Source organism: Methanolobus sp. ZRKC4, from assembly GCF_045291305.1.
Classification (GTDB): domain Archaea; phylum Halobacteriota; class Methanosarcinia; order Methanosarcinales; family Methanosarcinaceae; genus Methanolobus.
In genome coordinates this window covers 804757-1035442 of record NZ_CP146983.1, presented here as the reverse complement: position 1 = coordinate 1035442, position 230686 = coordinate 804757, and the positions used below count along the sequence as shown (strand labels likewise).

Annotated in this window: 238 protein-coding genes, 5 tRNA genes and 1 pseudogene (1 of these 244 cut by a window edge); 133 read left to right on the top strand and 111 right to left on the bottom strand. The window is 39.7% G+C overall.

Annotated features, from left to right (window positions below; translation table 11 throughout):
- On the bottom strand, positions 1-1812 hold the 5' portion of the coding sequence (locus V7O67_RS05425) for an amino acid permease (protein ID WP_342305869.1). It extends 435 nt beyond the left edge of the window; the window shows 1812 of its 2247 coding nt (coding positions 1-1812); the start codon lies at positions 1810-1812; the stop codon falls past the left edge of the window.
- A 282-nt stretch (positions 1813-2094) separates the two neighbouring features.
- Between V7O67_RS05425 and V7O67_RS05420 the strand changes: the two genes are divergently transcribed.
- Positions 2095-3288 carry a C39 family peptidase gene (locus V7O67_RS05420; protein ID WP_342305870.1) on the top strand — a complete coding sequence of 398 codons (1194 nt, stop codon included), beginning with the start codon at positions 2095-2097 and terminating at the stop codon, positions 3286-3288.
- A 49-nt stretch (positions 3289-3337) separates the two neighbouring features.
- Here the strand turns inward: V7O67_RS05420 and V7O67_RS05415 are convergent.
- From V7O67_RS05415 to V7O67_RS05390, 6 genes are all read right to left on the bottom strand, one after another.
- Positions 3338-3425 (bottom strand) — tRNA-Leu (locus V7O67_RS05415).
- Positions 3426-3495: 70 nt separating this feature from the next.
- On the bottom strand, positions 3496-4878 hold the full coding sequence (locus V7O67_RS05410; RefSeq protein ID WP_342305871.1) for a deoxyribodipyrimidine photo-lyase: 1383 nt from the start codon (positions 4876-4878) through the stop codon (positions 3496-3498).
- On the bottom strand, positions 4879-5463 hold the full coding sequence (locus tag V7O67_RS05405) for a heme-binding protein (RefSeq protein WP_342305872.1): 585 nt from the start codon (positions 5461-5463) through the stop codon (positions 4879-4881). It lies immediately after the preceding gene.
- 76 nt (positions 5464-5539) lie between these two features.
- Positions 5540-6682: a glycosyltransferase gene (locus tag V7O67_RS05400; protein WP_342305873.1), complete on the bottom strand. Its 1143-nt coding sequence runs from the start codon at positions 6680-6682 to the stop codon at positions 5540-5542.
- Positions 6683-6788: 106 nt separating this feature from the next.
- Positions 6789-7232 (bottom strand): transposase, encoded by a 444-nt coding sequence (locus V7O67_RS05395; protein ID WP_406671427.1) that lies wholly within the window; start codon positions 7230-7232, stop codon positions 6789-6791.
- 2 nt (positions 7233-7234) lie between these two features.
- Positions 7235-7603: a transposase gene (locus V7O67_RS05390; protein ID WP_342305874.1), complete on the bottom strand. Its 369-nt coding sequence runs from the start codon at positions 7601-7603 to the stop codon at positions 7235-7237.
- Positions 7604-8092: 489 nt separating this feature from the next.
- On the opposite strand from V7O67_RS05390, the gene V7O67_RS05385 reads away from it, so the two are divergent.
- A complete protein-coding gene (locus V7O67_RS05385; protein WP_342305875.1) occupies positions 8093-9226 on the top strand; it encodes a glycosyltransferase family protein in 1134 nt (377 codons plus the stop codon).
- A gap of 517 nt (positions 9227-9743) precedes the next feature.
- On the opposite strand, the gene V7O67_RS05380 is transcribed toward V7O67_RS05385, so the two are convergent.
- Positions 9744-10493, bottom strand: coding sequence for an SIMPL domain-containing protein (locus tag V7O67_RS05380; RefSeq protein ID WP_342305876.1), 750 nt, complete (start codon positions 10491-10493; stop codon positions 9744-9746).
- Positions 10494-10762: 269 nt separating this feature from the next.
- Entirely contained in the window at positions 10763-10978 is a 216-nt protein-coding gene (locus V7O67_RS05375; RefSeq protein WP_406671159.1) for a hypothetical protein, read from the bottom strand.
- A 343-nt stretch (positions 10979-11321) separates the two neighbouring features.
- Between V7O67_RS05375 and V7O67_RS05370 the strand changes: the two genes are divergently transcribed.
- Complete coding sequence (locus V7O67_RS05370; protein ID WP_342305878.1) at positions 11322-14615, top strand: NosD domain-containing protein; 3294 nt, start codon at positions 11322-11324, stop codon at positions 14613-14615.
- 331 nt (positions 14616-14946) lie between these two features.
- Entirely contained in the window at positions 14947-16659 is a 1713-nt protein-coding gene (locus tag V7O67_RS05365; protein WP_342305879.1) for an ATP-binding protein, read from the top strand.
- Positions 16660-16935: 276 nt separating this feature from the next.
- Here V7O67_RS05365 and V7O67_RS05360 read toward each other — a convergent pair whose 3' ends face one another.
- Positions 16936-20697, bottom strand: coding sequence for a lectin like domain-containing protein (locus V7O67_RS05360; protein ID WP_342305880.1), 3762 nt, complete (start codon positions 20695-20697; stop codon positions 16936-16938).
- A gap of 1138 nt (positions 20698-21835) precedes the next feature.
- On the opposite strand from V7O67_RS05360, the gene V7O67_RS05355 reads away from it, so the two are divergent.
- Positions 21836-22090, top strand: a complete 255-nt coding sequence (locus V7O67_RS05355; RefSeq protein ID WP_406671157.1) for a hypothetical protein — start codon at positions 21836-21838, stop codon at positions 22088-22090.
- A gap of 24 nt (positions 22091-22114) precedes the next feature.
- Here V7O67_RS05355 and V7O67_RS05350 read toward each other — a convergent pair.
- A protein-coding gene (locus tag V7O67_RS05350; RefSeq protein ID WP_342303728.1) for an IS1 family transposase occupies positions 22115-22797 on the bottom strand; the annotation gives its coding sequence in 2 pieces (ribosomal slippage) (positions 22115-22468 and positions 22471-22797; 681 coding nt in all).
- Between the two features lie 58 nt (positions 22798-22855).
- Between V7O67_RS05350 and V7O67_RS05345 the strand changes: the two genes are divergently transcribed.
- From V7O67_RS05345 to V7O67_RS05280, 14 genes are all read left to right on the top strand, one after another.
- On the top strand, positions 22856-23125 hold the full coding sequence (locus V7O67_RS05345; protein ID WP_342305882.1) for a hypothetical protein: 270 nt from the start codon (positions 22856-22858) through the stop codon (positions 23123-23125).
- A gap of 1264 nt (positions 23126-24389) precedes the next feature.
- Positions 24390-24767, top strand: coding sequence for a hypothetical protein (locus V7O67_RS05340; RefSeq protein ID WP_406671155.1), 378 nt, complete (start codon positions 24390-24392; stop codon positions 24765-24767).
- Complete coding sequence (locus tag V7O67_RS05335) at positions 24768-25082, top strand: hypothetical protein (protein ID WP_406671153.1); 315 nt, start codon at positions 24768-24770, stop codon at positions 25080-25082.
- Positions 25083-25370 carry a hypothetical protein gene (locus V7O67_RS05330; protein WP_342305910.1) on the top strand — a complete coding sequence of 96 codons (288 nt, stop codon included), beginning with the start codon at positions 25083-25085 and terminating at the stop codon, positions 25368-25370. It abuts the gene before it with no gap.
- Positions 25371-25775, top strand: coding sequence for a hypothetical protein (locus tag V7O67_RS05325; protein WP_406671105.1), 405 nt, complete (start codon positions 25371-25373; stop codon positions 25773-25775).
- Entirely contained in the window at positions 25775-26422 is a 648-nt protein-coding gene (locus V7O67_RS05320; RefSeq protein ID WP_406671151.1) for a hypothetical protein, read from the top strand. Before V7O67_RS05325 ends, V7O67_RS05320 begins: the two co-directional genes overlap by 1 nt.
- A gap of 97 nt (positions 26423-26519) precedes the next feature.
- On the top strand, positions 26520-26747 hold the full coding sequence (locus V7O67_RS05315) for a hypothetical protein (protein WP_342305907.1): 228 nt from the start codon (positions 26520-26522) through the stop codon (positions 26745-26747).
- The gene (locus V7O67_RS05310; protein WP_342305906.1) at positions 26747-26962 is read left to right on the top strand and encodes a hypothetical protein; all 216 of its coding nucleotides are present in this window, start codon (positions 26747-26749) and stop codon (positions 26960-26962) included. Before V7O67_RS05315 ends, V7O67_RS05310 begins: the two co-directional genes overlap by 1 nt.
- A complete protein-coding gene (locus V7O67_RS05305; protein WP_342305905.1) occupies positions 26959-27603 on the top strand; it encodes an ASCH domain-containing protein in 645 nt (214 codons plus the stop codon). The genes V7O67_RS05310 and V7O67_RS05305 overlap by 4 nt, the downstream gene beginning before the upstream one ends.
- Positions 27600-27806 carry a hypothetical protein gene (locus V7O67_RS05300; RefSeq protein ID WP_406671107.1) on the top strand — a complete coding sequence of 69 codons (207 nt, stop codon included), beginning with the start codon at positions 27600-27602 and terminating at the stop codon, positions 27804-27806. Before V7O67_RS05305 ends, V7O67_RS05300 begins: the two co-directional genes overlap by 4 nt.
- A 4-nt stretch (positions 27807-27810) precedes the next feature.
- On the top strand, positions 27811-28092 hold the full coding sequence (locus V7O67_RS05295; RefSeq protein WP_406671109.1) for a hypothetical protein: 282 nt from the start codon (positions 27811-27813) through the stop codon (positions 28090-28092).
- A 70-nt stretch (positions 28093-28162) separates the two neighbouring features.
- Positions 28163-28303, top strand: coding sequence for a hypothetical protein (locus tag V7O67_RS05290; protein ID WP_406671111.1), 141 nt, complete (start codon positions 28163-28165; stop codon positions 28301-28303).
- Between the two features lie 303 nt (positions 28304-28606).
- On the top strand, positions 28607-29065 hold the full coding sequence (locus tag V7O67_RS05285; RefSeq protein WP_406671112.1) for a hypothetical protein: 459 nt from the start codon (positions 28607-28609) through the stop codon (positions 29063-29065).
- Complete coding sequence (locus V7O67_RS05280) at positions 29062-29226, top strand: hypothetical protein (protein WP_406671149.1); 165 nt, start codon at positions 29062-29064, stop codon at positions 29224-29226. The genes V7O67_RS05285 and V7O67_RS05280 overlap by 4 nt, the downstream gene beginning before the upstream one ends.
- Positions 29227-29365: 139 nt before the next feature.
- Here the strand turns inward: V7O67_RS05280 and V7O67_RS05275 are convergent, their stop codons facing one another.
- Complete coding sequence (locus V7O67_RS05275) at positions 29366-29914, bottom strand: immunoglobulin-like domain-containing protein (protein ID WP_406671147.1); 549 nt, start codon at positions 29912-29914, stop codon at positions 29366-29368.
- A 532-nt stretch (positions 29915-30446) separates the two neighbouring features.
- Here V7O67_RS05275 and V7O67_RS05270 point away from each other — a divergent pair.
- The 4 genes from V7O67_RS05270 to V7O67_RS05255 all read left to right on the top strand — a co-directional run bounded on the left by V7O67_RS05270 (position 30447) and on the right by V7O67_RS05255 (position 32881).
- Positions 30447-30572 (top strand): hypothetical protein, encoded by a 126-nt coding sequence (locus V7O67_RS05270; protein WP_406671143.1) that lies wholly within the window; start codon positions 30447-30449, stop codon positions 30570-30572.
- A gap of 728 nt (positions 30573-31300) precedes the next feature.
- Positions 31301-32125 (top strand): archaellin/type IV pilin N-terminal domain-containing protein, encoded by an 825-nt coding sequence (locus V7O67_RS05265; RefSeq protein WP_406671145.1) that lies wholly within the window; start codon positions 31301-31303, stop codon positions 32123-32125.
- 427 nt (positions 32126-32552) lie between these two features.
- Entirely contained in the window at positions 32553-32678 is a 126-nt protein-coding gene (locus tag V7O67_RS05260) for a hypothetical protein (protein ID WP_406671143.1), read from the top strand.
- A gap of 20 nt (positions 32679-32698) precedes the next feature.
- Complete coding sequence (locus V7O67_RS05255; protein WP_406671141.1) at positions 32699-32881, top strand: hypothetical protein; 183 nt, start codon at positions 32699-32701, stop codon at positions 32879-32881.
- A gap of 177 nt (positions 32882-33058) precedes the next feature.
- Here the strand turns inward: V7O67_RS05255 and V7O67_RS05250 are convergent, their stop codons facing one another.
- Positions 33059-34126, bottom strand: coding sequence for a hypothetical protein (locus V7O67_RS05250; protein WP_406671140.1), 1068 nt, complete (start codon positions 34124-34126; stop codon positions 33059-33061).
- 1126 nt (positions 34127-35252) lie between these two features.
- Between V7O67_RS05250 and V7O67_RS05245 the strand changes: the two genes are divergently transcribed.
- The 5 genes from V7O67_RS05245 to V7O67_RS05225 all read left to right on the top strand — a co-directional run bounded on the left by V7O67_RS05245 (position 35253) and on the right by V7O67_RS05225 (position 38182).
- Positions 35253-35438 (top strand): DUF1059 domain-containing protein, encoded by a 186-nt coding sequence (locus V7O67_RS05245; protein WP_406671139.1) that lies wholly within the window; start codon positions 35253-35255, stop codon positions 35436-35438.
- A 583-nt stretch (positions 35439-36021) separates the two neighbouring features.
- The gene (locus V7O67_RS05240) at positions 36022-36321 is read left to right on the top strand and encodes a hypothetical protein (protein ID WP_406671138.1); all 300 of its coding nucleotides are present in this window, start codon (positions 36022-36024) and stop codon (positions 36319-36321) included.
- Positions 36322-36711: 390 nt separating this feature from the next.
- A complete protein-coding gene (locus tag V7O67_RS05235) occupies positions 36712-36930 on the top strand; it encodes a hypothetical protein (protein ID WP_406671136.1) in 219 nt (72 codons plus the stop codon).
- A 251-nt stretch (positions 36931-37181) separates the two neighbouring features.
- Positions 37182-37613, top strand: a complete 432-nt coding sequence (locus tag V7O67_RS05230; RefSeq protein WP_406671134.1) for a hypothetical protein — start codon at positions 37182-37184, stop codon at positions 37611-37613.
- 17 nt (positions 37614-37630) lie between these two features.
- Positions 37631-38182, top strand: coding sequence for a VTT domain-containing protein (locus V7O67_RS05225; protein ID WP_406671133.1), 552 nt, complete (start codon positions 37631-37633; stop codon positions 38180-38182).
- A 378-nt stretch (positions 38183-38560) separates the two neighbouring features.
- Here the strand turns inward: V7O67_RS05225 and V7O67_RS05220 are convergent, their stop codons facing one another.
- The 13 genes from V7O67_RS05220 to V7O67_RS05160 form a co-directional block, all read right to left on the bottom strand.
- Positions 38561-39202, bottom strand: a complete 642-nt coding sequence (locus V7O67_RS05220; protein WP_406671131.1) for a hypothetical protein — start codon at positions 39200-39202, stop codon at positions 38561-38563.
- A 129-nt stretch (positions 39203-39331) separates the two neighbouring features.
- On the bottom strand, positions 39332-40657 hold the full coding sequence (locus V7O67_RS05215; RefSeq protein WP_406671129.1) for a hypothetical protein: 1326 nt from the start codon (positions 40655-40657) through the stop codon (positions 39332-39334).
- A gap of 927 nt (positions 40658-41584) precedes the next feature.
- A complete protein-coding gene (locus V7O67_RS05210; RefSeq protein WP_406671127.1) occupies positions 41585-42151 on the bottom strand; it encodes a site-specific integrase in 567 nt (188 codons plus the stop codon).
- A 335-nt stretch (positions 42152-42486) separates the two neighbouring features.
- Complete coding sequence (locus V7O67_RS05205; protein WP_406671125.1) at positions 42487-44595, bottom strand: ATP-binding protein; 2109 nt, start codon at positions 44593-44595, stop codon at positions 42487-42489.
- A 337-nt stretch (positions 44596-44932) separates the two neighbouring features.
- Complete coding sequence (locus V7O67_RS05200; RefSeq protein WP_406671123.1) at positions 44933-45763, bottom strand: zonular occludens toxin domain-containing protein; 831 nt, start codon at positions 45761-45763, stop codon at positions 44933-44935.
- Complete coding sequence (locus V7O67_RS05195) at positions 45747-46139, bottom strand: hypothetical protein (RefSeq protein ID WP_406671121.1); 393 nt, start codon at positions 46137-46139, stop codon at positions 45747-45749. Before V7O67_RS05195 ends, V7O67_RS05200 begins: the two co-directional genes overlap by 17 nt.
- On the bottom strand, positions 46140-46322 hold the full coding sequence (locus V7O67_RS05190; protein ID WP_342305893.1) for a hypothetical protein: 183 nt from the start codon (positions 46320-46322) through the stop codon (positions 46140-46142).
- Between the two features lie 487 nt (positions 46323-46809).
- Positions 46810-47709 carry a tyrosine-type recombinase/integrase gene (locus V7O67_RS05185; RefSeq protein ID WP_406671425.1) on the bottom strand — a complete coding sequence of 300 codons (900 nt, stop codon included), beginning with the start codon at positions 47707-47709 and terminating at the stop codon, positions 46810-46812.
- 139 nt (positions 47710-47848) lie between these two features.
- A tRNA-Gly gene (locus tag V7O67_RS05180) sits at positions 47849-47920 on the bottom strand.
- 152 nt (positions 47921-48072) lie between these two features.
- Positions 48073-50055: an excinuclease ABC subunit UvrB gene (gene uvrB, locus V7O67_RS05175; RefSeq protein WP_342305883.1), complete on the bottom strand. Its 1983-nt coding sequence runs from the start codon at positions 50053-50055 to the stop codon at positions 48073-48075.
- Positions 50056-50170: 115 nt separating this feature from the next.
- Positions 50171-50491: a TIGR00304 family membrane protein gene (locus tag V7O67_RS05170; protein WP_342305884.1), complete on the bottom strand. Its 321-nt coding sequence runs from the start codon at positions 50489-50491 to the stop codon at positions 50171-50173.
- Positions 50491-50727 carry a TIGR00304 family membrane protein gene (locus V7O67_RS05165; protein ID WP_342305885.1) on the bottom strand — a complete coding sequence of 79 codons (237 nt, stop codon included), beginning with the start codon at positions 50725-50727 and terminating at the stop codon, positions 50491-50493. The genes V7O67_RS05170 and V7O67_RS05165 overlap by 1 nt, the downstream gene beginning before the upstream one ends.
- A gap of 47 nt (positions 50728-50774) precedes the next feature.
- A complete protein-coding gene (locus tag V7O67_RS05160; RefSeq protein ID WP_406671119.1) occupies positions 50775-51779 on the bottom strand; it encodes a hypothetical protein in 1005 nt (334 codons plus the stop codon).
- A 567-nt stretch (positions 51780-52346) separates the two neighbouring features.
- Here V7O67_RS05160 and V7O67_RS05155 point away from each other — a divergent pair.
- From V7O67_RS05155 to V7O67_RS05145, 3 genes are all read left to right on the top strand, one after another.
- Positions 52347-53585 carry a proteasome-activating nucleotidase gene (locus V7O67_RS05155; protein WP_406671118.1) on the top strand — a complete coding sequence of 413 codons (1239 nt, stop codon included), beginning with the start codon at positions 52347-52349 and terminating at the stop codon, positions 53583-53585.
- Between the two features lie 82 nt (positions 53586-53667).
- A tRNA-Glu gene (locus V7O67_RS05150) sits at positions 53668-53742 on the top strand.
- Between the two features lie 120 nt (positions 53743-53862).
- Positions 53863-54864: a tyrosine-type recombinase/integrase gene (locus V7O67_RS05145; RefSeq protein ID WP_342305888.1), complete on the top strand. Its 1002-nt coding sequence runs from the start codon at positions 53863-53865 to the stop codon at positions 54862-54864.
- Positions 54865-55143: 279 nt separating this feature from the next.
- Here the strand turns inward: V7O67_RS05145 and V7O67_RS05140 are convergent, their stop codons facing one another.
- Positions 55144-55371 (bottom strand): hypothetical protein, encoded by a 228-nt coding sequence (locus tag V7O67_RS05140; protein ID WP_342305889.1) that lies wholly within the window; start codon positions 55369-55371, stop codon positions 55144-55146.
- Between the two features lie 211 nt (positions 55372-55582).
- On the opposite strand from V7O67_RS05140, the gene V7O67_RS05135 reads away from it, so the two are divergent.
- Together V7O67_RS05135 and V7O67_RS05130 are read left to right on the top strand one after the other, a co-directional pair.
- On the top strand, positions 55583-56929 hold the full coding sequence (locus V7O67_RS05135; protein ID WP_342305890.1) for an AAA family ATPase: 1347 nt from the start codon (positions 55583-55585) through the stop codon (positions 56927-56929).
- Between the two features lies 1 nt (position 56930).
- Complete coding sequence (locus V7O67_RS05130; protein ID WP_342305891.1) at positions 56931-57428, top strand: hypothetical protein; 498 nt, start codon at positions 56931-56933, stop codon at positions 57426-57428.
- Positions 57429-57520: 92 nt separating this feature from the next.
- Here the strand turns inward: V7O67_RS05130 and V7O67_RS05125 are convergent, their stop codons facing one another.
- Positions 57521-57949 (bottom strand): hypothetical protein, encoded by a 429-nt coding sequence (locus V7O67_RS05125; protein WP_406671116.1) that lies wholly within the window; start codon positions 57947-57949, stop codon positions 57521-57523.
- Between the two features lie 328 nt (positions 57950-58277).
- Here V7O67_RS05125 and V7O67_RS05120 point away from each other — a divergent pair, with 328 nt between their 5' ends.
- The 4 genes from V7O67_RS05120 to V7O67_RS05105 all read left to right on the top strand — a co-directional run bounded on the left by V7O67_RS05120 (position 58278) and on the right by V7O67_RS05105 (position 61352).
- Positions 58278-58460: a hypothetical protein gene (locus tag V7O67_RS05120; protein ID WP_342305893.1), complete on the top strand. Its 183-nt coding sequence runs from the start codon at positions 58278-58280 to the stop codon at positions 58458-58460.
- Positions 58461-58853 carry a hypothetical protein gene (locus V7O67_RS05115; RefSeq protein WP_406671115.1) on the top strand — a complete coding sequence of 131 codons (393 nt, stop codon included), beginning with the start codon at positions 58461-58463 and terminating at the stop codon, positions 58851-58853.
- On the top strand, positions 58837-59667 hold the full coding sequence (locus V7O67_RS05110; protein WP_342305895.1) for a zonular occludens toxin domain-containing protein: 831 nt from the start codon (positions 58837-58839) through the stop codon (positions 59665-59667). Before V7O67_RS05115 ends, V7O67_RS05110 begins: the two co-directional genes overlap by 17 nt.
- 416 nt (positions 59668-60083) lie before the next feature.
- Positions 60084-61352, top strand: coding sequence for a serpin family protein (locus tag V7O67_RS05105; protein WP_342305896.1), 1269 nt, complete (start codon positions 60084-60086; stop codon positions 61350-61352).
- Here V7O67_RS05105 and V7O67_RS05100 read toward each other — a convergent pair.
- On the bottom strand, positions 61259-61708 hold the full coding sequence (locus V7O67_RS05100) for a hypothetical protein (RefSeq protein ID WP_342305897.1): 450 nt from the start codon (positions 61706-61708) through the stop codon (positions 61259-61261). The two genes, V7O67_RS05105 and V7O67_RS05100, sit on opposite strands and share 94 nt — an antisense overlap.
- Positions 61709-61841: 133 nt before the next feature.
- Between V7O67_RS05100 and V7O67_RS05095 the strand changes: the two genes are divergently transcribed.
- Positions 61842-62408 carry a site-specific integrase gene (locus tag V7O67_RS05095; protein WP_342305898.1) on the top strand — a complete coding sequence of 189 codons (567 nt, stop codon included), beginning with the start codon at positions 61842-61844 and terminating at the stop codon, positions 62406-62408.
- Between the two features lie 136 nt (positions 62409-62544).
- Here the strand turns inward: V7O67_RS05095 and V7O67_RS05090 are convergent, their stop codons facing one another.
- The 16 genes from V7O67_RS05090 to V7O67_RS05015 form a co-directional block, all read right to left on the bottom strand.
- The gene (locus tag V7O67_RS05090) at positions 62545-63705 is read right to left on the bottom strand and encodes a GIY-YIG nuclease family protein (RefSeq protein WP_342305899.1); all 1161 of its coding nucleotides are present in this window, start codon (positions 63703-63705) and stop codon (positions 62545-62547) included.
- A 1-nt stretch (position 63706) separates the two neighbouring features.
- A complete protein-coding gene (locus V7O67_RS05085) occupies positions 63707-65632 on the bottom strand; it encodes a DEAD/DEAH box helicase family protein (protein ID WP_342305900.1) in 1926 nt (641 codons plus the stop codon).
- Between the two features lies 1 nt (position 65633).
- A complete protein-coding gene (locus tag V7O67_RS05080) occupies positions 65634-68291 on the bottom strand; it encodes a DNA methyltransferase (RefSeq protein ID WP_342305901.1) in 2658 nt (885 codons plus the stop codon).
- Between the two features lie 514 nt (positions 68292-68805).
- Complete coding sequence (locus V7O67_RS05075; protein WP_406671112.1) at positions 68806-69264, bottom strand: hypothetical protein; 459 nt, start codon at positions 69262-69264, stop codon at positions 68806-68808.
- 303 nt (positions 69265-69567) lie between these two features.
- Positions 69568-69708, bottom strand: coding sequence for a hypothetical protein (locus V7O67_RS05070; protein WP_406671111.1), 141 nt, complete (start codon positions 69706-69708; stop codon positions 69568-69570).
- 70 nt (positions 69709-69778) lie between these two features.
- Positions 69779-70060 carry a hypothetical protein gene (locus tag V7O67_RS05065; protein ID WP_406671109.1) on the bottom strand — a complete coding sequence of 94 codons (282 nt, stop codon included), beginning with the start codon at positions 70058-70060 and terminating at the stop codon, positions 69779-69781.
- Between the two features lie 4 nt (positions 70061-70064).
- On the bottom strand, positions 70065-70271 hold the full coding sequence (locus V7O67_RS05060; protein WP_406671107.1) for a hypothetical protein: 207 nt from the start codon (positions 70269-70271) through the stop codon (positions 70065-70067).
- Positions 70268-70912 (bottom strand): ASCH domain-containing protein, encoded by a 645-nt coding sequence (locus V7O67_RS05055; protein ID WP_342305905.1) that lies wholly within the window; start codon positions 70910-70912, stop codon positions 70268-70270. Before V7O67_RS05055 ends, V7O67_RS05060 begins: the two co-directional genes overlap by 4 nt.
- The gene (locus V7O67_RS05050) at positions 70909-71124 is read right to left on the bottom strand and encodes a hypothetical protein (protein WP_342305906.1); all 216 of its coding nucleotides are present in this window, start codon (positions 71122-71124) and stop codon (positions 70909-70911) included. Before V7O67_RS05050 ends, V7O67_RS05055 begins: the two co-directional genes overlap by 4 nt.
- Positions 71124-71351 carry a hypothetical protein gene (locus tag V7O67_RS05045; protein ID WP_342305907.1) on the bottom strand — a complete coding sequence of 76 codons (228 nt, stop codon included), beginning with the start codon at positions 71349-71351 and terminating at the stop codon, positions 71124-71126. Before V7O67_RS05045 ends, V7O67_RS05050 begins: the two co-directional genes overlap by 1 nt.
- Before the next feature lie 97 nt (positions 71352-71448).
- On the bottom strand, positions 71449-72096 hold the full coding sequence (locus V7O67_RS05040; RefSeq protein ID WP_342305908.1) for a hypothetical protein: 648 nt from the start codon (positions 72094-72096) through the stop codon (positions 71449-71451).
- Positions 72096-72500 (bottom strand): hypothetical protein, encoded by a 405-nt coding sequence (locus V7O67_RS05035; RefSeq protein ID WP_406671105.1) that lies wholly within the window; start codon positions 72498-72500, stop codon positions 72096-72098. Before V7O67_RS05035 ends, V7O67_RS05040 begins: the two co-directional genes overlap by 1 nt.
- Positions 72501-72788, bottom strand: coding sequence for a hypothetical protein (locus V7O67_RS05030; protein ID WP_342305910.1), 288 nt, complete (start codon positions 72786-72788; stop codon positions 72501-72503).
- The gene (locus tag V7O67_RS05025; RefSeq protein WP_342305911.1) at positions 72789-73127 is read right to left on the bottom strand and encodes a hypothetical protein; all 339 of its coding nucleotides are present in this window, start codon (positions 73125-73127) and stop codon (positions 72789-72791) included.
- Between the two features lie 661 nt (positions 73128-73788).
- A complete protein-coding gene (locus tag V7O67_RS05020) occupies positions 73789-75906 on the bottom strand; it encodes an ATP-binding protein (RefSeq protein WP_342305912.1) in 2118 nt (705 codons plus the stop codon).
- 299 nt (positions 75907-76205) lie between these two features.
- Entirely contained in the window at positions 76206-78608 is a 2403-nt protein-coding gene (locus tag V7O67_RS05015) for a methyl-accepting chemotaxis protein (protein ID WP_406671102.1), read from the bottom strand.
- Positions 78609-79236: 628 nt separating this feature from the next.
- Here V7O67_RS05015 and V7O67_RS05010 point away from each other — a divergent pair.
- Positions 79237-79878: an FmdE family protein gene (locus V7O67_RS05010; protein WP_342305914.1), complete on the top strand. Its 642-nt coding sequence runs from the start codon at positions 79237-79239 to the stop codon at positions 79876-79878.
- A gap of 82 nt (positions 79879-79960) precedes the next feature.
- Here the strand turns inward: V7O67_RS05010 and V7O67_RS05005 are convergent, their stop codons facing one another.
- On the bottom strand, positions 79961-81277 hold the full coding sequence (locus V7O67_RS05005; RefSeq protein WP_342305915.1) for an S-layer protein domain-containing protein: 1317 nt from the start codon (positions 81275-81277) through the stop codon (positions 79961-79963).
- A gap of 265 nt (positions 81278-81542) precedes the next feature.
- Between V7O67_RS05005 and V7O67_RS05000 the strand changes: the two genes are divergently transcribed.
- From V7O67_RS05000 to V7O67_RS04985, 4 genes are all read left to right on the top strand, one after another.
- Positions 81543-82715, top strand: coding sequence for an iron ABC transporter substrate-binding protein (locus V7O67_RS05000; RefSeq protein ID WP_342305916.1), 1173 nt, complete (start codon positions 81543-81545; stop codon positions 82713-82715).
- Positions 82716-82749: 34 nt separating this feature from the next.
- Positions 82750-83814 (top strand): iron ABC transporter permease, encoded by a 1065-nt coding sequence (locus tag V7O67_RS04995; RefSeq protein ID WP_342305917.1) that lies wholly within the window; start codon positions 82750-82752, stop codon positions 83812-83814.
- On the top strand, positions 83811-84563 hold the full coding sequence (locus V7O67_RS04990) for an ABC transporter ATP-binding protein (protein WP_342305918.1): 753 nt from the start codon (positions 83811-83813) through the stop codon (positions 84561-84563). Before V7O67_RS04995 ends, V7O67_RS04990 begins: the two co-directional genes overlap by 4 nt.
- Before the next feature lie 240 nt (positions 84564-84803).
- On the top strand, positions 84804-85646 hold the full coding sequence (locus V7O67_RS04985; protein ID WP_342305919.1) for a class I SAM-dependent methyltransferase: 843 nt from the start codon (positions 84804-84806) through the stop codon (positions 85644-85646).
- 14 nt (positions 85647-85660) lie between these two features.
- On the opposite strand, the gene V7O67_RS04980 is transcribed toward V7O67_RS04985, so the two are convergent.
- The 3 genes from V7O67_RS04980 to V7O67_RS04970 are packed head-to-tail and all read right to left on the bottom strand — an operon-like array spanning position 85661 to position 87885.
- The gene (locus tag V7O67_RS04980) at positions 85661-86194 is read right to left on the bottom strand and encodes a shikimate kinase (protein ID WP_342305920.1); all 534 of its coding nucleotides are present in this window, start codon (positions 86192-86194) and stop codon (positions 85661-85663) included.
- A gap of 36 nt (positions 86195-86230) precedes the next feature.
- A complete protein-coding gene (locus V7O67_RS04975) occupies positions 86231-87592 on the bottom strand; it encodes a PFL family protein (protein WP_406671100.1) in 1362 nt (453 codons plus the stop codon).
- A 14-nt stretch (positions 87593-87606) separates the two neighbouring features.
- Positions 87607-87885 carry an ACT domain-containing protein gene (locus V7O67_RS04970; RefSeq protein ID WP_406671098.1) on the bottom strand — a complete coding sequence of 93 codons (279 nt, stop codon included), beginning with the start codon at positions 87883-87885 and terminating at the stop codon, positions 87607-87609.
- A gap of 439 nt (positions 87886-88324) precedes the next feature.
- Here V7O67_RS04970 and V7O67_RS04965 point away from each other — a divergent pair, with 439 nt between their 5' ends.
- The 7 genes from V7O67_RS04965 (at position 88325) to tnpC (V7O67_RS04935) (ending at position 92749) form a co-directional block, all read left to right on the top strand.
- Positions 88325-88531, top strand: a complete 207-nt coding sequence (locus V7O67_RS04965; protein WP_406656604.1) for a DUF5371 family protein — start codon at positions 88325-88327, stop codon at positions 88529-88531.
- Positions 88532-88557: 26 nt separating this feature from the next.
- Positions 88558-89049, top strand: coding sequence for a type IV pilin (locus V7O67_RS04960; protein WP_406671096.1), 492 nt, complete (start codon positions 88558-88560; stop codon positions 89047-89049).
- Between the two features lie 202 nt (positions 89050-89251).
- Entirely contained in the window at positions 89252-89431 is a 180-nt protein-coding gene (locus V7O67_RS04955; protein WP_342305923.1) for a hypothetical protein, read from the top strand.
- 250 nt (positions 89432-89681) lie between these two features.
- Positions 89682-89804 (top strand): hypothetical protein, encoded by a 123-nt coding sequence (locus tag V7O67_RS04950; RefSeq protein WP_406671094.1) that lies wholly within the window; start codon positions 89682-89684, stop codon positions 89802-89804.
- A 132-nt stretch (positions 89805-89936) separates the two neighbouring features.
- Positions 89937-90479 carry a hypothetical protein gene (locus V7O67_RS04945; protein ID WP_342305924.1) on the top strand — a complete coding sequence of 181 codons (543 nt, stop codon included), beginning with the start codon at positions 89937-89939 and terminating at the stop codon, positions 90477-90479.
- 267 nt (positions 90480-90746) lie between these two features.
- Positions 90747-91097: a DUF4870 domain-containing protein gene (locus tag V7O67_RS04940; protein WP_342305925.1), complete on the top strand. Its 351-nt coding sequence runs from the start codon at positions 90747-90749 to the stop codon at positions 91095-91097.
- 203 nt (positions 91098-91300) lie between these two features.
- Positions 91301-92749, top strand: a complete 1449-nt coding sequence (tnpC, locus tag V7O67_RS04935; protein ID WP_406671410.1) for an IS66 family transposase — start codon at positions 91301-91303, stop codon at positions 92747-92749.
- A gap of 261 nt (positions 92750-93010) precedes the next feature.
- Here the strand turns inward: tnpC (V7O67_RS04935) and V7O67_RS04930 are convergent, their stop codons facing one another.
- Positions 93011-95908, bottom strand: coding sequence for a FlaD/FlaE family flagellar protein (locus V7O67_RS04930; RefSeq protein WP_342305926.1), 2898 nt, complete (start codon positions 95906-95908; stop codon positions 93011-93013).
- 425 nt (positions 95909-96333) lie between these two features.
- Here V7O67_RS04930 and tnpC (V7O67_RS04925) point away from each other — a divergent pair, with 425 nt between their 5' ends.
- A complete protein-coding gene (gene tnpC, locus V7O67_RS04925) occupies positions 96334-97782 on the top strand; it encodes an IS66 family transposase (RefSeq protein ID WP_406671409.1) in 1449 nt (482 codons plus the stop codon).
- A 176-nt stretch (positions 97783-97958) separates the two neighbouring features.
- Here the strand turns inward: tnpC (V7O67_RS04925) and thiI are convergent, their stop codons facing one another.
- From thiI to V7O67_RS04890, 7 genes are all read right to left on the bottom strand, one after another.
- Complete coding sequence (gene thiI / locus V7O67_RS04920; RefSeq protein ID WP_406671092.1) at positions 97959-99134, bottom strand: tRNA uracil 4-sulfurtransferase ThiI; 1176 nt, start codon at positions 99132-99134, stop codon at positions 97959-97961.
- Positions 99135-99211: 77 nt separating this feature from the next.
- Positions 99212-99514, bottom strand: a complete 303-nt coding sequence (locus tag V7O67_RS04915) for an acylphosphatase (RefSeq protein WP_342305928.1) — start codon at positions 99512-99514, stop codon at positions 99212-99214.
- Between the two features lie 23 nt (positions 99515-99537).
- A complete protein-coding gene (locus tag V7O67_RS04910; RefSeq protein ID WP_406671090.1) occupies positions 99538-101448 on the bottom strand; it encodes a threonine--tRNA ligase in 1911 nt (636 codons plus the stop codon).
- A 120-nt stretch (positions 101449-101568) separates the two neighbouring features.
- Positions 101569-102654, bottom strand: coding sequence for an AI-2E family transporter (locus tag V7O67_RS04905; RefSeq protein WP_406671088.1), 1086 nt, complete (start codon positions 102652-102654; stop codon positions 101569-101571).
- Between the two features lie 81 nt (positions 102655-102735).
- Complete coding sequence (locus tag V7O67_RS04900) at positions 102736-104763, bottom strand: phosphoadenosine phosphosulfate reductase family protein (protein WP_406671087.1); 2028 nt, start codon at positions 104761-104763, stop codon at positions 102736-102738.
- An 87-nt stretch (positions 104764-104850) separates the two neighbouring features.
- The gene (gltA, locus tag V7O67_RS04895; protein WP_406671085.1) at positions 104851-106221 is read right to left on the bottom strand and encodes an NADPH-dependent glutamate synthase; all 1371 of its coding nucleotides are present in this window, start codon (positions 106219-106221) and stop codon (positions 104851-104853) included.
- Positions 106221-107063, bottom strand: a complete 843-nt coding sequence (locus V7O67_RS04890) for a sulfide/dihydroorotate dehydrogenase-like FAD/NAD-binding protein (RefSeq protein ID WP_406656593.1) — start codon at positions 107061-107063, stop codon at positions 106221-106223. Before V7O67_RS04890 ends, gltA begins: the two co-directional genes overlap by 1 nt.
- 679 nt (positions 107064-107742) lie before the next feature.
- Between V7O67_RS04890 and V7O67_RS04885 the strand changes: the two genes are divergently transcribed.
- From V7O67_RS04885 to V7O67_RS04875, 3 genes are all read left to right on the top strand, one after another.
- Positions 107743-108753 carry a sugar phosphate nucleotidyltransferase gene (locus V7O67_RS04885; protein WP_342305934.1) on the top strand — a complete coding sequence of 337 codons (1011 nt, stop codon included), beginning with the start codon at positions 107743-107745 and terminating at the stop codon, positions 108751-108753.
- A gap of 11 nt (positions 108754-108764) precedes the next feature.
- Entirely contained in the window at positions 108765-109694 is a 930-nt protein-coding gene (locus tag V7O67_RS04880) for a UDP-glucuronic acid decarboxylase family protein (RefSeq protein ID WP_342305935.1), read from the top strand.
- Between the two features lie 109 nt (positions 109695-109803).
- Positions 109804-111255 (top strand): flippase, encoded by a 1452-nt coding sequence (locus tag V7O67_RS04875; RefSeq protein WP_406671082.1) that lies wholly within the window; start codon positions 109804-109806, stop codon positions 111253-111255.
- A 42-nt stretch (positions 111256-111297) separates the two neighbouring features.
- Here the strand turns inward: V7O67_RS04875 and V7O67_RS04870 are convergent, their stop codons facing one another.
- From V7O67_RS04870 to V7O67_RS04860, 3 genes are all read right to left on the bottom strand, one after another.
- On the bottom strand, positions 111298-111969 hold the full coding sequence (locus V7O67_RS04870) for a cyclase family protein (RefSeq protein WP_342305937.1): 672 nt from the start codon (positions 111967-111969) through the stop codon (positions 111298-111300).
- Entirely contained in the window at positions 111963-112622 is a 660-nt protein-coding gene (locus V7O67_RS04865; protein WP_342305938.1) for an HAD-IA family hydrolase, read from the bottom strand. Before V7O67_RS04865 ends, V7O67_RS04870 begins: the two co-directional genes overlap by 7 nt.
- A 112-nt stretch (positions 112623-112734) precedes the next feature.
- Positions 112735-113417, bottom strand: a protein-coding gene (locus V7O67_RS04860; protein WP_342303728.1) for an IS1 family transposase whose coding sequence is annotated in 2 segments (ribosomal slippage) — positions 112735-113088 and positions 113091-113417 — 681 coding nt in all. Because the reading frame shifts where the segments join, the coding sequence is not laid out codon by codon here.
- A 178-nt stretch (positions 113418-113595) separates the two neighbouring features.
- Here V7O67_RS04860 and V7O67_RS04855 point away from each other — a divergent pair.
- The 7 genes from V7O67_RS04855 to V7O67_RS04825 all read left to right on the top strand — a co-directional run bounded on the left by V7O67_RS04855 (position 113596) and on the right by V7O67_RS04825 (position 120639).
- Positions 113596-115017 carry a hypothetical protein gene (locus tag V7O67_RS04855; protein ID WP_342305939.1) on the top strand — a complete coding sequence of 474 codons (1422 nt, stop codon included), beginning with the start codon at positions 113596-113598 and terminating at the stop codon, positions 115015-115017.
- Positions 115018-115092: 75 nt separating this feature from the next.
- Positions 115093-115863, top strand: coding sequence for a glucose-1-phosphate cytidylyltransferase (gene rfbF, locus V7O67_RS04850; RefSeq protein ID WP_342305940.1), 771 nt, complete (start codon positions 115093-115095; stop codon positions 115861-115863).
- Positions 115864-115874: 11 nt separating this feature from the next.
- Complete coding sequence (locus V7O67_RS04845) at positions 115875-116897, top strand: SDR family oxidoreductase (RefSeq protein WP_342305941.1); 1023 nt, start codon at positions 115875-115877, stop codon at positions 116895-116897.
- Between the two features lie 17 nt (positions 116898-116914).
- Positions 116915-117364: a dTDP-4-dehydrorhamnose 3,5-epimerase family protein gene (locus V7O67_RS04840; protein ID WP_342305942.1), complete on the top strand. Its 450-nt coding sequence runs from the start codon at positions 116915-116917 to the stop codon at positions 117362-117364.
- Between the two features lie 43 nt (positions 117365-117407).
- Positions 117408-118316 (top strand): SDR family oxidoreductase, encoded by a 909-nt coding sequence (locus V7O67_RS04835; protein WP_342305943.1) that lies wholly within the window; start codon positions 117408-117410, stop codon positions 118314-118316.
- Positions 118288-119610, top strand: coding sequence for a lipopolysaccharide biosynthesis protein RfbH (rfbH, locus tag V7O67_RS04830; RefSeq protein ID WP_406671080.1), 1323 nt, complete (start codon positions 118288-118290; stop codon positions 119608-119610). The genes V7O67_RS04835 and rfbH overlap by 29 nt, the downstream gene beginning before the upstream one ends.
- A gap of 72 nt (positions 119611-119682) precedes the next feature.
- Positions 119683-120639, top strand: coding sequence for a glycosyltransferase family A protein (locus tag V7O67_RS04825; protein ID WP_342305945.1), 957 nt, complete (start codon positions 119683-119685; stop codon positions 120637-120639).
- 79 nt (positions 120640-120718) lie between these two features.
- Here V7O67_RS04825 and V7O67_RS04820 read toward each other — a convergent pair whose 3' ends face one another.
- Together V7O67_RS04820 and V7O67_RS04815 are read right to left on the bottom strand one after the other, a co-directional pair.
- Entirely contained in the window at positions 120719-121651 is a 933-nt protein-coding gene (locus V7O67_RS04820) for a hypothetical protein (RefSeq protein ID WP_406671078.1), read from the bottom strand.
- 100 nt (positions 121652-121751) lie between these two features.
- Complete coding sequence (locus tag V7O67_RS04815; RefSeq protein WP_342305947.1) at positions 121752-122444, bottom strand: acylneuraminate cytidylyltransferase family protein; 693 nt, start codon at positions 122442-122444, stop codon at positions 121752-121754.
- A 262-nt stretch (positions 122445-122706) separates the two neighbouring features.
- Between V7O67_RS04815 and V7O67_RS04810 the strand changes: the two genes are divergently transcribed.
- Entirely contained in the window at positions 122707-124197 is a 1491-nt protein-coding gene (locus V7O67_RS04810; RefSeq protein ID WP_342305948.1) for a B12-binding domain-containing radical SAM protein, read from the top strand.
- 62 nt (positions 124198-124259) lie between these two features.
- Here V7O67_RS04810 and V7O67_RS04805 read toward each other — a convergent pair whose 3' ends face one another.
- The 3 genes from V7O67_RS04805 to V7O67_RS04795 are packed head-to-tail and all read right to left on the bottom strand — an operon-like array spanning position 124260 to position 126857.
- A complete protein-coding gene (locus V7O67_RS04805; RefSeq protein ID WP_406671423.1) occupies positions 124260-125015 on the bottom strand; it encodes an HpcH/HpaI aldolase family protein in 756 nt (251 codons plus the stop codon).
- A gap of 13 nt (positions 125016-125028) precedes the next feature.
- On the bottom strand, positions 125029-125937 hold the full coding sequence (locus V7O67_RS04800) for an NAD(P)-dependent oxidoreductase (RefSeq protein ID WP_342305950.1): 909 nt from the start codon (positions 125935-125937) through the stop codon (positions 125029-125031).
- Positions 125934-126857, bottom strand: a complete 924-nt coding sequence (locus V7O67_RS04795; protein ID WP_342305951.1) for an NAD(P)-dependent oxidoreductase — start codon at positions 126855-126857, stop codon at positions 125934-125936. The genes V7O67_RS04800 and V7O67_RS04795 overlap by 4 nt, the downstream gene beginning before the upstream one ends.
- A 176-nt stretch (positions 126858-127033) precedes the next feature.
- Between V7O67_RS04795 and pseB the strand changes: the two genes are divergently transcribed.
- From pseB to V7O67_RS04715, 16 genes are all read left to right on the top strand, one after another.
- Positions 127034-128017, top strand: a complete 984-nt coding sequence (gene pseB, locus V7O67_RS04790; RefSeq protein WP_342305952.1) for a UDP-N-acetylglucosamine 4,6-dehydratase (inverting) — start codon at positions 127034-127036, stop codon at positions 128015-128017.
- Between the two features lie 75 nt (positions 128018-128092).
- On the top strand, positions 128093-128425 hold the full coding sequence (locus V7O67_RS04785) for a WxcM-like domain-containing protein (RefSeq protein WP_342305953.1): 333 nt from the start codon (positions 128093-128095) through the stop codon (positions 128423-128425).
- A complete protein-coding gene (pseC, locus tag V7O67_RS04780; RefSeq protein ID WP_342305954.1) occupies positions 128422-129561 on the top strand; it encodes a UDP-4-amino-4,6-dideoxy-N-acetyl-beta-L-altrosamine transaminase in 1140 nt (379 codons plus the stop codon). The genes V7O67_RS04785 and pseC overlap by 4 nt, the downstream gene beginning before the upstream one ends.
- Positions 129562-129571: 10 nt before the next feature.
- Positions 129572-130306: a glycosyltransferase family protein gene (locus V7O67_RS04775; RefSeq protein WP_342305955.1), complete on the top strand. Its 735-nt coding sequence runs from the start codon at positions 129572-129574 to the stop codon at positions 130304-130306.
- Positions 130307-130355: 49 nt separating this feature from the next.
- The gene (locus V7O67_RS04770; protein ID WP_342305956.1) at positions 130356-130892 is read left to right on the top strand and encodes a GNAT family N-acetyltransferase; all 537 of its coding nucleotides are present in this window, start codon (positions 130356-130358) and stop codon (positions 130890-130892) included.
- Between the two features lie 10 nt (positions 130893-130902).
- Positions 130903-131838, top strand: a complete 936-nt coding sequence (locus V7O67_RS04765) for an NAD(P)-dependent oxidoreductase (protein ID WP_342305957.1) — start codon at positions 130903-130905, stop codon at positions 131836-131838.
- A 2-nt stretch (positions 131839-131840) separates the two neighbouring features.
- Positions 131841-132815, top strand: coding sequence for an ATP-grasp domain-containing protein (locus tag V7O67_RS04760; protein ID WP_342305958.1), 975 nt, complete (start codon positions 131841-131843; stop codon positions 132813-132815).
- Complete coding sequence (locus V7O67_RS04755; protein WP_342305959.1) at positions 132793-133425, top strand: HAD family hydrolase; 633 nt, start codon at positions 132793-132795, stop codon at positions 133423-133425. The genes V7O67_RS04760 and V7O67_RS04755 overlap by 23 nt, the downstream gene beginning before the upstream one ends.
- Before the next feature lie 50 nt (positions 133426-133475).
- Entirely contained in the window at positions 133476-134522 is a 1047-nt protein-coding gene (gene pseI, locus V7O67_RS04750; protein ID WP_342305960.1) for a pseudaminic acid synthase, read from the top strand.
- A gap of 125 nt (positions 134523-134647) precedes the next feature.
- Positions 134648-135553 (top strand): class I SAM-dependent methyltransferase, encoded by a 906-nt coding sequence (locus V7O67_RS04745; RefSeq protein ID WP_342305961.1) that lies wholly within the window; start codon positions 134648-134650, stop codon positions 135551-135553.
- Positions 135554-135605: 52 nt separating this feature from the next.
- Complete coding sequence (locus V7O67_RS04740) at positions 135606-137075, top strand: hypothetical protein (protein WP_342305962.1); 1470 nt, start codon at positions 135606-135608, stop codon at positions 137073-137075.
- Between the two features lie 93 nt (positions 137076-137168).
- Positions 137169-138296, top strand: coding sequence for a glycosyltransferase (locus tag V7O67_RS04735; protein ID WP_406671073.1), 1128 nt, complete (start codon positions 137169-137171; stop codon positions 138294-138296).
- Between the two features lie 69 nt (positions 138297-138365).
- A complete protein-coding gene (locus V7O67_RS04730) occupies positions 138366-140825 on the top strand; it encodes an oligosaccharyl transferase, archaeosortase A system-associated (RefSeq protein ID WP_406671071.1) in 2460 nt (819 codons plus the stop codon).
- A gap of 88 nt (positions 140826-140913) precedes the next feature.
- Positions 140914-141405: a 3-isopropylmalate dehydratase small subunit gene (locus V7O67_RS04725; RefSeq protein WP_406671422.1), complete on the top strand. Its 492-nt coding sequence runs from the start codon at positions 140914-140916 to the stop codon at positions 141403-141405.
- 12 nt (positions 141406-141417) lie between these two features.
- Positions 141418-142272, top strand: a complete 855-nt coding sequence (locus V7O67_RS04720) for a hypothetical protein (RefSeq protein ID WP_406671069.1) — start codon at positions 141418-141420, stop codon at positions 142270-142272.
- Positions 142273-142281: 9 nt separating this feature from the next.
- On the top strand, positions 142282-143280 hold the full coding sequence (locus V7O67_RS04715; RefSeq protein WP_406671068.1) for an isocitrate/isopropylmalate family dehydrogenase: 999 nt from the start codon (positions 142282-142284) through the stop codon (positions 143278-143280).
- 47 nt (positions 143281-143327) lie between these two features.
- On the opposite strand, the gene flaJ is transcribed toward V7O67_RS04715, so the two are convergent.
- The 6 genes from flaJ to V7O67_RS04685 all read right to left on the bottom strand — a co-directional run bounded on the left by flaJ (position 143328) and on the right by V7O67_RS04685 (position 149683).
- Positions 143328-144983: an archaellar assembly protein FlaJ gene (flaJ, locus tag V7O67_RS04710; protein WP_406671066.1), complete on the bottom strand. Its 1656-nt coding sequence runs from the start codon at positions 144981-144983 to the stop codon at positions 143328-143330.
- 10 nt (positions 144984-144993) lie between these two features.
- Positions 144994-146652 (bottom strand): type II/IV secretion system ATPase subunit, encoded by a 1659-nt coding sequence (locus V7O67_RS04705; protein ID WP_406671064.1) that lies wholly within the window; start codon positions 146650-146652, stop codon positions 144994-144996.
- 19 nt (positions 146653-146671) lie between these two features.
- Positions 146672-147367: an ATPase domain-containing protein gene (locus tag V7O67_RS04700; protein ID WP_406671062.1), complete on the bottom strand. Its 696-nt coding sequence runs from the start codon at positions 147365-147367 to the stop codon at positions 146672-146674.
- 13 nt (positions 147368-147380) lie between these two features.
- Complete coding sequence (locus tag V7O67_RS04695; protein ID WP_342305970.1) at positions 147381-147887, bottom strand: flagellar protein G; 507 nt, start codon at positions 147885-147887, stop codon at positions 147381-147383.
- Positions 147888-147963: 76 nt separating this feature from the next.
- Positions 147964-148395, bottom strand: coding sequence for a hypothetical protein (locus V7O67_RS04690; RefSeq protein WP_342305971.1), 432 nt, complete (start codon positions 148393-148395; stop codon positions 147964-147966).
- Positions 148385-149683: a FlaD/FlaE family flagellar protein gene (locus V7O67_RS04685; protein ID WP_406671060.1), complete on the bottom strand. Its 1299-nt coding sequence runs from the start codon at positions 149681-149683 to the stop codon at positions 148385-148387. Before V7O67_RS04685 ends, V7O67_RS04690 begins: the two co-directional genes overlap by 11 nt.
- A 163-nt stretch (positions 149684-149846) precedes the next feature.
- On the opposite strand from V7O67_RS04685, the gene V7O67_RS04680 reads away from it, so the two are divergent.
- A complete protein-coding gene (locus V7O67_RS04680) occupies positions 149847-150866 on the top strand; it encodes a methyltransferase domain-containing protein (RefSeq protein ID WP_342305973.1) in 1020 nt (339 codons plus the stop codon).
- On the opposite strand, the gene V7O67_RS04675 is transcribed toward V7O67_RS04680, so the two are convergent.
- From V7O67_RS04675 to alaS, 4 genes are all read right to left on the bottom strand, one after another.
- The gene (locus V7O67_RS04675) at positions 150860-151234 is read right to left on the bottom strand and encodes a response regulator (RefSeq protein ID WP_342305974.1); all 375 of its coding nucleotides are present in this window, start codon (positions 151232-151234) and stop codon (positions 150860-150862) included. The two genes, V7O67_RS04680 and V7O67_RS04675, sit on opposite strands and share 7 nt — an antisense overlap.
- 74 nt (positions 151235-151308) lie before the next feature.
- On the bottom strand, positions 151309-152364 hold the full coding sequence (locus V7O67_RS04670) for a response regulator (protein ID WP_342305975.1): 1056 nt from the start codon (positions 152362-152364) through the stop codon (positions 151309-151311).
- Positions 152365-152458: 94 nt separating this feature from the next.
- Positions 152459-153799 (bottom strand): gas vesicle protein GvpD P-loop domain-containing protein, encoded by a 1341-nt coding sequence (gvpD, locus tag V7O67_RS04665; RefSeq protein WP_406671058.1) that lies wholly within the window; start codon positions 153797-153799, stop codon positions 152459-152461.
- Between the two features lie 26 nt (positions 153800-153825).
- On the bottom strand, positions 153826-156600 hold the full coding sequence (alaS, locus tag V7O67_RS04660) for an alanine--tRNA ligase (protein ID WP_406671056.1): 2775 nt from the start codon (positions 156598-156600) through the stop codon (positions 153826-153828).
- A 330-nt stretch (positions 156601-156930) separates the two neighbouring features.
- On the opposite strand from alaS, the gene V7O67_RS04655 reads away from it, so the two are divergent.
- The 3 genes from V7O67_RS04655 (at position 156931) to surE (ending at position 158581) form a co-directional block, all read left to right on the top strand.
- Entirely contained in the window at positions 156931-157212 is a 282-nt protein-coding gene (locus tag V7O67_RS04655) for a hypothetical protein (protein ID WP_406671054.1), read from the top strand.
- Positions 157213-157309: 97 nt separating this feature from the next.
- The gene (locus V7O67_RS04650; protein WP_342305979.1) at positions 157310-157726 is read left to right on the top strand and encodes a hypothetical protein; all 417 of its coding nucleotides are present in this window, start codon (positions 157310-157312) and stop codon (positions 157724-157726) included.
- 66 nt (positions 157727-157792) lie between these two features.
- The gene (gene surE / locus V7O67_RS04645; protein ID WP_342305980.1) at positions 157793-158581 is read left to right on the top strand and encodes a 5'/3'-nucleotidase SurE; all 789 of its coding nucleotides are present in this window, start codon (positions 157793-157795) and stop codon (positions 158579-158581) included.
- 73 nt (positions 158582-158654) lie between these two features.
- Here surE and tnpC (V7O67_RS04640) read toward each other — a convergent pair whose 3' ends face one another.
- From tnpC (V7O67_RS04640) to moaA, 3 genes are all read right to left on the bottom strand, one after another.
- The gene (gene tnpC / locus V7O67_RS04640; RefSeq protein ID WP_406671421.1) at positions 158655-160103 is read right to left on the bottom strand and encodes an IS66 family transposase; all 1449 of its coding nucleotides are present in this window, start codon (positions 160101-160103) and stop codon (positions 158655-158657) included.
- Positions 160104-160249: 146 nt separating this feature from the next.
- Positions 160250-160399 carry a hypothetical protein gene (locus V7O67_RS04635; protein ID WP_342305981.1) on the bottom strand — a complete coding sequence of 50 codons (150 nt, stop codon included), beginning with the start codon at positions 160397-160399 and terminating at the stop codon, positions 160250-160252.
- Between the two features lie 2 nt (positions 160400-160401).
- On the bottom strand, positions 160402-161328 hold the full coding sequence (moaA, locus tag V7O67_RS04630) for a GTP 3',8-cyclase MoaA (protein ID WP_406671051.1): 927 nt from the start codon (positions 161326-161328) through the stop codon (positions 160402-160404).
- Positions 161329-161417: 89 nt separating this feature from the next.
- Here moaA and V7O67_RS04625 point away from each other — a divergent pair, with 89 nt between their 5' ends.
- From V7O67_RS04625 to V7O67_RS04615, 3 genes are all read left to right on the top strand, one after another.
- Positions 161418-162737, top strand: a complete 1320-nt coding sequence (locus V7O67_RS04625; protein ID WP_406671049.1) for a cobyrinate a,c-diamide synthase — start codon at positions 161418-161420, stop codon at positions 162735-162737.
- Between the two features lie 284 nt (positions 162738-163021).
- Complete coding sequence (locus V7O67_RS04620; RefSeq protein WP_342305984.1) at positions 163022-163342, top strand: DUF167 family protein; 321 nt, start codon at positions 163022-163024, stop codon at positions 163340-163342.
- A gap of 378 nt (positions 163343-163720) precedes the next feature.
- Positions 163721-164188 (top strand): toprim domain-containing protein, encoded by a 468-nt coding sequence (locus tag V7O67_RS04615; protein ID WP_342305985.1) that lies wholly within the window; start codon positions 163721-163723, stop codon positions 164186-164188.
- An 18-nt stretch (positions 164189-164206) separates the two neighbouring features.
- Here the strand turns inward: V7O67_RS04615 and V7O67_RS04610 are convergent.
- The 4 genes from V7O67_RS04610 to V7O67_RS04595 all read right to left on the bottom strand — a co-directional run bounded on the left by V7O67_RS04610 (position 164207) and on the right by V7O67_RS04595 (position 166810).
- A protein-coding gene (locus tag V7O67_RS04610; protein ID WP_342303728.1) for an IS1 family transposase occupies positions 164207-164889 on the bottom strand; the annotation gives its coding sequence in 2 pieces (ribosomal slippage) (positions 164207-164560 and positions 164563-164889; 681 coding nt in all).
- A gap of 63 nt (positions 164890-164952) precedes the next feature.
- Positions 164953-165321 (bottom strand): DUF356 domain-containing protein, encoded by a 369-nt coding sequence (locus V7O67_RS04605; protein ID WP_342305986.1) that lies wholly within the window; start codon positions 165319-165321, stop codon positions 164953-164955.
- A gap of 167 nt (positions 165322-165488) precedes the next feature.
- A complete protein-coding gene (gene proC, locus V7O67_RS04600) occupies positions 165489-166304 on the bottom strand; it encodes a pyrroline-5-carboxylate reductase (RefSeq protein ID WP_406671046.1) in 816 nt (271 codons plus the stop codon).
- Between the two features lie 17 nt (positions 166305-166321).
- Positions 166322-166810: a multiprotein bridging factor aMBF1 gene (locus V7O67_RS04595; protein ID WP_406671044.1), complete on the bottom strand. Its 489-nt coding sequence runs from the start codon at positions 166808-166810 to the stop codon at positions 166322-166324.
- 81 nt (positions 166811-166891) lie between these two features.
- Here V7O67_RS04595 and V7O67_RS04590 point away from each other — a divergent pair, with 81 nt between their 5' ends.
- Both V7O67_RS04590 and V7O67_RS04585 read left to right on the top strand, forming a co-directional pair.
- A complete protein-coding gene (locus tag V7O67_RS04590) occupies positions 166892-168181 on the top strand; it encodes a proteasome-activating nucleotidase (RefSeq protein WP_406671042.1) in 1290 nt (429 codons plus the stop codon).
- Between the two features lie 49 nt (positions 168182-168230).
- Complete coding sequence (locus tag V7O67_RS04585; protein ID WP_342305990.1) at positions 168231-168821, top strand: DUF99 family protein; 591 nt, start codon at positions 168231-168233, stop codon at positions 168819-168821.
- Here the strand turns inward: V7O67_RS04585 and glmM are convergent, their stop codons facing one another.
- Positions 168822-170162, bottom strand: coding sequence for a phosphoglucosamine mutase (glmM, locus tag V7O67_RS04580; RefSeq protein WP_342305991.1), 1341 nt, complete (start codon positions 170160-170162; stop codon positions 168822-168824).
- A gap of 102 nt (positions 170163-170264) precedes the next feature.
- On the opposite strand from glmM, the gene larE reads away from it, so the two are divergent.
- The 4 genes from larE to V7O67_RS04560 all read left to right on the top strand — a co-directional run bounded on the left by larE (position 170265) and on the right by V7O67_RS04560 (position 172815).
- On the top strand, positions 170265-171065 hold the full coding sequence (larE, locus tag V7O67_RS04575) for an ATP-dependent sacrificial sulfur transferase LarE (protein WP_342305992.1): 801 nt from the start codon (positions 170265-170267) through the stop codon (positions 171063-171065).
- A gap of 94 nt (positions 171066-171159) precedes the next feature.
- Positions 171160-171492, top strand: coding sequence for a GNAT family N-acetyltransferase (locus V7O67_RS04570; RefSeq protein WP_342305994.1), 333 nt, complete (start codon positions 171160-171162; stop codon positions 171490-171492).
- Between the two features lie 5 nt (positions 171493-171497).
- A complete protein-coding gene (locus tag V7O67_RS04565; protein ID WP_342305995.1) occupies positions 171498-172034 on the top strand; it encodes a DUF531 domain-containing protein in 537 nt (178 codons plus the stop codon).
- Between the two features lie 40 nt (positions 172035-172074).
- A complete protein-coding gene (locus tag V7O67_RS04560) occupies positions 172075-172815 on the top strand; it encodes a DUF166 family protein (protein WP_342305996.1) in 741 nt (246 codons plus the stop codon).
- Positions 172816-172850: 35 nt separating this feature from the next.
- On the opposite strand, the gene V7O67_RS04555 is transcribed toward V7O67_RS04560, so the two are convergent.
- Positions 172851-173312, bottom strand: coding sequence for a PEF-CTERM sorting domain-containing protein (locus tag V7O67_RS04555; RefSeq protein ID WP_342305997.1), 462 nt, complete (start codon positions 173310-173312; stop codon positions 172851-172853).
- A gap of 213 nt (positions 173313-173525) precedes the next feature.
- On the opposite strand from V7O67_RS04555, the gene V7O67_RS04550 reads away from it, so the two are divergent.
- Positions 173526-174647, top strand: coding sequence for a DUF362 domain-containing protein (locus V7O67_RS04550; protein WP_406671040.1), 1122 nt, complete (start codon positions 173526-173528; stop codon positions 174645-174647).
- A gap of 10 nt (positions 174648-174657) precedes the next feature.
- Here the strand turns inward: V7O67_RS04550 and V7O67_RS04545 are convergent, their stop codons facing one another.
- Positions 174658-176136 carry a phenylalanine--tRNA ligase subunit alpha gene (locus tag V7O67_RS04545; protein WP_406671039.1) on the bottom strand — a complete coding sequence of 493 codons (1479 nt, stop codon included), beginning with the start codon at positions 176134-176136 and terminating at the stop codon, positions 174658-174660.
- 19 nt (positions 176137-176155) lie between these two features.
- Entirely contained in the window at positions 176156-177454 is a 1299-nt protein-coding gene (locus V7O67_RS04540) for a tryptophan--tRNA ligase (protein WP_406656250.1), read from the bottom strand.
- A 384-nt stretch (positions 177455-177838) separates the two neighbouring features.
- On the opposite strand from V7O67_RS04540, the gene V7O67_RS04535 reads away from it, so the two are divergent.
- The 3 genes and pseudogenes from V7O67_RS04535 to V7O67_RS04525 all read left to right on the top strand — a co-directional run bounded on the left by V7O67_RS04535 (position 177839) and on the right by V7O67_RS04525 (position 180705).
- Complete coding sequence (locus tag V7O67_RS04535; protein WP_406671037.1) at positions 177839-179353, top strand: methyl-accepting chemotaxis protein; 1515 nt, start codon at positions 177839-177841, stop codon at positions 179351-179353.
- A 12-nt stretch (positions 179354-179365) separates the two neighbouring features.
- Positions 179366-179893 (top strand): annotated as a pseudogene (locus V7O67_RS04530) (methyl-accepting chemotaxis protein); the annotation flags it as partial.
- A 254-nt stretch (positions 179894-180147) separates the two neighbouring features.
- Positions 180148-180705: a hypothetical protein gene (locus V7O67_RS04525; RefSeq protein WP_406656249.1), complete on the top strand. Its 558-nt coding sequence runs from the start codon at positions 180148-180150 to the stop codon at positions 180703-180705.
- A gap of 6 nt (positions 180706-180711) precedes the next feature.
- Here V7O67_RS04525 and V7O67_RS04520 read toward each other — a convergent pair whose 3' ends face one another.
- The 5 genes from V7O67_RS04520 to V7O67_RS04500 form a co-directional block, all read right to left on the bottom strand.
- Positions 180712-181914 (bottom strand): radical SAM protein, encoded by a 1203-nt coding sequence (locus V7O67_RS04520; RefSeq protein WP_406671035.1) that lies wholly within the window; start codon positions 181912-181914, stop codon positions 180712-180714.
- Between the two features lie 3 nt (positions 181915-181917).
- Positions 181918-182703, bottom strand: a complete 786-nt coding sequence (locus V7O67_RS04515; RefSeq protein WP_406671033.1) for an RAD55 family ATPase — start codon at positions 182701-182703, stop codon at positions 181918-181920.
- A 113-nt stretch (positions 182704-182816) separates the two neighbouring features.
- Positions 182817-183425 carry a translation initiation factor IF-2 subunit beta gene (locus tag V7O67_RS04510; RefSeq protein WP_406671032.1) on the bottom strand — a complete coding sequence of 203 codons (609 nt, stop codon included), beginning with the start codon at positions 183423-183425 and terminating at the stop codon, positions 182817-182819.
- Between the two features lie 30 nt (positions 183426-183455).
- Complete coding sequence (locus V7O67_RS04505; protein WP_406671030.1) at positions 183456-183974, bottom strand: 50S ribosomal protein L16; 519 nt, start codon at positions 183972-183974, stop codon at positions 183456-183458.
- A gap of 193 nt (positions 183975-184167) precedes the next feature.
- On the bottom strand, positions 184168-185223 hold the full coding sequence (locus V7O67_RS04500; RefSeq protein WP_342306007.1) for a DUF1786 family protein: 1056 nt from the start codon (positions 185221-185223) through the stop codon (positions 184168-184170).
- Between the two features lie 45 nt (positions 185224-185268).
- On the opposite strand from V7O67_RS04500, the gene V7O67_RS04495 reads away from it, so the two are divergent.
- From V7O67_RS04495 to V7O67_RS04485, 3 genes are all read left to right on the top strand, one after another.
- On the top strand, positions 185269-185808 hold the full coding sequence (locus V7O67_RS04495) for a molybdenum cofactor biosynthesis protein B (RefSeq protein ID WP_342306008.1): 540 nt from the start codon (positions 185269-185271) through the stop codon (positions 185806-185808).
- A gap of 173 nt (positions 185809-185981) precedes the next feature.
- A complete protein-coding gene (locus V7O67_RS04490) occupies positions 185982-186680 on the top strand; it encodes a recombinase RecA (protein WP_342306009.1) in 699 nt (232 codons plus the stop codon).
- Positions 186681-186814: 134 nt separating this feature from the next.
- Complete coding sequence (locus V7O67_RS04485) at positions 186815-187075, top strand: YhbY family RNA-binding protein (protein ID WP_342306010.1); 261 nt, start codon at positions 186815-186817, stop codon at positions 187073-187075.
- A gap of 9 nt (positions 187076-187084) precedes the next feature.
- On the opposite strand, the gene V7O67_RS04480 is transcribed toward V7O67_RS04485, so the two are convergent.
- Positions 187085-187417 (bottom strand): DUF190 domain-containing protein, encoded by a 333-nt coding sequence (locus V7O67_RS04480; protein WP_342306011.1) that lies wholly within the window; start codon positions 187415-187417, stop codon positions 187085-187087.
- A 149-nt stretch (positions 187418-187566) separates the two neighbouring features.
- Between V7O67_RS04480 and V7O67_RS04475 the strand changes: the two genes are divergently transcribed.
- Complete coding sequence (locus V7O67_RS04475; protein ID WP_342306012.1) at positions 187567-187992, top strand: hypothetical protein; 426 nt, start codon at positions 187567-187569, stop codon at positions 187990-187992.
- 43 nt (positions 187993-188035) lie between these two features.
- Positions 188036-189073: a cytochrome c biogenesis protein CcdA gene (locus tag V7O67_RS04470; RefSeq protein ID WP_406671027.1), complete on the top strand. Its 1038-nt coding sequence runs from the start codon at positions 188036-188038 to the stop codon at positions 189071-189073.
- Positions 189074-189108: 35 nt separating this feature from the next.
- Here V7O67_RS04470 and crcB (V7O67_RS04465) read toward each other — a convergent pair whose 3' ends face one another.
- The 8 genes from crcB (V7O67_RS04465) to V7O67_RS04430 form a co-directional block, all read right to left on the bottom strand.
- Positions 189109-189462, bottom strand: a complete 354-nt coding sequence (gene crcB / locus V7O67_RS04465; protein ID WP_342306014.1) for a fluoride efflux transporter CrcB — start codon at positions 189460-189462, stop codon at positions 189109-189111.
- The gene (crcB, locus tag V7O67_RS04460) at positions 189452-189853 is read right to left on the bottom strand and encodes a fluoride efflux transporter CrcB (RefSeq protein WP_342306015.1); all 402 of its coding nucleotides are present in this window, start codon (positions 189851-189853) and stop codon (positions 189452-189454) included. The genes crcB (V7O67_RS04465) and crcB (V7O67_RS04460) overlap by 11 nt, the downstream gene beginning before the upstream one ends.
- Positions 189846-191030 carry a molybdopterin molybdotransferase MoeA gene (locus V7O67_RS04455; RefSeq protein ID WP_342306016.1) on the bottom strand — a complete coding sequence of 395 codons (1185 nt, stop codon included), beginning with the start codon at positions 191028-191030 and terminating at the stop codon, positions 189846-189848. The genes crcB (V7O67_RS04460) and V7O67_RS04455 overlap by 8 nt, the downstream gene beginning before the upstream one ends.
- Positions 191031-191051: 21 nt before the next feature.
- Positions 191052-191333: a ubiquitin-like small modifier protein 1 gene (locus tag V7O67_RS04450; RefSeq protein ID WP_342306017.1), complete on the bottom strand. Its 282-nt coding sequence runs from the start codon at positions 191331-191333 to the stop codon at positions 191052-191054.
- A 96-nt stretch (positions 191334-191429) separates the two neighbouring features.
- A tRNA-Pro gene (locus tag V7O67_RS04445) sits at positions 191430-191507 on the bottom strand.
- Positions 191508-191706: 199 nt separating this feature from the next.
- Complete coding sequence (locus V7O67_RS04440) at positions 191707-192258, bottom strand: UbiX family flavin prenyltransferase (RefSeq protein ID WP_406671024.1); 552 nt, start codon at positions 192256-192258, stop codon at positions 191707-191709.
- Positions 192258-192617 carry a hypothetical protein gene (locus V7O67_RS04435; protein WP_342306019.1) on the bottom strand — a complete coding sequence of 120 codons (360 nt, stop codon included), beginning with the start codon at positions 192615-192617 and terminating at the stop codon, positions 192258-192260. Before V7O67_RS04435 ends, V7O67_RS04440 begins: the two co-directional genes overlap by 1 nt.
- Before the next feature lies 1 nt (position 192618).
- Positions 192619-193821, bottom strand: a complete 1203-nt coding sequence (locus tag V7O67_RS04430) for an HD domain-containing protein (RefSeq protein WP_342306401.1) — start codon at positions 193819-193821, stop codon at positions 192619-192621.
- Positions 193822-193879: 58 nt separating this feature from the next.
- Here V7O67_RS04430 and cofD point away from each other — a divergent pair, with 58 nt between their 5' ends.
- The 13 genes from cofD to V7O67_RS04365 all read left to right on the top strand — a co-directional run bounded on the left by cofD (position 193880) and on the right by V7O67_RS04365 (position 205518).
- Complete coding sequence (cofD, locus tag V7O67_RS04425) at positions 193880-194800, top strand: 2-phospho-L-lactate transferase (protein ID WP_406671022.1); 921 nt, start codon at positions 193880-193882, stop codon at positions 194798-194800.
- 148 nt (positions 194801-194948) lie between these two features.
- Entirely contained in the window at positions 194949-195356 is a 408-nt protein-coding gene (locus tag V7O67_RS04420) for a hypothetical protein (protein WP_406671021.1), read from the top strand.
- A 60-nt stretch (positions 195357-195416) separates the two neighbouring features.
- Positions 195417-196538: an ATP-binding protein gene (locus V7O67_RS04415; protein WP_406671019.1), complete on the top strand. Its 1122-nt coding sequence runs from the start codon at positions 195417-195419 to the stop codon at positions 196536-196538.
- On the top strand, positions 196531-198132 hold the full coding sequence (locus V7O67_RS04410; RefSeq protein WP_406671017.1) for a VWA domain-containing protein: 1602 nt from the start codon (positions 196531-196533) through the stop codon (positions 198130-198132). Before V7O67_RS04415 ends, V7O67_RS04410 begins: the two co-directional genes overlap by 8 nt.
- 59 nt (positions 198133-198191) lie before the next feature.
- The gene (gene hpt, locus V7O67_RS04405; protein ID WP_406671015.1) at positions 198192-198755 is read left to right on the top strand and encodes a hypoxanthine/guanine phosphoribosyltransferase; all 564 of its coding nucleotides are present in this window, start codon (positions 198192-198194) and stop codon (positions 198753-198755) included.
- Entirely contained in the window at positions 198748-199743 is a 996-nt protein-coding gene (gene dph2, locus V7O67_RS04400; protein ID WP_342306026.1) for a diphthamide biosynthesis enzyme Dph2, read from the top strand. Before hpt ends, dph2 begins: the two co-directional genes overlap by 8 nt.
- 2 nt (positions 199744-199745) lie before the next feature.
- Positions 199746-200333 carry an METTL5 family protein gene (locus V7O67_RS04395; RefSeq protein ID WP_342306027.1) on the top strand — a complete coding sequence of 196 codons (588 nt, stop codon included), beginning with the start codon at positions 199746-199748 and terminating at the stop codon, positions 200331-200333.
- Between the two features lie 221 nt (positions 200334-200554).
- Positions 200555-201229: an exosome complex RNA-binding protein Csl4 gene (locus V7O67_RS04390; RefSeq protein WP_342306028.1), complete on the top strand. Its 675-nt coding sequence runs from the start codon at positions 200555-200557 to the stop codon at positions 201227-201229.
- 36 nt (positions 201230-201265) lie between these two features.
- Positions 201266-201544 (top strand): DNA-directed RNA polymerase subunit L, encoded by a 279-nt coding sequence (locus V7O67_RS04385; RefSeq protein WP_342306029.1) that lies wholly within the window; start codon positions 201266-201268, stop codon positions 201542-201544.
- A 161-nt stretch (positions 201545-201705) separates the two neighbouring features.
- Positions 201706-202869, top strand: a complete 1164-nt coding sequence (gene pscS / locus V7O67_RS04380; RefSeq protein ID WP_406671013.1) for an O-phospho-L-seryl-tRNA:Cys-tRNA synthase — start codon at positions 201706-201708, stop codon at positions 202867-202869.
- Between the two features lie 702 nt (positions 202870-203571).
- The gene (locus tag V7O67_RS04375; protein WP_342306031.1) at positions 203572-204039 is read left to right on the top strand and encodes a hypothetical protein; all 468 of its coding nucleotides are present in this window, start codon (positions 203572-203574) and stop codon (positions 204037-204039) included.
- A gap of 122 nt (positions 204040-204161) precedes the next feature.
- The gene (locus V7O67_RS04370; protein WP_342306032.1) at positions 204162-205028 is read left to right on the top strand and encodes a hypothetical protein; all 867 of its coding nucleotides are present in this window, start codon (positions 204162-204164) and stop codon (positions 205026-205028) included.
- A gap of 298 nt (positions 205029-205326) precedes the next feature.
- Positions 205327-205518, top strand: a complete 192-nt coding sequence (locus V7O67_RS04365; protein WP_406656522.1) for a CxxC-x17-CxxC domain-containing protein — start codon at positions 205327-205329, stop codon at positions 205516-205518.
- Positions 205519-205878: 360 nt separating this feature from the next.
- On the opposite strand, the gene V7O67_RS04360 is transcribed toward V7O67_RS04365, so the two are convergent.
- Positions 205879-206082: a YwbE family protein gene (locus V7O67_RS04360; RefSeq protein ID WP_342306033.1), complete on the bottom strand. Its 204-nt coding sequence runs from the start codon at positions 206080-206082 to the stop codon at positions 205879-205881.
- Positions 206083-206281: 199 nt separating this feature from the next.
- Between V7O67_RS04360 and V7O67_RS04355 the strand changes: the two genes are divergently transcribed.
- Positions 206282-206521 carry a hypothetical protein gene (locus tag V7O67_RS04355; RefSeq protein WP_342306035.1) on the top strand — a complete coding sequence of 80 codons (240 nt, stop codon included), beginning with the start codon at positions 206282-206284 and terminating at the stop codon, positions 206519-206521.
- Positions 206522-206680: 159 nt separating this feature from the next.
- On the opposite strand, the gene V7O67_RS04350 is transcribed toward V7O67_RS04355, so the two are convergent.
- A tRNA-Thr gene (locus tag V7O67_RS04350) sits at positions 206681-206754 on the bottom strand.
- Between the two features lie 99 nt (positions 206755-206853).
- On the opposite strand from V7O67_RS04350, the gene V7O67_RS04345 reads away from it, so the two are divergent.
- The 9 genes from V7O67_RS04345 (at position 206854) to hisC (ending at position 214772) form a co-directional block, all read left to right on the top strand.
- The gene (locus tag V7O67_RS04345) at positions 206854-207408 is read left to right on the top strand and encodes an aldolase (RefSeq protein WP_406671010.1); all 555 of its coding nucleotides are present in this window, start codon (positions 206854-206856) and stop codon (positions 207406-207408) included.
- 58 nt (positions 207409-207466) lie between these two features.
- Positions 207467-208078, top strand: a complete 612-nt coding sequence (locus V7O67_RS04340) for a CDP-alcohol phosphatidyltransferase family protein (RefSeq protein WP_342306037.1) — start codon at positions 207467-207469, stop codon at positions 208076-208078.
- 61 nt (positions 208079-208139) lie between these two features.
- A complete protein-coding gene (locus V7O67_RS04335; RefSeq protein WP_342306038.1) occupies positions 208140-208583 on the top strand; it encodes an archease in 444 nt (147 codons plus the stop codon).
- A 114-nt stretch (positions 208584-208697) separates the two neighbouring features.
- A complete protein-coding gene (locus V7O67_RS04330) occupies positions 208698-210164 on the top strand; it encodes an RtcB family protein (RefSeq protein WP_406671007.1) in 1467 nt (488 codons plus the stop codon).
- 333 nt (positions 210165-210497) lie between these two features.
- On the top strand, positions 210498-210971 hold the full coding sequence (locus V7O67_RS04325; RefSeq protein ID WP_406671006.1) for a PUA domain-containing protein: 474 nt from the start codon (positions 210498-210500) through the stop codon (positions 210969-210971).
- Between the two features lie 143 nt (positions 210972-211114).
- Positions 211115-211948 carry an acyltransferase gene (locus tag V7O67_RS04320; protein ID WP_406671004.1) on the top strand — a complete coding sequence of 278 codons (834 nt, stop codon included), beginning with the start codon at positions 211115-211117 and terminating at the stop codon, positions 211946-211948.
- Positions 211949-212054: 106 nt separating this feature from the next.
- The gene (locus tag V7O67_RS04315; protein WP_406671002.1) at positions 212055-212396 is read left to right on the top strand and encodes a hypothetical protein; all 342 of its coding nucleotides are present in this window, start codon (positions 212055-212057) and stop codon (positions 212394-212396) included.
- A gap of 182 nt (positions 212397-212578) precedes the next feature.
- The gene (locus V7O67_RS04310; RefSeq protein ID WP_342306403.1) at positions 212579-213685 is read left to right on the top strand and encodes an acetylornithine transaminase; all 1107 of its coding nucleotides are present in this window, start codon (positions 212579-212581) and stop codon (positions 213683-213685) included.
- Positions 213672-214772 carry a histidinol-phosphate transaminase gene (hisC, locus tag V7O67_RS04305; RefSeq protein WP_406671000.1) on the top strand — a complete coding sequence of 367 codons (1101 nt, stop codon included), beginning with the start codon at positions 213672-213674 and terminating at the stop codon, positions 214770-214772. The genes V7O67_RS04310 and hisC overlap by 14 nt, the downstream gene beginning before the upstream one ends.
- Here hisC and V7O67_RS04300 read toward each other — a convergent pair.
- The 4 genes from V7O67_RS04300 to artA are packed head-to-tail and all read right to left on the bottom strand — an operon-like array spanning position 214766 to position 217232.
- Positions 214766-215125 carry a dihydroneopterin aldolase family protein gene (locus tag V7O67_RS04300; protein WP_342306043.1) on the bottom strand — a complete coding sequence of 120 codons (360 nt, stop codon included), beginning with the start codon at positions 215123-215125 and terminating at the stop codon, positions 214766-214768. The genes hisC and V7O67_RS04300 overlap by 7 nt on opposite strands.
- An 8-nt stretch (positions 215126-215133) precedes the next feature.
- Positions 215134-215778, bottom strand: a complete 645-nt coding sequence (locus tag V7O67_RS04295; protein WP_342306044.1) for an archaetidylserine synthase — start codon at positions 215776-215778, stop codon at positions 215134-215136.
- Between the two features lie 26 nt (positions 215779-215804).
- Positions 215805-216410, bottom strand: coding sequence for a phosphatidylserine decarboxylase (locus V7O67_RS04290; protein ID WP_342306045.1), 606 nt, complete (start codon positions 216408-216410; stop codon positions 215805-215807).
- Positions 216411-217232 (bottom strand): archaeosortase A, encoded by an 822-nt coding sequence (gene artA, locus V7O67_RS04285; protein ID WP_342306046.1) that lies wholly within the window; start codon positions 217230-217232, stop codon positions 216411-216413.
- A 66-nt stretch (positions 217233-217298) separates the two neighbouring features.
- Here artA and V7O67_RS04280 point away from each other — a divergent pair, with 66 nt between their 5' ends.
- The 4 genes from V7O67_RS04280 (at position 217299) to priL (ending at position 219924) form a co-directional block, all read left to right on the top strand.
- Positions 217299-217715 carry an NUDIX hydrolase gene (locus V7O67_RS04280; RefSeq protein WP_342306047.1) on the top strand — a complete coding sequence of 139 codons (417 nt, stop codon included), beginning with the start codon at positions 217299-217301 and terminating at the stop codon, positions 217713-217715.
- Positions 217693-218007, top strand: a complete 315-nt coding sequence (locus tag V7O67_RS04275) for a transcription factor S (protein ID WP_342306048.1) — start codon at positions 217693-217695, stop codon at positions 218005-218007. Before V7O67_RS04280 ends, V7O67_RS04275 begins: the two co-directional genes overlap by 23 nt.
- Positions 218008-218118: 111 nt before the next feature.
- Positions 218119-218856, top strand: a complete 738-nt coding sequence (locus V7O67_RS04270; RefSeq protein WP_342306049.1) for a DNA polymerase sliding clamp — start codon at positions 218119-218121, stop codon at positions 218854-218856.
- Between the two features lie 3 nt (positions 218857-218859).
- Positions 218860-219924, top strand: a complete 1065-nt coding sequence (gene priL, locus V7O67_RS04265; protein ID WP_342306050.1) for a DNA primase regulatory subunit PriL — start codon at positions 218860-218862, stop codon at positions 219922-219924.
- A 60-nt stretch (positions 219925-219984) separates the two neighbouring features.
- On the opposite strand, the gene V7O67_RS04260 is transcribed toward priL, so the two are convergent.
- The 3 genes from V7O67_RS04260 to V7O67_RS04250 form a co-directional block, all read right to left on the bottom strand.
- Positions 219985-220182 (bottom strand): PEF-CTERM sorting domain-containing protein, encoded by a 198-nt coding sequence (locus tag V7O67_RS04260; protein ID WP_342306051.1) that lies wholly within the window; start codon positions 220180-220182, stop codon positions 219985-219987.
- A gap of 51 nt (positions 220183-220233) precedes the next feature.
- Positions 220234-220500, bottom strand: a complete 267-nt coding sequence (locus tag V7O67_RS04255) for a hypothetical protein (protein ID WP_342306052.1) — start codon at positions 220498-220500, stop codon at positions 220234-220236.
- 664 nt (positions 220501-221164) lie between these two features.
- Positions 221165-221847 (bottom strand): IS1 family transposase gene (locus tag V7O67_RS04250; RefSeq protein WP_342303728.1). Its coding sequence is split into 2 segments (ribosomal slippage): positions 221165-221518 and positions 221521-221847, totalling 681 coding nucleotides; the frame shifts between segments, so codons are not numbered across the junction.
- Positions 221848-222586: 739 nt separating this feature from the next.
- On the opposite strand from V7O67_RS04250, the gene V7O67_RS04245 reads away from it, so the two are divergent.
- Genes V7O67_RS04245 through V7O67_RS04230 form a run of 4 tightly spaced genes read left to right on the top strand, consistent with a single transcriptional unit; the run spans position 222587 to position 226580 of the window.
- On the top strand, positions 222587-223846 hold the full coding sequence (locus V7O67_RS04245; RefSeq protein ID WP_406656516.1) for a UbiD family decarboxylase: 1260 nt from the start codon (positions 222587-222589) through the stop codon (positions 223844-223846).
- Between the two features lie 37 nt (positions 223847-223883).
- Positions 223884-225068, top strand: a complete 1185-nt coding sequence (locus V7O67_RS04240; protein ID WP_406670996.1) for an aconitase X — start codon at positions 223884-223886, stop codon at positions 225066-225068.
- Positions 225058-225462 (top strand): DUF126 domain-containing protein, encoded by a 405-nt coding sequence (locus V7O67_RS04235; RefSeq protein WP_406670995.1) that lies wholly within the window; start codon positions 225058-225060, stop codon positions 225460-225462. Before V7O67_RS04240 ends, V7O67_RS04235 begins: the two co-directional genes overlap by 11 nt.
- An 11-nt stretch (positions 225463-225473) precedes the next feature.
- Positions 225474-226580 (top strand): TIGR04013 family B12-binding domain/radical SAM domain-containing protein, encoded by a 1107-nt coding sequence (locus V7O67_RS04230; protein WP_342306404.1) that lies wholly within the window; start codon positions 225474-225476, stop codon positions 226578-226580.
- Positions 226581-226583: 3 nt separating this feature from the next.
- Here V7O67_RS04230 and V7O67_RS04225 read toward each other — a convergent pair whose 3' ends face one another.
- Together V7O67_RS04225 and V7O67_RS04220 are read right to left on the bottom strand one after the other, a co-directional pair.
- Positions 226584-227741, bottom strand: coding sequence for an MFS transporter (locus V7O67_RS04225; protein ID WP_406670993.1), 1158 nt, complete (start codon positions 227739-227741; stop codon positions 226584-226586).
- A gap of 35 nt (positions 227742-227776) precedes the next feature.
- Positions 227777-228481 (bottom strand): YkgJ family cysteine cluster protein, encoded by a 705-nt coding sequence (locus tag V7O67_RS04220; RefSeq protein WP_342306057.1) that lies wholly within the window; start codon positions 228479-228481, stop codon positions 227777-227779.
- 178 nt (positions 228482-228659) lie between these two features.
- On the opposite strand from V7O67_RS04220, the gene V7O67_RS04215 reads away from it, so the two are divergent.
- Positions 228660-228833 carry a DUF5350 domain-containing protein gene (locus V7O67_RS04215; RefSeq protein WP_406656509.1) on the top strand — a complete coding sequence of 58 codons (174 nt, stop codon included), beginning with the start codon at positions 228660-228662 and terminating at the stop codon, positions 228831-228833.
- Between the two features lie 185 nt (positions 228834-229018).
- Entirely contained in the window at positions 229019-230668 is a 1650-nt protein-coding gene (thsA, locus tag V7O67_RS04210) for a thermosome subunit alpha (protein WP_406656508.1), read from the top strand.
- Positions 230669-230686: the final 18 nt, after the last annotated feature.

Below are 230686 nucleotides of genomic sequence, written 5' to 3'. Positions count from 1 at the left end.
AACAACATCACATGGAGCTTTTAGGAGAATCGGATCCAGCGTGCTTCCAAGCACAAAATCATGACGGAATGTCCTGCCCCTCCAGCCCATAATGATCATATCCGGCTTTTCCTCTTCGATCGTATCAAGAATCGAATCTGAAGCATTCCTCCCTACTTTAATTATACCGCCAGCAGGCACATCCACCGACTCGATAAGACCCCTTATCAAAGATCGTTTATTCTCTACATAAGAATCAGTTGCTGAAAGAGGAGTCTGTTCCGGAAATGTTAGCACTTTAAGGAAAACTACATGACCATTCTTTTCTTTTGCAACCATAGCGGCAAGCTTAGCCAGGTCCCCTGCAGTAGCAATATTTTTCACAGGAACCAGGATCTTATAACCTATTTCAGCAAATGGTTTTTCCTCATAAACCTTTCTTCTGAGGCTTTTTGCACGCTTCTTCATCTCTTTTTCAGAATAAGAGAAATAGAAGAATGAACCAGCAAGTATCCAGAATATAGTTATTCCTACAATAAAAGTCGTATGTTCTATCGCAGTTATAAGATAATAACCAATAACAAGCTGAACAACTATTGCAATTATAGGAAGGTAAGGAGCAAAAGGCATCTTAAAGGCCCTTTTAAGATCAGGTCGTCTAAACCGTAGGATAATGAGTACGGAATTGACCAGAATAAAGAGAATAAGGAACATTACATTTGCCGCAGAAGCAACAGTTTCGATTGGGGCAAGCGTCATAGATACAATAATGAAGTAACTGAAAAGAATAGCATAATGAGGCGTTCTTCTTTTTTCATTTATCCTGGAAAGAGCTTCTGGCAGATACCCCATCCTTCCAAGGGCAAACGCAACTCGGGAAGAAGAATAAACAGTAGCATTCATGGCACTTATCGTAGAAACAAAACCACCTGCAAGAATAAGGACAGAACCGAATGCCATTATCTGATCTGCAACCCGTATCATACTGAATTCACCAAGCTCTCCAAGATATATCCAGCTGGGTCCATCTACCTTAATGGCACCTATCAGAGCAAATGCCACCATTATATAGATAATAACAGCAACCCACAGTGACAACAATATAGCTCTGGGTATGTTCTTTTCAGGATTTTTAACCTCCTCACCGCTCTGAGCAATTATCTCATATCCTTCAAATGCTATGAATGTAAGACCCATTGCAACGAGAAGACCACCAAAGCCATTAGGCAGGAATGAGGGATCTGCAAGAAATGCAGCAGACCAATCAGGTGTGATGAATGTTTTGTAGATACCAAAACAAGCGAACACTATAAGGATAGCAACTTTGAAAAGAGTGACCATCCCACCAATCCGTCCACTTTCTTTTGCACCAAGATAATTAAGGTACGCCATAAGAGTGACAATAACAAATGCGGAGATGCTAATCAAAGTGCTCTGTGATATCCCATCATATCCTAAAAAATGAATTACAAATTCAGAAAAAAATGCACCGAATGTAACTGCATACAGGGAACATGCTATAGTGTGAGCCGCCCAGTCAACCCAACCGGCAAGGAATCCGAAATGATTCCCGATACCTTCTTTAACCCAGAGATAACTGCCCCCAGCTTCAGGAATAGCAGAACCAAGTTCAGCATATGCAAGTCCTGTAAAAGTTGCAACAATACCATTTAGCAGAAACGCAAGAAGGACTGCAGGACCTGCAATCCCGGTGGCAATACCAGTCAGAGCAAAGATACCGGCCCCTATCATCCCGGCAATACCTATCATTGTTATATCAAAGAGGGTTAAGTCTCTGCTCAGACTTACGCGTATTTCATTATCTACTGACACATTAAGTTAGAGAAACACCTTTATACATAATATTTTCTATCCCCTAAAAACATAAACTACCATTTGGTGCGCAACAGTTGCATATTGGCAAATAGTCAATCTCATTATGATAATAGTTAGTATATTTTCACTAGCAGCAAGCTATATATAATAACAAACTCGATTGAAAAAATAAAGACAGGTGTGCAATGTGTATCTGCATTGTAGAATGATGTTTACAGACCATCCTATGATGAACCTTAACATATAACCTGAAAAACGAGACAAGGAGTCAAATGGAGTATGAGCGGGTCGGGGGATCCAGAAATTATTCGGAGAAATAGCTTTGCTTTTACAGCGAAAGTAATAGCCACAATAACCTTTGTTGTGATACTACTCATATGCAATATTGCACCAACCGAAGGAATAACTGAAAACACATCCTCAAGTGCCAATAAAACCCTATGTGAAACTACCATACTGCCAGTACCATACTGCAATCAGGGAGATACAAACTGGTGCCTCTACTACTGTCTTTCGATGATGTTCAACTACAATAACCACCAGATAGAACCATGGAAGATGGCTGAATATTTTGATTCCGGCCATAGTGATACTTTTTCAGGCCAGTACAACCCATATGATAATTCACTGGAAGATTACTCCAAACAATCCGCCTCATTGAGCACTAGAAAAACAGTATGGGGATACAACCTTGGAAATTTCAATGCTGACAACTTCAATGCGCTGATCAAGGACAATATAGATAGAGGGCAGCCAATACTTATGGCTTTTCAATATGAAGTTTCCGATGGCATAAAAAAAGGGCATGCAATTATTGCAGTGGGGTACGATGAAGAATATATCTATCTCACTGATCCAAGTGGTGCGACAACCAGAGACCTTTTTGGAATAAAAGGCAGGTATATTGCAGTGCCTGTCAACTGGTGCGATTTCAATGATAAACTGGTCAGTAAAATAGCGCCAACAAATATGGCATTTACAATTGAGATACTAAATGAAGCACCAGATAACTCCCCCATGGGATCCATCTACATGACAGACCTTACTAACAACGACTATAGCTGTCTGAACTTTGCAAACCGAAATAACCCTGAAGACGTAGGTTTGCTACGTTACGATGGTAGATACGAAGGCGGATACCACATCATCCAGAAAGGAAATTCAAGAATCGAAAGAGAAATATCTTCGCTTGATTCTATATCCATCTATTTTTCAGTGTCCAACCCTACAACGACACAAAAAGATTATGTTGTAAAGAGCAATCTTATAAATAAAAACACTGAGGAAGTGCTGGATAGTTTCTTTTTTAAAATTGATCTAACGGTCAACCCATTTGACAATATATCAAAAGGCATTAACTACTCAAATCAACTTGAATCGGTTCCTTCTGACAAGTATAGTATTATGTTAACACTTTTTGATGAAAATATGAACATCGTGGATTCAATTTGTCTCGATATACATATTACATGAGAAAAGAATGGAAACTAAAGACCTAATTGAACCATCAAAATAAAAAGAATGGTGCGGGAGGTGCGATTCGAACGCACGAACTCCTACGAGACAGGGTCCTAAGCCCTGCGCCTTTGGCCAGGCTGGGCGACCCCCGCATAACAGGACATGTTGTAAAGAGATACTTTACATATTAATATTGCGGAATAAATTGATTTTCGCCATTCATCAACTTACTGACTTGAAAATTGAAAGTGCACGATTACGTTCCTGAGCATGGTTCACAATTGCTTGTGGATAAGCAACTCCGAGAAGCGGTTGTCCTTTATCAAGAGAATTGATGACCTTTGGCTCTACCTCTACTAGTTCAGGAACCCACTGTTTGATGTAAATGCATTTTGCATCAAACCTTTTCTGCTGAGTCCAGGGATTGAAAATACGGAAGTACGGTTGTGAGTCAGCTCCCGTGGATGCAGCCCACTGCCAGTTACCATTATTCACACAAGGATCATAATCTACAAGTTTACTTGCAAAATAGCGTTCACCCCATTTCCAGTCGATATGCAGGTCTTTTACAAGGAAAGAAGCAACTATCATCCTTACACGATTATGCATATATCCGGTTGTGTTCAGTTCCCGCATGCCAGCATCGATAATCGGGAAGCCAGTTTGACCTTTGCACCACGCATCAAAAAGTCCCTTATCGCCAGACCATGAAAGGGCATCGAACTTTTGCTTAAAAGCCTTCTGGAAAACATAAGGAAACTCGATGGCAATATGAATGAAAAAATCACGCCAGTGAAGTTCATTTATGAGGGTGTGCCCTTGACCCAGTTCATCCACTGCATAATGATAGAATTCCCTTATTGAGACCGTGCCAAGTTTATTGTGGGCTGACAATCCAGTTGTTCCATGCATAGATGGGAAATCACGTTCATTATCATAATTTCTGAAATCCCGGAGTTCCTGCAAAACAGATAAAGCATAGCTTCTACCACCTTTGGTAAACAGGAACTCATTTTTGTTCAGGAAAGAGAATTCGGAAAGCTCAATTTCCCCATGATCAATATCTTTAGAATAGAATCTGCCCCCCTCTTGTATAACCGGCAGAGGAACTTCTGTTTTTGAAGCTTTCCTGAAGAACTGGGAGAACACACGATAAGGTTTCCCTTCGTTAGTAAGCACAGTACCCGGCTCATGGAGGAGAACATCATGAAAACTTATTGCATCGATACCTGCATCATTACATACCTGATTAATTAGATCATCCCTCTTCCTACTGAAAGGAGTATAATCCCGGTTGAAAAATACAGCATCAACACCATTGCTTTGTTTAAGGTCTGTAATGACATTTTCAGGAAGCCCGGAAAAGATGAACAGCCTGCCACCCTTTGATTCCAGTTGTGCTTTAAGGTCTTCCAAACTTTCCAGCAGGAACTGGAAAGAATTGTAATTAAAATACTCCCTATTCTCGTCCGCAAGCCTCGGGTCGAATACAAAACAAGGAATTACCTCATCGGAGAATTCCAGTGCCTTGTTCAAAGCAGTGTTATCATCCACGCGAAGATCACGCCTGAAGATGAAAAGCGAACGTTTGTATTTTTCGACCAATCATTCCACCTCAATAGCGACTTCATTTCGCATGAGAAAAGGAGGAATCCATGGAGGATTGTAGCGCATCAGGAAAAAGTCCCCTTTAGTAACCAGACCATGCTCATCGAGTTGTGATCTCAGAAGAGCCCTGTTCTTTTCAACTGCATCATCATTCGCATATCCCGAGAATTTTATTGCTGCCACTTTCCGGGAAGGAATTGTATGGATGGAAATGTCACTTCTTTCTGAATCCGGAACATTGCTCATATTGTAACCAGCCGGTAAGACAAAGGACATGTTGACAGAGGATAGTTCCCTGGTGGATATCACAGGTGCGGTCATCCTTATCTTCAAGTTTTCTTTATTAGTACCCGAAATATAACCCGCAAGCCTGGAAAAAGCCTTTCCAGAATCATCTGCTACTGTTGATATCACAGTTATTTCTCTGTACTGCCTTAATTCCACGCCTTCATCCAGTTCATCAAGCGTTTCATATTCAATTTGTTCCGACACCATAGATTCATACACCCCACCTAGAAACCACATTGTAGTCATGACAGTGACCACCACCATTATAGCAAAAATGGCCGTCATTTTATCCATAATAATAGATTACCCCGAAGTTTAAAAGTCTTTTATGGCCCATAATCATGAGGAATTGTACAGATTACTGGAACTATTAATGAGAATGTGAGCTTTCATACTTTTCCAGCCTTTTTCGTATATAAGCAGGACCATCCATAAGTTGTGCCTGCTTTTTCAATTCAGATGTATTTGATCTGAACTTTTCATCATTTATGAGAGAATGAATTGCGCCCATTAGTTCCTCAGGAGATACAGAATATGAAAAACTCAGCCCATACCCATTCTTTTCTAAAAGACGGGCATTGTTCTCCTGCTCATTATGTGACTGATCCGGGAAGGAAATGACCGGTAATCCAAAGCTAAGAGATTCTGTGAGTGTCCCATGTCCCCCCGTACATATAATTAGATCACTTGATCTGTAGTAAGGAAACGGATCCGCTACAAACCTGCAAATATCTACATTTCCAGGTACGTTGTCAAGCACATCATAATCAAGATCCGGGCCTCCGATCAAAGTGTAATTGATATTCAGATCCATTGCTGCAGCTTTAACTATGGTTTTGAATATCTGGAGCCGATATCCGAATCCCCCGATACTGCAAAGTACATGAGGTCTTTTTACATTGTCCTTTGGAACCACTTCATCGAATCTTTTTCTTAATACAGGTCCGCTGAACTCTACTTTTTTCTCAACCCCCAGAGGAAACGCAAGGTTAGAACCGCATATTGTAAATGGAGGAGAAAAATCAGGAACAAAGATGATGTCTATATGATTATAGATCCATGTGTAGAAAGCCCTTACAGCAGACCCTGCCAATCCTATGACCAGCCCCTTACCCTTGAAAAATTCCTGCATACTGGACTGGTTCACTATCATACACCTGCGTATTCCTTTGAATTTTGCCGCGATGATACCCAGATAGTAGCCATCTGATATCACAAAATCCGGGTTGGTTTTTTTTAGCAGGTTCCGGACCATTCTTATCTTTCCGGGAGAGATGCCTTTTACTGTTGACATTATGGAGTTTTTCAGGTCAAGAGAACCATCCTTTCCTGTAAGCTGGAGTTCCTGCGGAATCTCTGTTGCTCTGTGCCCTGACCTTTCTATCAGTTCTTTGGAATAACCATAGGCACCAATGTGTACACTATGCCCTGCGACCAACAGCTCGTTTGCCAGCGAGATACATCTACCCGTGTGTCCCAGACCTTCTCCACATACGAAAATAAGGAATCTCATACAATCTCCGTGAGTTTACTTCCATACAATCTAACAACATGCAAGAATATAGACATATTGATAACTTTATGCCAGTAATATTAAGGGTTTTGTCATAGAGCCCATTTCAAAACGTCCCTTCTACCTTTTTCCAGCATAACATAAAACATGCAATTTCTATTAGCCCCTTGAAAACCACGTTAAGTCTTTCATATCTACTTGCTATTTTTCTGAAACCCATCTTCAACCATGCAAAGAATCGTTCTATTGTTCCTCTTTTATGGTATGATTCATACTCGAACCTTGTAGGTCTTCCTCTTTTGCTCTTTTTCTTATTCCTGATATTGACAGGAATGTTACTTTTGATTGCTCTTGATCTCAAATATTTTCTGATTACAACAGTATCATAAGCCGAATCTGCAAGCACTTCCGATGGTCTAGTTCTTGGTCTTCCATCAGTTTTGACCCTGACACTTTCCATAACCTCTATGAAATACTGACTATCATGCTCCTTTCCAGAAGCGATCTGTATTGTCAAAGGAAAGCCTTCGCAACTTACACAAACATGGATTATTATGCCGTTCCTTTTTTTGTGACCGTTGTATGCGGAATCTTCTCCCCTTTTTTAGTTTCAATAAAACTGCTATCAACACATACAACATCCATGGTGAACTTACCTTTTTGGTAAGCAGAATCCCGAAGGGATTCCATTATCATAGTCCATATCCCTTCTTCGGACCACCTTTTTAGTCGTCTCCAGGCAGTTGCTTGGGAACCATAACTATCTGGCATATCTCCCCATCTGCAACCGGTTATCAGAACAAAGAGAATACCATTGATGACCTTACGGTCATCAGCTCTCTTTCTTCCGGTTATTGGTTGCGGAGGTAAATGCGGTCTAATAAACTTCCATTGTTCATCAGAGAGTTCTCTGAATTCCATTTATATCCCCATAATAACATTAATAATAATAGTATTTATAGTTTTGATATGGGTTCATATAGAAAATAAAGGCATCTATAGATATCAGTGGTTAAATATTTATTTCAGACTTGAAAAATATACACGGTGACAAGGAAGTGAAATAAATCAACATCATGGATGTGATAAGTTGTTTCGGAAACTGGACAATACGATACAAAAAATAATTTCGTCCGACAAGCAGCAGACTTCGGTGAAATAGTTGGTGTAAAGCGAATCTACACGTGCACAATATTTCTTTAATTCCAGACCTTCGTTCCTGTGATACAGGATATCGAAGCAACCCCAGGCGTCTAGAATTGGGCGCATTATCAACTGTTGAGATTGAATCCAGTGAGAATAATTTATCCACGATGTTGATGGATACAACCTTTATAATAATATTTTTAAAAAATAAGGACCTATGAACACCAGTCAATTTTTATGAGATGGATATTTTTTGGTGCTACGATGAAAGTGATGATATTTGTCTGCGGAGAGGGATTGGGCCATACAAGCAGATGCATTTCAATAGGAAAAGAACTGACATCTGTCGGGCATGAGGTTTATTTTGGTGCTTATGGATATTCCAGAAAGCTTATTGACCGTAACGGGTTCATCACGCATGAAATCCCACCGGAGATCACACTTGTCGGCAAGGCAGGTTCCCTGAATATAAATAAGTCTATTCTTGCAACTTTTAAGAAATGGGAGTACAGCCCTTCAAAGTGGGGTTTGATCGAACTTCGAAGAATTCTCAAAAAGGAAAGACCGGATGTTGTTATATCAGACAGCTATTTCATGGGAATACTGAGCGCAAGATTGCGCAGCATACCCTGTTACATAATAGTAAACCAGTCGAACATGGAAGAGTTCTTTAAGGCGAAAGGAGTGTCAAGCAAGATTCTGGCCGAGATCGTTAAACAATTCTGCACAGGCATTTTCAAACTGGCAGATGGAGTGATCATTCCGGATTATCCGCTCCCACATACAATATGTCGGAAGAACCTGAAATTCAAGGAAAAGATGTGGAAGAAGGTTTTCTTTAGCGGTCCACTCGTCGGCAAGAGCTTTGAAGAAACTACCGCCAAAAAGCTGAACCGGCCTCATGTGCTCTGCACCATCGGAGGTTTTGGTCACAGAGAAGCTATTTTCCGAAAAGTTATAGAAGCCGCCGGTATGGATAACAGTATCAATTACACCCTGCTTTCCGGACCAAGCTTTGATCCTTCAGACGTCGGCACCATCCCTGAGAATGTGCAGGTCCTCAAGTTTATAGATGACCAGTTCCCATACCTGAAGACTTCCGATGTGATTATCGCCCCTGGCGGGCACAGCACCATGATGGAAGCCGTGAGCTTTGCTGTCCCCATGATCACCATTCCTGACCAAAACCACAGCGAACAACGAAACAACACTTTAGTTATCGAGGAAGATAACCTCGGAAGAAAGCTGGACTATTCCACATCTCCTGAAGATATACTTGAGAACATCAGATTGCTTATTGATGATGAAAAGTACAGGAATAAGCTAAATGAGATGCGTGAGATAGCGGTGGAGTTGAATGGGCCGAGGGTTGTTAGGATGATGGTTGAGAGTAAATAATACATACTTTAAGTTAAGAAAAAGCTGATACAAAAACAAATTTCTGTGTTAAATAATGTAACAATTATTTTTGTAATCATTACGTGTATAAGTATTTGTTGAGATGAGCTTGCAGTTTATGGAAACAAGCAAGCATAAAGAAAAAAAGACCACCAGTTTCAACTGGTGGTCAGGGGTTGTGTATGGATAGTGGGTGGTTAGTTAATTGACGCATACACATGAGAAGTTGCAGACAACGTACTCGTCATCATACTGGCCATCTGCAACTTCTGGTCGTTTTTAAACTTTAATTGTAACTATTCAGCCTGATAAAAACGCTATCAATAACAATCTTGACAAAAAGTTGAAACGTAAATTTCATTAGGATCATTTATTTTGATTGTTGCTATTGATTGCTTTTTTGATTGTTAGATTGTTAGTGAGCAGACATCTCTATTTCGATGAAATCAGTACCAATAGGCAAATCGTGCCAGGCTGAATAGTTACCTTTAATTTTCAATTGTTTTGTCCGATGAGTTTATCCAATGTAGTATGTGACCTGTACTGACATTGAAACTGTGGACTCTCCTGGCTCGATTGGAGTAGCAGGTGCTTCTTCATCCATTTCCATTGCTGTATCAGCCATTGCATAATAAACCCTGGAGTTGCCGCCTTCGTTTATGGATGAGGTCTTCACGCCGGTAATCTTAACTCCCAGACTGCTGGCAAGAGTGTTGGCCTTTGAGGATGCATCAGTTACGGCTTCGTCCATGAGGTCTTCACGAAGTTCTTTTTGCTGGTCGTCAGATACTGAGAAGGAGATACTTCCTATCTGATTAGCTCCGGCAGCTGCTGACCTGTCAATGACATCACCCAGGATATCAAGGTTTGTGGTTGTGACCTCTACACTGTTGGAGGCTGAGTAGCCTGTGATAGTTCGCTCTTTATCGTAGTTGTAGATCGGATACACGGAAACATAAGAGGTCTGTATCTCGCTGTCCTCAAGACCGAGGGCTTTGAGTTCTTCTATGACAGTGCTCATGATGGCTGCATTCTCACTGGTCGCTGCCTTTGAGGTTTCTGACTGGACCACGGCACCTATGCTTAAACTTGCGGTATCAGGCACGACCTTCTGTTCAGAGTAGCCGCTCATGGAAATTATGTTCATTGTGTCTGTTTCAGACCCATCCTGTGATATGGCGTATATCGTTAACGACATAACCACCAGTACTACTGATAATGCAATGATAGCAAAATATGATCTATCGTTTTTATTTTCAAGTGACATTGTTACGTTCTCCTTGTTAGATGTTTTCTTAACCGGCAATTCTGACCGGTTATCGCATAATGTACAATATTACCCACACATATTAAAGAATTGTCTAAACTTCGAATGGATTTGTAGTTATGGATGTCACAGGACCCTGAAATCAAGTAATACACAAATTAATGGAAACAGAAAGTCATTGAACGCTAAAAAGAGTCACTATCAATAAAGATGAAAGCTATGATAATTTTGAAAAATGGATTACAGGAAGAGGATACTACTTTATTGTTTCATTCGCCCATACTACGAACCTGTTTGTTTTTATTTATCAATACCAATCCCTCGATAATTATGAATGTGCACATGAGTAGTACAAGTAAATAAACATCAAAATCAAACAAAAAAGCTGCAACAAAGTCCACAGTTAACCCAAGTGTCCCAAGAAAAAGTAATGTCAATCCACTGAAATGTATATAATCGGATTCTTTTTCGTTGCTATATGTCATATCCATTTGATGTCCAATCAACTATAAATATATTATTCTAATACATAATATACTGCCTGATTTCAGAGTATGAAGACATATGACTTTTTTTGCTGCAAACAGCCACCTGAGCAGTGATATTTTCCTCATTGCACACAATCATGTAATTCCTATCAGTTGATGGGCATTGATGTGGGAAATGAAGGAACGACCTCACAAATCACAAGACAAAATTAGCAATTCTTGAAAATTGCACCCATAATAAAAGAAAAAATCAACATAACAGGATAATCCATATATAATATTCACACCGATATGCATTTCAGTCAAAATATATTAGTGCTTACTGTTTGTGGTGTTCATTATGAAAAAGTTCAAGTTACCCATTTTAAAGTATCAGATCATAGCAATGATCTTGCTATTATCATTTTCATGCATAACAACAGTTTCAGCAGCAGAGATTACGGTAGGGTCTGCTGGTGAAGACTATTTGAATATAAGTGCTGCACTTGCAAATGCAACTGATGGTGATATCATTACTGTAAGCGACGGTACTTACAATGAGAACATAGTTGTCGACCATGAAGTGACTATACGTTCTCAGAGCGGTGCAGCAAACACGATCGTAAATTCATCATCAGATAGCGATGCAGTCAACATTACAGCTAGTAATGTGACCATCAATGGATTTACTGTAACAGGTGCATCTGTCTCTTCTCTGGTTGGCATTTATTTGGACTCAAATTCTAACTGTACTATTTCAAATAATATAGTGACTGGAAATTATTATGGTATTGTTCTTGATTCGTCAAACAACAACAATTTGACAGGCAACAATGCAATCGACAACCATAATTATGGCATTTCTGTTTCACACTCAAGTGGCAACAAACTAACAGGCAATAATGCCAGTGGCGATTATTATGGTATCCAATTTTATTACGCAGATAGCAATGAACTGATAGGTAATAATGCCAGTTGTAATGATATTCACGGTATTGCTCTTTCTAGTTCAAACAACAATGAACTGACAGGCAATACTGCAGTGGATAACCCTTCTTATGGAATTTACCTTACTTCTTCAAGCAGCAATAACCTGACAAGCAATTATGCAAGTGACAATGATTGCGGTATTCGCTTTTCTTCATCAAACAACAACAATCTAACAAACAATAATGCCAGTAACAATGATTTCGGTATTCGTTTTTTTTCCTCAAGTAGCAACAATATGACAGGGAATGTAATGTCAGCAAATACCTATAATTTTAATGTTAATGTATTTAATTCAGATCTAAATGATCTACTTAATGATATTGATGATAGCAATACGGTTGATGATAAGCCTATTTACTACTGGACAAACCGTGCAGATGAAGAAGTGCCTTCTGATGCAGGGCTTGTGTATGTGGTCAACTCTACCAATATTACTGTAAAAAATACTGAAGTGGCAAATCAATACACTGGAATTGCATTTGCATACACCATTAATTCAACAATAGAAAATACCACAACATCAGAATGTGATGACGGAATTTATCTTTATCACTCTAATGTCAATGAGTTGAGAAACAATAATGCCATTGACAATGATTACGGAATTTATCTTGATAACTCAGGCAACAACAATCTAACAAGCAACAATGCCAGTGACAATAAACGTGGTATTTACCTTTATTACTCAGACAACAACAATCTGACAAACAATAATGGCAGTAACAATGAACATGGCATTTACCTTTATCACTCAGACAACAACGAACTGGCAAGCAATAATATTAGCAGCGACAATGATTACGGTATTTACCTTGCTTCGGCAAGCAGCAATGATCTAGTAAGCAATAATGCCAGTAATAACAATGACAACGGAATTTCTCTTTCTTCGTCGAGTAATAACAATCTAATAAACAATAATGCCAATGACAATGATCAAGGCATTAACATTAGATATTCAGACAACAACAATCTGACAGGCAATAATGCCAGTGAAAATAACTACGGTTTATGGCTTTATTCTTCAAACAACAATAATCTTACAAGTAATACAATGTCATCAAATATCTATAATCTCTATGTATCAAGTTCAAATCTGGATGATTACATTCATGATATTGATGATAGCAATACGGTTGATAGTAAACCTGTTTACTACTGGACAAACCGTGCAGATGAAGAAGTACCTTCCTCAGCAGGAATTGTTTATGTGGTCAATTCTGTCAATATTACCGTAAAAGATATTGAAGTGACAAATGAATTCAATGGAATTACGTTTGCATACACCACTGATTCAACAATAGAAAATGTTACAACATCGGAATGTAATTACGGTATTTACCTTTATCGATCAGGCAGAAATAGTCTGACAACTAATAATGTCAGTGACAATAATAGAGGTATTGATCTTTATCGATCAGACTATAATAATCTGACAAGCAATGATGCCAATAATAACAATGATTATGGTATTTACTTTTATTACTCAGACAACAACAATCTAACAAGCAACCATGCCAGTGACAATAATAAAGGTATTTATCTTCGGTTATCAACCAGCAATAATCTGACAAGTAATAATGCAAACGACAACAATGAACAAGATATTTATATGTCTTCTTCTGCTAGTTGCCCAGTAGACAGACTTGCATTAACCTATAGTTCGACACAACTCTCTTTCATCACAGATTCATCATCAACCAGTATAACTGGATCAGAAACAAATGCTAATGCCCTTTCTGGAAAAACAAATATAAATGGTTATGCAAGTATTGACCGATCTGGTAATCTGAATGTTACTTTCTTCTACGATGATTCCGGAATGAGCAGTTCAGGTGAATCTTCTGTAGCTCTGTACAGGTTGGACGGTCCTACATGGGCAGAAGTTCCAAATGCTTCACTCAACACAAGTGGAAATTATTTGTCTGCAACCCTTTCTGAATTTGGTACTTTTGGACTTTTCAAGGACTCTGGCTCGTCTTCAAGTTCCAGCCCAAGTTCAGGTAGATCAGGAACCCGTGCATCAGTCAGCCAGGGTCAGGATCCTGCTATAGTTAAGACAACCGCAGCATCTACCTTGCGTGTCATTAAAGGAACAGAAATAAACTATGACTTCTCTGATAGCGATACTCCTGTTCTTGGTGTAAGTTTTGATGCGAAGAATGATGAAGGTCTTGTTGTTGCCAAAGTTCAGGTACTATCAGATTCACCTGAAGATATACCATCTCCCCCAGGAACTTCCTATCAGTTAATGAGCATTGATATCGGAACTGAAGGCACTATCTCAACAAACAATGCCGACAATGTTCTTATCCATTTCAAAGTAAGCAGGGAATGGATAGAAGAGAATGACATTGATGCATCCACCATACGCATGACAAGATATCATGATCAGCAGTGGCAGAACCTCCCGACCACCCAGGCAAAAGAAGACGATGAATTCATCTACCTCACAGCTGAAACACCCGGATTTTCATTTTTCAACGTCGTGGGCTATAAGGCAGACGAAGTAGTCGCAGAGAAAGAAACAGGATATTTCGTACCTGTAGATGAAGATACTGAGCCAGAAAGCGCAGAAACAAAGGATACTCCCGGATTTACCGGTCTTGCAGGAATTGCAATTGCATCTATTGCTTTCCTTGTTATCAGAAAACTGAGATCAGATTAAGGACAGTTATCTGTCCTTTTATTACTTTTTTGGTTCTGCAGCAAAACCCTGCCATTATAGATTATAATGATGGTATTTTTCAATGATTTGTTTTTTCGAACATTTGTATAAAATTCATACAATATTTATATATACAGCCATACTTCTATAGCCACGCATCTCAAAAAATAAGGAACTACACGAAATATCAAGTTGAATTTGATTTGATTACTCTTATTTCAAGTATTCAGAAAAAACACAGAATTTCACAAGGCCATGTTAAGTATTGATTGATTCAAAAAGAGAGAAATGTTCAGTTATTGACCTAATTTATCTGATAGAAAGGTGTTGTATGAATATTGAAATGCTAATTGCTCTCATAAATAATGCAGCCTTGCTACTTTCCCTAGGTGTCATGTATGATGTTCTTTTTTTCGATATGCACATGAACACGCGCTTAAGAAGTACGGTTGCAGGGATTATCATTGGCCTTATAGGCATTGCTTTGATGCTAAATCCATGGGAACTTTCTCCTGGAATAATCTTCGATACACGTTCTATTCTGCTAAGTATAGTCGGCCTTTTCTTTGGATTTACTCCGGCTGTCATTGGAGCAATAATTGTTGGTTCCTACCGCCTCTATGAAGGCGGTGCTGGCGCAGTGGCTGGCATTGCAGTAACAATGAGTTCTGTGATATTAGGACTACTATGGAGACAGTTTCATGAAAGCTTCAAAAAACTCTTCAGTATGTTTGAGTTGTACATTTTTGGTATTGTGATCCACATTGTCATGCTTATGTACATGTTGCTGCTTCCCTGGCAAGTTGGCATGGAAGTTCTAAATCACATCAGTTTTCCTGTAATGTTGATATATCCCATAGGAACTGTGTTGCTGGGAACTCTTCTTAATAATCAATTATTCCGTAAAAGGACTCAGGATGCTCTGAAAGAAAATGAGGCAAAGCTTCAAAACTTTATAGATAATGTTCCTGTTGGAATGTTCCGTACCAGTTCTGAAGGAAAAAATATTCAGATAAATCCGGAAATGTCCAGAATTGTAGGCCTGAGCAAAACTGAGCAAATCGCCAGGCACTTCCAGGATATAGGAGAACAACTGTACATTGAACCTGCTTGTAGCAAAGAAGTAGTAAATATCCTTAAAGAACAGGGGTATGTTGAGAATTTTGAATGTGAAGCTTTACGTCCAGATGGCAAGGAACTGTGCCTGTTAATTAACGCAATAGCGAGCGGTGAACTGGAAGAGGGAGCTTTCATGATAGATGGTTTTGCCCTTGATATCACAGAGCGCAAAAAAGCAGAAGAACATATGTTGCTTGCAAAGATTACCGCTGAGGATGCAAATCGCTTTAAGAGCGAGCTTTTGTCTAATATGAACCATGAACTGAGGACACCCCTGAATTCCATAATGGGCTTTTCAGCCATTATGTTAGATGGCACTTCTGGTGAAATTACCGGGGAACAAAAAAAATATCTTCAAATCATAAATAAGAACGGTCATTCGCTCCTAAGTCTTGTTGACAATGTATTGGATCTGTCTAAAATCGAGTCCGGGTCGCTGGAGTTCAAGCCTGAAATACTTGATATCATGGAAACCATTGAACAAATCAAGAGAAAGGTATATTTCTTGTCTTCAAGGAAAAACATATCCATTAATATCAGTGGGGACTCCCATATTCCACAAATCTGTGCTGATGCCAATAAATTCAAAGAAATCATTTACAAATTGGTGGAGAATTCCCTTAAATTCACACAAGAAGGCGGCATGGTGACAATCAAGGTCACACAGAAAAACGGTAACATTGAAGTTTCCGTCATTGATAACGGAATTGGTATTGCAGACTATGACATAGAAAAGATATTCGAACCCTTTGTACAGGTTGACGGGTCAAGTACACGCAGGTATGGCGGTGCAGGACTTGGACTTACTCTTGTTAAAGAATATGTCCAAATGCATAATGGGACTATCAGGATCGAGAGCGAACCTGGAAAAGGCAGCAACTTCAGAGTTATGCTTCCAATAAATCGTGACGTTTGTGATGATTGATGCCACTTGTTTTTATATTGCTATGAAATTGACTCTATAGAAAGCCTATTTTCTATGTTATTCTAACATAATAATTTAAAAAGGACAAATCCTCGATCTTTTGACGAAAATCTAGCATACAATCATTCCAAATATATTACCTGATATTAGAAGAAATGTGCCAATTGTATTCAGAATATGCCGATTTTCAGAGGTTTTCTACGAGCCAACTCACAGACCTTCAAATGATAGCTGTAGAAACCCTCTAAAAAAAGGAAATCAAAGTTTTCCTTTTGATCACTTCTTCCAGTAAATCAAACCTAAGACTGTGACAAGACCAAAGAAAGGTAAAATCAACGCTTTTTCCCCTTGCCCATTCTTATCAGTATCCTGAACATTTTCGTCTGTTACTGAGAATACATCATAATCATCTCTCGAAGGGATTTCTGTACCTGGGCTTCCAACATTTATATTTGTACCAATTATATCTGCACATATAACAAAAGGTGAGAAGCTGGTTGTTATAGATTCAAAATAGATATTCTCGTCGTCCTCACCAATTACCGTAGTGGGTAATTTGTCCCAGACACTGCCAGAATAGTGCTCCATACGAATACTTGTCTTGTCTATATTATTAGATAAGACCCATTCTTTTGAGACAGTAAATCCTATTACTGCGCCTTCCATGCAGTCTGAAGATGATAATCTCTCATCCCCCAGAACTATGTCCATACTTTGGTAGCGTTTTACAGTAGGAGATGCAGGCATTTCCTCTGAAGGCTCATCCAACAAATTGACAGTGGCCATAACATATCCTTCATTGGTTTCTGCCTCAAACCTTATGTCAGTTACAGGGGTCTTCTTGTCAGTAAAAGCATACTGTACTTCACCGCCTCTGCCTACGTATCGAATACTTGAGTCCATTGCAGCTACTTTTGAGGAAGGGACTGAACTGGCACCAATGCGAACATGTACGCCATCATTATCACTGCGAGCAGTACTCTCAACAAGTTCTGGTTGTTGTCCGTTGCTGGTCAGTGGAAGAAGGTCAGTGTTGTTACCGTCATCCGTTATTTCATACGGCTGGCAGAAACCATTTCCAACAGAGTATTGTGTCTGGCTCCAGCCTGTACTGTCCGGTTGTGCCCAGAAGTTGCCTCCAAGGTAAGTCCCATTGATGATATTGATGCCGGAAGTCATTGCAGTGTTCCATTCATTGGCGGCTCCACCGGAAACACGGACATTGCTGTAACTATTGTTGAAATAGTTGTTATAGAACAAATTGTCACTGGATCCTGTGAGCGAGAGCCCATACATTATATTAGCACTTATGTTGCAATCATACATTGTGTTGTTGTGGGAAGAAGAAAGGTAGACACCATATGCATTAACCAGAGATGTACAATTTGTGAGAGTGATATTGCTGCTGTTGTAAAGGTAAAAACCATAATGATTACGTGTAATATCCACATCCTGTACAGTTATATTTGAGCAATTGATGAGATGTACAAGCCCGGCATTTGAAGCAGAATCGATAGTCATATCAGAACTGTTCACGAGATAGTAAATGGCCTTGCCATTAATTGTATTGCCCGTAGTCACAGTGTTGGGTTCTGAATCAAAGACGCAATCAAAGATATTGTTGACCAGGGAGTTGTCTGCAAAATAGTTGCTGTTGGATCGTTGTACTACTAATCCATATCCATTGTCATCCATGGTACAATTCGATATACTGTTGTTCTGTGAAGAAGACAGATAGATACCAATGAAATTATCCGCAGCATAACAATTAGTTATGTTACATCCACTTGATCCAGAAATATATATTCCCCGCGAACCGCCGGAAACATTTATGCCGGTAATCGCAATATCATCCGCTATTATAACGATTGTACTGTCATCGGAATCTGGGGAAACAACACTAACATCTACAGGGTTGCCAGTGGATGAAACAAGGCTAATATTGTCATCTGCAAAATAAAGGTTCTCACTATAAATTCCCGGTTCCACCATTATAGTATCGCCATCCGATGCAGCATTAATAGCTTCACGAATGCTTGTGAAATCAGCGGATCCACTGCTGTTCACAATAATGGTTGAATTAAGTACATGAATGAAAGAACTTTTTAGTGAAACATTACTGCCAACGAAGTTCGTTGCATTGAGTGAAACATTATAGACCCCAGAATTTGCATATGTGTGCACTGGATTCTGCAACGTAGAGCTATTGTTGTCTCCAAAGTCCCATTCCCATACAGTCGGAGAAAAGAGACTTGCATCGTGGAAGTCTACGGACTCATTAATATGGACAATCTTGGTACCTGCAACAAATGCTGCTTTAGGTACTTTTTCCTCTTTTGTGAAAGCCTTGATACATACATTCTTGTCGGATTCGGATATATCTTCCCATTCCGTTCCATTTTGACTCATATAACTTTGCCCTGCTTCAGCATGAGCATTGCTGCTGTATCCAGATATTGTTTTTTCGATAGCAATCGGATAATTGTAATTCGGCGTTGTAAATTCGACTACTACTGAGAAATTCTGCCCTTGAAGAAGTGAAACATTTGTATCAAGGTCAACTGTGTGATAACCAGCTATTGGAATGCTTCCATTCTGCACAGAAACAGGGCCTGAACTATTGACAGGACCGGTTTCGGGGTCACGGTAGACCGAGATGTTATAGAATGAGTTTGAGTCAACGGTATAGAAACTTACGGCTTCAAGTGATTCATTTGTTGTTGCAGTGAAGACATTTGCCCCGTATGCTGTAGTATTGTTGTAACCTGTGCATGCAGTCCATCCAAGTGGATCGTGCTGATATATATGGTCGTAATTACTGACATTTTCTGCCGTAAACATGAAATTACGCCCATAAGGCTTAGTATTTAATCCATAAAATCCTATATCGAGTCCAGTTGCGTTGTCATAATACGATGTATAGAAATAGCCATCTTCACCCCAATTGGTACCCCAGGAATTCTTGATGATAAAAGCCCCGTTTCCCGGAGCAGTTTGAGTAAAATTATGCCTGTCGAAATCATCATCCCAGCCCACTAAAGTTACAGCGTGATTTGTACCCCTGATTTCATCGTAGTAATAATAAGTATTGTTCTCTGAATTGAAACATGAGCCATCATACCACATGGATACTGAGATAGCACCATAATTAGTGATCATCCATTTGAAGAGATCATTTGATTCATTTACTCCTGGCAGTATCATTACTTCCTGAACATGTTTTGCCACTGTTGTATTGGAGGGAGATATACCTGAAAGATCGTTGTAAGGATCATCGGACTCAACCACCGGACCATCCCATCTGGTGAAATAGGCAGTTGTGATCAGATTGTTTCCGCCATCACCATGAGCACGGTCAAAACCATCCTGATTTGAAGATACAAGAATATTCTTGGCATTGTTCTCTGAAATATCCCAGGTATCAGACTGATTGTGCAGTAAAAATGATTCCAGAGAACCGATACTTGCATGAGCCCAGCAACTCCCGGCATAACCCTGATCCCTTACTGCTGTGACCCCATTGTTATCACGTAAGTCATAACGAGATGGATATACCTCTAAACCAGTCGGCATGATGCTGGAGGGACTAAAACCAGATCCTTCACTTGCCAACAGCTCATCCATATTCACAGGAGATAGATGAGAAAGGTCCACAGGTGATGGCATCAGCCCAGTGGGATGTGCGAACTCATTAGGGAAACCATCTTCCTCAAAAAGATTAATGCTGCTCAAAAGGTTCAGATGTGAGTTCTCCCCTGAACTATCCGGTAATATAACACTTGAAGGAGCAAATGTGTTAGTGCTGCCATTTGTATCCACACTAGCAGGAACATCGTTTTGACTCTGCTTCAGTTCTTCCTGATATTGAACGAATGCAGGATTAAGAGGTGCTACGGATATTTGTGACCCAACATTAGACCCGGTGGAATTAAATCCAACATCCACATCAAATTCTGCCGCATTAGCGGGAATTGAAGCTAAGATCAGCACAAGCCCACATATAAGAAACAACTTATTCAATAGCATTAATTTTTTCATCTTGCATCCTCTGGCCCTAAATATAAAATTAAGTAATATATTGTTAATGATATTAATGTTGCGTTTACGTACAAAAAGAAAAGAGGATTTCATTCCAGGCATAACCCGGATGAACTCAATACCCAGAAAGAACAGGACACTGATTTAGAAATAACAATTGAGGAATAAAATATATCTAAACACTAGCAATATAACAAATTCTTCTTTCATTATCCAGGGAAACACCTTGTTTACTTCCCATGATCTCACCATGTGGATGCTGCAAAATCTCTTTGCTTCCTTCCTGCAAGGTGCCTTTATGAGTTTAGGTGCTGCTCTGTTCTATCATGCATCTGAAGAATTGATTTATGAATATGTGATTCCCTGATAGGTGAGAAGGTTAAAAAGATGCTTGAATTCTGATAATTGTTCTTCAATCTCGACATATCACACCAAAACCTAAATTTAAAATGCTGTTTGACACAGAATTATAATTGATGGTATAGTTCTTTTTATATGCAATTTTGTATTATCTGGTACAATAACAAAATATTAATATGTCATGTGTAATTATAAATAGGTATATTTAATAATTTAAAGATGCTACATATAACTCTTAATAAGTAGTAGCCAATGTTTTATGGAGTATCTGCTCAAAGTACTGCTATTATCGTTAAATTATTGGATGCACTATGGATATTCACTAAGTTCAAACCATGCTGGTTAATTTGTGTATCAATTATTGCGATTCTTACAAGGGGATAATTTCAAAATAAAGGAATAAATATATGGATTTTACTACTATTTATGATGCCACAGTCTTTGTAAGTTCAATTTTTTCTGGGCTTGCTGCTGCAATTGCTGTTTATTTATTTATCGTAACTATTCAGCCTGGCACGATTTGCCTATTGGTACTGATTTCATCGAAATAGAGATGTCTGCTCACTAACAATCTAACAATCAAAAAAGCAATCAATAGCAACAATCAAAATAAATGATCCGAATGAAATTTACGTTTCAACTTTTTGTCAAGATTGTTATTGATAGCGTTTTTATCAGGCTGAATAGTTACAAAAAAAAATCAATTACATCAATTTTTCATTTACTGCTTAATTATTCCTTCCAAATCACTTTAACAGAACTAACAACTAAGGTTGAAATGTTGAACGGTTTAGATGCTGATGATTCAAATCAAAGATATGAAGTTATTAAACTCTTTAATGAAATATCAGGGGAAATGAAGGGAAATGAAATCTTAGTTGAAAAATGTGGTGGGATTTATAATAAAATCACTAGGTATGCTGAAAATCCTAAAGGTCTAACTGAAGCAATAAAAAGTAATATAGTTAATGAACTACGTGAAAAGTTAAGAACTATAAATGTTCAATCATATGATGGACTGATAAAGAGGTAAATATGAGTAAAATTATTGGCATTGTTAATTAAACATAGCTAGTTCTTTATTCCTATATTTCATCAAGAGCAAAACGGAGATTTTTAGCATTTCAAGACTTTTAGTATAACACTTTGACTTTCTCCTTAGTCTTGCCAGGAAATGCCTAAATATGCTGTTGTATCCTTCAACAGTATATGTTTCTGCTTTTGATCGAGTATGGATGTTTCTGGGGACTAACTTGGCATATGCCCTCCAATAATCCGTCATTACTTCCCCAACCTCTTTTGTCTTTAACTTTTTCCAGAGTTTTTGTCCTGTTTTTGTTCCTCTGCTGCCAAAAGAGCAATCGATGAATTTCTTCCCATATCTATCAACAGCAATCCATATCCAGCAGTAGTTTTTTTATTCCCAATATAAGTATGCATCTCGTCCAATTCCACAACAGAAATCTCATTTTCACTTTTTAGATCCTCTAATTCACTACCAAATTTTCGAATCCATTTTTGAACAGAAACATGACTAACGCCCAAAAAACGTCCAATTGAACGAAATCCCAACCCCTCCAGATAGAGTTGTAAAGCCTGTCGCTTAACAGATACGGGGCTAGCGGTGGATTTTATATCTACTGAATAGTTGTATCCACAATCATGGCATTTGTAGCGTTGTCGACCATCAATCCTACCGTTCTTCTTATGACTGGAACTCTTACACTTTGGACAATTCATATATAAAAAGAGGCCATCATATTATATAACGATGTTTAATTACCAAAGCCAAATTATTATGGCTGTAAAATCAATGATTTCTCATGCAGATAAAATTTCTGGGATAAATCTAGATGCAAGCGGTAGTGAATATTTTTTCAAGTATGATAATAAATCGGTATGGGGTATTAGAAAAAGTAGTGAAGATTATTATTTATATCTGTACCCAAAAAACAAGGATACTGATGAATTACTAAGTGTTACAGTTTGGGAAAATGTAACTATTCAGCCTGATAAAAACACTATCAATAGCAATCTTGACAAAAAGTTGAGACCTACATATTATTAGGATCATTAATTTTGATTGTTGCCATTGATTGCTTTTTTGATTCTTAGGTTGTTAGTGAGCAAACATCTCCGTTTTGATTAAATCAGTATCAATAGGCTAATTGTGGTAGGCTGAATAGTTACGGGAAAATTACCCCATGGTAGTTTACAGTACAAATGAGCTGAAAACAATAGAGGCGTTCGAATTGTTTGGTACTTTACATTCAATCGTTAAAGAAAAATTATTTAATGTAGATAGTTTGTTAGACGATATAATAAATTTTGATTAATAATTAATCCATGTGTCTGAATCGTACAATTGAAATCACTATTCAACTAAGATTCCAAATATTTAAATTTATTTGGATTTGAGAGTTAGTGAAATCCATTGGTAGCTGATGGGACTTAATGCTGGAACGGGGTTGTTCCAACCTCTCCTCCTTCCCATCATAGGCGTTTAGGCTCAACGATTTTTCGCTCGTAGCCTTCTTCTTTATGTAATATTAAGTATTCTTGGTGAATCCTATTTTCTTTTAATAGGAATATGGTATGCTCATTATTTTTCACCTTATATTCCCTGAATCCTGCCTTTAAATGTGTGTACTTAGGCTTGTTAAAATCAATTGCTTAACCTGGGAACATATTTTAGATATTCTTCCCTGATAAGTTCCATATCGAATTATATATAATTATTAGCCCATTTTTCTTTTTCAGGGAATCACCACGAAACCGTTTAATGTATATTTCGTCCATACTTGCTCTTTGCATTTGTGTGGTAAAAAACCACGCAAGCAATGAGAAGTAAGACGAGTGTGCAAAGGTCCGTGATGATCATGCAGACCAAGAGGTTTAGCATAGTGTTGAATGACTTTGATAATGCAATCCTTGCTCAACCGGTAACCTGTGTTATTGAAAACTATAAAGTGCAAACTTTTACATGAGAAAAATCAAACAAAAAAAGTTGAATGCGCCGACCGGGATTCGAACCCAAAATTCAGGTCCAAATCCTAGGGGCATGTACTCCCAATGAGAAGAAGTAAACCGTGGGATTGTGTAGAATCACGGTTTTTATCCTGTTGACGCAGGTCTTTACATTAGGATAATTCAGTATTAGTCGTGATAGTATTTTAATATTGTCAGCCTAATTTAACTACCTTCGACTAATTACGAACATTCGCCTATTTGGGAATGATTTTTGAATAAACTTTATATATGTAAAAAAGAGATTTTTCTCTGTTAGAGTTTGACGACTCTGGCACAATTAAACCTTAAAGAAGGATTGTGTAATGAAGACAAATATTAATAATAGCGATAGCTCTGACTTTCATACTAGTGCTGGTGTAGAGATCAAAACTCTGGAAAAATTGTACGCAAAGTACAACTTATTCGACAAAATTTCTTTTGATGAGTTTTGCACTCATTTTCAGGAAAAATACAACTCTTTAGGAGATAAGACAAGCCTGCGTACCTGTACTAAAATCATCCTTGAGGATATCAGAGTTCAAACGCTCATTCGACAGTGGCGATATCGTAAGGTTGTGGTTCAAGGCAATGAGGTCATAGATATCCCTGCAAAATCAAAGTGCCTTCAAATCAGACCTGTTTCAAGAAAAAATATCAGTTTTGTCGAATGGCTTGAGCCAGTGAAGAAAGAGGTGTTCTAAATGTCATCAAGTACTCTTCCATTTGTTCTTTCATCTGATGATGCGTTTAATGCTACTCTTTCAGAGATTAATCTGAAAATAGAGAATAACAAAGCATTCTTTTCTATCCTGCAGGCCAGGTTAGAGGCTACACTTTCCAATGAAACGGCGGACCCTTCTTTAACCCCCACTCGTACCATCCACACCATAGGGTCCGCTCTTCTACCTCCTCTGATTACTCGTGAAGAGATCGAGGAATTCAAAAAGCAAGAACTTGCAAAGCTGGGTCTTGATTACATACCTCAAGTACTGGCTGAGTTTCAGGAGGGAGAGTAAATGAAACTCACTCCCGTCGTGCGTGTTCGCTGGGTAATCGCAGACCCAGACGATGAGGCAGGCTCCAGTATAATAACAGGCATGCACCCTGATCAGATGTCCAGTGCTAGCCTTCGTACAGATAATGATGGATACGTGTATGTTTCCTGGCTGGAAATTATTCCCGGGTGGAAAGCAGAATTATATGGCTTTTCAAAAGCTGTGGTCCGGGGTGGGCTAATACTCATGTCAATTTTGTACTTTTGGACTTTTGGTGTAGTTGTATTTCAATCATTTGGGGTGATCTAAATGACCTCTGATCAAACCTTTCCTGAATGTGTTGAAGTCTTCCCTGATCATTCGCCTGTAATCACAATAGAAGCACGCATTGTAAGCAAGCTTACAGGCATACCTGCAGAGAAACTGCAGGAGATCAAGGATGCACCAAAACCTACGGATGGCCCATTCACTCCTGAAATTGTGAAATATGGCGAAGCTTATCACTTTTTGATTGGCGCTGTTTCTGGATCAGTTCTCACAATCAGATATGTGTTCTATTTCCCTGTTGAGATGGCTATGCAGATCTATGCAGGATTCATGCTGCTACTCATACTATTTGCATTACTGGCTGGATGGAAAGCCACACGTGCCAGGTACATAGAACACTACCACAAGTATCTCACTCTGGAACACTCAGAAGGAGATGATGAGTAATGTCTGGAGAAATCACTATCAACGTACTTTTATCACCGTCTCCTGAACTCGTGGGTCTGCTGACGCAGATATTAGGTGAGGCACATGAAAACTGTCAAGAAGCTATATGTGAGGAATCCGTGGACCATATGGACCCCATAGAAAGCAATCAAGAGGAACTCCGACAACAGAGTGAAGGATCCTGTGTTGATGAGTTTTTATGTTCTGAGTGTGGCTGTCTGGTAGATCTTCATAAGATGATATCCCAGGAACTGACTGGTGATGAAATGGTGTGTGAATCTTGTTTCCACTCTGATGAATACCAGTCGAGAGGGACTAAGGGGTGTGAACAAGAAATATCCAAAACTGAACAGCCATTGCTCTACAATCCGCCCTCAAATGAATGGAGAGATCTCACGGCTGTTAAAAATCTCCAGTGCCGTATTCATAGTGATTCTGTTGAGCTTCGTAAGGACGGTGTAGACTGCGATAAATGGTCATTAGATGTGATCTACACCCTACTTGATTTGAACAATAGATCTCGGTCCAGTGAAATTAAATCACTCACAAAAGATGTGAAATATGGACCACTGAAGAGCACAGCATTGAATCAGCTTATCCTTGCTATTGAGAGTAGGGAGGTGGTTTTGCCGGGAGGTGATGAGTAATGTGTTGCTGGCAGAGATTCATAGAGATCTATTCACGCGAGAATTTTAAAGATCCGGAAAAGAGCCAGGATGATAGTGCAGATGAGGTGATGCATTGATGTCTGAATTCAAGCTCACTCAACAAGAAAAGAAGAACTGGAAAAGGTTCCGTAAGCTCACAAAAAGAAAACCTGGCACACCTCTTAAAAAGATACCTATTGAACGTAGAGAGAAGGCTGTGGCTTTGTATCTTGAAAGCAAGTCAATAGGGTATGTATGCGGCCAGATGAATATGGGCAGGCAAACGCTGACCAAAATATTGGACCTGTATGAGGTGGCGTACTGATGTCTGATACATCAAAATCCACAGACATTGAACTAGAAGGGAAAGAGGACAAATCCTTACATTCTTCTGCAAAAGTTCACCGTCGGATAATCAGGAGAGTCATGCACAGAGGATTTAAGAGTCACATTCGAGCCTGTCCTGTGTGTGGTCACTACATCTGCAGATGCCAGGATATCAAACGAGGGGATGAGGTCAACAAGAAGGTGAGGAAATGACCGGACCGCTCGAAGGATCCCATCCTGCAACAGGCCTCTGCAGGAAAGTAAAGTGCAGGCATCTCCAACCTGAAGAGATTGATACTGTAAGAGGGCCTCGTACCAGCTGGTACTGTGACCTTACCAATAAGATTCCTGGAAACATGGGAGAATGTCCTCTGGATGCTCCGGAGGAGGTCATGAAGGTCCTTGCAGTACGCCAACCCTGGGCTTCACTTATTGCCATGGGAATTAAGGTCCTGGATATCAGGTCTATGGACTGCCACTATAGGGGACCTGTGGCGATCTATGCAACCCGGCGGGATGTCCGCAGGAAGGAATGGAAATACTTCACGGAGGTCCTGGGGAGGAAGATCTCCTCACTTCCCCATGGAAAGATCTTATGCGTGGTGGATATCTCCGGAACGATTCCATTTGACAATCCGGAAAAGTTCGCTGCATACTCAGAGTGTCACTATCTCAGCCCCTTCTTTTTTGAAGAAGGAATGTGCGTACATGGCTGGATCTTCCAGAATGTAAGGCATGTGGAGCCTGGAGTAGGGTTCAAGATGCCAAAGGGCTGCATCAACTGGTCGAAGATAAGGACCTCAGTGATTGATTCTTACCTTCCTGCAGCTGCAGATCAGGAGGTGATAGCTTGAGGTATATTCCTCGAAAGGTTGAATCTTCGGTCCGTGTTTGTCCCGGAGGAAAGATATTGACACGTCCTAATCCATACGGTCCCAGAGTCCGGAGTGCTCTCCCTATGCGAGTACATCGCAGGCCTGCCAGAATTACCAGGATAGCCAGGATCTGGAGGAATGGATCCAAAAGCATTCCTCATGATATTGTCCGGAGGGGGTGATAACTTGAAATTCACAATATCATCAGGTCCGTTCAACGTACCGATTGTGGAGCATGTTGTCATTGTAAAAAGTAGATCATTCACTGAAGCCAGATGGAATTGGGAGATCCTCAAATCGGAGTTATATGCACGTTTTCCGCATCTGAAAAAGACGAGATCCTACAGTATGGCCAGTGAATATGACCATGAATCTGGAATGTACTGTGAGAATGTCTTGATCTATATCGAGTGTGACCAGAAGATTCTCAAGGATGTCTGTGAAAAACATGGAGGCGAGTACGTATGAGTACGTACGATTGGAAGGATGTCCTGGTGTGGGATAAATGTAAGCTCCCTGCAGTGAGGAGATGCTCACCATGAGCCAGACCTTTAGCTATGACTCAATCATAGGAGCTCTGTGTGACTCTCCAGAACACGCTGGAGCTTCTAATATTGTATGGTCCATATCTAAGGCCACGGAGCAGATGATCACAGCTTTCACAAAGGTGGTAGCGTGACCTTCCATAACAACTTTTCTAATGATCTCCAGAAGGACCTCCTTGGTTTCTTCTGGATTTACTTGACTGAAATAGGAGTGTGATTTTCAAAATTTAGAATACGCATACGTACCCATACGTATCCCAAAAATCCCCGGACCCCTAACACGTATCGCTATGCTGCGGCGTAGCCTAAAAGGTAACTGAGCCGAGGCTCTGTTGCCTTGGCATGCGTACGTACCCATACGTACGTATGCGGCTTTCGGTTTTTTCCGGGTATTATTCAATTTGAAAATCGACACGAAATGTAGGAGGTGGTATTATATGAAAATCAAAACTACAACTTCTATTGATCCTTACTTAAAATCATCATTTGAATCAACTCAATCTCTTCACAATAAATCATTCTCTGAAGTTTTGGAGGCAGGAATCAAACAGATCCTGGAAGAAGTATCTCCGCTAGACTATGTGCAGCTTACTATTTCTCAGAAAGAACAGGAATTATCTGAACTCCGGGCAAAATTTGCTGAGCTGGAAGTCCTAGAGAAGCAGAGAAAGGTCAGCAAAAAAGTAGAGTCTGAAAAAGATGGAGGACTGGATATCTATCTCGAAGATTTCAGAAATAAGAGATTTTCAGAACATGTAGAATCTGCTGTGAAAATGCTTAGAAAAGGTTCGGAACCAAATTGGAAAAACATGGCCCCACGGTATCAATTCTCAAATGTAAATGATTTTAAAAAATGGTTTTTTGGAAAGATGAATGAGGAAGGGATTGTTTTATGACAATTCCTACAATTCATAAAGAAGGAAGGAAAAACATGAGTGTATTAACCGTTGAACAAAAAGAAAACTTGAACAAATACGGTTTTTGCATCATCGTAGGGAAAATAAACGAAGGTATGAGCTACAAAGCCATTCAATTAACAGACGAAGAAACCTCATAATAAAGGAAATCAAAAAGAAAAATAGAAGTGACCGTGGTTAGTCACTTTATTCAGTCTACTTTCGATAATTTTAGCAATTCTGATTGCTTCACCCAGACTTTTATCTTTTTCATCCGTGACTATTCACAAGAAAGAGCCACTAATTTGTTACTTCAAAATTAGCATAGTAAATCTTTTTATCGTAATTTCCTGCGCTTCTGAAATCAAAAATCTCTTTACCTATTCTGTAATTACCTTCAGGAAGTTCACCATACATCCATTCCCAAGAAAATGCCCATTGTACAGTGTCATTCATTGGAATAAGCCAAGCCTCATCTGTCCAAGCTCTTTCATATTCTGATGGTGTCATTTCTACAGGCAACCATTGTTCATTTATTGATTCTTCTAATACAAGATAGCTACCAGTATGTAATTCTCCAGTTGGTTCCCCACCTGACTGTTTACATACCAACGTCATTCCAGTAGGAGTAACTTTAGTTGCAGTTAATTGAATACCCCAAGTATCATCTATTACTTCATCTTCTACTTCATTTAGTGGTATTCCATTATCTTTCTCTTCTGTTTGATTATTTTCTATCTCAGTGGGTCCTTTATCAACAGTTTCTATATCTGCGTTTATTTCTTCTTCAACGCATCCTGCAACTGCGAGAACGGTTAATAATATTAGTAAAATTAATAGTTTCTTCATTTCCAACCACCAATAACACAAGCATGACACACATATTTAATAAATTACACTTGAGTTCTGTTTTCTTATGAAGTATATGCCATACAAAGTATATTTAACTTTTCTGATTTTAAATTGAACTAGATATAACTGTGGAAAGGTGCGGTAAAGATGTTTTTGTTTGTTCCATTATTGCCAAGTAAAGGAAATAATGAGATTCCTTATCTTTTTTTCTTATAGAACCATATTATCAATCCAATAACTACTACAATACCCACTATTATAGTGGCCTCTGCTAAAAGAATAATGTCATTTGAAACTGCCGCAAAATAATGCATCGTCACTATTATTTCCTTTATTAGTTATATGTATAATCCTAAACTGCCAAGTGTAGGAAATCGTGATTGATAGGCACTGGTTTTCTTTATTTTTTAGAAACCTGTGGTCACCTGTTTTTTAGTGCCATGGAATCACTGTGGCATCAATGTTTGTTTCCATGGAATCTCGGTGGAATTCCTAAACTGCCAATAAAAGGAAGGTGTGAAAAATGGATATGGAAATACCAAACGCTATGATTGAAGCAGTCGGCAAGATAATTCAAGATGGTAAGTGGGGCTATGAATCCCCGGAAGAGTTCATCAGGGAATCTGTGAGAATGAACTTAATGAGGTTCATATAACCCATAATAAAGGAAGGTGACCACATCACCACATCATTAAATTTTTCCTCACCAATTAAAATAAGAAACTATTAATATTAGAGAACTATTAAAAGGGTGAGGCATGTAAACTATTTTAAGCGTATAAACGCTAACCCCACTAACCCCACTCCCCCACTAACCCATACTACATGCCTCTAATAACGTCTTTTCTTGTTCTATTATCTAATCAGGAATAAATTATATTAATTTCGGCTTTTTTGTCTATGAAAAAGTGTTTCCATGACTGCCAAGTAAAGGAAATCAGTTATTAGTAACTGGTAAATCCAGCAAATAGAACAATAGAGAACATCATCAAAAGATACAAAAAAACAAGAATTGTGATTTTAACATTATTAGTAATCATATGTACCACACATCATGATGTAGCAGGGACATATAACTATTTTTAATAAGCACAATTGTATTTTAAGTCGGCATCTGAATATTATATTCAATTGAATGTTGCTGGCACCCCATAATAAAGGAAACAAGGCGATGTTTAAAACTGTGCTCTATCTAATTTAAAAAGATTATGTTATGTGTTAATGATGTTGGAATATAGTCTAATAGGGATTTCTACAGTCAAATAGGCAAAAAACACCCATTTATATTATAATTCAATGGAAATATATTAATATGGCTAACTGTCTAATGTATATTGCTGTTGCACAAAAACACAACAAGTAAACTGTGAACTGGGAAATTGAATGATAATTGATACGTTTTTCACAACTATTAAAAATAATAAAGCACAGGTTGGAATTGGTACTTTAATTATATTCATTTCAATGGTATTGATTGCTGCCGTTGCGGCATCTGTGCTGCTGCAAACATCTGGTACCTTGCAACAAAAATCACAGGCAACAGGTAAAGAAGCAAGCAAGGAAGTATCTTCAAATCTGATGATTGAGGATGTTGTTGGGATACGCTCAAAGAACAGCAGTTTGGATATGTCTGCATCAATTGACATGTTAGAAATTGTTTTGACACTAAACACTGCCAGCGCACCTGTAAATCTAGAGCAGGTTATTCTTTCAATAACCGATGGCAGTACTACTAATGACTTAGTGTATGCAGGAAATACTCGAAGTAAAGCACCGGAATTTGGAATCGATGCCAGCATGTCTGGTTTTGGGTCTGTGGCTGTAACCAATCGTCAACTTCTTGCAACAGGTAATACCACTCTTGCCGCATCATCAGGCAATGTAACACTGGTTAATTCGCGTTCATACTTCACTGTTGACAAGATAAGAGATGAAGATAGCTCATTCCAGCAGTCTAATCCGACAATGACCACCGGAGACTATGTCATAATCTATGCCTCAACGGCATCGTTATCCACTGTAAGCACAGGCTATACCACACTGAAAGATGCAAATGTAAGCTCATCGCTTAAGTCAACAGGATTGAATATTCTTCCCAGATCACCACTGATAATAGTGCTCACACCGGAAGCAGGTGCATCAGCCACTGTAAATATAATCATGCCATCAACTTACGGAGCACAGGAAATGATGCAGTTGTTCCCGTAAACAACAATTGTTACTTTCAATTATTTTGGAAAACGGCTCTTAGAAAACATATCAAAACCAGATATAGGAAAAGGCGGGGGAAAGTCCGAGTTTGTCAAGTAAAGGAAACATGGATGAAGAGGTACTACTTTCCGTTTTGTTTTTAGAAAAGAGTGGTCACATTTTTTTTATTCCATGAAATCTTGATGGAATGTCCTAAACCTCATAATAAAGGAAGTGATGAATGTATATATTTTTCATTCATCCTGCGATATTTTTATATATGTGCTCATCTCTTTCAGAAAGTACAATGCAAAAACAAACAATATTGGTTTTGAAAGGGTTATTTGCTCTATTTTTGGTTTATCTTAGTCTTGATATCCTACTCGAAGCTTACTTATTTCTTGCAGCCTAAACTGCCAATAAAAGGAAGGTGTGAAAAATGGATATGGAAATACCAAACGCTATGATTGAAGCAGTCGGCAAGATAATTCAAGATGGTAAGTGGGGCTATGAATCCCCGGAAGAGTTCATCAGGGAATCTGTGAGAATGAACTTAATGAGGTTCATATAACCCATAATAAAGGAAGTTTCATGAACTGCTATAAAGATGCACTTCTGAGAGATCAAAGGCATATCTCTACAATGTCCTCAAAGCTTAAAATGCTGGAAATGACAGAGATAGCAAAAGAGATTATCACCGAAGCATTGCAGAAAGGTGATTATCCTGTTATTGCTTTTTCAGGTGGAAAAGGTTGTATTATGAGGGTGATGTAATTTTCATATATCAACAATGTGCTAACAGGAAATTATATAACAACCACAAATAAAAAAAGAAATTGACAGGAATTTAAAGGCAACTCACTTGCTTGCAATGTGCCCACAAATTCTTGCCTACCTGCGTGAACTTCTTCAAATTATGTTGTTAAGTCCAACAATTTAGAGAGGTATAAATCATTCTCTCCATTCATAATTATATCGGGTTCCATATGTTCCGGCATGACCGGTAATCGTCACTGTGAGTCCAAATCTTCCATCCCCTATTTCTTTCTTGGGTGTATTGGCAGTAAATGTTCCACTCAACTTTTTGTTTTCTACAAGATTACTAGAATGACAGTTAATAGCCGTTCCTAATATGGGATCTCCAAGACGAATTGCACCTGCTGTAATACCACCTATCTCCACATCTGGCATATCCATCTTTAAAGAAACCACCTGAGCTATCTGTAAACCCATTGTTTCGACCCTAAGACCCTCTGCTATGACTTTAATGGACATAGGTTCTTCACTACCAATAAAGGCTGGAGGTTCTTCCCATGTAGTTCTTACTGCGAACACTGCTCCGTCTCTATGAGACATTGATGTCGTTACATCGCCCCGTTTAAAGTCAAGTTCATATGTATAAGGGTCAGTGCTCTTTTGCGCAGTATCATAATCTTTAGCTCCTACAAGGTACCAGCCGGGCGTTGTTGTACTGGTTTCTGAACTGCTATCTTCTCCGGAATTAATAGAATCTACATTCTCAGATGAAAGGTCCAATGGTATTGATTCAGTAGGACCATCAATTATCTCGAATTTAACAGACTCTGAAACTCCTGCGCCCATTATTTTCACTTCATAATTACCAATGGGCCATCCGTCGTCTGGCTTTTCGAGAATGAATGATCCTCTTCCAAAATCTTCGCCAGTTTCGGACTCGAATGTGTGTACTAGATAATCCTCATTCAGATAAGTCCATTCGATGTTTAAGACATCATTGTCAAAATTATCATAAACAAACCAGACATATAAGTTGTCTGAATCCTTTGAATATTTTAATACTTTATCAACAGGAATGAAGTTGGTTATTGAAGAAGTCATCATAACTTCCAATAATCTTGGATTACCTTCCTGTGTCATATCTCCATACTTCTCAGTCATTGCATCAACCATTTCAGCTTCTTCTTCTGTTGCGCCAAAATTTCCTGGCTTATAAGAATCTGTAATGTCTACGCATCCAGATAGAAAAATGCTTACCACCAATAATATGTACACTAACTTTTTGTATTTCATTATATCACATTCTTTAATAATTACTCACAATACGCATGTCTGATTTTGTGAATGTACGTGAAATAGTTTTCTATATTACTCTAATTCAAAAAAAGATAGTCTCGGGAGGATTATGGAACAAAAGTATATAGTCCTATACAATTTTGTATAATGTGATGACGTTCATTCCTTTGAAACTTCACAACGGAATAAGGAATTCATCAACATTAATAATTATATAATATGTTCAGTCATTTTCCAGTGAACATAAGGATTTAACTACTCCTTATTTACAAAGTTATATTTCTTGACCATTTTCCATGGTATATTAAACATATCAGATTCATTATAGTGCATTTTATATGGGTATTTATATTTATTATATTTGTAGTTTGGATGTATATAAAAATCCATATAGAACTCGATGGTTTCTATATCCCCAGTTTTTACATCCAAATAATATACCGATGTTTGTAATGTATAATTACCCGGCTCTGTAGAAAACCTATCGAAATCAGCATTTCATGACTCAATTTAACAAAACATGCCAGTATCAGCCAGTACATTTAAAATAATCGTACACAGGTGTTTGTCCCATAATATAGAGGATTTCTACAGAGCCAATTTGCCAATTATAGAAAAACGTGAATATTAGGCACTGGTTTTCTTTTTATTTTAGAAATGTGTGGTCACCTATTTGTTTTATTCCATGGAAGCAAGAACGGAATTAACCTAAACCCCATAATAAAGGAAGGTGGTGAGAGCCATGTTTAATTCATTAGAGGTGAATTCAGCATGGTTAAAATGGATCCATCTACTTAGAGTATGTACATGACAACAAAACCGATTCCTAGTACACTAAATATTAAACCTAGTGTTGATTCTATTTTCATATTTTATCCTCCGTTTGATTTAGTCTCTCACCGACAATAAAATCAGTTTTTATGTTTAAAAACATTCCGAAATTGCCAAGTAAAGGAAACTGTAATACCTAAACCTCATAATAAAGGAAAATGTGAGAAATTTGAATATTTAATTTTTATTATATTATGGGGAGTATATTCCACTGTTCTTATATAGGCCGAATAAGACATTATAGCTTGGGAGGTCATAAGTTATGACATATAAGTTAGCTTGTAAAGATGTAGGGGTTACTTGTCCTTTTGTTGCTGAAGGAAAAACCGTGGACGAAATGATGGAAGTTGCTGTAAAGCACGCCAAAGAAGCACACGGTTATACTGATGAACAATTAAATGATCCTGAAACTCAAAAAGAAATCAAAGCAGCAATCAAAGAAGAATAATATCTAATATCGTATATGGAGGGTGACTTGCTCATAAAAAGCAGGTCACATCCGAATACAAATCGTTTTAAATTTACTTTTTTTATTCTACTACACGTCCCCACTTATGTGATTCGTCAATCGCATTTTCCGAATCTGCCAAGTAAAGGAAATAATGAGATTCCTTATCTTTTTTTCTTATAGAACCATATTATCAATCCAATAATTACTACAATACCCACTATTATAGTGGCCTCTGCTAAAAGAATAATGTCATTTGAAACTGCCGCAAAATAATGCATCGTCACTATTATTTCCTTTATTAGTTATATGTATAATCCTAAACTGCCAAGTGTAGGAAATCGTGATTTATAGGCACTGGTTTTCTTTATTTTTTAGAAACCGATGGTCACCTGTTTTTTAGTGCCATGGAATCACTGTGGCATCAATGTTTGTTTCCATGGAATCTCGGTGGAATTGCTAAACTGCCAAATAAAGGAAGATAACGCCAATAAAAGGAAATAAGAATAAAACTTGCACTGAATGTAGCTTGTACCCATCATCCAGAATAAATTATATGTCATACTAAAACATTTTACAGTACATGGATGAAAATCTGCAAGAATCAATAAAAGAGATTATAATTGCCTCCGCTGCTATTGTGGGGACACTAACGATATATCATCTCCTTGCTATCTACACAAACACACTAGCTCTTTTTTTCATGCATCTCCCTTATTCGTTAAGGCCTCCCTTTGTACTGCTCTCACCAGGAGTTCTTGCCGCTATAATATATGGACTATTATACAAGAATCCTGCAAAGATGGTAGCAGTTGTAATTATAACAATTTTCATATGGATCTCCTGGTTCTTTGCCATCTACCCAGCATTGACATTAGAGTGAACTACTCATACTTCTAGCAAATGCTAATGGCATGCAATTCAAAAACTGCCAAGTAAAGGAAATCAACATTCGAAATCCCATAATAAAGGAAATGTAAGTATGGCAGTTCTGGATCCAAAATCCAAGTGTGGGTATAGATTAACAGAAAGAGATCTCCGCAAATGCTCTACATGTGGTAGGCTGAGATATTGGTATATCACGGTTGAGAATTGGGATCCATTCTCCTATCATTATGATAAGTGCATGGAATGTGGATCCCATTACAAAGCTGTAGTAGCACAATCTACGCTTCTGCAGTTTGCCTAGATCCCATAATAAAGGAAATCGTAGCCATCTTTATGTACCATCGAGTAAATTGATATAATCTCTAAAAAATTACCAGGTGTGAATATGGGTTATATGGGTGATTACAGTACAGCTGTTGATATTATCGGCAAGTTAGTTTCAGACGATCCAACAATACAATTGCTCATTGGTTTGCTATTTTTTCCTATAGCTCTTGGAATAGGATTACTTATCGGGATATTTCTGCGTCTATTCATTTACATTAAGAAATGTGTATTGGATAAACTACAAACTCCTAAAGAAGATGAAGAAATTATCAAGTAAAGAAAATAGCGACTCCTTAACTGCCAAGTAAAGGAAATCAGAACGAAGATAACCCATAATAAAGGAAAAATTGACTTTTACTCTCAATGCTATATGAGGGAGAGATTGGAGATACGAGGATAAAGTATGCGTAGTTTTTCAGTTAAAAAGATAATATTAAGTGACTATACTACAGGCTTTTTACTAACTGTTGGAGTCTTGTTGATGGAACACCAATAATCTTATATCAAAAATAAGTGATAAGAAGTCCAATGAATTTTCAGATTAAAAGGGCACTTAAGATATCAGCATATTCAGCTTTGACGCTTATAGTCCTCTATTCAATTCTTGTTGCCTTGGCATTTTCAACTCCGATAGTTATGAATGCCTATACAGATGCATTAGTAAAATACGGCAATATTGACCAGAGTACAATTGATGTTCAGACCTATACAAAGGAAGAGTTTGCAAAAGAATTCCTGAATGCCCCTCTTGGGAAGGAAAGTGACCTGATCGAGCTTTTTGAAAGCGAATACGGAACTGAGAACAAACAGGTTGGCATTCTGCTTGTCTCTTATGACATCCCCGATCCCGATAAACCGGAGAATCGTATATATATTGGGATTAATAAGTACACGGATTTTGCATTTAGTTATAGCACACAGGTTTATTTTGATGAGATCAATGCCACTGAGCAGATCTGACCGGAAGGGAGACCGCAATGAAAACCAAAAAAATATTGTTCTTCTTATGGTTGCCAGTTGTAATTGCCGGAATATCAACATTTCTGTTCTTCCCTGAAAGAATAAGTCTCTCCTTCCTGAAACAAATATCAGAGAGCTATCATTTTGCTGCAATACTGATCTATTTCCTGATACTTTCATTCAGGGGTTTAACCTTCATACCGTCAACACCATTATTATTGGCAGGGATTCTGATATTTGAACCCGGGGAACTTTTTGTTACTAACATGGCAGGAATACTTGCTTCTTCCTCAATAGTATATTATTTTTCGAGTTATCTTGGATTTGATACGTATTTTGAAACAAAATACAGCAAACAGGCAAAGAAGCTCCGGGAAAAACTCACAGACAAAGAATTACCGATTATCATAGGGTGGGGTTTCTTCCCGTTGGTCCCAACGGATCTGATCGTTTACATCAGCTCAACTCTGAAAATAAATGTACTGAAATGTTTGCTGGGAATATTTATCGGTGAGGCTATCTTAAATGGCATATATATATATTCAGCCAGGATGATACTGAATATTTAACCATTTTTATTCACTTCTCACTGCCTATGTTATGGAAAGGTCGGAGGACAGGTGTAATTCGAACCAAGTGAAAGTACATAAAATATCAAGTCTTTCCCAATCTGCCAAGTAAAGGAAACAGGGATGAAGATAACCCATAATAAAGGAAGACTATTGATTTCAGTAAGCCTGCTTATAGTATTGAAAGACAAGATTCAGAAGATGTTAGGCAAAAGATACTCAGTATATCTTATTCAGACTGGAAGAAAATAGGATTCTCAAAAGGTACTCTGCATTACATGAAGAAAAATGCTGAAGCTGACAAACCTTTTAGTCTGAATGCTCATGTTAGGGAAGGGTTGGAGATGTGGGAAATAAAAGAGAAATAGTAAATGGAGATTAAGTTGATTTAAATCTCCATAGCAAAAAAATCATAATTATGAGAGTCAAGGCTGAAAATCCCGGTGTTGTATTAGTGGTTTCTGTTTCAATCTCATTTTCAGACTTATCTGTGCTGCTTTCTACATCAACGTATTCAGTGTCCGGTTGCCCTTCATCTACAATTGCTATCTCTTCGTACATAAACACAACTGGTACATTTTCAATACCACCCTCTTTTGCTTCTTGCTCAATGATGTTGTATATAGAATCCAGAGTTTCCTCATCCACATCAGACCCAGCTAAAATGGAAATCGATACATAACTGCCATAATCATAACCAAATGCGATTACTGGGCCGTTAGGATGGGCATATTTTTCAATAATATCATTTTTAGAATTTCCTATAATTAGAGAAAAACTGTTATCCAATCCTCGTTCCATAATTTCCGCATCATACGTGGGTATTTTGCCTCTAGCCTCTATGACATATGGATTATTTTTTACCACACTCAAATCTTTAACATCGATTCCTGGAACAAGCGTAGCCTTTCTCGCAGCCTCTTGCTGAGCTATGAATTCTGCCGCTTTTTCTACATTTGTTAGTTCTGAGTCTGAACTGTTGTTGTCTACTGCCGAAACAATACTTGTGATTGTTAACAAAAAAGCGAATAAAATGATTGCTGTATAAAATTTAATTTTCTAACCCCCTTGAAATAAATTAAATCCGTTTTTCAGCAATTTATTATTTATTTACATCGCCTTTATACTTTTTGCAATGTGTAGTCTATATTAAGGAGTATATACCGCTGCAAACTCTACAAAATCATCGAAATCGACATCAGCATCGTCATCAAAGTCTCCATTTGAATTATAATAAAGACCGTTATCGTATGCTCCAGCAAACTCTACAAAATCGTCAAAATCGACATCAGTGTCATAGTCAAAATCTCCTTTAGGATATGTTGCTTCCAGAGCAGGAAAAACATCTAAGTCAGCCATTATTCCACTAATTGGTGAGAAATAAGAGTACTGATCAGTGTGACCCCAATGAATCCCCAATAACTCCAAATGACCGTTATTCATATAATAAACTGGGCTTCCACTATCACCACTACCAGATGAATAATTTGCACGGACTTGGTTTCCCAGGTTTCCGAATGTAGCATGGCTCTTCCAGACATACTTGGCAACTACATTTCCAGTCGTTACACTGGTGTTTATTCCTGATTTATAAATAGTTGTACCGTTAGCCCATGGGTTTCTCCATGCAACAATTGATTGCCAAGATGATGGAGTTGATGACGTGTATACTTTTTCATCTATATTTAACCAGGAAACATAAGCAACATCAGCTTCAGTTCCACCAATGTCAGCAATTACTCCAATTCTATGCAAGAGATTTGATGAATCAGACTGCCACATATATTCTCCAATGCCTGCGTTAACAGCAGCGTGCCCAGATATTAAAGTGACTTTAGTTCCACTACTAGTTTTCGCAGGGGCAGTTAGTGTAGATCCCATACCACCTGCTCTCTCAACTTTAATTCCTCCAACTACAGGACGAATGATGTCAGATCTTGATACATCTTCTTTGGGCATTTCCTCATGCTCGAACACAACTGGTACATTTTCAATACCACCCTCTTTTGCTTCTTGCTCAATTATCCCATACAAAGAATTTAATGTTTTTTCGTCAATATCAGAACCTTTTAAAATTAGAAGAGATACATAGCCATTACAATCATATCCTTGACCAATTACTGTGCCATTAGGATATCCATATTTTTCGATTATTTCTTCTTTTGTGTTTTGCCCGATTTCATCGTATCTTTCAAACATGACTTGCTTCTTTAACTCTGTATCAACAATAGGCATTTTACCTCTTGCTTCAATGACATTCTTATTGCTTTTTACTGCAGCTAAGTCTTTCACATCTTCTCCTGAAGTAAACTTGACCTGTTTCTTAGCTTCTTCCTGCGCATTATAATAATCCAGCAGTTCAGCCATTTTTTCCTCTAAAGTCAGACTTTCTTTTTCTTCTTCTGCTAATGCTATTCCTGTACTTATTAGGAAAAATGCAATTAGCATTAAAACTACGTTTATAGCTATTTTCACAATAACTCCTCCTCTTTTCTATTTTTCCCCGTTTTTGCTTAATTTTATTAAGCATTAAAATAACAATTTTCATAGTTAATAAAATTTTCGTAGCATAAACATATATTGGTGATATAAACTTAAATTAATCATATAATTACGAACAATTTTTGATATAATACTAAAAAAAATTATAACTATTTAGGAATATGTGATAAATATGAGTCCGGTTGTTTGAATAAATCATCATGGTCGAAAAATAGTATAGTGTAATTCTCTTTTAATTTGATCGAATTTGATTTATAATAATAATACTAATGTGGTGTAACCTCATAATCTTAAAAGAGTGGCATTTTTCTTAGTTAACTATATCCCCTCCCTGCTGTGCGACGGGTGTAATTTGAACCAAAGAAATATGCCTATTATACCGAACTTTACCTAACCTGTTCCGCCAAGTAAAGGAAATCAGTCATTTCAAGTTCCAGTGATTCCAGCAACCAAAACAATACTTGCTAGCATCATAATATATAGAAAAGCAACCATCAATATTTTAACCCTATTATTAATCATATGTACCATCCATAAAAAATATACTGATGGCATATAAACATTTTTAATTAGTGTCGTTTTATATTATATGATGGGATTTGCGATCATCCTAAACTGCCAAGTAAAGGAAATGAGTACCGTGTGGTGCAGAATCTTAAGCCATAAATGGATTAAGCAGCCTAAAAATAATGATGTATATATGGATGTGTAAGATGTGGAAAAGGGATTTTTATAGAGCCATGGAAGTCCTAAACTGTTAAGTTATGCAACTAGTAACACTTTTGTGATTTCCAAGGACATACTACAAAAGTGCTATTTTCCTTTTATGCTATCTCGGTTTTTGTCGCATCATGTGAAGGTGCGGAAAAATATTTCCTATTAGTTTGACTAATCGGAAGCTTAATTCCACCCTGACAACCTTCTCCGGATCTCCACCTTCTCGCCAGCCGTGAAAGGCAAGCCCTGATAATGCAGCATAGATGTCAAACTATCGTGTCCCTGGCGCAAACAGATCACGTTAATTGGAATCTCTGCAGTGATCATCCAGGACTCTATACTTTTTCTGGTGGTTTTGCTACTCAACCCTAATGAGTTAAGGCCGGATTTTTCACTCCATCTCAAAAGGTTCTCATTCCAGGCAGATCTCGAAGGTGGCCTTTTATTCTTGAAGAAATAGTCCAGGACATTCTCCAGCTGGCTAGGGATGGGATGCACATACCTTTCAAGCTGCTTTCGTTTGGCCTTCTTCTGGGCTTCCTCCGGAAGATGTATTGTCTTGCGGATCTTCCACCACCACTGCGGATGATCATGCAACCTCTGGACCTCAACATATCTCATCCCTGACCAAAAGCAGACATCAAAGATAGTTTTAAGATACATCTGAGGGATACTATCTCTTAGTAGATCAAACTCATAAGGTCCCAGGACCCTTACACCATTGACTAGGATAGGCTCCGTTTTTATCATGCTGTTTTATTATAACAACAAAATTGTATTAGTTTCTATGGTTCTATCCGGGGAGATATCCCTAGGCCAGGCAGTGAAAACTTGTCCTTATAGGTGAAAACAACAGGGAATACTTATTCTGATGGAAAGAGAGAATCTTGTCAGTATAGGATAAAATGACAATGCACATTACCCCCTCTAGAAATCCATGATATTCTAGCGAGAATGAAAGCTAGCAATAACTTGAAATGTATTTCATGACATTGAAGATACTTGATAATTTTGCTCGATTGATGTCGATTTAATTAGGTTTTTTACAGAGCCATAGTATCGTAAATGCAACAAATATATTTTATTCAATTTTTTAACCCAATGGGTATTGCGAATGTTAATGTACTTCCTTTCCCAACTTCACTTTCAACCTGTATTTCCCCCGAATGCATCTCAATGTAATGTTTAACAATTGCAAGTCCTAACCCTGTTCCACCATGAACACGGTTTGCAGATGAATTGACTTGTTTAAATGGATCAAATATGGTTTTTTGTTCTTTTAGGGGAATACCAATACCCGTGTCAGATACAGAAATCTGAATATTGTTGTTGATAATTTTTGAGTCAATCCAAACTTTACCATTTTCAGGGGTAAATTTGATTGCATTACTAAGAAGATTATACAAAATTTGTTTGATTTTTATCTTGTCAGCATATACTTCCAGATTTTCAAATTCCATATTGACTTCAAAATCAATAAATTTCTTTTTAATCATGGGTTCCATTAACACCATAACTTCACCCATTGTTTGTTGAATATTTATTTTATCAGGTTCATATTTCATGTTACCGGATTCAATTTTAGAAATATCAAGTACATCATTGATTACTTCTAACAGATGATTCCCACTTTTTAGTATATTACAGGCATAATTAATTTGCTTTTCATTCAAATCACCAAATGTTTTATCAATCAAAATTTGGGAAAAACCCATAACTGAATTCAGTGGTGTGCGTAGCTCATGACTCATATTTGCCAGGAATTCTGATTTGATACGACTTGATTCTTCAGCAAGAAGTTTAGCCTGAACAAGAGCTCTTTCATTTTCCTTACGAGTGGTAATATCTGTTAAGAATAATGTAAGCCCAATAACATTTCCTTCGTCATCCTCAATGGGACTGTACACATTCTCATACCAGCGTCTTTCGATGTCTAAATCACCATATTCTTCAACAATAATAAAAGATTCACCTGCAAGTGCCCGATTAAAATTCACTTTTGCTTTTTCTCTTTCCGAAAGATCATTGATGTAGCTGAGCATACCGATGCCATCCTCAATCTCGGCATCCCATCTGCGTTTCATCATTATCTGATGATTTTTGTTGAAGGTAATGTAGCGGTAAGCTCTGTCAAGAGCAAATACGGCAACATCGTTAGGGCTTTCAAGGACTGACTGCATAAGATTGTATGCCTGCCGGTATCCTTCACTCTGTTGTAGCGCTTCTTCTGTTCGTTTGCGCTCAGTGACATCAAGGACGAAACCATCAACTATGAATGTGTCTCCTTTCAATTCACTGCTCATTCTTGCGTTAATCAGTATCCAGATATACTTACCATCTGCACGCAAAATTTCGTATTCAAAATTCTCAACATGGTCCTGTGTTTTAAGAATGTTTAATAGCTCTTTATAGCTATTGGGGTCAGCATATAGTTGTTCACCTATATTCTCAAAGTAACTGCTGGCTTGCTCAGGGCTATCCGTGCCTATAATATAAGCCATTTCCGGATTTGTCTGAATAACTTTTCTTTCGGAACTTATACGGAACATCCCCACTGGGATATTATCTATGAAATTTTGGAGCTTTGCTTCATTCTCCTTCAGAGCATTATGAGTTTCTTTACGGAATGACTGATTTTTCAGAAGACTTCCCAATAACACAGTCCCAATCGGATAGATCAACATTACCGGAAAACTTATATGACTTAGAACTTCGAAGGCAAATGGCCAGGGAAGCAGAAACATGCACATAAGCATTACAATGTGAACCAGAATACCTAAAATGTATAAATCAAATTTGCCGAAGAATTGTTGGAGTTTTTCGTGGAACTGTCTCCAAAATAGCCCTAGTATCACAGAACAAACTGTTACAGAAACACCGACTACTACTCCAACACCGCCCTGATAGATGCGGTAAGAACCGATAATGACTGCTCCAAGGACTGCGGGAATAAATCCAAAGAAGAGGCCGACAATGCTTAGAAGAATAGAACGTGTATCGAAGAATAATCCGGGAGAAAGTTCCCATGGATTCAGCATCAAGGCAATACCTATAATGCCAATGAAAATCCCTACAGCTACACTTTTTAAGCGCGTGCTCATGTCCATATTGAAGAAAAGAACCTCGTAAAGGACGCCTATGGCAAGAAGTAAAGCTGCATTATTCACGAGGGCTATTAACATTTCAGTATTCATACAACACCTTTCTTTTAAAAAGAACCGTACTCAAATGGATTTTTATACATTCTAATTAATCTATACTTACTTAAGATGAAACTGAGATTTTCTATGAGTAATTTAACAAACTTAATAGCTAATTTTAATTACTAATTTTAAATATAATGATAGTATAATTATATATGCTTTTCTCTTAATATCGTCTTGTCTTTTTTTCCATAATATTTCCACAATTTTTAATTCTCTGGATTAATCCATTCGCTCTTATCTCGGCAACACCACGCAACACTCAAGCTTTTAACCAATCTATCATTTGCTTGAGGCTATCGTTTTTCAGTTATACTATTAAGTATCATTATACAACTGCCTCACTTGCACTATTTGCCTTAGCCCAGGACTGCAAGGTCCTCTTGGAGTACCCAAGTAACTCTGCAACCTCGTCCCACGTTTTACTTTCCTTGAGGATTGGCAAAGCTTTGTCAAACGCATTACTTTTGTTTGTGAGCAGTCTTATCCTGTTACCGTCAACAAGATCCTTCTCTCCGCTGACCTCTTTGAAAGCATTCTGGTAGAATCGGTTTGCATATGCCTCCTTCATCGCTACGTATTTGTTCCATACCTCAAGTGGAGGATGAGGGATATAGAGAGGGTCAATGGTAGTATGATTACCACCACTGAACAGGATAAGTGGCTCTAGTTTTGTAAAATCAAATACCGGGTTGTGATTGATCCTCCAGTATTTAGCCACACCCAAGTTATTCTTGAAATCTATGGTCTTTGTTTCAATGACAGCATGGAGTAATGTTTTTACCTGCTTGTCAATGAACGACATCGAAGGTACTGTGAATATAACACACAGGTTCAGATGCCTGAAAAGTTGTGTCACGTAGCCTATTAGTTTGTTCTGTATCCTCTGCCATTCCCTAGCTGGGATTCCTACACCTGCCTCGTCAAAAATAAGAGCTTGACCTTTCTTCATTTTAGGAATATATTCCAGGAAATCCTTTGGTGTGAAAACTATACGAGGATTTTCCTCAAATGAAGGGTCTATTCTCCTGGCCAGCTCTACAGCATCCGCACTTTTTCCGGATCCGGTTTCACCCACCATGACGCACATGAAATTCTTGTCTTGCTCATTGATCCGGTGACGTATCATGCCGGCAACAGCATCAATACTGGAGCTCATTGTTTGCCTCCATCACACCAGGCTGCTCTTCAGCAAAGATATCATCTTTACCACAGGCTGCACTTGGCAAGAACCTCTTCCGGTACGCTAACCTCATCAAAGCCCGGTGTTTGTTTTTGATCAGGTTCTGTTCAATGCTTAGTTGTATTTGCTTTAGTTGATTCGGAGTTTTTGCATCAACACTATCTGTTTTCATCATCTCTTTCAATTCAGATATGTACTGTTTATCCTTGTACGGATCCATGATGTTATCCAGTTGCTCCACCAATCCGGAAATTGCCGCATAGTTTTGAACGATGAAATAATTGATCTGCAGAATAAGATCCGTAAAATTGACTACCTGCAGGTTTGAATTATCCGCAACTATTCGACCCATTTATTCATCCTTCAAACTTTTGGAAATGATTAGCGTATTCTCGTTCCTGACAGCAACACAAACACTCTCCCCAATCTGTGCCCAATTTGAAGGTATTGTGACAGCTACTGAATGGCCTTTTCTCGATACTTTCCTAAACGATATGTTTTCCAGTTTTGACCTTAATATAATCTCATTGAGCATATTACCTGTCCCTTTTGTGATACTTAAGCTATACAAATAACCATTTATGGCTACAAATACTACCATCTTGTCCTATTTATATAATGCACATGTATCCATCGTTTTCAGGATTGGGTGGTGGTGTTGGGAATTTAAACATGGATTATGAAATGCCAACTAAGGCACGACAACAGAAACAAAGTTCCAGATCTTCAACTAAAAACAAATCGGAGAAAAAAGGAAGTTCAAACCCACTGAAAATGGATCTTCCGGGGTTTGAGCTATAATCTATTTTACTTCTGTTTTTATAACAAACCATTATATAAATAAAAATTGTATTTTAATACAGCATAAATAGGTGATAAGTATGAAATTGTGGTATGTTTTATTTATAGTTTTTATAGTTGTCAACTATTACATCTTAACATCTATTATACAATAGCTGCACTCCTTAGTGTTCTTATGTGGGCAACGTTTTCAGGTGTTGAAGAAAAGGAAAAAAAAGGACTTAGAGTAATTTAGGGACACACTTAAGGTATTCTTCTCTTACAAGCTCCATATCAATCTGTAAATAGTGTCCACTCCACACCTCATTCTTAATTGAATGACCTAGTAATGTTTGGATGTGTTCTTTTTTCATCCCAGCGCGCCGTAAATGAGTCACTAAGAAACCTCTGAAACAATGACATGTTAACCTAGTCTCTAATGGCCCCGTAGGATCATGAAGCCCTAAAGGCTCGGCATATGTCTGAATAAATCGGTTAATGTAATCTTTATGAACCCTACCCCCTATATCAGATATCCATAAGTATTCAGTCTTGCATCGTCCTATTCTTTGCCTTGCATTTCTCCAATCCAGGTACTTAGTAAGAACATCATGCAACTCAGGATCTATAAACCGTATTCTATTCTTTGCTCTCTTCTTCCTCTCAATAATAATAATATTTCGTGTCAGGTCTATATCAGACGGACGTAACCCTAAAAGCTCTGATCTTCTAATTCCAGTCTTTGCCAGGACCATAACTATGGCAACTTCCCGGATAAAATCTAAATCCGCTATGAATTGCCTGCATTCGTGAATCATTAATACTTGTCTTCGCTCTGATTCATTCGGGGCATCAAGATATCTTTTTCTAAATCCTGTAACTGGATTTCTATGAGCCACCTCTTTATAGATCAGGAATTCATAGAAAGAAGAAATAGCTGAAAAGTTTGATTTTAAAGTGCTTGTTTTCAGATCCCTTTCGATGAGGTGGGCAAGATAAAACTCTAAATCCTCATAGCTCACACTCATCGGTTCAGGATTATAATCTAAAAACTCTTTCACGTTGTTTTTGTAGCTACGTATTGTCCGAGGGGATCGTCTACGCAATGCTAGATCGTTTTCAAATTTGGATAATAATTCCACGCTATAACCGCCGTTTATCAAATAGTTACGGCTACTATACGTTTAAAAGATATTTATAATTTTAGAATAGATAAATTCGAGTATGTGCTATATTGTATTGCGCGCAACTCGAAAACGCCATCAGCAAAAAGGAAGTACATGCGCCGACCGGGATTCGAACCCGGGTTTAAGGCTTGGAAGGCCTCAGTCATAGCCACTAAACCACCAGCGCAGTTTGGACAACCAATACAGTATTTTTTTAGATATAACGTTTTCGCCTGATAATGAATATATCGAGGAATCGTATTTAAACCCTATGAGATTCCCTGTCAGATAACGGAAGATTGCGGGATTTTCTGTTGTGTGAGCTGTGCGGCAGGTGGGTTATAGAGAATAACTTTCACGTAACTCTCTTATTCTGTCGCGGAGTTCTGCGGCTCTCTCGAATTCAAGGTTCTTGGCGGCGAGATGCATATCAGCTTCAATATCGATGATGACATCCGAGATCTCTCTTTTGGACATGTCTTCGGCAATTGCCATGACACCTGATTCTGCGTGGTATTTTTCACCCTCGACGAGTTCCTTTTGCAGGGACTTCTGGATGGTGGTGGGAGTGATATTGTGCTCTTCATTGTATTTTGTCTGGAGTTCGCGACGTCTTTCAGTCTCCTTCATGGCACGCTCCATAGAACCTGTTATCCTGTCTGCGTATAGGATGACACGGCCTTCCGAATTTCTGGAAGCACGGCCGATGGTCTGTATAAGCGAGCGCTCCGAGCGCAGGAAGCCTTCCTTATCAGCATCCAGTATGGCAACAAAAGCAACTTCGGGGAGGTCAAGTCCCTCTCGCAGGAGGTTGATACCAATAAGCGCATCGAACTCCCCTTTTCTCAGATCCCTGATGATCTCTGCACGTTCAAGAGTTTCAATATCAGAGTGCATGTAACGCACCTTGATACCCAGCTCAAGCAGGTATTCCGTAAGATCCTCTGACATCCTTTTAGTCAAAGTTGTCACAAGAGTCCTGAAACCTTCAGCAGTCACCTTACGTATCTCACCGATAAGATCATCCACCTGAGTCTCCACCGGCCTGATGGTAACTTCAGGGTCCACAAGACCCGTAGGGCGAATGATCTGCTCCACAACAGCCTTGCTTTTCTCAACTTCATAATCCGCAGGAGTTGCGGAAACATAGATAACATCATTGAGCCGCCTCTCAAACTCATCATAACGCAGGGGACGGTTATCAAGAGCAGAAGGCAGGCGGAAACCATACTCTACCAAAGATTGTTTCCTTGCCCTGTCACCATTATGCATCCCTCGTATCTGAGGTATCGAAACGTGCGACTCGTCTATTACTACAAGATAGTCGTCAGGAAAGAAATTCAAAAGAGAAGATGGAGGCTCGCCGGGACGGCGGCCGTCAAAATGCCGGGAATAATTCTCGATACCGCTGCAATAACCAAGCTCCCGAATCATTTCCAGATCGAACTTGGTCTTCTGCTCAAGTCTCTGGGCTTCAAGGAGCTTGTTCTCAGACATCAAAACAGCCAGCCTGTCCTTAAGTTCTGCCTCGATGGTCAGAAGCGCATTTTCAATATACTCCTCAGCCATCACAAAATGCTTTGCAGGATAGATACCAATACTCTCACCAGGAAGCACTTCCTCAAGCACTTTTCCCGTAACAGGGTCAAAATAAGCAACCTTTTCCATCTCATCACCAAACAGCTCGATCCTGATACCATTCTTTTCCTGTGCCGGGAAAATCTCAATAGTATCACCCCTTAAACGGAAAGTACCCGGAGTGAAAGCAATATCATTTCGCTCATACTGTATGTTGATAAGAGACTCAAGAAAAGCAGGCCTGTCTATCTCAGCACCCGGAGTAAGCATCACAGACATAGCCCTCCACTCATCAGGCGAACCAAGGTTGTAGATAGAGGAAACACTGGAAACGACTATGACATCCTTACGCTCCAGCAAAGATTTAGTCGCAGACAGCCGCAGGCGGTCAATTTCCTCGTTGACTGAGGAATCCTTCTCAATATATGTATCCGTTGTAGGCATGTAAGCCTCTGGCTGGTAATAATCATAATAACTGACAAAATATTCCACTGCATTGTCAGGGAAAAATTCACGGAACTCTGAGAACAGCTGTGCTGCAAGAGTTTTGTTATGAGCCATCACAAGAGTAGGTTTCTGTACATTCTGGATGACATTAGCAACTGTAAACGTTTTTCCTGAACCGGTCACACCAAGCAAGGTCTGGTGCTTCTTGCCTGACAGCAGACCCTCGGTCAGCTGAGCTATTGCTTTTGGCTGGTCACCCTTTGGACTGTACTCTGAGACTAGTTTGAAAGGACGCATTAATATCTGTATTGAACCGAATGCCTATAAACATATTCACAGCTTAGATGCACGCTGATTCCCGGCTTGTTAACGACAAATAACAGCTTAACAGAATCACAAGCTCACCACAGCATCACATGAATATCAGAAAGTACAGCACCATGAGAACAATTGCTAATACGACCATAGTCGAAGTATTTTTGCTGTCCGAACCAAAGATAATAGGAATAGGACCAAGCATGATAATTCCACCACCCCGTACATCACTTTTGTTTGGAATTGACTCCTGACCTATGCTAGGGGACGAAGTCCGTGAATTATGATTATCTGGAATAGAAGTGTATTCATCGCCTCTTTTTGAGTTTTCACCCCCATAAAAGCTTGCTACAACCACCAGGAAAAAGCCGGAGATTAACATCAACATACCAATGAACACAAGATAGGAACCTATCATCAGAGTCGCCTCCGCATTAGAACATAGACAACAGCAAGAAGAACACCTGCCCAGAGCATTGATGAAGTAATCTCAGGAGAGGAGCCAAATGCTATCGGAATAGGACCTATGAGAATAACGCCACCAAATTCACCTGCTCCACTAAAAGCTGAAACTAGCAGACCTACAAAAACAAGAACAAATCCCAGAATAATAAGAGTAAAACCTATATTGAAAAGATTCTGAGATGAACGCATATGAACAGATATAGCTATAGGTCTATTAAGTATCTGCCAATGTCGAATTAATATTGAATCCCATGATACACAGGTGCGCCTGGCACTTCTTCCATCTTGTAAGTGGATTCAGGTTCGTCAGCTATGTAACGATATTCACGCTGCGTCCTGTTGCCTCTGCGTTCAAGAAGAGTCTTGCGGAACATGCGAGACAGATATGTGGACACCGTGCTTTGCTTTATTGTGCCGTAGATCTTTTCATAATGCTGCTGGACATCCTGCGAAGAGAACCATACACGAGGATATTCATAACGAAGGAAAAGCTCAAGACGCTCACTGATAGTCAGAGACATATCATTTAACCTGTCCTGAAGCATCGGAGTTCTGCGACGAGTTGGAGCCGAACGTCCTTCTGCCTGCACAGGTTGATTAAGATTAGAAACAGCCGGAGGAACCTGTTGATTAGAATTATAAGGTTGGTGAACCGTAGATGACAAAGGTTGTACCGGCTGCCCATACTGCTGCATTCCTACAGGAGCTAGGGTAGGTTGTAAGTATACTGGTTGTTGATTATTTTGATTTACAGGATATTGCGGATAAGCCTGCTGGAAATTCTGTTGCATCGCAGGAATCTGAGATTGTTGCAATTGCTGTTGATATTGTAGCGGCACAGTTACCTGTTGCATTGGTTGCTGGAACTGCTGTTGCTGAACAAACTGCTGCGGAACTGCCTTTTGAACAGGTTGTTGCTGAACCTGTTGTTGTTGAGCTGGTCCCTGGGACAGTTGTACTGAAGCAGCCTGCTGGCTTGATTGTTGTAAATTAGGCACCTGTTGCTGAACAAATTGCGGTTGGTATGCATGCTGCTCAGCTACTGGAACTTCAGAATTAGATGAATAGGATGAAGGTTCGGTATTAGTGTCAGTCTCGTCTACGACCGTGTCAAGGAATGCAAGAAGACGCTTTTTCCAGAGCCTTCCTGTAAAATTGACATTTGCGCTTTCAGCGCCATCTTCATCGATGATCTCAAGCCGAACCTTCATCCTATTTGCCTCTTTTGCAGATCCATTCATCCCCTCAGATTTGTGGATTCACATACCATTTATCCCCTCAGATAATGGTTGCTCGTTTAATCTTGATCCGTTGATATGTGATCACTTCCGGAACACAATGTTTCCGTGTGACCTACAATTACTTAAATGGAAGTAATAATATATAAATATTTGCTCTAATAATCGTATGCAAATGTTTTGAGTCGAATCAAAGCGATAATAAGGCTTATTTTCAGAATTGAAACATTTAACACAGTTATAAAGCAATGTAAATACATCCTGAGACACATCTACAATAGAACAACTGTAATGATGATAGATAAATATTTCGTTATTTGTCGAATTTAGGACCATTATACCAATAATAAGACAAACAGACTGTACCCATATACAAATAATATTAAAAATCTGTTTTTAAAGCTTCTTTTACCAAAAAGAACATAATTAACCAGATTAACAGCGTTTTCTGTGAATAAGCCTGAAAATGAAGCGACATCACAATAATTAAGAAAATGGCATTCAGCAGGCAAAAACACTATGCTTCAATTCGGTTGGCTTTATATCCGATGATAACTATAGTATGAATCTATGTCAAATAGTAGTGCTGAATCACCAATTGACACCAATGGCTCAAAAATGAAGGCGCAGATCGAATCTGATAGCCTTGAAAAAAAAGACGTTGATTCACTGCTTCAGGAAATCGAAGTACTGAAGGTGAGCAATGAGAATATGCGGGCAAAATTACTTGAAGCGAGCATGCTGGCCAATAGTTACCTTGAAGAGGCCAATAAGCTCAAAAAACAGATTGAGCAGTTGACAAGGCCCCCACTTTTCATTGCCAGTGTAATGGAAGTAGAAAATGACATGGCAGTCATAAGACAACACGGGAACAACCAGGAAGTTGTCACAAAGATCCCTGCCAATTTCCATGGCGAGATACAGCCAGGAATGAGAGTCTGTGTAAATGCTGCATTCTCCATAATATCCATTATCAGCAGGGCAGCCGATGTGCGCGCACAGGTCATGGAACTAATCAATTCACCTGGCGTGGACTATGATATGATAGGAGGACTTGACGATGTCCTCAAGGAAGTCATTGAATCCGTAGAGTTACCACTTACCGAGCCTGAGCTTTTTGAGAAGATAGGTATAGAGCCACCAACAGGAGTTCTGCTTTACGGTGCACCAGGAACTGGAAAAACACTTATTGCAAAGGCCGTTGCATCCCGCGCGCAGGCAACTTTCATCCGCATGTCAGGCTCAGACCTGATTCAGAAGTTCGTGGGTGAAGGTGCGCGCCTTGTTAAAGATGTATTCCAGATGGCCAGGGACAAAGCTCCATCGATATTATTCATTGACGAGATCGATGCTGTGGGAGGCATGCGTACACATGATGGCACCACAGGTTCTGCAGAAGTCAACAGGACAATGCTCCAGTTGCTTGCGGAGATGGATGGTTTTGACGCAACAAGAGATGTCAAAATTATTGCTGCAACCAACAGGATAGATCTGCTGGACCCTGCATTGCTCCGCCCGGGACGCTTTGACCGTGTGATCGAAGTGCCAATCCCCGACGAGAAGGGACGTACGGAGATCATGAAGATACACACCCGCAAGATGAATCTTGATACGGATGTTGACTTCGAAAAACTCTCAAGAATAACCGATGGCCTGAGCGGTGCTGATCTCAAGATCATCACCAAGGAAGCCGGCATGTTTGTCCTGAGAAGACGTGGCGACAAGATAAGAATGAAAGACTTCATGGATGCCTACGAAAAAGTAGTCACCGAAGAAGAGACAAATATTCCTCACGGTATGTTTGCATAAAGCAAATGTACCCACATTTTTCCAAACGAAAGGTTAATATGCATTAAATGACTTTCAAGATGCTGTTAAGCCAAATCAAATTGCTCCGATAGTGTAGCACGGCCAATCATGCAGGACTCTCACTCCTGCGACTGGGGTTCGAATCCCCATCGGAGCATTCTTCCTCATATCGTTTTTACTATTTTTCACATCATTGAGTAGAGAATACGTTATATACTAACATTTTAACTTAATTAACAATATATCTGTTAAAAATGTTACTTGTTGTGGTGAAGTCATGCAAGTAACATTAAAAAACAATGATGGAATCTTCCATAATATAATGTGTTGCGCACAGTCCAAACATATTGAGGGTTTTGTAGATGACATGTATTGTAGAGGATTTGTGAGATCTACAATAACAACATATACCTGCAATGTCAGGCATTTTTTAGAGTACACTAACTGTGTAGAAGAGGCCACATACGAAGACCTCAAGCGATACCTAACCCATCTTAAACAGATAAACAGAGCACCAAGTACGCTGAATGGTCATTTTTGCGCCATTAATGCATATTTTGATTACCTGGATTTCACAAGAGGAACCAGAAACAATATAGTACCCGTATTCAGGGACCGCTATCTCAGACTAAAGAAGCAGTACCATTACAACAATACCAGACAGGTAATAGATATTTCAACAATGAAAGAGCTATTAGCAGCCCCTGATGATGAAAGACCAGACAGAATAATACATAACTACGTAAGGACCGCACCGATAAGGGACAAAGCCATAATGACGCTGTTAGAAAAAACAGCAATGAGAAGGGGCGAATCCATGGCACTTACTGAAGATGACATTCTACTTGATGAAGGAGAAGTTTGGATAAACCCAAAATTCCGAAAAAGAACAATGTGCCTGGCCTTCATTGACAAGGAAACAAAACAGCTGATGCAAGAGTACCTTGAATGGAGAAAAAACGTAGTAAAGCAAGGGAATAACAGCTTATGGATCACCCACACAGGAGCACCCCTTCATAAGGATGATATGTATTACATTACCACCCATTATGCAAAAAAGATAGGCATACACAATCACAAGGGACCACTAATAGAACGATTTACCCCACACTGTTTTAGGCATTGCTGGACCACACACATGAGACAGGCAGGAATGCCGAAGGATTTCAGGCAATGGCTTAGAGGGGATGCCCCTAAGGATGCAGAGGATCTTTACAATAGGATCAAACCGCCGGAAGCAAAAAAGATGTATCTTAAATGTGTTCCGCAGTTATTGTAATGCTTCTTTTTCTGAATCGTTATCCGATTAAACGATAGAAATAAGTAAACACCAATATAATAATTTTTTTAACAACTGATATAACCTAAGATAATATAGCAACACACATATAGAATAACTTGCCTATATATCGCAAGATGTGTCGATTGGCTAGCTATTTTACCCCCAAACCAACCACCCCACATTATAATAGCTGGTCGATGCACCTCATTTCTAATTATTGATTAGATTCTGTTTAGAACGGGAGTATAATTTAGTAACTTTTCCTTTTTGTATAATCTAGCGTTTAGATCTACGCCAGCTGCAGGAAGAAATCATCCTTTTTGTGCATTTAAAAATATTCAGGAAATATCGCCAAGTGTCATTATCGTCAGATATGTAGCTTAGAATGACCTTTGAGCAATGTTCCACAAGTTCACCAGTTTTTTGATTTACGAATGAACCTTGAGCACGAATATCTATAGATCCACCCATAAAAGCAATGTCCATATTTTCCTTTTCTTTCAAGATTTGACCCTCCTTCGTTTTCAGTCATGCATTTATTACGGGATTAACGGCTGGTGGGTTGCAACGTTATGGATTGCAATGTGTGCCTGAAGCAAAACAAGGGCATTTTGCAAATGCCCAAATTAAAATTTGAGCAAATGAAATTGAATACTTTTATATGTTCAAACATTAATTTACATAACAGTTAACAATATTATAATCGGTGATGGATATGACAATTCTTTATATTGATAATTACAGAGGGTTTGAAAATGAATTTATTTCATTAAAAAATGTCAATTTTTTTGTAGGGGAAAATAGTACTGGAAAAACATCGATAATGTCACTAATTAATTTAATGTACAGCCCTCGATTTTGGTATGCAGGTCTGGGTCGCACAGATGATATGAATTTTGGTTTATTCAAAGATATTTCAAATCATGACATAAGTAATTATTTTAAAATTGGACTATTGGAAGAACAGTTTAACGAAGACACTGAAAATGTCCCATATTCTGGTATCATTCTCAAATACCAAAATAAAAAAGGTATTCCAAAACTGTACTGTTTTTGTTACATCGATGAGGGTCGTATTATCAAGATTATGTTAAATGGAAAACGTGTACGGTATTGTTACAAACATATCGATATATTGGACACGGAAGATGAAGATGAACGATCCTACCATGTATTAAAAAAAGCAGTAGATTTGATGGATGAACAAACCAAAAGAGATTATCATTATATAAGTGCTGATTACGATATTGATGATGTAATATTCATAATAAATACAATTCTAATGGAGATAAAAATAATGGAATCTCCAAAAAACCGCCCAGATACCCGGACACTGAGTTTCAGACTTCCATCTTTCATATTCAATATAACAAATATGGGATCAGTCGAATGGATTGCACCCATTAGAGCAAAGCCTAAAAAGACATATGATGAATATAGAGCAAAATCGACTCCTGAAGGGGACCATGCACCTTACATATTAAAAACCATACTTGGTAAGAAAAATAAAAAACAAAGTACCAAAAAAGATTTGATGGATAAATTTGGTGCTGAAAGTGGTTTGTTTGATTTAGTCGAAATTAAGTCATATGGAAATGAACCAGGCTCTCCATTTGAATTAGATATTAAAATGGGTGATTATAATTATGCAATCCCAAATGTAGGATATGGTGTTGCACAAGTTTTACCAATTTTAACAGGTTCCATATTTAATGAAGACAATACCTGTATCATTATTCAACAACCTGAAGTTCACTTGCACCCAAAAGCACAAGCAGCTTTAGGAGACTTATTCCATGAGCTTGTTACTGAAAACAAAATAAATTTTATGATTGAAACACACAGTGATTTTTTGATAGATAGATTTAGACTTAACACCCATTTAAACGAAGCAAATAAAAATCAGAACTTTGAATCTCAGGTTCTGTTTTTTACACGTGAAAAATCTAAAAACAGAGTGTGTTCAATTAAAATAGAAAAAAATGGGAAATATGCTGAAAATCAGCCTGAATCTTTTAGAGATTTCTTCATCAAAGAAGACTTAAGTTTACTGGAGATTTAATATGGGCATCATTATTGACATTAATGTACTTTCATGCGTATTCTCTCCAGGGAATAACAGGCACCATGAATTTGAGCCAGTATATAAATGGATAATGATTAAAAAAATGGGTAAACCCATTTATGGTGGAACCAAGTATAAAGCAGAATTAAGTCGAATGCCTAGGTATTTAAGTCTCCTTAATGAACTTTCAAAACAAAACAGGATCGTAAAAATAAAAGATGGTATTGTAGATGAGATTCAAGAAGAAGTAGAAGCAAAACTTAGAGAAAATAATCTATTGGACTGTGATGATCCTCATATAATCGCAATCACAATAGCTTCCAAATGTGGACTAATTTGTACAAGTGACAGTAGATCTCATAACTGTATAAAATCAAGATGTTTATATCCACCATATGTAAATACCCCTAAAATATATTCAACCAGATGTCATGAAGACTTGCTGTATGATCAGAGATTAACAACCTTTTCAATAAAAGAGTGTAATGTAGAATAAAAATTTTATTAAATTTTCAATTTTAGCTACGTACCAACCTTACACACTTAACGTTGCGATTCTGAAACTGTCTGGAGGAACTCTAAAATATTCTAGGAATAAACGCCGCTTTTTTGCGGTATCGTCTTATCTTTCAGAATTCGAGAGCGTTCACTAACCAGGTATTCAACATAGACACGATTTTCAGGATTTTCTATTGATTTTAACCAGGCATCCAGGCATTCGCCGGAAAATTCATCATATGGAACAAATTCTTTTAAGGGGAGATATCCAAGTTCTTTAAGGGAGTGTTTATCAGTTGCGGATCCATCACCCAAGTAACAAAGCACACCATCTGAACCAACTGAATAAGGCTTAGTTCTATTTTCATTAAGAACAGAGAGAATTTCAACCTGGATATCTTGAATCTCTTCGGTAGTTAAGTATTCTTCAGGTTTCCAGCTATGTAGATCTCCAAAGAAATTATCAGGTTTAAGGCGCGAATCATCATCTGCATTGACAAGTACACCACAATGAGTCATTAGATAGCGAATATGTTTAACAACATCACGAGAAGAATCAAGAGTATATGAACAATCAGCAGCCTGTAATTTAGCAATTACAACTTTTTTGTCACCTGTTATTTTCTGATGACCAGAAAAAAGGAGATAATGGACGTGTGGGGAAAAATTAATGAGATCACGCCACGGTTAAAAGCATCCCGACTCCATACTTCGAAAGTCCCTACAGCACCACCCAATCCTGAAAACGATGGATACATGTGCATTATATAAATAGGACAAGATGGTAGTATTTGTAGCCATAAATGGTTATTTGTATAGCTTAAGTATCACAAAAGGGACAGGTAATATGCTCAATGAGATTATATTAAGGTCAAAACTGGAAAACATATCGTTTAGGAAAGTATCGAGAAAAGGCCATTCAGTAGCTGTCACAATACCTTCAAATTGGGCACAGATTGGGGAGAGTGTTTGTGTTGCTGTCAGGAACGAGAATACGCTAATCATTTCCAAAAGTTTGAAGGATGAATAAATGGGTCGAATAGTTGCGGATAATTCAAACCTGCAGGTAGTCAATTTTACGGATCTTATTCTGCAGATCAATTATTTCATCGTTCAAAACTATGCGGCAATTTCCGGATTGGTGGAGCAACTGGATAACATCATGGATCCGTACAAGGATAAACAGTACATATCTGAATTGAAAGAGATGATGAAAACAGATAGTGTTGATGCAAAAACTCCGAATCAACTAAAGCAAATACAGCTCAGCATTGAGCGGGACCTGGTCAAACGCAAACATAGAGCTTTGATGAGATTAGCATACAGGAAGAGGTTCCTGCCAAGTGCAGCCTGTGGTAAAGATGATATCTTTGCTGAAGAGCAGCCTAATGTAATGGAGGCAAACAATGAGCTCCAGTATTGACGCTGTTGCCGGAATGATTCGGCATAGAATTAATGAACAGGACAAGAACTTCATGTGTGTCATGGTAGGTGAAACCGGATCCGGAAAAAGTGCGGATGCTGTTGAGCTGGCCAGGAGAATAGATCCATCATTTGAAGATAATCCCCGTATCGTTTTCACACCAAAGGATTTCCTGGAATATATCCCTAAGATGAAAAAAGGCCAGGCTATTATTTTTGACGAGGCAGGCGTAGGAATCCCAGCCAGAGAATGGCAGAGGATACAGAACAAGCTGATAGGCTATGTGACACAGCTTTTCAGGCATCTGAACCTGTGTGTAATATTCACAGTACCTTCAATGTCGTTCATTGACAAGCAGGTCAAAACATTACTGCACGCTGTTATTGAAACAAAGACCATTGATTTCAAGAACAAACTTGGTGTAGCTAAATACTGGAGAATTAATCACAACCCGGTATTTGATTTTACAAAGCTTGAGCCACTTATCCTGTTCAGTGGTGGCAACCATACTACCATAGATCCTCTCTATATCCCACATCCACCCCATGAAGTATGGAATAAATATGTAGCAATGAAGGAGGCATATGCAAATAAATTCTATCAGAATGCTTTCAAAGAGGTCAGCGGAGAGAAGGACCTTGTTGATGGTAACAGGATAAGACTGCTGACAAACAAAAGCAATGCATTCGATAAAGCTTTGCCAATCCTCAAGGAAGATAGAACATGGAAAGAAGTCGCTGAATTGCTTGGATATTCTGAGCGGACCTTACAGAACTGGACGAAGACAAACACCGCAACAGCAGCAATTGTTTAATTATACTTAATAATATAACTGAAAAGCGATAGCCTCAAGCAAATGATAGACTGGTTAAATCTATGAGTGTTGCGTGCTCTTGCTAGGATGAGGGTGGGCTAGTCAGTCCGGAGGAGATCTCCAGAGAAGGGTAGTGAGGTGAATCTAGCTTCCGATTATACGGTAGAATGGGATAAGCTTGATATTATAGGCACATTCAAAAGTATATTTAAAGATAAAAAGATAAAATTGGTTCGAATTACACCCGTCGCATAGTTATGGGGGGACATATACAACGCTGAAAAAGTGTACGCTATTTTGTGCAGAACATACACAATCAATTTTAAGCATATTAATAATTTCAAGCAAATAAGTGCAATATTATTATTTACGAGAATATTAAAAATTTTTAAGTATTCCTGTATGAATCATAAATTATGGATAAAACAAAAATTATTTTAGTTACATTGTTAAGTTTACTTGCACTACTGTGTATTGGATGTATTGAAGATTCGACTGTAAACGCAAAAACTACGATAAATGCAGAATCGGTTGAAGATTACGATATTGCAGCCGCAAATAATGCTTTTGCTTTTGATATGTATTCAATGGTAAAAAACAACGATGAAAATGTTTTCTTTTCACCCTACAGCATATTTACTGCAATGGCTATTTGTTATGACGGAGCTGAAGGTTCTACAAAAGAACAAATGGCAAACGTATTTTACTATCCTCTCAGCAAACCTATTCTTGAAGGGAGTTCAAAAGAGATGATAGATGCAATCAATTCTGACAACGCCGCATATGATTTGGAAACAGCAAATGCACTATGGGTTCTTGATGAATATCCTTTGAATGAACAATATGCATTCAATGCCAAAAACTACTACGATGGAATGGTAACACCACTTAATTTTATAGGTGAACCTGAGAAATCTGCAGATACCATTAACACTTGGATTGCGGAAAAAACCAATGACAAAATAAAAGATCTTATACCCAAAAATGGAATTGATTCCAATACAAGATTAGTGATTACAAATACAGTTTATTTCAATGGAAAATGGGTGTATGAATTTGAAGAGCCTGCTACACGGGAAAGATCATTCACTCTTTCAAATGGAGAGGAGAAACTTGTTGATACAATGTACAATGTGCAGAAGTTCAACTATGGAGATGATCAAAAAGCGAAGATATTAGAATTGCCATACAAAGGCAACGACCTATGTATGTACATAGTCCTCCCAAAAGAAAAAAATATTGCAGCATTTGAAGATGAATTTAGTTTTAAGTATTATAATAAATTGAAGGCTGATATGCAAACTAAACACTATGTCAAAACTTTGATACCAAAATTTAAGTTTAATACCGGGGCTGAATTAAAACCTCATTTAATAGAAATGGGGGTTGTCGATGCTTTCAATCCAAGTTCTGCCAACTTTACGGGTATTTTCGATATTAAAGAGCTGCCAGAAGGAAGCTTATCTATATCAGAGGTTTATCATCAGGCGTTTATAGGTGTAAATGAAAAAGGTACTGAAGCCACTGCTGCAACAGCCGTAGTTATGGAAGAGGAAGGTGCACCTGATTCTCCATGGGAGTTCGAAGCAAATCATCCGTTTTTGTTCATCATTGAAGATAAGAGAACAGGCTGTATACTCTTTATGGGTAAAGTTGAAGATCCTGAATATGAGGAAATGTCATAACGACATTTCTCCAATATATTCCTCATCTCCTTCGTATTCAAATTAAAATCTTCTTCCTTCACCCTATCCTTCAGTTTCTTCAATGTACTCCTGTACTTAATCCCAATTTCCCGAGCTTCAGCGGGAGTTAAACCAATAACAAACTCCCGTATCTTTTCAATATCATGATACATCTCAACAGTATTGCTCTCAAGCTCCTGCATTTCAATCTTATTTGCTTCCTTGCCAATATACACACATCCACTAGGCTTCAGATGCCTTCTCTCTAAAATCCCAACTTCCCCTTCAAATTTGGCTTCAGGATGGTTTATGTAATCAAGAAACACATCACTTAATGGTTTCCAGTATCCCCCCATGATGTTTAAGAAAATACTAATTTTGTCTTGTCGTTTTCACCTATAACGACAGCTTTTCACTGCAGAACCCGGGGAGATTTCCCAGGATAGAACCATAGAAACTAATAGAATTTTGTTGTTATAATAAAACAGCATGATAAAAACGGAGCCTATCCTGGTTAATGGTGTTAGGGTCCTAGGACCTTATGAGGTTGATCTACTAAGAGATAGTATCCCTCAGATGTATCTTAAAACTATCTTTGATGTCTGCTTTTGGTCAGGGATGAGATATGTTGAGGTCCAGAGGTTGCATGATCATCCGCAATGGTGGTGGAAGATCCGCAAGACAATACATCTTCCGGAGGAAGCCCAGAAGAAGGCAAAACGAAAGCAGCTTGAAAGGTATGTGCATCCCATCCCTGGCCAGCTGGAGAATGTCCTGGACTATTTCTTCAAGAATAAAAGGCCACCTTCGAGATCTGCCTGGAATGAGAACCTTTTGAGATGGAGTGAAAAATCCGGCCTTAACTCATTAGGGTTGAGTAGCAAAACCACCAGAAAAAGTATAGAGTCCTGGATGATCACTGCAGAGATTCCAATTAACGTGATCTGTTTGCGCCAGGGACATGATAGTTTGACATCTATGCTGCATTATCAGGGCTTGCCTTTCACGGACGGCGAGAAGGTGGAGATCCGGAGAAGGCTGGTAGGATGGAAATAGGTTCCGATTATACCCATAATGTATTTAATGGGCAATAACTATCTTGAAAATAGCTCATCATAAATTTGAAATGTAGTGCATTCATTCTTCATTCCATATATGTGTGTTATGATAGGATTTCTACAGAGCCCATTTTTTACTTTGCCACAATCTGTTCCTTTTCTATATCATAACGAAAATCGAGAATATCACCAGAAATTATGAATTCAATAGCCTCTTCGATTGCGTCTAATGGTACTATAAACCATTCTCGTGGAGTATGCCGTATCCCATTCTTATCAAATATATCTAAATTCAAGCAAGTTTTTCCAAAAAAGTTATGGGTTAATTGTTCCAGTTTTTGTGGATTTAGATTATAACATTCGAATATTGAAACCAGTTTGACAGGTGCCATTAAATATGTCGGTTCCTGTTCAGCATTTTTTATTCTTTCCTCAACTGGTACATTTGAATATCCAATCTTGTAAAGATTTGAAATAGTTCTTATTTTAGGGTCGCTGCTCAATGACTTTAGAATATAAATGAACCCGGTTTCTTTATCCTCTTCAGTAATACCTTTTAGGTCACCGAGTAGTCCATCTTCATTTTCCGATACTCGACGACCATTCTTATAAAGTTCTGCAGATAATGATCTTAAAAGCATGTCTGATTCAGTCCCATTTTCAAATATGCATCTTAGACGAGCATTTATTTTGCCTTTTTCACTGGATTTTTTTCCAACTTGAGCGACATAAAGCAATAATCCTTTCAATACAAAGAAATGGCCTTCGACAATATCCTGTTCATTTTTGAATGGATATAATCTACGCTTTTCATTTGCCAGATCGGATTGGCATTGTATAAACAGGGATTCAAATTCTTCAAAATTTTGGCATGGTTTTCTACTTGCAACATAATCCGGCATGGTCGTTTCTTTTGGGATATGTTTGAAATCAAACAATCCTTTTGAATCACCACCCAGAATATCAAGAGAATCGTCACCAAAAATATCATCAATTGAGTTTATTTCCTTCTTTTCATTTTTGAGTAAGCTGTACTTATCAAATAATTTACAAGCCAGATTCTTGTCTTCATCTTCTCTGAAGGTTTTCAAGCGGCAGTAAAGCATATGTTCAGAAATATTTCCAGCATTTGGTTGAGGCTCTCTTTTGTGTTTTTCAATGAAGTGATTAATCTCTTGAAAAGATGCAAGCAAACGGTCATCACTGCCTAGAGCAGAAGATTTTTTGGGCTTTACATCAAGCAAACCCATATGATCGGAGTTGAATATTTCATGTAAAACGCTCTCCTTATCCATTTTAAGCACCTTGCTTTCGCTTTTCTTCTTTCAAATAGATAATGCATTCAGCCATTCTTCTTTCTAGTGGATCATTTGAACTCAGACTTGGTTGTTTGTTATAGGTTTTAACAAACTCCTGAATTTTAGGCCATAGAATCTTGGCTTCCTCAAAATCCATTCGGATCCTAGTTGCTTCAATGGTTTCCTGAATGATTTTTAGAATTTGTGTGGTAACTGACTTGGAAAGAACCTCAAAGGCTTTCTGGAAAGGATTCACCTGATCTATGAGATCAATGTGTATGTCATCAATGTTCACAAAAGTGTCTGCCATTCTGATAAAACGCTTATCTCCAGACTCTTTTATTTCTCCATTTTTAATAACCGAATCAACTACTACATGCTGACGAACTTCTTCAACTTCATCATCTGACAATTCAGGATACTTTATCCTGATAATCTTTGGTATGAGAACTTTGTTAATGACTTCAGGGTCCACATTACCTGGCATGGCTTTAAGCATGGTGTCATCTTGAAGTATAGTTGCTTTCAAATCATTAATGTCTGATTCCAAAATGTCTTTTACCCGCTTGGAACTTGGTTCTTTAAGGCCTCTTATTTTGATCTCACCAGGTTTTGCTTCATCATCGTCTGAAAGTTTGGTCTTAAATTTCCAATTAGGAGCTAGGACCTGTTCCATCAGCAAAGAAGCTGTAATGGCTTTGAGCATATTATTAACCGATAGCTTCACCAGGTCGTCAGCAGCATCAGGTTGAGCAATTAGATTTGTGAACTGGGCATGTGTTTTATTACTGCTGTCTCTGGTAGCACGCCCTATTATTTGAATGATCTCTGTCAATGAACCCCTGTAACCAACGGTCAAAGCATGCTCACAATAAGGCCAGTCAAACCCTTCTTTTGCCATACCAAGAGCAATTATCAAGTCCATATCATCAATTGATTCAATATTTCTCAGGTAGTTAACGATCTTATCTCTTTCTTTTGGACTGTCTTCGACTAAATCAGCTACTTTCAAGATCTTACCATCTGCTTCCCTTTTAACATGGATAACCCCTGTATCAGCATCCTGTCTGAGTACTGTACCAATTTCATCCAAAATAAAATCGACCTCGTTGTGTTTGTCTTTAGTGGACTCTCCAGAATTGACATTTGGAATATGCAGAATTGTCTTTTTATCCGTGTCCAGAACTTCTAAAATGGCAGAGGTGTATTTACCTTGATAGAAATGATAGCCAATTCCAAGCGATTTCAAATATGTGTAGCCGTTTAACTGTTCGTAATAATTGTAACTTACTTTGGTGAATTTAGCTTCGTCTTCTGGTTCCAGAATAGGGACACTATCACCCCTGAAATACGAGCCTGTCATAGCAATAATATGGGCTGAAGATTTCATCATAATATCGCGCAGTGATTCTCCTAAACGACTGTTCACATCGGCTGAAACATGGTGAAATTCATCAATAGCAAGCAAGACGTTATTGAATTTAGCTTCGTCCAATTCCTGAAATGCAAAACGAAGGGTAGCATGCGTGCAAATAAGGATCTCTTCGTCATTGTCCATGAAATTGTGAAAGGCTTCTACTTTGCCTTTGCTTCCGTCACTTCCAGGTGTACAAAGATTGTATCGATCATTGGGTTCCCAATCAGCAAAAAAGCCATGTGATCTTAAATCAGTTTTAGCAAATGAACTTCCAATAGAACGCTCAGGAACAGCTACAATGACTTTTTGAATGCCTTGGTTTTTCAATTTATCCAAAGCCAAAAACATCAAAGCACGAGATTTACCAGATGCAGGCGGTGCCTTAAGCAATAGATATTGTGCATCCCTTGATTCATATGCCCTGGCTTGCATATCACGCATGCCTAAGGAATCGTTTTTAGTGCTTTCACCTGTTTGATTGTATGTTACATGTACTATGTCCGTCATATTATCTCCTCGTTTTTTGAGCTTTATTTTCCTGTTCTTCAGAAGTCATTTTTTCATAGAGCTTGAATAAATACTCCAGCCGTTCTTCGTCACTTTCAAAAGGCTTACTGCGATAGCAACACTCCACAGCCAAATCATTTAAACGATGAGCTTCCTGCAAACCTTCTGGCATTTTATCGGGGTCGTATAGTTGAGCTAGGGTTTTTTCAGGATGTTTTTCACGTTCTTCCAAAATACGGAGTGTAGATTTAGTTATTTCTTCTTTGTATCGCTCAGAAATAATGGGAAATGGGAAATTATTGTAACAAAGTGCAGAAGAATATCTATAATCTGATTTCAATCGACCAGCAACTGCTTTGACCCACAACATATGTATTTTGGAGGAAACAATTCCGAATATCCAATGATCAGTACTATATATGACACTGGAAGAATTAGAGACAACCGTATCAGCATTTACATAACCAAAAGGAATGTACTCTCTTCTTTCAGACGAAGTTAAGGGAACAATAATCGCTTGAGTTTCTCGGTACGTAATTTGTCTGAATCGATTAGGATAAATTGAATACTCAACAGTGGACTGAGCTTTACTTTTTCTTCGAAATTCTGCAACTGCTTTTAATCTATCAGATATTGGAGGTATACTTTGAGCATTTCCAACCTGATTATCCGTAATCCAAAGACACCAACGTTCATTACCATTTAAGAAATCACCCCCACTACTAAATTTCTTTATATATTGTATTGACTGAGGATACCTTTCATTTAGTTCATCAACTTCTTGTTTGTCTAATATTAAATTACCATCATCAGTTGGCTTATTGCCATAGAGCATTTCAGGAATTCTACTGATGGGTTTGCTTCTTCTAGGCAAACTAATATTGGAACCTACTGACAAATATGGATTTATGTTAGATACTTCTTGTTTAAGGCCATCTACAAAAAGATGTTTTACTTTACTTGAAGAATTTCTAACTCCCACAATCACAACTATAACTGCTGCTTTCTTTTTTGCATTATTAGTCCACTTGAAAGATTTATAAGCAAAGCTTATTTCCAAATTTTGGTTAAAAGCGTAGGGCCATAAAAGATCAACTTGTTCACCTTGACATATTGAATTTGTTGAAACGAAAGCAAACTTTGAATTCGATTGATTAATATAATCTGCACCTTTTTTAAACCAGCATGCAATATAATCAAGGTTTTTATAATTTTTAAATCCTTTAAACACAGTTGCTAAATCATCTTTTTGATTATTGTCTTGCATACTTGAACCTAAATAAGGAGGATTTCCTAAAAGATAGATTTCCTCCCCTTCTTTATTAGGACACACCTCTTCCCAATCAATCCTGCAAGCATTCCCCTCCACAATATTTCCTGCTTCTTTAAGTGGCAGTGTTGGATTCGTACGTCCAAACTCATTGAAGAATTCCACATTCATTTGATGTTCTGCCAGCCAAAGGGACAGTTGGGCTATTTCATGAGCAAAATCATCCAATTCAATACCGTAAAATTGTCCAAGGGAGACACCTGAAATCGGCAATGAACTACGCTGTTCTTTTAATGTTGCCATCTCTAATCTACGGAGTTCTTTATAAGCAATAATCAAAAAATTACCACTGCCACAGGCCGGATCGAATATTTTAATGGTTTGTAATCTTTTAAGCAATTTATTGCGTCTATTTTGGTTGCCTTTGACCTTTCCGAATGCTTCTTTTAAGTCGTTAAGGAAGAGTGGTTCAATTACCTTCATTATGTTAGGTACAGAAGTGTAATGCATACCAAAACCGCCCCGATGTTCAGGAGTGGTAACAGCCTGCATCATGGAGCCAAAAATATCAGGATTAATGACCGACCAATCCAGATCACCGCTGTCAATGATTGCCTGGCGTGAACGTCTGGTAAATCTCGGAATTTGCAATCTTTGCTTGAACAAACCACCGTTCACATAGGGAAAAGCATCGAGGTAGACGGGCAAGTCTTTGCGGTCTTTTTCAGGTGTGTTCATCACCTCAAAGAGATTGTCTAAATAAGTATTCAAGTCATTTCCGTCTGCCTGTGTATGTGAAGCAAGGGCATTAGTAAATTGACTTTCCTCAAAAATGTTAGTGTCTTCGGCAAAGTAGCAAAAAAGCAAACGGCAGAGAAAGACATTCAATCCATGAATAAACTCAGGTGAATCATCTGGATTATCTTTTTTAATTTCATCAAAGAGCTTTGCCATTTTCTCGGCTGCCTTAACATCAGCTGGGTTCTCGTTTTGATGTTGGGTTTTTTCCATACCTGCCCAGGGTAAAAAGAAATCATAGTGTTTAGGGAGATCTTTCAGCTCAATATCCAGTTTATCCTGTGTTTTGGTATCAATTGCTAAAAGCGTTTTATAATCAGTAACAATTACAAACCTCTGGTCATGTTTAATGTCATTGACCAGTTCAGAAATGGATATATGTAAATCTTGATCTAAGACTTCTTTAAAGAATACCTTTTTTTTCCAAGAAACTTCACCATCTACTTTTGAAAGGTTTAGGTTTCCTTTCTTTAATCTTGTAATTGATGCCTTAGGCAAGTCGTAAGTTAAAAGTAGATCATAAATAAAAGTTTCTTCCGATAAAGAGGCGATTAATTTTTGCAGGTTGTCTTCGATTTGTGAGATATTCATTTTTGCTTTTCTCCTCTAAATTGGTTTTTCATTTCCTCAAAATCGTTTTAATCTGCCATTTGATTCAAATTTTAATATAAGTTTCATATTTTTGGCAAGAATTTTATCATTGTAGTAATTACCTATACAATATTTATATAGTGATATAAGCCATTTGTTATTTGATGTCTTTTATTGCAAAATTAGAGAGTATATACTCTTGATAGAATTATTACATTAACAAAGAAAATATATAAAATATGTGTGCTGATTCATCAAATAACTTCGAAACTAAATGTTATTTCTGTGGGAAGACTGAAAAAGAACTACCAGATCCAAGTCCATCAAACACCCATCTCTCATTGCCTTTCTCTTCTATGGGGTTTTTCGTCTGTTAATTGAATGGCTTTGTAGCTCATACCTTCGTTTATTTTCCCTACGATGATGCAAAAACTGTATTTGTTCAAGTTTTCTTTTTGTTCATCGGTTAAAACACTCATGTTTTCACGTCCTATATTATGAGATGCAGGAATTGTCAGAGGACAATCCCTTCTTCATTCATCTTTCCAAAAAACCATTTTTTAAAATCATTTACATTTGAGAATTGATACCGTGGGGCCATGTTTTTCCAATTTGGTTCCGAACCTTTTCTAAGCATTTTCACAGCAGATTCTACATGTTCTGAAAATCTCTTATTTCTGAAATCTTCGAGATAGATATCCAGTCCTCCATCTTTTTCAGACTCTACTTTTTTGCTGACCTTTCTCTGCTTCTCTAGGACTTCCAGCTCAGCAAATTTTGCCCGGAGTTCAGATAATTCCTGTTCTTTCTGAGAAATAGTAAGCTGCACATAGTCTAGCGGAGATACTTCTTCCAGGATCTGTTTGATTCCTGCCTCCAAAACTTCAGAGAATGATTTATTGTGAAGAGATTGAGTTGATTCAAATGATGATTTTAAGTAAGGATCAATAGAAGTTGTAGTTTTGATTTTCATATAATACCACCTCCTACATTTCGTGTCGATTTTCAAATTGAATAATACCCGGAAAAAACCGAAAGCCGCATACGTACGTATGGGTACGTACGCATGCCAAGGCAACAGAGCCTCGGCTCAGTTACCTTTTAGGCTACGCCGCAGCATAGCGATACGTGTTAGGGGTCCGGGGATTTTTGGGATACGTATGGGTACGTATGCGTATTCTAAATTTTGAAAATCACACTCCTATTTCAGTCAAGTAAATCCAGAAGAAACCAAGGAGGTCCTTCTGGAGATCATTAGAAAAGTTGTTATGGAAGGTCACGCTACCACCTTTGTGAAAGCTGTGATCATCTGCTCCGTGGCCTTAGATATGGACCATACAATATTAGAAGCTCCAGCGTGTTCTGGAGAGTCACACAGAGCTCCTATGATTGAGTCATAGCTAAAGGTCTGGCTCATGGTGAGCATCTCCTCACTGCAGGGAGCTTACATTTATCCCACACCAGGACATCCTTCCAATCGTACGTACTCATACGTACTCGCCTCCATGTTTTTCACAGACATCCTTGAGAATCTTCTGGTCACACTCGATATAGATCAAGACATTCTCACAGTACATTCCAGATTCATGGTCATATTCACTGGCCATACTGTAGGATCTCGTCTTTTTCAGATGCGGAAAACGTGCATATAACTCCGATTTGAGGATCTCCCAATTCCATCTGGCTTCAGTGAATGATCTACTTTTTACAATGACAACATGCTCCACAATCGGTACGTTGAACGGACCTGATGATATTGTGAATTTCAAGTTATCACCCCCTCCGGACAATATCATGAGGAATGCTTTTGGATCCATTCCTCCAGATCCTGGCTATCCTGGTAATTCTGGCAGGCCTGCGATGTACTCGCATAGGGAGAGCACTCCGGACTCTGGGACCGTATGGATTAGGACGTGTCAATATCTTTCCTCCGGGACAAACACGGACCGAAGATTCAACCTTTCGAGGAATATACCTCAAGCTATCACCTCCTGATCTGCAGCTGCAGGAAGGTAAGAATCAATCACTGAGGTCCTTATCTTCGACCAGTTGATGCAGCCCTTTGGCATCTTGAACCCTACTCCAGGCTCCACATGCCTTACATTCTGGAAGATCCAGCCATGTACGCACATTCCTTCTTCAAAAAAGAAGGGGCTGAGATAGTGACACTCTGAGTATGCAGCGAACTTTTCCGGATTGTCAAATGGAATCGTTCCGGAGATATCCACCACGCATAAGATCTTTCCATGGGGAAGTGAGGAGATCTTCCTCCCCAGGACCTCCGTGAAGTATTTCCATTCCTTCCTGCGGACATCCCGCCGGGTTGCATAGATCGCCACAGGTCCCCTATAGTGGCAGTCCATAGACCTGATATCCAGGACCTTAATTCCCATGGCAATAAGTGAAGCCCAGGGTTGGCGTACTGCAAGGACCTTCATGACCTCCTCCGGAGCATCCAGAGGACATTCTCCCATGTTTCCAGGAATCTTATTGGTAAGGTCACAGTACCAGCTGGTACGAGGCCCTCTTACAGTATCAATCTCTTCAGGTTGGAGATGCCTGCACTTTACTTTCCTGCAGAGGCCTGTTGCAGGATGGGATCCTTCGAGCGGTCCGGTCATTTCCTCACCTTCTTGTTGACCTCATCCCCTCGTTTGATATCCTGGCATCTGCAGATGTAGTGACCACACACAGGACAGGCTCGAATGTGACTCTTAAATCCTCTGTGCATGACTCTCCTGATTATCCGACGGTGAACTTTTGCAGAAGAATGTAAGGATTTGTCCTCTTTCCCTTCTAGTTCAATGTCTGTGGATTTTGATGTATCAGACATCAGTACGCCACCTCATACAGGTCCAATATTTTGGTCAGCGTTTGCCTGCCCATATTCATCTGGCCGCATACATACCCTATTGACTTGCTTTCAAGATACAAAGCCACAGCCTTCTCTCTACGTTCAATAGGTATCTTTTTAAGAGGTGTGCCAGGTTTTCTTTTTGTGAGCTTACGGAACCTTTTCCAGTTCTTCTTTTCTTGTTGAGTGAGCTTGAATTCAGACATCAATGCATCACCTCATCTGCACTATCATCCTGGCTCTTTTCCGGATCTTTAAAATTCTCGCGTGAATAGATCTCTATGAATCTCTGCCAGCAACACATTACTCATCACCTCCCGGCAAAACCACCTCCCTACTCTCAATAGCAAGGATAAGCTGATTCAATGCTGTGCTCTTCAGTGGTCCATATTTCACATCTTTTGTGAGTGATTTGATTTCACTGGACCGAGATTTATTGTCTAGGTCAAGCAGGGTGTAGATAACGTCTAATGACCATTTATCGCAGTCTACACCATCTTTACGAAGCTCAATAGAATCATTATGAATACGGCACTGGAGATTTTTAACAGCCGTGAGATCTCTCCATTCATTTGAGGGCGGATTGTAGAGCAATGGCTGTTCAGTTTTGGATATTTCTTGTTCACGCTCCTTAGTCCCTCTCGACTGGTATTCATCAGAGTGGAAACAAGATTCACACACCTTTTCATCACCAGTCAGTTCCTGGGATATCATCTTATGAAGATCTACCAGACAGCCACACTCAGAACATAAAAACCCATCAACACAGGATCCTTCACTCTGTTGTCGGAGTTCCTCTTGATTGCTTTCTATGGGGTCCATATGGTCCACGGATTCCTCACATATAGCTTCTTGACAGTTTTCATGTGCCTCACCTAATATCTGCGTCAGCAGACCCACGAGTTCAGGAGACGGTGATAAAAGTACGTTGATAGTGATTTCTCCAGACATTACTCATCATCTCCTTCTGAGTGTTCCAGAGTGAGATACTTGTGGTAGTGTTCTATGTACCTGGCACGTGTGGCTTTCCATCCAGCCAGTAATGCAAATAGTATGAGTAGCAGCATGAATCCTGCATAGATCTGCATAGCCATCTCAACAGGGAAATAGAACACATATCTGATTGTGAGAACTGATCCAGAAACAGCGCCAATCAAAAAGTGATAAGCTTCGCCATATTTCACAATTTCAGGAGTGAATGGGCCATCCGTAGGTTTTGGTGCATCCTTGATCTCCTGCAGTTTCTCTGCAGGTATGCCTGTAAGCTTGCTTACAATGCGTGCTTCTATTGTGATTACAGGCGAATGATCAGGGAAGACTTCAACACATTCAGGAAAGGTTTGATCAGAGGTCATTTAGATCACCCCAAATGATTGAAATACAACTACACCAAAAGTCCAAAAGTACAAAATTGACATGAGTATTAGCCCACCCCGGACCACAGCTTTTGAAAAGCCATATAATTCTGCTTTCCACCCGGGAATAATTTCCAGCCAGGAAACATACACGTATCCATCATTATCTGTACGAAGGCTAGCACTGGACATCTGATCAGGGTGCATGCCTGTTATTATACTGGAGCCTGCCTCATCGTCTGGGTCTGCGATTACCCAGCGAACACGCACGACGGGAGTGAGTTTCATTTACTCTCCCTCCTGAAACTCAGCCAGTACTTGAGGTATGTAATCAAGACCCAGCTTTGCAAGTTCTTGCTTTTTGAATTCCTCGATCTCTTCACGAGTAATCAGAGGAGGTAGAAGAGCGGACCCTATGGTGTGGATGGTACGAGTGGGGGTTAAAGAAGGGTCCGCCTTTTCATTGGAAAGTGTAGCCTCTAACCTGGCCTGCAGGATAGAAAAGAATGCATTCAGGTTTGCAGTTTTTAAATTAATTTCTGAAATCAATACATCAAAGTTTTCATTCGATACAAGAGCACTAGCATGAGAACCAGAGCTATCGCTATTCGTATTATTTGCCTTCATTTTGTCTTCACTTCTTAAATTCGTTAGTTGTCAGGTCGTTAAATCTGACACAAAACTGTTTGAAGTATTTCTATATAAGAATTACTCTACACAAGTGTTTTATTGAGGACGAACAAACCACAACAAAAAGTATAAATCAATGAGCAGCATAAAGAATTATTGTACCTCCATTATGGGGAGTCGTTAACCCCTACAAACACTAGGCAGTTTTTTTGTCTTCGCGCTGTTTAGCTCAATATCATGGAGGAAGCATGCACGGTGGGATTACAATGAGCCTCATCACTGGGGTTCGAATCCCCATCGGAGCACTATTCTACTTTTTTAGTGTATTTTACTCCAAATATAAGTTACCTTTTTGATTTTTAGATTTATGGAAATAATTTAATCCAATCTTTTTGCAATGTCATTTTTGGCGAGGCAGATGTGAGAATCCCAGCCAGATGATACAGAACAAACTGATAGGATACGTTACACGGTTTTCAGGCATCCGAATCTGTGCGTCATTTTGATAATGTCTCCAATGTTGTTCATTGGCAAGCAGGAAAAACACTACTGTATATGGTCATTGAAACAAAGACCATCGATTTCAAAAATAATCTGGTATAACAAAATATTGGAGGAACAATCAAAATCCAGTATTTGATTTTATAAAGCTAAAAGCTCATGCAGAACATTGCATTGGAATAGTAAACTCAAATGTACTCCCTTTACCAATTTCACTCTCCAACCGGATATTGCCTCCCTGGACCTCAACAAATTCTTTTACAAGCGCAAGCCCAAGGCCTGCACCTCCGTTTTTACGATTCAGAACCGGTTCCAGCTGCACAAAAGGTTTAAAAAGCAGTACCTGATCCTCTTCCGATATCCCAATTCCCGTATCTTTGACGCTAATATGGAGACTTTGGTTTGTATGCTGCATAGCATCTACAGTTACTGCCCCACCATTTTGAGTGAATTTTATAGCATTGCTTATTAGGTTGAGTAATATAATCTTAAGCTTGGATCGGTCAGCATTTACATTATCAATATTAAAGTCAACCTTGAATTTGAGGTATATGTTCTTTTTTGCAGCCATTGAACCTGTGATCTTTTGAATTTCTGAGATGAGAGATAATAATGAGAACTCGGTAATATCAAGTTCCATTTTACCCCCTTCTATTTCAGCAACATAATTCAGAGAGGTTAGTAATTCTAATAATTTAGAACCTGCATCCAGTATTGTTTCAGCACATTTTGCCTGATTTGTATTAAGAGTACCATAATACCCCTCTAAAAGAACTTCGGAATATCCCATAACATGAGTCAAGGGAGTACGCAATTCATGGTTCACTATTGATAGAAATTCGCTTTTTGTGTTCGATGCATTCTCAAGCAGCAGTTTTGCTTTTATAAGCATCTTTTCTATGTTCTTGACCTCTGTAAAATCACGTACAACACCTGCCATTTTTTCTGGTTTACCATCAGCTCCGTAAACCAGATGAGTATTTGCAGATAAATGTATCAAGTTTCCATTTTTATTTTTAAGCTGAATATCGTAGTTAGTCAAATGTCCTGAAACTTTCAGCGCATCAAGCACATTCTGCCGTTCTTGGGGAGTACTATATAATGCACCTATTGAATTACCGATCAATTCCTCAGGTTCAAATCCTAGATGCGAGGTTATGGATGGACTAAGGGTTATTATAGTCCCATCAATCTTCGTTTCAAAGTAAATATCATGCATCTCTTCAAATATCCGCCTGTATTTACACTCACTTTCCTTAATTTTAGATTCTTTACGTTTATGTTCAAGTGTATTTGCAAATACCTCACCCATCAACTTGAGAATTTTCAGGTACCCTTCCGGCCATTTTTTGATACTTGAATATGCTAAACACAAATTACCCATGATTTTCCCACGGTACGCCATTGGCACAACTAATAAGGAAACTGTATTCGTTTCTCTTAACACTGTTTTTTCAAGAATGGCTTCCGGAGGCAGGTCTTCAATATTATTTATAAAAAATGGTTCTTCCTTGAACACATTTTTTATCCACCAGGAATGTGCACTTATAGATAAATTATCGAAATATTTAATGTCAGATTCAATGCCTTCCGCACACCACTCATGAATTCCATTAACAGACATGTAATCACCAGAGAACATGAAAATCCCGACTTTTTCTACCCTTGTCATTTCACCTATTTTTCCCAGGGTTTCATTAATGGATTCATCTATTTTTTCAGGTTCCATACCTATAAAATTAGTGGATATCTCAGAAAGCAATTTTCCAAACATAAGTAGACTATTTAATTTAGCTTCAACCTTATTGCGTACAATTATACTTTCCACGTGTGCAATGATCGTCTCAAGTACAATCATGACATGTTCAGGAATTTCGCTAATGGAATGAGAACAAATACTCATTACAGCTATAACTTCATCATTTCGCTTTATCGGATAAAACAATATTACACACAGATTCTCAGAAGAACAACTCTCGCATACGCCTGAAGATTTTATATCCGGGCCTTTGGTAACAGAGGGTTTGCCAGACATCACTGACTTCATAATAGGAGTTGGTTTTTTTATTTCATTCAGATATTTATTGAATTCTGGTGAAAAACCCTTAGATGCAACAAACTCAAGATAACCAGTATGTTCATAAATAAAATGGATTGCTCCTGAATCAACTGCATCAAATTCAAGCATATCATCAAGAAGCACGTTTAAGTTTTCATGAAGGCTGTTTGTGGAACTTAAGACCACATCATGTTGAATACGTAGAATATCGATCATTATTTCACAACTATTTTATGAATGTAACTTGTATATATTGATTTCTATATATATATACCGAGTTTAAAGTGAAAACACCAACTGAGTCCCTGCTCCAAAAAAAAAAAAAAAAAAATGGAACAATACTACAAAGTTCAATAGTATGATACTATTTTATACATTCTTTTGAAGTATCTTGTTAGTAAACCAACCTTAAGCTTCCTGAATACTACAAAGATGCCATGTAATCAATTGAGGCAGCTCTGTAGAAGAGCTGCCATATTTAACAATTGATCCTGCAATGAGAGAGTTTCACCGCATCAAACTAATGCATTCTTTAAAAGCTCGGAAGGTTCTGACTTCATCTTTGAAGACACCGGGTTTTCCCTTTTGCCACTACCCTCACTACCTGACTCCATGAGTACATCTGCACCTGCAGTGTCCAGGCGGAATTTAGACACTACCAGCTGCATATTGGCTGCCACACCCGCAAGTTCCTGGGCAGAGTTTGAGAGCTCTTGCATAGAAGCGGTCTGTTCTTCTACAGAAGCAGAAGCTTCCTGCGCCTCTGCTGCAGATTGCTCAGAGATAGCAGATACCTCCTCCACAGAAGAAGTAACTTCTTCAATAGAAGCTGACTGTTCCTGTGCGGCGGCGGCAATATCCTGTACCATCTTGGCTATAGTATCTCCGCCTTCAACAACCTTTCCTATCGCAAGAACCGACTTCTCAAGAGAAACTGCTCCTGTATCGACCTCATCTAAACCTTTCCCCATAGAGGAAACCGCATCCTGGGTTCCGGCCTGCATCTGATCGATCAGTTGTGCAATCTGTTTAGCTGCATTGCCCGAATCTTCGGCAAGTTTTCTGACTTCATCCGCAACTACGGCAAATCCACGACCATGTTCGCCTGCACGGGCAGCTTCGATTGCTGCATTAAGAGCAAGCAGATTGGTCTGATCTGCAATGCTGGTAATAAGATTGACGATTTCACCGATCTGTTTAGATTTCTCATCGAGTTCATTGATGACATCTGAAGACTCTCCAACTGCAGATTTTATACTTTCCATCATTAATTTGAGGTCCTGGGACATTTCGCCAAGACCCTGTATGAGGGTGTTGGCTTCGATAGCATTTTGTGCTGCATTCCCTGAGTTAGTAGCTACTTCCTGAACAGTGAGACTCATATCATCCATTGCTCTTGAGACCTCTACAGCTTTTCCGGACTGCGCCTGTGTACCTTTTGATATCTCAGATATAGTGCCGGATATTTGTTCTGCAGTAGCTGTCAATTCCTCGCTGGCTGCAGACATTTCCTGAGCAGTGGAAGCGATATTTTCAGCATTCTCTGTCACAAGAGTGACGACCTCATTCAGTGATAACCTGCAATTCTCCACACCTTCAGTGAGTTGTACGAAATCTCCAACTCCATGAACACTGACTTTCTTTGTCAGATCATTGGATGAAATGGAAGCAAGGACTTCGCATGAATCATTGATGATGCTCTGTAGTGTATCGCCAAAACCATCCAGTGTATCACCTAATAGTTTGAAGTCACCTTTTGCATCTATTGTTCCTCTGGTGCTCAAATCTCCTTCTGCATAGGAGTTAATAACCCTTGCAGCTTCGTTCAAAGGAACTACAACAGCCTCTAATACCTGATTAAAACCTCTGGGTATTGCTTCAAAGTCAATAGCTACGTTGGTATCTGCTCTTCTGTCAAGCTTACCTGCAAGAGTATCTTTTGCAAGATCATCAAAGTCTTTAACGATACCTTCAATTGGTTTAGTAACAGATCGTGCTATGAGGAAAGCAATTCCAGCCATTGCAATGATTGCAACTAAAGAAATAATTATCAATTGGTCCCTAAGGGCTACTGCATTTGCAATCATTTCATCATATGGAGTGACAAGGACGAATGCAAAATCTGCGGTTTCCATAGGTTCGTAAGTCATACTTACTTCCTTGCCGGTTATAGGATCAATGATACCTATTCTGCCTCCTTTCCCATTTTTGATGTCAATTGTCATCTGATCCATAACAGGATCATTGAAATCAGTAAGGGACATGGTGCCAATCCATTCTTTTTCTGTAGGACTTGAGATGAGCAGGCCAGAATTACTCACTATGAAAGCGTAGCCGGTATCTAAGAATTTGACTTGTGATACTTCTTCATCAATATAGTCCAGTGAAACATCTACGCCTGAAATTCCTATGAAATCTCCATTTTTGATAACCGGGGAAACATAGCTGACCATCATCTCTCCATCGTATAGGAAAGGTTCAAGAATAACATCCTGTTTCTGAGATTTTGGTAACTGATAATAGTCATCGGTCTCATATCCCGCAAGCGGTGCAAGAGCAACAGAACTACCACTTCTGGACCAGTAGGGTATAAATCGTCCTGTGGTGTCATGTCCCTGTGTATTTGCAAACTCTGCATCCATTCCATCGAAGGCATTGTTCTCGTATGCAACATAGGTCCCCAATATCCCCTGGTTTTCTTCCAGCAAACTTTTGAGAATGGTATTTACTTCATTTCTGTTGTTTGAGTCATAGTTTTCCATAGTGTGTGCAAGGGTTTGCGCAAGCAACTGGTTTGACCGCATGTCGCTGTCATATTGGAACGAATAACTTTTAGCAACACTTTCGGCTTCTGAATAAGCCGCGTTGATTTGCTGCTCTGTCACCTTGTCAACTGTTATATAGGTACTTGTGGCCATCAGTATGGTCACACTTAGAACTATGTATAAGAGTAATCTGGTTTTAATATTAATTTTGTCAAAATTCATAAGTCTCTCTCTTTTAGGTTTCAATCCCTCAGTATTTGTGCAACATTGTCACACTCCGGGTAAATAGACAATCATTGTATTTAAAACATAGTATATTTAGTAAGCTCTGAAAATAAGAGATATACTGCACTTATATTTTGCAAGTACCGGTTCTGTAAAAATCATATTTAAATCGACATCTTTCGAACAAATTCACCAAGTATCTTCAATGTTGTGCAATATATTTTGAATTATTGAGGATTTTATTTTTGTCTGAATATTGAGGATTTCTACGGAACCTAAATACCAGCATTCTAAAGTAGATATTAATTCAAGATGCCTTGAAAAAATCATTCCGTCTATTATCTATTGCTGGACAAAAGTCGGATATATATATATAATTTTAATTATTTACCTGCTGTGACCAAAAAATAATAACAACAGATATAATTTATCCAGTTAAGAGCACAAAATCTTGCCACCATATACTTGAATCACAGTTGCAAAAAACAAATTGGAGAATAATTAATAACACGAAAGATATTAAACATATTACTCTACTTTACCTTCCGTGATAAATATGCCATCCAAACCTTCAACCCAAACCACATCTCGTCAAATACCCACTTTTGAAGAAGCCGCAAAATTTCACGGACATGTCTGCCCCGGACTTACTATTGGCTACATTGCTGCCAAAGCAGGAATCGAAAAGCTGGAGACTGAGAGAGACATAGATGAGGAGCTCGTTACCATCGTAGAGAACGATGCATGTGGAGTAGATGCAGTGCAGGTCCTCACAGGATGTACGATCGGGAAAGGCAATCTCATTTACAAAGACCACGCCAAGCAAGTCTTCACATTCATATGCAGAGACAGCAACAAAGCAGTCAGGGTTGCCCTGAAAGCAAGTTTCAACATCGAAGCCATTGACCCTGAAATGAACAAACTGCGTCCAAAAGTTATGGGCGGTACAGCCACAGAAGAAGAAATAAAAGAATACAGTAAGTGCAGGGACGGAGTGTCCATAACCATGAGGAACACCCCCGTTGAAGAAATGTTTGACATCAAATTTGTTGATGCTAAGATTCCCGTAAAAGCAAGGATATTCAACTCAATCAAATGTGCGAAGTGTGGAGAGATGATGGCAGAATCCCGTGCAAGAGTCCAGAATGGAGAAATAGTCTGCATCCCTTGCTTTGAGGATTATAACAGAGGATGGTAACAGACAACTAAAAATATAAAAATAGTTGAAATGGCTGGAATAATTCCAAACATTTCTCTATTGATTTCTTTTTTTACATTTACTATTTCGTATTTTCGTATTTCCTAATCCCCAATGCTCCTAAAAGTCCCAGAAGACAAAGAAGAAGCTCAAATCCCGGAGCTGCTACAGAACTTTGCACCACATCACCACCAGTATCTTCAGCACTCATCGAAAAATCAGTGTAGTCTTTAACACTGCCCACATTTTCAGTTTCAGTTTCCTCTTCAGCCATATCCACAACAACGATATCATTGTCGTTCCCTACACTTACATCCCCTTCCTCTGTAACTGTATCTGCAACTGTAATAGTACATGTCTTCCAAAGAGTCATTTTCAGGCATGACCCGCTTGTGTCCTCTGTTTTAAGGTATATACCACCATAAAGGTCGATCACCTCATTAGGACCAAGAGTGATACCATCATTGCTTGACATTACAAGTGCATCATCCCCTGTGTAAAGAACAGTCCCACTACCGCTTCCTACATAATCAGTACCATTCATGACAGCAGGAATCTCAAATCCCTGTACATCAAATACGCCATAAGTATCCCCACTTTCAATAGTAGTAATATCACCTACAAGGAAAGCATATTTGAAAACCACAAAGTCATCGCTTGTTCCCTTAAAAATTGAATCGACATAACAGTAGAACATAGGGTTGTCATCACTATCTTTGTATAGATACGTCCTTTCAGGTTTGGTCAGGTTCATATCACCTGACACCACAGCACTGTCTACTTCTTCGCCATTCCTGTTCAGCTGTATCCATACCTTGTTACCTTCAACATCTACCTGTTGCACCACAAGTGACCAGCCATCTGTAAGGTCCCATTCTTCTTTAGAGAACATCTGTTTTTTATCATCACTGCTAAATTGCAGCAGTATCTTTGCTATTTCATCCGGCTTGCAACCTGCTGAAAGGTCAGATGAATCTTCAGGCATTGCAACATACTGGGAACCAAACAAGCCCATAAGATAGTATTTTTTCAGGTCAACCTCATCAACAATATAAGTGGCCCCATCATCAGAACCACCAATTTTGGTCTTCTTTGCCTGAGGTTTGCTTACATAATAGAGATCACCTTCGTCAATCTCATCCCTAAGTTGAATAGTTGATGAAGAATTTACACTATTATGAATGTAAATGATCTCACTTGAAAGACCTGGTTTTATTTGGTACCAGAATCCTGAAAAACTGTTGGCATCCCAATAGAAATCACCAGCTGGTGTGTACGAATCGGTGTTGTCATATACAGTACTTCTGATCTTGTAAGTTACATCTAATGCATTTACAGGCATTGTGACCAAAACCAAAATTGCAGCAAATACAATCATTATCCATGTCATTTTTTTCATTATTATATCTCCTGACAAGAAAATCACGCAACTTCCCATGCTGAAACTATGAAAAGGGAATAATACCAATCCAACCAGACACGTTGTTTACTTATACAAATTCACATTTTTTATGATTTTCTTGCACTTTCGTGATACCCGATAGATTAGCTTAGCTAACTTATGACATAAAATAATAACCATAACAGTTTATGTTACTAAATAGTAATATTTTAATACTAAATACGCAATACCCACATATTATTACGAAAATGGAGACAAATAAATGAAAGAAATTAGAATAGAGACCATAGCATTTTTACTAATGCTAATAGTCGTTTCAACGTTGATTTCAGGTTGCATGGACAGTACATCAATGTCCCAGAGCCTCCAGACACAGGAACAAACAACAACATTCACTGTTACAGATGCGCTTGGCAGGACAGTAGAAGTCCCCGAATCACCTGAGCATGTAATATGTTCAGGATCAGGAGCCCTCAGGCTTCTAACATATCTTGAAGAAGAGGATAAAATAATCGCAGTGGACAGTATCGAAGCAAGAGATTCACTATACGATGCAAGACCTTACGCCCTCGCAAATCCACATTTCAGTACGAATTACACTATTTTTGGAGAATTCAGGGGAAATGACAATCCGGAAAAGATACTTGCACTTGACCCACAACCTGATGTTATACTCAAGACATATTCAACCTCAGGCTATGACCCGGCAGAACTTCAGGAAAAAACAGGCATTCCTGTGATTGTACTCAACTATGGAGACATGGTAAACAACAGGGAAAGTATGTACCAGAGTCTGAGGATAATAGGCGAGGTAATGGATAAAGAAGAGCGTGCTGAAGAAGTTATCTCATTCTTTGACGAGACCATGGCAGACCTCAATGAACGCACTGCAAGTGTGCCTGAAGATGAGAAAACTACATGCTATATAGGCGGTATTGCACGCGCAGGACCACATGGTCTTCAGTCCACCGAACCAACATATCCACCATTTCTTTTCACCAACGCACTGAATGTTGCATATGACGACATGGACCTCAGCACTGCAGAAGTTGCCAGGGAGAAAATTATTGAGTGGGACCCGGAGATTATATTTGTTGATCTGTCCACACTGCAATCAGAAGATGAGAACAGTGCCCTTTGCCAGTTGCAGAATGATAAGTCTTACCAACAACTTCAGGCAGTGCAATCAGGTAACGTGTACGGAATGCTACCTTATAACTGGTACACACAGAACTTTGGTTCAGTGCTTGCGGATTCATACTTCGCAGGAAAGTTACTCTATCCTGACAAGTTTGAGGACGTTGACCTTGAAGAAAAAACAACAGATATCTACACATTCCTGGTGTGTGATGGAGATGAGGAACTCGGAAAGGAAGTGTGTGCTCAAATGATCAACGCCTTTGGAACTCCTGCATTCACAGAACTGGATGTCTGAGTAACCGTAAAGCTAAGAGAAAACGGTGAAAGGAATGACTGGAACAGAAGGTGAAATAGCCCGTCGTTACAGAGAGCACACCGGCAGGAAAACTACATACATCCTGTCAGCAGTCGTGCTTCTGTTTGTAATGATGATAATCTCCATCTCAGTAGGACCCGTAGATATCCCACTACTGGAAGTTATACAGACACTCACAGGACACAACGATAGATGGACTAGTATCATATGGAACATACGTCTGCCACAGGTACTCACAGCCATCGTTGCAGGAGCTGGCCTGTCTGTAGCCGGGGTGGTAATGCAGTCAATACTCAGAAACCCACTTGGTTCTCCTTTCACCCTGGGAATATCAAATGCTGCAGCCTTTGGCGCAGCTTTATCAGTGATGGTTCTTGGAACAGGTTCCACACACAGCCATGTTGGTGATGCAGTGAGTATTAGCAATCCATATACTACTACTGCTGTGGCTTTTGTGTTTGCACTCCTGGTAACAGTCGTCATTCTGGCATTCTCAAGGATCAGAGGGAACACACCTGAAATAATGATCCTTGTGGGTGTGGCTATGGGTTCCCTTTTCTCAGCAGGGACAATGTTCCTGCAATATTTCGCCGATGACGTACAGCTTGCATCCATGGTCTTCTGGACCTTTGGAGATGTTTCAAGGGCAAGCTGGGAAGAACTGGGACTGATAACTGTCATTGTGGCAGGGTCGATACTCTACTTTACCTTGAATCGATGGAAATACAATGCCATCGATGCCGGTGATGAAACTGCAAAAGGACTGGGCGTGAATGTAGAAAAAGTAAGGATCAAAGGGATGATGTGCGCCTCCCTGGTAACGGCCATAATTGTTGCATTCCTTGGTGTTATCGGTTTTGTCGGATTGATATGCCCACATATGGCACGCCGGATTATCGGTGATGATCATCGTTTCCTGATAACAGGAAGTCTGCTCATAGGGGCACTACTTCTGCTTTGTGCCGATACCGTAGCAAGGGTAATGATTGAACCATATCAGTTACCAGTTGCGGTTCTTACATCATTTTTAGGTGCACCCACATTTATTTACCTGATACTTGGAGGGAGAAGAATATGATACTTGATGTAGACGGAGTGGAATTCCAATATAAAAGTAAGGAAGTACTGAAGGATATCAAATTCCAGCTTAAAAGGAATGAGATATTATCAATACTCGGACCTAATGGTGTCGGAAAAACCACACTGCTGAAATGCATGAATGCGATTCTTAAACCAAAGAGAGGAACTGTCCTTATAGAAGACGAGGATATCCTCAAGCTGGAACAGATAGAGATTGCAAGAAGACTTGGATATGTCCCACAGAGATGCGAACCTGCCAGACTGACTGCTTTTGATGCGATACTTCTTGGAAGGATGCCACATATGAAATGGAACATTAGCCCGGAAGATGTAATGATCGTAGAAGATACTATTAAGAAACTACATCTTGACGACATGGCTCTGAGGTACATAGATGAACTCAGCGGAGGAGAACTTCAGAAAGTTGGCATCGCACGTGCAATCGCACAGAATCCTAAACTGCTTTTGCTGGACGAACCCACAAGTAGCCTTGACCTTAAGAACCAGCTTGAGATACTTGACACAGTAAGAGACGTTGTAAAGAAAGAAAATGTGTCTGCAATCATGACGATGCACGACCTTAACCTTGCCTTCAGATATTCTGATAAATTCCTGTTCCTGAAAAATGGCAGCATCTTTGCAGCAGGTAGTATGGGAGACATTACACCGGAAATTATCAAAGAGGTGTACGGAGTACCTGTAACTATACAAAACTACCAGAATGTGTCAGTGGTAATACCAGTTTAAGAAAAAATAAATGGTAACTATTCAGCCTACCACAATTAGCCTATTGATACTGATTTAATCAAAACGGAGATGTTTGCTCACTAACAACCTAAGAATCAAAAAAGCAATCAATGGCAACAATCAAAATTAATGATCCTAATAAAATGTAGGTCTCAACTTTTTGTCAAGATTGCTATTGATAGTGTTTTTATCAGGCTGAATAGTTACAAATAAATTAACAAAAAATAAAAGAGAATCATCATGGACTATAATAGTATAGATTGGAGCGATGTCTGGATAGAGCAAATGGAAAGACATCTTGAAAGCGGGAACAAAAAGAAAGCTTCAATATGGGAAGATAAAGAGAGTGCTAAAAGGTTCTGGGAAATGTCACAGAAAGATAACCAGAAGCGAGCCAGAGAAACTCTCAAAAGCCTCCATATCACCCCGCAATCCAGAGTACTCGATATCGGAGCGGGACCAGGAACACTCGCAATTCCCATTTCAGAAAATGTGAAACACGTAACAGCTATTGAGCCTTCAAAAGGTATGATAGAAGTCATGGAAGAGAACATATCCGATTATGGACGTGATAATATATCCATTGTCAAAAAGAGATGGGAAGACATTGATGTTGAAAATGACCTCGATGAACCTTATGATATAATTCTTGCATCATTCTCCCTTAGTATGCCCGACATCCGCAAAGCAATTGAGGATATGCAGGCAGCAGCTTCAGGATATATCTACCTATACTGGTTTGCCGGTGATACATCATGGGACATGCATTCAAAAGAAATATGGCCCCAACTGCACGGAAAGGAATATCACTGCACACCTAAATGCGATATTATCTATAACTTACTGTACCAAATGGGAATCTACCCCAATATGGAAACCTTCACACTTGGACGCACTGAAATATACGCAGACATGGATGAAGCAATAGATGATTTGGCAAATCACTTCTCACTAACAACAGAAAAACAGCGTGAAATACTCGAACAATATCTGGAAGAGAATCTCAGAAAGGAGAATGGCAATTACATTTATGATGCACGTTCCACAAGGGTGAAAATGTGGTGGAACACACGGGATGAGTGATATTCATCTGGCTTTCATCTGATATTTGTATCATTATCTGCATCATTTTCTGGCAAGACTTTTGCCATTATCTTTTTTGCAACGTCCACTAATTTATCTTTTCTGCCAACTTCAATAACGTGATCTGCAAATGACCTGTAAAGGACAGTCCTTTCACCATACAAACCACTCAATCCTTTTTCTTTCAGACCTACTACGCCCCTTGTAGCAAGATTGGACAGCCTCATTACAATGGTACCAAAGGGAACATCCAGATACACGACAACTGACCTTGACTTTAGAAATTGCATTGCTTTTTCAGAATAAACGACACTTCCACCTGTTGCAATGATGCAATTGTCCTTCAGATCAAGTCCAAGTATACTTTGCTCTTCTGCCCTTATAAGAGCCATATCACCCAGATCATTGACAATGTTCTGCAGACCTGTACCTGATCCACCTATCACAAGTTTATCTGTATCGATAAACTCATAATCCAGAAGAGATGCAAGCTTCTGTCCTGCCGAACTCTTGCCTGCACCAGGCATACCTATCAGAGTGATTATCATGTGAACGTCTCATGTACTTATTAAAGGGTTGGGGATTCAATTTGTAAGTGACTGTATAGGAGCAGGTATTCGACCACCTCTTGAGATGAACTGCTCTGAACTGAACTTATGTACCGGCATAACCGGAGCAGTTCCAAGAAGACCGCCAAACTCGATCATATCTCCTACTTTTGTCCCTGGTGCAGGTATTACCCTTACAGCAGTTGTTTTCTTGTTGATCATTCCAATAGCCATTTCATCTGCAATGATAGCGGATATAGTTGGTGCAGGTGTATCACCAGGAACTGCAATCATGTCCAGACCCACCGAGCATACGCTGGTCATTGCCTCCAGCTTATCAAGACTGAGTGAACCTCTTCTGACCGCCCTGATCATACCTTCATCCTCACTAACAGGAATGAAGGCACCGCTCAGGCCTCCAACGGACGAGGAAGCCATTGCACCTCCCTTCTTCACTGCATCATTCAATAGGGCCAATGCAGCAGTAGTGCCGTGGGTACCGCAACTCTCCAGACCCATTGCCTCAAGTATCGCAGCAACACTGTCACCTATAGCAGGAGTAGGAGCAAGAGACAGGTCAAGCACGCCGAATTTAGCATCCAGGCGCTTAGCGACCTCTTTCCCAATGATTTCACCCATGCGGGTTATCTTGAAAGCCGTTTTCTTGATACATTCAGATATGTCACCAAGTGAAGGGTCTTCCAATGCTCTTACTGCCGAGTTAACCACACCAGGACCACTCACACCTACATTGATAGTACACTCCGGCTCGCCTATTCCATGAAATGCACCTGCCATGAAGGGATTATCATCAGGAGCGTTTGCAAAAACCACAAGTTTTGCACAGCCTATGCCCCCTTCCTCACAGGTTAACTGTGCTGTTTCCCTGATAATCTTTCCCATGAGTGCCACAGCATCCATATTTATTCCGGCTTTGGTTGTTGCCACATTGATTGACGAGCATACCTTCTTTGTTCCCGAAAGTGCAGCAGGAATAGAGTTGATAAGCTTCAGATCGCCAGATGTCATGCCCTTCTGAACAAGAGCACTGAATCCTCCAATGAAATCCACCCCTACATCCTCTGCAGCTTTGTCAAGTGTCCGGGCTACCGAGGTCAGGTCCGAAACATTACAGCTTTCTGCAACAACTGCAATAGGAGTAACTGAGATTCTTTTATTGGTAATAGGAATTCCATAGAGGCTTTGCACTTCATCTGTGGTTTTCACAAGGTCACGTGCGTATGTGGTGATTTTGTTATAGATATTCTCGTTAAGGATATCTATGTCAGGGTTGCTGCAGTCGCGCAAACTGATACCCATTGTCACGGTCCTGATATCAAGATTCTCATTGGACACCATTTTGATAGTTTCAAGAATCTCTTCCGGATGAATAATCACTGAAAAATCCCCCTTCAGATCCTGTGCATGAAACGAAAAGTATCTTCATGCTGAACCTTTGCTTCGACACCAAGTTCACGACCTGTCTCAGACATGGCTTTCTGGAAGGACACAAGGTCAAAGTTCTCCTCTTTTACTTCCGCAAGCATAATCATCGTAAACAGGTCTTCCATGATGGTCTGGCTGATATCTACAATATTAACGTTGAAATCCGCCATCACCCGGCTAACGTCTGCAACAATACCAACTTTATCGATACCAATGACTGTTATTATGAAACGACTAGATGACATGAATGTTCCTTCTTTGAATAATTTTTAAGAGGCTACCAGATAGCATAATAGACAGGATGCTATTTTGACTTTGCTAATGAAATACTCTGTTAAAAAGATGTCCTTAAACAGGCTCAAATAAAAATACCTTTGCTACCAACAGAATCATTTAAGGTTAAAGAAAAACAAAATCATTCTGATGGACTAACCACATCTATATGAATAATATATATGAAACCAATGAAAAGTATGAATATTTTGATTTATTTTATACGAATAAATTCACAAACTGAATATATTAGTATAAATATATAATAACATACGCAAAAGAAAGGGCCTTAACAAACCTAATTGAACATAGGCAACAAAGTTTATATATAAATTTCATTATTATTATAATGATGATGATTGAGCAGCAGTGCTCATCAAATGATTCAAAGTCGAACACTCAGGCGAAACAATGGTGAAAATTGTACATGCACAAACCGTACTCACAGAGGATGAATTGGCGGCCCTTAAGAAGAAATGCAATGAGTCGTCTACAAAAGAAGCTTTGAGTATAGCGGTGCAACATTATCTCGAGTGCGAATATACCGACCTCGACGATAAAATGTGGACAAAGAAACTTGAAAAAGTTGTCCAGAAAAAAAAGCAAAAGAAAGTGTAGACTTTTGAATGAGAGAGGAACAGAACATGAGTAAAGCAAACCAATTCCTTAAGGAAGAAGATGCAGTATCCCCGGTCATCGGCGTTATCCTGATGGTCGCAATCACTGTCATCCTTGCTGCAGTTATAGCAGCATTCGTATTCGGCATGGGACCACCAGAACAGGCGCCACAGGCAAGTCTGAGATCAAGCGCTGACAACATCGACAGCGGCATCACAGGCATTAAGCTTGAGCATCAAGGTGGAGACGCTGTTGTTATATCAGATTCAAGAACAAAGCTTACACTTGATGGCACAGCTGTAACGATTCTACTTGATGACACTAATCAATCATTTGATGCTGGAGAAGTAATGTATGTGACAAAAGATGACAATGGATTCTACATTGACAACTTTAAGAATACATCATCAAGTTTCACAAATCAGTCAAATATCGTCACAGCAGGTGAAACGGCCAACCTCAAGATAATTGATGTGACCAGCCAGCAACTTATTACTGACATGGATGTCAGGTTCTAAACACATATTTAATGACGCATCTTGCGTCACTTTTTTCTTCTTTTGCACTCCGATTATTTTAGGTAAATATATATAGTTTCCAGATACACACATTCTTGTAAATAATTATATTCAGGAAGTACCATATTTAATTATGAATATTTATTAAAGAATTCCTGAAATGTCATTAAGGACATGATATACATTTATAAGGAGAATTATTATGAGTAAAACTAAAATTGGAGTCAATGAGAACATAGCTGGAGTTATAGCCTACATTCTTGGGTGGATTACAGGCCTCATTTTATTATTTGTAGAAAAGGAAAATAAATTCGTACGTTTCCATGCAGCTCAGTCTACTGTATTGTCTGCTGGATTGTTTATTTGTAACTATTCAGCCTGATAAAAACACTATCAATAGCAATCTTGACAAAAAGTTGAGACCTACATTTTATTAGGATCATTAATTTTGATTGTTGCCATTGATTGCTTTTTTGATTCTTAGGTTGTTAGTGAGCAAACATCTCCGTTTTGATTAAATCAGTATCAATAGGCTAATTGTGGTAGGCTGAATAGTTACGTTTATTTTAAATATTGTTCTTGGTTTTCTTGATGGCATAGCATATATTGGATTTATTTTTTCATTAATATCAATGCTTGTGGCATTACTATACTTTGTACTATGGATATTCCTTATGTATAAAGCCTTTAAGGGCGAGATGTACAGACTGCCAGTAATTGCAGACTATGCTGACAAATTGGAAGCAATGTTCTGAGATCTGCAATTAAACTTTGATAAAATTGTATAATGTTTGCTGACCAGTCCGGTCTGCAAACCTATTTTAGATAAGTATATATACATTCCAGATACATAACTTCTTTGTTAATAATTATATTCAGGAAGTGGTATGTTGGATTATGAAGTAGCTTTAAAGAACTCCTGGAATGTTGTGAAAGATAACCTCGTAACATTTATAGTTGGTTTATTGATAGCCGCTTTAGGCTCAATATTGATAGTTACCATTGCACCTCTTGCCTATGGATTTACTTCCATGGCAGTAAAGGGAGCAAGGGGAGAAACAATAGAGATCAGTGATGTATTTGCAGGTTTCAACAAGGATGATTTTATCAGAAGCTGGGTATATATGCTGATCTACTTAGTCATTGCCGGAATACTTGGACAGATCGCATCCATACTCTCAACGATAGTAGGAATACTTTTCATGTTCGCACTGCCTTTACTCGTAATAAAAGGATATGGTGGCATTGAAGCAATAACAGAGAGTATTGAAATTATCAAAGCTAATCCTGTTGAAAGCTTAGTAGTATATGCCATAACGCTTGTCTTTTTTGTAATCGGAATGATTCTTCTGGGATTCGGTGTGCTTATTACAGGACCTATTGCTACAGTATTCCTTGCAAATGCAACATTTGAGCTTGCAGAGAATTGAGTAAAATAAAAATATCAAAATGCTGTAAGCATTCGTTTACAGCTATTTATTTTATTAATCAATCATTAGATAAGTTCAAATCACAAAATTGCAGAATTTTTTCAATGATATGAATTACATAAATGATTTTAGATGGGTTTTAATAGTACCTTGGTACAAAGTGCTTAAAAATTATATTTAAATATGTCGTTGTTCTTCTTATTGTGATTTTAGCTCAATGAAAAAGAAACTAATGACAACATATACAGATCTATAAGGAGAATTATTATGAGTGAAACTAAATTAGGTGTAAGTGAAAACATAGCTGGAGTAATAGCCTATCTTTTTGGCTTAATTTCCGGTATACTTTTATTAGTTATTGAAAAAGACAACAAATTTGTACGTTTCCATGCAGCTCAGTCCACAGTCCTGAGCATAGCCATAATTATATTTTCAATTGTAATTATGATGGTCGGTTGGATACCAATTATTGGATGGTTAATTGCACTTTTGTCGATATTTGTGTACCTGGCTATATTCGTGCTATGGATATTCCTCATGTACAAAGCATTTACTGGTGAAATGTACAGGCTACCAATACTGGCAAATTATGCTGACAAATTGGAAGCAATGTTCTAAACAAAAATTACAACTTTAAAAAATAATAAAATGTTTCTGGCCAAACTGGCCTCAAACATCTATTTTATTAAAAAAAGATTGGTAACTATTCAGCCTGACTGTTTTAATGATGCAAAAAACAATATACTATGGCTTCATTCTATGTGTTAAAAAATATTCAGTAAAATATCATAAAAAACGTCTATCAATCTGAGGGGATTTGTATAGACCGCGAAGAAATACTTGCAGTTTATGAAGCTGGTCCAGAAGCAGTAGTAGAACTTGTAACTCGATTACTTGGGATAATTGAACATCAATCTCTCCAAATTGCACAACTTGAAGAGCGTGTCAGGCATTTGGAAGAAATGCTTGAAAAGAATAGTCGCAACAGTAGCAAACCACCTTCTACTGATTCTTATGCACGGAATAAACCAACCGTTAAAAGTCAAAGAAAAAAGACCAATAAGCATGTAGGTGGTCAAAACGGTCATCCTGGTACTACATTAAGAATAAATGATGATCCGGATGAAGTTATTGTTCATCCTGTTAATCAATGCGTCAATTGTGGGAGATCGTTAGCTTCTGTTCCCTCTGACTATGAAAGAAGACAGGTCTTTGACATTCCTCCTATAACTATCAATTGCATTGAACATCGTTGCGAGATTAAAACATGTCCCAAATGTTCTCATGTAAACAAAGCTCTTTTTCCAGATGGTGTAACTCAGCCGACTCAATACGGTCATCGAGTTAAGTCATTTGCAGTTTATTTGCACACTTACCAATTACTTCCTTATCAGCGTGTTACCAAGTTGTTCTCTGATATTTTGGGATGCAAGATAAGTCCTGCTACTTTGGTGAACACGGAACGTAGTTGTTTTGAGAAGCTTGGAGCTTTTGAAAATACAGTGAAACATCTCCTGAAAGAATCTCCTGTCATCAATCTGGATGAAACAGGAATGAGAATAAATGCAGTTCGTAATTGGCTTCATGTGGCAGGTACAGACAAACTGACCTATTATTTTGCACATCGCAAAAGGGGCTCAGAAGCAATGGATGCTATGGGCATATTACCAGGTTACACTGGTGTTGCAACACATGATTTTTGGAAACCGTACAACAAATATGAATGTCAACATTCATTATGTAATGCACATTTATTACGAGAGTTAACTGGAGCTTCCGAAAACAGGGATCAACAGTGGCCAAAGATAATGAGTGATCTCTTGATATGCATTAAACATCATGTTGATAATGATCTTTTAGATACTGAGCTAATTCAAAGGTTCAGTGAGGATTATGATCACATAACTTGTTTAGGAGTGAATGAAAATCCTCCTGATCCGGAATCAAATGTGCGGTCTAAAAAACGAGGACGTAAGAAGCAGACCACGGTAAAGAATTTGCTGGATAGGTTTATTGGCCATAAAGAGGATATCTTGCGATTTATGTACGACCAAAACGTTCCGTTTGATAACAATCAGGCTGAAAGAGATATCAGAATGACGAAAGTACAGCAGAAGATATCAGGTACTTTCCGCAGTGAACAGGGTGCAAAAAATTTCTGCCGTATAAGAGGATACGTGTCTACTGTTAATAAGAATTCTGAATCTGTTATCGATGCAATTAGTGCAATATTTTATGGCAATTCATTTGTTCCAAAGTTGCAGAATTGATCGTGGATGAAGAAATCAGCTTGGTGGAAGTGAGCTAGGCTGAATAGTTACAAAGATTGTAACTATTCAGCCTGATAAAAACGCTATCAATAACAATCTTGACAAAAAGTTGAAACGTAAATTTCATTAGGATCATTTATTTTGATTGTTGCTATTGATTGCTTTTTTGATTGTTAGATTGTTAGTGAGCAGACATCTCTATTTCGATGAAATCAGTACCAATAGGCAAATCGTGCCAGGCTGAATAGTTACAAAAGATTTTCATATTCCGTATATTTCAGATCCCTTTTTAACCTTCTCAATGTCTCGTTCGATGACAGAAAGCCTGTTCTTATCAACTTTCATACCTGCAAGGCTCTCGATGAACCAGATTGATTTAACATGATCATCAGGTGTGAGCTTCCAGTCAGGTTTTTCCATATAGAAATCAATTCCATCGGCATAGTGGAGCAATTCCATTCTCACTTTTTCAGTTATCCATCCAAGCTCCTCATAGTATGAGAGTATGTCAGGAAGGTTATTGCGACCGACAAGTTCCATCAAAAACTCGAGCCACTCCATACAGAGTTTCATATTGCCTGAATTTTTGATTATGTTAGAAAGGTGGACATTTTGCCCGAATCCCTTGTAACTCCTCGCGCCAAGTTTTTTCAATTCACTTTCCACATACTCTGTAGTAGAATTGATCTTTTCAAGCATTGCAGCATTCTTCTGCTCAGATTTCTGCCTGAACTCCTGGAACTCAGAAGAGATATTACCCATATTATCGATCAATGAAGATATCGACCTTGAAAATTCCATTGAAGTTGATTTTGCATCGTCACTCGATTTTTCCATGGAAGTTATACTTGAAGCAATTGTATCCAGCTTACCTGAAACTTCATCGATACGGGAAAATTTTGATTCATTTTCCTGTAAGGATTCATGCAATTGAGCAAGAAGTGCAGTATAAGAATTCACAAGTCCGGAAATATCATCCTCCATCCGGGACAGATCAGAACTAACAGACGAATTGCCAGATTCTATTGCAACAAGAGTTGATTCAAAATCACTAAGCTTCTGAGCAACTATTCCAATATTAGATTCAAGTTCACCGACTTTCCCATTGTCCTGAGACAGAATCTCTTCATTAGCTTTTACAAGAGAAGATAAGGTCATATCCATACCTGAAAATTTACTTGAAAAGGTTTCTACTTCAGCACGGATAGAGCTAACTTGTAAACCCATGTCCCCAATATTGTCTTTTAAAATGTTGATATCGTTTTCTATCTCACCATACCTCTCATCTGCAACCTTCATACCATTTGGTTCTACTGAAAAAACCTCTGGTTGCGATTCAATTCCAAAAGAAGGAACATTAGGCTCAATATGAGAAACTAATTTCTCAATAGACAATACAGGTTCATCCTGATGCCTTACAATTTCATCTGCTATGACCATCTCAGGGTTACTATCCGGCAGTATCACCGAATCAGGAAAAACATCATTACCTACATCATTATCCACACCACTGACTACGAAATCAACAACCGGTGTGAATTTTACAAGCTCAGAATCAACACCTAAAAACCCAGGATCATCAGCCGGAACTGTGCCCAGAACATTATCAGAGGAAACAACTTCATCAATGGAATATTTATCATCCATTTCCATAATCGGATCATCTATGGGAGTTATTTTCCTGATATTCTCAACTGGTGCACGCCCCACTTCAACCTCAAAAGGATTTACCTGCGCATTATCCGTTGCTTTCTTTAAAGGTTCTGCAGGCGAAGAAAAGGAAGTAGCAGGAGAGGAAATGAAAGGATTGACGGAACTAACTGATTCATTTTCAAATGGTGACTGAGGTGAGGATGGATCATCAGGACCATTATAATAAGACTCATCTGATGTTGTATCTCCCTTCATATCCTCCATTCTTTCAATAAGACTCTTCCCTTTTGTCAGGTTTTTAATAAACCCTCTGGCAACTACAGATATTTCTTCAATGTTTTTCTTAAATGCAGCTACATTAACAGGGGACTTAGTTGATCCCTTCATGCCAGAATTATCATTTGGAGAAAATTGTTCATTACTGTGTAAATGTTCGCCAAATGGATTGGCCCCTATAATGGGACTGCCACCAAATGGGCTGGCTTCAACAATAGAAGTAGGTTCAAATGGATTTACACTAGCTACATGACCACCATCGAATGGATTGGAAACGGCTGCAGGGCTACCACCAAAAGGAGGAGATTCAGCAACAGGACTAGGGTCGAATGGATTGGAAACAACTGAAGGACTACCACCTAAAGGAGGAGAGTCAGTAGCCGGAGTAGGTTCAAATGGGTTGGAAACAGCGGCAGGACTACCACCAAAAGGAGGAGAGTTAACAACCGGAGTAGGTTCAAATGGGTTGGAAACAGCAGTAGGACTACCAGCAAAAGGAGGAGAGTTAACAACCGGAGTAGGATCGAATGGATTGGAAGCAACTGCAGGATTGGCACCATTAGCAAGAGCAGTAGCAAATTGATCAGGAACAGCCAAATTTCCATCGGATGGTACTAATGAGGGAAAAGAAGGAGGAGCATTTTGTTCAGACTCCTGTAAATTTGGCACCGATGTCTCAAGACCCTCTAAATGCTCTGTGCTGGTATTTTCAGGAGTGAATAGCTCAAATAGTGGAGGAGGAGAGCGCTTGTTATCAAAATCACGTGAATTAGCAGCAGTAGCCACAGAATGATCTGTATTCATGCCGGAAAGCTCAGGATTAAACAACGATTTAGAAATATCAGAAGCAATATTTTCTTTTTCATCTGATATGCCAGAAATGTTGGGAGTGTTCATGAATGGAGGTAAAGCAGATGGTAAAGAAATATTTTCTAAATTTAATTTTGTACCCTCACTCTTAATTTGGCCCAAAGCAGATAAATCGGGTAAATCTCCAAATGGAGTACTTGCCTCTGGAATCAAACCTGCCCCTACATCAGAAATGGGCTCATGAACCTCGATTTTTGCCTCTTCCATTGGAATATCAGCAAAAGCACTTGCTAATATATCAGGAATTTGTGGAGTTGAGCTCTTTTTTTTCTCAGAAACATCTGGTGACATCTCTACCTCATCAACTACAGATGACATAATCTCTGCTATTTTTTTATTCTCCCAGGGAAGTTCACTCATATAAACCAACTATTGATCAAAAAGTATTATTATAATCTCACGAATATTATATGCGCGATATTTATATAAAAGTTGCTCTTGACAGAAATAATATTATTAAAATGTAACTCTTTGATCCAATAACAAAAGAGTCTCAAAAAGAGTTTAGGCGAACGGGAATGATTGAGGGAATGGACGAGAGATGAAGAATGAAATTTGTGCTTAATTTAATTTGCTTTGAGTTTGTACGCCTTAAATGTGCATTGTTGATAATTATATATAAACAGTTTGTATTATTTCAAGCAGAATAATATATATTAAAATGTAACTATTCAGCCTAACTGTTTTAATGATGCAAAAAACAATATACTATGGCTTCATTCTATGTGTTAAAAAATATTCAGTAAAATATCATAAAAAACGTCTATCAATCTGAGGGGATTTGTATAGACCGCGAAGAAATACTTGCAGTTTATGAAGCTGGTCCAGAAGCAGTAGTAGAACTTGTAACTCGATTACTTGGGATAATTGAACATCAATCTCTCCAAATTGCACAACTTGAAGAGCGTGTCAGGCATTTGGAAGAAATGCTTGAAAAGAATAGTCGCAACAGTAGCAAACCACCTTCTACTGATTCTTATGCACGGAATAAACCAACCGTTAAAAGTCAAAGAAAAAAGACCAATAAGCATGTAGGTGGTCAAAACGGTCATCCTGGTACTACATTAAGAATAAATGATGATCCGGATGAAGTTATTGTTCATCCTGTTAATCAATGCGTCAATTGTGGGAGATCGTTAGCTTCTGTTCCCTCTGACTATGAAAGAAGACAGGTCTTTGACATTCCTCCTATAACTATCAATTGCATTGAACATCGTTGCGAGATTAAAACATGTCCCAAATGTTCTCATGTAAACAAAGCTCTTTTTCCAGATGGTGTAACTCAGCCGACTCAATACGGTCATCGAGTTAAGTCATTTGCAGTTTATTTGCACACTTACCAATTACTTCCTTATCAGCGTGTTACCAAGTTGTTCTCTGATATTTTGGGATGCAAGATAAGTCCTGCTACTTTGGTGAACACGGAACGTAGTTGTTTTGAGAAGCTTGGAGCTTTTGAAAATACAGTGAAACATCTCCTGAAAGAATCTCCTGTCATCAATCTGGATGAAACAGGAATGAGAATAAATGCAGTTCGTAATTGGCTTCATGTGGCAGGTACAGACAAACTGACCTATTATTTTGCACATCGCAAAAGGGGCTCAGAAGCAATGGATGCTATGGGCATATTACCAGGTTACACTGGTGTTGCAACACATGATTTTTGGAAACCGTACAACAAATATGAATGTCAACATTCATTATGTAATGCACATTTATTACGAGAGTTAACTGGAGCTTCCGAAAACAGGGATCAACAGTGGCCAAAGATAATGAGTGATCTCTTGATATGCATTAAACATCATGTTGATAATGATCTTTTAGATACTGAGCTAATTCAAAGGTTCAGTGAGGATTATGATCACATAACTTGTTTAGGAGTGAATGAAAATCCTCCTGATCCGGAATCAAATGTGCGGTCTAAAAAACGAGGACGTAAGAAGCAGACCACGGTAAAGAATTTGCTGGATAGGTTTATTGGCCATAAAGAGGATATCTTGCGATTTATGTACGACCAAAACGTTCCGTTTGATAACAATCAGGCTGAAAGAGATATCAGAATGACGAAAGTACAGCAGAAGATATCAGGTACTTTCCGCAGTAAACAGGGTGCAAAAAATTTCTGCCGTATAAGAGGATACGTGTCTACTGTTAATAAGAATTCTGAATCTGTTATCGATGCAATTAGTGCAATATTTTATGGCAATTCATTTGTTCCAAAGTTGCAGAATTAATCGTGGATGAAGAAATCAGCTTGGTGGAAGTGAGCTAGGCTGAATAGTTACATTAAAATTACAATGAAACCGATAGCATCTACCATAACATAGAAATGAAATATAATAAAAAAATATAAACTTTTAAATGTATAACTATGCAAATTAATAGCATACAAATAAAGGTCAAACCCGTGTCAAATTTCTAAATTCGTAACTCTGGCATTTTCCATAGATTTTTTAACAAGTTCATCAATATCAATTTTTTCCTCTTCCATAAGAAGAGAGTCAAAACCAGCTTTTACCTCAGGGTACATTGGAACTGCTGCACAACTTCCTGCAGGCTGGATGGATATGTCAAAAGTACCTATTCTTTTAGCAATGTCAATGATCTCATTTTTATCAAGACCTATCAGTGGATGGTAGAGCGGAGCACAGATCCCATAAGTCTCAGCATACATATTAGCCGCAGTCTGGGAAGCTACCTGTCCGAGAGATGAACCTGTAACTATGCCGGAGGCATTTTCTGTCTTCATGATCTCAAATGCTATCCGGTACATTGTACGCTTACATAGAAGACATGTTTTGTTCCTGGAACACTTGTCTATAAAAATCCCGAGATTAGAACCGTTTGGAACCTCATATACCTTGAACGGATGACTTGGACACCATTCCTGAAGCGCTTTTATGCAATCCATTGTGCGCTTATGAGCAGGGTCTTCATTGTAGGGAGAATTATTACAATAAACATGCACTATTTCCACGCCTCTTTTCATCAAAAGCCAGGTCGCAACCGGAGAATCAATTCCACCTGATACAAGGGAAATCATCTTCCCCTGAGTACCAATAGGTAATCCACCAACACCCTGCACTATTTCCGTAAATACATATGCATGATTCTGGCGCATTTCCACAAATACTTCCCTGGAAGGATTTGTCAGATCAACCGAAGGTGTAATGCCTTTTGATTCGAGCATACTCCATACTGCATCGCCGCATCCCATCCCAATATCACGTGACGAAAAACTATGGTTTCCCGTACGTCTGGCCCTGATTGCAAATGACTGGCCTTCAATAACAAAACTATCAGCAAGTTTTGCACACAATGCACCTGCAGACTCAATGGTAGCATCAGCCACCTGTGCAAAAGAAGCAGAGACAACTCCGAAAACATCCGCTGCTGCCTTTGCAGCTCGCGTATCATCAGTTTCAATGAAAATTCTTCCCCATTCGCGCATTATGCGGGAATACGGGATACCGCGATGTTCCAGCATTGCTTCGATATTGCTCATCAATATTTTTTCATACCAGTTTCTAACACCGGTGCTCTTTAGTGCCAGTTCACCATACCTGACAATGATTATGTTTCCCATTAATAAAGAATCAGTAATAGGACTATTAAAGTTAATCGGAGAAAGTCATCTCAAAATAAGAAGACAGTAGATTGACCTTACCTTTTAATATCGAAATCTGAATATTCTGAAGAAAATGAAGACCATGATATGTCCAAATCATCAACTCTGGCTAAAGCCGGACCTATATCCAAATAATTTATCAATTTTTGAATAGAGGGGGTTTTCCCCTCAGCAAAAACCTTGACCCTGCCATCTGGCAGATTCTGTGCAAAACCTGTAAGACCAAGTTTTTTGGCATTTTCCATGGTGAATTTACGGAAATAAACACCCTGAACTTTCCCTTTAACAAGTATGATTGCAGAGGAAAATTCCTCTGCGTAGGATTTGTCGTCCTGCATACCCATTTATTTGTATGAAAGGCTTATATGAATTTTGGCCTCTTACTAAGCATTTTTGCAAGACATAGTCCTTTATATGGCATCCCTTCAATTTCTGACTGAACCCTGGCATTGAGTTCTTCAGCAGTCATTTCAACTTTCTTCGGTTTATTGGGTTGTGATTCGGATCTGACAGTTACATTGATGTTGCCGGTCTCGACTTCCTTGTCACCCACAACAACAACATATGGAACCCATTCACGTCCTGCCTCACGGACCTTCTTACCAACTGTGTCCTCACGGTCATCGATATCAACACGGCAATCGAGCTGTTCCGCAACCTGCAATGCAAAATCCATATGCTTATCGGAAATAGGGATAACTCTTACCTGAGTAGGAGACAGCCAAAGAGGAAGTATTGGTACTCCACCATTTTCAGCCTTCATAGCCTCCTTCTCAAGCAAGCCATAGATACAACGCTCAATGGCCCCGCTTGGGGAACAGTGAAGTATCACCGGTCTCTTTGCAGTTCCATCAGTATCAATATAATTGATATCATACCTTTCGGCGTTTTCCACATCAATCTGAACAGTTGAAAGGGCACTTGCTTTTGCAAGAGCATCCACGAAGTTAAACTCGAACTTGAGGACGAAATAGAAGAACCTGGTATCCCACATCTCTACAAGCACCGGTTTGTCAACGGTTTTCGCGAGATTTGTGATGAAATCCCTGTTCTCATTATAGAAATCCCTGGTGAACCTTATAGCCACCTCGAAGTCATCGACCTTAATGCCTACTTTATCAAGAAGCCCAATACACATATTGTACTGAGAATCAAACTGTGCCACCGCCTGTTCCATATCAGTACAAAGACTGTGCATATCCGGCATTGTAAATGCACGCAGACGCCTGAGACCCACGAGCTCACCACGTTGTTCCTTGCGGAAACTGTAGCGAGTCATCTCGATCATCTTCATTGGCAGATTCTTGTAGGAAATGGTCATGTCATGATTCATGAGGAACTGGCCGAAACATGCAGCGAACCTCAGGAACATGTTCCTTTTGTCAGATTCTATGGAATACTGGCGTGCAGGGAACCTGTCGAGGTACTTTTTCAGCGTTGGGTGCTCCATATCATACATCAGAGGAGTCTCGACCTCCATAGCCCCTACTTTATAGGACTCATCCAGAACATAGCCCTCCAGCAATGATTTGATCAGCCTGCCTTTTGGATAATAGCGCATATTACCTGAATCCGAGCCAGGCTCATAGTCAGCTATCTCGAGCCTGCGCATGAGCTCCACGTGCGGAGGTGCCCTTTCCACTGCTCTCTGCTTTGATATTTCATAGTTGACAAACTTCTGCAGGTTCTCATGCCCTGTGAAATCAAAACTAGTTGCGTCGTGCAGAGTGCCATCCGGTGTAAGGACGTGCCAGTATGACTTAGCAGTACTCTCAGCTTTGAGAGCTTCGGAGACTACTTCTTCCTTCACAGATGCAAGACAGGAGGAGGTTTCGGACCCTGGTACCGCTTCATCCGGCACTATTGAGCGGGAAAGTTCGGACAGCGGATGTCCTTTACAGCTTATTTTGAAAGCTTTGTACCATCCAAAAGGCGCCCTCTTAACATTAAATTCTCCTGAGAGTTCCTTTTCCACAGCTTTGAGAACAGAGACAGCAACTTTCGGAGAGGAAAGATCAGAGCTCAGGTGCGCATATGGATAAACCATTATATTCTCTGCTTTAACCTGTGCAGCCACACCTTTGATTTCAGCTATAGCCTTACTTATTACCTCATCTGTTGCGGATTCGTCGGCCTTCTCGACTGCGATAAAAGCTGTCAAAGCCTCATCAAGTCTTCCAGACTTGAACGACTCCTCTATTTTTTCTGCAACGGGGGTACTTTTTTTAACTTCGTATTCGATGTAATCGGAATGAATTAACAGCAATTGCATGAGTTCACCTTTCAGATAAATGCTAACTAAAATCAGGCCATTCCATATTAACCTTTTTCAAGCACCATTCAGGAACAAATATAGACCCAGTAACAGAAAACGAAGTCCTTTAAAAGCCTTTCAATCTGCAACTTCTTTTTCGCAAAAAGAAGCATCTTTTTGCACACAAACCGGCCCATCATTGCCTGTATAAACCCGGTATGCTGCAACTATTGAACCCAGCACGATAGGAGCCATGAAGAAACCCGCAATACCACCTACAAAAGCTCCTCCGAGGAAAGCAAGAAGAATCAAAAGCGGATGAACATGTGATTTCACACTGGCAAGGTATGGCCGCAGGAAAAGTTCAGGAGGCACATATATAACGATAGATGCCACTACAAAAAACACAACAGCACTTTCAGGACCTTGCTCAATATAACGATATAGAGAAAGAGCAAGCAGGATCATGTAACCTGCAAACATGGGAATAACTGAAGCTATGAAAATAAGAGCTGAGAGTGCGAGAATGTTTGAAAAACCGAATGCATAGAAAACAACAAGTGAAAGAATACTAACTATCAGTGCGGCAGATGCATTTCCTATAAAAATTCCCTGAAGTATAATATCAAGGTGGAATATATATCGAACCACGGCAGACTTATGTTCACTTGGAACCACCCGCAATACGGAATTATAAAGACTGCTACCATCTGCAAGTAAAAAATAGCAGAGGAATATTGCAATAAGCAAGTTTATAGCGAACATCATCAGATTTTGGGCATAAGCTACAATTCCGATCTTACTAAGCAAGGGGAAGAATGAACTGGAAATATTCCATACCATTTGTTGTACATCAGCACTGTACTTTTCAGGTATGTCTATGGACCTGAAAAAATCAAACGTTGTATTGATGACATACGCCTGGTTCTCAATTATCCACACTATCTGACGAAGTATTTCCACAACCCCGGAACCTATTATGAAAACAACAGGAACAACTATACACATCGTTGCTACAAGGGCTGCAGCCTTCCTGAATCGTTTCATCTTTAGGAAGATCGGACGGGCAATATAAGCAAATACAAGACCAAGAACGATACCATCGGCAAGAGGAAAAAGTATGTACACGAATAGAACTGACATGAAAAAAATTGCCACAAGAGAAACTAGTTTCCACTTGCTATCTATTATTCTTGAAAGCCCATCCTTTCCTGTTGTAACCATTTTCACCATTTGACCGTTCTTTTTCATTTATATAATATACTAACCTATTAATAACTCACCGTAAAAAACAATATGCGTAGTTCAGGATAGTTTGCCTGCATATTTGAGCACTACGCATGAATCCGTGCATTTACCACACCTGACGCAACTAGCATTTATCTGCACAGAGCCATCTTTGATAGTAATAGCACTTACTGGGCATGCTTTGAGGCATATACCACATCCTGTACACTTATGAGCCTTTAATAACTGGCTTGAGACCTCCTTAAAAAGAGAATCTGCAATATCCTTATTTTCAGAATTTATTACAAGACTTCCGGATGAAAATATCTTTACAGTGGATGAATCAGTCTTTAGCATCAGAAGACCAAGCTCTTCTGAAAAAACCATCTTTCCAATAATGTTCATTACATCCATGGTTCGTTTCATTGAAAAACCATGTATCGAGGCTTCAATACTATAACCTCCGGCTTTACATGGAGATATTCCTGAAGTGATGTTTACACCAAACGATGAATTACTAACACTTGCTGATGAAGAGATTCCCATTTCCTCGCAGAGTTTTATCATCTTGGGAGGAAGTTCCTTCCATCTCCACAAACCATGCTCAATGAATTGCTCAGACAAACCATTACTTTCTGCCCACTGCATAAGGAATGATTCCCAACGCTCATGTAACTGAGGATGCAGGTCCTTTAACCGATTATATTCTGCCGAAAGAGCCGCTGGACACAAATAACACCCTACCCTTTCAAAACCAAGATCATAAAGAGGGTTGTATTCGAGTTTTCTCCAATGGATGTACAACCAGACTTCTATTGCTTTCCAGTCTTTTATAGGGAAAATATTAAGCTGACCCGGAACAAAAGGATTTTTTTCACTTGTGGAAATATTCGCTCTGGAAAATGACTCATACCTTCTTTTCCCATCCACGGTTATGCATGTGGGAGCTTCCTCAAGACACTCCTCTATAGCTGCATTTGCCGGAGCAAGTTTGCATATTTTACAGCACCAGCGAAAATCCTTTGCTGGAGGACCAAATGCATCCACATTGTCCCAGAAATCAGAAACTGCCTTTTTTTCGATCAGTTCGATGTTGTTATCCCTGCAATATTTATGAGCAAATTCCACAGTTTCAGGGAACTCAATACCGGTATTGAGAAAAAATGCCTGAACTTTCCTGTTCTTTAGTGCGCTGATGGTCAGGTCAAGTATCACAAGACTATCCTTTCCACCACTGAATGATACATTGACAGGCAGACCTTTGTGATCTTTCTGGTTTGCAATGCCTTTTATTGTGTTGATGGCGTTCTTACCAAGTTTGCGCATATGAACAACGTTTGCAGTCACTACATCATCCATTGTAGCAACCTTTACATTCAACGAAACCTGCTGTGAATCGATCTTCCTGACCCTCAGTACCGGACCATCTACAGAAGATGCATCCTTTGCATCGCAGTATGCTATCCCAAATCCACTAAGGTTTCCAGATCTTACAAGTACAATGTCATTTTCCCGGACATCGGGAGAAATAGATTCTACCAGATCATAGTTCACTTTTTTGCCGTTAAGGTGCCTGGAATTCTTTTTCAGCACTATCGTTTTCTGGCTAGTATACTCCTGAAGGATGCTGGCACCCAAAACAGATGGTTCGAAAACGTAGTCCATTTTGTGCATATCAAAGCGGAGGATTCCAAAAAACAGACCGTCAACTATAACCTCATCAGTCTTATCGTCCCCGGGGATCTTATTTAGGAGAATAACCCGCTCACCCAATGGATCACATGAAAATAAAGATAAAAGCAGGTCGTGAAGGATACTTCGTTCATAAGGAGAACAAAACCTCACATCAGCCGGTTGAGAAAGGTTTATCTTTTCCCCTTCATTTCCACAATTATTGCAGCCCTTTTCTATAAGTGGAACATTGCAGTCCCTGCACCAAAAAATATAGTCCTTTTCGTTGCTTGCATATCTTTGACCGGACTTTTTTTGAGTAGGACTCTTCTTTGGCATCTTGTTCCCGGAAACTTTGTTTCTGTCAGAAGAATTGTTCACACTTTTCATGTGTGACTTTTTGGGTTTGCTTGGAAAAGAACTGCCTTTTTTCATTGATACCATTTAGCGTATACCAGCTTAAAAAGGTGTTCAGGAAAAAATAATAAAAAAAAGGGTTCCGGACAAAGCCGGATAACAAAATTAGTCAGTCAGATAATCATTTATGGTTTTTGCTGCGATCTTACCGGCACCCATTGCACTAATAACAGTTGCAGCACCGGTTACTGCATCTCCACCTGCGCAGACATTGTCCAGAGAAGTCTTCCCGGAATCATCTACAACTATCGTGCCACGGGAATCGACCTCCAGTCCCTTTGAACCGGAAAGTATCATCGGATTAGGTGAAGTCCCGATTGCAATGATAACAATATCCGCATCGAGGACATACTCAGACCCTTCTACGGGTACAGGGCTTCTGCGTCCGGATGCGTCGGGTTCTCCGAGCTCCATCCTGATACATTCAACACCTTTGACTGTCATGTTCTCGCCTTCAAGTATACGAACAGGATTGGTAAGGAATCTAAAAACGATTCCTTCTTCCTTAGCATTCTCTATTTCCTCTTTCCTTGCAGGGAGCTCTTCTTCACCACGGCGGTAGACAATACTTACCTCTTCCGCACCAAGGCGAAGCGCACTGCGGGCCGCATCCATGGCAACGTTGCCTCCGCCTACCACAATCACGCGCTTTCCTCTCTTGATGGGAGTATCATAGTCAGGGAAGCGATAGGCTTTCATCAGGTTAACTCTTGTAAGAAACTCATTTGCCGAGTAGACACCGTTGAGGTTCTCACCTTCGATTCCCATGAACTTCGGCAGGCCTGCACCAGTTCCGAGGAAAACCGCATCAAACTCTTCCTTTAATTCATCAAGAGTTTTTATCTTACCGATGACATAATCTACCTTGACATCAACACCAAGTTGCTTTATGTAGTCAACTTCATCCCTTACAATTGCCTTTGGAAGCCTGAACTCCGGTATACCGTAGGTAAGGACTCCTCCTGTATCATGAAGAGATTCAAATATAGTAACCGCATGACCTGCTTTAGCAAGATCGGCTGCAGCCGTTAGGCCTGCAGGACCTGCACCTATGACAGCAACGTTTTTTCCACTTGGCTCGGCCTTTACAGGAGGTTCCACACCCTCCTTCCTTTCATGATCGGCACAGAAACGTTCCAGTCGGCCTATTGCAACAGGTTCACCTTTGTTTGCAAGTACACAGTATTGTTCACACTGCACCTCCTGGGGACAAACCCTGCCACAGACAGCAGCCAGGGAATTCGTCAGCTTAATCGTAGCAATTGCTTCATCAAAATTGCCGTCTTTTACCTGAGCAATAAAACCGGGAATATCAATATTCACCGGACATCCTTCTACACATTTGGGGTTCTTGCACTCCAGGCAGCGTGCTGCCTCAGCAAGCGCCTGCTCTTCAGTATAACCCAGTGCAACTTCTTCAAAATTGCAAACCCTTTCCTTAGGGTCCTGATGAGGCATTGCCTGTCTTGCTGCCATCAGTTACCACTCCTGCAGGTGCACTCATGATTCTCAAGACACTCGGACTCCTCACTGCGATATAGCGCAAGCCTGCTCATCAGCAGATTAAAGTCAACCTTGTGAGCATCGAATTCTGGCCCGTCCACGCAGGCAAACTTTGTCTCACCGTCAACGGAAACTCTGCAACCACCACACATACCAGTACCGTCAATCATTATCGGATTGAGGCTGACAATTGTTTCCACACCATAAGGAGCTGTCATACCTGCTGCTACTTTCATCAGGATAGGGGGACCGATGACAACGATTCTTGCAACCCTCTCGCCACTGTCAAGTATATTTTTCACGACATCGGTCACAAAACCATGATGTCCTTTGGAACCATCATCAGTAGCTACATAAAATTCATCGCTTTCAGCCTGCATTTCATCTTCAAGCATAAGAAGGTCTTTATTCCTTGCACCAATAACTGATATTACTTTATTACCTGCTTCACGATAAGCTTTAGCCTGCGGATATACCGGAGCTATGCCTACGCCACCACCCACAAGAATGACTGTACCAAGTTTTCTTACATCGGCAGGTGTTCCGAGAGGGCCCACAAAATCCTGTAGTTCATCCCCAGTTACCATCTTTGCCAATTGCTTTGTTGTCTTTCCCATTTCCTGGAAAATAATAGTAACATATCCTTCCTCTGCATCGAAGTCTGCAATTGTCAGAGGTATCCGTTCACTGGTCTCATCAATGCGTATAATAATGAACTGACCAGCCTTTGCAGCCTTTGCAACATCCGGTGCCAGTACTTTCATCTGATGAACCTGGGGAGCTATCTGTTTTTTTTCGAGAATTTTGTATGACATGAGATCACGTTGTAGAAGTAGATGGGATGGTTAGATTTTTTGATATGATTGAGTTAATAGTACTTAAAAATTGAGATAAGGATAATATTGGAAAAAACAGAACTTTGGAACAATATTTATTTAAACAGATATTCAGACATAATCCTCAAATGTATAAATGAAAACATACCCTCACCATCAATTAATACTGTGGTCAGTGATGATATTATTCTGCCCCATTAATAAAATACAATTATTTTATATATTTGTATGTTCATTTGTAGACATAAACATATGAAAACTCTAAATATATAAATAAAGACGTTTTTATCAAATCTATCATACTTGCTGGCGGCTCTGGCACACGCCTATGACCCTTAAGCCGGGAAAAATATCCAAAATAAGTCCAACAGCATCAAATTATTAGATATTAAGTAATTCAAAAATATCCGTAACTATTCAGCCTGGCACGATTTGCCTATTGGTACTGATTTCATCGAAATAGAGATGTCTGCTCACTAACAATCTAACAATCAAAAAAGCAATCAATAGCAACAATCAAAATAAATGATCCTAATGAAATTTACGTTTCAACTTTTTGTCAAGATTGTTATTGATAGCGTTTTTATCAGGCTGAATAGTTACAAATATCCCTTATTTATCAAACATTATACATTACTTTTTAAAAAGGAGACTATAAATGAAAGTAATCATCCCTGCAGCAGGTACTGGAACACGCTTGTTTCCGCACACTCACACCAAACCAAAACCCATGGTATACATAGCAGGTAAACCTATTATAGGGCACATCCTTGACAGAATGATAGATCTTGAACCAGAAGAGATAATACTTGTTGTCGGTTATCATAAAGAGCAGTTGATATCATACGTCAACAAGCACTATCAAAGTATATTCAACATCAGGTATGTAGAACAGGTAAACAGACTTGGTCTTGGGCACTCTGTGTATATAACACGCGAATATGCAAGAGGTTCAGATATCATGATAGCTCTTGGAGATATGATCTTTAAATCAGGATATTTTGATTTCTACAAAATGCACGCTGAAAATGAAAAATGCGCAGGTTCAATTGGCGTAAGGGAAGTTGAAGAACCCAGAAAATATGGAATTGTTGAGCTAGAGCAGACCTCACCTTGCATCAAGAAGCTTGAAGAAAAACCAGAAAGACCAGCATCAAATCTGGGAATTGCAGGAGTGTACTTTATAAAGGACACACCTATGCTGTTTGAAGTCCTTGAGCAGATGATAAAGAATGATAAAAGATCACGTGGAGAATACCAGTTAACAGATGCACTTCAGGAAATGATTAAACAAGGCAGCAGGTTGAAGACATTTGAGGTTTCCAGCTGGTACGACTGTGGTCATGCAAAATCACTCCTTGAAACAAATCAGGTATTATTGAATGAAAAAGAGAACATCGACCTTGATCATAAAAGTGTTGATTCTGTAATAATACACCCAGTAGCAATCGGAAAGAATGTGAAAATACTCAATTCTGTGGTTGGGCCCTATGCATCTATTGCTGAGGAAACAACCGTGGAGAGTTCCATAATATCAGACAGCGTCATTGGTTCACGCACGCATATATCAAAAGTGAACCTGCAGTCCTCAATAGTAGGAGACGATGCAAATGTCATTGGCAAGCACAATTCATTAAATATAGGAGACTCATCTTCAATAGAGTTCTAGAGTGTGATAACATGAGATCAATAGTAACTGGTGGTGCAGGTTTTTTAGGGTCACATTTATGTGACTTTTTGCTTGAGAAAGGTAACGAAGTCATTTGCATAGATAATCTTGTGACAGGAAATACAAAAAATATAGATCATATGACCTCAGATAAATTCACATATTTAAAACATGACATTACTAAACCAATATATTTTGGAGACGAGATAGATTACATATTCCATCTTGCAAGTCCTGCATCTCCTGTTGATTACCTCGAATTGCCAATTCAAACACTTAAAGTTGGATCTTTGGGCACTTACAACATGCTTGGACTTGCAAAGGAAAAAAAAGCAAGGTTGTTAATTGCTTCTACTTCTGAAGTCTACGGAGATCCATTGGTTAACCCACAACCTGAAACATACTGGGGAAACGTAAATCCAATTGGGCCAAGAGGAGTATACGATGAAGCAAAAAGATATGCTGAAGCGATAACAATGGCTTATCACAGATATCATGGCATTGATACGAGGATCGTTCGTATATTCAATACTTATGGACCACGTATGCGTGCAAACGATGGAAGGGTCGTTCCTAATTTCATAAATCAGGCTCTGAAAGGTGAGGATATCACGGTATACGGAGATGGCTCACAGACACGCTCTTTCTGCTATGTTTCGGATCTCATAGAGGGCATATACAGATTGATGATGTCGGACTTTAATGAGCCTGTAAATATTGGAAATCCTTCGGAAATGTCTATATTGGATTTTGCAAAATCAGTTATTGAAATAACAGAATCCCATTCAGAGATTATTTTTGAAAGTTTGCCAGTCGATGATCCTAAAGTAAGGAGACCTGATATCACACAGGCAAAGAAGGTATTGGAATGGGAACCAAAAGTTGATTTAATCAATGGGCTTTCAAAAACAGTGCAGTATTTCATGGAACAAATAGATTGATAATTACTTTGGGACGTACTTTTACAATCCAAAATACTTGTTCGTAGTATACTGATAATTGAATCAATGCAATAAAAGCAAAGATATGTTTCTAAATAAAATATATTCTATGATTCTAGGTATCGGAGAAGTTCAAAGACAGAGCATAGCAGCTTTTTTAAGTCAGATTTCCTTTACAATGATGGGATTTTTTAGTACAATGTACTTCGCCCATACAGTAGGAGCAAGCATTCTTGGAGGGTATTTTCTTTTCATTGCATATTATGGAATAATTAATATGATAACAGATGGTGGGCTAGGTGGAGCAGCAATAAAAAGAATTAGTGAAGGAGATGAACAGAATGCTTACTTCACTACTTTTTTTGTTCTGCGCTGCCTTTTTGTAACCATCGTAATATCTTTATTAATAGCTTTTAGAGAGAGTTTTATAGAATTCAATGAAGCAGGAACATTTAATTGGCTTATACTTGCGCTGCTGGTATCACTATTCCACGGTTTAGTAACAAACGGTATATCTGGAAATGGAAAAGTAGGTATATATGCAGTAAGCAACTTCATGAATAATGCATCAAGAATTGCTATCCAAGTAATAGGAATATTTCTTGGATATGGTGTTGCCGGACTAACAGGAGGTTTTATTGCAGGCTTGCTAGTTTCCACGGTGATAGCATTGCGTTTTTTAGATTTAGGATTTTCACCGTTTAAATGGGTTCACATTAAAAGGTTAACAGCATTTTCTTTCTGGTTATTTTTAACTTCAACTGGAGTACTACTTTATTCCCAGACAGATACAATTATGATTGGATATTTTATGGATAACTTTGATGTAGGAGTCTACAGAGTTGTGTTCCAATTCACAACTTTGGCAACAATTGCAACAACCGCTTTCAGGTTGACCTTGTGGCCGAAAGTTAGCAAATGGAGTAAAAAAGATGAAAATGGACTAATTGAGGAATCTTTATCCAAAGCATGTACTTATTCGCTTACAATAGCAATTCCCATATTTGCAGGAGGTATTTTACTTGGAGACCAATTACTATACTTTTTCTATGGTCAGGACTTTGCAAGTGGGTACTATACATTTGTAATATTACTTTTCGTTCAAATAGTCAATATTTACCAATTCTTCTTTACGATGTACCTAGGAGCGCAGGACCGACAGAAAGATTCATTCAAAGTAACTGCTGCAGCTGCCATTACTAATGTGTTGTTAAATTTCATATTAATACCCATAATTGGAATATTAGGAGCTGCCATTGCAACTCTATTTACTATGGGATTAAACGCTCTTTTAGCCCGGAAAATTTTATCAAAAATGATTACAATCAAAATTGAATATGATAGTTTGCTAAATACCTTGAAAGCTGCTACAGTTATGGCATTGTTAATAGGAGTATATCGTGCAATAATCCCATTATCCAATATTTGGATTACATTGATACCAGTGTTTTTGGGAGGAGCTACATACAGTATTTTAGTATTGAAATTTGATCATAAAATAAATGAGGAGTTAAAAGGTATATTGGGACAAATGAACATACCATGGCCATCCTGGTTATAACACAACCAACTAACAACAGTATCAATTAATTCCATACAATTTTCAGTAGTCAGTTTCCAGCAAAGCAATCACAGGAGTAGCATCAATTTTGGAAACAACCCAAGGATAAAGACGTAAAACAATACTATTTTCTACTATTTCAGGGTTTGAGAGATCCATGTCTTCAATCAATAATATAGGAGACTTATTGCACAGGAATGATTTGTGGGCAATATGACCCTCTGCCCTATGAGATGGATTTGAAATGGAAATTGTATCTAGCCCCACTATTTTTAGATTCGGACATGTTTCCCTCAAATAAACTGGGACTTCTGGATGCACCCATGGATGAGATTGACTATACACATCAGGCTGTGATATTCTGTATTCATAAAACCCAGTTCTAAGCAAGAGTGCTTCCGCATTTGCAATTTGTTCTGAAAATAGCAATAGATCATCTGCAGAAATGTATGAGCCAGGTGATTTTGGAAGATCAATGCAAACCACAGGAGAATATACATTTTCTGTTTTCAGCATATCGGCAACTGAAGGACCTTTATCACAAAAATGTAATGGTGCATCAACATGGGTTCCAGAATGATTACTAAAAGATAATAAACTTGTATTTGCAGAATCATTGTTTGCCATTGATCTTACCCTATCAAACACGATATCAGGAGAGCCCGGGTACAAAGGACAATCTTTTGTCAGGGAGTAGGATATGCATGTTAGCAATACAACTCCTCCAGATAGGAACTCAATTCAACAAGATCAGAAACAACGAGCTCAACATTACCCATTTCAGAAAAAATATCTTCATCAGTAGGATTTACCCGTCCAATAAAACGTACACCTGTTTGTTTTGCTGCCTTATAGTCATTTAAGGCATCCCCTACAAAAATAGTATGGCTTGTTGAACTGTTATTGTTGATCATTATTTCTTCAATACATTCGGATTTTGTTCTGGGAGAACCGTAAATACCTTTGAAATACTGCATTATGTTCCGATGGAGAATAATATCCTCCAGTTCTGCAACCGGTGTCGCGGAAACTATAAATAAAGATGTTAGTGATGACCAGGATTCTAAGAATTCTAATGCACCACAAACAAATTCAGCTTGCAATACACCCTCAAAAACAAGCTCATAGAAACGGTTGCACAAAAAATCATATTGTTCATCAGGTAATGGTTCTTTTAGAATATTCTTGTAAAAGTATCTGAATTTATCAAACCTTGACATACCACCGTTATGCATATGAAAATCAACTATTTCATCCACATGATCAGGTACAAACTGGAATAAAGTCTCGAAAGCATGAGTTTTTACATCTACAGATTCCAGAATTACACCGTCAAAATCAAGCATAATTATTGGAATATTATTCATTTTCACCATATTTCATTCAATTAGAGATTATTCTTTAAAAACATCACTATTTATAGCTGATTTTGATTAAAATGTGCTACTATAGATATTTAAATAAGAATAGTAGGCATTGTTAATTAAACATAGCTAGTTCTTTATTCCTATATTTCATCAAGAGCAAAACGGAGATTTTTAGCATTTCAAGACTTTTAGTATAACACTTTGACTTTCTCCTTAGTCTTGCCAGGAAATGCCTAAATATGCTGTTGTATCCTTCAACAGTATATGTTTCTGCTTTTGATCGAGTATGGATGTTTCTGGGGACTAACTTGGCATATGCCCTCCAATAATCCGTCATTACTTCCCCAACCTCTTTTGTCTTTAACTTTTTCCAGAGTTTTTGTCCTGTTTTTGTTCCTCTGCTGCCAAAAGAGCAATCGATGAATTTCTTCCCATATCTATCAACAGCAATCCATATCCAGCAGTAGTTTTTTTATTCCCAATATAAGTATGCATCTCGTCCAATTCCACAACAGAAATCTCATTTTCACTTTTTAGATCCTCTAATTCACTACCAAATTTTCGAATCCATTTTTGAACAGAAACATGACTAACGCCCAAAAAACGTCCAATTGAACGAAATCCCAACCCCTCCAGATAGAGTTGTAAAGCCTGTCGCTTAACAGATACGGGGCTAGCGGTGGATTTTATATCTACTGAATAGTTGTATCCACAATCATGGCATTTGTAGCGTTGTCGACCATCAATCCTACCGTTCTTCTTATGACTGGAACTCTTACACTTTGGACAATTCATATATAAAAAGAGGCCATCATATTATATAACGATGTTTAATTACCAAAGCCGAATAGTAAAATAGTTAAGCATAGCAAAAGGTTCTATATTAAATCATATATATTGAATGAAACACAAAACATGTAAGATTCTAATAAAATCAACGTGACCTTTTAATCATTCCTTGAGGAAGTTGAAAATGGAAAAGAAAAATATAATGTTCATTGTACACCATAATAACGACTTTGATCATTTTCTACCACTTATTATACACTTAAAAGAAAAAAAGAACATGGAATGTAAAATTGTTGCATTTTATACTGAGAATGAAATTCTGAAAAACAAATTACACAAACATATTTGCAATTTGCATGGCATTAAATTTAGCTCCATGATTGACATATCATATTTAAAAAAGTTAAATCGAGCCATAAATAAAATGTATAGGTATGTTATATTTAAAAGAGGGTTATCCAATCCCAGTGGAAGAAAGACACCTAATTTAAAGAGGAAACATGCAAAAAACAGCAATTATAAAGTGGTTCAATCAGTCGTATTCAATCTATTAGATTTTATTTTAATCAGGTACCTGGTATTATATTCTATATTTTTACTTTCAGACAAAAAGATGAGAGAATATATTGGTAAGAATAACACCGATATTGCTGTCATTGATCACAGAAAAATCGAAAAAATGTTTTTAAATTCAGGTCCATTGAAACGGTTTTATTATGTGTATAAAGGAAAAGTGGACCCAATGGATCTTGTTCTTTTCAGATTTGCAAAAGCTGCCAAAGACCTAAATATCCCTATTTTCATGGTACCCCACGGGACACAGCCTATTTTAATACCCGATGGAGATAACAATAAATTAGAAAATCCATTCAATCCTGACTTTTTAGTTGTTTCTTCGGAAAATGACCTGATAGTTCATCGCTTCATGCAAAGCACAAAATCAACACTCTTTTTAGGAGATCCAAGATTTGACATCGATTGGATAAATTATTTAGAAAAATGTGCTTTAGCAGTTTATAAAGATATTGTTAAAAAACCAGAAGATAAAACTGTTTTACTTTATCTCATAGACAATGCCGTTTATTCCCAAGATAAAGAGTATAAATTAAAACTCCATGAAGATATAATATCAGTAGTGAATGACATAGATAAAATAGAAATATGGATCAAACATCACCCTAGGCATGTATTTGAAATCAATCTTGGTGCTATTGTTAAAGATAACTTGAAGGAAAACATAAAACAATTTGGGAATAGTGTCGATACGAATATTTTAATTTACAATGCAGATATATGTATTTCTACAGGGTCTACAACTTTAATTGCTCCTGTTTTGCAAAAGAAACCAGTTATTCTTTATAAAAGATGGAAGGAAATACATGATGCTCCAACTATTTATGATTGCCTTAATTTTAATGCTTCCTCTAAAGAAGAATTAGTTGAAAAATGCAAAAGGGTAATTAATGGAGAATATAATGTCGAAGAATCTGTTTTAGAAGGATTTTACAGAAATGTTTTTACTGGAAATTACTTGTATGAAAACATGACTGAAAAATACGGGAATGCAATTGAAGAGATAATTTCTAACAACACTAAAACTGTGTGATGATTTTCTATAAGAAAATAAACTATCATAAATGCAAAATAATACGTTCAGATTTAACAGAATGAGAGTAATATCATGAAAGTAGTCATCCTCTGCGGAGGTCTTGGAACCCGCTTGAAAGAAGAGACAGAGTATCGCCCGAAACCAATGGTAAAGATTGGAAAAGAACCGATACTTCTGCACATAATGAGAAAGTATAGTCATTATGGATTTAAAGATTTCATCTTATGTCTTGGATACAAAGGAGAAGTCATCAAAGAATATTTTTATAATTATGAAATACTCAACAATGATTTCACTATCGAATTAGGAAAACACAATAAAATAACCACCCATGATTCCCACAATGAAATCGGATGGAAAGTTACGTTGGTGGATACTGGGCAAAAAACACTAAAAGGTGCACGTTTAAAGAAAATAGAAAAATATGTCGATTCTGATATTTTCATGGTAACTTATGGAGATGGGGTTGCAGATGTCAACATCCGTGATCTAATTGACTTCCATCAAAAACATGGTAAAATTGCAACACTAACTGGAGTCATGCCACCTTCCAGATTTGGAACACTTGCTATAGATGGGGATAACGTGACAAATTTTAGCGAAAAACCTCAAACCACAGAAGGCCTGATAAATGGAGGTTTCTTCATCTTCAATAAGAAAATATTTAGTTATCTGACAGAAGAAGATTCATGTGACCTTGAGATAGGAGTTTTAGATAAACTAGCTGACGAAGGGGAATTAATGGTATATAGACATTCTGGGAACTGGGTATGCATGGATACAGTAAGAGATATGGAATATTTGAATGAACTGTGGGATACAGGTAAAGCATTCTGGAAATAGGAGTTAATAAAATGAAAGTTATGGTTACAGGACATAATGGATACATTGGATCCGTACTTTGTGAAATGTTGATTAAAGAAGGATATAGTGTTGTTGGATTTGACACGAATTATTATTCAGAATGCACACTATTTGACTACAAAAATGATATTGAGGAAATCAATAAAGATATCAGAGATGTAGATGCAAATGATCTTAAAGAAATTGATGCTATAATACATTTAGCTGCATTATCGAATGATCCTATGGGAGCCCTTGATGAAAAACTTACCGAAGATATAAACTATCGTTCAACCATAAAACTTGCTGAAACTGCCAAAAAAGTGGGGGTCAGAAGATTTTTGTACTCATCCTCATGCAGTATGTATGGTGTTGCTGATGGAAAAGCACTGAATGAGAGCTCACCGTTAAATCCTGTAACAGCCTATGCAAAATCAAAAGTTGATTCGGAATTGTCACTAGCAAAAATAGCAGATGATAAGTTCTCACCTGTGTACTTAAGAAACAGTACTGCATATGGTTTGTCTCCTAAAATGCGTTTTGACCTTGTTCTGAACAACTTTGTCGGATGGGCGTACACAACAAGCTCTATCAAAATAATGAGTGATGGAACACCATGGCGGCCATTAGCCCATATAAGGGACATATCAGCTGCCTTTATAGCGGCCCTTGATGCCCCAATTGAAAATATCCATAATCAAGCATTCAATGTGGGAAGCAATTCAGAAAACTACCAGATAAAAGATGTTGCAGAAATTGTAAAGAAGATTGTACCTAATTGCGAAATAACCTACACCAATGAGCATGGTTCAGATTCTAGGACATACAATGTCAACTTTGATAAAATAAAGGAACACATGCCAAGCTTTAAGCCAGAATGGAATGTGAAAAAAGGAGCAAAGGAAATCTATGATGCTCTTCGCAAGAATGAAGTCTCTTTTGAAGAATTTAATGGAGACAAATATACAAGGCTAAAGACACTAAAGAAGCTTATGGAATCTAACAGAATAGAAGAAAAATTATACTGGACATAATGAGGGGGAGAATGACTATGATAGAAGGTGTTGAAGTAATACCACTGAGAAAAATACCTGATGAACGTGGAAAAATAATGCATATGCTAAGAGTTGATGACAAGCATTTCGAGAAATTTGGGGAGATTTATTTTTCTATGGCATATCCAAGTGTAATAAAAGGATGGCATTTACACACACAAATGACTCTTAACTACGCAGTAATACAAGGGATGATTAAGCTTGTTCTTTTTGATCAAAGAGAGAATTCTGAAACAAAAGGATTATTGCAAGAATTATTTATTGGAGAAGATAACTACTGCCTTGTTAAAATTCCACCAGGTATTGCGAATGGTTACAAAGTATACGGAACTGAGTCAGCAATAGTCGCTAATTGTGCTTCCCACCCACATGACCCTGAAGAAATGATCCGAATCGATCCATTTTCAAAGGAAATGCCTTACAATTGGGATTTAGTCCACAAATAATATCATTATTTAAATGTCACTATATCAACAGGAGTTTGATAAGATGAAAGTTCTGATAATTGGAGCTTCCGGTTTAGTAGGAAATACTATTTACAATGAATTTTCAAAAAATTCCAAATACGAAGTCTATGGAACTTATTATTCATATGAATGTGATAATTTGTTTTATTTGGATATGACAAATAAATCAGACGTAGACACAATAATAAATAGTGTGAACCCCGACATAATAATTCATCCTGCAGCTAATCCTAATGTCGAATATTGTGAGCAAAATCCAGAAGAGACATGGAATGTTAATGTCGAAGGGAGTCGAAATCTGATAGAAGCTGCTAAAAATAATGAATCAAAATTCATCTTTTTTTCTTCAGATTATGTATTCGATGGTAATAATGGACCATACACAGAAACAGACCTCCCGAATCCCATTAATGAATATGGAAAACAAAAATTAGCAGTTGAGAAACTTATTGAAGAAATACTTACTGATTTCCTGATAATAAGAATTACTGTAGTATATGGATGGGAACATCGTGGGAAAAATTTTACAATGGGCCTTATAGAAAAACTAAAAAATGGAAAAGGAATGAATGTCCCTCACGACCAGTTAGGCTCACCAACCTATGTAAATAATATGGTACAAGCCGTTAAAATACTCATTGAGAACGATAAAAAAGGAATGTACAATGTTGTGGGAACTGATACAATTGATAGATATCGTTTTGCACAGAATGTGGCAAAAGTGTTTGATCTTGATGAAAGCCTCTTAACTCCAATAAGCACAGATAACCTTTCCCAGAAAGCTAAGAGGCCCCTGAAAGCAGGAATGAAAGTAGATAAGATACAAAAAGAACTTTCAGTAAACTTAATGAGTGTAATCGAAGGATTAGAAGCTATGAAACAGAATAGAATGGAGGGACAATATGAAAACTCAGGAACAAATTCAAAATGATATTTTTCAACTGGTCAAAGAACTATATGAACTGAAAGAAATTGAAAAAAAACCTTTCGTAAAAGGTGAATCATACATTCCTTATTCAGGTCGAGTATATGATGAAAAAGAGATAGTATCCCTTGTTGATTCTGCACTTGATTTCTGGCTCACATCAGGCAGGTTTGCTAAACAATTTGAAAACGAATTTGCTGATTTCCTAGGAGTAAAACATTGCCTATTGACAAATTCCGGATCTTCAGCAAATCTTCTGGCAATTTCTGCATTGACATCACCAAAACTTGAAGAAAAACGTTTGAAACCTGGTGATGAGGTTATCACTGTGGCAGCAGCATTTCCTACAACAGTTAACCCAATTATTCAAAATAATCTAATTCCTGTGTTTGTAGATGTGAATATAGGAACCTACAACATTCAAGCGGATAAGATAGAAGATGCCATCTCAGATAAAACCAGAGCAATTTTTATTGCGCATACACTTGGGAATCCATTTGACCTAAATAAAGTGATGGAAATAGCAAAAAAGTACAATCTTTGGGTAATAGAAGACAACTGTGATGCACTCGGTTCCAAATATAATGACCAATGCACTGGCACTTTTGGACATATCGCCACATTTAGTTTTTATCCACCTCATCACATGACCATGGGCGAAGGTGGAGCGCTGGTCACTAATGACACTCAGCTTAAGAAACTAATAGAATCATTCAGAGACTGGGGACGGGACTGCTGGTGTGAATCAGGATGCGACAACAGTTGCAAAAAACGTTTTAGCTGGCAGTTAGGTAATCTACCTTTTGGATATGATCACAAATACATATATTCACATATTGGTTACAATCTAAAAATAACAGATATGCAAGCTGCGATAGGAGTTGAGCAGCTTAAGAAATTACCATCCTTCATTGAAACAAGAAAAAATAACTTCAGAATGTTATATGATGGATTAAAAAAATATGATAATCACTTCATATTGCCGTTAGTCAAACCAGAGGCAGATCCAAGCTGGTTTGGGTTCTTGATTACGGTTCGTGAAGATGCAGGATTTACCAAAAACGATATTGTGAAGTATCTTGAAGAAAGCAAAATAGCAACTAGAATGTTGTTCGCAGGAAACATTATTAAACAACCCTGTTTTGAAGGTGTCAAATATCGAATTTGTGGAAATCTTGCACATACTGATCAAATTATGGATAATACTTTTTGGATTGGCTTGTATCCTGGCTTAACGGATGAGATGATTAGTTATGTGCTAACGGTATTTGATGACTATATAAGTAATAGACCAAAATAATGCTACTCGAATATTTACTTTACAAAGCATAAAACATTTCATTCAAGCAATGCTATTACATAGGAGATAAATATGGATCAGAATTGCTCACCCAAAATATCAATTTGTATTCCAACATTAAATCGTATGGATTATCTTAAAGTTGCAATTAAATCTTGCTTATCACAAACATATCACAATTTTGAAATAGTGATTTCAGATAATAACTCTGATGATAGTACAGAACAGATGGTTAGTTCGTTTTCCGACAGCCGTATTAAGTATGTAAAACATGGCCAACGTGTACCACTGGTTGCAAACTTGAATAGATGCATCGAGCAAGCATCCGGTGATTTCCTAACTTTTTTGTGTGATGATGATTATTTAGATAAACAATATCTTGAGGAGCTATCTAACTTGTTATATCTAAATCCTACAGCTGAATTAGCCCAATGTGGGTGCAAATATGTAGATGCTGCCGGGGTTACCAAAGAAGTATATGAAGACGTCCCTCCTCAAAGAAACAGTGTGGACCTGTTATATAATATCGTAGAAATGCACAATTCTGTAGGGCTTGTTAGAAATTTATGCCGTAGAGAGATATTTGTAAAAGTGGGTGGGTTTGTTGATCTTGGAATACCAACTGGTTTTTATTCCGATACTGTTTCTTTTACAAAAGTAGCACTTGAAGGAAAAATTGTAGTTGGCACTAAACTGCCTCTATATAACTTTCGATGGCATGATAAAAATGCTTCTGAAGCAATCGTAGGAGAATTGGAGGATTATCTATCACCTGTACCACAATTCAGATCTTTGTTAACTGATTTATTATTAAAACACCAATGTCAAATTGAAAAGTCAAAATTAGATGAATGGGAAATGAATTTGTATGCAGCTTGGGTACTACTCGACATAAAACCTCGCAGATCGAACATTTCCATGTGGAAACGTACCAAAAAACTACCAGCCTATTTTTACCTTATTAATAAATATATGGTACGCTCAAAGTATAGTCAGTTCTTGAAGTATACCATAAGCAAATTGATGTAATATTTTTTGAAAATTGGAGAGACAAACTAGAAAACAATAGCATTAGATGAGAATAGCTACAGTTCATTAAATATCAACATTACTTCAAATAATCTTCTGGTGTCTTTAATGCAAACGCAGGCACCTCAACATCTATTCTCCTCCCTTTTTTGGTATTTTCTCTAAACTGTTTATGATAACCTTCATTTAAAAAACGAGTATCATGCTCAATTTCTTTATCTGAGCGGAGGAATTTTGTATGGAAGTATATTGGTTCAACATAAGAAATATCCCTACCAAGAATCAAATTTTTCATGCACTGCATCTGCTGGATAGGAAATAGAAAATAATTTTCCAGCATTTTCAACTGGACTATAGAAGACCGATATGAAACAATATCCAGAAGATACTTATTTCCAGCAAAATACAGATGTTTGTCAGCTTTATAAAAACGGGGATGACTACTGTGTATAGGAGACTTTTCTGATAAATACATGTAGTCTTCTGTCACTACATTGTATCCTGAAACCCGAATATGATCTTTAGAAAGAATAAACTCTTTGAATTCTTCTGTTGCAAATTCCGGCCTCAATATATGGTCAGCATCCCATTGAGGAGTAACATGAGATAATGTTGTCTTCGACATTCCAAAATTAGTTAAGTAGCTTATCGTATGAACAGATCCTCTTTTAAACTCAGGTGATACAAAAAGCTCAGACAGAGAATCTAGCTTTTGATGCATTTTATTTTTATAAATTGGTGCTTCTACCTGATCTAAGCTAAAAGGATAGTTGTAAATCTTTATTTTTGGAGATTTGAAGCTTCTTACAATTTCCTCAGTCCTGTCTCCTTCTATTTTTACAATAACTACGACTATTTCGTCAAACAGAGGAAGGCAACTTTCTATGCATGGACCAATCCATCTTTCATCGCCGAAACATCTTATTACAGCAGACAGACCTTTTTTTCGGTTTTTATACCAGTTACGATCTATGTTAAACTCTTTGTATCCTTCTATGTTTTCTGTAATCATTCGATAATTCTCAAAAGCCATCATTTAAAACTCACACCCTGTCATATCGCATGTAGACAAATATACCAATTACAACTAATAGAATACAATATATTATCAATTATTGTTTCCTTTCATTTGTGAGAAAATTGTATACAGCCTCGGCAATAACAAAATCTTCAGGCTCATCGATGTCTATACTTTCAATTTTCGGAATATCTACAAAAAGAGGGTTTTTCCCAACACGTTTTTTATCATTCATAAAATTCTCAATTGAAATTATATAAAAATTAGAATTATCCTCGTATAAAGGAATCATATCCTGTGAAGGAAGCATAATATTGGGATCATGATTAACAGGATTTTTATTGTGGTCGTAGAACCGTGTTTGATATTTTGTCACACCCATAACTGAATCAAAACCATTTTTCAATCCTTCAAAATAGGACTTTATTGCATTATCTATGGTACCTGACTTAAGAAGTGGATTAGTCGCATGTGTTTGCAAAAAATGGCTGGTTTTGACATGTTTAAGGTCATGATCAATTATAGAAGTCATTGGTACTTTGTCACCCAATAAATAATCAGGACGTTCAAGTATAAGTACATCAGGAAAGTTTTCTTCTATTAAAGACATAATTTTATGGCTGTCAGTGTCCACAAGAATCTGACTTACCTGATCCGCAGACTCCAGGCTTCTCAGTATGTGGAAAAATAGAGGGTCTTTCCCAAAAGTCCTTGTATTCTTAGATGGCACACGTTCACTATGCCCTTTCATCGGCAGCAGTGCAGTTATAGAGTAATCATTACGCATTTGTAATCACTTTTGTGAATAATTGTTTTTAAAATCCAGCATTTATAGTCTATTCATTTGTCTATATGAATCTCATTATAAAACCGCACCGATATTAGTAGCTTCACTTAAATAATATGACCTAACAAATAAATATTTATCCACGCCTGTGGTATCAACAGACTATTTAAATATACTAAAAAGAATATACCGGTAACAATCTGAGTTAAATAGACATGCCATAATAAATAAACTGTTCTTAAAGACAAATTACGTGATTATCATGACAAATTACAATAAAGATGATTTTCGGATACTTTTTGTATATCCAAATGTGATGCTGCAGAACATGATGCCAATAAATCTATCACTTCTGTCAGCCTGCCTGAAAGAAGCAGGATTTAATAATGTGAAATTATTCGATACCACTCTTTATAGGACTCAGGAAAAAAGCGGTGACGAGATAAGAGCAGAATTCTTGCAATTACGTAAATGGAATATGGATGAAGTAGGAATACAAATCAAAGAGACAGATGTTTATGATGATTTTGAAAAAGTTATCGACAGCTACAAACCCCACCTTATTGCTGTCACAATGACCGAAGTAACATACGAAATTGCTTTAAGACTGTTGGAAAAAATAAAAGATTTAAAGATACCAACGTTTGCTGGAGGAGCATACCCTTCCTTTTCTCCAGAAGATGTACTTGCCAATGACTGCATAGATATGGTTTGTGTAGGTGAAGGCGAAAAATCAATGGTAGAATTATGCGAGAAATTATCTCAGGGAAAAGACATCTCAGATATTCCGAATATATGGTTGAAGTCTGAAAAAGGAATAGTAAAGAACAAAATGAGAGAACTGGTAAATCTTGATGAACTACCATTCCTAGATTTTACCATATATGAAGAACAAAGATTCTACAGACCTAACCGTGGAAAACTCTTCAAAACACTCCCTATTGAGATTAGCAGAGGTTGTCCCTATAACTGCACATTTTGTTGTGCATCATCATACAGAAAAATGTATGACAACAACTATCTAAGATTTAAGGATGTATCAATAGTATTTGATGAGCTGAAACATCAAAAAGAGAAGTATGGTCTTGAATTTGTCTACTTTACATCTGAATCTTTTCTTTCAATGCCGGAAAAAAAACTGAGAGAGTTTATGGAAAAATACAAGGAAATAGATCTCCCATTTTTCTTCCAGACAAGGCCAGAATCGATTACTTATGATAGACTGAAAATACTGGAAGGTTTTGATTTCCGTTTAAGTATAGGAATTGAAAGTGGAAACGAAAAAATACGTCGTGAAGTACTTAACAGAAAAGTGTCAAATGAAACTATCAAAAAAGCCACAGGTATTTTGAATGACTTGGACATCAAATACGGTACAAATAACATGATTGGAATCCCCGGAGAAACAAGGGATGATATATTTGACACAATCAATCTGAACAGGGAATGTGAAGCAAAGGATTTGAATATTTTTATTTTCACCCCGTTTAGAGGAACAAAACTACACACTGTATGTGTTGAAGAAGGCTATATTCCAGCAGACCACATCACACAAGAACATTCAATGATGTCCTCTTTAAAAATGCCACACATTAGCAGTGAAGATCTACATGGATTGTTGAGAACTTTCCCACTATATGTTAAAATGCCAAAGGATAAGTGGCCATTAATCAAAAAAGCAGAAAAGTTTGATGATGAAGGAAACCGCATATACGAAGAGTTATCAGACGTGTACAGAGAACATTATATGTAAACATTTTAAAAAAAGTAGGAAGATCGGAAGTTCAATACAAATTATATTTTTGAACATCCATCTTAATTTCTTATTTTTTCCAGGTCACTTCGACATGTTTCAGCTAGGAACAATGAATCAAGACTGTAAGCTAAAAAGCGATAACCTTCGCCAATCTTATCTTTTAGTTGACTGGGTTCTGGTGGAACCACATGAAAACCAGATATTATGTTAATTTTCTTAGCTGCTTTTTTGACAATTTCAAGTGCTTCACAAACCTCTGGTTCGTTAAAATCTCCTGGCATTCCCAGAGATCCAGACAGATCATAGGGTCCAATGATAAAACCATCAACACCTTCTGTTAGCAGAATTTCCTCGATATTATTCACAGCATCTATGTGCTCTATCTGAACTATCACAATACTTTCTTTTTCAACCCATTCCTTATAGTTCTCAAAATCCACTCCATATCCCTGTGCCCTTGCAAGACCAACGCCGCGTGTACCCACAGGTGGATATTTTACTGCTTTCACAGCCGCTTCAGCATCTTTCGCAGAATTCACCATTGGTACAATAACACCATGTGAACCGGCGTCCATAACACGTTTAATGAGATTTGGATCATTACTTCCTACTCGGACAAGAGGCACACACCCAGACAATTCAATTACCTGAATTAGTTGCTGTGCCTCAGTTAACGTGATAGCACTATGTTCCATATCAACTGTCAGCCAATCAAATCCACTTTGAGCCATAATCTCAGCAATAGCAGGATGACCAAGTGTAATCCAGGAACCTATTGTCAAAGTATTGGTCTGTAATTTTTGCTTCAAACTCATATTACTATCTGTTTTAGTAGCCATCATTATTTTCAATCTCCATCTGTACCTCTTTCAGACAATCGAGTATCCCTTCATTAATATCGATATACGTTGACAAATTAACCCTGAGAGGAATATCTGGCTCAAAAGAATAAGGAGTTATTTTGTAATGACTGTTCTTGTCTTTGTTTTCAAATATAATTTTGATGTCACGACCAAGAATCTCCTGTATCATATTGAAGAATTCCTTATGTGACATTCGCTGGTGACCAGTAATTAATGCTGCCTTATTCTTAAAATTATCATTTATGGCAATGTTCACTGTTTCGCGGGCTGCATCGGCTATGTGAATATATTCACGTAAAGAATCAGGAGAACCATAATAAGTATACTCTTTGTTCAATAACAAATTTTTTAGGACACCATACAGGAAATTCCAGTTATTTGCTTCTCTTCCATACAAACTCCCATACCTGATAATACTAAAATTAAGATCAAACTCATGGGAATATGTCTTGCAAAGAGATTCACCTGTTTGTTTTGATATCCTATAGAATGATCCCCAGTTACCCCCCACATAAACAGAACTTGCAAAAATAAAACGATCTATTTTTTGCTTTCTTGCTGCTTCAAGGCAAATTGCAGTACCCATCACATTTACTTCCATTGTTTCAACAGGATGTTGTAATGCATCCTCCAGATTTGCAATGGCAGCTGTATGAAAAATAACATCACATCCTTTCATAGCAGCTTCCAATTTTTTACTATCAAGGATATTGCCTTTAACAAATGAAATTGATTCGGTTTTGCTCATTTCATCAACCAGAGAAGATTGATTAATATCGTAAACGATTGTTTCGATTCCCCTATTCGATAGTTCTCTGGCAATGTGATGCCCCAAAAAACCATTTCCACCCGTGACAAGTGCTTTTTTTATCATAGTTCCCTCAATGCATTGATTAAATTATTAATTGCTTCTTTTTCCATTTCTTGCCTTGATTCTATCGTATTGGATGCAACATGCGGAGTTGAGACTATTTGTGAATAAGCAAGTAAATTCCCAGAGTATGGTTCCACAGGAAATACATCTAACCCTGCGCCCCATACTACTCCTTCATCTATTGCCTTTGAAAGAGCTCTCTCATCTATAAGAGAACCACGTGATGTATTAATAATAATTGTGCCTTTCTTGCAATTACTAAATTCCTTGCTACCCATAAGAGGGGTTTCATCTGAAAGAGGAGGAGCGTGCAAGGTTACAATATCAACACACTGGAGGAGATTGTTTAATGAAGACATGCAAATCCACTTTGTGCTAAAATCATCTGGTAGGAAAGGATCATAATAATAAATCCTGCAACCCAACGCATCAAACATATCAGCAACTTTCCTGCCTACTCTACCAAGACCAACAATACCAACAGCACGACCAGAGAGCAACAAGCAGGATTCGATGGAAAAATCATTTTTCCTCATATTCTCATTGTAGATTGTTATTCGTTTAATAGCTGCAAAAGTTAATGCTAGAGTATGTTCTGCAACAGCCAATGATGGCGAATTTGGGGTATTTAAGATAGTAATACCATGTTCCCTAGCAGCCTCATGATCAATATTATCAACCCCAACACCTACACGGGAAATTACACGCAAATATGGCGAGGATTCAAATACACGTCTGGTAAATTTTTCAGTCCCTGCAACTACTCCATGAATTTTTGCAAGTATATTACATAATTCATCTTCAGTGAGTCTGACCCCTGAAGTATTTATGTATGTTGTTTCCCCTATATCATTTAAAGACGAGGATAGCAATTCAGTTGAAGAAAAAGAACGAATTGTTATTGCTACTTTTGCAGTCAATTTATATCATGCCTCAATTAGGAAAGAGATTTTATGATTTATTTAATGCTATAGATATATAAATGTACGGGATTCTAGCATATTTATTCATCGAATAATAAAAGTCAGAACCGAGCTTTATATAATAAAATGTTCATAATAAGTAAATATATCCATAATCTTGAGTTGATAGACATATGCAGAATAAAATTGATGAATCTTTATTTGATGGAAAAAATATCCTTCTCACAGGTGGAACAGGTTCTTTTGGTAAAAAATTTACCGAAATAATTCTACGTGAATTTAACCCAAATAGCTTGAGAATATATTCCAGAGGAGAATTTAATCAATATCAAATGAAACAAGAATTTAGTGATAAACGTCTCAGGTTCCTGATTGGCGACGTTCGGGACAGGGAAAGGCTATATCGTGCAATGAATGGGATAGACATCGTTGTCCATGCAGCAGCACTAAAACAAGTTCCTGCCTGCGAATACAACCCAATAGAAGCAGTGAAGACCAATATTGACGGCTCTGTCAATGTAATTGATGCGGCCATTGATAATTCCGTTGAAAATGTAATGGCTATTAGCACAGACAAAGCCGTTCATCCTGTGAATCTTTACGGAGCGACAAAAATGGTTGCTGAAAAAATGTTCGTTCAGGGTAACACCTATACCGGAAAAGGGAAAACAAAGTTTAGCTGTGTAAGATATGGAAATGTAATTGGTAGCCGTGGAAGCGTAATACCATTGTTCAATGAACAGAAAAAAGAAGGTGTTCTGACAATTACCGATGACAGAATGACACGTTTCTGGCTAACTCTTGATCAGGGTGTTAATTTTGTACTAAATTCGATACAAAGAATGCGAGGGGGAGAAATTTTTATCCCAAAAATAGCCAGTATGAAAATAACAGATCTGGCAGGTGCAATTGCTCCTGAAGCAAAAAAGAAATTCACCGGTATCAGACCAGGGGAAAAACTGCACGAAATTATGATTACTGAGGATGAATCAAGACATGCAAAAGAGTTTGATGATTACTTTGTAATTGAACCTGAGTATCCATTCTGGAAAAAGGAAACTACTTCTTCAGGTAGGAAGCTCCCCGATAACTACAGATACTCCAGTGAGAACAATGACAAATGGCTCACAACTGATGAACTAAAGCAAATGTTATAATATCTTATGTTATATGACAAACTGCCACGGATAAAACATGAAAGGGAGGATGGATGACTCTCAGAGATTGTATCAATGAACTACGAAGACGAGCCATTCAACTGCGTGCATACCTATGTGGTATCTATCAAACCCATGAAGACCAGAGCCAATCATTATCATAAAAACAAGGAAGAATGGATAGCATTGGCTACAGGAAAGATCAAGTTGTGTTTAAAGGATGTGGATTCCGATGAATATGAAGAAATTATTTTGGATTCGGAATCAAGTAACTATGAAGTAATCTACATCCCACAATATGTGGCTCATGCGGTTAAAAACATTTCAACTTGTGAAGCAAGCATAATAGTGTTCAGTAAAAATCCCGAGGAAAAAGAGGATACAATTCCATATGAGGTTGGATTATGATTCCTTATGGACACCAAACTATAGATGACGAAGATATAGAAGAAGTAGTAAAGGTTTTGAAAAGTGATTGGTTAACGACAGGTCCAAAGGTATCAGAATTTGAGAGGGCTATTTGTGACTATATTGGATGCAACTATGCCATAGCTGTAAACAGCGGTACCAGTGCACTTGACATCGCAGTAGCATCACTTGATCTACCTGAAGGTTCAGAGGTTATTACCACTCCATTCACATTTGCTGCCACCAGCAATGCACTTCTTTACAATGGCCTTAAACCTATTTTTGCAGATATAGACAGAGAGACACGTAACATCGATCTAAAGGACATTGGACGGAAGATCACATCAAGAACAAAGGCAATAATCTATGTAGATTACGCTGGACATCCCTGTGACATAGAAGAGATACAAAACATTGCAAATGAAAATGACCTTTATTTGATCGAAGACGCCTGTCACTCTTTTGGGGCGAGTTATCATGGTAAAAAAGTAGGCAATTTTGCAGATATCACAGTCTTCAGTTTTCATCCGGTCAAACCTATAACTACAGGAGAAGGAGGAGCGGTAGTAACCAATGATCCGGAACTGGCACAAAAAGCAAGAATGCTTCATAGCCATGGAATAGATAAGGATGCAATATCCCGCTACGGACCAAATGCTGGATGGGCATACGATATGAAAATGCTTGGCCGGAATTATCGTATGACAGATATTCAAGCAGCTCTGGGAATATCCCAGCTAAAAAAGATCGACCGTTTTATAGAAAAAAGGAACGATATAGCCTCATATTATGAGGAATTACTTCAAGATACAAATTTATTAAGCCTTCCCACTGTAAAAGAAGGAATAAAACACGGATGGCACATTTATACTGTCTTACTTGATGCAACAGTAAACAGAGATGAACTTTTTAAATATCTGCGGACAGAAAAAAACATTGGGACAAATGTTCATTACATACCTGTTTACAGACATACTTACTACCAAGATACATTTGGTTTTCAACAAAAAGACTATCCTGTAACTGAAGATATTTTTAAGAGAATAATTACATTACCATTATACCCTGGCATGGAAAAGAAAGATGTAGAATACGTTGCATCTTCAATATCGGATTTTCTCAAAGATAAAAAGTAAGGTGTTCAATATGAAAATTGTGGCAATCGTTCAAGCAAGGATGGGATCCACCCGCCTTCCCGGAAAAGTTATGAGAACTATCCTGGATAAACCTATAATACTGTGGGACATCGATAGAATATCTAACTCCTCATTAATAGATGAGATTGTCATCGCTATACCATATGATCATGGAAACGACATTATTGAAAGCGCGATAAAACAATATAATGAAAAAATCATCGTTTTCAGAGGAAATGAGAATGATGTTCTGGACAGATACTATAAAGCTGCTGTACAGACTAAAGCCGATATAATAATTAGAATCACATCCGATTGCCCATTAATCGACCCCACCATAATAGATAAGGTTATTGAAGAATTTCAGAATAACAAATGTGATTACTGTTCTAACACTTTAAAACTTACATATCCAAGAGGAATGGATACAGAAATTTTTACTTTCAATGTTCTTGAAAAAGCATGGAACGAAGCAAAGGAAGATTATGAAAGAGAACATGTAACGCCATATATAAGAGAACAACCCAATATTTTTAAGCAATGTAATGTATCTAATGAAGAGGATTTGAGTCATTTACGACTTACACTGGACACTGCAGAAGATTTTGACTTGATCAAAAAAATCTACCAACACCTGTACCCTGCAAAAAAAATGTTTTTACTAAAAGATATAAAAGAATTATTAGATAAACAACCGGATTTAATAAATATAAATAAACATATTATGCAAAAAACAGTACATTGATAGTAAAAATATAAGGTTTTTTGTAAAACATAATTAAGGAGATTTGGTCTTGAGAGCTAAAATATTAGAGGCAGATGGTTTATACTTATCAAACATAGAATTTGAGGATCTGGAAAATATTAAAAAATGGCGCAATGAGCAAATGCCCATACTCCGTCAATGGAAACCTCTTACAGACAAGAACCAAGATGAATACTGGAAAATCATTGCCAATAGCAATGATTCAATTCTTTTTTCAATAATTGATGATAATGAAAAAATGTGTGGTTACTGTGGTCTTACCAATATCGACTACATATCATCCAGAGGAGAATTGTCTTTTTTATTAGACACTGATCTTGACCGCGACAATGACGTACACGATAAAACACTGATCATAGTCCTCAAAATGCTCTCAAAATATGGATTCAACCAGCTCAATTTGAATAAAATATATACCGAGACCTACATTTACAGAGAAGACCACGTCAGTACATTGGAAAACTTTGGACTGAAGAAAGATGGTATCCTCAGAAAACATGTTTTCAAGAATGGTGAGTACCATGACAGCGTTATACATTCGATATTAAGGTCTGAATATTTATAAGGTGAATATCATGCTTTTCAAGAACAAAAGAGTATTAGTGACCGGTGGAGCAGGAGTAATTGGAAAAGAACTTATTGACATGCTTAGAAAGCAGGAAGCCATAATAAGATGTGTGGATTTCCAAGAAAAGCCTTCTGAACTGAGTGATATAGAATATTTCCAGATGGATCTTTCAAAACCTGATAACCAGTTCCTTTTTCGCTTTGAACCGGAATACGTTTTTCATTTAGCTGCTGATTTTGAAAGAACTGAAGAAAGAAAGGATTTTTGGGAATCAAATTATAAGAATAATATCCTTGCATCCCATAATCTGATTGACCAAATCATCAAATGTCCCTCCCTTAAGAAAGTGATCTTTGCATCCAGTTATCTGATCTACGACGAAAAGCAGTATAACAACATCGAAGAACAAAACCTTTTGAATGAAAGTTCTACCATAAACCCCAGGAACACGGTTGGTGTGGCAAAGCTCCAGACCGAGGCAGATCTGGAATTCCTTAGTAGGAATAATGAATATCCCTTCGATTGCGTATCTGCAAGGATATTCAGAGTATATGGAAAGGGATCACGTGATGTAATTTCCAGATGGGTCCGGGCCATACTTCAGAAAGAAGATATTACATTGTTTAATGAAAACAACCGTTTTGACTACATATTTGCAAGGGATGTGGCTGCAGGACTGTTAAAATTAGGTGAGAATGATACTGCAAAAGGTATCTACAATCTTGGAACGGGGGTATCCTCAAGAGTAAAAGACGTTGTTATAGTTCTGAAAAATAACCTAGGGAATTTCGATATCAAGACAATAGAATCCAGAGAAGAATTATTTGAATCCAGTTGTGCGGACATCAGTAAACTGAGAAATGAACTTTCCTGGTCCCCAGAATATGATCTCGAATCTGGTATAAAAGAAATAATCACTCATGAAAAGAAAAGGAATCACTGAAGATGACTGAAACTACAGTCTTGATAACCAGTGTTTCTACAAAAGTACTGCTTGTAAAAGAGTTCAAAAAAGCACTTGCTGAAGAGGAAGACGAAGGCAAAGTTATCGGAATAGATATTGACCCACTTTCTGCAGCACTTTATTTCTGTGATGAATATGCCATCTGCCCCAGACTTGATAGTCCGGACTATCTGAATTACATAGAGAAACTATGTATCGAAAAAAAAGTACGACTTATTGTTGCGACAAGAGATGAAGATGTCCTTTACCTGTCAAAACATAAAAAACACATTGAGAACAGAACTATGGCAAAGGTCATGGTCCCCGATATTGAGATTGCAAAAATATGTTCTGATAAATTCGATTTCTTCAGATTTCTGCAGGAACATGACCTGCCAGCAATAATATCATGGACAGAAATATGCGATAATATCACATATCCATGTGCACTTAAGTCGAGATCAGGTGCAGGTGCCAGGAAATTCTATATCGCCAAAGACAAAGAAGATTTGAGCAAACTCATTGGCAATATAGAAGACCCTATTATACAGGAATATGTAGAAGGAACAGAGTACAGTATCGATTATTTTTCAGATTTTGACGGGAACTATATCAGTCTGGTCCCCAGAGTAAGAATAAAAGTGGTTTCAGGGGAATCAAAAATAGGAATCACAGTGAATGATCAGGAAATAAACGACCTGTGCATTTCACTTGCCACTAAAATGAAATTGACAGGACATAATGTAATTCAATGCTTTAGAACAGCATTAGGAGACGTAAAATTCATCGAAGTAAATCCGCGTTTTGGTGGAGCCTCTAATTTAAGTTTCGCTGCTGGAAGGAGCACTCCCCTGTATCTTATCAAACTATTGAATAAAAACGAGATTGATGTGAAACCTTTCAAAGAAGGTCTCAAGATGCTGCGTTATAGTGAAGACATATTTATTGATGCGCATGACAAAAGTAATAATCTTTGATTTAGACAACACGCTGTACAATGAGAAAGAATACGTCATCAGCGGGTTTAAAGCCGTTGCCCTTTTCTTAGCCAGAGAAAAGTCTCTAGACTATTGCACAGTTTACTCTTCACTGCTAGAATCATTCACAATCAATGGAAGAGGGAACAACTTCGAATACCTATGTAATAAACTGGACATTGGCAATCACATCATCAGCAGGCTAGTGAAGGTCTATAGAGAGCACTGCCCTGAAATAACCCTGAGGGAAGATATTGAAATGTTCCTCTGGGAACTGTCCAAAGAATATAAACTCTGCCTGCTCACCAACGGATGGTTGATACCCCAGAAAATGAAAGTAGAATCTTTGAGACTTGACAGATATTTTGATACGATTTTTTATTCACAGCAGGACGGATTGGACTTCGCAAAACCCCATCCTAAATACTTCATGCAGATTCTGCAATTCTACAAGATAGAAACTTCTGAAGCCCTGATGATAGGAGATGACCCAGTCACAGATATACAGGGAGCAAAGAATCTGAACATGCCTCATTTACAGGTAAGCAATGAGCTGGATAACAACGAAAAACAGCAAATCATGCAGTTTTTGAATAACAATGTACAATGATGAAAACAGAAAATATCAATTTACAAATAATCAATATCAATGAGGGAAACATGGAAATCAGAATTGGTGACAGATACATTGGTGAAAAACATCCGGTATTCATAATCGCGGAGATTTCAGCAAATCATCTTCAGAATTTTGACCTTGCGGTCAATACAATAATAGCTATCAAAGAATCTGGTGCAGATGCTGTAAAGCTCCAGACATATACACCTGATACCATCACGATTGACTGTGATAATAAGTTATTTCAGATCGAGCATGGAACTCTGTGGGATGGAAAGACACTTTATAATCTCTACAAAGAAGCATACACTCCATGGGAATGGCAACCGGAGCTGAAAAGAATAGCAGAAAAGCTTGGACTTATCTGTTTCTCTTCTCCTTTTGATACAACTGCAGTTGATCTTCTTGAAGAGATGGAAGTTCCTGCCTACAAGATTGCATCATTTGAGATAACAGATATTCCTCTCATAGAATATGTTGCATCAAAAGGAAAAACGGTAATCATATCCACTGGAATTGCAACACTTTCCGACATTGAGGAAGCTATTACTGCATGTAAACGAATGGGAAATGAGCAGATAGCACTTTTGAAATGCACATCAGCATATCCTGCACCTCTTGAAGAACTTAATTTGAACACGATACCAAATCTGAAAGAAACATTCAAAACAGTAGTAGGACTCTCTGACCATACTCCAGGGACAACCGTACCAATAGCAGCTGTAGCCCTTGGAGCGAGAATAATTGAAAAACACTTTATTCTGGATAGAAACATGGGCGGACCGGATGCCGCTTTCTCACTTGAATCCCAAGAATTCAAAGCAATGGTTGAATCTGTAAGAGAAACTGAAAAAGCACTTGGTGAAATCAGCTATGAATTGACTGAAAAGGCAAAAAAGAGCAGAGATTTTTCAAGATCTCTTTTTGTTGTGCAAGATATAAAAGCCGGGGAAAATTTCACAAAAGATAATGTAAGGTCTATACGACCTGGTTTTGGATTACACACCAGATATTTAAATGAAGTTCTGTGCCGAAAAGCAAGAAATGATCTTAAAAAGGGAACGCCTTTAAGTTGGGATATCATACAATAACCATGTAATTAATTAGATAGGAGAGAATGCTGAAAATCAAAATTGGCTCAAACAATTAACCACAATAAATTATAAAATTATATTTTTCAATAATTACTATCAAATTAACTTGATGAGGGAAAACTGTGCATAAAGGAAAAATTGTAGTAAAAGATGGAAAAACTGAAGTAATTGACTGTGAACTTTGCGGATTTAAACATTTACAACCAATACCATCTAGAGAAGAAATTAAAAAATACTACGAAAAACAATATTATCAGAATACAAAACCAAATCTTCTAGATTATGAAAAAGAAATTAGGGAAACACAATGGTCAAACTTGTGGTATAAGGATAAACTGGACATAGTAAACAAGTATGTCAATGAGCATAGTGAAACTAAGAGACTATTAGATGTTGGTTGTGGAAATGGACTCTTACTTAAGTTTATGAATGATAATGGATGGGAAGCAACCGGAATAGAACCTTCATGTACAGCAAGTGAAAGAGCTAATTATTTAACCATCAATGTAAACAATACAACGCTTGAAGATTTTGTTGAAGACAAGTGGCATGGATATTTTGATTTTATTAATTTGAAATGGGTTCTGGAACATGTACCAAACCCAACCGAAATAATAAATATTTGTAAAGATTTGCTTAAAGAAGGAGGAATGATTTGTATAGAAGTTCCAAATGATTTCAATACACTTCAGCTAGAAACACAAAGATCAAAACTGTGCAAATCCCATTATTGGTTGACAATACCTGATCACATTAACTACTTTGAGTTTTCCAGCTTAACTCAGTTATTAAAAAAATGCGGATTTGACATTTATTTGCAGACTGCGGATTTTCCAATGGAATTCTTTCTGCTCATGGAAGATAACTATGTCGACAATAAGGAACTCGGAAGTAAATGTCATGAAAGAAGAATGAATTTTGAAGTAAACATGAATGATGAAGTTCGAAGAAAAATATACAATTCAATGGCAAAATTAGGCATTGGAAGGACTTGCATAATATATGCGACATTGAATCCAGATAAATAATAATGTATAATGATTATGTAATTTATATTTGTCATCACATTTTAAGGTTACTATGAAAATACTTATCTACATGCCGTTTGCCGATTGGGTACCCCATCTTGCAACCGATCTTGAAATAGCCATCAAGCACATTGAAGCAGGGGATGAGGTACACATTATACAGTGTTCTGGAGATTTACCGGCTTGTGAACCAAACCCAAACCATCTTAAACTCACATGTTTTCTGTGCAAATCACGAAGAGATAAAGGGTTAGGTATTATAAAGCTCCCGGAAGAAAACCGACATGAGCTTGCTCTGGGTAGTTTTACAGAAAATATTGATATACCTGATTTTTCATCCATGGAAGAACTAAAGAGCTTTGAAGTTGATGGATTCGATGTTGGAATGGCAGTTGCTTCTTCACTTATCAGTATGGTGCGCGAACCTAGTCCTAATGTAATACAATACAAGCCATTTGTAAAAAAGAACCTGTTAATGGCAATAGCCGTTTATAGAGCAACCAAACACCACCTTAAGCAAATAAATCCTGATGTATTCTACCTATTCAATGGAAGATATGCACCACTAAGACCTGCATTAAGAGCCGCACAGGATATGAAAATAAAAACGTATGTCCATGAGAGAGCAGGTGTTCTGAAAAAGTATTCACTAACTGAAGATACATATCCGCATGATATTGAATACCAGAAGAAACAAATAGAGAAATATTGGGATAGAAATTCAGATAATACAAAAAAGAATGAAATTGCAATCAAATGGTTTGGAGACCGCAGAGGTGGAAAAGATCAAAGTTGGTATTCATTTACTAAATCTCAGGTAAAAGGAAATTTGCCAGAAGGTTTTGACCCCTCAAAAAGAAATATTGCAATTTACATTTCTTCCCAGGATGAATTTGAAGCCATAACTGGATGGAAAAACCAATTATATAGAAACCAGACAGAAGCACTAAAAGAACTTATTAATTTCAAAATCGATGATAATATAATGTTCTATTTGAGAATACATCCTAATTTGAAAGGTTTGAAGAATACACAAACAAGAGAATTAACGGAATTAAGAGCTAAAAACCTGCATGTCATTCCTGCAGATTCTAAAATAGATTCATATGAATTAATGGACGCATGTGAAAAGATAATAACATTTGGGTCAACTGTTGGAATAGAAAGTGTATTCTGGGGCAAACCATCCATACTTATCGGTAGAGCAGTCTATGAGGACATAAAAGTATGCTATATACCATCTAACCATGAAGAACTTATTAATCTCATTAATCAAAAATTAGAGTCAATGGATAAAACAGGCGCAATCAAATTTGCATACTGGCAAGTATCTAACGGGCACGAATATACATATTACAAACCAGAGTCAGTAAGGCATGGTATGTTCATGGGACAATATCTGAAAAATCCGCAAATTGAAAGACTTAAATCAAAACTTCTAGCAAAAAGTTGGATTTCAAAAATAATATTTAATGCAGCATACCTTATAAGAAAAATTAAGTGGAAGCTGCATCTTTCCTGATAAAACGATTGCAACTATTATGAAATATAAATTAATTCAAAAAAAAACTAATTGTTGAATAAATATAAATGGTTATAGCCAATGTTACTACATATGATTGATCTGGTGTTAAGCTGGCAACTTTTGATACTGTTTGAAGTAGCTCTTTTTTCTTCATATACTTTTATAATGTATATCTATTCCAAAAAGGAAGAGGAACTCCCTATAGATGACAGGCTTCCAACGATAACATTGGTAATACCAATGTACAATGAAGAAAAAGTAATCAAGCAAAAAATTGAAAATACAGCTCTGCTCAATTATCCAGAGGAAAGACTGGAAGTTATATTATTAGACGATTACTCAACAGACGATTCTGATGTGGTTTCAACGAATACCATCAATGAAAACTCCCTGAAAGCCAGAGTTGTTAAAAATGATGGTGGAAAAGGAAAGGCTAGGGGATTGAACTGGATATTTTCAAGAATCAACAATGATATTACAGTAATAACCGATGCAGATGCATTATTAAAAGAGGATGCTCTGTTGCAAGTAGCAAAGAATTTTGCTGACCCTAAAATAGGGGGAGCTACAGGAAAAATAGTAATACTTTCTGATAAAGCCAGATTATCAAAATCACAGGAGGATTCTTATCGCTTTTATTTTGATGTCTGGAGACAGGGAGAAAGTAATATCTCATCTGTTTCTGTATGCAACGGTCCGTTAATGGCTTTCAGGACTGAACTGTTACATAAAATAAAGATAGATCAAAACGTCTATGCAGATGATTCTGATATGCTTTACAAAATCATTCGACTGGGATACAGAGTGGTGTATGATAAGAAAACAGTGGTATACGAACGTGTTCCACTAACTGTTAAGGGGCGCACCATCCAGAAAATGAAAAGGATTAACGGTTTAAGAAGGGTTTATCTGAATAATCTCAGCTTTCTAGGAAAAGGAAGTTTTGGCAAAATAATATACCCCTATGCATTACTTACACATATTGTTTCTCCACTGATTGTTTTACTATTAACCCTTCTGTATCCATTTATAATTCTTAAAGAACCTTTGTATTTGGTACTTCTTATATTATTGATTATTCCAAAAATCGGAGGATTAATGCTATCTTTTGTTACAACTCAATTGATTATGAATTTTTCATTCCTGGTACCAACAGGTGGTTCTTGGGAAGCAGTAGAAGATGCAAGATATGACCTGAATTTAACAAACGATAAATAAAAAGCAGTTCATTGAAAATAATTAGTTTTATTGTGCTAAAGAATTAAAGTAATTTGAGAGAAAAAGCAAATGACCACCGAAAGCAAACCACCAAAAATAATTGGAGACAAGTTGATACATCTGGGAGTAATAATACTTTCATTGCTTGTCTCTATCTACATTAGAACTATTCCAAAAGCAAGCGTATTCCTATCAAACGGATTCGTGCGTTTTGGTGGGAACGATCCATGGTATCATTTAAGAAATGTTGAATCCATTTTGCACAATTTCCCAAACATGTTATGGTTTGATGCATATACCCAGTACCCTAATGGAACTCACCAGATATTTGCACCACTTTTTGATATGTTTCTATCAACCGTAATATGGATAATCGGACTTGGCACTCCCAGTCAGGACTTGATTAATACATTGTGCGCTTATAATCCTGTCATTTTGGGTGCACTTGTCATTATCCCCACATACTTTTTCACAAAGAATATTTTTGGCAGTAGAGCAGCGCTATTAGCAGCATTTTTCATCGCAATAGCTCCAGGACAATTTCTCTCAAGATCTATTATTGGATTCAACGATCACCACATAGCTGAAACACTCCTTACAACTATAATTGCCATGTTCATGATAATGGCGCTGAAAAAAGCAAGTGAACACGAAATAACGTTTGAAATGATCAAAAATAAGGATCTTTCTACCTTTAAAGTAGTACTGCCTTATATGTTGTTGACAGGGGTGGCACTTGGGGCATACTCACTTACATGGATTGGTGCTATATTCTTTAGCTTCGTGATCGGTGTCTATATAACCATACAATTTTGCATAGATCACATGCACAAAAGATCCAATGATTATCTGGCAATCTCAGGAATGATAATCTTTGCTGTTGCACTTATAATGGTTTTAGCAACACCATATATAGGAAGTACAAAACCACTTGCAATTAAAGGTCTGGTTGCCGGAATAATTGCATTCCCTGTCCTGAGTCTGATGTCAACGATGATGAACAAAAAAGCAATAAAAAAATCATATTATCCTCTTGCAATTTCCATCTTTTTTGTAGTGGGAGTGGGAGTTGCTAAATTGGTATCTGAGTCTGCTTACGCCCTCATAACAAGTGTATTCAGTTTTTTCATGCGCACTGGTGGCGGACTTACCATTGCGGAAGCCTCCCCTCTTTTATCCATTGGAGGCCAATTCTCCTTCCAGCCAATCTGGTACAACTTCGGAGCAATGGGGTACATTTCATTTATTGCACTGGCAATACTCACCTACAAAGCATTTACCCAGAAAAACACACCTGAAAACACGTTTCTTATTGTATGGACACTCATGATTATCTGGGCCATGCTCCAGCAGAACCGCTTCGCATACTACTATTCAGTCAATGCAGCAATACTCTGTGCATGGGTAAACATCAAAATTCTGAAACTTGCTGGATGGAAAAATCTGATGGATAGCATTAAATCAAAATCATTCAGCGCTAAAAACATAAAAGCTATGCACATACTTTCAGCTGCATTTATAATACTTGTTCTTGTATACCCAAGCTACAGCCTGGCAATGCAGCAGACACAGGGAACCAGTGGCCCCAATGGTTACTGGATTGAGGCAACCACATGGCTCAGATACAACACTCCTGATCCTGGACTTGATTACTATGAAAGCTACGAAATTCCTGCTGATGGTGAAAGTTACAAATACCCCGATGCAGCATACGGTGTAATGTCCTGGTGGGATTACGGACACTGGATAGAAGTCATAGGACATCGCATACCAAATGCTAATCCTTTCCAAAAGGGAATTGGCGGACGCACAAATAGTATCGATGAAGAGAACCTCCCAGGAGCCTCTACTTTCTTCACAGCTCCTTCTGAGGAAACTGCAACAGAAGTGCTTGAGGCCATACACCCTGATCCTGAGAAAGCAGGTGCACGTTACATTGTTTCAGATGTTGAAATGGCTACAGGAAAATTCTATGCTATGACTGCCTGGACACTGGACACTGACAACTACTACATACCAGTGCAAACTGATGTTGGCTACCAGAATGTGCCTGGTCCAAGGTATTACGATTCAATGGAAGCAAGACTTCATATATTCGATGCTAGTGGACTAAAACAGTATCGTATGGTATATGAATCACCTATTGGAAGCACACAGGAGCCAGGATATAAGAACGTCTACAATGTGCTCTATGGCGGGACATTGACCGAAGAAAACACAGGATATGTGAAGATATTCGAGTACGTTGAAGGTGCAACAATCACAGGAACAGCACCTGTTAATGAAACAGTAACAATCAGCAACAATATACTCACAAACCAGATGAGGACGTTTACTTACACGCAGTCAACCACATCTGATGGCACATATTCTTTCACCGTACCTTATTCAACAACAGGCCCGATAGAAGGTGAAACACAATTTGATACTATGCCTGCAGGCCCTTATACAATAAGCTATGGAACTGTCACAGAACAAGTCAGCGTCAGTGAAACAGATGTCCTGAATGGGAACACGATAGAAGTGTGAGAACTTCTTTCCCATTCCATCTTTACTTTTTTTAATTATTTCCCGACACTTACAAATAACATCAGGCAGAAGCTAGCTCTAAGGTGATATATTGGACAATATAATCAAAGGAAAAGCATGGGTATTCGGGAATGACATTGACACGGATGTCATAATACCCGGGAAATACCTCCGCACAACAGATATGCAGGTATTTGCGGACCATGCCATGGAAGGTATCGACCCGGATTTCTCTAAAAAAGTGCAAAAAGGAGATATCATCGTTGCAGGAGAAAACTTCGGATGCGGCTCATCCAGGGAACAGGCTCCCCTTGCACTGAAACATGCAGGAGTGTCCTGTGTAGTTGCAAAATACTTTGCCAGAATATTCTTTAGGAATGCTATAAACGTCGGACTTCCCCTGATAGAAGTGGATGTGGAGTGTCAGGAAGGAGACGAAATTGAGGTTGGGCTTCTGGAAGGTACTGTGAAAGTAAACGGAAAGACTCTCAAAGGTAACAAACTTCCGGATTTCCTGTTGGAGATGCTCACAAACGGCGGGCTTGTAGCCCAGCGTAAAGAAACGAAGAACTCACAGTAACATATGATGAATATGATATTTCCCGATGAATACAAACGTGTAGGCCACAGCAGGGAACTACATGACGGTGAAGATAAACGTATATACTTCCTTACGAAGTACATGATAGTCGAACACTGTAATGGTGAGAGAAACTACACTCTTTATGAAGTAAATCATCATGGAGACGATCTGCTAAGAGATGTTGAATCCCTAAAAGTACTGGCTTCAGGTGAAGAGATAAACCACTATGATAAAGACCTGAATATCAAGGACCGTCTTCTTCTTATTGAAACAGCGCACAACTTATGCAAAGGAAACATTAACACGGTAATATTCACAGGTATCGATAAGCACGTCACCTTTGTTCATAAACCAGATCTTTCAAAGGTGCTTGATATAGAGATTGTTGATATAGTGCCTCCTGAGCCCTCATGGCTTGCAAGTGTTGTCAGGAGAATCGAGAAAAGTGGTATATTCGGAGACCTGACGATCAGGTTCTCAGAGAACCTTACAGACCTTCGGCAGTTCGAAGGGGAAGACACTGTTTTCCCCTGTTCATCCTCCGGACTGAAAGGGAAATGCCTTGACTGCGATGTTATTACAAAAGAAGGATCACTGCTTGTGGGGTGTGAGATATCCAGAAGCCTGTTCGAGTCGAGGTTCCCAGGGCTGGACTATTCATTTGTCAATATCTGCCCATTCAAATCGGATGTCTTCAAGCCTTCAAAGCCTTTTATCACCAGATGCTGCCGTTCGGAAAAATCAGGCATAGTGATAATCAATGGCATAAAGGGGGCTGTGGTTCACTGGGGTGCGTCGGAATTCTACGTTGCAAATACGATATGGGAATTAGTCAGGGAATTACGTAAACAGGACTTATCCTGAGGTAAGAATATGAAGCTCGCAATTGTTGAAGGAGATGGCGTCGGGAAGGAAGTAATTCCAGCAGCAATCGAGGTACTTGACGCACTATGCCTTGATGTTGAAAAAGTACCTGTGGAACTTGGTTATGGAAAATGGGAGAAGACAGGCTCTGCAATAACCGATGAAGATATAGTGACACTGAAAGAGTGTGATTGTGTATTCTTCGGTGCTGTGACAACGCCACCAGATCCAAACTACAAAAGCGTACTGCTTACCATTCGCAAAGAACTCGACATGTATGCAAACATCCGCCCCATAAGACCTTTACCCGGAGTTCATGGAATACTTGGCAGGAGCAATTTCAATTTTGTCATTGTACGTGAGAACACTGAAGGACTGTACTCAGGAATCGAAGAAATTGGAGAAAATGCTTCGTATACTAAAAGAGTCATTACCAAAGAAGGATCACGTAGAATAGCGGAATATGCCTGCAAACTTGCAAAGAGCAGACAGAACGAACTTATTATCGTACACAAGTCCAATGTAATAAAATCGGACAGACTGTTTCTTGATGTTTCCCGTCAGGCTGCAATAGACGCAGGAGTAGTTCACCGGGATGAACTTGTGGATTCTTTTGCCTATAACCTCATTACATCTCCCTGGAAGTACGATGTGATAGTAACAACAAACCTTTTCGGAGACATCCTGAGCGACATGTCAGGAGCACTTGTAGGCGGTCTTGGCCTTCTCCCAAGTGCAAACATAGGTACAAAACATGCTTTTTTCGAACCTGTCCACGGAAGTGCACCTGACATTGCAGGAGAAGGTATCGCAAATCCCATCGCAGCCATACTGAGCCTCAAGATGCTTCTTGAATGGCATGGCAACCTCGCAGAGGCAGCCATTGTTGAGGAAGCTGTCGATGCCGCACTCAATATGGGCGTTTGTACGCCAGACCTTGGTGGCAAATACACTACTTCGGAAGTTGGCGATATTATTGCACAATACATAAAAACAAGAATAGAATAAAAACCATGACGGCTTTTTATTCTTTTGTATCTTTTTAATGTCTTTTTTCAACTTAGATTCAGCAACGAAGATACACCCGACATAGTTACCACGGCACTTAAACCTGATATCCATACCATGACCACAAAATCGATTGTTGCACTCAGCATATGGCCACCATCAACGACCCGTATGAGGATTGCAGACATCAGTGAATGACCTATCATTATTGCAAGAACCATGTTTGCAAGGGTTTCCATGCTTCCTATATTTGTATAAAGTACCATTCCCATAGACATTCCGGGCGGCATATCAACAGCCGTGAACATGTCCTGCATCAGTCCAACCACACCCAGGGAAATATACATTGTAAAACCGATACCACCTGTCAGCCCGTAGAGAACACCTACCAGGCTGCTTGCCGACTGGCTCCTTTTCTTCCTGAGAGTCACGATTCTATGAAAATTAGTTGCGATTATGTCCCCTATGACTTCAGGTTTTCCACCGAGATTTGTCGCCTCCACGAACATCACACTAAATCGCTGGATAAGATTACTTCCCGTATTGGCGGAGAATATCTCCCAGGAAGTTATTTTATCTATTCTGGTTACCAGCATCTTGTAAAGATTGTTCACATCCTTTGTCAGGGGACCGAAGTCATGGGCTCTCAAAGCTCTCAGTGCCTCGTCTATCACACCACCCCTTGCACCGGCAGAACTTCCCAGGGAACGGATGAAAGCAGGGAAATTTTCATCTTTTCGCCTTATACTTTTTTCGATCTTCCTGGAAACGTATCCTGTGTAAACGAGAGGAGTTAAAACCATTGCAACAGCTATCGACGTTTCTATCCTGCCATAGAAAGAAACAACGATAGCTACAGCAATGCAGCCTGCTATAGAAATGGGAATTGAGCGATACAATGTGAGTTTCTCATTCGTAACTATTCTGGACCTGCTCCATGCAGGATCCTTAGGAATCTTATTCTTGGTGAAGATTACCATAACAAGATCAGTAACAAGGAAGACCACTACTACAATTCCCATGAGAAGTTCTGCATTCATCCCCGTGATAACAGGCATTATTACCGCAAAAGAAGCCATGAAGATAAGTGACATCACCATAGATACGAACAGTTCTTTGATGACCTCAACCGCATAAAGAGCACCATTGTACATGGCCTCATATTCATTCATTACAACGTTCTGCTCTGCAAAAAGAAAAGTTTTCACATCTTCTCCTGACTGAAGTGCGTGGGCGAACCTATCAAGGAAATCCTCAAAAATGATTGAAGGGGTTCTTTTAGAAATGAACCTGCACCCGTCTGCAAGACTGAGGTTCCAGACAGTCACAAGGTCATATATCTTCTTGGTCTCTTCCGCAAGTTCCTGGTAATCCTCATTTTCCGATACAATACGGACAATATCAAGCCTTGGAGTCTCAGCCGTTGCAATAGAACCCATCTGAGTGATGTAGTAGTGCATATTGTTGTCAATGCGAGCAGCCTTTGCACCAAGAATCGACAAAGGGTAGGAAAAAGCAAAGATGATGCATATGACAGGTATCAATACCGGTATGTACTTGGCCGGACCGGTAAAAAGTGTAGGAAAGACAATCAAGAGAAATATAGAAAAAATAAAACCGAATGATATAATAGGTAAGGCAAACTTTTCCACATAGGCTTTTGGTTCCATGCCAAGATTCTTGAATGCCTTCTCATAACTCATGAAGCTCACCTTATACAGAGAAAGGAAGACCATCAACACCGTGTTTATAGAAGTTCACGATAATTTCAAGTACTTCATAATAGTCATCAATGCCTCTTGACCGCATTTCTTCCAGTATCCTTGCCCTGAGGAAAAGATCCTGGTATATCATCCTCTTATCTTCATACCCAAGTTTTGTGGCTATCTTATCCTCAAGTATGTAACTGTTATTCAGACCACGAAATTTATGCTTATCAGTATCCGGTTCCCATTGGAAAACGGCCCTGGTTGCAACACCACCGATTTCCTCATAATAGCCCTCTATTTCCTCAATTGCAAGGGCACGCCTGAGAAACTTACCCTTACGGTAGACGGCTGAAAGTATCATTGCAATGTTCAAATTGTCAATAAAAGTTACAGGCACATTGATCGGGTCTGCTGTGAGACGCTGGATCATCTTCGAAACAGCAGATGCGTGGAACGTTGCAAGTACGGGGTGACCTGTCTGCATACCCTGGAAAGCCACGTTACCTTCAGCTCCTCGAATTTCACCTACGATAATGTAGTTTGGCCTGGAACGAAGAGCAGCTTTAAGCAGGGCAAAGGTATCTACCCTTGATTCGGGTGGACCTTCCTCACGGGTGATCAACTGCTGCCACACCGGCTGAGGAGGCTGGACCTCGGCTGTATCTTCTGCGGAGAATATCTTTGCCTTGGGGTTGACAAAGGCAAGACACGCATTAAGCATTGTAGTCTTTCCACTTGCAGTTTCACCACTGAAGAATATACTCATACCATTTTCAAGACACATCCACATATAAGCTGCCATTTCCGCATTCAATGCACCCCAGTTTATAAGCTGGATAATACTCACCGGAACCTCACTGAACTTACGCATGGTAAAGCTGCTACCACGCTTACTGACATCTATACTGTAGATGATATTGATACGAGACCCATCGGGGAGTGCACCGTCAGCAATTGGCCTTGCATCACTCACAGGACGACCGATACGCTCACTCATACTCCTTAGCCAGTTGTCAAGCCCCTGTTCATCCCCAAAAGTAAGATCGGTTTTTACCGTATCGAATATCTTGTGAACAATAAAGACATTGTCCACTCCGATACTGCTGATATCTTCAAGATAAGGATCCCTGATAATGGGCTCGATGGGGCCGGAACCGATAATGTTCCTTTCAATATGATAGAGTATTTTATTATACTCCTTCTGAGTCATAGGAACCTGCTTCTGGACCGGCATCAATTTCTGGAGTACATTGAATTTTCCCTGATCTTCAGAATCCAGGTCTCCGCCTTCACCTATATCAATCGATCCGTTCAGGAGTTTAGTAATAAGGTCCTTGAGCTCAGATTCCGATTCCGGTACAGATTCCCTTGCAGATTTTTCAAGGATTATATTCAAAACTACCTGGTATTTCTTTCTTTCAGTGCTGGTGAGTAATGGCTCTATTCCAAAATATTTAACCTCTCCGAGTTCGGAAGTTCCATAAAGATGAATGAATACCGGGTCTCCTACTGGTAGAATAATATTGACATAGTCTTTACTGAGGTCCTTGGAAAGACTTACCACAAAAGTTGGTTCATCCTCACCATTCTCCTGCATGAACTTTTTGACATATTCACCAAGGTGCGGATTTCTCTGTATCGCTTTCTCAAATTCCTGATCCATTCAATCGCCTTCTTCATCATTATGATACAGAAGCTATCTCTACAACAAGACCTACCTTGGGCTCGATCCTGAAACCGACCATCTGGCCCACAGGACCTTTTGCGCCCGTGAATTTATTGACAACGATAGTACGCTTTACTTCGCTTCCCAGAGGCCTTGATTTAAGAGTTATGTAAACATCACAGGATGACCTGAACATCGCAGCTATGTCCTCGCTAAGCTGATTAGGCTCGATGGTAAGGATGATGACCTTACCCATACCGTTCAGTTTTTTAAAAAAGGAGATCAGATCAAGACTTTTTTCGGTGTTTGCACTGTACTTTATGAGCGATGAGATCGTATCTATAATGATCACATTCTTTTCGAATAACTCTTCAGCAGCCATCAGCCTCTCGAGAAAATCGAAACGGGATTTTGCTGCCTGCACAAGAGGTATAACGGGGATATACAGCAGATTACCATTTAGCAAAAAAGGAGCAATCGGGTAATCCATGGAATACATCTGATTGATGAATCCCTTTGTGGTCATTTGTGTGGAAACGAACGTTACACTGACTTCGTTTTCGTTAAGACCATATGCTAGGCGCTGAGTGATAGAACTTTTTCCACCTCCACTTCCGCCTTCTATAACTACAAGGGAACCGGCAGGAAATCCACCGCCTAATTTATCGTTCAAATCATCCCGTGGGATATCAAATCCATTGATTTTTGCCATTTTTGCCTCTTAATTACGTTTTAAAGCTCATGGCACCAGATTTACCATTTTCAGCTGCAACAAGTATTCTGTGGTCACCGGAGTCCAGTGGTGAGGGAACGGTAGTGACATTAAGTGTAAGAATATCACCGGGCCTCCATATGACGTCACCATCCATCAGTCCAATATCAACATCTATAGGGTCTATCATAATACCATCCACAAGAACCGTCACATACTCCGGTACTAATTCTGTTTTGCCTGTGTTCTTGGCGTAGAATATGTATTTACTGCTGACATTATTGTAAGGAATTAATTCAGGATCGTTAACAACTGTAATATCAGTCCTCATCTGTTCTGAAAGCAGTTTACTGCTTGTACCTGATGAAGCTATCATTGACTGGACATCTGCAGATATGAAGGCAATTGCACTAATAGCCAGCATTAATGCCGCTATGAAGAATATCATATGTGTGACAGCGGTTTCAGCGTCCGTGTCTTTCAGTAGACTATTGTTGTCTGTTGTTAGCATACTAATCATGTTTTTCTGCCAGTCCAAATATAATAAGAAGTAGAAATTAATATATTATTAATAGTATATAAAACTACTATTTGCATCAAACCAAATATGAATCATAGGCCGAAATACCATTTTCTGTTACAACTTTAACACGATGAATTCCCAGACCGGAGAGTTCTGTTATTGTCAGGTTCCTCGTTTCAGCAGGAGTCCATGTAGCTGCAATATCACTATATGTATAAGATTCCAGATTTCCATCCACCAGTACATTCAACTTATCAAAATGAAGAGTCTCACTGCCGGTGTTAGAGAGAGTTACAGTTAAATTATAGTTGCCTGCAAAACTATCAGCCGTGGAGTATTCCACCTCGATGTCAGTTTGCAGAAGATTCCGCTGCATTTGATATTGCTCTGCCGAAGCATCATCAAGTATTTCATTGGAAGTACCTAGCATTGTATAAGAAAAGGTTCCCAGCAGCACTGCAGATATGAAAAAAATAATTGCTATGACTGGTAGCTCAAATCCCATAAAGTTCCTCCAAACCGTGTTTCACTTTTGACATTTCCCGGTCTATGGAACTAAGCATGTTGCGATCGATCTTGCGTCCACATAATCGCTCAACAAAAAGCAGGGATTTTGTATGATCTTCCGGAAGAAGACGCCAGGTAGGTTTCTCAACATAATAATCTATTCCGCGGGCATATGCCATTACCTCGGCCCTTACATCCTCACTTATCCATCCAATATCCACATAATAATCAAGTGCATCCATAAGGTTATTCCTGCCTACGCGTTCCATCAGGAATTCTATCCAGTTTAGCAACACAACAACACTTGTGGGATCACCTTTGATAGATTCAAGCCTTACCACAGAACTCGAGACCTTATTTGAAACTACTGCAACTCCATCTTCTGTAACTCCGCCTTCTGCTACGTGTTCATTTTCTCCATCTATAGAAAGTGCATTTTCCACCAGAGTTACATTATTAGTTGATGAAGATTTATTCTCAAGCGTATCAAGGCGAGAAGATATATTGGCAGTTGTTTCAGCCAGGTCAACTATATTCTGGTCAAGGGTACCGGTTCTGGAAAATAGTTCTTCTGTTCTGGAAGATAACTTTTCAATGCCTTCATGCATCATAACCATTGCATCTGCAAATGCGTCCATCTTCGATTCAAAGTTCTGCATCCTGGAATCTGCTTCTGGTGAGACACCCTGGGGCACACTCATTTTCAGAGATGCGGCATCAAAATCGTTTTTCATCAGGACCAGCATGTCACCCATTTCAGTGATCCTATTATCTGTTTTCTCAAATCTCTCTATGGTAGCACGAGAAGCAACATCATCCCCTACAAAAGGATTGACCTGATTGGACACTATCTCGTATAAGGAAAGTAATTCAAGAACACTCTGGTCTATCTTATCAACAGTCTTTTTGATCTCTTCATTTTCCCTCTTAACCATATTCAAAGTGACATCTGATTTTGAAACCTTACTCTCAACATCTTTTATTTTTTTCCGGTTTTCCTCTAGCATTTCATCGCTTACAGATGATTGCTGAGGCACTTGTTGAGGCATACCCCCCGGTGGAGCCATGCCATGAGGAAATGGAGGATTTCCAGAAATATCCGGAGCATTTACGCCAGGGGGTACCGGTGGCAATCCTGCCGATAGATCAGGAATAGAACCAAGATCTGGAGTACCCTGTAGAAAAGAAGGGGCGTCTGAATCAAATGGAGAATCAGCTCCCTTTTTTTTATCCTTCTTGGAGAGAACAGAAGTTATCTTTTTTATCTTATCGCTAAATCCGGCCATGATTTCACTAGTAATAATTAATATAATGACAGAGATATGTATATGATACTCAATATACCATCAATATTATATATAAATTTTGAATAATACTTGATTTCAATATTATAGAAAATGTGTGCAGATGATTTTAAATCATTTATGAGACATTACATACCTGATATATTTGGCACGCAAAAAACAATTCAAGACAAAAATGATATCCGATAAGGATGGCATTAGATTCGCAACTCCTGAGCCTGTTGCGGAGTATAGGGCAAAGAGATTGCAATGCAAAGTGATAGCGGATATAAGTTGCGGTATCGGAGGACAGGCACTCTACTTTGCGAAATACTGCGATTTTGTATATGCAATAGAGATTGATGAGAAAAAAATATCCTACGCAAAAAAGAATGCTGAGTTAATGGGCATCAGTAACATAGAGTTCATAACCGGAGATGCCCTTGCAACAGATGTAATAGCAGCCTTACCAACTCTTGATGTGGTATTCTCAGATCCTGCCAGACCCCCTACGGAAAAAGAAAGAAACATCGATAACCTGAGCCCACCCATTCCGGAAGTAATGAAAGCATATGCCGATAAAACTTTGAATTTTGCTTTTGAGGCACCACCCCAGATCACACCTGAAAAAATAGCTTATGATTGTGAAAAGGAATACATGTCCCTTGATGGCAAACTTAATCGTTTGAATTTATACTTTGGTGAACTGAAAAAAGCTGATGTTTCTGCTATTGCGCTACCTGGTAGCACAATTATTAGGAAAGATGGCGAAACAATAAATGCCAATAGGACGGATAAACCCGGAACCTACGCATATGAACCAGAAGAATGTGTTACAAAAGCAGGTATTCTTGACCAACTGGCGATTTCTTTTAAGAAGAAGGCTGACATTAGCATATTCGAGATCGATGATAAAAGAGTATTAATAAGCTCTGATATTCCATTAGAATCTAAGTTGTTCAAAAACAGCTACAAAGTATTGCAGGTAATGGAATTCAATACCACGAAGATAAACTCATACCTGAAGCAGAACTCTTTTGGAAAGGTAATCATCAGGGCATCAATAGAACCTGAAAGATACTGGGAAGCACGTAATGATCTGGAAAAGGAACTGAATGGTGAAAGGAAAGCTCATCTTTTTCTAAGGAAAAATGATGCTATCATTTGTGAAGTGTTGCATCATTGAAGTTTCATTTCCAGAAGTTCCCTCGTTCTCTTTATGAGTTCCTTCCTGCTAAAAGGTTTGGTTATATAGTCATCTGCTTTTAACACATGCAAGCCAAGCATCTTATCGAATTCCTGGCTCTTCACAGTAAGCATGGCTACAGGCAAAGATGGCTCTTTTTCTTTTATCTTGTGGAAAGTTTCCCATCCATTCATGTCAGGCATCATGATGTCAAGCAAAATAGCGTCAGGTCTTTCCTTATCAATGGACTCAAGACATTCAAAACCACTTTTTGCCCCGATAACTTCTATCATTTCAGATTCCAGAATCAATTTTACAAGGTCTATGGTATCTTCTTCATCATCTACAACCATAATTTTGGGACACATAATTAATTAACAGCTCCTGAAAAGAATTAATTATAATATTATCATCAAATTATATATATGTAGCCAATATATAGTTATTCCTCTTCAACCCAACCCAGACGTCTCATAACCATCTTTATTCTTGCTTTGACCTCGCGTTTATCGAATGGTTTGGCAATGTAATCATCAATACCAAGTTCCATTCCCTTTACTTTATCCTCAATGGCTGTCTTAGCAGAGATCATTATTACAGGAATATCACTTGCAGCTTTACTTAATTTAAGATTCTCCACAACCTCGTAACCATCCATATCAGGCATCATGATATCAAGAAGGATAAGGTCAGGAAGTTCTTTGAGGGTAAGCTCTATAGCTTCTTCCCCATTGTGCGCCACTAAGAAATCATAGGGTTCACTTATAAGAGAAAGTTTCAACAATTCCGGGATATCCGGTTCATCATCGACAATGAGAATCTTGAGTCTTTCCCGTCTGATCTTCTTCTGCATCGGTTCGAATTCAATAGAACCGTCCCCAACCGAGTATCGGAAATCAAAATCCTTCAAACCAATCTCCGTGTGTATCTCACCCACATTACTAATCTCAATGACCACATCAAAGAATGATTTTATAAGGACTTCTGTTTCAGATGGCAGAATGTTCTTGGAAAGCATGGAGAGAATGCTTCCATTATTTTCAGCTACTTTCTTTTCGATGAACTTAATAAAATTCTCGACTACCTGCATTGTGTCGCTTGCCAGCACATTCATATTGTCTATGATAAGCAGGGTGCGCGAATTATTTTGAAAGATGTTAGATATATGTGAAGCCATTTTTGTATAGTCGGCTACTGAACTGCAATAAAAAGTATCTTCATAATGCTGTTTACCGGGAGCATCGATGTCAATGAAGAACATCCTGCTGCTTGGCTCAAGATCAAAGCCAAAATCCTCAAACCGATTAAATATCTTATCCCGGGAAGCATTCAGACACAACCAGACTAGTGTCCGGTCAGTATCTTCCCTTAGTATATTCGATACATAAAAATACACCAGGCGCTCTATGAAACTGTCAACTGGAGCAAAGAATAATGCATTCTTGTTGGACAATTCCTGCCTGAGGGTTGAAAGGATTTCCTGCGTTTGAACATTCATTGACAAGTACCTTTTAATTTTGTTTAGTAAATATTATTGGTTTTATTTTCTTATTAATGTTTGGGCAAAAAATGTACTTGCCGTACTAAAATATTCATTTCATAGGAATTAAACGAACCTGAGGATATCCTTGAACGAATTCCATCTGGACCGCAAAAATACCGGTTTTAGGTACGACCCCATAAACAACAAGAGTCTTGTCAACGTTCTCAAACTTCCAGTGAGTTGTGGCCATGTGCGCTACAGAATCAGTGATCTTCTGACCGTGTTTTGCAACTGCAAGAACAACATTGTCAGTAGTTTTGGTTACTGACGCCATTTGGCCTATAATAGAACCTATGTTTTCCCAGCCATAGTTGTATTCCATACTATCCAGCCCGATATAATCAAGAAGAGGAGAACCATGTTGACGCATCATCTCATTCTTTGACTGATAGAACACATCCATATCCTTATAGACATTACCCGAAAATGCTGCTATATAGGGAGGAATACGTCCCTTAAGGTCACGTATCTCAAAACCCTTGAACTGTCCGGGAAAAACATGTTCTGTAGTGAAGGGAGAGATGAGTCTTTTCTCGGTTTCAACACTAGTACCCTCAGTAGGAATACTCAGCATCCCCCTACCCAGGTTCAAATGATTGATAAATGTAGGAAGCAAGAGACTGTAAAAGGAATCACCCACACCGCTTGTGATCTCAAAAAGGTTGAAACTGCCTTTCTGATAACCGCCCCCCAATATCTCATCAAAATCACGAATACCAGTCGAGATCTTACTTTCAATAGGGTCGGGGAAAGGTTTTGGAACCTGCGTTTGTTCGGGATACGATACCGTGAATGGTTCAAAGCTATTGAACTTACCACCATCAAGAGTAAAAGGATATCTTGATTGGGACAGTTCCACACCACGTATCTTCAGCAAATTGACTTTTCGGAGGTCAGCATCTGATATCTCAGAAACTTCCAGAGACACTACTCCATCGACAAGGTAATCAAGAGAAGTGACCTCAGTCTGTTCGGTGATAAGTACAAGATCTGCATTCACCTTCCTGGAAAAATCAGAAAGGAGACGTTCAAGTTCGAACTTGTTATCTTCCCACTGGGAGGATCTTGTTGTCGCAATACTCAGAGAATCTATGGAGTCCACTACTATCATGGGTTTTGAATCGCCCGATTCCCAGATGACTTTGATTCTGGAAGCTAGCATTCTGAGGAAATCTTCATTATTGCTGAAATCCCCTTCAATCCACGGGAACTTACCATAAGATGAGGATTTGTCTATCCGGGGAGAAATGTAAATGCAATTTCCTTCCGGACAGAGCTCATTCAGTATTCCGAATATGAAAGTAGTTTTACCGGTACCTGGTTTGCCTTTAACGAGCAGGGACTTCCCAAACTGGGAAGAAAAGAACTGCCCGATCTCCCCTGGAATCATTTCAATTCCTCATACTTATTGCTATATCAATTGCTGATCTGTTCTGCAAGCATATTGCGGCCAGCTTCAAGAGCTGAATTTATCTTGCTGGCATCAATGCCGCCACCACGAGCCATATTCGGACGACCGCCACCACCGCCGCCAACTACTTTTGACATTTCCCTGACGATAGAACCTGCATCTGCACCGGCTTTCAAGGCGTCATCGCCTGCGGCGGCAACGATCTTGACACCTTCCGCATCACTTGCCAAAAGCACGACCATGTCCTTGTTTATAGTCAGCTCACCGGCAATCTTCACGAGTTCATCAATATCAACGTTTGGAATGACCTTTGCCACGAGACGAATATTGCCTATATTTACTGCTTCATTGGCCATCTGGCTGACACGTACATGTGCCAGTTCATCTTTGAGCCTTTCGTTTTCTTTCTTGAATTCTTTCCATTCACCGAAGAAACGCTCGATGGTTGATGGCAGGTGTTCGGGAAGTACACGCAGTGCTTCTGCCGACTGGTCAAGATAGGATTCCATCTTTTGGGTGGCCTTCACTGCCGCAAGACCGGCAGCATATTCGATACGCTCCACACCATCCTGAATACGTTCAGTCTTAAGGATCTTGATAGGGCCTACAAGTCCCGTACTTATACAGTGAGTACCTCCACAGGCCTCAACATCATCTGCAACTTTGAGAACACGGATAGTGTTTCCCGGAGGGACACCTCCCTGATAGAGCTTGAAACCATACTTCTTCTCAGCATCAATACGGTCCATCCACTCGGCAGTAACACGCTGGTTCTCCATCACCGTGCGGTTGGCAATCAGTTCCATCTGGTTCAGTTCATCCTGAGTTATGCGTTTGTAGTGAGAAATATCAAGGCGGGCACGGTCAACTGCCTTCTGTGCACCGGTCTGCCACACATGGTCACCAAGTACCTTCCTTGCTGCGTCATTCACAATATGTGTCGCAGTGTGGTGGCAGGCATGAGCCATCCTCCGTTCCTCATCTACCTTTCCGACAACCAGGTCACCTTTTCTCAGGTGAAGCTCATCTTCTACATCTTCTATGATATGAACAACAACACCGTCCACAACCTGAACATCAATAACATTCAGGACATTATCATAGACCGTGATAGTACCATGATCTGCAGGTTGTCCACCACCTTCAGGATAGAAAAGGGTACTATCAAGCACCAGATGATTATCAAAGACATCCAGCACAACTGCCTCGAATTCCATCCTTGTAGGTTCGTCATAAAAGAGACGCTTTGTTTCGGGGAGTTTCTCGACCTTTTCCGCATATGGGAAAACTTTTTCCTCTTTAGCCTCGGCCTTGCTGTGGCCCTCAGCAACAAGCGAATAGAAATTATCAGGAAGTTCGGTATCTACTCCCATTTCAGACGCAACCTGTTTTGATATCTCAGGAGGGATGCCATGACTGTCATACATCTCTATGACCGTTGAGAGAGGAATCTTCTCACCTGAGGACTTGTAATGTTTTGCAGATTTCTGTATCATTCGCCTGCCACGATCAAGGGTCTCAGCGAATTTTCTTTCCTCATGTTCCAGTATATCCTGAATAACATCAAGCTTCTCACTAAATTCAGGATATTCTGGCAGATTATTGATGTGCATCTCAACTATCTCTGACAGAGGAATCCTGATATCCATATCATTCATCATCCTCAGAGTTCTGCGAAGCACCAGGCGTGCAAGATATCCTGCTTTGACATTTGATGGAATTATGCCATCAGCCAGCATGAAGGTGAGACAGCGGGTATGATCGGTTATCGCATATACATTCTCCACAGGTTCCATAATAGCCGAAAGTTTGTCCACAGTGGTACCAATACTTGAAGCTACCTGTTTACGAAGCTCGAAGAGATTTGCCTTCTCGCTTACATCCATGAGTCCTGCAAGGCGGGCATTCTGCGAAAGGATGTTAGAATATTCTGAATTGTCCAGCTCATGCTCAAGACCTGCAAGTTCCATGAGTTCATTGACAATGTTGGGGAAAACAGCATCGTATATTGTAGGAGAACCCTTCGAAGCCCATACAAAACGCTCAAGGCCATAACCCGTATCAACAATATAGTCATCCATCTTACGGTATTGCTCACCTTTTATTGGAATGTCACCTTCCTTTGACTGTTCCAGATTCATGAAAACAAGCGTGGCAACTTCAAGGCCACCTATAAGGGCTTCAACACAGGGACCGGCATTACCACCGCCAGCCCAGGGTTCCTCCTTATAAGTCACAGCCAGGGGGTCAGCCCCAAGGGAATTGAAAAGCTCATCACACAACTCCATTGTGCGATCTTTCCAGTAGATTTCTTCGTCCTTTTTATTAAAGGCATGATGGGCCATCATCTCAAAAGTAGTTAGATGGCGACCACTTCGCCCTACCGCATCAAGATCTGAAAGGCGGATGCATGGCTGGGAGATAGTAAGCGGATTTGCCGGCGGTTTTACCTGGCCGGAAGTGACAAATGGCTGAAAATCAGCAATTGAAGCGATGGTCAGATAAATGTCATCCCTCCACCTGGCAACAACAGGATATCTTTCCAGTCTGGTATGACCTCTGTCTTCGAAAAATTCAAGATAGTACTCCCTCATTTCAGCGAGGTCGAACTTTTTCTTGAAAACCGGATTGCCTATGAAACTATAGGGGTCACATGGGGCATCCCCGCATGTACTCCTGTCGACATCACGTGTCCAGAAAAATTGACCACATTTTGAACACTGCTTCCTAATAAAACCGTTTTCAGAAAAAAAATCAAGCTGATATTCATCCTCAAGCATAATTATTCCAACTAAATGATTGTTTAAGTATAATTCGTTTTTAATCTAATTCATTTTTAGTCTAATTTATTCTTCCAAGTATACCCCAATGATTAAAAACATTTCTTATCAAAGCAATAACATTTGAAAAATACATTATTACTTATAGTATATAAACACCCGCATAAATATACATAGAGCACCATGCCAACAGATAGTGATTAATTCAAAAAACCCAGGATATCAGAACCGTTTGTGAACATGGAATGACTAATTCCTGTACATTTTTTGAATTAACACGACATTACCTTTAAGTGTATGGTCACAAGAAGGAGGTAATGGTGATGACCGATGGAATCAATGCGATATATGTCATTAGTGTTTAGAGGTTTGGTCGAAGAGTACAGCAACTCCGGAGTTAGACCTTCCGTTTTCATGGATGCCAGAGGCGACCTTCAGGTATATCTTTGCGATTCGATAAACGATGAAATGGAAGAAGATTTTGGAATTGATACAGAAAGTGAATATGATGTGAATGGCGGACAGTTCGCTCAAGCTTACATTATGAACAAGGCATTCCTCAACGAGACAGTAAAATACAATCTTGAAAGTGAAGCAAGTCTCAGCCAGTAAAACTTTTCAATTGATCAGACTCGTAGGGCCTGTCGAGGGAATAAACGCACGGAAATGAGGTAACAGGTACCTACATACAGTCTTAGGGTGAAATACAATGGACTACAGGAAATTTTTGAAAGTTCTTAAAAATTCAAAGCATGTGTACAGAGAAGATTATATCAAGAAAATCTTTAGAAGTTCACATTATGATGTTGGATTATTCGAGGAACAGCTGAATGAGTTCAATGAAACCCTTAAAAGCAGCGATTCTGAGCTTGCAAAAGAATATATGGACAGGACCATACTGGCGCAGGTAATCGATGATGCATCTATACTGCTTGAAATAGTAAAGGACAGTCCATGCCTTACCAGTGAACAGAACGAGAATCTAATTCAAATGATACTCGATCTTGATGAAATGAGTGCGAATATCGAAGTACTTGAAAAAATCAAAGCACTTGCAGACATGGGTGAACAGAAAAACTTTGCTACATCCACACGCCGGAAAGACAGGATATATGCAAACGTTTGAATGCGCCCATTGAAACCTACTTTTTTATCCATTAATTTTAAGGCATGAGCTTACAATGGTGTAAGCATGTCAAAAAAGATATTAGTCACAAATGATGACGGTGTTTATTCTACAGGCATACATGCTGCCCATAAAAGTGTTGCTGACCTGGGAGATGTAACAGTCTCTGCCCCTATGATGCAGCAGAGTGGCGTTGGCCGCTCAATATCTATTTTTGAACCACTCAGGATAACAAAGACCACAATTAATGGAATTGAGGTCAATGCTGTTGCCGGTACACCCACTGATTCAGTCATACTTGGAATATTCTCAATCATGAAGCAAATGCCTGATCTCATTCTTTCTGGATTCAATATCGGAGAAAACATTAGCACAGACACAATAACCACATCAGGCACAATAGGTGCTGCATTGGAAGGTGCGAGTTATGACATCCCAGCCATTGCTGCATCCATACAGGTTATGGAAGAAGGCGACAAGTTTGACGACAACAGGGAATTCAAGCACGACTATGATGTGGCCATAAAAGTTGTCAATAAGATAGCAAAGAAAGTCCTGGAGCATGGACTCCCCGATAAAGTGGATTTGCTCAATGTCAATATACCACACCTTGTTGAAAATGACCCGGAGATAGAGATTACACGCCTTGCCAGGAAATTCTTCAAGACCGACGTGGAAGAACGACATGACCCCAGAGGAAGACCATATTACTGGATAGCAGGAGAATTGATCGAGGACGAAGAAGAAGGTACCGATGTCCATGCTATAATGCAGAATGGAAACGTCTCAGTGACACCAATATCACTTGACGCAACTTCCCCAATAGACTTTTCAGAAATTGAGCACCTGCTGTAAAACAGGTTTTAAAACAAATAAAGTAACTATTCAGCCTAGCTCACTTCCACCAAGCTGATTTCTTCATCCACGATCAATTCTGCAACTTTGGAACAAATGAATTGCCATAAAATATTGCACTAATTGCATCGATAACAGATTCAGAATTCTTATTAACAGTAGACACGTATCCTCTTATACGGCAGAAATTTTTTGCACCCTGTTTACTGCGGAAAGTACCTGATATCTTCTGCTGTACTTTCGTCATTCTGATCTCTCTTTCAGCCTGATTGTTATCAAACGGAACGTTTTGGTCGTACATAAATCGCAAGATATCCTCTTTATGGCCAATAAACCTATCCAGCAAATTCTTTACCGTGGTCTGCTTCTTACGTCCTCGTTTTTTAGACCGCACATTTGATTCCGGATCAGGAGGATTTTCATTCACTCCTAAACAAGTTATGTGATCATAATCCTCACTGAACCTTTGAATTAGCTCAGTATCTAAAAGATCATTATCAACATGATGTTTAATGCATATCAAGAGATCACTCATTATCTTTGGCCACTGTTGATCCCTGTTTTCGGAAGCTCCAGTTAACTCTCGTAATAAATGTGCATTACATAATGAATGTTGACATTCATATTTGTTGTACGGTTTCCAAAAATCATGTGTTGCAACACCAGTGTAACCTGGTAATATGCCCATAGCATCCATTGCTTCTGAGCCCCTTTTACGATGTGCAAAATAATAGGTCAGTTTGTCTGTACCTGCCACATGAAGCCAATTACGAACTGCATTTATTCTCATTCCTGTTTCATCCAGATTGATGACAGGAGATTCTTTCAGGAGATGTTTCACTGTATTTTCAAAAGCTCCAAGCTTCTCAAAACAACTACGTTCCGTGTTCACCAAAGTAGCAGGACTTATCTTGCATCCCAAAATATCAGAGAACAACTTGGTAACACGCTGATAAGGAAGTAATTGGTAAGTGTGCAAATAAACTGCAAATGACTTAACTCGATGACCGTATTGAGTCGGCTGAGTTACACCATCTGGAAAAAGAGCTTTGTTTACATGAGAACATTTGGGACATGTTTTAATCTCGCAACGATGTTCAATGCAATTGATAGTTATAGGAGGAATGTCAAAGACCTGTCTTCTTTCATAGTCAGAGGGAACAGAAGCTAACGATCTCCCACAATTGACGCATTGATTAACAGGATGAACAATAACTTCATCCGGATCATCATTTATTCTTAATGTAGTACCAGGATGACCGTTTTGACCACCTACATGCTTATTGGTCTTTTTTCTTTGACTTTTAACGGTTGGTTTATTCCGTGCATAAGAATCAGTAGAAGGTGGTTTGCTACTGTTGCGACTATTCTTTTCAAGCATTTCTTCCAAATGCCTGACACGCTCTTCAAGTTGTGCAATTTGGAGAGATTGATGTTCAATTATCCCAAGTAATCGAGTTACAAGTTCTACTACTGCTTCTGGACCAGCTTCATAAACTGCAAGTATTTCTTCGCGGTCTATACAAATCCCCTCAGATTGATAGACGTTTTTTATGATATTTTACTGAATATTTTTTAACACATAGAATGAAGCCATAGTATATTGTTTTTTGCATCATTAAAACAGTTAGGCTGAATAGTTACCAAATAAAAAGAAAAAAACTGAAATTATTGCTTTACTTTGATAAGGATCTCTTTGCTATCCTTTTCAACACCATGCAAGGTTGTGGCGGCACCAAGTACCATGTTGCCCAGTATGGCCTTGACAAAGTGATTGATCTCGATATTTTTTCCATCTACTATTAATTCAACTTCCATTTTTAAAACTCCTGTAAGTTCCTGCAAAAAGGCACACGTCTGCTTACTGCCAGCCTGAAAAGATCAGGTAATTCATCTTTGCTGGCATTTGAGACATCTACCAGATTGTCGTTTACCAGCAGGCATGGTTTGAGCTTACCATCTGCAGAGACCCTCAGTCTGTTGCAGTTTGCACAAAATTCCGTATTATCCACCGGTCTGACAAACTCAACTTCTGCACCATTAATGATATATTTTTTCCTCTTGTGTAATTCACGAACCTGGACATCCGAGGAAACAGAAAGCAAAGACCTTTCCACCTCATTAGCATCTATCTTGTATTGAGGAAGACCCCCGAAATCCATAAGTTCGATTAACTGCAGTATCACATCACCATTGTAACTACGAGTGAATTCCAGCATATCTTTTATCTCATCGTCATTGAAATCTTTCAAAAGGACCATGTTCAGTTTAACAGGAGTAAGGCCTGCATCAACTGCTTCGTGGATGCCATCAAGGACTTTGTCAAATGTACATTTGGTACAATTGGTTATCTCTCGATATTTTTCAGGATCAAGGGAATCAAGGCTTATGTTCACTCTGTCAAGACCCGCATCTTTAAGGGATGATGCCCTGTCCCTTAACAAAGTGGCATTGGTGGTAAGGGATACATCTTTCATATCAGGAAGACGGACAAGTGCTTCTTCAAGATCTTTCCTTATAAGAGGCTCTCCTCCCGATAGTTTCAACCGATCTATCCCGAATTGCGAACCGATCTCTACAATGTTGACGATAGTATCTACGGACATCTCAGGACTGTGGCCAACATGACCTTCGTTATGACAATAAATACAATTAAGGTTGCACCTGTTGGTTATGGACATCCTCAGACTTCTGACAGTTCGTCCGTATGTGTCTGTCAGAACTTCCCCTTTTCCTGCGGGAGACATAGTACTTAGATAGACGTTATTTATTTAAACATATTGAATACACACCAGGAAGAATAATGCATATATACATATTAGACAAAATAGCCTGCATGACAAAAGCTGTACTGCTGGCGGGAACAAATAGTGGCGTAGGAAAAACCACTGTGTCCATGGGAATAATGGCAGCCCTGAAAAAAAGAAATATGGATGTACAACCCTTCAAAGTGGGACCTGATTATATCGATCCTACCTACCACACTGCTATTTGTGGTAAACCTTCAAGGAATCTTGATACTTTTATGATGCAGGTTGAAGGAGTCAAAAATACTTTTTCCAGGCACTCACAGAACGCCGACATAAATGTAATAGAAGGAGTAATGGGACTTTTCGATGGCATGGGAGCTACCGAGATAGCAAGTTCCGCACATGTTGCAAAATCACTTAATCTCCCCGTGATCCTGGTGGTCAATGTTCACGGAATGTCACGGAGTGCAGCAGCAATGGTCAAAGGATTTTCAGAATTCGACAAGGACGTGAATGTCGCCGGAGTTATACTCAACAAAGTAGGAAGCCCCAGACACTCACAGATGATCATCGATGCTATTCAGGACATTCCTGTCGTAGGCACACTTCCGCGTAACCAGGATGTCAGTGTTCCCTCCAGGCACCTTGGCCTTTTCATGGCTCATGAACAGGATTTTGACACATCAGAACTCGCAGGTTTCATTGAGGAAAATATCGATCTGGATGCAATCATCTCCATAGCCGAAACTGCACCTGATGTTGAAGATGTACCTGTTGAAGAAAGCTCTTCGGAAGACAAGGTAAAGATAGGTATTGCACTGGATAGTGCATTCTGTTTCTACTACCAGGACATGTTCGATGCCTTCAGGCAGGCCGGAGCAGAAGTTGTTTTCTTCAGTCCGATAAAGGAGGAAGTTCCGGATGTCGACGGAATGTATTTTGGAGGCGGTTATCCCGAACTCCACATATCTGAGTTGGAAAGTTCAAAGACCACAAAATCCCTGAAAGACCTCTCCGCCGACGGCATGCCCATTTACGGCGAGTGTGGCGGGCTTCAGTATTTATCGAAATCCTATGAGATCGATGACACTGTTCATAAAATGGCAGACCTGTTTCCTGCAGAGACTGTGCTGACAAAGAAACTACAGGCACTGGGATATACCGAAGGTACTGCAAAGGGTGACTTTATAAAGGGAACTGTAAGAGGACATGAGTTCCACTATTCGGTAACGTATTGTGCTGACGATGCAAAACTGATCTACGAAATGAAACGCGGGAAGGGGATCGTGGACGGCATGGACTGTATCACCGAACATAACTCCCTGGCAAGTTATACCCACGCACACCCTGCTTCATTCCCTGTGAAAAGCTTTGTGGATAAATGCAGGGAATATAAGCGTTGCTAAGTATTTGTAGAGATTCAAGACGTCACCTTTATATGCGTCACGCGTTGTATTAAAAGTGCGTATTGTTAGGTCCTTGCATGAGAACATGGCAGAGCCTATCAGTGATTGTACAGACAACCTCAATACGCTACACTGGATAGTGCGATAAAGCCTGTCACGAGGGAAACTGGGATGGACAGCGGAAAATCCATAGGATGATATCCCGGAGTTAGTGCGTCAGACGACAGCATTATCCTATCCTCATTATCTGTTTTAGGTTAATTGATTATTTGATGGTGCAATGAATGTCTTTTGAGGATGCATTGAAAAAGGTTGATGCAGGAGTAATTATTGATATTGAAGTTACCCCTGGATCAAAAAAACTTTGCGTTCCAAGCGGCTATAATCTATGGAGAAAACGCATAGAAGTGCGTTTGTCACAAAATGCCCAGAAAGGCAAGGCCAATGAACAGCTTGTAGCCAGCCTCGTGGATCTTTTCCAACTAAGGTCAGCTGATATTTCCATTGTTAATGGTATGCATAATTCTAAAAAATCTCTTCTTTTAGAGAATGTTGAGTATAACACTGTCATTAACATTCTTGAAAAAAAACTACCGCAGCACTAGGATAGATCATCTGCCCAGATGATTAAACCAATACTTTCACCCTACTTGCCTTTGCTTAATATATGCATATGACAATCTAGTACCTGAGGTGAAATACATGGATGAATATTTCGAAAACCTGGTAGAAAGAGCCAGTCATTATGAACAATTTGAAGAATTCGTTCGTTATTACAAGTGAATATTATCTCCTTGCCGTAAAAGATCCTCCGATCCCGAAAGTTTGCTTTTCATTACGGCAGGGCATTTACTTGTAAATAACGATTTTACTTATGCACATTTTTTAAAACATGTTACGCCATGGATTCAAAGGTCAGTTTTTAATCGGATGAAAAGTAACTCTAAAATCAGTATTTTAAAAGAATAGCCACGGATATTTTCATGCAAAGAAGAAACACAAATTCAAAAAAACCATTAAAAGCACCTTTTGTTGTTTATCAGAAAAGACTGAAAATGATCGAAGAACTATTGGATGAATTACAGGAACTTGCTATTCAAGAGTCAATAATTGTGGTTGAAGGGAAAAGAGATATTGTTGCCCTTAAGACATTGGGTCTGAAGGGAGATTTCCGTCTTGCCACCCATCACTCACTTATCAACTTCTGCGAGGAATTGGCAGAAAGTGGTCAAAGAATAGTCATTCTTACTGACTGGGACAGAAGAGGAAATATACTGGCTTCAAAACTTGTAGAAAATCTCCAATCATTGGATTCAAACCCAGAAACGAGGATAAGAGATTTGATTATCAGCCTGGTCCAGAAAGAGATAAAAGATGTTGAAAGTCTTCCAAGCTACGTTAGAAAACTAAAAGATATAACCAAAGCTACAGACGTTACGGATTCTTTTTAAGATAAATTTATGGCATTGTTAATTAAACATAGCTAGTTCTTTATTCCTATATTTCATTAAGAGCAAAACGGAGATTTTTAGCATTTCAAGACTTTTAGTATAACACTTTGACTTTCTCCTTAGTCTTGCCAGGAAATGCCTAAATATGCTGTTGTATCCTTCAACAGTATATGTTTCTGCTTTTGATCGAGTATGGATGTTTCTGGGGACTAACTTGGCATATGCCCTCCAATAATCCGTCATTACTTCCCCAACCTCTTTTGTCTTTAACTTTTTCCAGAGTTTTTGTCCTGTTTTTGTTCCTCTGCTGCCAAAAGAGCAATCGATGAATTTCTTCCCATATCTATCAACAGCAATCCATATCCAGCAGTAGTTTTTTTATTCCCAATATAAGTATGCATCTCGTCCAATTCCACAACAGAAATCTCATTTTCACTTTTTAGATCCTCTAATTCACTACCAAATTTTCGAATCCATTTTTGAACAGAAACATGACTAACGCCCAAAAAACGTCCAATTGAACGAAATCCCAACCCCTCCAGATAGAGTTGTAAAGCCTGTCGCTTAACAGATACGGGGCTAGCGGTGGATTTTATATCTACTGAATAGTTGTATCCACAATCATGGCATTTGTAGCGTTGTCGACCATCAATCCTACCGTTCTTCTTATGACTGGAACTCTTACACTTTGGACAATTCATATATAAAAAGAGGCCATCATATTATATAACGATGTTTAATTACCAAAGCCAAATTTATTACTCTCAATGGTGTTGAGGTTCAAAATTCCGCTCGAACTCAGGATATAGTTCGGACTTATCCATGAGTTCTTCATAAACCTCATGTCTTGGGCTTACTATTACCACATGAGCAGGTGGATGTATCTTCCTTAACTTACTAATGGCAGCACCTGCATTGTTGTCGAGTTCCACCAATGCTGCAGAATTGCATTTTGCCCTAAGTGGCACACCTGCAACACTAACAAGAAGGTTATCAGCGTAAAGTGGTTCAATTCTTTTCGGTTTTGATGCAAACCTAATTCTTCCATAATGCTCAAGATCATGTAATGCTACATTGACCTTGTCAGCATTATCCCCGCGAATTACAGCAAAAGACTTAATGTCAATCCCCATCCCAAAAAATCCCCTTGTACAATTTTTCCATATGCATATCTCTTGAACTACGTTTTTACTTCCCGCACCTAATGTTTGGATTCCCTAGCTCTATTATAGTTAAAACTTTTTAATATAATAAACTTTTCTATTTTGAGAGATATACAATATGGTTTTATGGATAGGAATTATTTGGCTAGTTCTTTTGAACGGTCTGATGACTCGATCACTGCCTTCATGAAAGCTGCCCTTACACCACATTCTTCCAGAACACGAACACCACGAATCGTCGTTCCTCCGGGAGAAGTAACCATATCTTTTAGCTGGCCAGGATGAGTGTTTGTTTCAAGTACCATTTTTGCAGCACCCAAAACTGTTTGTGCTGCAAGCACTATTGCACTGTTCCTGTCAAGACCCTCAAAAACTCCTCCGTCTGCCATTGCCTCAATAACAGGGAAAATAAATGCAGGTCCACTGCCCGAAAGCCCGGTAACCGCATCCATAAGGTGCTCGGGAACGATCAGGGAACTTCCCACTGATCCGAATATAGCCAGGACATCATCAGCATCGTCTACGGATGCATTTCTACCAGTAGATATTGCAGATGCTGCCTCAGCAACTGTTGCAGCTATGTTCGGCATTACACGGACAACACGAGTTCCTTCCTTGAGTTCGTCCTCAATTGCCTCAAGTTTAACACCTGCTGCAATAGAGATTATCAACTTGTCTTCAGTAATGTCATCCTTTATGGATGCTATCACTTTTCGGAGTATCTGTGGCTTGACTGCAAGTACAATTACGTCAGAGTTAACGACTGTAACTTTATTATCGGTGGAAACATTGACACCTGCATTTTGCTTCAACGCATCAAGAGATGGTTCATAAAGGTCACTTGCATATACATTGGAAGGGGAAAAGAGCCCGGCATTGCATATCCCATTTATTAATGCGCTGCCCATTTTCCCGGTTCCTATAAATCCCAGTTTTTTAGCGTCAAGACTCATTTTATCACTAATTGTCCTTATTTACGTTTTATCTTCACAATATCACCAAGTGTGGTACCACGATTAAGGCGGTCGCCACTCCAGTCACTGTCACCGGTTTTTTCTGTAAGCCTGATGTCAAGGGCTTTTTCGATCTTGTGAAGAACATCATCCTCAGGGATAATTTCCTCACGCTCGATCTTCTTGAGCAACATTGCTTTTTCCTTGATCTTTGAAGCCAACTGATCATGTGACCATTTCTTACGTTCCCTGGCTTCCCGTATAGCCTGACCATAGTCGTCAATAAGCTCGTCGACTACCATTTCTGGAGCCTTACGGGGAGGTCTGCGGGTTCCTGAGGTCACAGGGCTGCGACTAACAGGTGCAACCTTCCTTGACACAGGAGCACGCTTGCCAGTTGACTTACCATACTGGGAACATCTTCCACATACTGTGAGTTCACTACCGTCTATACTTACTTTAAAAGAAGGCCCCTTGATATCAGTGCCACATATTTCACATTGCATAGATCTCAACTCATAAAAGCCAAATCTCGTCTTTACGAAAGGGCTATATACCCTTCCGGCTTAAATAATGTTCGGAGGCATATGAGCGAGACCAGCGAAAGTGATGTGAATCACGAAAGATATGATTTTACGGGCGTTAATAAAGCAGAATTCGGCTATGCAGGTGCGGGGAGTGAAGAAGATTTTTCAAAATACCTGCTTGACCGCATGAGACAACTCGAATCACGCAACAGTTTATTGAAAGAACAGTGTGATCAGATAGAGTCTGAAAAACGCTTTGTTGAAAGCCAGAAACTGAAATATGAAAGAGAAGTCAGAAGGCTTCAGGCCGAGATTGACCGCCTGAAAACAGTGCCATTGGTAGTTGCTACCATAATGGATGTGATCAGCGATGACAAAGTGCTTGTAAGAAGCTCTACAGGACCCCAGTTCATGGTCAACGTGTCCCAGTACATCGACGATAAGACACTTGTACCCGGTACCAAAGTGGCCCTGAACCAGCAAACACTTGCAATTGTCGAAGTTATACCGGCCACAGAAGACCCGGCGGTATCCGCAATGGAAGTCGTGGATTCCCAGGACGTTGATTTCAATGATGTCGGTGGACTTGAAGAACAGATACAGGAACTTATAGAATCCGTAGAATTGCCATTAACAAAACCGGAATCTTTCACACGCATAGGTATCACCCCTCCAAAGGGTGTCCTCCTGTACGGCGAACCAGGCACAGGGAAGACATTACTGGCAAAAGCCGTTGCACACAGAACAGAAGCTACATACATAAGAGTTGTAGGCTCCGAGCTAATACAGAAGTATATCGGTGACGGTGCAAAGCTTGTCAGAGACCTGTTCGAGATGGCCAGAAAGAAATCCCCGAGTATCATTTTCATTGATGAGCTTGATGCTATTGCATCAAGGCGTCTTAACGATACCAACGGGGCTGACCGTGAAGTACAGAGGACCCTGATGCAATTGCTTGCGGAAATGGATGGCTTTGACAGTAGAGGAGAAGTACGTATCATTGCAGCCACCAACAGGCTGGATGTGCTGGACCCTGCTATTCTGAGACCGGGAAGATTCGACAGGATCGTCTATGTACCAATGCCTGACGAGGAAGCAAGAGCAAATATTCTCAAGATTCACTCACGATTCATGAATCTTGGAGAAGATGTTGATTTTGCAAAACTTGCCCGCCTGACCGATGGAGCAAGTGGAGCAGACCTGGATGCCATTGCAATGGAAGCGGGAATGCTTGCTGTAAGGTTTGACAAAGAATCCATTGGTATGGAAGATTTCATTGAGTCCGTGCAGAAAGTAATGACAAAAAGAGAAAACGAAACAGAAGTTCTGCCGGAAGGAATGTTCATTTAAGCATTTCTGGTGGTAAGTTACTTCTATTACTTTTTTTATAATATTTTTTGTGAAAGCGCGTTTCCACATAAAAGATGAGATTCGTATATTGGGGATAGATGACTCTGCACTTATAGCGGATACTATCACAATAGTTGGGGCCTTCTTCCGTGGTGGCATGTGGCTTGATGGAGTACTACGCTCAGAAATAATCCGTGATGGTATGGATGCAACCAATCGTATCATTGAAATGGTACGTAAAAGCAAACATTTCCCGCAAATTCGGGCAATAATGCTTGATGGTGTTACCTACGGAGGCTTTAACCCTGTGGATATCGTTCACCTGAATCAAGAAACGAATATTCCAGTAATAGTACTCATGCGAGACCTTCCTAATCTTGAAAAAATGGAATCGGCCCTTACTCACCTGCCGGAAGGTGAAAAAAGAATGGAAATTATTAAAAAAGCTGGCAGCATCATTGAAGTTATCACAAAGGACACATCTAATCCCGTTTTCATACAATGTAGCGGAATAGGAATAAAAATGGCTGCCAGAATAGTTCAACTCTCTTCAACAAGAAGTAATATTCCTGAGCCACTGAGAGTGGCTCACTTAATTGCAACGGGAATCGTTCTTGGAGAATCCAGAGGCAAGGCCTGATCACTTAGAACTGTTTACCAGTTCAATACCTTCGTTCATCAGGGCATCTGCCCTTTCCTTTGTTTTTGATTCTGCAAATATCCTGATTATTGGCTCGGTTCCGGATGGTCTGATAAGTACCCACCCGTCATCATACCATACTTTTACACCATCTGTCGTATCAACTTCATTGTCTTTTGAGAGGACTTCCTTTTTGACATTCTCCATGGTACTCTGAAGGTTTTCTGCCCTGACCTTGGTCTTTGAGTTAAAGTACAGCGGTACACTACTTGCAAGTTCAGATAATTTCTGCCCGCTTGCGATAATCTCCAAAAACTTGGCACATGCCATAGCACCGTCACGGCAATACTGGTGTTCCGGGAAGATCAACCCTCCGTTGCCTTCCCCGCCAAAGACCCCGCCAATCTCCATCATCTTGCGTGCCACATTGATAGAACCTACAGCTGTCCACGTAAGTTCCACACCTGCTTCCCTGGCAACATCAAGCATACGTAATGATGAACTGACCGGAGTGACAACAGGACCTTTTTTCCTTTCAAGAACATACTTTGCCATCATCGCAAGCAAGACTTCTTCCTCAATGAAATTTCCATTCTCGTCAAAGAACACTGCACGATCTGCATCCCCGTCCTGCGCAACTCCCATGTTAGCACCTGATTTTTTGACGATGTACGCAAGCTCTGTTAGCACGTCAGGGGTCGGCTCGGGATTTCTCCACGGAAATGTTCCATCTACCTGACCATTGATGGTTATGACCTCACAGCCAAGTTTCTGGAGAAGGAACGGGAGCGTAACTGATCCAGCGCCACAGCCCGTATCCACAGCAACTTTGAACCTTTTCCCGCGTATAAGCTCATGGTCCACGGAATTAATAATGCCCCTGAGGTAATACTCATTGGCATTGCTGTCGTGGCGCAGGTCTCCAGTCCTTTCCCAGGATGCCGCACTGAACTCTTTTGAATAATATATCTTTTCGATCTCACTTTCCCCTTCTCTTGAAAGTTCACTTCCGTCAGCAGCTATCAATTTAATTCCATTGTACTCCCTTGGGTTGTGTGATGCAGTTATAACAATTCCCGCATCTGCATGGTCCTTCACATAGTACTGGACAGAAGGTGTAGGGCATATACCTACATCGATAACTGTGAGACCTGCTGAAAGTGCACCTGCAATTGCAGCTGATTTTAACATTTCACCTGAAGCTCTTGTATCCCTGCCAATAGCAACTGTACCACTTGACCCCATATACGTCCCCAGACTTCTTGCAACATCGATTGCCAGTTGAGGAGTTATATATTCGTTCGCTATTCCCCTTACACCATTAGTTCCGAAAAATGCCATCCATTATCACCATTGTTAAAAGTATAGCCTGTATATGTCAAAATCCTATTTTATGTTTTGTGAGAATATGCTATTATAAGATATTCTACATATTCCCAGTAAATGCTGAATGGAAAACTTGAATTATTGAAAAGTGGCATCTCCAAAAAAGAGAGTGTCCTAATTGCCTTTTCCGGTGGAGTGGACAGTTCTGTCCTTGCGGCCATAGCTTATAGAACCCTGGGAAAAAATGCAGTGGCGGTAACTATCAAAAACCACTCATTTCCAAAAAGGGAATTGGAATGTGCTAAAATGGTTGCTGAAGAAATAGGTATTGAACACATGATCATTTATTTGAATGAATTGAAGGTGCCACTGGTATCTGAAAATGGACCAAATAGATGTTATCATTGCAAAAAAGAGATTCTCGGAGTATTAAATTCCGTAAAAGATGAACTGGATTTTAATGTCATTCTCGAGGGAAGTAATGCTTCGGATTCCAATTCATACAGACCGGGAAAAAGAGCAATTGAAGAAGCAGGAGAGAAGGTATACTCCCCTTTCATTGAATTTAATGTGAATAAGGATGAAATCAGGCAGATTGCAAGACAACTAGGACTTTCTGTTGCAAGCAAACATCCATCACCCTGTCTTGCCTCCCGTTTTCCGTATGGAGATGCACTAACAGAGGAAGCCATCAAAAGAGTGGAAATGGCAGAGGATTTTCTCATCGAAAGGGGTTTTCAGGAATTAAGGGTTCGAGATCATCAGGGAAGTGCACGCATAGAAATTAATCCTGATGAAATGCATTTATTGTTGCAAATACGGAAAGATGTTGTTTTTTATTTAGAGAAAATCGGTTTTAGTTATGTCACCCTGGACATGAAAGGATTCAGAAGCGGAAGCATGGATGAAGTATTATGATTCCAGAAGTCACGATAAGAAAAGCAGAACCACAGGACAGAGCGGACATTGAAGTACTAATGTCCACTTGTTTCCATGGTATTGAAGTATCCCAATGGAGAATCTCAGGGTTGCTGTTATAGACAACAAAATCATTGGTGCAGCATGTCTGGAAACAGAAAACTTCCAGGAGCTTCACTCCATAGCCGTTTATCCGGATTATCGTGGAAAAGGAATTGGTAGACTACTTATGGATTCCTTTACTGTTGATATGAAGGAGGGGACCATTTTATTTACGAGAACTACTTCACCTGTCTTTTTTGAAAAAGTGGGTTTTATCAGACTTGATGATTCCGAAAAGAAAGAATTATGGGATGATTGTTCGAAGTGCAACAGGTTTAATAACTGTAAACAATCTGTGTTGCGTCTGGAAATTAATAAAAGGTGATATCGTTGCTGACATTAGGAATCGTTAATACATATGATAAGATCAAAGTACTGGATGCTCATTATCGAGCAATAGCAAGGGCTGCACCTATATGTCATGCATTCGGATTTTCCCTTGCTCTTTTTGATTTTCCATTTAAGATGACCCCTGATGAGCTGGTGGAGTATGTTGCGGACAAAACCACTATTGGAGAATCAGGTAAATATCTGAGGATGTTGCATGAAAAAAAGCACCTATTCGTTTTTGACCTGCCAAAGAAAGGATTCCAACCACAATTAGGTTCTGTGGTCGTGACAACTTCAAAACCGGAAAAGAAGTTTTCCATTACTACAGAAGCCATTGCAGACGAAATAATGCATAATAAGTCTTTCCTGATACTGGTGGGACTTGGACGAAAAGGGCTACCAAAAGACCTTTTTAGCCTTGCCAGATACCATCTTGATATTACATCACATGGCGTTTCCCTTGAAACATGTACGGCAATTGGATGCATACCTGCTTATCTCATGGGTATAGTCCATACGAAAAGTTCAGAAAAATAAGTAGGGAACTTTATTAAGTATCATATGTATACGCTTTTGCATGCGTTTAAGCATTTTTTATTCCGGAGAGTTTGGGAAAAAGGTTGTTGGTAACCTTGTCAACTCGGATAGTTTTTGCGTTTCATGCGGAGACCTGTGTGACCACTGCCGTGAACCCAGGGCAAGTTTTGCACCTTTGATAGTTGGTCTTTTTGAATTACGTACAGACCTTCCTGATTTTGTCGAAGAACCCATAGAATATATCCCAGATAATTTGCCCCTATCAGACCTTATTATTGCCATAGACCTGCACCCGGACCTGTTGATGACGGTTCCCGATATTGCAGAAATGACAGGTGCAAAAGGCGTAATAATACCAGTAGATGATTCACGCCTGGTGCCTGCTGGCCTGACCGAACAGGTAAAAAACAAACTTGAGTCACAGGAAGTGGAATGCGAATGCCCAAAACCCTTCTGTTCACTTGATATTTCAGGAAAGCCAGTGATAGATGAATTCGTAAAAATGGGATTTGGCCGTCCATTGCTACATATCGAAACCGATCCTGTGAACGGACTTTTCACACACGTAGGAGTAATAAGGGATGCTCCATGTGGTGCAACATGGTTCGTTGCCAAGAAACTGAAATGGTCTGACCTGAAAGACTATAAAGAAACCATCTCGAGCGCTCACCACGCATACCCATGCACCGCAAGCATGGAAAAGGATGTACAGATTGGTGATACTATCCTGCATGAAGCAGGTTACATCATCAGAAAAAGTGTAGAAGAAGCAATGGAATAAGGTTGTTTTAAAATAGAAAAGTTAAAGGAGTAAGATTACTCCTTTCTGCGCTGGAAGAAGAATGCCAGACCAAGTATTGCAGCTATTGGAAGTGCAATAGTTGAGAATTCTGGGATCTCATTGCCTGGAGTATAGCAGAATGAAAGATGGCTGATAAAGCGGCTATCTGGATCATTGATAGTTCCACCCATACCTCCTGGGTATCTATTTAGTGCAGTACCTGGTTTTGTCACTACTTCACAAACTGGTATATTAGACGACCATGTAAGATTATGCCCGTCGCCTTCTGTAATTATTATGGTAATTGGACCATCTGTGTAGGTTCCAACTACGCTCTCACCCTTCTCGATAGTATCGCCCCACTCATTTAGCTTGATTACAGCAGTACCGCACTGGCAATCATCACCATCATTTTCAACTACTATTGGTGCTTCTGCAGCACTTGCCAGCATCAGTGCCACCATTGCCGCGAGCATTATTATTAATATTCTTTTCATTGTTAACCACCTTCCACATATATAATTTTAAACTGTGCACTCGGTAACAGTAACTATGTCTTTCTTAATTCATATACTTTCCTAAATTACTTTGCATGTCATTATTATTATACTGCTAATGAAATTATTTTGTTAAATTATCAATATAAAAGACAAAGCACCTGAGAACAAATATTCAATACGTATTTTTACCTACAATTCCTACATACAGGCATGGGTAACAAAGTTTCCATTGTAAAATGTGATGATTATTCTAAGTCTAAAGAGTGCATCAAAGAGGCGCTCAATCTGATAGGCGGACTTAAGTCTGTGGTTTCAGCAGGTGATCGTGTGCTTCTCAAACCAAATGTCCTTGCTGCCCATAAACCGGAGGATGCCGTAACAACCCATCCTTCCGTAGTTGCTGTTATGTGTGAACTTGTGCAGGAAGCTGGAGGTACACCTGTCATAGGTGATGGTTCTGGAATGACCCATCCGGGAGCAACGGCTGATGCATTCAAAATGTCAGGAATCGAGGAAGTCGCAAAGACCCATAATGTTGAACTCATTAATTTTCAGACAGCAGGGTATGTGGAAATTAATGTCCCTGAAGCAATGCATTTTCCAAAGTTACACATGTCTAGGGCAGTTATGGATGCAGATGTGATCATATCGCTTCCAAAAATGAAAACTCACGAACTGACCTACTACACAGGCGCCGTCAAGAATATGTTTGGGGCATTACCCCTTAGAACCCAAAAGGAAATGCATCTGCTGGCTGACAGAAGAATATTTGGTGAAGCTGTTATCGACCTGTACTCAGTTGTAAAACCTCATCTAGCAGTCATGGATGCTGTGGTAGGCATGGAAGGCAATGGTCCCTCTCATGGCACTCCGGTGAAGACAGGTGTGATAATGGCATCCTATGATTGTGTTTCACTTGATGTAGTTGCTTCGGAACTCATTGGTTTTGATCCAATGCGAATTCCCACTACAAGTGCTGCAATTGAAAGAGGGTTTGGATCAAATGACCCGGTTATAGTTGGCACTTCACTGGATGAAGTGAAGATGAGGTATAAACCTTCATCCGGAGGTATTACCTCCAGTTTTCCACCTGTCGTCACTCGTATGTTTGGCAGGTACTTTGAAATGAGACCGAAGATCAATACTTCAAGGTGTGTTCTTTGCGGTGCATGTGCCATGAACTGTTCAGCTCATGCAATAGAAGAAGTTGATGATCACCTTGTGGTCAACAAAGAAAAATGCATCCTTTGTTACTGTTGCCGTGAATTGTGTCCGGAAGATGCAGTAACAGTAAAGAAGTCCCTGCTTGCAAAAATTGTGACAGGGACTTAGAAAAAACAAATCAGAGCTGACACACAGGACTCTTGCGGAGCCAGTCAATATCTGATTGGTACAACAGACGCAGGTCTTTAAGACCTAGTTTGAGCATTGCCAGGCGACTTACACCAAGTCCCCATGCAAGTACCGGATACTTGATTCCCAGAGGTTCCGTGACTTCTTTCCTGAATACTCCTGCACCTCCAAGTTCAACCCAACCCAGGCCATCCACATATACCTCGGGCTCTACACTTGGTTCGGTATAGGGGAAATATCCGGGCCTGAAACGCACGTCTTCGAATCCCATCCTGTGATAGAACTCCTTCAGACATCCCAACAGGTTCGCAAAGGACATGTCCTTATCCATGACAACTCCTTCCAGTTGTTCGAACTCGGGAGTGTGAGTAGGATCAATTGTCTCGCGGCGATAGGCTCTGTCGATGGAGAAGGCCTTTACAGGAGGCTCCGGATTGTCTGCAAGGTATTTTATCGTTAGTGCCGTTGTGTGAGTCCTCAGCACATTCTTACAGGCAATCTCCTCACTCCATTTTCCACCCCATCCTGTGGAGGTAGTATCTCCTCCATGCTCATGCATTGCACAGACATTGTCCTTGTAATCCAGAGGAAGCTCGGAAGTGCTGTCTAAGTGAAATGTGTCCTGCATCTCTCTTGCAGGATGATCCTGTGGCTGGAACAGGGAATCGAAGTTCCAGAATGAACTCTGCACGATCTCACCTTTAATTTCAGTGAAGCCCATATCAAGGAAGATACGTCTCATCTGGTCAATCAGACGCTGGTAAGGGTGAATCTTGGACCCGTATATCTGCCGGGGAGGAGTCTGGATATTATATGATCTGAACTTCATATTCTTCCACTGGCCGCTCTTGAGCATCTCTGATGTAATCTGGGCAACTTCTTCCTCGATAACAATACCTGCTGCAACGATTTCCTCACCATCGGGAGTGATAATCAGCTTCCTTTGTTTATTCTCGCTCTTTACCACAAGTTTGCGTTTTATCAGATCGTTGACGATATTCTTATCAGCGCCCAGCTCATCGAACGTCTTCTCCTCGCCAGCAAATATAGCCAGAACCTCCTCATCATCCCCAACTACTGCATTCCCTGTGGGTATGACCATTCCTTTTTCGATATTTGCCCATCCTTTACGACGCAGCCAGCCAGTAGCTATACCTACTACTGCAGGAGAGAATTTCTCCTTCAGTCCATCCATAGCCATGGGTTCTGAGAGTGTATCGATTATCTGCCTCTCGGGAAGTCCTTCCTCCGCATATTTCTTTCCTTCCCCGGTCAGTTCGAAGATCTCTGTTATTGTCTCCTCTACCTGTGCAAGTCCTTTTTCTTCAAGCAAAAAAGCAGCCTGCATTGCAGTTTCCATTTTCATCTCTGATTTTTCAGCCAGCTCGCTGGGGCTTGCATCGTTTAGATTTTCCAGTGCTATCAGCACATTCTTCTCATTGGGTGTGAGATTATAATCCGAAACCATACATTACACCTTGATAATCTTATAATCCATATTCATCAAGCCTGTCTTTTGCGACTTCACGCAGTTCCTGATGCTCTTTCAGGAACTTTTCCATCTTTTCTGCTGCAAGAGCCTTGCAGTTTCCGCAAACTTTCTCTCCGCTAACGCATTCATTGTATATCTGCGCAAGCTCCTGGTCATCTTCAATGAGATTGAATAGTAGCAGTTCGTAGACAGAACATTTGTCAGGTTCACCGCCCAGCTTCTTCTGCTCCTCAAGTGTCATTCTGCCGCCGGTCTTTGCCCGCTTGACCTTTTTGGCAGCTCCCTTGGGATCCTCGGTAAGTGATATATAACTGTCAGGAACACTGCTTGACATTTTCCCGCCCTGCAGCCCGGACATGAAACGATGATAAGTTGAAGACGGAGGTACAAATGCATATCCTCCAAACTCAAGTTCGACCTCCCTGACAATTCTCAGAAGTTCCTCGAAGTTATCAAGATCGAACACATCAACATGAGCTTCGAACATCTTTGTTCTGCCGGGTATGCGATCTCCCAGCTCTTTCAGTGCTTCTTCAGGTGCTGCCTTGCCCCGTATGCTGAAATAACTCCTGCCATTCTTATCTTCACGCCCCTCGATCTTGAACATGTTCATCTTATGACCAAGTCCGCGTGTTAAGCGGATATGGGGGTCCTGATCCGCACCTACGGGAATTACTGTAGGCTTGGGACCGCCAAAGTCCTCAAGTTGGGGATGCAGTATGTCCGCACTCTGGGTGACTGCACTGAGCATATGGGAGACACTTGTCTCACCCGTAAAACCATAAATAGCACTCAATTCCGAGAAGTTGGCCTTTGAACCCAGCTCGAATGCGAGGTCCTTGACCTGCTCCGAGTCCGACTGGAAGTATATATGTCCCTGTGGTTCAAAACCAAGTGCAATGAGGCTTACTATGTACTCATTGACACCGATATCCTTGCACTTTTCCCAGGACATGCCCCTTACTGAATGTGCTTCCCTGTCGGCGATGCCCGCAAATGCGTCAGCTCCCTGTTGCTGATGCCATATTATTTCTTCCATCACCATTTTATGGCCCAGATGTACCTTTCCGGAAGGCATGAAACCGCTCATTACCGAAAATGGCTTGCCGTTGTTCATTGCATCTGTTATGAGATCGTATCCCCTATGGCCAAAGATGATCTTCCTACGCATGTATCTATGGGGATCTGCTATCTCAGGAAGCAGTTGATCAAAAGGAAGAATGCCGAATTCCTCGAATAGTTTGGAATAATCGTCAATATTCAGTGCACTCCATGGGTTGATCTTCATATTCATATAGAGCCTCTTGTATGATCAGATGTTCGGAATAGAACATATCATTTTTTCTGTCAATGAAATTGTTAGTAAAAACACCTGGTGATATGTAAAGGTTCTTGTCGGGAACTTCTGCTCCTTTGAGTGATTCATCTTTATTGTGCAATTCAAAGTAATCTGCAGTTATCGTTCCACCCTAAAAACAGTCTTTCCGTAGCCATCATTGGGCGGTCATTAAATTGCAACCATTACATAATAAATAAATTTATATATACTGTATATATAATATTAAACGTCCTGTGCATTTTGCACAGTTCATATTATACACCCTGTGCATTTTGCGCAGTTCACGTTAGCCAAAAAATCGAACATTTATATGAAAATGAGGAATATAAGATGAATATTTTGAATAATATCAGCCTTAAAAGAAAACTCATCACTTTTGCACTTATATTTTCTATTATACCTGTTGTATTAATGGGTGCATATGCATATCAACAGGCAGAGCAAGCAATCAACGGGGAGATACAAGAAAATCTGGAAAAACAACTAGTTATTGAAAAAACTTATATTGTGAGTACCTTCGAGAGCGCCCAGAACAAAGTCAATGATGACCTCAAAGCTGCTCAGATGCTAATGGAAACAAAAGGTACTCCATCGATAATAGATGGGCAATTAGTCTTTGGTGAGGATTATGTTGTAAATGGAAACCATGAAGTAGTAGACAACATCAATTCCATGCTTGGAGATTCTGCCACCATTTTCCAGGTCATGGATGGAGAGGCCATAAGAGTTTCCACTACCAATGTAAAAGATGACGGCAACCGCGCCACAGGAACTGCAGTATCACAAAAAATATATGATACCGTAGTCGTGGATGGAGATGTATATTATGGAAGAGCATGGGTAGTGAATGAATGGCACAGGTCAGCCTATGCGCCCATGAAGGATAATTCAGGGAATATAGTAGGAATCCTTGGTATAGGTGTTGATGAAGACCCATTCTGGCAGGAAATGGAAGAGCAGCTACTAGGCTTGACAGTAGGTGAAAGTGGATACTTCTATGTAATGGATTCACAGGGTAATTTGCTAATCCACCCTAACAGTAAAGGCGAAAGCGTATACAACAATGACTTTATTCAGGAGATCCTCTTGAATAAAGAAGGGTATGTGGAATATGAATGGGAAGGCGGGGAAAAGGTTTCAGCATATACTTACTACGAACCTACTGACTGGCATATTGCATCAACAGCATACAAAGAAGAATTCACAGGGCCTCTGGATGCTATCAGAAATGGCCTGATTGCAGCTGTGTTGATCTTTGCGGTTGTGGGCTTAGTGATTGGTCTTACATTTTCAAGATCCATAACAAAACCTCTGGGTCAGGTAGTGGACGTTGCAAACAGTGTATCTGAAGGCAACCTTGCAGTAACGATAAACAATGATTCAACCGATGAGTTAGGGATCCTTTCAAATTCCATGAGCAAAATGGTATCAAATCTCGGAAAGTTAGTTGAAGAAGTCCAGCATGGTTCAATAAGTGTGTCTTCTGCCGCCGAGGAAATGGCAGCCACTTCACAGGAGGTAACTGCCTCAGCCAGCCAGATATCCTCTGCGATCAACAGAATCACAGAAGGTGCTCAGGGCCAATCTGTCAAAAGTGATGAGATTGCATTAGCTATGGCTGATATGACCAATAATACCCAGAGTATAGCAGAAAATGCTCAACTTGCAGCAGAGACTGCAACTACTGCAAGCAATCTAATTCAGGATGTCGGCAATCAGTCGGAAAACCTGATCTCACAGATGGATGAGATACAAACATCATCAATGACTTCAGCTGAAGTTATTAGAAATCTGGATGAAAAATCAGCCAAAATTAGTGAGATAGTCAGCATAATCACTGGCATTGCAGATTAGACTAACCTTCTTGCACTTAATGCAGCTATCGAAGCTGCACGGGCAGGAGAACATGGAAGAGGGTTTGCAGTAGTAGCCGATGAAGTTAGAAAACTTGCAGAAGACTCAGGAGATGCTGCTCATCAGATATCAGACCTCATTGGGGAAATACAGGAAGGTACTCACAAGGCTGTTGAATCCGTGGAGAGCAGTGTCAGTTCTGTAGGCACAGGTGTAATTGCACTGAACGAAACGGTAGCTGCAGTCAAGAGAATAGTAGAAGGCGGAGGAAAGGTTGCAAGAATGGCTGAGGATATTGCTGCGGCTGCACAGGAACAATCAGCATCTATTGAAGAGATCACGACTTCCGTTGAAGAGGTCTCTACGATATCACAGCAATCTGCAGCAGAAACGCAGGAAACATCTGCAGCTATCGAACAGCAGACTGCTTCTATGGAAGAGATTGCAACATCGGCACAGAAACTTGCAAGCCTGGCTGAGGATCTACAGGACGCTATTAAGATGTTCAAACTGGGTTCAAACGAAGCTATTGATAGTTAGATAACCTCGTCCTGAAAAGAAGGATTCATGGTACAATCCTTCCTTTCTTTTTTTATTTAGAACAATCTTACATGCCAGTTCAGCAGATTCTATTCGTTTTTTGATTTTTCTACAAGTGTCACCAAAGATAAGATTAATTTTGACAGCCACATTTTAATTTTAATTGAATATGACATAAATATTTTATGCTGTCCGAACCAACTGTTACCATTCAATTTTAGTCATTGGTGGTGGAGTTACATGAGGATTCAATAATGGACATTACTATTTTTCATATTGGAGCATTGTTCTTTGCTTCAATCACCATATTCAATATGTATTCAGCCCGTAAGTATAAGGAAAGTTATCTGCCTGCAATTATAGGTATTATGATGTTTTTTTCGTTGTTATTGTTCCTTATCCTCCCCTGGCAATATGGTTATGCCGCTTTGCTGCTCACTATGATCTTTTCAGTTGCTAATTATAGAAAATCATACAGTATTAATAAAAAAAAGATGATGCGGCTTATGGAAAATTCCCAGAGCGCAAAGCCGTCAAAACTAACCGGTCTTTTAACAGGATGGGAGCTGATCTACCATCTGAACAGGAAATACGACCCCTCAAAAGCTTCACTTATCAACTCTATCCTTATGTGGTTCCTTGGTATCCTTCTGATCATTGTGTTCAACCATATATGGCCTGATGTTTTCTCAAATATCCATTACATGGCATTCATAATGACTGTAATCATGCTTGGGTATTACTGGCAAAACAAAAAACTGCTGGAAAGTCTTGATACAAATGATTTCCAACAAGTGAAAAAAAGTAGATGAAGAATATCAGGATTCTATCTTTTCGATATCATAAGGTTTCGAGGCACCTTCCGGTATCCTGTCAACAAGCTTTAGATACTCGGTTTCCTGCATCAGGCATGTACTACGTTGTCCCCTGAATGTCTTATCCTTGCGAATCTTACCCCAGATATCTTTCATGGAACGCTCCTGTATGTTTCCATAACTGAACGGGATGTATGGGCAGGGTTTGACCGCACCGTCCACACATACATGCAACCACCGCTGCCCGGCCATGCAGCCCAGCATTTCTCCTTCGAAATAAGAGTTAGAGAAAATCCTTGGTCCTCCTTTAGTAGAGTTGGTGCGGTGATACATATCAAGTACGATTCTCCTGTCAGCCTCAGTGATTATAGCGTCCCCTCTCTTCTTGGGCACGGATTCCCAGAGGGAGAACTCATGTACTCCGATTTCCTTCGCAAGTTCGTACATTGCAGGCAGTTCCCCTATATTTTTAGGAGAAACGTGTGTAGCCATAGTTACAAGAAGACCAGCCTCAAGTCCCATTTTCATGGCATTTGTAGCCATCTCGAACGCACCGTCAAGACGACGTACGGCATCGTGCTTTGCTGGTTCAGTCGAATATATACTCACCAACAGGTTATGGAGACCAGCCTCCTTCAGACGCTGTGCAGTCTCCGGAGTCATTTCCGTGCCGGGAGTATACATGTTAACTATAGCACGTTCCTTGTCCACGTAGTCGATGAGTTCATAGATATCCTCACGCAGCATGGGATCACCTTCTGTGAATACGATGACCATTGCGCCCATATCAAGCACGTCATCGATAGCATGCTTCATGGTATCGATATCAAGATCACCTTCGCCGCCACTTACAACACAATGTTCACAGTCGCATTTGCAGTTGCGCGTGATCTCAAAAGAAACGGTTTCGGGAATATATCTGCCCAGGGTTATCTGGGTCTCAGCCATAAGAAGTCTCTTGAAAGCTTTACTGGGAATGGGCGGCAGCCATGTGGAAGCTATCACTTTATCGTCATCAACAAAAGCAGGTTTTTCTTCCTTTAGCCTCTCATTGATCTTTTTCAAAAAAGGGTCACAGGCCTTGCGCAAAGGTCCATGCGCCTTAAGCTGAACAAAATCAGCTTTTTTATCCATTTTGATTGAAAGTCCGGGTATTGAAACCAATACAATATCTTTGTTATCTGAATTTTTCGAATCGGTTTTCATTTACTATTCTTCCCCTAAGATCGAACATCTTTCAAGGGAGAAAACATCTGCTTCCTTGCCTATAACAGACTGGGATGGGTAAACGAATATTCCATGATCACTCATCACATACGGGCGGAGTACTTCATCGTGTTTGGTGCCTCGCATCTTCAGTATGTCGATAGCTCTGATCCTTTCTCCGCCAATCCTGAATACCTTAAGGCAAATAACTCCTTCGGCAAGATACTCCTCAACAGTGAAGTGATCAGTTTCCCTGTGCATTTCACTCGTAATCAGGGTAGTACAATCAAAATTTTCAATATTCTTGATGAATTCAAGAATGATATACCTCACATTAACCGGATCAGGCGATATCTTCAGTGAGGTCATGGAATCAATAAAAAGACGTTTTGCATCAATTTCCATGACGCTTGAGTAAATCTGTTTCAGTACGGTTTCCAATGTTGCATTTTCATGGTCGCCTTGATTATCTGGCTCCATTGTCTTTTTTATGTAGCGATCATAGGCGATAGGATCAGCCCGGATTATCCGGAGCTTGTCTTCCTTGATAAGTCTCTCAAGATCCCAGCCGTGCCTCCACATATTACGCATGATACGGGCAGGTGTTTCCTCAAAGGTGATATAGACCCCAGGCTCATCATAGCTGGTAATTCCCTCATATAGATATTGTGCTCCAAAAGTAGATTTACCCGCACCAGGTCCGCCAATCAGAAGGATTACATCATTTTCTATGAAGCCTCCTTCTATAAGTTCGTCAAATCCGGGAATCCCTGTTGCTATTCGTGCCATATGTTTCCTCGGAGAATTACTTTCAAGTAACCCATCACATTTATAGCACTATTAATATATAACTATATCTTGAAGATTAAAAAAGAAAGAGTTGATACCTGCTTAATCAGGCATCATACTTTTTCGGCAAATGCAAGGGTTCCGCTGATTCTCTTGATCCTTATCTTGAGAGTGTCACCCTTTGCAGCACCTGGTACGAAGATGGTGAACCTATCCACCTTGGCAATACCATCACCCTTGGAACCGACGGCATCAATGTGTACCTCATACTCCTTACCTTCCTCAATTGAATCCTGTTTGACAGGTGCGGTTGCACGTCTCTTCTTTACCGGTCTGTGAGCTCCACAGGCAGCACACTTCAACACAAGTACCCTGTCCATCTTTGTCAACTGGGTATCCGGCCTTGAACACTCGGAACACATGACAAACTCTTCAACATAGGCTTCTATGTTAGACTTAATCTGGTCCTTTGAGAAACGTCCCTGAAATATAGCCCTGCTACCATCTATCTTACCTGCCGTACCCATTTCACGGGTCAGGAATTTCATCAGGTGGTCAGGGTCCCTGTTCAATACATCAGCTATATTGCTTAAGTTGTCCAGGATCGTGGTCTTACCTTCAACCATTATCTTTGGTTCGGGGATCACGAAACGGGCATCCGTAGTCTCCTTGTCAGGTAAATTCGCTATTGCACGGTCCAAAAGCGCTTCGTAATCTTTCATTTAATTCCTCCCGAAATGGGTTCACCACTTTTACTGTACAAGTTCAAGTCCCTGGTCTACAGTTATCCTCACAGGTGTTGGCAGTTTCTGACCTGCCTTTCTGAGAGCGTCCTTTGCAGTTGCAAAGTTCTCTTTGTTGACAGAAATTGTGAAGATTTTCTGGCCTGCTGAAACCCTGGCTGCTGTGCCTACATTCTTACCGAATGCTCCGCGCATACCACTTGACACACGGTCAGCACCCGCTCCGGTTGCCTGTTTGTTCTCTCTCAATACCTCATGGGGGTATACTCTGAGTTTTATGTGGTACCCTGATCGTCCTGCAGCATTTGTCATTGCACGGTTTGAAGTGATACGTGCAGCTTCAAGTGACTTGTGAGTGAGTTGGCATCTCTCTTTTGCTATGAGCGTGACCTTTACCGGAAACTCGGCACTCTTGTTACCCATATCGTAGTGAATTACGTGGCTTCCGGGTACACCACCCATGTATTTTCTTCTTGTGTATGAACGTTGTCTTACGTTCCTGTACATACTTGCTGGTTTTCTTACCATGAATTTAAGTCTCCTTGAATGATTATTGCAATAAACCATGATACTATAAATAGTACTGCTGATTTTTTTGTACCTTAATTGATATGTATATATTTGTATTTGTTGATGTTGCCCACCAACATAATAGATTAATCTCGATGGCTGTCCTCATACTACCTTGGAGTTTATAAGCCTTATCGCTGATTTTGCCATACTACTCCAGTTGAGGCATCAGTAGCCCATAGCAACCAGAGAGCATCATATTCCCAAAAGGTGCAGCAAAATGAAGTTTGCCCCAGAGAGTCTCATCTTTGTCTTCATCATCCATGTTCTGCAGGATGTTGCGTCTGGGACCTGTGATCATCACAGATTTTATCGCATCGGGACCCAGAATTTCCTTTATGTAGCACCCATGTCCACCTTCATCGAAAACATCCTGAAACCCAAGTGTTCCGCATGAAAAATCAATGATATGTTGTTGCAACTTATTCCCGTCAAGAGCAGAGGTATGATGTTCAAACAGAGCTAACACCCTGTCATCTTTTACTATCGCTGCAAGAGTGTGACCGTTGCCTATGTTCACCACAAGGGCAGGCTGTATAGCCTTTGGATCAAGAAGTGAACCAAATATCGCTGCAGGGCCTGTATCCATTATAACAACATCCTTTTTACCAAGTGTGCGTGCTACTGAGGCCATACGGGTGAATTCTTCAGGAACAGTATCTCCCCCGTAAGCAAATTGACTGAACTCCCCACCCTCATCAATAAGCCTCTCGAATATCCTGAATCTATAAACACGATTGCTGATGCCAGGTGAATTACCATGATCCTGTACCGCCACAGCGATCTTATCAGGCATAGACACTCCAAAGCTACCCAATGCATTTTCAATTGAATTAAGGTCTATATCCTGTAGAATAATCTCTTCCAGACCTTTGGGTATAGCATCACTATCATTTACTATGTCGATACCCATTGACCTTACTTTTTCAAGGTCGTCCTTTATTGTCAGGGCTGCATTTTCAGTGGCATACACTTTATAGCCCCTTTCAATATGGCCGCGGATAGCCTTTACAGAAGGCCCACCACCCATGACATCCCCTTTGAGGAAGATATCCTGACCTTTTTCGGTTGCCTTTTTTATCCTTTCACCAATAATAACAGTGGGAGATGGCATAACCATCACAAGACTGTTTTCGACTTCTTTCTCCGTATCGTGCAGAAGTATATCCTGGGTACCTGTGCCAACATCAATTGCAAGTATTTTCATGCATATCGAGCCATTCTTATACTTATTAAGGTATAAACACTTTGTATGAGTAGCCCGACAACAAGAGAACACAAGAGAGATGCTGATAATTCATACTCATTTTACTTGATCACGATCTCAACTTCAAGGTATGAGAAATATGGCAACGTCATATCCCCGGATGATGCAGAAGATCTTTCTGGAAAAAAGATGATGGAACTTGTTCTTTCTAAAGGGCATAGTATCTCAAACTACGAGCTTGTTTCCGATAATCCTTCTATGATTATAGAATCTGTCAATCATGCCCTTGACTCAAATGCCGATATCATAATAACAAGTGGTGGCACCGGCCTGGCTTCAAAAGACATAACCATAGAATCACTTGTTCCGCTGTTTGAGAAAGAAATGCCAGGATTTGGAGAACTATTCAGATACAAAAGTATAGAACAAATTGGAAGCTCCATTATTCTGACACGAGCATCAGCAGGAATTTTGAAAGGAAAAGTACTCTTCTGCATACCAGGCTCTCCAGCAGCAGTTGAACTGGCATTGAGTGAAATAATTCTTCCTGAAACCGGCCATGTCATTAAACATGCCCGCCAGTAAGAAAAAAAGGTTTATAGCCATATTAAAATTTAGCAGGGTGTGTGAAAGGCACATTTATATATGTTAAAATTTATATATAGGATAGAATCAGATATTATTAATAGCACTTTAATGGAAAACAGGAACGGCATTAAAGGGCAAATCCTATATACAATCCCAATGAAGAGGGTAACATGTCCGGCTACTCTTTAGGCATCAAGGAACTGGATGAAATACTTGGCAACATCCGGGAAGGAACCAATCTAATGATGATAGGTCCACCTATGAGCCGAAAAGACGAACTGTTGGATGTAATCATTTTTAAGAGCCAGGATCCAGATGATTCAGCCATAATAGTATCAACACGTGAACCAGGAGAACGTGTACTTGGCTGGTTTGAAGATAATGGAATGGATATTCCAAATGCTGACATGGGTATCGTTGATTGTGTAACCAAAACACTTGGTTTGAGTGCAGCAGACACCGATAAGATCAAGAGGACATCAAGTCCTGTAGACCTGACAGGAATTGGAGTCAAGATCAGCCAGTTCTTTGAAGAAATGCTTGTTAAAAAGCAGAAGAAGAAAATTCATTTATGCATCAATTCACTGTCTACCATCCTCATGTATTCTAACATACAGACTGTTTTCAGATTCCTCCATGTGTTTACCGGAAGGGTTAAGGCAGCCAATGGTTTTGGAATCTATGTTGTAGAAGACGGAATGCATGATACGCAGACCATAGCCACACTGAAGCAGCTTTTTGATGGTATGATCGAGATCAAGGCAGTAGGAGATTCTTACGCAATGAGAGTCGTAGGAATGACATCAAAACCGACCCCATGGTTCGAGTACAGTATTGATGGGACGGAGATATCCCTTAAGAGAACATAATACTCTTTTTCAATATACCAGGATTTATAGAATATTTCCCGGAATATTACCAAGTTTATCTGTGAATGGACATACTTTTTATACTATATTATAATTGAATCATTTATATCGAACTACTTATCAGGTGTATCATAATGGAAAAAGATAAAATATATCAACTAAGAACCGAGGCTACAAAGATCAAACCAATCCTCAATATCGGGAAGAACGGAATTACCGATTCTGTTATGGAAGAGATAAAAAAACAGCTGAAAGCAAATCGTCTTATCAAGATAAAGATGCTAAAGACCAGTGCTGAAGGAGAGGACATCAAAGCATCTGCAGAAAAACTTGCAGAGGCAACCAAGACTACCCTTATAGATGTTAGGGGAAGTACAGTGGTGCTCTATAGATAAGCAATATATCTAAATATTGTCTTTAAAACCTTCTCCCGAAACGACTTCCACGTCCTGAACGATCATAAGTTCCGTAGGCAGTAGTTCCTTGAGTTTCGGAATAAGGTCCCTTATTTTTTCTTCCAGGTCCACAGCCTGTACTATTACCGGGAGATCGGTCCCAAGCCTTAAAACACTTGCAGTGTGTATCTTATGATGCATACCATATCCCTCTATACAGTGATGGACCGTAGCACCTGCGATTCCATTCTCTTTGAGGAACTCTATGACAGCATGGTGCGCAGTTTTTCCTTTATATTTGTCATTTTCACTAAGATATATCCGCAAAAGCAATGTTTTCATGGCTGTTATCCTCTGATATCACGCATTGTATCTTTATTTAATAATTCTACATTTGTCCCCTGGCTATAAATAGCAAAGCCATTATCACTTATGTATCGTACATTCTATTTAGCAACATTTATAGCATAAATGCGATTACAATAATACATATGGAAAAAAATAAACCCATATTTATCGTAGCTCTGGCTGTTATAGCCTGTGCTGGTATTGTGGGCGCATACATCTTAATTGGCCCAGGAACCAAAGACCCTGGAATAAATGCATCCCATGCAATAGAGATAGTGATGAATGACCCTGATGCAGCTGCATACTATTCATCGAATTTCGAGGTAGAGGACTGGAGAGTCACATCTACTTCGCTTATTGAGAATGCCCCAGATTACACTGCCCTGGAAGGCAGGGTCTGGAAGGTCGAGATAATGGAACGTAGTTGTGCATGTTCAACTATAAAGGACCTCTATGTGATAGAGGGATATGTTTCCGCTAGCAACGGTGAGCTTCTGGAAGTTAGCACTAAATCCGTCCTGGAAAGTGAATATGATAAAAAAACCTGTTCTTCGACCTCCTGTCACTAAAAGACCAATTGGCAGAACTGTCTTAATTTTAGTGATATTGTTAGTGTTTACGGCAGGAATATCCCAGGCAGCGGATACATCAGTAGAATACTTTTATGAGAGCGGATGTCTTAAGTGTGAACAGGCTTCACCTGTAATTGAAAAAGTAATTTCCCAAAATCCCAACATAAATTTCTCTGAATATGAGATAACAGCTTTTTTCAGCCTGGCAAAGCAATACGGAGTAAGTACAGTTCCTGCTGTTGTCATTAACAAAAGCATTGTCATAAATTATGAAGAATATAAAGGTGACATTACTCTACTTGAAACACTGCTTTTAGAAGGCATTGAAACAGCGCCACCAATTTCAGACATTACAAGCCCGGACCTTTCAAACTATTCAGCAGGCTGGAACACAGATACACAAACGCCTCTTGTCATATTCGTCGCAGGCCTGCTTGCAGGATTCAATCCATGTCTTATTGCAGTAATGGCTTTCCTGGCATCGGCCATAGTCTCATCAGGCGGTTCACGCAAAGACATGCTTGTTCTTGTCACAGGTTTCTGTTCCGGCATATTTGTGACCTATATGGTTGTTGGTTTTGGAATCATGAACACCATCAGTTATTTCCCATGGATAAGGGAATTCATCACAACTTTGATGGTCCTGCTGGTAACTTTCCTTGGATTGTGGCATCTTTACGATGCATACTACATAAAAAAGTACTCTAAATCATCATTTAAAACACCTCGCTCGTTCGTGGAACTCATGAGTAAGGCAGAAGGCAGGAATATTTTGTTAATATCGTTTGTAGGAGGAGGACTCTTTTCACTGGTAAAAGCTCCCTGCGTAGGTGCGGTCTACCTGATGATCCTTGAGATGCTTATATCAGGTGACGACATCATGGAAGGCACACTGTATATGGCACTCTATAATCTGGGCGTCATTTTACCAATATTGATTCTTGGAGCTCTTCTTGCATTTGGCCTTGATCCAAAAAAGGTCAATGAGATCAGGGAAAAAAAGCGCGTAGAGATACGCCTCATAACAGGTGTGATCCTTATACTGCTGGCACTAATGCTTAATTATAATATAATCTAAGTGCGCATTTGATTTTGAAGGAAGAGGAAGCATGCCTATGGAATAGTTATCCCATATGCTAGAAATGCTGCACAGAGACATACACTTACATTGAGAAGCACATTCATTAAAAAATACTTGTTTTCCCCCTCTTCAAGCAACTTGAAACTTTCGTATGCAAAGGTCGAAAAGGTAGTGAAAGAACCAAGCATTCCGATGCTAACAAAGAACCTGAGGGAAGCTTCAACAGATGAGAATGTCATTGCTGCCAGCACAAAACTGCCAATTGCGTTTACAGCAAGGGTTCCAGAAGGAATATCATTAATTCGGGGAATTGCACCAGATACAAGATATCGCAACATTGCACCGATGAACCCACCTGTACCTACAAGCAGGATTTCAGAGACCACTGCTCCCTTCCCTCCTTTTTACAATATATACAATGATACCCCTTCCTGTGAACACTCCACCAAGTGTCAGGAGTAGATTTGCAAGGACATTGAATGCCGCTTCAATAAAGGACATCTGGAATGTCTGAACTGTAAATGTGGAAAATGTAGTCAATGAACCTAAAAAACCAATACCGAAGAAGAGTCTGATTCTTGGGGACACATAACCAAGATATTCGGAGTTGTACATCAGAAAACCAAGCAATATGCTCCCCAGAACATTGACAACAAGAGTACCTGATGCAGGCTCTAACTGACCTGCAATCATAAATCGTGAAATTGCCCCAAAAAATCCTCCTGCACCTATTGTCAGAAGTTCAAGGACCCGGCTTAGGGAAGAATTATTATTCAATCAGTACAACTTCCACTTTGCTTCCTTCTTCGCATCCTTCCACGTTTTCCGGAATTATAACGAATCCATCAGATTTTGCAATGGAACTTAATATACCGGCACCTGCTGTCATGAGCGGATGAGCAATATTACCCTCGAGAATGACCCTTGCATAACTGACGTATCCTTCTCGTGACATTATTTTACCGCTTAAAGTTGCTTTTACTTTTGTATCAGGGATATCAGGGATATTTCCTGCCTTTCTCAGCGCAGGTTTCCCAAATGCAAAGAGTGCTACAAGACCTGCCGCAGGATATCCTGGCATACAGAGTATCGGTACATTGTCTGCAATACCCAATGCAGTGGGTTTTCCAGGGCTAAGTCCAACCCCATGAACAAGTTTCGTTCCCAGTTTTTCAACTACTACCGGAACATAATCCTTCTCCCCGACTGAAGTTCCGCCGGATATGACTATCATATCGGTGTCGAGATTGGTTTTGATTGCATCCTCTATGAGTTGTTTGTCCTCAGGGACAATGTCACAGTATCGCGCAATTCCGCCCCATTTCTCAACATATTTCCCAATCATGAGGCTATTGATGTCCAGTGTCTTCCCGGGTGCCGGAACATCATCCCCGGGCAGAGGCAGCAGGTCGTTACCTGTAGGAATGATTGCAACAACAGGTTTGACATACACCTTCACATCAATAATTCCAAGAGATGCAAGCACAGCAACATCGCATGGCCTTAGAAGATGGCTTTTGTTGAATATGAGCTCGTTCTTCCTGACATCTTCCCCAATCTCACCCACGTTCTTTCCGGGATGTACCTGTGCCCGAATCTCGATCATGTCTCCAATGGAGATTGTATCTTCCATCATAAGCACAGCATCAGAATCATCGGGAACATAATCACCAGTATTCACAGGAACGCATGTGCCTTCCATAATCTCGTCTGATACGTTCAGAATTACTGGATTTGTAGGTGATGCCCCCATAAGATCAACTGATCTGACTGCAAAGCCGTCCATGGCGGAACGGCGGTAATGTGGCACGTTACGTGGTGCAAGTATACTTGTTGAAAGCACCCTGCCTATAGATGATATTGCAGGAAGTGCCTCTGTTTTTTCTGTCCCTGTTATCTGCCCAAGGAACATCTCTTTTGCTTTACCGACATCGGTACGTTCTCTGAATATCATTCTTGTTCCATCCGGTGTAATTCATCCGCCTGATACGGGAGGGAAAACCCCCAGCTCGTCATCGTCATTGAGGATAGTAGCCAGTCCTTCCATGTGTTTGATGTTGTTTCCATTAAGGAACACATTGATGTAACCGCAAAGTTTCACGTCTTCACCTGTTTCAAATATGAGTTCATTCAAAGGAGGATATTGCTCTGTAAGGGTAAACAGAACGTCCTTTACAGTATCCCCTGTAAATGTTAATGAGGATGTTTGTGCAATCTCTCTTAAGTTTGCAAAAAGTTTCACCTTAACGTTTGCCATGGGGACATTATTCACTACGGATATGTTATAAAACTAATCCATGCGAAAATCTACAAAATATTGAAAATCAGCATAATAAACAATTAAAAAAAGTTTTGGTGGGATAGCGCGGATTTGAACCGCAGTCCAAGCGTCCCAAACGCTCGAGGATGGACCAAGCTACCCTACTATCCCAATCAGAAGGGGTAGCTTTGAAATGGCATATATTATATAAAAAGGTTTCGTGAGAATGAGGATACCATGGACAAAAATGAAGAAAAAACCAATGAAAAAAGCATTATGATAAGAGAAATGGGTGTTGTAAGGATTCCCATTAGTCTCTAAAAAGTATTTTATTGAAATATATCTTCTGAAACGACAGGATTAAGCCCTATCACTTCCAGCGTTTGTAAACCTCATTATCGATTCCTATCAAATCAAGTGCGCGTCCTGCCATTGAATTAATAAGATCATCCAGGGTCTTTGGCCTGGAATAGAATCCGGGACAAGCCGGAAGTATAATCGCACCTGCTTTCTCAAGTTTGAGCATGTTCTCAAGATGTATCTGGTTAAGTGGCGTTTCCCGTGGCATGAGAACAAGTTTTCTTTTCTCTTTGAGACATACGTCTGCTGCACGTCCCAGAAGGTTATCAGACATACCACCTGCGATCTCACCGAGTGTCTTCATGCTGCAGGGAGCAACTATCATTCCCGCGAACCTGTGTGAACCACTTGCAATGGGTGCGGTGAATTCATTTTCATCATATAGTGCATCTGCAAGCCCTTCGACGTAACTTAGCTCATAGTCTGTTTCTATCTCGATTATCTGCTTTGCAGCCCTTGTTATGACTAGATGAGCCATAATGTCTGTTTTAGAAAGAACCTCCAGCAAACGAATCCCATAAGCAGAACCAGATGCCCCGCTGATACCTATTACTATTTCCATTAGAAACCCTCATGAATAATTACAGATAGTTCGTCAATCATTTTTTCTGAAACTGAGACAATTTCCACTATCTCTTTTTTCGTAATGTTGTCAAGATGAATACCAACTATAAAGACCGACGTAGATTTGCTGGCTTCACTGAATACCTTTGCTCCAAGTAACGCAATATCCATTTCCCTGTGTCCTGGGTTCGTTATCACCGAAGATGATGCCCTGCCAGAAGATCCATCATAAAAACCCACGGCTACCGCCCCAACATGTTCTTCCCCACCTGTAAGGCAGGCAATATAATCGTCTCCTGCCTTTTTCCATTCAAGTGTAAGACTTATCCTGCCCACCACCTTTCTTATCTGATACATCTTACACCTCCATCTCATTCAGACGGAACTGTTTTGTTGTCCTCTTTACATCAAAGAAGACTTTCGCAGCCTTAGTCACTTCATCTCTGTATTCTTTTGGAGTGTAGACTCCCATTTTCCAGTTATCGTGGTGGGCCTGTTCAAGTGTTGCCACAATATTTGAAGCTTCATCCAGGTGCAACATCCTGTTATTTACCTTCACAAGCGCTTTCATTTCAGCTATCTCAGGACTCTTAGGAATATCTATAAGAACATTTTTAGGCTCAATACCAACATCTTCTGCGATCTCTATTTCTATTCTTTCGATGTGCTTTCGATGTTTGAGCACCCCTTCACCAACCTCATCAAACCCTACATATAAGGCCCTCTTGTGGAGCTTCCTGTTATCCAGTTTAGCTGCCAGTTCCCCGGCATAGCCATCGTCATTACGTATCATTTCAAACAGTCTGGAATCATCCATTTTTCGCAGATCAAAAGCATTTAATGAATCCTTTTGAATGAGATCATCCACTGCTCTTGTGAACATGGTCTCCCCTATTCGGGAAACATGGTGATAATAAACAGAAGGATGCATCAGGAACCTGGAAACAAGAAGGGACTCGGCTGCCTTGACACCACCTGCACTTACAACAAGTTTGTTCTCATAGAACGTCATCTCATTTATGAGCCTGACGTGGTCCACAAGACCAAACGCCACTCCAGTATAGTAAGAATCCCTAACAAGGTAATCCATTCGGTCTACATCTATCTCACTGTTGAGTATCTTTCCAAGGTCTGTCTTTCCCTGAATGTGGTCCTCGATTGTTGCGGGGTTTAAACCATTTTCACTTAATATATCCCCTATCTCACCCTTTTTCAGCATTTCCCTGACATCCTCATGCCGTTGTCTTGTATAGTGTTTGGTAAGACCTTCAGTAACATGCGAAAATGGACCATGTCCGACATCATGAAGAAGGGCTGCAACCTTTAATTCCTCTTTTTCATCATCGGCTACAGAATCTATTTTCCCAATTAGCATGCTTGCAAGATGCATCACGCCAAGGGAATGTTCAAAACGAGTATGATTCGCTCCAGGATACACAAGGTTTGACAGCCCAAGCTGGCTTATCCTTCTAAGACGTTGGACCTGAGGGGAATCTATAAGTGATAACGTGAGCGTGTCAAGCTCAATATAACCATGAATCGGGTCACGGATGACTTTCATATATTTCAAATATGCGTCATCTTATAATGATATTCCGATAAGGCACAGGTGAAAGTAAATGATCATCTTCTCAGGCGGAACAGGCACACCAAAATTATTGAACGGTCTTCGTAAAGTGATTCCTGAACAGGACATCACAGTCGTGGTGAATACCGCAGAGGACCTGTGGGTGTCCGGGAACCTTGTAACACCTGACATTGATACTGTCCTTTACCTCTTCTCGGACAGGATAGATCTCAAAAAATGGTGGGGTATCGAAGGTGATACCTTCCGAACCCATGAGACTATGAAATCTTTGGGGCACAGGGAAAGGATGATGCTGGGAGATCTTGACCGTGCGACCCATATAATGCGCTCGGACCTCATTCGTAGTGGAATGACACTTACAGAAGCCATAACTCAGCTTTGCCGATCCTTTGGAGTGAAAGCAAAGGTGTTACCCATGTCCAATGATCCGGTATCTTCCATGATAAGCACACCAGAAGGAAAAAGGCATTTCCAGGATTTCTGGATTGGCAAGCGCGGGGAACCCGAGGTGCTTGACGTGTTCCAGGAAGGCATTAACAGGGCTTCCATATCACCTGCAGTGCTGCGCGCGCTGGAGAATGATGACAAGGTGCTTATCGGACCAAGCAACCCAATAACAAGCATCGGTCCTATAGCAGGGCTTCCGGGAATGGTGGATATCCTTCGGAAGAAAAAAGTGATTGCCGTAAGTCCCATTATAGGAAAGGAACCTGTAAGCGGACCCGCCGGGAAACTAATGCACGCCAGGGGAATTGATGTATCCTCTGCTGGTGTTGCTTCTTACTATTCTGATTTCCTTGAGCACATGGTGCTCGATAAACGTGATACAGCTGATGAGAAAAGGTTTACTGATCTCGCCTGTGATGTGTCCAGAACTGATACTTTGATGAAGTCCGTGAGCGTAAGTAGTAATCTGTCCAGACATATACTCGAACAGTTCAGAATAATGTAGAACTCTGCAATAGTTCTGCTGTTTTTTCTTTTTATTGCCCTTGACACCACTAAATATTTTAATACATATATTTTTATTATTTTAATGCATATACTGGCTATCTTCAATTAGAGGGAATACCATACAAAACAGACTCCAAGGTGAAACTGTGGGTGATGAATGGAAAATTGATCTGAAGATCCCTGACATAGGGATGATGGTTACGCTTATGACAACTGCGATCTGCTCAGTAATAATGGGCGCCGCAGAAATTGCATACACCATGTTATGGATCACGGCTTCGTATGTGAGACATGGGAAAGACTTTTTTCTTGATCTTTTGAATGCAAAGGCTCTTACATGGACAGCAGAGTACATCCTCGTAGCAGGGTCACTGTTACTGTTGTCATCGATTCTTTTCCTGCTAAGTTCTTCATTCTCGTTGTATGAACTTAATGGACTTGCAAAGAATGCAGAAAAGAAAGTGCATATCAGAATAGTGTTTAGTTTTTTTGTAGGAGGCCTTATACTCTTGTTCCTGGCCCTGATTTCTGCGATAATTCTAAGGTATCTGTAAATTCAACTGACAAACAACAAGTGACAATATGTAAGATTTTATGCTGAAAAAGGCGATAATATGAGTTCAAACATTACCGGAACAATAAAAGAAGTTCCAAAAACCGTGGAAGGCCCTTCACAATATCTGGATGATATTGCCCGCAAGGCCACAAAAACGGAAAGGGTACTCTACCCGGTATCTGCTATTGTGGGTCAGGAAAAAATGCTCCGGGCCTTAATACTGAATACTATTAATTCATCAATCGGCGGGGTACTTATACGAGGTCAGAAAGGAACCGCTAAATCAACGGCTATAAGAGGACTTGCAGAAGTGCTTCCTGAAATAGAGGTCGTGGATGGGTGCAGATTCAACTGCGATCCTTCTGATCCTGAAAAATTCTGCTGGGAATGTCTGGAAAAGAAAATGAATGGCAACCTGCGGGTTCACAAGCGCCAGATGAAGGTCGTGGACCTGCCGGTAGGTGCTACAGAGGACAGGGTTGTAGGCAGTCTTGATATCGAGAAGGCGGTCCGTCAGGGAGTCCAGGCTTTTGATCCGGGCATACTTGCCCAGGCTAACAGGGGTATCCTCTATGTTGACGAGATCAACCTGCTTGATGATTTTGTAGTGGACGCGTTGCTTGATGCCGCGGCGATGGGTGTTAATACCGTTGAGCGTGAAGGTGTAAGTGTCAGCCATCCTGCAAACTTTATCATCGTAGGCAGCATGAACCCTGAGGAGGGTGAATTGAGGCCGCAGCTACTTGACAGGATTGCCCTGCAGGTAGAAGTTACAGGTATCTACGATGTAGAGCAGCGTATCGAGATTGTTGAGAGAAGGAATCAGTTCAATGATGATCCCAAGCATTTCATACGTGAGTTCGAGACGGAGCAGGATAAACTGCGCTCAAAGATACTCAAGGCTATTCAACTGCTTCCAAGGGTAGCGACCACCAGGGATAACCTGCGCACGATAGCCGAAATATGCATTGCTTTTAATGTTGATGGCCACCGCGCCGATATCATGATCGAGCGTGCAGCCCGTACCAATGCTGCTTATGAGGGCAGGGAACGTATCACAAATGATGATATCATCGAAGCTGCGGAGATGGTTCTGCCGCACAGGATGCGCAAAAAGCCTTTCGAGGAAGAAGAGTTCAGCGCAGACCAGTTACGTGCCGTAGTAGAGGGCAATGTCTAAAATCGGGTGGGGAATGAGCAGCGAAGAAACTATCCTGCGTCTGCGCAGGAATCTTTCAAGAAACTATGACATCAGGGTGATGTACATAGGCGAACCAGTGCTTGGCCTGCGCGTCCCCAGAACCTCAGTTTCTGAATTATCAAAGGAAGACACTGAGACTCTGTATGATAACCTGTATTCAAATATGGAGCAAATAAGGCCTGCTGAGATAGAGGATGTTTACATTGTGAGTGATTCGGATCACATGGCAATGACTCCGGAGGTATTCTTTAAGCCCCTTATAGGTACATCAGATACTGCAGTAGTAGCAGCATTCAAAAATCAACAGGATAATGCACCGCAAAATTATGCAGTTGTACTACCTGCTGAGATGGCTGACCCGGACAGTTCATTGGTTGCTGATGTGTTACCTGCGGATACTTTTGTTCAGTCTGCGAAAAAGGAATCTTATGAAGATGAACGCAATAAATCAGTTTTTGATGATCTGCTAAAACCCGAGGCAAATGAAACTGATGAACCAACGAAGGAATTTACTTTTGAGGGACCCCATCAAGCAGTATTTGAAGAAAGTATCTTTGAGTCATATTCCCCCGTTTGCCTGCATGAACCTGAAGTGTTTGTAGAGCTGACCCCAAAGGAATACGTCCCTATCCTCAGTCATGATGAACTGGAAGCAGAATTTGGAAGTGGATCAACGTCAAGTTGTGAAAAATCAAGCTCAGAAAAATTGCTTGAAGACCTGAAAGATGACAAGACAGTAGGAAAGATACTCAACGATTTTGCCAGGAATTCCCAGAAGAAAAGGCTTGCTTCCGGAAGGCTCAAATCCGGCAGGCGTGCAGAGGTATTGACCAAGGGTAAACGCGGCCGTTATGTCAGGTACAGGATGCCCGGAGAGAAGATAACGGATATTGCTATTGCTCCGACTGTACGTGCAGCGGCTTTCCATGCAAAGGACGGGAAGATCGAGATAAAAAAGAGCGATATAAGGGAAAAAGTGCGCAGAAGACGTATCTCCAGCCTGATAAATATTGTTTTTGATACTTCCGGCTCCATGGATGACCATAAGAAAATACGGATTACAACCGATGTAGTTATAGCCCTGCTGAAGGATGCCTACCAGAAGCGTGACAGGGTATCCCTTGTAACCTATTGTGGAAGGTCTGCAGAGATTGCGCTTCCTTTCACCTCATCTGTAGAGGCTGCCAAACGATACCTTGAGAAAGTACCCTTCGGAGGTACTACACCCATGGCTTCAGGTATGCTCACCGGACTGGATACATTGCTGAGAGAATTAAAAAAAGAGCCATCTGCGGTTCCTATTATGGTTCTTGTTACAGACGGGACAGCTAACTGTTCGCTTAACCTGGGTGGTAATATCAGAAGGGAGATCATGCAGGTCTGCAGGCAACTTTCCCTGCACCATATTAATGTCCTGGTAATCGATATCAGTGAGAATGGTTCAAAGCTTTCCAGGGATGTTGCTATGCAGAGTAACGGTAGTTACTATCATCCAAGATCTCTTAGCAAAGAAGATATCTATTCCGCCATAAGGCAGGAAAGAGATGAAAAAACAGCTTTTGTGGCAGTATAACCATGGAGTTTTAATTTAACGGTCTGGTTTTATATATTGGCAGGCTGTAAGCCATAACTATGCTTGAGAAACTTCATGAATCATTATTGAATGCTCCTATTGTCCGCAGGGGCGAATACTACTATTTCATTCATCCTGTATCCGATGGTGTTCCGCAGCTTAAACCTGAGCTTCTAGAGGAGATCACAGAACACATATTAGGAATGGTCAGCAAAGATTTTGATAAGATACTTGCTATAGAAGCCATGGGTATCCCACTTGCCACAGCAATATCCATGAAAACAGGCATTCCATTCACAATTATCAGAAAAAGGCCGTATGAACTTGAAGGCGAGATCAAGCTTTCACAGGAAACGGGTTACTCAAAAGGCGAGCTTTATGTAAATGATGTCAAAAAAGGAGACAAGGTGCTTATCGTTGATGATGTCATAAGCACAGGTGGCACTCTTGAATCATTAATGAAAGCTCTTGAAGGCATTGGCGCCGTTGTCACAGACACCATCGTTATTATTGAACGCGGTGATGGCCTTTCAAGATTAAAGAATATGGGAATCAATGTTAAGACTCTGGTACGTATCGATGTAACTGAAAAAGGTGTTTCCATAGAGGATGCTCATGAGTGAAGGAGAAGCTTTTGATTTTCAGCTTGACCGTATCATCTCTGTCATTAAGGATACAGATGCGAAGGTCATAGGATTACAGTTCCCGGAAGGTTTCAAAAGGCGCTCCCCAGCAATTGCCTCGCGGATAGAGAATGAAACAGAGGTCACTGTATTCATATCAGGAAATCCATGTTTCGGAGCATGTGACATTGATGTGGCGTTACTTGACAAAGTAGAGATCCTTTTCCACTTTGGCCATGCGCACCTCGATGATAATAAACTTTCACAGAAGGTGTATTTCATTGAGACAAGATCAGCTGTGGATGTTAAGGATGTCGTAAAGCTGGCTGTTGCTAAGCTTCAGGGCCAAAAGATAGGTCTGATAAGCACAGTTCAGCATGTACAGAAACTGGAAGATGCAGCTTCAATTCTCAAAGAGCACGGCAAAGAGTGCATCATATGTACCGGCGATAGTAAGATAGCATATCCTGGGCAGGTACTGGGATGTAATTTCTCTGCTGCAAGGAAAGAAGAGTGTGATGAGTACCTATACATTGGAAGCGGACAGTTTCACCCACTCGGCGTTTCCCTGGCAACAAAGAAACGAGTTCTTATAGCGGATCCATTTGTGAATGAACTTCGTGAGGCTGACAGTTCCAGAATACTCCGGCAAAGAAGTGCGGTGATAGCAAAGTCACTTGATGCTGAGGTATTTGGTATCGTGGTATCTACAAAACCCGGACAGGATCGGACGAAGCTTGCTGAGGAACTGAAGAACATGGCAAAGAAACATGGCAAAAAAGCCCATATCCTCACAATGGATCTTGTCACCCCGGACCAGTTATTGCAGTTCAAGGTGGACTCTTTTGTGAATACGGCATGCCCTCGGCTTGCTATAGATGAAGTCGGAAGGTTCAATGCACCAATGTTGACCCCCATGGAGTTTGAGATCGTGCTTGGTGAGAGGGATTGGGAAGACCTTGTGTTTGATGAGATCACAGGTGAATGAAATTGAAGCAACGAAAGCTTGAGATCTTACTTGAACAGGTAGATGGTTTTGATAAACCCAGTGCTTCCCTTGAACAATATGCCACCCCTGCACTACTTGCTGCTGAGATGTTGCATTTTGCTTACATGCAGGGTGATCTTGAGGGCGATGTGTTCGACCTTGGATGTGGCACAGGAATTCTTGCAATCGGAGCAAAATTACTTGGAGCTGAAAAGGTGGTCGGTTTTGATGTTGACCATAAGGCTTTAGAGATTGCACGGAAAAATGCTGAAAAACTAGGAGTGGATATCGAGTTTGTCCATAACGATATTTTTGAGGTCGATGGGCATGCTGACACGGTTATTATGAACCCTCCATTTGGTGCGCAGACCAAAGGGAGTGACCGACCGTTTCTTTTAAGTGCGTTGAAAGCCAGTGATGTGATATATTCCATTCATAATTGCGGGAGCCATGATTTTATTCATAAGTTCATTGGTGATGCCAGGATAACAGATTGGTACACAACGGCATTTCCAATAAAACGAACATTTAAATTTCATAAAAAAGAAGTAGAAATGGTAAAGGTAGAAATCTATCGCATTGTGCGATAATAATTTATGATTTAATGCAGTTCTTACTTGAAAAATATCATGGATCTTATGCACTTTTATATTGATTTCAAATTATATGAGGGATTCTTATTAGAATAAGAAATAGACGAAAGACTTCACGCAGGAAGATCAAATCATCTAATTCCGAAGACCAGCAGGCTGGCGAAATAGAGGTTCCAGTAAAAGGACCGAAAGCTACTGGTGCACCCACAAAGGGCTCCGTGGATGATAAGAAGAAAAAGGTTCGAAGCAGTGAAGCAGGAAAGAAGAATATGAAACCCAAGAAAGGGTCTACGGAAGAAGATGACATGGATACCGAAGACGACGTTAATATCGAAGAAAGTGTTTTTGTAATGCCTGGTGACTTCGTAGGAACTACGGAAGAGTTCAAGGCAGGTAATGGAACCTATGTCAACGTGGCAGACATCCATTCACTTGGCACCGGGTATGTAATGATAGACCGTAAATCGAGGATTATCTCCATTGTTCCACAGACAACTACCCCGCCTGAAATAGTAGAAGGTGACATCATTGTAGGGAGCGTAGTCAATATGCGTGAGTCCGTTGCACTGGTGGAAATAGGAGCTATCAAGGGAAAGGGTGACCGTGAATTCCAGACCAACGGCGCAGCAGCTATCCACGTATCTAACGTTAAGGATTCATATGTCAAGAACCTCGGCCAGGAGTTTGCTCTTTCAGATGTAGTAAAAGCAAAGGTAATTAATACCCAGAATATGCGTCTGAGTACTGATGGCAAATCTCTCGGAGTTATGAAAGCTTATTGTTCAAAATGCAGGACAGATCTTGTAAAAGACAACAACAGACTAAAATGCCCCATATGTGGTCGCATAGAGAAAAGAAAGATCTCTTCTGACTACGGAACAGGAATTGTCTGAATATTATATTGATAATTATAATTAGGTGAAATAAAGATGGAATTGAAGATCATTGATAAAACTGATGATGAGATGCACCTTGAGATCATAGGTGAAAATCACACTCTTCTCAATATGCTTAAGTCAACTCTTCTCGATGACAAAAGGGTTCAGATAGCAACATATGATATGAAACACGTATCAATAAGTGATCCGATCCTTTTTGTGAGAACAGATGGAGCAGATCCTATAGATGTGGTAAAGGATGCTGCAAGCAGTCTGGTTACCCAGTGTGACGAGTTCATGTCAGTTTTTAAGACCTCTATAGATATCTAAGCAATTTGAAGTAGCACCTTAGGTGCTCCCTCTTTTCTTTTTTAATTATGAGTCAGTCGTGGCTTTGATTCATCTCAAATATAGAAATAATTTACAATGAACATTTTTAACTAGTATTGGAAAGTTCAGTACTCACTATAGTTCAGACCAGAGGAAACATTATGGTACTTGATGACGCAGCACTTAAGAAATTTGGTTTTATCAGACGCGAGCCCAAGGATGCGATTAACATCGATCCTTTACAGACAGGCGGCAAACTTACCGAAGAGGGACGTCAGACTCTTCTTGAATGGGGAGACGGCTATTCAGTCTGTGATTTCTGTGGCGGGGTGCTGGATCTTATCAAGAAGCCCCCGGTTGAGGAATTTGTGCATAATGCCCTGCCGGAGTTTTTGAATACGGATGAGGTGAGAGTCACCCACGGGGCCAGGGAGTCTAAGTTTGCTGTGATGCATTCTATGGCAAAGGAAGGTGACTATGTAGTACTTGATGAGCTTGCCCACTATTCTTCATATGTTGCCGCACAGCGTGCAGGGCTTAACATAAGGACCGTCCCTCACAGCGGCAGCCCGGAATATAAAACGGATGAAGAGGGGTATGCTACTGTGATTGAGGATATTATACGGGAAACCGGTAAGGCACCTGCACTTGCACAGGTGACCTATCCCGATGGTAGCTATGGAAACCTCGCAGATGTAAAAAGGATATCCGACCTTTGCCACAGGTATGATGTACCCCTGATGGTTAACGGTGCTTATTCCGTGGGAAGGATGCCCATTGATGCTAAAAAGATGGGAGCTGATTTTATTGTAGGAAGCGGGCACAAGTCCATGGCTTCTTCCGGTCCGATAGGTGTTCTTGGTGTTAAGGAAGAGTATGCAGACATCGTATTCAAGAAATCTCCTACCCACAAGAAAAAGGAAATCGAGCTTCTGGGCTGTACTGTCAGGGGAGCTCCCCTTATGACTATGATAGCATCTTTTCCACATGTGGTGCAACGCACGAACAAGTGGTATGATGAAGTTGCAGATGCCCGCTGGTTCTCTTCAAGGCTTGAAGACCTCGGGATCATGCAGATGGGAGCTAAGCCTCACGACCATGACCTGATGTTCTTTGAAGCCCCGGTATTGTATGAGATTTCACAGACTGCCAAGAAAGGTCGCTATTTCCTGTACAGAGAGCTGAAACAGAGGAACATCCACGGTATTAAATCGGGACTTACTAAGTATTTCAAGCTCAGTACCTTCCAAGTGGGAAGGGAAAATCTGTCATACGTTGCAGATTCTTTCCAGGAAATCATTGACAAGTACCAAAAAGCAGAATGAAATATCTGTTTGAGTGCTTTCTTTTTTATTTTGGATTTTGACCCGTCATGGCAGTTCATGCCATTGTTTTTTAGCAAATTAGAATACAAAGCTGATGTTGGTACTACGTTCTATTTTTCAATTGTATCTGTGAAAGTATCGGTGTAGTCCATTCTTTTTTCGTAACTATTCAGCCTGGCACGATTTGCCTATTGGTACTGATTTCATCGAAATAGAGATGTCTGCTCACTAACAATCTAACAATCAAAAAAGCAATCAATAGCAACAATCAAAATAAATGATTCTAATGAAATTTACGTTTCAACTTTTTGTCAAGATTGTTATTGATAGCGTTTTTATCAGGCTGAATAGTTACCTTTTTTCTTAATAAAACGTAACTATTCAGCCTACCACAATTAGCCTATTGATACTGATTTAATCAAAACGGAGATGTTTGCTCACTAACAACCTAAGAATCAAAAAAGCAATCAATGACAACAATCAAAATTAATGATCCTAATAAAATGTAGGTCTCAACTTTTTGTCAAGATTGCTATTGATAGTGTTTTTATCAGGCTGAATAGTTACAATAAAACAAAAGCACACCTCAAATAACAATCTTTATATATTTATTAGTACACCTTTATTTATCGCCATCTATGATTGTTTAAATTATGTTGTGTATGGCGGTAGCACATCCATTGGATGTCAAGGAGAGTTTTTATGGAAGATGAAATAATCGGCATTGTTCCGAACATGAAGAGAAGTAAAATGTTAGGTTTATCCTACGATTCATTTACGCTTGTAGCAACGCCTGATACAACTATATTTGCCAAGGTAACAAATGACGTTATGAAGCAGGTTGTCAAGGAGTCCCGTGATCAAGCCAAAGCAGAAGGAAAAGGTTTCTTTGGTCAGTGGGGTGCACAGATGAAGGGTTCTTTCAGGTATGCAGAAAGGTATGCCGGAATGAGCGCACAGGCTGCACTGGCGGAGAATGAAGCTAATTTTTCAATTCCAAATGCAGGTATAAGTTCTATAAAAATAAAGAAAAAGAGTAGCCAGGATGACGATGAGATTCAGATTACGTGGCAGGTCATCATCCAGTCTAATTCAGGCAAGCTGAAATTTAAGACTGATTTTGATCCAAAAGAACATTTGAGAAAAATATACGGTGACAGAGTAAAATGATCTTTTCGTGGAGTAATGTTATTGCTCCATAATTTTCATTTTGTTTCCTCATACATTTACCTCATTTTTCATGATTGTTCTTAAAACAAATCTGATATATACTGCTTTTTCTATTTCTTATTGTGAACAATGATCTCCTTTCCATTCTGAACCAGAGAATTGCCAGTTTTCGCTCGCTACAAGTCGTAGAAGACTACTACCTTGTGTTGGGCGGTGGAAAGATTGGAAGTGATTTTGCCAGGTATTCAAAAGAGCAATCTTTTCCGTTTGTTGTAATTATTGATATTGATGAGAATGCAGATGCTTCAAAAAGTTCAATAATAGTTGACAGGGAGGAACTTTTCAGGCTCATCAGGACTTATAGGGAATCAAAAGAAAACGAAAACAATGTCTATTTCCACTGCATGGATGTTCATGATGTTCCTCTAATTCTGGAAGCCGGTATTCCGGAATACATTATCCCTGCTGTACCTACTCATGCTGTCGTTAATATGGCAATCGATATGCTGGGTTCAATTTATCCCAGGCCATTGATATCAGATCTTGCTTTTGAAGAAAATGATGAAAAGCAGACTGCATATTACTATGATGCCATGTCCGAATTACCAGAGCGAATTGTAGTATTTAACTCTCCCTATGATGGTGTCATTATGTTCTCATATGCTAAAATGGGTGATATCTGTCCTGATAATTGCATGGGACCTGAAAAATACTGTTACAACTTCAAAAGAGAGAAGCCTGAAACTATAACTGCTTATGTTAAGAAGTTACTATCCTCCCATAAGGGTTGGGTATTTGAGAGTTGCCAGATGAAGCCAGGAATTGGCGGAATAAAAGGTATTGACTTTAAAGAACATATGCTGTCTATAATGGAACACGCGAAAGCCGTGAATGAAAAGACTGACACGTATTCTGTTGAGGATAGGATCTTCTTTATTGCGACAACATGTAATTGTCATGGGATAATGAATTTTCTTCAAGTAGTCTGAAATGCCTTTTTTTGTGTTCTTTAATAGTTCAAGTTGCGTTATTTGAACAATTTCAACAAGTTAATTAACAGCAGCGGATTTATATAAAATAGGGTACTGTGTAGATTAATAGTTCGATTGCTCAACGATTTAATAAAGGGTTACTCTGCTTTTAGTGCTTCTTTTAATGATTGCTTGGACATTTGGGTTAGCCGTATTGAAATGAGCAATCTTGTCAGGCTAGTTATAAACCAGTCATGCTGTGCTTCACAATATCGGTTCTGCTGAGCGAACTAAACAAACTTAAGGAGATAAACATATGGGATTCAATAATAACAGAGGCGGAAACAATAGAGGCGGCGGCGGTTTCAGATCAAGCGGTCCAAGAGAGATGCATAAAGCAACTTGTTCAGATTGCAAACAGGAAACAGAAGTACCATTCAAGCCATCTGGTGACAGACCTGTATATTGCAGGGAATGCTTCCAGAAACACAGGCCAGCCAGATACTAGTTATACTTTAGTATAACTACAATTTTTAATAAAAGGTAGATGCGCAACGGTCATTTTTTGATCGGTATCTGCCTGGAAAACTTTTTTTACATTTGTATTTTTTGCCTATAATGTGATTTCTATGGGAGAAATCAGAGAGGAATGTAGATATGAATCTTGAAAGTGTGGTATGTCCGAGCTGTGGGTCACAAATCCTTGCGACAATCCCCCTAAGCCAATCCATTGTTTGTGTTTCAATTAGCTCAGGTAAGCCGGCTGATTTTGGAGCAACATATAAATCCGCATCAAGGTGTACCAGTTGCAAAAAGAGTTTTGCATGCTATACTAAAAATGTCTGATAAGACAACAATATAGAATTGATTATGTGTCAGAGTAGATTTCTTTTACTCTTCCAACCCGACCATCTTCCAATTGTACTTTAATCCCGTGCGGATGCGATGAGGAATTGGTCAGGATTTTCTTGACAACACCCTTGGTTATTTTTCCACTCTTCTGATCTTGCTTGAGAACAATTCCTACGTTTATTCCAATTTTGATATTCTTTCTGGAGCTTCCCGGATTCATGGTGCTAGGTGAGTTTGAGCTTATATAAGGATGTTTATCAGCAGAAAATCAATAGCTCGATATGTAGGAAGCATTTCCGATCTCTTGTGTAAATGCCTTTTGCTTTTGAAAGAACCAAATTATTAATTAGATACATCCGGTTTGCCAAAAAGGTTTTGAGCCACTGGTTTTATATTATACATATCTTGGATGTGAAAATGTGAAGGATGAAAAAAAAGAATACCTTGTACGCAAAGAGATGTATGCGGAAACGGTAAAAAAGAATAAAAAAGTAGGCATGGCAAATATGGTAGTATTCAGTATAGGCTTACTCTTGAAATATTTAGGCAGACCTGAACTTGGAGGTCATTTTATCTGGTTGGGTATCATCATCCTGGTATACGTTTTCGGTTCCAATCTGATGGCAAAATATGAAATGAAAAAATATCAGTTAAAATAGGCGATAAGTATTGCCTTTATATCTTTTTTATCAGTGCCTGGTTCGAGTTTACAGACACGGTATTTTTCTTAATTGAATTGTCGGCAGGTTTTATCGCAATCAAGGGGAGATAAATGTTACACCAAGAGTAATAATTGTATGTCTAAAAAAGTAGTAAAAAGCCCCGGGCGTGATTTGAACACGCGACCTAGTGATTACAAGTCACTCGCTCTGCCGGGCTGAGCCACCGAGGCATCTGTGATAGTAAGTGCTCCGCATCTATTTATGCGATGCACTCCCTTAGATATCATAATCGCAGATAAATTTTATGGTAACAAATACGGAGAAACTCCATGTGGCGTGAAATAGCAAGGATAGGGAAGAAGCTTGTTGATACAGGACTGGTAGAATCTCACTTCGGGAACATCAGTGTAAGGGTAGGCAACAGGATGATAATCACGCGTAGTGGCTCGGCTCTTGATGAAATCACCGAAGATAGTGTAGTGGAGGTCGGGCTTGACGGGACATGTGCACTTGACGTAATTGCTTCTTCCGAAGCCATCGTTCACCGTGCAATTTACAAGAATACCCCTGCGCTTGCAATCGTACATGCTCACTGTCCTTTTGCGGTGACAATGTCCTTGCTTGCAGATGATGAGACAATCGAGCCATCTGACAGCGAGGGGCAGTATTTCCTGGGTGAGATACCAATAATAAAGGGTGGCATTGGTTCTGATGAACTTGCAGGCAACGTTTCCTCGGCGCTTGCTACCCATAAAGCTGCTATCGTTTACAGTCACGGGACCTTTGCAATCGGGCGTGTGCTGGATGAAGCCTATGTCATGACCACCCAGGTGGAGCATTCCTGCAAGATAAAATACTGGTATGACCTTGCAAAGAAAAACTAATCTAATCAAATCCCCGGAAAACGTTAAATCATAAAAATGCTCATTGGATACAATACCCATGACATTCAATGCTCTAAGACCCGTAGCATCAAAAATACTTGAGCCGCTGGCGAAGATAACTGCAGATGCAGGCATATCTCCAAATGCGATATCACTGTTCTCACTTTTGTTTGCAGCACTAGCGGGCTTTTTTTACTACTACTCAGCTTTTGACCCTTTTATTGTATTGATAGCCGGGCTGCTGGTCGCGCTTAACTCTCTGCTTGATGCAATGGATGGACTTATGGCACGCTATCTCAACGTAGCCAGTGCCAAAGGTGACTTTCTCGACCACGTTATAGACCGTTATTCCGATGTATTCATTATTTGTGGCATCTTCTTTGGCGGTTACGTGGACTGGCAGATAGGCACCATAGCCATAGTGGGCGTACTACTCACAAGTTATCTTGGTACGCAGGCACAGGCACTTCGTCTTGGAAGATATTACGGTGGCATTATCGGAAGGGCTGACAGACTGGTGCTCATAATGCTCTCTTCAGTTGTCTATTTTGTGTACCCATCTACAATATACGGATTCTCATCGCTTGGCTGGATGATCATCATCATCGGTGCAGGAAGCCACATAACAGCTTTCCAGCGCATAGTGCACATATGGAAACAGCTTGAATAATGCCGGCAAACACTCACTTGTCGGGGGACTGATTTAATTATACAAGGGTCAATTAAGGTTCATGTCATCTCATATGAACAAGGATTATGAGTATCTGGAACACACAGCTGATGCCAGGTTCCGAGCTTACGGAAAAAGCCTTGAGAAAGCATTCGAGAACGCTGCTCTTGCCATGCTCAATGTCATGGTGGATACAAGTTCGATTAGCAACAATTCTTCGGTGGACGTTGAACTAAGCTCACCTGACCTCGACAGTCTTCTTTTTGACTGGCTTTCTGAGATACTCTTTGTTTTTGAGGTTGACGAAATGGTCTTTGGTCGCGTCAAAGTCAATGAGTTGAATGTCAGTGATGGAGAATGCTCCATGTCTGCAACGCTGTATGGAGAAGCAATGGACCTTTCTGTTCATGTATTTGACACCGAGGTAAAAGCAGCCACATACAACGAGATGAAAATAGAAAAGACAGACGAAGGCTGGATGATACAGGCAACAGTGGATACCTGAATATTTCTGTATTTGTTAATTCCACCAGTTTCTTATTATCAATGTATTCATAAGATTAGAGTATATAGCATTTATACATATTTTACAGGATGAAATTTGGCAAGAGGAATAATGATGTCAGAGGAAAATAATAATTCAGTCTATGATATTCTTACAAAGATCAATGACAACACATGGGAGGTGCCTGTAGGATTTAAGCCGGGAATGAACGTTCCGGGGAGAATCTTTGTGTCTGAGTCACTTCTTCATCTTCTTGAAATGGAAACCCTGGGCCAGGTGGCAAACGTTGCTACCCTGCCGGGAATACAGAAATACTCTATGGCAATGCCTGATGCTCACCTGGGTTATGGTTTTTCAATAGGTGGCGTTGCAGCATTTGATAAGGAATCCGGTATCATCAGTCCCGGAGGGGTAGGTTTTGATATAAACTGCGGAGTACGCCTTATACGCTCCAATCTTTCAGAGGGCGACATCAGGCCTAAACTTCCGGAACTGCTGGATGCTCTGTTTGAGGCAATACCCTCAGGTGTTGGCTCAAAAAGCCGTCGAAAGGTTAATGATAGTGAACTCAATGATATTTTTGTACATGGTGTCCGTTGGGCTGTAGAGAACGGGTATGGAGTAGAAGGAGATATCAGTCATTGTGAGAGCAACGGTATGATGCCAGGGGCAGACCCTTCAAAAGTCAGTATAAAGGCCCGCAAACGAGGAAGGCCCCAGATAGGCACGCTGGGAAGTGGAAACCATTTCCTTGAAGTCCAGTATGTTGACGAGATATATGATGAAGAAGCTGCTTCTGCAATGGGCCTTGAGGAAGGGCAGGTTACTTTCATGATTCATTGCGGCTCGCGTGGTGCGGGTCACCAGATATGTACCGACCATCTGCAGGTGTTGGCACAGGCTTCGAAGAAATATGGAATATCTCTACCTGACAGGCAGCTTGCATGTGCTCCGGCACAGTCACAGGAAGCACAGGACTATTTCAAGGCAATGGTATGTGCCGCAAACTATGCCTGGGTCAACAGGCATGTGATCATGCACTGGACCCGTGAGGTCTTTGAGAAACATTTTGCAGGTGACTTCGGGGACCTTGGTCTTGACCTGGTCTATGATGTAGCTCATAACATAGCGAAGCTCGAAGAGCATAATGTCGACGGGAAGAATACGGAAGTATACGTGCACAGAAAGGGAGCTACACGTGCTTTTCCACCAGGTCATCCTGATCTGCCGGAAAAATATCTTGCTATAGGTCAACCAGTGTTGATTCCCGGAAGCATGGGCACACCTTCATATGTATTATGCAGCAACGAAGGCTCGATGGATATAAGCTTTGGAAGTGCATGTCATGGTGCAGGGCGTGTAATGAGTCGCAAACATGCAAAAAAAGAACTTCGTGGTGAAGAGATTCAGAAAGAGTTGATGTCACAGGGAATAATTGTCAAGGCCAATCAGCCTTCACTCATAGCCGAAGAAGCACCAGCAGTGTACAAATCCAGTAGTGATGTTGTTGATGTCGTGCACAAGCTTGGGATTGCCACAAAGGTTGCACGTGTTCTCCCCATGGGAGTCGTTAAAGGTTAACGTCTGTTAATCTCTTTTTATTTTTTGTTCTATGGTTCCGATGTAAAAAAGATATAACTAACAGGAAATAATTATTTTGAAAAATAGTTTGGCCCTATTATTGAGCAAAGAGGAAACGGGGTTTGTTTGAGGGGATGAATGGTTTTGCTTGGTTACAGTTACTATACCTTTGAATACAGTTACAAGCAGTTAGCCCGCTTCCTCAGTTTATAATTGGTCATTATTATATATAAATCTGTTCGATATTCCTTATATACATTTTCTTGGATTGTCCGGCAGGAGTTTAATCTGTGGACCGCTATCAATTTAATGCTTATACTTTATTTAGCATCTATGCCCGGGACTGAAAAAAATCTTAAAAGAGTGCGTATAATGGCTGATTTCCAGTTTGGAAAAGGCTGTGGAGATGTTCTTTTTCCTGAATGTGTAAATTTCAGGCTTTCAAAAACCAAACGTGTAAGGCAGATTCATCATAATGGAAAGCATGTGGCAACTGTCCGTGCAAAGGATGGTATGCTTACACTCAGCATTGACGGTGCGGCTGCATTGCATGGTATGCTCAAAAAACCGACCTCAAGAGTGGTCATCTGTGAAGATGCGGTACCTTTTGTAGCTAAAGGCAAAACAACCTTTGCAAAACATGTATTGTCCCTTGATCCTGAATTGCGTGCAGACGATGAAGTGATAATTGTTGACGAATCAGACACAATTATGGCAACTGGTCAATTATTATTGTCCCCACATGAAGCTATTTGCATGGAGAGAGGTCCTGCGGTTGATGTAAGGCGCGGGATAGCACAATCTTAGAATAACTATTTATAAATCTATATCTATTAAATACGTGGAAATAAAGTCATAATAATAGCTTTGATAGAGTAAATCCCCAGCCGGAGCGTGAAAACATAGAAGAGGAATTTTTCAAGACTTTTGTTGTTCCGGATAAAACCAGAATGGAAGAACATACGATCGTTGTAGACGGAGATGTCATTGTAGGTAACCACTCGGATATCAGGTACGGCGTAATATCCAATTCATCCATACTGGGAGAAAGGGTACAACTTGCCGGGGACCTGGTCTCTAAATCAGATGTGAGGATAGATATCTGGTCACAGATAGGTGGGAATGTCAAGACTGATTCAAACGCCTACATCGGTGAGTTCGTTTCCATAGATGGTAAGCTCGTTGTGAAAGGAGATCTGGATATCGGTAATGATGTCAAGATCAACGGTGGTTTTGAGGCCAAGGGTTGGATAGTCGTACGTAATCCTATTCCTGTCATGGTCTATCTTTTCCTTTACATAAGTGAACTCTTAAGGCTTGGAAAAGACGAAGAAGTTGAAAAGGCGTTAGAAGACCTCTTTGATGATGAAGATCTCGAATCAATAGGTTCCAACAGTATGATTATCCCCAACGGTTCCAAGATTTCCATGGACGCCATCAAGGTGCCTTCAAAGGCAGTCATTGGAAACGATTGCCGGCTGGTGGGCAATATCCGTGCAACTTCCCTTGAAATGGAAAGTGGAACAACTCTCTATGGAAGTGTCCGCACTATTCAGGATGTAAAACTTGGAACAGACAATATAATCCATGGTAACATTATCTCAAGAGGTAATGTGTACGTTGCTGCCGGCACCCATATTCTGGGCGAGATTAATTCTCAGTCTGTGACAATCCATGAAACTGCTCGTGTGGATGGTGTAATGCGTGCACCAGGGGGCCTTATCTTTGAGCGTGAAGATGAAGGTGCTTTGAGCGATAATGAGCTGATGGAACTGGATATTTAATTATATGCATGTATTTATATATAATAACACACAATCATCCATTGATGAAACTGGATATTCAATGATATATGCAGTATTATACACATAAATTAATGAGGGGCTGGTTATGAATTCGATTGAAATGTTCAATTTCATAGATCTTGCAGTCCGTCTGTGCATAGTTATTTTATCGTTGCTGACATCGTACTTACTTTTGAAAATAGATGCTGATGTTATACGCTCACGCATATACGTTTCTTTTAAAAATCTGAAAAAATACTTTATATTCCTGACGTTTGGTTTTGTGCTTTATCTTTTTGAAGCATTGATTACTATTAATTCCATTGTGGGAAGCACACAGCACGACCCAGTAAAAGGTGCCATTCTTACAATTTTCCAGCTTTCGATTCTTATATTCCTTTATCACCTCTATATAGCGATAAAGGTTCCAGACAGATGCATTCTTTAAAGTGGTCGTTAACCTCACCGGTGGTCTGACATCACTTCTATTTTTCTTTTTTTCATTTGTATCGATAGTCAGATTTAAAAGAAGTTCTAATATTATAGTGGACAGGTGTTAACTTGGAACAGGACTATAATTCCTCATCATTAGATTCACAATCTATATTCGACAAAGATTCAAAATATGTAATGCAAACCTACGGCCGCCAGCCAATAGTACTTTCGACCGGGAAGGGTTCTATTGTTCATGACATTGAGGGAAGGGAATACATTGATTGCGTTGCCGGCATTGCAGTGACCAATGTAGGGCACTGTCACCCTCATCTTGTAGAGGCAATAAAGAATCAGGCTGAAAAGCTGATGCATGTCTCCAATATATACTACACCGAGCCTCAGGCAAAGCTTGCTGAGCAACTGGTTAATATAACCGGAATGGACCGTGTATTCTTCTGTAACTCCGGTACAGAGGCAGTGGAATCTGCAATGAAACTTGCAAGGGTCAACACTAAAAAAACAGATTTTATAGCTGTGGAACACTCATTCCATGGGCGCACAATGGGTGCATTGAGCCTGACATACAAAGATATGTATCGTGCTCCTTTCAAGCCCCTGGTTCAGGAAGAGATGTTTGTCCCCTTCAATGATGCACAGGCAATATCAGATGCCATTACTCCAAACACAGCCGCAGTGATGGTTGAACCAATACAGGGAGAAGGTGGAATTAACGTATCATCTAAAGGCTACCTGAAGGAAGTTCGCAAGATATGTGATGAGAATGAAACCCTTCTTATCTTCGATGAGGTACAGACAGGTTTTGGAAGGACAGGAGAATGGTTCTGCAAAGATCATTTCGGTGTTGAACCTGATATCATGACAATGGCCAAAGCAATTGGCGGAGGTTTTCCTATGGGTGCTATTGCTGCACGTGAGGGAGTTTCCTTTGGCCGTGGTGAGCATGCCGCAACATTCGGAGGCAGTCCATTGGCCTGCGCAGCTGCACTTGCATCTATTGAAATTATCCGGGAAGAGAATCTCATCCAGCGTTCAAAAGAAATGGGCGAATACTTCCGTAATGAACTAGCGGGCCTATCTACAGAAGGTCTTGTTGAAGTTCGTGGAAAAGGACTTATGCTGGGTGTTCAGTTCGATCGTAAATGCGCAGATATTGTTGAGCATGGTCGTAGGAATGGCGTACTACTTAACTGCACATCTGAAACAGTATTGCGTATAGCACCTCCTCTGGTCATTACAAAAGAGCAGATAGACCGGGTGGTGAGCGTACTTGAGCAGGCCTGACCTTATCAAAGATGTTGTTGCCTCTATTGCCGAATATATTCCAGGAAAGTCGATTGAAGAAATTGCAAAAAAATACGGATTCAACCCATCTGAAATCATTAAATTAGGCTCAAATGAGAATGTTCTGGGTCCGTCCCCTCTGGCAATTGAAGCTTTGGTATCCACTGCATCCAAAGTTAACATATACCCTTCCGCTAACGCTTCAGAATTAGTTGATGCGATATCACTCTATACCAGCCTACCTGTGGAGAACATATGTGCTTCAGGACCTGGTATGGATGGCCTTCTGGACAACCTCATGAGATTACTCATAACACCAGGCGATGAAGTAGTATTACCTACCCCTACATTCTCCTATTACGAGATCGCTGCCCGTGCAAATGGTGCGGTTGCTATCCACGTACCCCCCACAAAGGAACTTGCATTTAATGTGGCAGCTATAAAAGATGCAATTTCAGACAAAACAAAGGTGATATTCCTCTGTTCCCCGAATAACCCAACTGGCAAATTAATGGCTGAGAATGATGTACGTACCATTCTTGAGTCAACAAAGGGACTTGTATTTGTGGATGAGGCTTATGTTGAATTCGCTGACTGTAATCTATCTCATCTGGTCTTAGAATACGACAATATCATCATTGGCAGGACTTTCTCAAAAGCATTTGGATTAGCAGGTCTTAGAATAGGATACGGACTCATGCCAGCATGGCTTAAACTTCAGTATATGAAAATAGCAACACCTTTCAATGTAAGTTATCCTGCAGTCATGGCTGGAGTGGCAGCTCTTTGTGACAAGAAGTATCTAAAAAAGAGTATCATATGCTCAAAGGAAGGGCGCAAATTCCTATTAGAAAACATTCCTTTCAAATCATATGAGTCTCAGGCTAATTTCATGCTGGTGGATGTTGCTCCTATGATTGCAAGAAATGTGGCAGAATCTCTTTTAAAAAAGGGTATTATTGTCAGAGATTGCAGGTCATTCAAGAATGCCGGTGATTCACTGATTCGCGTAACTGTGGGAACACAGGAGCAAAATGAAAAAGTAGTTGCAGCCTTCAAGGAAGCAAAGGCTTGCAGTGATCAATAAATCTTTTCTATTTTCATAAGTGGGTAGTCAAGTTCTGTGTCAAATGCCAGACTTACATCCACTTTTGCACTTTTAAAGCTCGCAGTGATCATGACATCCAGCATGCGTCCTTCCAGCTCACAATAGCCATACTCACTGTTTAGTTTGGATCGAATCATGTCCCTATTGATAGAAACCTTGATATCTTCAACACATGGCTGGACCGAAATACTTTCCTGTATTGCTTTTTCAAGGCTGCCCACTGTTTTCAGATTGACAGGTGATCCTGTGAACTGGTGATAAAGGGCACCAAGTTTAATTCCTGCCTCAAAAAATACATTATCCCTGTCAGTTATTGCTTCGTTTTGCTGCATAATCTCCCTCATGTAGTTCTTTTGATTATGGGTGATACAACGTAAATTGCCATAAGTCCTGACAGCAACGTTGCCATTATATGTGTGTAGTCAATGTTTACATTGTATGAAATGATTGTTGCTGCAAAGATAATCGTGAGTATTACGAGCATCTTTTGGTTTCTTACTTTAAAATATGTGACATTGCTTATCATTAGAATCCCAAATATCAGCGTTAAAGCAATCACAATATTGTCAGAAAAAAATCGCTCACCCATGAGCAGATATGATGATATAGCAATTCCGCCGGCGGTAATGGGTAAACCGTTAAATGAATTATGCCCTGTATCCATTGTATTGAATCTGGCAAGCCTCAGAATTCCGCAAATAAAGTAAAGTAGCAATGCGGGCAGAACAATGTATTTGTTATCTGCAAATGCATATGTAATAATAACAGGTGCGACGCCAAAGGATATAACATCGGCAAGTGAGTCCAGATTACTTCCTATTTCACTAGATGAGAAATTCCTGGCAATATGACCGTCAAGACCATCCGCAACTGCAGCAATTAGTATGAGTAGCGGGGACAGGTATGTAAAACCATCCAGCAAAAGAAGAATAGCTGCTACTCCACATAATGCATTTAGGAGGGTGACAAAATCGGGTAATTTCAAAGTATGGAGCATCTGGTTCACTTCCTTTATTTGATTCTAGCGATTATTGTCTCACCGGCAAACATCCGATCACCTATTTTAGTTACGATTTCAAAGTTTTCAGGGATGGTCACATCGACTCTTGATCCAAAACGAATCATTCCAAAACGCTGCCCTTGCATTATGTCCTCTCCTTCATTTACGTAGGATACAATTCTTCTGGTGGCAGTACCAGCAATCTGTATAACCTCTACGATCCCATGTTGGGTCTCTATGAGGACATGGTTCCTCTCATTACGATGTGAATCCTTACAGAAAGCGGGGATATATCCTCCTTTCTTGTGCTCTATTGTGTGGACCTTACCTTTGATAGGTGCCCTGTTGACATGCACGTTTTGAAAATTCATAAATATGCATATTTTCCTGCCCCTTATATCCATAACCTTTCCATCAGCAGGGGAGAGCATATGTTTTTCATGCACATCTATTTCCCTTTCTGGATCTCTGAAAAAAAAGAGGAAAAAGATTGTCACGCATATGGCCAAAAGTGCAATTTTTCCTGCGTATGGAATGTTGTATAGGTATGCAAGAAAACTGACCACACTTGCAGTGATGGATGTCAATATCCAGGGAAAAGAACCTTTAGCGAGCATTTATTGGTTTCCTACTACTTTATAGAATAACTTCTGAATGAATCCAGTAACCAAAAGCCAGATTCCTTCTATCAGATCTATGAGTTCAGGCAAAATACGCATAACCGCATATGCAACGACAAACAATGCAATACCTGATCCAATCTTTGCGATCGTGTTATGGGCAATCTCAAAACTATCCGGGCCAAACCACTGATAACCATAAGCTACAATTACAAAAGCATCTCTCATTATATTCAGGATGTATATCACGGGCACTGATGCCATGAATGCCGCAACCTGTCTCTTAAGTGGTGCGTTTGCAGATGCAATGAGCCCTATGAAAAGCGCTATGCTTTCGATGGCTGTACATGCAAGTATGATCTCTACCTGATATCCGTTAAGAGCTATCTTGTTCCATGCAACCATTTTGGCAGGCAATCCTAGTGAATGCATCATCCACAGCACATTATCAGTCACCTGGCCTATTATCCACACATTCAGAACATCCATTTGTGCAAAGGGGAAATAAAACAGCGAACCAAGAGCAGTTGCACTGGTTGCCATGGACGTTATGTCCGGGCTTGGACCTTTTTCATCCTTGCTGTTGTATTCTTTCAGCATAGTATATGCTATTATAAGACACACAATTCCAACTACAATGACAAGGGCTACATTGAAGTAATCCTTAATCTCAATATAGTGTAATGGCTGGTAGAACCAGTGTATGGAGAATAATCCCCATCCAGTTGCAGATATTACTCTGCGCATCTTTACACTCTTAGGGACTATTGATCCCACAAGCATAAAAACCACAGCAATCCATAGAATATTCTCAATCATTTAAGCACACCTTTAATAGGTATGGCTTCTATATATTTGATGTAGTCTATTAAGTTTTTGTTCCCCATGTCCTTCAGTACCCCTAAACTTACAGTTGATGCAGTAATCATATTGAGCGGAAAAATCGTTCTGATCGAGCGGAAAAATGCCCCTTATCAAGGAAAATATGCCCTTCCTGGTGGCTTTGTAGATGTCGGTGAAACAACTGAAAAGGCCGTTGAACGTGAGGTTAATGAAGAAACAGGGCTTACAATAGAAATAGTTAAGTTACTTGGAGTATATTCTGAACCTTCGCGTGACCCTCGCGGGCACACGGTGAGCATAGTCTATCTGGTACTTGGAAGTGGTATCCCTAAAGCCAATACGGATGCTAAAGGAGTACAGTTATTCGATATTCAGAACATACCAGAAATGGCTTTTGACCATAACTTAATAATAGAAAATGCGAGAAGTGATATTTATGGAATTTTGTCCCGAATGTAAAAGTATGATGTTTCCTTCAGGTGATTCCTTAAAGTGCAAAAAATGTGGGTACGTTAAAGGAAAGCAGGCTGGTTCAGAGGCTTTAGTATCAAAGGCATCGAGGGAAAATAGAGATGTTACTGTTCTTGAAGGTGATGTTGATCAGGGACTCCCAACAACCTCTGCCAGATGTGAAGAATGTGGTCATAACGTTGCTTATTGGTGGTTGCGCCAACTTAGGTCTGCAGATGAATCAGAAACACGTTTCTTCAAATGCACGAAATGCGGCTGTACCTGGCGTGAATATGACTAAATTCATGGTATTTGTGATATCATTTGTTTAGTCTCAAAATAATTAGAAAAAAATATATATTGCTTATTAGATATAATGATCTTAAAATTGAATAATTGGTGGCGAATTTAGATGTTCAAGGCAACTATTGATGCAGATGTTTTAAAAACTGCAATTGAAACTCTTTCGGTTCTTGTTGATGAGGCAAGGTTCAGGATATCCCCTGAAGGAATGACTGTCCGGGCAGTAGACCCTGCAAATGTAGCCATGGTCAGTTTTGAACTTGGCTCCAGTGCTTTTGATGATTTTAGTGCTGATGATTGTGAGATTGGCATGGACCTGTCAAAGATCAATGATATTTTTGGTGTTGCAGGCAAGGACGAGAAAGTTGTTATGGAACTGGACGAGATGTCCCAGAAAATGTCACTCCACCTTGGTGGGCTTTCTTATACCCTTGCATTACTTGATCCTTCAACTATCAGGGCAGAGCCAAGAATACCACAACTAGAGCTTCCTGCTGAGGTTGTCCTCAATGGCAAGGATCTTCAGAGGGCGGTCAAAGCAGCTGAGAAGATAAGCGATCATATGTTGCTTGGAATTGATGACGATGTGTTCTACATGGAAGCAGAAGGTGATACTGACCGTGTTCGTCTTGACATGTCCCGTGACAAGCTTATCGACATGAAATCTGGTGAAGCACGCTCCCTGTTCTCACTGGACTATCTATCAGATATTGTAAAACCGGCATCCCGCTCCAACGAGATAACGGTGGAAATTGGCAAAGATTTCCCTGTAAAGATATCATTCTCTATTGCAAATGGTGCAGGAAAGGTTGGTTATCTTCTTGCCCCAAGAATCGAATCTGATTGATCTATGGATGAAAAGGACTTTGCATTATATCCTTATACTTCCGGGGCATCCTTGCATGTAAAGGACCTCGGAATATCTCTTGATCGCCTGGTTACGTCCCGGGCCATGGAATCAGCGCGCTTCCGTGGCAAAGAACGTGTTTTGCAGGCGATATCAGGTGAAATTATAAAACCTAATCTCTCTAGCTCGGATGAACGGAATATCTTGCTGGAATTGCTTTCCTATCCTTTTTCAAGAATACTTGTCTCGTGCATTGATGATTCTTTTCTGACACGCCGGTACTGTCTTGCGGAAGCGGTAGCTTCCTATAGAATCTTAAAAACGCAGGACCTTGGTTTTCTCAGGGAATTTGCCCTTGATTTTGGAGTTAATGCAGATGAAAGTGAAACTGGATTTAAGCTACATTTCACCTCATATATCCGGATGGCAAGTTCTCTTAAAGCAATTGAGTGGAAACTGGTCAATCGTAAACTGGATCATGGTAATGTAAATGTATCAAGGGAAGAGTTTGCACGTCTTTTACAGGAGCTTATAAAAGATCGCATTGCTCATAATCTGCCAATGCCAGCTTCCAATGAGCTTATTCAGGAATGTGAATCATATATAAAGGAAGTCAGTGATGTTCTTGAAGAACAAAAAAGCAATTTTGGTGACTCTGAATTTGAATCTGTTGAAACTGATCTGTTCCCCCCTTGTATAACTCATGCCATAGCCAATACACAGGCAGGTGTGAACCTTGCACATTCCATGCGATTTGCAATGACTGCTTTCCTCCTTACTATTGGCATGTCTGTTGATGATATTATGAACCTGTTTACTACATCTCCTGATTTTGATATTGAAAAAGCCAGGTATCAGGTAGAGCATATTGCCGGTTCTTCGGGAACCAACTACAAACCACCCTCCTGTTCAACCATGCAGACTTATGGTAACTGCTACGCTCCGGATGAAATGTGCAAAAAGATAAGTCATCCTCTTAATTACTATAGCCGCAAGCTCTGGTTCAGGAAAAGAGATGCACAAAACATTAAAAAAGAACCTATCCCAGAAAAAGCAGTGGATAAATAATTTAATTGCGGCTCATATAAGAAAAGAAATAAGGGGCTTATGTCCCCGATTTTTAGATTATTATTTTCTGCGCTGTATGAAGAATGCCAGTCCTATGATTGCCATCATTGGAAGAGCAACAGTTGGGAATTCTGGTATTTCCTGTTCACATTCTTCTATTGTCGCAGTTAATTCACTGTTAACTGGAATTTCATTAAGCAAAAAAACAGTTGGAGAAACAGATTGATACTCCCTGTTTCCTATATTTTCGAGTGTCATTAATCCACCAAATGTATCCTCCATTGCACTGCCGGTGGCACTGAATGTAATTTATTCATGAAAGAGACTAATAATATCTAAATTGATTATTGTAACTTCGGGGTTACTTTCTAGGACCGTAACATCAATATCATCCCCTGATTTGCAGACCCTTGCAGTCACTTCAATGTGATCTGTTGCAGGAGTGCTAGTCCCATAATCACCTACAAGTTCTACACAGTAACATCCATCAGGGAATTCTGTCATCTGTCCACTTGCTGTATGTGTCATCGAGAGTATCAAAACAGCAAGCAATAATAATACGTTCATCTTTCTCATAGTACCACCAAAATTGTTCAATCGAATGTATTTATTTGCCATGATATATTTTATATATCGTTACACAGTAACCGTGGATTCGTCCTATACATCTTGCTAAAATATTCTGGATATTTTTTAGCGAGACTAATATTTGAGTACTGAAATTAAAAAATCAAGTAACTATTCAGCCTGGCACGATTTGCCTATTGGTACTGATTTCATCGAAATAGAGATGTCTGCTCACTAACAATCTAACAATCAAAAAAGCAATCAATAGCAACAATCAAAATAAATGATCCGAATGAAATTTACGTTTCAACTTTTTGTCAAGATTGTTATTGATAGCGTTTTTATCAGGCTGAATAGTTACAAAATCAATTCAAAAAAAGAAAGAATATTCACAGAAAGTTGAATTTAGCTACTTTTACAAATCCTGTCGCATGAATGGTCCCCGTAGAAATTCTCATTTGAATAAAAGAGTACCCTATGGGTTGATCATTTTCAACTTATTGTGTTAAAATACATGAAGTCGAGTTTTTACAGAGCAAACAAGTGCATAAAGAATGATTATATTTAGCTACTGAATATATATAGCCCACTAATATAAACGAATATCAGTTTGCAAATAAAAAACGGTGTATAATGCAGTTCATTAGAATCATCAAAAAGAATTATGGCATTGTTAATTAAACATAGCTAGTTCTTTATTCCTATATTTCATCAAGAGCAAAACGGAGATTTTTAGCATTTCAAGACTTTTAGTATAACACTTTGACTTTCTCCTTAGTCTTGCCAGGAAATGCCTAAATATGCTGTTGTATCCTTCAACAGTATATGTTTCTGCTTTTGATCGAGTATGGATGTTTCTGGGGACTAACTTGGCATATGCCCTCCAATAATCCGTCATTACTTCCCCAACCTCTTTTGTCTTTAACTTTTTCCAGAGTTTTTGTCCTGTTTTTGTTCCTCTGCTGCCAAAAGAGCAATCGATGAATTTCTTCCCATATCTATCAACAGCAATCCATATCCAGCAGTAGTTTTTTTATTCCCAATATAAGTATGCATCTCGTCCAATTCCACAACAGAAATCTCATTTTCACTTTTTAGATCCTCTAATTCACTACCAAATTTTCGAATCCATTTTTGAACAGAAACATGACTAACGCCCAAAAAACGTCCAATTGAACGAAATCCCAACCCCTCCAGATAGAGTTGTAAAGCCTGTCGCTTAACAGATACGGGGCTAGCGGTGGATTTTATATCTACTGAATAGTTGTATCCACAATCATGGCATTTGTAGCGTTGTCGACCATCAATCCTACCGTTCTTCTTATGACTGGAACTCTTACACTTTGGACAATTCATATATAAAAAGAGGCCATCATATTATATAACGATGTTTAATTACCAAAGCCGTGTTTTTTAATATTATCCCAAAATTCAAAATACTCTTTATCAGTTTTGAGATAACTTACACGATAGCCAGGAGCACCTTTCATAAAGATATATTTCTGACCTATTTTAGAATAAAGAAGTGCTACAAGATAGTCCATTTCCTTAATGTCTCTTTGAGAAGCTTTTGAATCGTTTCTACTAAATAGAATTAGAAAGAGTTTTTTGAAAGCAGTAAACAATGATAAAAATACAGTAACTATTCAGCCTGATAAAAACACTATCAATAGCAATCTTGACAAAAAGTTGAGACCTACATTTTATTAGGATCATTAATTTTGATTGTTGCCATTGATTGCTTTTTTGATTCTTAGGTTGTTAGTGAGCAAACATCTCCGTTTTGATTAAATCAGTATCAATAGGCTAATTGTGGTAGGCTGAATAGTTACAAAATACAACAACCAAAATTCCAGAAAACAACCACTCTTTGTTGTCAATTATCCAATTAATACTTTCATTTGTTGTCATTTCAGTTACCTATGTTTTAGTACTACATTTGTGTACTTAATTGGTACCATCATAATTTAAATCAGAAACGATTTTGCATTCACACATTCTCTTTTAGTATATGCATTCAAATATAATTGGCTCATATGCTAGTCCAAACTGAGATTACTCACTAATATACTATAATTTTTACACGGATGATAAAATGAGGGAATTTATAGAAAAACTCAAGGAAAACGGGAAACTGGTCGAGATCACACGTCCTGTTTCGAAAGTATTCGAAGCTCCGGGTATTGCAAGACAGACCGATGCTCCTGTGCTTTTCCAGGATATCGATGGCAACAGAGCTATCATGAATGTCCTTGGCTCCAGAGATGAGCTTGCAGCGATGCTCGGTGTGGAAAAGGACAGGATAATACAGAAACTTTCGGAAATAAGCCCCGAGGGTGAAGTTGTCCTGGTGGATAATTCTCCAACAAAAGAAGTTGTGGAAAATGATGTGGACCTCACCAAACTCCCTATAATGACACATTTCGAAAAGGATGCCGGACCCTACATCACTGCCGGAGTGGTCGTTACCGAATATGAAGGAGTAATGAATGCAGCTATCCACAGGCTACTTGTGGTTGATAAGAACAGGCTTGCTGCAAGACTGGTAGCTCCGAGACACAGCTATGTGCTGCACAAGAAAGCTGCTGAAAAAGGAGAGAAACTGCCAGTTGCAATCGTTATTGGAGCAGATCCGGCTGTTACCTATGCTTCCACTACAAGAGTACCTGCAGGTAAAGAATTCAACTATGCAGCTGCACTCAAAGGTAAGCCCATTGAACTGGTCGAGTGTAGCAATGGTATAAAGGTTCCACACGCCGAAATAGTCCTCGAAGGATATATAGACCCTGAAGAAAGGGTTGATGAAGGACCTTTTGTTGATATTACCGGCACATACGATCTTGTAAGGAAAGAACCCGTGATACATATCACAAAAATCCTGCACCGTGAAGACCCCATATACCACGGCATACTGCCTGCCGGACCTGAGCACCTGCTTATGATGGGAGTGCCTTATGAGCCCAGGATATTCAAGGCAGTGAGTGAGGTGACTACTGTAAAGAATGTAGTGCTCACAGAAGGTGGATGTTGTTACCTGCATGCTGTTGTCCAGATAGAGAAACAGACCGAAGGAGACGGAAAGAATGCCATTATGGCTGCATTTGCCAGTCACACGAGCCTGAAGCATGTGGTTGTGGTTGATGAAGACATTGATATCTTCGATATGAAAGATGTAGAATTTGCCGTTGCCACCAGGGTAAAAGGTGATATGGACATTATGATAATACCCAATGTCCGTGGAAGTTCCCTTGACCCTAGAGGAGCGCCTGACGGGACAACCACGAAAGTTGGTATTGATGCAACAAAAGTGCTGGCAGAGGCACAGAACTTCGAAAGGGCCAAGATGCCGGAGTAAATCAAATCTGATTACTCTAAAAGACGACGGGATTCCAATGTACCTTACAAAGGAAGAAGAAAAGACCCTTGAAGGGGAGTATGGCGAAAGCCTGCGCAAAGCCATTGAAATACTTGTGGCACTGGGAGACATATACGAAGCCGACAGCCTGATACCTGTCAAAAGCGCCCAGATAGCTGGCGTATCCTACAAAACCATAGGGGATGCAGGACTGGAATGGATATCCGATCTCAAGGGCAAGGTGAAAATTCCTGCGATACTCAACCCTGCAGGCATGGATATGCTGCGATGGAAGGAGATGGGAATTGAGCCGAATTTTGCCAGGAAACAGCAGGAGATCATAGATGCCTATGAAAGACTTGGCATCAGGACAAAATGTACCTGTACACCTTATTACCTTGAGGGTTTTGATGCAAAGTTAGGAGACCACCTGGCCTGGAGTGAATCATCCGCAGTGTCCTATGCAAACTCAGTCATTGGCGCAAGGACAAACAGGGAAGGCGGACCTTCCGCACTCTCAGCCGCACTTGTGGGAAAGACTGCTAATTATGGATATCACCTTGATGAGATGCGTGAGCCTGTAATCGCTGTCACTGTTGACTGTGAATTGTCGGGTTCTGATTACGGTGCCCTGGGATATGTCGCGGGAAAGATAATCGGTAGTCGTGTGCCAATTTTTTCCATGAAAGGACATCCTTCCAATGATGAGCTCAAGACACTTGGTGCAGCCCTTGCAGCATCCGGGGCTGTTGCTCTGTATCACGTAGAAGGGGTCACACCGGAGGCTGTCAGGAACAAATTCACCAAACCTGAGGAAATAGTTCCTGTTGAAAGAGGACAGATAGACGAGGTCTATGAAACTAACAGTGACATATGGTCAAGTGAAATAATAACCGTAGGATGTCCACACTGCTCTCCTGAAGAACTGGAAAAGATAGCACGACTCGTTTACGGAAAGAAACTGGAAAAGGAAATGTGGGTGTGCACCGCAAGGGAAGTTGCCGAGAGATACCCTGACCTTGTGAAAAGGATAGAGAAGAGTGGTGCAAAGATTGTGTGTGACACATGCATGGTGGTATCCCCCGCCACCAACAAGTATAGCTCCATTACAGTGAATTCCGGAAAGGCGCTTGCCTATGTGCCAAGCATGTGTAAGGTGGCTGCGAAGTATGCGAGTATTGAAGATTGCATAAAAGAGGCAGGTGCTATCGATGAAAATTAATTGCAGGACCATCGCAAGAGGCGTTGCAGAAGGAGAAGTGCTCCTTACCCACGACCCGATATCCTTCCTTGGAAACGTCGATCCTGAAACCGGAGAAATTGTAGAACCTCAACACGAACTCTATGGCCAGTCCATTAGCGGAAAAGTCCTTGTTTTCCCGCACGGGAAAGGTTCCACAGTAGGCTCATATGTCATTTATCAACTTTTCAAGAATAATGTTGCCCCTGCTGCAATGATCAATCTTGAATCCGAACCCATTGTGGCAGTGGGAGCGATAATATCAGAGATACCTCTTGTGGACAGGCTGGAAAGCGATCCTTTCGAACTGTTGAAGAACGGTGACATGGTAACCGTCAACAGTACAGATTCATTTATAGAGATTAGCGAGACGTGAGATTGAAATTCATGGACGTCTCATTTCGCTGGAATAAGAAGAATGCATACAGTCTCGCAGCGCTGGCTCCCCTCCTTCCAGGTGCTTTAAAAGCCAAAGAGCCCCAGGACGGAATAATGATATACAGCTTTGCCACCAGGCAGGCTGAATCTGTTTTTCGGGAAATTAAGACAGCAAGCACTGATTCTATATTTATAGCAGGCGGCCCACATCCATCCGGAGAAACGGAGGAAACATTAGAGCTTTTCGATTACGTTGTCATTGGTGAGGGTGAAGAAACCCTACCTGAACTTGTAGAAACTATAAGCTCAGGCAAAGATGTTTCCCGGATTAAGGGGATAGCCTACAAGGACAATAACAACAAAACCATTTTCACAGGTAAAAGAGAACCTGTTGACCTTGATAAGTATCCATGTTTTGACCCAGATATCCTCATGTCACCTCTGGAAATAAGCAGAGGATGCCCTTTCAGGTGCAAGTACTGTCAGACACCCCGACTCTTTGAGGGAAAAGTAAGGCACAGGAGTATAGACTCTATTGTAAAATATGCAAAGCATTATAAAGACCTCAGATTTACATCATCAAATGCCTTGGCATACGGAAGCGACGGCATCCATCCAAGACTTGACAAGGTTGAAAACTTACTTTCAAATCTGCACCAGATGGAAGGAAAGACAATCTACTTTGGCACATTTCCCTCAGAAGTCAGGCCGGAATTCGTCACTGACGAGTCACTGGAGCTCATCACAAAGTACTGCACCAATACCAAAGTGAGCCTGGGAGCACAGTCCGGAAGTGACCGCATTCTCAGAAGCATCCTGAGAGGACACACCGTTGATGATGTTGTTCGGAGCATTGAACTCTGTTTTGACCACGGCATCACCCCGGTTGTGGATTTCATGGTGGGATTCCCTGATGAGACTGAAGAAGAACAGGACATGAGCCTTGAACTCATTCAGTGGATATGTAAAAAGGGTGGTCACGTACATTCACATTATCTCACACCACTTCCCGGCACGCCTTATGCAAATGTCACAACCTCGCCTGTCAGCAAACGTTACAGGAAAGTGATGGGAAAGATGGCACTGGAAGGAAAAGTTACAGGCTCGTGGGAATGAATCTCATCCATCTAGACTCTCATAGATATCCTTAAAGAAATACGTTGAAAATGCGATCAAAAATGCAAACGTGCACGAAGTGCCAAAGACTATCTGCAGATCGCTATTGAATAGCACAACTGCAAGTACAAGTGGAGCTGCGGTTTGTCCTGCATATTTCATGATGTTAAACACTGACACAATACTTCCCATCATTCCAGGTGGAGCTACCTGGGTTGCGAGAGTGTTCAGCTGGGGCTGCACCATTCCAAATCCAATCCCGAAGAGAAATATCAGGACAAGAACCAGAGGAAGGGATGTTGCGAATATGAAGCCACCCAGAGCGATACCTGTTATGATAAAACCCGCTATTAACAACTTTTGTTTACCATATCTTGCTGAAAATGATCTGGCACGGGATGAGATCATTGCCATTGCTATTCCCTGAATACCAAGTGCAAGTCCTGCTTCTTTTACGCTAAAACCAAAGTTGTCCTTGAGGATAAAGGGAACGTAGATGACTATTGTGTAGAGCAGGAAGAATATAGAGAAACTCAGTACAATAGTGTAAAGGATTCTGAATTCAGCGAGAGTTTTTATTATTGATTCCGTGTTATGTGTTCTGTTCTCATGCGGGTTTGTTTCAGGAAGGGCAAATACTACAATGATTGCAAGAGGTATCGAAAGGCCATAGAAGAGAAACGGAACATTCCATCCGTATGAAGCAAGTATACCACCTATAAGAGGAGCAGAAACTGCCCCGATGCCTGTGGTCATACTCATTTTTCCCATTGCATTGACTCTTTCAAGTCCTGTATACAATTCCCCTATCATCGTCATTGCAATTGGCAGCATTCCCGAGATACCGATTCCCTGAATAAACCTCAGGGCAAGCAATGTCTCAAAATCCGGTGCAAAGTAGCAGGCTACACCGGCAACTCCGTTTATGAGAAGGCATGGTACGAGTATCTTCTTTCTTCCCACACTATCTGTTATAGCACTGATGAACAGCATGAAAAGAGCTGTAGAAAAAGTATACATCCCTAGCACAAGACCTATGGCTGCACGGGATGTGTTCAAAGGTTCTACCATGAAAGGAAGTACAGGACCCAGCAGTGCGCCTGCCGACATCGCAAAAAAAGCTACAAGGCAGATCAGCGGAAGATTCAGGTTTCCTTTCATTGTACCGGGTACATCACTTATTCAGCTTAACAGAATCATTGTTTTTTGACCTTATGCTCGATAAAATCACCATTGAACAAGACAAAAACTGTAATTTCCTCACCTTTATTGAACTTCCTTATTTCCCTGTCATACACACTCGGCACATGTTTGAGACTATTTTTTTTGAAATATTCTTCTGCTGTTTTGAAGAATTCTATTACCTGCGCAAGAAATGTTGTTTCATAAGACTTGATCTGAAGAGCTATCTCTTTAGACTCATCATCACTGATTTCCGTATGGTAGCAACCATGCTGACCGATTCCACCTATCTGCCTCCAGTCGATATTACCATCCTCATCCGGCTCACGATGCAGCATGTAAGGGAAAAGACTGCATATCGAAGGACGTTGTTCATAGATAGAGCATCTTTTTTCATTAAGAAAAGTACATGAACCATCTTCTTTTACTTTAAGTGCATAACCGGAAACATAGAACTGCCCGTGCTGGTCGCATAGTTCATAATAAGGAGCAGGTTCCAGATAATCCGGAGATATGGCCTTTATCCTGATGGCATCATCGTTAAGAAGAAAAACATGATCATTGAATTCCCGGGTGCAGCAGCGTGCACAAAAGTCACATTCAAAGCCAACATCCTGTATTATGGATATCAATTTGTCCATTGGATAATTCTGTACACCTTTAAGTTCATCATCCACTGCTTTAAGCTGTTTCTCAATTGGTGAAGTAACCTTGATCAACTCCTATTATAATGACTGCCATAATCCCTGCTTTCTAAAAGCAATTTTGGTCAGATTTTCCCGCAAGCTTTAATAATAAGCGTTACGTCTAGAAGTAAACTCACGACTAGAATTATATATCTAGGTTAAACTTAAAATAACTTAAAATTTACAGTTAATATTATCAAGAGGATTGATAATGGGTAAAACCGGCAGCATTGAATGGGTCAAAGTAAAAGGCCGCAAAGGTAGAACGATTAAAGTACAGAAAGCCAAGGAAGGAAAAGCTCACCCCGGTCCGGCACAGAGATACACCTCATCCGGAGCCAAGAGAAGATTCCTTCGCAGATCACCAAAAGCAATTGTAAAGTGAGTTTATCTCACTCTCTTTTTACTTGTTTTTATTCTATTTTCTCTTAGCGTATTTATTTTTTAGTCTATTCTCTACTTGTACGAAAAGCAACACATCCGATATGCTTATATAGAACTACATTCATTAGAAAACGACCGGAATTAATAGTTATTCTATAATTTCCATTACTAGGAGGATAGAAATAAATGGCAGGACAGATGGCTGGACAGCCAATTTTCATATTAAGAGAAGGAAGCCAAAGAACAAGAGGCAGAGAAGCACAGAACAATAACATCATGGCTGCAAAAGCAGTCGCTGAAGCTGTAAGAACTACACTTGGTCCTAAAGGAATGGACAAGATGCTTGTAGACGGCCTCGGAGATGTTGTCATTACCAATGACGGTGCAACCATTCTCAAGGAAATGGACATCGAGCACCCTGCAGCAAAGATGATCGTCGAAGTCGCAAAGACACAGGACGATGAAGTTGGTGACGGAACCACCTCCGCTGCAGTAATTGCCGGCGAACTTCTTAAGAAAGCTGAAGAACTGATCGACCAGGACATACACCCTACAATCATCGCTTCCGGTTACAGGATGGCTTCTGAAAAAGCAGGAGAAATAATCCAGACCCTTGCAAAATCAGTCACAAGGGACAACAAGGATATTCTCATGAACATCTCCGGAACTGCAATGACAGGCAAGGGCGCTGAGGCAAACAAGGACGTCCTCTCAGACATCGCGGTTTCAGCTATCATAAGCATTGTTGATGAAGACAACAAAGTTGACATGGACAATATCAAGATAGAAAAGAAAGTCGGTGCACGTATCGAGGAATCAGAGCTCATTGAAGGTATGATCATCGATAAAGAGCGTGTCCACACCAACATGCCAAAGAAAGTAAACGATGCTAAGATCTTGCTCGTTAACACTGCAATCGAACTCAAAGACACTGAAGTTGATGCAGAAATATCCATTACATCACCAGAGCAGCTCCAGTCTTTCCTTGACCAGGAAGAGAAGATGATCAAGGACCTCGTTGACAAGATCGTCGCATGTGGTGCAAATGTCGTATTCTGCCAGAAGGGTATTGACGACATGGCACAGCACTACCTTGCAAAGGAAGGTCTCTTTGCAATCAGGCGTGTCAAGAAGAGTGACATGCAGAAACTTTCAAGGGCAACCGGTGCAAAACTTGTCACCAACCTTGACGAAATCACTGAAGCAGACCTTGGAAAGGCAGAACTTGTCGAAGAGAAGAAGATCGGCGGCGACGAAATGACCTTTGTCACAGGATGCGAGAATCCAAAGGCAGTATCCATCCTTCTTCGCGGTGGCACAGAACATGTAATCGACAACATCGAAAGAGCACTCAACGACTCACTCAGAGTAGTCGGTGTTGCTATTGAAGATGAGAAACTTGTAGCTGGCGGCGGATCACCTGAAGTAGAAGTTGCACTCAGACTCAATGAGTACGCATCAACCCTCAGTGGAAGGGAGCAGCTTGCTGTAAAGGCATTCGCAGAAGCTCTCGAGATCGTTCCAAGAACCCTCGCAGAGAATGCAGGTCTTGACCCAATCGACATGCTCGTAGATCTCCGTGCACACCACGAGAAAGGACAGAAGACAGCAGGTCTCAATGTTTATGCCGGCGAGGTAATAGACATGTGGGAAGCAGGTGTTGTTGAGCCTCTCAGGGTAAAGACACAGGCAGTCAATGCTGCAGCCGAATCAGCAGTCATGATCCTCAGGATTGATGATATCATCGCATCCAAGCAGGGACCAGCAGGACCTTCACCGGATGAAATGATGCCAGGCATGCCACCAGGCGGAATGCCAGGCATGGACATGATGTAAAGATCTGAAAAATAACAA

Bases quoted from the DNA above. Each gene is read 5' to 3' on its own strand.
- V7O67_RS05420 (WP_342305870.1), top strand. From the start codon at position 2,095: ATGAGCGGGTCGGGGGATCCAGAAATTATTCGGAGAAATAGCTTTGCT.
- V7O67_RS05405 (WP_342305872.1), bottom strand. From the start codon at position 5,463: ATGGATAAAATGACGGCCATTTTTGCTATAATGGTGGTGGTCACTGTC.
- V7O67_RS05400 (WP_342305873.1), bottom strand. From the start codon at position 6,682: ATGAGATTCCTTATTTTCGTATGTGGAGAAGGTCTGGGACACACGGGT.
- V7O67_RS05390 (WP_342305874.1), bottom strand. From the start codon at position 7,603: ATGGAATTCAGAGAACTCTCTGATGAACAATGGAAGTTTATTAGACCG.
- V7O67_RS05385 (WP_342305875.1), top strand. From the start codon at position 8,093: ATGAAAGTGATGATATTTGTCTGCGGAGAGGGATTGGGCCATACAAGC.
- V7O67_RS05380 (WP_342305876.1), bottom strand. From the start codon at position 10,493: ATGTCACTTGAAAATAAAAACGATAGATCATATTTTGCTATCATTGCA.
- V7O67_RS05375 (WP_406671159.1), bottom strand. From the start codon at position 10,978: ATGACATATAGCAACGAAAAAGAATCCGATTATATACATTTCAGTGGA.
- V7O67_RS05370 (WP_342305878.1), top strand. From the start codon at position 11,322: ATGAAAAAGTTCAAGTTACCCATTTTAAAGTATCAGATCATAGCAATG.
- V7O67_RS05365 (WP_342305879.1), top strand. From the start codon at position 14,947: ATGAATATTGAAATGCTAATTGCTCTCATAAATAATGCAGCCTTGCTA.
- V7O67_RS05360 (WP_342305880.1), bottom strand. From the start codon at position 20,697: ATGAAAAAATTAATGCTATTGAATAAGTTGTTTCTTATATGTGGGCTT.
- V7O67_RS05355 (WP_406671157.1), top strand. From the start codon at position 21,836: ATGTTGAACGGTTTAGATGCTGATGATTCAAATCAAAGATATGAAGTT.
- V7O67_RS05345 (WP_342305882.1), top strand. From the start codon at position 22,856: ATGGCTGTAAAATCAATGATTTCTCATGCAGATAAAATTTCTGGGATA.
- V7O67_RS05340 (WP_406671155.1), top strand. From the start codon at position 24,390: ATGAAGACAAATATTAATAATAGCGATAGCTCTGACTTTCATACTAGT.
- V7O67_RS05335 (WP_406671153.1), top strand. From the start codon at position 24,768: ATGTCATCAAGTACTCTTCCATTTGTTCTTTCATCTGATGATGCGTTT.
- V7O67_RS05330 (WP_342305910.1), top strand. From the start codon at position 25,083: ATGAAACTCACTCCCGTCGTGCGTGTTCGCTGGGTAATCGCAGACCCA.
- V7O67_RS05325 (WP_406671105.1), top strand. From the start codon at position 25,371: ATGACCTCTGATCAAACCTTTCCTGAATGTGTTGAAGTCTTCCCTGAT.
- V7O67_RS05320 (WP_406671151.1), top strand. From the start codon at position 25,775: ATGTCTGGAGAAATCACTATCAACGTACTTTTATCACCGTCTCCTGAA.
- V7O67_RS05315 (WP_342305907.1), top strand. From the start codon at position 26,520: ATGTCTGAATTCAAGCTCACTCAACAAGAAAAGAAGAACTGGAAAAGG.
- V7O67_RS05310 (WP_342305906.1), top strand. From the start codon at position 26,747: ATGTCTGATACATCAAAATCCACAGACATTGAACTAGAAGGGAAAGAG.
- V7O67_RS05305 (WP_342305905.1), top strand. From the start codon at position 26,959: ATGACCGGACCGCTCGAAGGATCCCATCCTGCAACAGGCCTCTGCAGG.
- V7O67_RS05290 (WP_406671111.1), top strand. From the start codon at position 28,163: ATGAGCCAGACCTTTAGCTATGACTCAATCATAGGAGCTCTGTGTGAC.
- V7O67_RS05285 (WP_406671112.1), top strand. From the start codon at position 28,607: ATGAAAATCAAAACTACAACTTCTATTGATCCTTACTTAAAATCATCA.
- V7O67_RS05280 (WP_406671149.1), top strand. From the start codon at position 29,062: ATGACAATTCCTACAATTCATAAAGAAGGAAGGAAAAACATGAGTGTA.
- V7O67_RS05275 (WP_406671147.1), bottom strand. From the start codon at position 29,914: ATGAAGAAACTATTAATTTTACTAATATTATTAACCGTTCTCGCAGTT.
- V7O67_RS05270 (WP_406671143.1), top strand. From the start codon at position 30,447: ATGGAAATACCAAACGCTATGATTGAAGCAGTCGGCAAGATAATTCAA.
- V7O67_RS05265 (WP_406671145.1), top strand. From the start codon at position 31,301: ATGATAATTGATACGTTTTTCACAACTATTAAAAATAATAAAGCACAG.
- V7O67_RS05260 (WP_406671143.1), top strand. From the start codon at position 32,553: ATGGAAATACCAAACGCTATGATTGAAGCAGTCGGCAAGATAATTCAA.
- V7O67_RS05255 (WP_406671141.1), top strand. From the start codon at position 32,699: ATGAACTGCTATAAAGATGCACTTCTGAGAGATCAAAGGCATATCTCT.
- V7O67_RS05245 (WP_406671139.1), top strand. From the start codon at position 35,253: ATGACATATAAGTTAGCTTGTAAAGATGTAGGGGTTACTTGTCCTTTT.
- V7O67_RS05240 (WP_406671138.1), top strand. From the start codon at position 36,022: ATGGATGAAAATCTGCAAGAATCAATAAAAGAGATTATAATTGCCTCC.
- V7O67_RS05235 (WP_406671136.1), top strand. From the start codon at position 36,712: ATGGGTTATATGGGTGATTACAGTACAGCTGTTGATATTATCGGCAAG.
- V7O67_RS05230 (WP_406671134.1), top strand. From the start codon at position 37,182: ATGAATTTTCAGATTAAAAGGGCACTTAAGATATCAGCATATTCAGCT.
- V7O67_RS05225 (WP_406671133.1), top strand. From the start codon at position 37,631: ATGAAAACCAAAAAAATATTGTTCTTCTTATGGTTGCCAGTTGTAATT.
- V7O67_RS05210 (WP_406671127.1), bottom strand. From the start codon at position 42,151: ATGATAAAAACGGAGCCTATCCTAGTCAATGGTGTAAGGGTCCTGGGA.
- V7O67_RS05205 (WP_406671125.1), bottom strand. From the start codon at position 44,595: ATGAATACTGAAATGTTAATAGCCCTCGTGAATAATGCAGCTTTACTT.
- V7O67_RS05200 (WP_406671123.1), bottom strand. From the start codon at position 45,763: ATGAGCTCCAGTATTGATGCTGTTGCCGGCATGATACGTCACCGGATC.
- V7O67_RS05195 (WP_406671121.1), bottom strand. From the start codon at position 46,139: ATGGGTCGAATAGTTGCGGATAATTCAAACCTGCAGGTAGTCAATTTT.
- V7O67_RS05190 (WP_342305893.1), bottom strand. From the start codon at position 46,322: ATGCTCAATGAGATTATATTAAGGTCAAAACTGGAAAACATATCGTTT.
- uvrB (WP_342305883.1), bottom strand. From the start codon at position 50,055: ATGCGTCCTTTCAAACTAGTCTCAGAGTACAGTCCAAAGGGTGACCAG.
- V7O67_RS05170 (WP_342305884.1), bottom strand. From the start codon at position 50,491: ATGATAGGTTCCTATCTTGTGTTCATTGGTATGTTGATGTTAATCTCC.
- V7O67_RS05165 (WP_342305885.1), bottom strand. From the start codon at position 50,727: ATGCGTTCATCTCAGAATCTTTTCAATATAGGTTTTACTCTTATTATT.
- V7O67_RS05160 (WP_406671119.1), bottom strand. From the start codon at position 51,779: ATGAATGGATCTGCAAAAGAGGCAAATAGGATGAAGGTTCGGCTTGAG.
- V7O67_RS05155 (WP_406671118.1), top strand. From the start codon at position 52,347: ATGTCAAATAGTAGTGCTGAATCACCAATTGACACCAATGGCTCAAAA.
- V7O67_RS05145 (WP_342305888.1), top strand. From the start codon at position 53,863: ATGCAAGTAACATTAAAAAACAATGATGGAATCTTCCATAATATAATG.
- V7O67_RS05135 (WP_342305890.1), top strand. From the start codon at position 55,583: ATGACAATTCTTTATATTGATAATTACAGAGGGTTTGAAAATGAATTT.
- V7O67_RS05130 (WP_342305891.1), top strand. From the start codon at position 56,931: ATGGGCATCATTATTGACATTAATGTACTTTCATGCGTATTCTCTCCA.
- V7O67_RS05125 (WP_406671116.1), bottom strand. From the start codon at position 57,949: ATGACTCATTGTGGTGTACTTGTCAATGCAGATGATGATTCGCGCCTT.
- V7O67_RS05120 (WP_342305893.1), top strand. From the start codon at position 58,278: ATGCTCAATGAGATTATATTAAGGTCAAAACTGGAAAACATATCGTTT.
- V7O67_RS05115 (WP_406671115.1), top strand. From the start codon at position 58,461: ATGGGTCGAATAGTTGCGGATAATTCAAACCTGCAGGTAGTCAATTTT.
- V7O67_RS05110 (WP_342305895.1), top strand. From the start codon at position 58,837: ATGAGCTCCAGTATTGACGCTGTTGCCGGAATGATTCGGCATAGAATT.
- V7O67_RS05105 (WP_342305896.1), top strand. From the start codon at position 60,084: ATGGATAAAACAAAAATTATTTTAGTTACATTGTTAAGTTTACTTGCA.
- V7O67_RS05100 (WP_342305897.1), bottom strand. From the start codon at position 61,708: ATGGGGGGATACTGGAAACCATTAAGTGATGTGTTTCTTGATTACATA.
- V7O67_RS05095 (WP_342305898.1), top strand. From the start codon at position 61,842: ATGATAAAAACGGAGCCTATCCTGGTTAATGGTGTTAGGGTCCTAGGA.
- V7O67_RS05090 (WP_342305899.1), bottom strand. From the start codon at position 63,705: ATGGATAAGGAGAGCGTTTTACATGAAATATTCAACTCCGATCATATG.
- V7O67_RS05085 (WP_342305900.1), bottom strand. From the start codon at position 65,632: ATGACGGACATAGTACATGTAACATACAATCAAACAGGTGAAAGCACT.
- V7O67_RS05080 (WP_342305901.1), bottom strand. From the start codon at position 68,291: ATGAATATCTCACAAATCGAAGACAACCTGCAAAAATTAATCGCCTCT.
- V7O67_RS05075 (WP_406671112.1), bottom strand. From the start codon at position 69,264: ATGAAAATCAAAACTACAACTTCTATTGATCCTTACTTAAAATCATCA.
- V7O67_RS05070 (WP_406671111.1), bottom strand. From the start codon at position 69,708: ATGAGCCAGACCTTTAGCTATGACTCAATCATAGGAGCTCTGTGTGAC.
- V7O67_RS05055 (WP_342305905.1), bottom strand. From the start codon at position 70,912: ATGACCGGACCGCTCGAAGGATCCCATCCTGCAACAGGCCTCTGCAGG.
- V7O67_RS05050 (WP_342305906.1), bottom strand. From the start codon at position 71,124: ATGTCTGATACATCAAAATCCACAGACATTGAACTAGAAGGGAAAGAG.
- V7O67_RS05045 (WP_342305907.1), bottom strand. From the start codon at position 71,351: ATGTCTGAATTCAAGCTCACTCAACAAGAAAAGAAGAACTGGAAAAGG.
- V7O67_RS05040 (WP_342305908.1), bottom strand. From the start codon at position 72,096: ATGTCTGGAGAAATCACTATCAACGTACTTTTATCACCGTCTCCTGAA.
- V7O67_RS05035 (WP_406671105.1), bottom strand. From the start codon at position 72,500: ATGACCTCTGATCAAACCTTTCCTGAATGTGTTGAAGTCTTCCCTGAT.
- V7O67_RS05030 (WP_342305910.1), bottom strand. From the start codon at position 72,788: ATGAAACTCACTCCCGTCGTGCGTGTTCGCTGGGTAATCGCAGACCCA.
- V7O67_RS05025 (WP_342305911.1), bottom strand. From the start codon at position 73,127: ATGAAGGCAAATAATACGAATAGCGATAGCTCTGGTTCTCATGCTAGT.
- V7O67_RS05020 (WP_342305912.1), bottom strand. From the start codon at position 75,906: ATGATCGATATTCTACGTATTCAACATGATGTGGTCTTAAGTTCCACA.
- V7O67_RS05015 (WP_406671102.1), bottom strand. From the start codon at position 78,608: ATGGCCACAAGTACCTATATAACAGTTGACAAGGTGACAGAGCAGCAA.
- V7O67_RS05010 (WP_342305914.1), top strand. From the start codon at position 79,237: ATGCCATCCAAACCTTCAACCCAAACCACATCTCGTCAAATACCCACT.
- V7O67_RS05005 (WP_342305915.1), bottom strand. From the start codon at position 81,277: ATGAAAAAAATGACATGGATAATGATTGTATTTGCTGCAATTTTGGTT.
- V7O67_RS05000 (WP_342305916.1), top strand. From the start codon at position 81,543: ATGAAAGAAATTAGAATAGAGACCATAGCATTTTTACTAATGCTAATA.
- V7O67_RS04995 (WP_342305917.1), top strand. From the start codon at position 82,750: ATGACTGGAACAGAAGGTGAAATAGCCCGTCGTTACAGAGAGCACACC.
- V7O67_RS04990 (WP_342305918.1), top strand. From the start codon at position 83,811: ATGATACTTGATGTAGACGGAGTGGAATTCCAATATAAAAGTAAGGAA.
- V7O67_RS04985 (WP_342305919.1), top strand. From the start codon at position 84,804: ATGGACTATAATAGTATAGATTGGAGCGATGTCTGGATAGAGCAAATG.
- V7O67_RS04980 (WP_342305920.1), bottom strand. From the start codon at position 86,194: ATGATAATCACTCTGATAGGTATGCCTGGTGCAGGCAAGAGTTCGGCA.
- V7O67_RS04970 (WP_406671098.1), bottom strand. From the start codon at position 87,885: ATGTCATCTAGTCGTTTCATAATAACAGTCATTGGTATCGATAAAGTT.
- V7O67_RS04965 (WP_406656604.1), top strand. From the start codon at position 88,325: ATGGTGAAAATTGTACATGCACAAACCGTACTCACAGAGGATGAATTG.
- V7O67_RS04960 (WP_406671096.1), top strand. From the start codon at position 88,558: ATGAGTAAAGCAAACCAATTCCTTAAGGAAGAAGATGCAGTATCCCCG.
- V7O67_RS04955 (WP_342305923.1), top strand. From the start codon at position 89,252: ATGAGTAAAACTAAAATTGGAGTCAATGAGAACATAGCTGGAGTTATA.
- V7O67_RS04950 (WP_406671094.1), top strand. From the start codon at position 89,682: ATGCTTGTGGCATTACTATACTTTGTACTATGGATATTCCTTATGTAT.
- V7O67_RS04945 (WP_342305924.1), top strand. From the start codon at position 89,937: ATGTTGGATTATGAAGTAGCTTTAAAGAACTCCTGGAATGTTGTGAAA.
- V7O67_RS04940 (WP_342305925.1), top strand. From the start codon at position 90,747: ATGAGTGAAACTAAATTAGGTGTAAGTGAAAACATAGCTGGAGTAATA.
- V7O67_RS04930 (WP_342305926.1), bottom strand. From the start codon at position 95,908: ATGAGTGAACTTCCCTGGGAGAATAAAAAAATAGCAGAGATTATGTCA.
- thiI (WP_406671092.1), bottom strand. From the start codon at position 99,134: ATGGGAAACATAATCATTGTCAGGTATGGTGAACTGGCACTAAAGAGC.
- V7O67_RS04915 (WP_342305928.1), bottom strand. From the start codon at position 99,514: ATGCAGGACGACAAATCCTACGCAGAGGAATTTTCCTCTGCAATCATA.
- V7O67_RS04910 (WP_406671090.1), bottom strand. From the start codon at position 101,448: ATGCAATTGCTGTTAATTCATTCCGATTACATCGAATACGAAGTTAAA.
- V7O67_RS04905 (WP_406671088.1), bottom strand. From the start codon at position 102,654: ATGGTTACAACAGGAAAGGATGGGCTTTCAAGAATAATAGATAGCAAG.
- V7O67_RS04900 (WP_406671087.1), bottom strand. From the start codon at position 104,763: ATGAAAAAAGGCAGTTCTTTTCCAAGCAAACCCAAAAAGTCACACATG.
- gltA (WP_406671085.1), bottom strand. From the start codon at position 106,221: ATGGCAGCAAGACAGGCAATGCCTCATCAGGACCCTAAGGAAAGGGTT.
- V7O67_RS04890 (WP_406656593.1), bottom strand. From the start codon at position 107,063: ATGTCATACAAAATTCTCGAAAAAAAACAGATAGCTCCCCAGGTTCAT.
- V7O67_RS04885 (WP_342305934.1), top strand. From the start codon at position 107,743: ATGAAAGTAATCATCCCTGCAGCAGGTACTGGAACACGCTTGTTTCCG.
- V7O67_RS04880 (WP_342305935.1), top strand. From the start codon at position 108,765: ATGAGATCAATAGTAACTGGTGGTGCAGGTTTTTTAGGGTCACATTTA.
- V7O67_RS04875 (WP_406671082.1), top strand. From the start codon at position 109,804: ATGATTCTAGGTATCGGAGAAGTTCAAAGACAGAGCATAGCAGCTTTT.
- V7O67_RS04865 (WP_342305938.1), bottom strand. From the start codon at position 112,622: ATGAATAATATTCCAATAATTATGCTTGATTTTGACGGTGTAATTCTG.
- V7O67_RS04855 (WP_342305939.1), top strand. From the start codon at position 113,596: ATGGAAAAGAAAAATATAATGTTCATTGTACACCATAATAACGACTTT.
- rfbF (WP_342305940.1), top strand. From the start codon at position 115,093: ATGAAAGTAGTCATCCTCTGCGGAGGTCTTGGAACCCGCTTGAAAGAA.
- V7O67_RS04845 (WP_342305941.1), top strand. From the start codon at position 115,875: ATGAAAGTTATGGTTACAGGACATAATGGATACATTGGATCCGTACTT.
- V7O67_RS04840 (WP_342305942.1), top strand. From the start codon at position 116,915: ATGATAGAAGGTGTTGAAGTAATACCACTGAGAAAAATACCTGATGAA.
- V7O67_RS04835 (WP_342305943.1), top strand. From the start codon at position 117,408: ATGAAAGTTCTGATAATTGGAGCTTCCGGTTTAGTAGGAAATACTATT.
- rfbH (WP_406671080.1), top strand. From the start codon at position 118,288: ATGAAAACTCAGGAACAAATTCAAAATGATATTTTTCAACTGGTCAAA.
- V7O67_RS04825 (WP_342305945.1), top strand. From the start codon at position 119,683: ATGGATCAGAATTGCTCACCCAAAATATCAATTTGTATTCCAACATTA.
- V7O67_RS04820 (WP_406671078.1), bottom strand. From the start codon at position 121,651: ATGATTACAGAAAACATAGAAGGATACAAAGAGTTTAACATAGATCGT.
- V7O67_RS04815 (WP_342305947.1), bottom strand. From the start codon at position 122,444: ATGCGTAATGATTACTCTATAACTGCACTGCTGCCGATGAAAGGGCAT.
- V7O67_RS04810 (WP_342305948.1), top strand. From the start codon at position 122,707: ATGACAAATTACAATAAAGATGATTTTCGGATACTTTTTGTATATCCA.
- V7O67_RS04805 (WP_406671423.1), bottom strand. From the start codon at position 125,015: ATGAGTTTGAAGCAAAAATTACAGACCAATACTTTGACAATAGGTTCC.
- V7O67_RS04800 (WP_342305950.1), bottom strand. From the start codon at position 125,937: ATGATAAAAAAAGCACTTGTCACGGGTGGAAATGGTTTTTTGGGGCAT.
- pseB (WP_342305952.1), top strand. From the start codon at position 127,034: ATGCAGAATAAAATTGATGAATCTTTATTTGATGGAAAAAATATCCTT.
- V7O67_RS04785 (WP_342305953.1), top strand. From the start codon at position 128,093: ATGAACTACGAAGACGAGCCATTCAACTGCGTGCATACCTATGTGGTA.
- pseC (WP_342305954.1), top strand. From the start codon at position 128,422: ATGATTCCTTATGGACACCAAACTATAGATGACGAAGATATAGAAGAA.
- V7O67_RS04775 (WP_342305955.1), top strand. From the start codon at position 129,572: ATGAAAATTGTGGCAATCGTTCAAGCAAGGATGGGATCCACCCGCCTT.
- V7O67_RS04765 (WP_342305957.1), top strand. From the start codon at position 130,903: ATGCTTTTCAAGAACAAAAGAGTATTAGTGACCGGTGGAGCAGGAGTA.
- V7O67_RS04760 (WP_342305958.1), top strand. From the start codon at position 131,841: ATGACTGAAACTACAGTCTTGATAACCAGTGTTTCTACAAAAGTACTG.
- V7O67_RS04755 (WP_342305959.1), top strand. From the start codon at position 132,793: ATGACAAAAGTAATAATCTTTGATTTAGACAACACGCTGTACAATGAG.
- pseI (WP_342305960.1), top strand. From the start codon at position 133,476: ATGGAAATCAGAATTGGTGACAGATACATTGGTGAAAAACATCCGGTA.
- V7O67_RS04740 (WP_342305962.1), top strand. From the start codon at position 135,606: ATGAAAATACTTATCTACATGCCGTTTGCCGATTGGGTACCCCATCTT.
- V7O67_RS04735 (WP_406671073.1), top strand. From the start codon at position 137,169: ATGATTGATCTGGTGTTAAGCTGGCAACTTTTGATACTGTTTGAAGTA.
- V7O67_RS04730 (WP_406671071.1), top strand. From the start codon at position 138,366: ATGACCACCGAAAGCAAACCACCAAAAATAATTGGAGACAAGTTGATA.
- V7O67_RS04720 (WP_406671069.1), top strand. From the start codon at position 141,418: ATGATATTTCCCGATGAATACAAACGTGTAGGCCACAGCAGGGAACTA.
- V7O67_RS04715 (WP_406671068.1), top strand. From the start codon at position 142,282: ATGAAGCTCGCAATTGTTGAAGGAGATGGCGTCGGGAAGGAAGTAATT.
- flaJ (WP_406671066.1), bottom strand. From the start codon at position 144,983: ATGAGTTATGAGAAGGCATTCAAGAATCTTGGCATGGAACCAAAAGCC.
- V7O67_RS04705 (WP_406671064.1), bottom strand. From the start codon at position 146,652: ATGGATCAGGAATTTGAGAAAGCGATACAGAGAAATCCGCACCTTGGT.
- V7O67_RS04700 (WP_406671062.1), bottom strand. From the start codon at position 147,367: ATGGCAAAAATCAATGGATTTGATATCCCACGGGATGATTTGAACGAT.
- V7O67_RS04695 (WP_342305970.1), bottom strand. From the start codon at position 147,887: ATGATTAGTATGCTAACAACAGACAACAATAGTCTACTGAAAGACACG.
- V7O67_RS04690 (WP_342305971.1), bottom strand. From the start codon at position 148,395: ATGGGATTTGAGCTACCAGTCATAGCAATTATTTTTTTCATATCTGCA.
- V7O67_RS04685 (WP_406671060.1), bottom strand. From the start codon at position 149,683: ATGGCCGGATTTAGCGATAAGATAAAAAAGATAACTTCTGTTCTCTCC.
- V7O67_RS04675 (WP_342305974.1), bottom strand. From the start codon at position 151,234: ATGTGTCCCAAAATTATGGTTGTAGATGATGAAGAAGATACCATAGAC.
- V7O67_RS04670 (WP_342305975.1), bottom strand. From the start codon at position 152,364: ATGAATGTTCAAACGCAGGAAATCCTTTCAACCCTCAGGCAGGAATTG.
- gvpD (WP_406671058.1), bottom strand. From the start codon at position 153,799: ATGATTCCAGGGGAGATCGGGCAGTTCTTTTCTTCCCAGTTTGGGAAG.
- alaS (WP_406671056.1), bottom strand. From the start codon at position 156,600: ATGCTTGAGGATGAATATCAGCTTGATTTTTTTTCTGAAAACGGTTTT.
- V7O67_RS04655 (WP_406671054.1), top strand. From the start codon at position 156,931: ATGGAATCAATGCGATATATGTCATTAGTGTTTAGAGGTTTGGTCGAA.
- V7O67_RS04650 (WP_342305979.1), top strand. From the start codon at position 157,310: ATGGACTACAGGAAATTTTTGAAAGTTCTTAAAAATTCAAAGCATGTG.
- surE (WP_342305980.1), top strand. From the start codon at position 157,793: ATGTCAAAAAAGATATTAGTCACAAATGATGACGGTGTTTATTCTACA.
- V7O67_RS04635 (WP_342305981.1), bottom strand. From the start codon at position 160,399: ATGGAAGTTGAATTAATAGTAGATGGAAAAAATATCGAGATCAATCAC.
- moaA (WP_406671051.1), bottom strand. From the start codon at position 161,328: ATGTCTCCCGCAGGAAAAGGGGAAGTTCTGACAGACACATACGGACGA.
- V7O67_RS04625 (WP_406671049.1), top strand. From the start codon at position 161,418: ATGACAAAAGCTGTACTGCTGGCGGGAACAAATAGTGGCGTAGGAAAA.
- V7O67_RS04620 (WP_342305984.1), top strand. From the start codon at position 163,022: ATGTCTTTTGAGGATGCATTGAAAAAGGTTGATGCAGGAGTAATTATT.
- V7O67_RS04615 (WP_342305985.1), top strand. From the start codon at position 163,721: ATGCAAAGAAGAAACACAAATTCAAAAAAACCATTAAAAGCACCTTTT.
- V7O67_RS04605 (WP_342305986.1), bottom strand. From the start codon at position 165,321: ATGGGGATTGACATTAAGTCTTTTGCTGTAATTCGCGGGGATAATGCT.
- proC (WP_406671046.1), bottom strand. From the start codon at position 166,304: ATGAGTCTTGACGCTAAAAAACTGGGATTTATAGGAACCGGGAAAATG.
- V7O67_RS04595 (WP_406671044.1), bottom strand. From the start codon at position 166,810: ATGCAATGTGAAATATGTGGCACTGATATCAAGGGGCCTTCTTTTAAA.
- V7O67_RS04590 (WP_406671042.1), top strand. From the start codon at position 166,892: ATGAGCGAGACCAGCGAAAGTGATGTGAATCACGAAAGATATGATTTT.
- glmM (WP_342305991.1), bottom strand. From the start codon at position 170,162: ATGGCATTTTTCGGAACTAATGGTGTAAGGGGAATAGCGAACGAATAT.
- larE (WP_342305992.1), top strand. From the start codon at position 170,265: ATGCTGAATGGAAAACTTGAATTATTGAAAAGTGGCATCTCCAAAAAA.
- V7O67_RS04570 (WP_342305994.1), top strand. From the start codon at position 171,160: ATGGAGAATCTCAGGGTTGCTGTTATAGACAACAAAATCATTGGTGCA.
- V7O67_RS04560 (WP_342305996.1), top strand. From the start codon at position 172,075: ATGCGTTTAAGCATTTTTTATTCCGGAGAGTTTGGGAAAAAGGTTGTT.
- V7O67_RS04555 (WP_342305997.1), bottom strand. From the start codon at position 173,312: ATGAAAAGAATATTAATAATAATGCTCGCGGCAATGGTGGCACTGATG.
- V7O67_RS04550 (WP_406671040.1), top strand. From the start codon at position 173,526: ATGGGTAACAAAGTTTCCATTGTAAAATGTGATGATTATTCTAAGTCT.
- V7O67_RS04545 (WP_406671039.1), bottom strand. From the start codon at position 176,136: ATGGTTTCGGATTATAATCTCACACCCAATGAGAAGAATGTGCTGATA.
- V7O67_RS04540 (WP_406656250.1), bottom strand. From the start codon at position 177,454: ATGAATATGAAGATCAACCCATGGAGTGCACTGAATATTGACGATTAT.
- V7O67_RS04525 (WP_406656249.1), top strand. From the start codon at position 180,148: ATGGACATTACTATTTTTCATATTGGAGCATTGTTCTTTGCTTCAATC.
- V7O67_RS04520 (WP_406671035.1), bottom strand. From the start codon at position 181,914: ATGAAAACCGATTCGAAAAATTCAGATAACAAAGATATTGTATTGGTT.
- V7O67_RS04515 (WP_406671033.1), bottom strand. From the start codon at position 182,703: ATGGCACGAATAGCAACAGGGATTCCCGGATTTGACGAACTTATAGAA.
- V7O67_RS04510 (WP_406671032.1), bottom strand. From the start codon at position 183,425: ATGAAAGATTACGAAGCGCTTTTGGACCGTGCAATAGCGAATTTACCT.
- V7O67_RS04505 (WP_406671030.1), bottom strand. From the start codon at position 183,974: ATGGTAAGAAAACCAGCAAGTATGTACAGGAACGTAAGACAACGTTCA.
- V7O67_RS04500 (WP_342306007.1), bottom strand. From the start codon at position 185,223: ATGAAAATACTTGCAATTGATGTTGGCACAGGTACCCAGGATATACTT.
- V7O67_RS04495 (WP_342306008.1), top strand. From the start codon at position 185,269: ATGAGTAGCCCGACAACAAGAGAACACAAGAGAGATGCTGATAATTCA.
- V7O67_RS04490 (WP_342306009.1), top strand. From the start codon at position 185,982: ATGTCCGGCTACTCTTTAGGCATCAAGGAACTGGATGAAATACTTGGC.
- V7O67_RS04485 (WP_342306010.1), top strand. From the start codon at position 186,815: ATGGAAAAAGATAAAATATATCAACTAAGAACCGAGGCTACAAAGATC.
- V7O67_RS04480 (WP_342306011.1), bottom strand. From the start codon at position 187,417: ATGAAAACATTGCTTTTGCGGATATATCTTAGTGAAAATGACAAATAT.
- V7O67_RS04475 (WP_342306012.1), top strand. From the start codon at position 187,567: ATGGAAAAAAATAAACCCATATTTATCGTAGCTCTGGCTGTTATAGCC.
- V7O67_RS04455 (WP_342306016.1), bottom strand. From the start codon at position 191,030: ATGATATTCAGAGAACGTACCGATGTCGGTAAAGCAAAAGAGATGTTC.
- V7O67_RS04450 (WP_342306017.1), bottom strand. From the start codon at position 191,333: ATGGCAAACGTTAAGGTGAAACTTTTTGCAAACTTAAGAGAGATTGCA.
- V7O67_RS04440 (WP_406671024.1), bottom strand. From the start codon at position 192,258: ATGGAAATAGTAATAGGTATCAGCGGGGCATCTGGTTCTGCTTATGGG.
- V7O67_RS04435 (WP_342306019.1), bottom strand. From the start codon at position 192,617: ATGTATCAGATAAGAAAGGTGGTGGGCAGGATAAGTCTTACACTTGAA.
- V7O67_RS04430 (WP_342306401.1), bottom strand. From the start codon at position 193,821: ATGAAAGTCATCCGTGACCCGATTCATGGTTATATTGAGCTTGACACG.
- cofD (WP_406671022.1), top strand. From the start codon at position 193,880: ATGATCATCTTCTCAGGCGGAACAGGCACACCAAAATTATTGAACGGT.
- V7O67_RS04415 (WP_406671019.1), top strand. From the start codon at position 195,417: ATGAGTTCAAACATTACCGGAACAATAAAAGAAGTTCCAAAAACCGTG.
- V7O67_RS04410 (WP_406671017.1), top strand. From the start codon at position 196,531: ATGTCTAAAATCGGGTGGGGAATGAGCAGCGAAGAAACTATCCTGCGT.
- hpt (WP_406671015.1), top strand. From the start codon at position 198,192: ATGCTTGAGAAACTTCATGAATCATTATTGAATGCTCCTATTGTCCGC.
- dph2 (WP_342306026.1), top strand. From the start codon at position 198,748: ATGAGTGAAGGAGAAGCTTTTGATTTTCAGCTTGACCGTATCATCTCT.
- V7O67_RS04385 (WP_342306029.1), top strand. From the start codon at position 201,266: ATGGAATTGAAGATCATTGATAAAACTGATGATGAGATGCACCTTGAG.
- pscS (WP_406671013.1), top strand. From the start codon at position 201,706: ATGGTACTTGATGACGCAGCACTTAAGAAATTTGGTTTTATCAGACGC.
- V7O67_RS04375 (WP_342306031.1), top strand. From the start codon at position 203,572: ATGGAAGATGAAATAATCGGCATTGTTCCGAACATGAAGAGAAGTAAA.
- V7O67_RS04365 (WP_406656522.1), top strand. From the start codon at position 205,327: ATGGGATTCAATAATAACAGAGGCGGAAACAATAGAGGCGGCGGCGGT.
- V7O67_RS04360 (WP_342306033.1), bottom strand. From the start codon at position 206,082: ATGAATCCGGGAAGCTCCAGAAAGAATATCAAAATTGGAATAAACGTA.
- V7O67_RS04345 (WP_406671010.1), top strand. From the start codon at position 206,854: ATGTGGCGTGAAATAGCAAGGATAGGGAAGAAGCTTGTTGATACAGGA.
- V7O67_RS04340 (WP_342306037.1), top strand. From the start codon at position 207,467: ATGACATTCAATGCTCTAAGACCCGTAGCATCAAAAATACTTGAGCCG.
- V7O67_RS04335 (WP_342306038.1), top strand. From the start codon at position 208,140: ATGTCATCTCATATGAACAAGGATTATGAGTATCTGGAACACACAGCT.
- V7O67_RS04330 (WP_406671007.1), top strand. From the start codon at position 208,698: ATGTCAGAGGAAAATAATAATTCAGTCTATGATATTCTTACAAAGATC.
- V7O67_RS04325 (WP_406671006.1), top strand. From the start codon at position 210,498: ATGCCCGGGACTGAAAAAAATCTTAAAAGAGTGCGTATAATGGCTGAT.
- V7O67_RS04320 (WP_406671004.1), top strand. From the start codon at position 211,115: ATGGAAGAACATACGATCGTTGTAGACGGAGATGTCATTGTAGGTAAC.
- V7O67_RS04315 (WP_406671002.1), top strand. From the start codon at position 212,055: ATGAATTCGATTGAAATGTTCAATTTCATAGATCTTGCAGTCCGTCTG.
- V7O67_RS04310 (WP_342306403.1), top strand. From the start codon at position 212,579: ATGCAAACCTACGGCCGCCAGCCAATAGTACTTTCGACCGGGAAGGGT.
- V7O67_RS04300 (WP_342306043.1), bottom strand. From the start codon at position 215,125: ATGCAGCAAAACGAAGCAATAACTGACAGGGATAATGTATTTTTTGAG.
- V7O67_RS04290 (WP_342306045.1), bottom strand. From the start codon at position 216,410: ATGCTCGCTAAAGGTTCTTTTCCCTGGATATTGACATCCATCACTGCA.
- artA (WP_342306046.1), bottom strand. From the start codon at position 217,232: ATGATTGAGAATATTCTATGGATTGCTGTGGTTTTTATGCTTGTGGGA.
- V7O67_RS04280 (WP_342306047.1), top strand. From the start codon at position 217,299: ATGTCCTTCAGTACCCCTAAACTTACAGTTGATGCAGTAATCATATTG.
- V7O67_RS04275 (WP_342306048.1), top strand. From the start codon at position 217,693: ATGGAATTTTGTCCCGAATGTAAAAGTATGATGTTTCCTTCAGGTGAT.
- V7O67_RS04270 (WP_342306049.1), top strand. From the start codon at position 218,119: ATGTTCAAGGCAACTATTGATGCAGATGTTTTAAAAACTGCAATTGAA.
- priL (WP_342306050.1), top strand. From the start codon at position 218,860: ATGGATGAAAAGGACTTTGCATTATATCCTTATACTTCCGGGGCATCC.
- V7O67_RS04260 (WP_342306051.1), bottom strand. From the start codon at position 220,182: ATGACACTCGAAAATATAGGAAACAGGGAGTATCAATCTGTTTCTCCA.
- V7O67_RS04255 (WP_342306052.1), bottom strand. From the start codon at position 220,500: ATGAGAAAGATGAACGTATTATTATTGCTTGCTGTTTTGATACTCTCG.
- V7O67_RS04245 (WP_406656516.1), top strand. From the start codon at position 222,587: ATGAGGGAATTTATAGAAAAACTCAAGGAAAACGGGAAACTGGTCGAG.
- V7O67_RS04240 (WP_406670996.1), top strand. From the start codon at position 223,884: ATGTACCTTACAAAGGAAGAAGAAAAGACCCTTGAAGGGGAGTATGGC.
- V7O67_RS04235 (WP_406670995.1), top strand. From the start codon at position 225,058: ATGAAAATTAATTGCAGGACCATCGCAAGAGGCGTTGCAGAAGGAGAA.
- V7O67_RS04230 (WP_342306404.1), top strand. From the start codon at position 225,474: ATGGACGTCTCATTTCGCTGGAATAAGAAGAATGCATACAGTCTCGCA.
- V7O67_RS04225 (WP_406670993.1), bottom strand. From the start codon at position 227,741: ATGAAAGGAAACCTGAATCTTCCGCTGATCTGCCTTGTAGCTTTTTTT.
- V7O67_RS04215 (WP_406656509.1), top strand. From the start codon at position 228,660: ATGGGTAAAACCGGCAGCATTGAATGGGTCAAAGTAAAAGGCCGCAAA.
- thsA (WP_406656508.1), top strand. From the start codon at position 229,019: ATGGCAGGACAGATGGCTGGACAGCCAATTTTCATATTAAGAGAAGGA.